204 protein-coding genes (2 of these 204 only partly in view) are annotated in these 224568 nt (G+C 69.6%); 94 read left to right on the top strand and 110 right to left on the bottom strand.

The genetic code is table 11. The features are described from left to right. The 7 genes from NUG20_RS15120 to NUG20_RS15090 form a co-directional block, all read left to right on the top strand. Positions 1-94, top strand: partial view of a WD40 repeat domain-containing protein gene (locus tag NUG20_RS15120; RefSeq protein WP_263395270.1) — the end only. Its footprint begins 1238 nt before the window's first position; the window shows 94 of its 1332 coding nt (coding positions 1239-1332); the start codon falls outside the window, past its left edge; it ends in the stop codon at positions 92-94. Beyond that, complete coding sequence (locus NUG20_RS15115) at positions 91-1587, top strand: GGDEF domain-containing protein (RefSeq protein WP_263395269.1); 1497 nt, start codon at positions 91-93, stop codon at positions 1585-1587. The genes NUG20_RS15120 and NUG20_RS15115 overlap by 4 nt, the downstream gene beginning before the upstream one ends. Before the next feature lie 110 nt (positions 1588-1697). Further along, on the top strand, positions 1698-2222 hold the full coding sequence (locus NUG20_RS15110; RefSeq protein ID WP_263395268.1) for an MFS transporter permease: 525 nt from the start codon (positions 1698-1700) through the stop codon (positions 2220-2222). A gap of 135 nt (positions 2223-2357) precedes the next feature. Then, positions 2358-3074, top strand: coding sequence for a YitT family protein (locus NUG20_RS15105; protein ID WP_263395267.1), 717 nt, complete (start codon positions 2358-2360; stop codon positions 3072-3074). 653 nt (positions 3075-3727) lie between these two features. Next, positions 3728-5023, top strand: coding sequence for a hypothetical protein (locus tag NUG20_RS15100; RefSeq protein WP_263395266.1), 1296 nt, complete (start codon positions 3728-3730; stop codon positions 5021-5023). Between the two features lie 36 nt (positions 5024-5059). Beyond that, complete coding sequence (locus NUG20_RS15095) at positions 5060-7114, top strand: LodA/GoxA family CTQ-dependent oxidase (RefSeq protein ID WP_263395265.1); 2055 nt, start codon at positions 5060-5062, stop codon at positions 7112-7114. 8 nt (positions 7115-7122) lie between these two features. Then, entirely contained in the window at positions 7123-8265 is a 1143-nt protein-coding gene (locus tag NUG20_RS15090; protein ID WP_263395264.1) for an FAD-dependent monooxygenase, read from the top strand. A 73-nt stretch (positions 8266-8338) separates the two neighbouring features. On the opposite strand, the gene NUG20_RS15085 is transcribed toward NUG20_RS15090, so the two are convergent. From NUG20_RS15085 to NUG20_RS15070, 4 genes are all read right to left on the bottom strand, one after another. After that, positions 8339-9256: a DUF72 domain-containing protein gene (locus NUG20_RS15085; protein WP_263395263.1), complete on the bottom strand. Its 918-nt coding sequence runs from the start codon at positions 9254-9256 to the stop codon at positions 8339-8341. A gap of 102 nt (positions 9257-9358) precedes the next feature. Beyond that, positions 9359-10585, bottom strand: a complete 1227-nt coding sequence (locus tag NUG20_RS15080; RefSeq protein ID WP_263395262.1) for a hypothetical protein — start codon at positions 10583-10585, stop codon at positions 9359-9361. Continuing rightward, positions 10582-11121 carry a DNA-3-methyladenine glycosylase I gene (locus tag NUG20_RS15075; protein WP_263395261.1) on the bottom strand — a complete coding sequence of 180 codons (540 nt, stop codon included), beginning with the start codon at positions 11119-11121 and terminating at the stop codon, positions 10582-10584. Before NUG20_RS15075 ends, NUG20_RS15080 begins: the two co-directional genes overlap by 4 nt. Before the next feature lie 15 nt (positions 11122-11136). Next, positions 11137-12936, bottom strand: a complete 1800-nt coding sequence (locus NUG20_RS15070) for a DUF4153 domain-containing protein (RefSeq protein WP_263395260.1) — start codon at positions 12934-12936, stop codon at positions 11137-11139. 105 nt (positions 12937-13041) lie between these two features. On the opposite strand from NUG20_RS15070, the gene NUG20_RS15065 reads away from it, so the two are divergent. The 9 genes from NUG20_RS15065 (at position 13042) to NUG20_RS15025 (ending at position 22178) form a co-directional block, all read left to right on the top strand. After that, positions 13042-13608, top strand: coding sequence for a YqgE/AlgH family protein (locus tag NUG20_RS15065; RefSeq protein ID WP_263395259.1), 567 nt, complete (start codon positions 13042-13044; stop codon positions 13606-13608). Beyond that, positions 13601-14098, top strand: coding sequence for a Holliday junction resolvase RuvX (gene ruvX, locus NUG20_RS15060; RefSeq protein WP_263395258.1), 498 nt, complete (start codon positions 13601-13603; stop codon positions 14096-14098). The genes NUG20_RS15065 and ruvX overlap by 8 nt, the downstream gene beginning before the upstream one ends. Positions 14099-14117: 19 nt before the next feature. Then, entirely contained in the window at positions 14118-15065 is a 948-nt protein-coding gene (locus NUG20_RS15055; RefSeq protein ID WP_185815715.1) for an aspartate carbamoyltransferase catalytic subunit, read from the top strand. A gap of 120 nt (positions 15066-15185) precedes the next feature. Continuing rightward, positions 15186-17195 carry a M1 family metallopeptidase gene (locus NUG20_RS15050; protein WP_263395257.1) on the top strand — a complete coding sequence of 670 codons (2010 nt, stop codon included), beginning with the start codon at positions 15186-15188 and terminating at the stop codon, positions 17193-17195. A 232-nt stretch (positions 17196-17427) separates the two neighbouring features. Next, positions 17428-18240 carry a hypothetical protein gene (locus NUG20_RS15045; RefSeq protein ID WP_263395256.1) on the top strand — a complete coding sequence of 271 codons (813 nt, stop codon included), beginning with the start codon at positions 17428-17430 and terminating at the stop codon, positions 18238-18240. A 465-nt stretch (positions 18241-18705) separates the two neighbouring features. Then, positions 18706-19770, top strand: coding sequence for a pectate lyase family protein (locus NUG20_RS15040; RefSeq protein ID WP_263395255.1), 1065 nt, complete (start codon positions 18706-18708; stop codon positions 19768-19770). Positions 19771-19933: 163 nt separating this feature from the next. After that, on the top strand, positions 19934-20407 hold the full coding sequence (locus NUG20_RS15035; protein WP_263395254.1) for a hypothetical protein: 474 nt from the start codon (positions 19934-19936) through the stop codon (positions 20405-20407). A 2-nt stretch (positions 20408-20409) separates the two neighbouring features. Then, complete coding sequence (locus NUG20_RS15030; protein ID WP_263395253.1) at positions 20410-21291, top strand: DUF6973 domain-containing protein; 882 nt, start codon at positions 20410-20412, stop codon at positions 21289-21291. Positions 21292-21584: 293 nt separating this feature from the next. Next, positions 21585-22178, top strand: a complete 594-nt coding sequence (locus tag NUG20_RS15025; RefSeq protein WP_263395252.1) for a hypothetical protein — start codon at positions 21585-21587, stop codon at positions 22176-22178. A 220-nt stretch (positions 22179-22398) separates the two neighbouring features. On the opposite strand, the gene NUG20_RS15020 is transcribed toward NUG20_RS15025, so the two are convergent. Next, positions 22399-22881, bottom strand: coding sequence for a hypothetical protein (locus NUG20_RS15020; RefSeq protein ID WP_263395251.1), 483 nt, complete (start codon positions 22879-22881; stop codon positions 22399-22401). A gap of 642 nt (positions 22882-23523) precedes the next feature. Between NUG20_RS15020 and NUG20_RS15015 the strand changes: the two genes are divergently transcribed. Continuing rightward, positions 23524-24906, top strand: coding sequence for an amino acid permease (locus NUG20_RS15015; protein ID WP_263395250.1), 1383 nt, complete (start codon positions 23524-23526; stop codon positions 24904-24906). A 160-nt stretch (positions 24907-25066) separates the two neighbouring features. Here the strand turns inward: NUG20_RS15015 and NUG20_RS15010 are convergent, their stop codons facing one another. From NUG20_RS15010 to NUG20_RS14930, 17 genes are all read right to left on the bottom strand, one after another. Next, on the bottom strand, positions 25067-26329 hold the full coding sequence (locus NUG20_RS15010; RefSeq protein WP_263395249.1) for an arsenic transporter: 1263 nt from the start codon (positions 26327-26329) through the stop codon (positions 25067-25069). Positions 26330-26853: 524 nt separating this feature from the next. Beyond that, positions 26854-27303 (bottom strand): hypothetical protein, encoded by a 450-nt coding sequence (locus NUG20_RS15005; RefSeq protein WP_263395248.1) that lies wholly within the window; start codon positions 27301-27303, stop codon positions 26854-26856. Positions 27304-27546: 243 nt separating this feature from the next. Next, positions 27547-28380, bottom strand: coding sequence for a carboxylesterase family protein (locus tag NUG20_RS15000; protein WP_263395247.1), 834 nt, complete (start codon positions 28378-28380; stop codon positions 27547-27549). A gap of 242 nt (positions 28381-28622) precedes the next feature. Further along, entirely contained in the window at positions 28623-29981 is a 1359-nt protein-coding gene (gene mgtE / locus NUG20_RS14995) for a magnesium transporter (protein WP_263395246.1), read from the bottom strand. Positions 29982-30328: 347 nt separating this feature from the next. Then, complete coding sequence (ptsP, locus tag NUG20_RS14990) at positions 30329-32035, bottom strand: phosphoenolpyruvate--protein phosphotransferase (RefSeq protein WP_263395245.1); 1707 nt, start codon at positions 32033-32035, stop codon at positions 30329-30331. A gap of 58 nt (positions 32036-32093) precedes the next feature. After that, positions 32094-32363, bottom strand: coding sequence for an HPr family phosphocarrier protein (locus NUG20_RS14985; protein WP_009591660.1), 270 nt, complete (start codon positions 32361-32363; stop codon positions 32094-32096). Continuing rightward, a complete protein-coding gene (locus NUG20_RS14980) occupies positions 32356-32748 on the bottom strand; it encodes a PTS sugar transporter subunit IIA (protein ID WP_263395244.1) in 393 nt (130 codons plus the stop codon). The genes NUG20_RS14985 and NUG20_RS14980 overlap by 8 nt, the downstream gene beginning before the upstream one ends. A gap of 201 nt (positions 32749-32949) precedes the next feature. After that, positions 32950-33828 (bottom strand): RNase adapter RapZ, encoded by an 879-nt coding sequence (gene rapZ, locus NUG20_RS14975; RefSeq protein WP_263395243.1) that lies wholly within the window; start codon positions 33826-33828, stop codon positions 32950-32952. Beyond that, positions 33825-34775: an HPr(Ser) kinase/phosphatase gene (hprK, locus tag NUG20_RS14970; protein WP_263398494.1), complete on the bottom strand. Its 951-nt coding sequence runs from the start codon at positions 34773-34775 to the stop codon at positions 33825-33827. Before hprK ends, rapZ begins: the two co-directional genes overlap by 4 nt. A 2-nt stretch (positions 34776-34777) precedes the next feature. Beyond that, the gene (locus NUG20_RS14965; protein WP_263395242.1) at positions 34778-35233 is read right to left on the bottom strand and encodes a PTS sugar transporter subunit IIA; all 456 of its coding nucleotides are present in this window, start codon (positions 35231-35233) and stop codon (positions 34778-34780) included. A 39-nt stretch (positions 35234-35272) separates the two neighbouring features. Beyond that, a complete protein-coding gene (gene raiA / locus NUG20_RS14960; RefSeq protein WP_003478125.1) occupies positions 35273-35590 on the bottom strand; it encodes a ribosome hibernation-promoting factor, HPF/YfiA family in 318 nt (105 codons plus the stop codon). Positions 35591-35653: 63 nt separating this feature from the next. Continuing rightward, entirely contained in the window at positions 35654-37108 is a 1455-nt protein-coding gene (locus NUG20_RS14955) for an RNA polymerase factor sigma-54 (protein WP_263395241.1), read from the bottom strand. A 43-nt stretch (positions 37109-37151) separates the two neighbouring features. Continuing rightward, complete coding sequence (gene lptB / locus NUG20_RS14950; protein ID WP_263395240.1) at positions 37152-37871, bottom strand: LPS export ABC transporter ATP-binding protein; 720 nt, start codon at positions 37869-37871, stop codon at positions 37152-37154. Continuing rightward, positions 37871-38470 carry a lipopolysaccharide transport periplasmic protein LptA gene (gene lptA / locus NUG20_RS14945; protein WP_263395239.1) on the bottom strand — a complete coding sequence of 200 codons (600 nt, stop codon included), beginning with the start codon at positions 38468-38470 and terminating at the stop codon, positions 37871-37873. The genes lptB and lptA overlap by 1 nt, the downstream gene beginning before the upstream one ends. Then, a complete protein-coding gene (lptC, locus tag NUG20_RS14940; protein WP_263395238.1) occupies positions 38448-39014 on the bottom strand; it encodes an LPS export ABC transporter periplasmic protein LptC in 567 nt (188 codons plus the stop codon). Before lptC ends, lptA begins: the two co-directional genes overlap by 23 nt. Then, a complete protein-coding gene (locus NUG20_RS14935; protein WP_263395237.1) occupies positions 39011-39559 on the bottom strand; it encodes a KdsC family phosphatase in 549 nt (182 codons plus the stop codon). The genes lptC and NUG20_RS14935 overlap by 4 nt, the downstream gene beginning before the upstream one ends. A 90-nt stretch (positions 39560-39649) precedes the next feature. Next, positions 39650-40651 carry a KpsF/GutQ family sugar-phosphate isomerase gene (locus NUG20_RS14930; protein WP_263395236.1) on the bottom strand — a complete coding sequence of 334 codons (1002 nt, stop codon included), beginning with the start codon at positions 40649-40651 and terminating at the stop codon, positions 39650-39652. 53 nt (positions 40652-40704) lie between these two features. On the opposite strand from NUG20_RS14930, the gene NUG20_RS14925 reads away from it, so the two are divergent. Genes NUG20_RS14925 through NUG20_RS14915 form a run of 3 tightly spaced genes read left to right on the top strand, consistent with a single transcriptional unit; the run spans position 40705 to position 42589 of the window. Next, on the top strand, positions 40705-40935 hold the full coding sequence (locus NUG20_RS14925; RefSeq protein WP_185815732.1) for a BolA family protein: 231 nt from the start codon (positions 40705-40707) through the stop codon (positions 40933-40935). A gap of 47 nt (positions 40936-40982) precedes the next feature. Next, positions 40983-42257 carry a UDP-N-acetylglucosamine 1-carboxyvinyltransferase gene (murA, locus tag NUG20_RS14920; protein ID WP_263395235.1) on the top strand — a complete coding sequence of 425 codons (1275 nt, stop codon included), beginning with the start codon at positions 40983-40985 and terminating at the stop codon, positions 42255-42257. Further along, on the top strand, positions 42254-42589 hold the full coding sequence (locus tag NUG20_RS14915; protein ID WP_263395234.1) for an EF-hand domain-containing protein: 336 nt from the start codon (positions 42254-42256) through the stop codon (positions 42587-42589). The genes murA and NUG20_RS14915 overlap by 4 nt, the downstream gene beginning before the upstream one ends. Positions 42590-42800: 211 nt before the next feature. Here NUG20_RS14915 and NUG20_RS14910 read toward each other — a convergent pair whose 3' ends face one another. From NUG20_RS14910 to purM, 6 genes are all read right to left on the bottom strand, one after another. Beyond that, positions 42801-43484, bottom strand: a complete 684-nt coding sequence (locus tag NUG20_RS14910; RefSeq protein ID WP_263395233.1) for a DUF3108 domain-containing protein — start codon at positions 43482-43484, stop codon at positions 42801-42803. 2 nt (positions 43485-43486) lie between these two features. Then, on the bottom strand, positions 43487-44320 hold the full coding sequence (locus NUG20_RS14905; RefSeq protein ID WP_263395232.1) for a DUF3108 domain-containing protein: 834 nt from the start codon (positions 44318-44320) through the stop codon (positions 43487-43489). 67 nt (positions 44321-44387) lie between these two features. Next, the gene (gene purN / locus NUG20_RS14900; protein WP_263395231.1) at positions 44388-45041 is read right to left on the bottom strand and encodes a phosphoribosylglycinamide formyltransferase; all 654 of its coding nucleotides are present in this window, start codon (positions 45039-45041) and stop codon (positions 44388-44390) included. Between the two features lie 3 nt (positions 45042-45044). After that, positions 45045-45485 carry a hypothetical protein gene (locus NUG20_RS14895; RefSeq protein WP_263395230.1) on the bottom strand — a complete coding sequence of 147 codons (441 nt, stop codon included), beginning with the start codon at positions 45483-45485 and terminating at the stop codon, positions 45045-45047. A gap of 10 nt (positions 45486-45495) precedes the next feature. Beyond that, positions 45496-46119: a DUF2238 domain-containing protein gene (locus NUG20_RS14890; RefSeq protein ID WP_263395229.1), complete on the bottom strand. Its 624-nt coding sequence runs from the start codon at positions 46117-46119 to the stop codon at positions 45496-45498. Positions 46120-46124: 5 nt separating this feature from the next. After that, entirely contained in the window at positions 46125-47150 is a 1026-nt protein-coding gene (gene purM, locus NUG20_RS14885) for a phosphoribosylformylglycinamidine cyclo-ligase (RefSeq protein WP_263398493.1), read from the bottom strand. A 128-nt stretch (positions 47151-47278) separates the two neighbouring features. Here purM and NUG20_RS14880 point away from each other — a divergent pair, with 128 nt between their 5' ends. From NUG20_RS14880 to hda, 3 genes are read left to right on the top strand one after another with little or no spacing between them, the layout of a single operon-like run. Further along, positions 47279-48397, top strand: a complete 1119-nt coding sequence (locus NUG20_RS14880) for a DUF2066 domain-containing protein (protein ID WP_263395228.1) — start codon at positions 47279-47281, stop codon at positions 48395-48397. Further along, entirely contained in the window at positions 48394-49563 is a 1170-nt protein-coding gene (locus tag NUG20_RS14875; RefSeq protein WP_263395227.1) for an AI-2E family transporter, read from the top strand. Before NUG20_RS14880 ends, NUG20_RS14875 begins: the two co-directional genes overlap by 4 nt. Further along, positions 49560-50291 (top strand): DnaA regulatory inactivator Hda, encoded by a 732-nt coding sequence (hda, locus tag NUG20_RS14870; protein ID WP_263395226.1) that lies wholly within the window; start codon positions 49560-49562, stop codon positions 50289-50291. Before NUG20_RS14875 ends, hda begins: the two co-directional genes overlap by 4 nt. Positions 50292-50400: 109 nt before the next feature. Here the strand turns inward: hda and murU are convergent, their stop codons facing one another. The 4 genes from murU to NUG20_RS14850 form a co-directional block, all read right to left on the bottom strand. Beyond that, positions 50401-51126: an N-acetylmuramate alpha-1-phosphate uridylyltransferase MurU gene (murU, locus tag NUG20_RS14865; protein WP_263395225.1), complete on the bottom strand. Its 726-nt coding sequence runs from the start codon at positions 51124-51126 to the stop codon at positions 50401-50403. After that, entirely contained in the window at positions 51123-52151 is a 1029-nt protein-coding gene (locus NUG20_RS14860; protein WP_263395224.1) for an aminoglycoside phosphotransferase family protein, read from the bottom strand. Before NUG20_RS14860 ends, murU begins: the two co-directional genes overlap by 4 nt. A gap of 72 nt (positions 52152-52223) precedes the next feature. Next, positions 52224-52493, bottom strand: a complete 270-nt coding sequence (locus tag NUG20_RS14855; protein ID WP_039956005.1) for a GlsB/YeaQ/YmgE family stress response membrane protein — start codon at positions 52491-52493, stop codon at positions 52224-52226. 190 nt (positions 52494-52683) lie between these two features. Beyond that, on the bottom strand, positions 52684-54174 hold the full coding sequence (locus tag NUG20_RS14850; RefSeq protein ID WP_263395223.1) for a M20 family metallopeptidase: 1491 nt from the start codon (positions 54172-54174) through the stop codon (positions 52684-52686). 133 nt (positions 54175-54307) lie between these two features. On the opposite strand from NUG20_RS14850, the gene NUG20_RS14845 reads away from it, so the two are divergent. The 3 genes from NUG20_RS14845 (at position 54308) to NUG20_RS14835 (ending at position 56735) form a co-directional block, all read left to right on the top strand. Then, positions 54308-54715, top strand: a complete 408-nt coding sequence (locus tag NUG20_RS14845; protein WP_263395222.1) for a ComEA family DNA-binding protein — start codon at positions 54308-54310, stop codon at positions 54713-54715. A 576-nt stretch (positions 54716-55291) separates the two neighbouring features. Next, positions 55292-55903: a HutD/Ves family protein gene (locus NUG20_RS14840; RefSeq protein ID WP_263395221.1), complete on the top strand. Its 612-nt coding sequence runs from the start codon at positions 55292-55294 to the stop codon at positions 55901-55903. A gap of 97 nt (positions 55904-56000) precedes the next feature. Further along, entirely contained in the window at positions 56001-56735 is a 735-nt protein-coding gene (locus NUG20_RS14835) for a response regulator transcription factor (RefSeq protein WP_317852724.1), read from the top strand. 183 nt (positions 56736-56918) lie between these two features. On the opposite strand, the gene NUG20_RS14830 is transcribed toward NUG20_RS14835, so the two are convergent. From NUG20_RS14830 to NUG20_RS14765, 14 genes are all read right to left on the bottom strand, one after another. After that, positions 56919-58550 (bottom strand): sulfite reductase subunit alpha, encoded by a 1632-nt coding sequence (locus tag NUG20_RS14830; RefSeq protein ID WP_263395219.1) that lies wholly within the window; start codon positions 58548-58550, stop codon positions 56919-56921. Further along, positions 58547-59536, bottom strand: coding sequence for an FAD:protein FMN transferase (locus NUG20_RS14825; RefSeq protein ID WP_263395218.1), 990 nt, complete (start codon positions 59534-59536; stop codon positions 58547-58549). Before NUG20_RS14825 ends, NUG20_RS14830 begins: the two co-directional genes overlap by 4 nt. Positions 59537-59597: 61 nt before the next feature. Next, complete coding sequence (locus tag NUG20_RS14820; RefSeq protein ID WP_263395217.1) at positions 59598-60404, bottom strand: DUF4198 domain-containing protein; 807 nt, start codon at positions 60402-60404, stop codon at positions 59598-59600. Positions 60405-60433: 29 nt separating this feature from the next. Continuing rightward, the gene (locus NUG20_RS14815) at positions 60434-60946 is read right to left on the bottom strand and encodes a DUF2271 domain-containing protein (RefSeq protein WP_263395216.1); all 513 of its coding nucleotides are present in this window, start codon (positions 60944-60946) and stop codon (positions 60434-60436) included. A 52-nt stretch (positions 60947-60998) separates the two neighbouring features. Further along, the gene (locus NUG20_RS14810; protein WP_263395215.1) at positions 60999-61640 is read right to left on the bottom strand and encodes a PepSY-associated TM helix domain-containing protein; all 642 of its coding nucleotides are present in this window, start codon (positions 61638-61640) and stop codon (positions 60999-61001) included. 143 nt (positions 61641-61783) lie between these two features. Further along, complete coding sequence (locus NUG20_RS14805; RefSeq protein WP_263395214.1) at positions 61784-62476, bottom strand: Fe2+-dependent dioxygenase; 693 nt, start codon at positions 62474-62476, stop codon at positions 61784-61786. A gap of 69 nt (positions 62477-62545) precedes the next feature. After that, positions 62546-64849, bottom strand: a complete 2304-nt coding sequence (locus NUG20_RS14800; protein ID WP_263395213.1) for a catecholate siderophore receptor Fiu — start codon at positions 64847-64849, stop codon at positions 62546-62548. A 291-nt stretch (positions 64850-65140) separates the two neighbouring features. Beyond that, complete coding sequence (locus NUG20_RS14795; protein ID WP_263395212.1) at positions 65141-65473, bottom strand: non-heme iron oxygenase ferredoxin subunit; 333 nt, start codon at positions 65471-65473, stop codon at positions 65141-65143. Beyond that, on the bottom strand, positions 65470-66006 hold the full coding sequence (locus NUG20_RS14790; protein ID WP_263395211.1) for a GNAT family N-acetyltransferase: 537 nt from the start codon (positions 66004-66006) through the stop codon (positions 65470-65472). Before NUG20_RS14790 ends, NUG20_RS14795 begins: the two co-directional genes overlap by 4 nt. 103 nt (positions 66007-66109) lie before the next feature. Then, a complete protein-coding gene (locus NUG20_RS14785) occupies positions 66110-67363 on the bottom strand; it encodes a cysteine desulfurase (RefSeq protein ID WP_263395210.1) in 1254 nt (417 codons plus the stop codon). Further along, positions 67360-68622 carry a Fe-S cluster assembly protein SufD gene (sufD, locus tag NUG20_RS14780; RefSeq protein ID WP_263395209.1) on the bottom strand — a complete coding sequence of 421 codons (1263 nt, stop codon included), beginning with the start codon at positions 68620-68622 and terminating at the stop codon, positions 67360-67362. Before sufD ends, NUG20_RS14785 begins: the two co-directional genes overlap by 4 nt. Beyond that, the gene (sufC, locus tag NUG20_RS14775) at positions 68619-69386 is read right to left on the bottom strand and encodes a Fe-S cluster assembly ATPase SufC (protein WP_145701838.1); all 768 of its coding nucleotides are present in this window, start codon (positions 69384-69386) and stop codon (positions 68619-68621) included. The genes sufD and sufC overlap by 4 nt, the downstream gene beginning before the upstream one ends. A 166-nt stretch (positions 69387-69552) precedes the next feature. Further along, positions 69553-70995, bottom strand: a complete 1443-nt coding sequence (sufB, locus tag NUG20_RS14770) for a Fe-S cluster assembly protein SufB (protein WP_263395208.1) — start codon at positions 70993-70995, stop codon at positions 69553-69555. A gap of 16 nt (positions 70996-71011) precedes the next feature. Beyond that, positions 71012-71470, bottom strand: a complete 459-nt coding sequence (locus NUG20_RS14765; protein WP_179566171.1) for an SUF system Fe-S cluster assembly regulator — start codon at positions 71468-71470, stop codon at positions 71012-71014. A 174-nt stretch (positions 71471-71644) separates the two neighbouring features. Here NUG20_RS14765 and NUG20_RS14760 point away from each other — a divergent pair, with 174 nt between their 5' ends. After that, positions 71645-72112 carry an SET domain-containing protein gene (locus tag NUG20_RS14760; RefSeq protein ID WP_145701832.1) on the top strand — a complete coding sequence of 156 codons (468 nt, stop codon included), beginning with the start codon at positions 71645-71647 and terminating at the stop codon, positions 72110-72112. An 89-nt stretch (positions 72113-72201) separates the two neighbouring features. After that, positions 72202-72747: a type 1 glutamine amidotransferase domain-containing protein gene (locus NUG20_RS14755; protein ID WP_263395207.1), complete on the top strand. Its 546-nt coding sequence runs from the start codon at positions 72202-72204 to the stop codon at positions 72745-72747. Positions 72748-73109: 362 nt separating this feature from the next. Here NUG20_RS14755 and NUG20_RS14750 read toward each other — a convergent pair whose 3' ends face one another. The 5 genes from NUG20_RS14750 to NUG20_RS14730 form a co-directional block, all read right to left on the bottom strand. Then, positions 73110-73628, bottom strand: a complete 519-nt coding sequence (locus NUG20_RS14750) for a DUF1439 domain-containing protein (RefSeq protein WP_263398492.1) — start codon at positions 73626-73628, stop codon at positions 73110-73112. Positions 73629-73984: 356 nt separating this feature from the next. After that, positions 73985-74284, bottom strand: a complete 300-nt coding sequence (locus NUG20_RS14745; protein ID WP_263395206.1) for a DUF3861 family protein — start codon at positions 74282-74284, stop codon at positions 73985-73987. A gap of 107 nt (positions 74285-74391) precedes the next feature. Beyond that, positions 74392-74952 carry a M23 family metallopeptidase gene (locus tag NUG20_RS14740; protein ID WP_263395205.1) on the bottom strand — a complete coding sequence of 187 codons (561 nt, stop codon included), beginning with the start codon at positions 74950-74952 and terminating at the stop codon, positions 74392-74394. A 3-nt stretch (positions 74953-74955) separates the two neighbouring features. Next, positions 74956-75657, bottom strand: a complete 702-nt coding sequence (locus NUG20_RS14735) for a tellurite resistance TerB family protein (protein ID WP_263395204.1) — start codon at positions 75655-75657, stop codon at positions 74956-74958. 152 nt (positions 75658-75809) lie between these two features. After that, on the bottom strand, positions 75810-76208 hold the full coding sequence (locus tag NUG20_RS14730) for an HU family DNA-binding protein (protein WP_263395203.1): 399 nt from the start codon (positions 76206-76208) through the stop codon (positions 75810-75812). A 593-nt stretch (positions 76209-76801) separates the two neighbouring features. Between NUG20_RS14730 and NUG20_RS14725 the strand changes: the two genes are divergently transcribed. Together NUG20_RS14725 and NUG20_RS14720 are read left to right on the top strand one after the other, a co-directional pair. Then, positions 76802-77233 (top strand): OsmC family protein, encoded by a 432-nt coding sequence (locus NUG20_RS14725; RefSeq protein ID WP_263395202.1) that lies wholly within the window; start codon positions 76802-76804, stop codon positions 77231-77233. A 267-nt stretch (positions 77234-77500) separates the two neighbouring features. Next, positions 77501-78136 carry a glycine zipper 2TM domain-containing protein gene (locus tag NUG20_RS14720; RefSeq protein WP_263395201.1) on the top strand — a complete coding sequence of 212 codons (636 nt, stop codon included), beginning with the start codon at positions 77501-77503 and terminating at the stop codon, positions 78134-78136. Positions 78137-78258: 122 nt separating this feature from the next. On the opposite strand, the gene NUG20_RS14715 is transcribed toward NUG20_RS14720, so the two are convergent. Further along, on the bottom strand, positions 78259-79134 hold the full coding sequence (locus NUG20_RS14715; protein ID WP_263395200.1) for a PhzF family protein: 876 nt from the start codon (positions 79132-79134) through the stop codon (positions 78259-78261). A 174-nt stretch (positions 79135-79308) separates the two neighbouring features. On the opposite strand from NUG20_RS14715, the gene NUG20_RS14710 reads away from it, so the two are divergent. The 5 genes from NUG20_RS14710 (at position 79309) to NUG20_RS14690 (ending at position 86129) form a co-directional block, all read left to right on the top strand. After that, positions 79309-81918 (top strand): bifunctional aspartate kinase/diaminopimelate decarboxylase, encoded by a 2610-nt coding sequence (locus NUG20_RS14710; protein ID WP_263395199.1) that lies wholly within the window; start codon positions 79309-79311, stop codon positions 81916-81918. Continuing rightward, positions 81902-82360 carry a hypothetical protein gene (locus tag NUG20_RS14705; protein ID WP_263395198.1) on the top strand — a complete coding sequence of 153 codons (459 nt, stop codon included), beginning with the start codon at positions 81902-81904 and terminating at the stop codon, positions 82358-82360. Before NUG20_RS14710 ends, NUG20_RS14705 begins: the two co-directional genes overlap by 17 nt. Next, on the top strand, positions 82357-83712 hold the full coding sequence (gene murL / locus NUG20_RS14700; protein ID WP_263395197.1) for a UDP-N-acetyl-alpha-D-muramoyl-L-alanyl-L-glutamate epimerase: 1356 nt from the start codon (positions 82357-82359) through the stop codon (positions 83710-83712). The genes NUG20_RS14705 and murL overlap by 4 nt, the downstream gene beginning before the upstream one ends. Then, positions 83693-85126, top strand: a complete 1434-nt coding sequence (gene murD, locus NUG20_RS14695; RefSeq protein WP_263395196.1) for a UDP-N-acetylmuramoyl-L-alanine--D-glutamate ligase — start codon at positions 83693-83695, stop codon at positions 85124-85126. Before murL ends, murD begins: the two co-directional genes overlap by 20 nt. Positions 85127-85331: 205 nt before the next feature. Then, positions 85332-86129, top strand: a complete 798-nt coding sequence (locus tag NUG20_RS14690) for a dienelactone hydrolase family protein (protein ID WP_263395195.1) — start codon at positions 85332-85334, stop codon at positions 86127-86129. Between the two features lie 220 nt (positions 86130-86349). Here the strand turns inward: NUG20_RS14690 and NUG20_RS14685 are convergent, their stop codons facing one another. Next, positions 86350-87348 carry a polyprenyl synthetase family protein gene (locus tag NUG20_RS14685; protein ID WP_263395194.1) on the bottom strand — a complete coding sequence of 333 codons (999 nt, stop codon included), beginning with the start codon at positions 87346-87348 and terminating at the stop codon, positions 86350-86352. Between the two features lie 192 nt (positions 87349-87540). Between NUG20_RS14685 and NUG20_RS14680 the strand changes: the two genes are divergently transcribed. The 5 genes from NUG20_RS14680 to NUG20_RS14660 all read left to right on the top strand — a co-directional run bounded on the left by NUG20_RS14680 (position 87541) and on the right by NUG20_RS14660 (position 92551). Then, complete coding sequence (locus tag NUG20_RS14680) at positions 87541-88059, top strand: single-stranded DNA-binding protein (protein WP_263395193.1); 519 nt, start codon at positions 87541-87543, stop codon at positions 88057-88059. A 516-nt stretch (positions 88060-88575) separates the two neighbouring features. Beyond that, positions 88576-89472, top strand: coding sequence for a hydroxypyruvate isomerase family protein (locus NUG20_RS14675; protein WP_263395192.1), 897 nt, complete (start codon positions 88576-88578; stop codon positions 89470-89472). A gap of 30 nt (positions 89473-89502) precedes the next feature. Continuing rightward, positions 89503-91188: a GMC oxidoreductase gene (locus NUG20_RS14670; RefSeq protein ID WP_263395191.1), complete on the top strand. Its 1686-nt coding sequence runs from the start codon at positions 89503-89505 to the stop codon at positions 91186-91188. Further along, positions 91188-91763: a gluconate 2-dehydrogenase subunit 3 family protein gene (locus NUG20_RS14665; protein ID WP_263395190.1), complete on the top strand. Its 576-nt coding sequence runs from the start codon at positions 91188-91190 to the stop codon at positions 91761-91763. Before NUG20_RS14670 ends, NUG20_RS14665 begins: the two co-directional genes overlap by 1 nt. 62 nt (positions 91764-91825) lie before the next feature. Next, the gene (locus NUG20_RS14660; RefSeq protein ID WP_263398491.1) at positions 91826-92551 is read left to right on the top strand and encodes a 3-keto-disaccharide hydrolase; all 726 of its coding nucleotides are present in this window, start codon (positions 91826-91828) and stop codon (positions 92549-92551) included. 27 nt (positions 92552-92578) lie between these two features. Here the strand turns inward: NUG20_RS14660 and NUG20_RS14655 are convergent, their stop codons facing one another. Genes NUG20_RS14655 through NUG20_RS14635 form a run of 5 tightly spaced genes read right to left on the bottom strand, consistent with a single transcriptional unit; the run spans position 92579 to position 97214 of the window. After that, the gene (locus NUG20_RS14655) at positions 92579-92875 is read right to left on the bottom strand and encodes a c-type cytochrome (protein ID WP_263395189.1); all 297 of its coding nucleotides are present in this window, start codon (positions 92873-92875) and stop codon (positions 92579-92581) included. An 18-nt stretch (positions 92876-92893) separates the two neighbouring features. Beyond that, complete coding sequence (locus NUG20_RS14650; protein WP_263395188.1) at positions 92894-93760, bottom strand: sugar phosphate isomerase/epimerase family protein; 867 nt, start codon at positions 93758-93760, stop codon at positions 92894-92896. Between the two features lie 19 nt (positions 93761-93779). Next, positions 93780-94904, bottom strand: a complete 1125-nt coding sequence (locus NUG20_RS14645) for a Gfo/Idh/MocA family protein (protein WP_263395187.1) — start codon at positions 94902-94904, stop codon at positions 93780-93782. 12 nt (positions 94905-94916) lie between these two features. After that, complete coding sequence (locus tag NUG20_RS14640) at positions 94917-96134, bottom strand: MFS transporter (protein WP_263395186.1); 1218 nt, start codon at positions 96132-96134, stop codon at positions 94917-94919. 27 nt (positions 96135-96161) lie between these two features. Beyond that, entirely contained in the window at positions 96162-97214 is a 1053-nt protein-coding gene (locus NUG20_RS14635) for a sugar phosphate isomerase/epimerase family protein (RefSeq protein ID WP_263395185.1), read from the bottom strand. A gap of 96 nt (positions 97215-97310) precedes the next feature. Here NUG20_RS14635 and NUG20_RS14630 point away from each other — a divergent pair, with 96 nt between their 5' ends. Further along, positions 97311-98318: a LacI family DNA-binding transcriptional regulator gene (locus NUG20_RS14630; protein WP_263395184.1), complete on the top strand. Its 1008-nt coding sequence runs from the start codon at positions 97311-97313 to the stop codon at positions 98316-98318. A 67-nt stretch (positions 98319-98385) separates the two neighbouring features. Here NUG20_RS14630 and NUG20_RS14625 read toward each other — a convergent pair whose 3' ends face one another. Next, positions 98386-99066 (bottom strand): TetR/AcrR family transcriptional regulator, encoded by a 681-nt coding sequence (locus tag NUG20_RS14625; RefSeq protein ID WP_263395183.1) that lies wholly within the window; start codon positions 99064-99066, stop codon positions 98386-98388. A 185-nt stretch (positions 99067-99251) separates the two neighbouring features. On the opposite strand from NUG20_RS14625, the gene NUG20_RS14620 reads away from it, so the two are divergent. The 4 genes from NUG20_RS14620 to NUG20_RS14605 all read left to right on the top strand — a co-directional run bounded on the left by NUG20_RS14620 (position 99252) and on the right by NUG20_RS14605 (position 105527). Then, positions 99252-99914, top strand: coding sequence for a DUF3313 domain-containing protein (locus tag NUG20_RS14620; RefSeq protein ID WP_263395182.1), 663 nt, complete (start codon positions 99252-99254; stop codon positions 99912-99914). A 165-nt stretch (positions 99915-100079) separates the two neighbouring features. Continuing rightward, complete coding sequence (locus tag NUG20_RS14615) at positions 100080-100973, top strand: MipA/OmpV family protein (protein ID WP_263395181.1); 894 nt, start codon at positions 100080-100082, stop codon at positions 100971-100973. A gap of 252 nt (positions 100974-101225) precedes the next feature. Further along, a complete protein-coding gene (locus tag NUG20_RS14610) occupies positions 101226-103166 on the top strand; it encodes an alpha/beta hydrolase family protein (RefSeq protein WP_263395180.1) in 1941 nt (646 codons plus the stop codon). A 426-nt stretch (positions 103167-103592) separates the two neighbouring features. Then, positions 103593-105527 (top strand): alpha/beta hydrolase family protein, encoded by a 1935-nt coding sequence (locus tag NUG20_RS14605; RefSeq protein ID WP_263395179.1) that lies wholly within the window; start codon positions 103593-103595, stop codon positions 105525-105527. Between the two features lie 275 nt (positions 105528-105802). On the opposite strand, the gene NUG20_RS14600 is transcribed toward NUG20_RS14605, so the two are convergent. Beyond that, on the bottom strand, positions 105803-107587 hold the full coding sequence (locus NUG20_RS14600) for a peptide MFS transporter (protein WP_263395178.1): 1785 nt from the start codon (positions 107585-107587) through the stop codon (positions 105803-105805). A gap of 82 nt (positions 107588-107669) precedes the next feature. Further along, positions 107670-109601 (bottom strand): hypothetical protein, encoded by a 1932-nt coding sequence (locus tag NUG20_RS14595; RefSeq protein WP_263395177.1) that lies wholly within the window; start codon positions 109599-109601, stop codon positions 107670-107672. A gap of 282 nt (positions 109602-109883) precedes the next feature. On the opposite strand from NUG20_RS14595, the gene NUG20_RS14590 reads away from it, so the two are divergent. The 3 genes from NUG20_RS14590 (at position 109884) to NUG20_RS14580 (ending at position 115692) form a co-directional block, all read left to right on the top strand. Continuing rightward, entirely contained in the window at positions 109884-111848 is a 1965-nt protein-coding gene (locus NUG20_RS14590; RefSeq protein WP_263395176.1) for an OPT family oligopeptide transporter, read from the top strand. Between the two features lie 357 nt (positions 111849-112205). Beyond that, a complete protein-coding gene (locus NUG20_RS14585; RefSeq protein WP_263395175.1) occupies positions 112206-114287 on the top strand; it encodes an alpha/beta hydrolase family protein in 2082 nt (693 codons plus the stop codon). Positions 114288-114462: 175 nt separating this feature from the next. Continuing rightward, entirely contained in the window at positions 114463-115692 is a 1230-nt protein-coding gene (locus NUG20_RS14580; RefSeq protein ID WP_263395174.1) for a DUF819 family protein, read from the top strand. Between the two features lie 145 nt (positions 115693-115837). Here NUG20_RS14580 and NUG20_RS14575 read toward each other — a convergent pair whose 3' ends face one another. Both NUG20_RS14575 and NUG20_RS14570 read right to left on the bottom strand, forming a co-directional pair. Continuing rightward, positions 115838-117031: a Tle-like phospholipase domain-containing protein gene (locus NUG20_RS14575; protein WP_263395173.1), complete on the bottom strand. Its 1194-nt coding sequence runs from the start codon at positions 117029-117031 to the stop codon at positions 115838-115840. A 34-nt stretch (positions 117032-117065) separates the two neighbouring features. Beyond that, complete coding sequence (locus NUG20_RS14570; protein WP_263395172.1) at positions 117066-117833, bottom strand: ankyrin repeat domain-containing protein; 768 nt, start codon at positions 117831-117833, stop codon at positions 117066-117068. Positions 117834-118168: 335 nt separating this feature from the next. Between NUG20_RS14570 and NUG20_RS14565 the strand changes: the two genes are divergently transcribed. Beyond that, the gene (locus NUG20_RS14565; protein WP_263395171.1) at positions 118169-118855 is read left to right on the top strand and encodes an HAD-IA family hydrolase; all 687 of its coding nucleotides are present in this window, start codon (positions 118169-118171) and stop codon (positions 118853-118855) included. Positions 118856-119106: 251 nt separating this feature from the next. Here NUG20_RS14565 and NUG20_RS14560 read toward each other — a convergent pair whose 3' ends face one another. Together NUG20_RS14560 and NUG20_RS14555 are read right to left on the bottom strand one after the other, a co-directional pair. Then, positions 119107-119331, bottom strand: coding sequence for a YbdD/YjiX family protein (locus NUG20_RS14560; RefSeq protein ID WP_064539465.1), 225 nt, complete (start codon positions 119329-119331; stop codon positions 119107-119109). After that, positions 119331-121403 carry a carbon starvation CstA family protein gene (locus tag NUG20_RS14555; RefSeq protein WP_263395170.1) on the bottom strand — a complete coding sequence of 691 codons (2073 nt, stop codon included), beginning with the start codon at positions 121401-121403 and terminating at the stop codon, positions 119331-119333. The genes NUG20_RS14560 and NUG20_RS14555 overlap by 1 nt, the downstream gene beginning before the upstream one ends. An 836-nt stretch (positions 121404-122239) precedes the next feature. Between NUG20_RS14555 and NUG20_RS14550 the strand changes: the two genes are divergently transcribed. Further along, a complete protein-coding gene (locus NUG20_RS14550) occupies positions 122240-123100 on the top strand; it encodes a pirin family protein (protein WP_263395169.1) in 861 nt (286 codons plus the stop codon). 118 nt (positions 123101-123218) lie between these two features. Here the strand turns inward: NUG20_RS14550 and NUG20_RS14545 are convergent, their stop codons facing one another. The 4 genes from NUG20_RS14545 to nfi all read right to left on the bottom strand — a co-directional run bounded on the left by NUG20_RS14545 (position 123219) and on the right by nfi (position 126649). Then, entirely contained in the window at positions 123219-123689 is a 471-nt protein-coding gene (locus tag NUG20_RS14545) for a hypothetical protein (RefSeq protein WP_263395168.1), read from the bottom strand. A gap of 372 nt (positions 123690-124061) precedes the next feature. Then, the gene (aqpZ, locus tag NUG20_RS14540) at positions 124062-124778 is read right to left on the bottom strand and encodes an aquaporin Z (protein ID WP_206234888.1); all 717 of its coding nucleotides are present in this window, start codon (positions 124776-124778) and stop codon (positions 124062-124064) included. Positions 124779-124941: 163 nt separating this feature from the next. After that, positions 124942-125811 carry a pirin family protein gene (locus NUG20_RS14535; protein WP_263395167.1) on the bottom strand — a complete coding sequence of 290 codons (870 nt, stop codon included), beginning with the start codon at positions 125809-125811 and terminating at the stop codon, positions 124942-124944. Positions 125812-125938: 127 nt separating this feature from the next. Continuing rightward, positions 125939-126649 carry a deoxyribonuclease V gene (gene nfi, locus NUG20_RS14530; RefSeq protein WP_263395166.1) on the bottom strand — a complete coding sequence of 237 codons (711 nt, stop codon included), beginning with the start codon at positions 126647-126649 and terminating at the stop codon, positions 125939-125941. 286 nt (positions 126650-126935) lie between these two features. Between nfi and gpmA the strand changes: the two genes are divergently transcribed. Continuing rightward, positions 126936-127685 carry a 2,3-diphosphoglycerate-dependent phosphoglycerate mutase gene (gene gpmA, locus NUG20_RS14525; protein ID WP_263395165.1) on the top strand — a complete coding sequence of 250 codons (750 nt, stop codon included), beginning with the start codon at positions 126936-126938 and terminating at the stop codon, positions 127683-127685. A 36-nt stretch (positions 127686-127721) separates the two neighbouring features. Beyond that, complete coding sequence (locus NUG20_RS14520) at positions 127722-127982, top strand: SHOCT domain-containing protein (RefSeq protein ID WP_263395164.1); 261 nt, start codon at positions 127722-127724, stop codon at positions 127980-127982. A 25-nt stretch (positions 127983-128007) separates the two neighbouring features. Here NUG20_RS14520 and NUG20_RS14515 read toward each other — a convergent pair whose 3' ends face one another. Both NUG20_RS14515 and NUG20_RS14510 read right to left on the bottom strand, forming a co-directional pair. Next, positions 128008-129999 carry a glycoside hydrolase family 127 protein gene (locus NUG20_RS14515; RefSeq protein ID WP_263395163.1) on the bottom strand — a complete coding sequence of 664 codons (1992 nt, stop codon included), beginning with the start codon at positions 129997-129999 and terminating at the stop codon, positions 128008-128010. Positions 130000-130043: 44 nt separating this feature from the next. Continuing rightward, on the bottom strand, positions 130044-131444 hold the full coding sequence (locus NUG20_RS14510) for an MFS transporter (RefSeq protein WP_263395162.1): 1401 nt from the start codon (positions 131442-131444) through the stop codon (positions 130044-130046). Between the two features lie 192 nt (positions 131445-131636). Between NUG20_RS14510 and NUG20_RS14505 the strand changes: the two genes are divergently transcribed. Together NUG20_RS14505 and NUG20_RS14500 are read left to right on the top strand one after the other, a co-directional pair. After that, complete coding sequence (locus NUG20_RS14505) at positions 131637-132467, top strand: AraC family transcriptional regulator (RefSeq protein ID WP_263395161.1); 831 nt, start codon at positions 131637-131639, stop codon at positions 132465-132467. 88 nt (positions 132468-132555) lie between these two features. Next, a complete protein-coding gene (locus NUG20_RS14500; protein ID WP_263395160.1) occupies positions 132556-134118 on the top strand; it encodes a phospholipase D family protein in 1563 nt (520 codons plus the stop codon). Positions 134119-134244: 126 nt separating this feature from the next. Here the strand turns inward: NUG20_RS14500 and NUG20_RS14495 are convergent, their stop codons facing one another. The 11 genes from NUG20_RS14495 to NUG20_RS14445 form a co-directional block, all read right to left on the bottom strand. Then, on the bottom strand, positions 134245-135324 hold the full coding sequence (locus NUG20_RS14495; protein WP_263395159.1) for a protein-glutamate methylesterase/protein-glutamine glutaminase: 1080 nt from the start codon (positions 135322-135324) through the stop codon (positions 134245-134247). Between the two features lie 31 nt (positions 135325-135355). Next, positions 135356-136162 carry a CheR family methyltransferase gene (locus NUG20_RS14490; RefSeq protein ID WP_263395158.1) on the bottom strand — a complete coding sequence of 269 codons (807 nt, stop codon included), beginning with the start codon at positions 136160-136162 and terminating at the stop codon, positions 135356-135358. A gap of 13 nt (positions 136163-136175) precedes the next feature. Then, positions 136176-137429, bottom strand: coding sequence for an EAL domain-containing response regulator (locus tag NUG20_RS14485; protein WP_263395157.1), 1254 nt, complete (start codon positions 137427-137429; stop codon positions 136176-136178). A gap of 62 nt (positions 137430-137491) precedes the next feature. After that, a complete protein-coding gene (locus NUG20_RS14480; protein WP_263395156.1) occupies positions 137492-138025 on the bottom strand; it encodes a chemotaxis protein CheW in 534 nt (177 codons plus the stop codon). A gap of 9 nt (positions 138026-138034) precedes the next feature. Beyond that, positions 138035-139960: a HAMP domain-containing methyl-accepting chemotaxis protein gene (locus NUG20_RS14475; RefSeq protein ID WP_263395155.1), complete on the bottom strand. Its 1926-nt coding sequence runs from the start codon at positions 139958-139960 to the stop codon at positions 138035-138037. Between the two features lie 97 nt (positions 139961-140057). Continuing rightward, positions 140058-142058, bottom strand: a complete 2001-nt coding sequence (locus NUG20_RS14470) for a methyl-accepting chemotaxis protein (protein WP_263395154.1) — start codon at positions 142056-142058, stop codon at positions 140058-140060. A gap of 182 nt (positions 142059-142240) precedes the next feature. Further along, positions 142241-144295, bottom strand: a complete 2055-nt coding sequence (locus NUG20_RS14465) for a chemotaxis protein CheA (RefSeq protein ID WP_263395153.1) — start codon at positions 144293-144295, stop codon at positions 142241-142243. A gap of 13 nt (positions 144296-144308) precedes the next feature. Then, positions 144309-144629 carry an STAS domain-containing protein gene (locus NUG20_RS14460; protein ID WP_263395152.1) on the bottom strand — a complete coding sequence of 107 codons (321 nt, stop codon included), beginning with the start codon at positions 144627-144629 and terminating at the stop codon, positions 144309-144311. A 205-nt stretch (positions 144630-144834) separates the two neighbouring features. After that, positions 144835-145212: a hypothetical protein gene (locus NUG20_RS14455; protein WP_263395151.1), complete on the bottom strand. Its 378-nt coding sequence runs from the start codon at positions 145210-145212 to the stop codon at positions 144835-144837. Positions 145213-145323: 111 nt separating this feature from the next. Then, positions 145324-149034 (bottom strand): transcription-repair coupling factor, encoded by a 3711-nt coding sequence (gene mfd / locus NUG20_RS14450; RefSeq protein WP_263395150.1) that lies wholly within the window; start codon positions 149032-149034, stop codon positions 145324-145326. 233 nt (positions 149035-149267) lie between these two features. Beyond that, the gene (locus NUG20_RS14445) at positions 149268-149810 is read right to left on the bottom strand and encodes a GNAT family N-acetyltransferase (protein WP_263395149.1); all 543 of its coding nucleotides are present in this window, start codon (positions 149808-149810) and stop codon (positions 149268-149270) included. A gap of 115 nt (positions 149811-149925) precedes the next feature. On the opposite strand from NUG20_RS14445, the gene NUG20_RS14440 reads away from it, so the two are divergent. Then, a complete protein-coding gene (locus NUG20_RS14440) occupies positions 149926-150873 on the top strand; it encodes a cation diffusion facilitator family transporter (RefSeq protein ID WP_263395148.1) in 948 nt (315 codons plus the stop codon). A 28-nt stretch (positions 150874-150901) separates the two neighbouring features. Next, positions 150902-151864: a YwqG family protein gene (locus tag NUG20_RS14435; RefSeq protein ID WP_263395147.1), complete on the top strand. Its 963-nt coding sequence runs from the start codon at positions 150902-150904 to the stop codon at positions 151862-151864. A gap of 116 nt (positions 151865-151980) precedes the next feature. Here NUG20_RS14435 and rlmJ read toward each other — a convergent pair whose 3' ends face one another. Then, a complete protein-coding gene (rlmJ, locus tag NUG20_RS14430; protein WP_263395146.1) occupies positions 151981-152838 on the bottom strand; it encodes a 23S rRNA (adenine(2030)-N(6))-methyltransferase RlmJ in 858 nt (285 codons plus the stop codon). A 199-nt stretch (positions 152839-153037) separates the two neighbouring features. Between rlmJ and NUG20_RS14425 the strand changes: the two genes are divergently transcribed. From NUG20_RS14425 to NUG20_RS14370, 12 genes are all read left to right on the top strand, one after another. Continuing rightward, a complete protein-coding gene (locus NUG20_RS14425; protein WP_263395145.1) occupies positions 153038-153700 on the top strand; it encodes a response regulator transcription factor in 663 nt (220 codons plus the stop codon). Continuing rightward, positions 153697-155148, top strand: a complete 1452-nt coding sequence (locus tag NUG20_RS14420; RefSeq protein WP_263395144.1) for an ATP-binding protein — start codon at positions 153697-153699, stop codon at positions 155146-155148. The genes NUG20_RS14425 and NUG20_RS14420 overlap by 4 nt, the downstream gene beginning before the upstream one ends. A 201-nt stretch (positions 155149-155349) precedes the next feature. Further along, entirely contained in the window at positions 155350-155709 is a 360-nt protein-coding gene (locus NUG20_RS14415) for a YgiW/YdeI family stress tolerance OB fold protein (protein ID WP_263395143.1), read from the top strand. Between the two features lie 139 nt (positions 155710-155848). Then, positions 155849-156559: a two-component system response regulator CreB gene (creB, locus tag NUG20_RS14410; protein WP_263112940.1), complete on the top strand. Its 711-nt coding sequence runs from the start codon at positions 155849-155851 to the stop codon at positions 156557-156559. Between the two features lies 1 nt (position 156560). Then, positions 156561-158003 (top strand): two-component system sensor histidine kinase CreC, encoded by a 1443-nt coding sequence (gene creC / locus NUG20_RS14405; protein ID WP_263395142.1) that lies wholly within the window; start codon positions 156561-156563, stop codon positions 158001-158003. A gap of 714 nt (positions 158004-158717) precedes the next feature. Next, positions 158718-160037, top strand: a complete 1320-nt coding sequence (creD, locus tag NUG20_RS14400; RefSeq protein WP_263395141.1) for a cell envelope integrity protein CreD — start codon at positions 158718-158720, stop codon at positions 160035-160037. 25 nt (positions 160038-160062) lie between these two features. Further along, positions 160063-160494, top strand: a complete 432-nt coding sequence (locus NUG20_RS14395; RefSeq protein WP_263395140.1) for a hypothetical protein — start codon at positions 160063-160065, stop codon at positions 160492-160494. A 425-nt stretch (positions 160495-160919) separates the two neighbouring features. After that, positions 160920-161525: a GNAT family N-acetyltransferase gene (locus tag NUG20_RS14390; RefSeq protein ID WP_263395139.1), complete on the top strand. Its 606-nt coding sequence runs from the start codon at positions 160920-160922 to the stop codon at positions 161523-161525. Next, positions 161522-162406, top strand: coding sequence for a carbon-nitrogen hydrolase family protein (locus tag NUG20_RS14385; protein ID WP_263395138.1), 885 nt, complete (start codon positions 161522-161524; stop codon positions 162404-162406). The genes NUG20_RS14390 and NUG20_RS14385 overlap by 4 nt, the downstream gene beginning before the upstream one ends. 323 nt (positions 162407-162729) lie before the next feature. Further along, complete coding sequence (locus tag NUG20_RS14380; RefSeq protein WP_263395137.1) at positions 162730-163812, top strand: DUF3616 domain-containing protein; 1083 nt, start codon at positions 162730-162732, stop codon at positions 163810-163812. A gap of 218 nt (positions 163813-164030) precedes the next feature. Continuing rightward, positions 164031-165437: a glutamate--tRNA ligase gene (gene gltX, locus NUG20_RS14375; RefSeq protein WP_263395136.1), complete on the top strand. Its 1407-nt coding sequence runs from the start codon at positions 164031-164033 to the stop codon at positions 165435-165437. A gap of 16 nt (positions 165438-165453) precedes the next feature. Then, positions 165454-165942, top strand: coding sequence for a transcriptional repressor (locus NUG20_RS14370; RefSeq protein ID WP_263395135.1), 489 nt, complete (start codon positions 165454-165456; stop codon positions 165940-165942). A gap of 377 nt (positions 165943-166319) precedes the next feature. Here the strand turns inward: NUG20_RS14370 and NUG20_RS14365 are convergent, their stop codons facing one another. Further along, positions 166320-166685 (bottom strand): hypothetical protein, encoded by a 366-nt coding sequence (locus NUG20_RS14365; protein WP_263395134.1) that lies wholly within the window; start codon positions 166683-166685, stop codon positions 166320-166322. A gap of 121 nt (positions 166686-166806) precedes the next feature. Here NUG20_RS14365 and NUG20_RS14360 point away from each other — a divergent pair, with 121 nt between their 5' ends. Next, on the top strand, positions 166807-166944 hold the full coding sequence (locus NUG20_RS14360; RefSeq protein WP_263395133.1) for a hypothetical protein: 138 nt from the start codon (positions 166807-166809) through the stop codon (positions 166942-166944). Between the two features lie 266 nt (positions 166945-167210). On the opposite strand, the gene NUG20_RS14355 is transcribed toward NUG20_RS14360, so the two are convergent. The 3 genes from NUG20_RS14355 to NUG20_RS14345 all read right to left on the bottom strand — a co-directional run bounded on the left by NUG20_RS14355 (position 167211) and on the right by NUG20_RS14345 (position 169574). Further along, the gene (locus tag NUG20_RS14355; protein ID WP_263395132.1) at positions 167211-167534 is read right to left on the bottom strand and encodes a hypothetical protein; all 324 of its coding nucleotides are present in this window, start codon (positions 167532-167534) and stop codon (positions 167211-167213) included. Between the two features lie 267 nt (positions 167535-167801). Beyond that, on the bottom strand, positions 167802-169103 hold the full coding sequence (locus NUG20_RS14350; RefSeq protein ID WP_263395131.1) for a sugar MFS transporter: 1302 nt from the start codon (positions 169101-169103) through the stop codon (positions 167802-167804). 183 nt (positions 169104-169286) lie between these two features. Beyond that, complete coding sequence (locus NUG20_RS14345) at positions 169287-169574, bottom strand: hypothetical protein (protein ID WP_263395130.1); 288 nt, start codon at positions 169572-169574, stop codon at positions 169287-169289. Between the two features lie 149 nt (positions 169575-169723). Here NUG20_RS14345 and NUG20_RS14340 point away from each other — a divergent pair, with 149 nt between their 5' ends. Continuing rightward, positions 169724-170194: a (R)-mandelonitrile lyase gene (locus NUG20_RS14340; protein WP_263395129.1), complete on the top strand. Its 471-nt coding sequence runs from the start codon at positions 169724-169726 to the stop codon at positions 170192-170194. A gap of 63 nt (positions 170195-170257) precedes the next feature. Here NUG20_RS14340 and NUG20_RS14335 read toward each other — a convergent pair whose 3' ends face one another. Together NUG20_RS14335 and NUG20_RS14330 are read right to left on the bottom strand one after the other, a co-directional pair. After that, complete coding sequence (locus NUG20_RS14335; RefSeq protein ID WP_263395128.1) at positions 170258-171229, bottom strand: IS110 family transposase; 972 nt, start codon at positions 171227-171229, stop codon at positions 170258-170260. A 345-nt stretch (positions 171230-171574) separates the two neighbouring features. After that, entirely contained in the window at positions 171575-172177 is a 603-nt protein-coding gene (locus NUG20_RS14330) for a TetR/AcrR family transcriptional regulator (protein WP_263395127.1), read from the bottom strand. A 138-nt stretch (positions 172178-172315) separates the two neighbouring features. On the opposite strand from NUG20_RS14330, the gene NUG20_RS14325 reads away from it, so the two are divergent. Genes NUG20_RS14325 through NUG20_RS14310 form a run of 4 tightly spaced genes read left to right on the top strand, consistent with a single transcriptional unit; the run spans position 172316 to position 178902 of the window. Then, positions 172316-173521, top strand: coding sequence for an efflux RND transporter periplasmic adaptor subunit (locus NUG20_RS14325; protein WP_263395126.1), 1206 nt, complete (start codon positions 172316-172318; stop codon positions 173519-173521). 14 nt (positions 173522-173535) lie between these two features. Then, complete coding sequence (locus NUG20_RS14320) at positions 173536-176685, top strand: efflux RND transporter permease subunit (RefSeq protein ID WP_263395125.1); 3150 nt, start codon at positions 173536-173538, stop codon at positions 176683-176685. Position 176686: 1 nt separating this feature from the next. Then, on the top strand, positions 176687-178168 hold the full coding sequence (gene adeC, locus NUG20_RS14315) for an AdeC/AdeK/OprM family multidrug efflux complex outer membrane factor (RefSeq protein WP_263395124.1): 1482 nt from the start codon (positions 176687-176689) through the stop codon (positions 178166-178168). A gap of 2 nt (positions 178169-178170) precedes the next feature. Then, positions 178171-178902 (top strand): TetR/AcrR family transcriptional regulator, encoded by a 732-nt coding sequence (locus NUG20_RS14310; RefSeq protein WP_263395123.1) that lies wholly within the window; start codon positions 178171-178173, stop codon positions 178900-178902. Here the strand turns inward: NUG20_RS14310 and NUG20_RS14305 are convergent. Beyond that, a complete protein-coding gene (locus tag NUG20_RS14305) occupies positions 178850-180082 on the bottom strand; it encodes an MFS transporter (RefSeq protein ID WP_263395122.1) in 1233 nt (410 codons plus the stop codon). The two genes, NUG20_RS14310 and NUG20_RS14305, sit on opposite strands and share 53 nt — an antisense overlap. Beyond that, positions 180079-180522: a MarR family winged helix-turn-helix transcriptional regulator gene (locus tag NUG20_RS14300; RefSeq protein WP_263395121.1), complete on the bottom strand. Its 444-nt coding sequence runs from the start codon at positions 180520-180522 to the stop codon at positions 180079-180081. The genes NUG20_RS14305 and NUG20_RS14300 overlap by 4 nt, the downstream gene beginning before the upstream one ends. 236 nt (positions 180523-180758) lie before the next feature. On the opposite strand from NUG20_RS14300, the gene NUG20_RS14295 reads away from it, so the two are divergent. Continuing rightward, a complete protein-coding gene (locus NUG20_RS14295; protein ID WP_263395120.1) occupies positions 180759-181910 on the top strand; it encodes a winged helix-turn-helix domain-containing protein in 1152 nt (383 codons plus the stop codon). 136 nt (positions 181911-182046) lie between these two features. Further along, complete coding sequence (locus tag NUG20_RS14290; protein ID WP_263395119.1) at positions 182047-182454, top strand: SMI1/KNR4 family protein; 408 nt, start codon at positions 182047-182049, stop codon at positions 182452-182454. An 11-nt stretch (positions 182455-182465) separates the two neighbouring features. Here NUG20_RS14290 and NUG20_RS14285 read toward each other — a convergent pair whose 3' ends face one another. Next, positions 182466-185480: a PAS domain-containing protein gene (locus NUG20_RS14285; protein ID WP_263395118.1), complete on the bottom strand. Its 3015-nt coding sequence runs from the start codon at positions 185478-185480 to the stop codon at positions 182466-182468. Positions 185481-185813: 333 nt separating this feature from the next. Between NUG20_RS14285 and NUG20_RS14280 the strand changes: the two genes are divergently transcribed. Both NUG20_RS14280 and NUG20_RS14275 read left to right on the top strand, forming a co-directional pair. Beyond that, on the top strand, positions 185814-186869 hold the full coding sequence (locus tag NUG20_RS14280; protein WP_263395117.1) for an XdhC family protein: 1056 nt from the start codon (positions 185814-185816) through the stop codon (positions 186867-186869). After that, entirely contained in the window at positions 186866-187471 is a 606-nt protein-coding gene (locus NUG20_RS14275) for a nucleotidyltransferase family protein (RefSeq protein WP_263395116.1), read from the top strand. The genes NUG20_RS14280 and NUG20_RS14275 overlap by 4 nt, the downstream gene beginning before the upstream one ends. Positions 187472-187530: 59 nt before the next feature. Here the strand turns inward: NUG20_RS14275 and NUG20_RS14270 are convergent, their stop codons facing one another. The 6 genes from NUG20_RS14270 to NUG20_RS14245 form a co-directional block, all read right to left on the bottom strand. Then, positions 187531-188454, bottom strand: coding sequence for an IS110 family transposase (locus NUG20_RS14270; RefSeq protein WP_263395115.1), 924 nt, complete (start codon positions 188452-188454; stop codon positions 187531-187533). A 357-nt stretch (positions 188455-188811) separates the two neighbouring features. After that, positions 188812-191007 (bottom strand): xanthine dehydrogenase family protein molybdopterin-binding subunit, encoded by a 2196-nt coding sequence (locus tag NUG20_RS14265; RefSeq protein WP_263395114.1) that lies wholly within the window; start codon positions 191005-191007, stop codon positions 188812-188814. A 22-nt stretch (positions 191008-191029) separates the two neighbouring features. Further along, positions 191030-192031: an FAD binding domain-containing protein gene (locus NUG20_RS14260; protein ID WP_263395113.1), complete on the bottom strand. Its 1002-nt coding sequence runs from the start codon at positions 192029-192031 to the stop codon at positions 191030-191032. Next, positions 192018-192848 (bottom strand): 2Fe-2S iron-sulfur cluster-binding protein, encoded by an 831-nt coding sequence (locus NUG20_RS14255; RefSeq protein WP_263395112.1) that lies wholly within the window; start codon positions 192846-192848, stop codon positions 192018-192020. The genes NUG20_RS14260 and NUG20_RS14255 overlap by 14 nt, the downstream gene beginning before the upstream one ends. Positions 192849-193176: 328 nt before the next feature. After that, entirely contained in the window at positions 193177-195567 is a 2391-nt protein-coding gene (locus NUG20_RS14250) for a TonB-dependent receptor (protein ID WP_263395111.1), read from the bottom strand. Positions 195568-196045: 478 nt separating this feature from the next. Then, the gene (locus NUG20_RS14245; protein WP_263395110.1) at positions 196046-198112 is read right to left on the bottom strand and encodes a TonB-dependent receptor; all 2067 of its coding nucleotides are present in this window, start codon (positions 198110-198112) and stop codon (positions 196046-196048) included. Between the two features lie 166 nt (positions 198113-198278). On the opposite strand from NUG20_RS14245, the gene NUG20_RS14240 reads away from it, so the two are divergent. Both NUG20_RS14240 and NUG20_RS14235 read left to right on the top strand, forming a co-directional pair. Next, positions 198279-198692 carry a MerC domain-containing protein gene (locus tag NUG20_RS14240; protein ID WP_263395109.1) on the top strand — a complete coding sequence of 138 codons (414 nt, stop codon included), beginning with the start codon at positions 198279-198281 and terminating at the stop codon, positions 198690-198692. Positions 198693-198801: 109 nt separating this feature from the next. Next, positions 198802-198987, top strand: coding sequence for a 30S ribosomal protein THX (locus NUG20_RS14235; RefSeq protein ID WP_263395108.1), 186 nt, complete (start codon positions 198802-198804; stop codon positions 198985-198987). A 102-nt stretch (positions 198988-199089) separates the two neighbouring features. Here NUG20_RS14235 and NUG20_RS14230 read toward each other — a convergent pair whose 3' ends face one another. From NUG20_RS14230 to NUG20_RS14215, 4 genes are all read right to left on the bottom strand, one after another. Continuing rightward, complete coding sequence (locus NUG20_RS14230) at positions 199090-200487, bottom strand: chloride channel protein (protein WP_263395107.1); 1398 nt, start codon at positions 200485-200487, stop codon at positions 199090-199092. Positions 200488-200934: 447 nt separating this feature from the next. Then, the gene (locus NUG20_RS14225) at positions 200935-202209 is read right to left on the bottom strand and encodes an alkaline phosphatase family protein (RefSeq protein ID WP_263395106.1); all 1275 of its coding nucleotides are present in this window, start codon (positions 202207-202209) and stop codon (positions 200935-200937) included. 524 nt (positions 202210-202733) lie between these two features. Further along, complete coding sequence (locus tag NUG20_RS14220; RefSeq protein WP_263395105.1) at positions 202734-203258, bottom strand: methylated-DNA--[protein]-cysteine S-methyltransferase; 525 nt, start codon at positions 203256-203258, stop codon at positions 202734-202736. Next, on the bottom strand, positions 203251-204726 hold the full coding sequence (locus NUG20_RS14215) for an AlkA N-terminal domain-containing protein (protein ID WP_263395104.1): 1476 nt from the start codon (positions 204724-204726) through the stop codon (positions 203251-203253). Before NUG20_RS14215 ends, NUG20_RS14220 begins: the two co-directional genes overlap by 8 nt. 232 nt (positions 204727-204958) lie before the next feature. On the opposite strand from NUG20_RS14215, the gene NUG20_RS14210 reads away from it, so the two are divergent. The 5 genes from NUG20_RS14210 to ubiM all read left to right on the top strand — a co-directional run bounded on the left by NUG20_RS14210 (position 204959) and on the right by ubiM (position 208839). Further along, positions 204959-206029, top strand: a complete 1071-nt coding sequence (locus tag NUG20_RS14210; RefSeq protein ID WP_263398490.1) for a COG3904 family protein — start codon at positions 204959-204961, stop codon at positions 206027-206029. Between the two features lie 97 nt (positions 206030-206126). Then, positions 206127-206387, top strand: coding sequence for a hypothetical protein (locus NUG20_RS14205; RefSeq protein ID WP_263395103.1), 261 nt, complete (start codon positions 206127-206129; stop codon positions 206385-206387). A gap of 80 nt (positions 206388-206467) precedes the next feature. Beyond that, complete coding sequence (locus tag NUG20_RS14200) at positions 206468-207052, top strand: DUF4019 domain-containing protein (protein WP_263395102.1); 585 nt, start codon at positions 206468-206470, stop codon at positions 207050-207052. A 49-nt stretch (positions 207053-207101) separates the two neighbouring features. Then, the gene (locus NUG20_RS14195) at positions 207102-207491 is read left to right on the top strand and encodes an MAPEG family protein (protein ID WP_263395101.1); all 390 of its coding nucleotides are present in this window, start codon (positions 207102-207104) and stop codon (positions 207489-207491) included. Positions 207492-207651: 160 nt separating this feature from the next. Beyond that, a complete protein-coding gene (ubiM, locus tag NUG20_RS14190) occupies positions 207652-208839 on the top strand; it encodes a 5-demethoxyubiquinol-8 5-hydroxylase UbiM (RefSeq protein WP_263395100.1) in 1188 nt (395 codons plus the stop codon). Positions 208840-209221: 382 nt separating this feature from the next. On the opposite strand, the gene NUG20_RS14185 is transcribed toward ubiM, so the two are convergent. From NUG20_RS14185 to NUG20_RS14170, 4 genes are all read right to left on the bottom strand, one after another. Next, entirely contained in the window at positions 209222-209554 is a 333-nt protein-coding gene (locus tag NUG20_RS14185; RefSeq protein WP_263395099.1) for a hypothetical protein, read from the bottom strand. A 58-nt stretch (positions 209555-209612) separates the two neighbouring features. Continuing rightward, positions 209613-209834 (bottom strand): RNA-binding S4 domain-containing protein, encoded by a 222-nt coding sequence (locus NUG20_RS14180; protein ID WP_263395098.1) that lies wholly within the window; start codon positions 209832-209834, stop codon positions 209613-209615. A 123-nt stretch (positions 209835-209957) separates the two neighbouring features. After that, positions 209958-210617 (bottom strand): serine/threonine protein kinase, encoded by a 660-nt coding sequence (locus NUG20_RS14175; protein WP_263395097.1) that lies wholly within the window; start codon positions 210615-210617, stop codon positions 209958-209960. A gap of 22 nt (positions 210618-210639) precedes the next feature. Continuing rightward, on the bottom strand, positions 210640-211146 hold the full coding sequence (locus NUG20_RS14170; RefSeq protein ID WP_263395096.1) for an RNA polymerase sigma factor: 507 nt from the start codon (positions 211144-211146) through the stop codon (positions 210640-210642). 159 nt (positions 211147-211305) lie between these two features. Between NUG20_RS14170 and NUG20_RS14165 the strand changes: the two genes are divergently transcribed. The 3 genes from NUG20_RS14165 to NUG20_RS14155 all read left to right on the top strand — a co-directional run bounded on the left by NUG20_RS14165 (position 211306) and on the right by NUG20_RS14155 (position 215320). Beyond that, positions 211306-213318, top strand: coding sequence for a DEAD/DEAH box helicase (locus NUG20_RS14165; protein ID WP_263395095.1), 2013 nt, complete (start codon positions 211306-211308; stop codon positions 213316-213318). A 133-nt stretch (positions 213319-213451) separates the two neighbouring features. Further along, positions 213452-214171 (top strand): pseudouridine synthase, encoded by a 720-nt coding sequence (locus NUG20_RS14160; protein ID WP_263395094.1) that lies wholly within the window; start codon positions 213452-213454, stop codon positions 214169-214171. 81 nt (positions 214172-214252) lie between these two features. Beyond that, entirely contained in the window at positions 214253-215320 is a 1068-nt protein-coding gene (locus NUG20_RS14155) for a GGDEF domain-containing protein (RefSeq protein ID WP_263395093.1), read from the top strand. 20 nt (positions 215321-215340) lie between these two features. On the opposite strand, the gene NUG20_RS14150 is transcribed toward NUG20_RS14155, so the two are convergent. The 3 genes from NUG20_RS14150 to NUG20_RS14140 all read right to left on the bottom strand — a co-directional run bounded on the left by NUG20_RS14150 (position 215341) and on the right by NUG20_RS14140 (position 217926). Beyond that, a complete protein-coding gene (locus NUG20_RS14150) occupies positions 215341-216288 on the bottom strand; it encodes a DMT family transporter (RefSeq protein ID WP_263395092.1) in 948 nt (315 codons plus the stop codon). A 126-nt stretch (positions 216289-216414) separates the two neighbouring features. Then, the gene (locus tag NUG20_RS14145) at positions 216415-217275 is read right to left on the bottom strand and encodes a DUF72 domain-containing protein (protein WP_263395091.1); all 861 of its coding nucleotides are present in this window, start codon (positions 217273-217275) and stop codon (positions 216415-216417) included. Between the two features lie 249 nt (positions 217276-217524). Beyond that, complete coding sequence (locus tag NUG20_RS14140; protein ID WP_263395090.1) at positions 217525-217926, bottom strand: YciI family protein; 402 nt, start codon at positions 217924-217926, stop codon at positions 217525-217527. A 180-nt stretch (positions 217927-218106) separates the two neighbouring features. On the opposite strand from NUG20_RS14140, the gene NUG20_RS14135 reads away from it, so the two are divergent. The 6 genes from NUG20_RS14135 to NUG20_RS14110 all read left to right on the top strand — a co-directional run bounded on the left by NUG20_RS14135 (position 218107) and on the right by NUG20_RS14110 (position 223000). After that, a complete protein-coding gene (locus NUG20_RS14135; RefSeq protein WP_263395089.1) occupies positions 218107-218568 on the top strand; it encodes a YciI family protein in 462 nt (153 codons plus the stop codon). Beyond that, positions 218565-218987 carry a VOC family protein gene (locus tag NUG20_RS14130; protein WP_263395088.1) on the top strand — a complete coding sequence of 141 codons (423 nt, stop codon included), beginning with the start codon at positions 218565-218567 and terminating at the stop codon, positions 218985-218987. Before NUG20_RS14135 ends, NUG20_RS14130 begins: the two co-directional genes overlap by 4 nt. 40 nt (positions 218988-219027) lie before the next feature. Beyond that, positions 219028-219435: a VOC family protein gene (locus NUG20_RS14125; protein ID WP_263395087.1), complete on the top strand. Its 408-nt coding sequence runs from the start codon at positions 219028-219030 to the stop codon at positions 219433-219435. Between the two features lie 58 nt (positions 219436-219493). Then, positions 219494-220747: an RNA polymerase sigma factor gene (locus tag NUG20_RS14120; protein WP_263395086.1), complete on the top strand. Its 1254-nt coding sequence runs from the start codon at positions 219494-219496 to the stop codon at positions 220745-220747. Between the two features lie 238 nt (positions 220748-220985). Then, positions 220986-222593, top strand: a complete 1608-nt coding sequence (locus NUG20_RS14115) for a serine hydrolase (protein WP_263395085.1) — start codon at positions 220986-220988, stop codon at positions 222591-222593. Positions 222594-222607: 14 nt separating this feature from the next. Further along, on the top strand, positions 222608-223000 hold the full coding sequence (locus NUG20_RS14110) for a VOC family protein (RefSeq protein WP_263395084.1): 393 nt from the start codon (positions 222608-222610) through the stop codon (positions 222998-223000). Positions 223001-223664: 664 nt separating this feature from the next. Here the strand turns inward: NUG20_RS14110 and NUG20_RS14105 are convergent. Next, positions 223665-224568 carry the 3' portion of a LacI family DNA-binding transcriptional regulator gene (locus NUG20_RS14105; protein ID WP_263395083.1) on the bottom strand. Its footprint extends 125 nt past the window's final position, so 904 of the gene's 1029 nt are visible here — the last part of the coding sequence; its start codon lies beyond the right edge, outside the window — the gene reads right to left on this strand; it ends in the stop codon at positions 223665-223667.

Below are 224568 nucleotides of genomic sequence, written 5' to 3'. Positions count from 1 at the left end.
GGTGGTGGTGGGCGGCAGCGACGACAGCACGGTCACGGCGTTCGTCGGCCCTGGCGCGGCTCCCGCCCGGGACCGGCCGGAGGCGGATGGGTGACAGGCTGGGACGCCGAGGCGCCGATCCGCACGCGCGCCGCGGCGCCGCGCCGTCCTGGCGCGCTGCTGGTGCTGTCGGCGGCGCTGGTGGCGGCGTGGCTGGCGGGCTTCGAGTTGGCGCGGGTCCTGGGATATCAGGCGCATGCTAGCCTGTGGTTCCCGCCGGTGGCGGTGACGTTGGCCGCCTTCATGGTGCTTGGCTGGCGCGGTGCGCCGGCGATCGCCATCGCGTGCGTGCTGGCCACGCTGCTCAGCTTCTATCGCACGACCGGCCACACGGTGGTCCCCGATCGGGCAGTCCTTCAGTACGCGCTGCTGTTCACCGCGCAACAGTTCTGCATCTGGGGCGGCCTGGCCTGGCTGCTGCGCCGGGTCGGCCAGGGGATGTCCTCGACCAGCCTGCCGCGCGCGGTCACCTACTTCATCCTGGGCGGCGGAGTGGCCTCGCTGCTGTCTGCCTGCCTGGGCGGCGCGGGTCTGGTCGTCACCGGCGCCATCGACCTGCCGACCATGTTCGCCCAGTCGATCCCGTGGGCGATCGGCGACTACGCCGGTCTGCTGGCGCTCGGCCCGCTAGCGATCCTCGCGCTGCTGCGTCTGGCCGAGGCCCTGCAGATCGCGCCGCGGCCTGGCATCCCGCGCTTGTCGGGAATGATCGCGCCGAGCGGAAGCGCCTCGGGCTATCTGGTCAAGCTAGGGCTCCTGCTCGGCGTCACCCTGGCGGTGATGTGGCTCGCGGCCGCGTTGCCGCGGCAGCCGGCGGTGGTCTTCGCGTTGTTCGTGGTGGTGGTGATCCAGTTGTGGATCGTGCATACCCACGGAATGCTGCAGGCGCTGGTGGCGATCGCCGCCTTCAGCCTGCTGATCGCACTGGCCACGCCGCTGCTGCGGCTCGAGGCGCAGGCGCTCGCGCTGCAGTTCGCCATGATCAGCCTGGCGGCGAACAGCTACTTCGGTTTGGCCGTCCCCGGGCTCTACGCCGACAACACGCGACTGCGCCATGCGCTGGTGCGCGATCCCGTGACCGGGGCGCTGTCGCGGACGGGATTCCTGGAGCAGGTGCTCAACGATCTGCAACTGGCTGCGCAGGAGCCACGTCCGTTGGCGGTGATCGTCGCCGACATGGACAACCTCAAGGCGATCAACGACCAGTTCGGACACGCCGCCGGCGATGCGGCCTTGCGTGCTTTCGTCAAGCGGTGCCGGAGCTGTCTGCGGCCGGGCCAGTTGCTTGGGCGCCGCGGGGGCGACGAGTTCGCGCTGTACCTGCCGCTGACCACGCCGGAGAAGGCGCGCGGGCTCACCGATGCGCTGCGCGGGGCGCTTGCCAAGCCCGGCGAGGACGACGGGTTCGCGACCGCGCTGTCGGCCAGCTTCGGCCTGGCCCTGTGCAACCGGCGGGATCTGGACGCGGAGGCGCTGGAGGAACTTCTCGAACGCGCCGATGCGGAGATGTACGCGGACAAGCGGCAGCGCCGCGCCTTCGCTCGCTGACCGCGGTCGACGCGGCGCGATTCGACAAACGCATCGGCCGAGTGCCACGCATGCAAATAGACAACCCCTACGCCGTTCCCGCCGCCGCGCTGCCTGACGCCGCGCCCGCTATGGCCTCTGCCACTGATTCCCTGTCCACGCTGTTCGCGCCGTCGGCGGCCAAGCTGGCGCTACTGTGCGCCACCACCTTCGGCTGGTATGCGCTGTACTGGTTCTACCGCAACTGGCAGGCGATCCGCCTGATTTCCGGGCGCCGGCGCATCTCGCCGGTGTGGCGTTCGGTGTTCTCGCTGATCTGGATCTTCGCCTGTTTCCGCGCGCTGGATCGGTTGACCGGCCCGCATCGCTTCGGCGCGCTGGGCTGGTGCTTGCCGGCCCTGGCCTATGTCGTCGTGAGCCTGCTGGCGGTGTCGCCGTCCCCACTGGCATCGCTGGCCTTGTGCGCGTGGCTGCCGCTGCTGGTGGTCAACCGGCGATTGGCCCTTCTCAAGCGGGCTCGCGGCTTGCCTGCAAGCGCGCAGGAACGCTTCACCGCGTGGACCTGGGCGTGGCTGGCGATCGCCGGGCCGCCGGCCTTGCTGGTGCTGTCGAGCGTGGCGGTGAGCACGGTGATGGTGCTCGTGCGCTCCGCCTAGCGCTTCGTCCCAGCCGCCGGCAGTCGCATCACATGTCGCGTGCGGCCATGCCGGCACGGCGCGTTCGGGCGGTTTCACCTGCAACCACCACCCCGCTTGGTGTTTAATACCGCACCCCCCGTCGTGCCCATTCCCGTGAGCCTCCCCGATTCCGATCTGCGTCCGGACCTGGACCCTTTGCCCGACGACGGCACCGTCGTCACCTCCGGGCCGCTGACGCCGCCGGCGGATTCGGCCGGCACTGCGCTCGATGCGCAGGCGCTGCGCCACAGCGTGGCCGAAGACGTCCAGGGGATGCTGCTGGCGACGCTGGTGGCCTCGCTGGGCCTGGCGGTGTTCGCCCAGGGCGGGCTGATGATCGGCGGCATGGCCGGGGTGGCGTTCCTGCTGCACTACGCGCTGGGCTGGAACTTCGGCCTGATGTTCGTGCTGGTGAACCTGCCGTTCTATTGGCTGTCGGTGCGGCGCATGGGCTGGGAGTTCACCCTGAAGACCTTCGTCGCGGTCGCCGCGTGCGGGGCGCTGACCGATCTGCTGCCGCGCTGGGCGCAGTATTCGGCGATGACGCCGCTGTACTCGGCGCTGGTGGGCGGTGCGCTGGTCGGGCTGGCGATCCTGTTCTTCATCCGCCATCGCGCCAGTCTCGGCGGCGTGGGTATCCTGGCGGTCTACCTGCAGCGCAGTCGCGGCTGGAGCGCGGGCAAGGTGCAGATGAGTTTCGACGCTGCGCTGATGCTCATCGCGTTCTTCGTGCTGGCGCCGCAGCAGGTGCTGTACTCGGCGATCGGCGCGGTGGTGCTGAGCCTGGTGCTGATGTTCAACCACCGTTCCGGGCGCTACATGGGCGTGTGAGCGTCTCGCCGCTGCGCGTGCTGCGCGGCGCGCGCGGCACGATGTGGATCGCGTCGTATCGAACGGCGAAGGCGAATGCCGATGCCGTGGCGAAGCGCACAACGATGTCGTGCCGCTTCCCTGCACGCTGCAGCCGTGTTCGCGAAAGCGCGCGTCGGACGCATTGCATTGACGCGCATTCCATTCCGCGCGGCCACACGATCGATTCGGCTACCGCCACCGCGCCGCCGTGCCCGGCGCGAAGTGCTCGACCCGGATGCAACTGTCTACGGGATATCCGGTGTGTCTACGAAATGGCCTTGTGGGCACGCGCGACGGCGGCGCATGCTGGCTGCGCAGGCGAGGGAAATACGCGCGATGACATGACGCGATTCACGGGAGTCATCGTGCCTGCGATGGGGGAACCGATCTAGATATTTCAGCGCTTGCCGGTTCGGCATCGCGAGCTGCCGCATGGCCGCGCGCCGTCATGGAAGTGGCGTTTTTCAGCTGTCTTTCGAGCACCGAAGGAGAATGCGATGAAGCGTGCGATAGGGTTCGCGGCGGTTGCCTGCATCCTGGTCATGGCGTGTTCGGCCGTGAACCATTCTCCCACCGGTCCAGACCAGGGGCCTGCGCCTGTGGCGCGTCCGTCGGCGACGGCGACCCGACCCATGTCGGCCGCATGCCTGCCGCAAGCCGACTGGTTTCCGCACGCGAACACGCCGCCACCGGATTCGGCCGGATTCGCGTCCAGCAGCAACTGCGAGTTCCATCAGTGGTCGTGGAACGCGTTCCTGTGGCTGACCCAGGACGTGCAAGGGCAACCGCGTTTCCTGACCATGCCCACCGACGGCATCGGCGGTGTCGCCGACGGCGTGCTGGATCCATTGATCGGCCGCTCGCAGCAGGCGCGCACCGTGGAGCTGATCGATCAGGCGGGGCCGGACGGCGTGCTGGTGGATCGCAAGGGACGCGCGATCTATTACTCGATCCACTCCAACGACGTCTTCGGCCAGTTCATCGCCAGCAACAACCTGGAAGATCCGCAGGCGCTGCGTGGATTCGATCCGCAAAAGGCCTTCCCGGTGGACAGCATGACCCTGAAGGTGGCGTGGAAGGTGGTGCAGCCGGGCGAGGACGTGTCGACGTTCTATACGCGCCAAGCGCAGATCGCGAAGCTGGCCATGCGCAAAGGCAAGATCGTCGCCACCACCGACAGCGAAACCCAGACCGTGGCGTTGGTCGGCTTCCATATCGGCGGCACGGTCAACGGCCATCCGGAAATGATCTGGGCGACCTTCGAACACCAGACCAATGCGCCGGACCTGCCGCAGCCGATGGAGAAGATGCAGCCGAACGACGTCGTCTCCGGCAAGGACTGGACGTTCTATCAGGCCGGCACGCCGTTCAAGCAGTGCAATCTCAACGCAGCCGGTTCCGGTGCGCTGACCTTGAATGCGCAGACACAGACGCTGAGCCCGGTCACCCAGGTGTGCCGCATGGTGCCGTACGGCGGGCAGAAGCCGTGTCCGCCCGGGGCGACGGACTGCAATATCCCCAACATCATGTCGATGAACGCCTCGGCGCAGAGCCAGTTGAACGATGTGTGGAAGAACTACTTCGAGGTCGGTGCGATCTGGTTCAACCAGTTGGACGCGCTGCAGCCAAATTGCACCTTCCAGCCCGGCTCGTCCCTGGAGTGCGTGCCGACGGGAGGCACATCGCCGCTGCTCACCGGCTCGATGCGGCTGTCCAATTCCACCATCGAGACCTTTACCCAGGTGCAGAGCACGCAGGACAACTGTTTCGCCTGCCACAACACCACCCAGGTGATTTCGCCCGATCCGCGCGCGCAGTCGTTGCCGGGGCTGAACGTCAATCTCAGTCACGTGGTGATCAACGACTACTTCCAGGCGCAGTTGCCGCAAAAGGCGCCGCCCGCGCCGCGGCCGGCCTCGCAGCGCTGAGGCGCGCCACTTCATCCGGATCAGGAGCAGATCATCATGTCCAGCAACGTGTTTCGAGTGCATCCGACGATCGGCATCGGCCGCGTCGGCGATAGCCAGGAATTCTATCTGGCGCCGGTCACCGCGGCCGGCGCGCGCGGCGCCGACGGCCTGATGGGCGGGTTGCCGGTGCAGCCCGGTACCGAGTCCACGCCGATCACCGCCGACCAGTTCCGCGATGCCGACGGCAACGTCAAGCGCCAGGCCGCGCGTTTCCACATCTACGCCTATCCCAGCGGCAGTTCCGGCACCTACCCAAACGGCGGCGGCACGCGCGTGGACGTGGGCAGCACGATCGACGGCAGGACGGTCAAGGACATCGTCTGGACCGTGCATCTGGCCAACAAGAAGCTCAACAACTATTCGACCGTCAGCAAAGGCAATCTGTTCATCGGCATCGAGGCGTATCCGCCTTCGCCGCAGAGCCCGCTGCAGCTGCGCAATCCGGAGTATGCGGGCACCAGCGATCCCCACGATCCGACCCGCCTGCGCCAGCTGGTCATCGATCCCGGCCCGCGCGCGATCAGCGCCGCCAGCGGAACCGGCAGCGTCATCGACTTCGACGCCCGGACCCAGGCCGCCTACGCCGATGCGTCCGGGACCATCACCGCGGTGGACTACCCGAAGAGCTTTCCCGCCGATTTCCATCAGCTGCACGAACCGCTCGGTCCGATCGATTCGCTGGGCGACCTGCGCGTGGAGCAGGACGGCGCGCTGGTCGTCGCCGGCGGCTTCGCCAGGACGGTGGCGGTGATCGACCAGGACGGCAGCTGGCCGCCGTTGAACGACGCGACCGAAAACGGCCTGTGGTTCGACGATGCGGCCGACGGCCCGGTCAACGCGGTGTTGCTCTTCGACGACGGCTCCACCGCTAGCGTGCAGGGCGCGTGGTACGTCACCGGCGATCCGGGTTACGCGCCGCAGACCCGCAACGTGGTCTCGACCTGGGACGACGTCTACGACGTGTGGGTGCGCGAGCTGGCGCTGGTGCCGTCGCTGTACGCGGGCGGCGGGTTCGTCGCGAACTACCAGCCGTCCTTCGGCGACGACATCCAGCCGATTTTCCATGCGGCGATGTTGCAGCGCTGGAACACCAACCTGCCGTCCGCCGCGATCCGCGGCCACGACATGATCGGTGCGATCACCCCCAGCGACGATCCCACGGTCAAGATTCCCAACCTGAAGACGCTGATCCGCGATCCGGCCTCCGCGGCCGACATCAAGACCGGCTCGCCGATGATGCCGCTGTCGCTCGGCGATGCGGCCAAGAGTTTTCTGACGGTCAGCCCGACCCAGTACTTCCTGCTCGGCCAGTGGCACAACAAGACCTACGCGCAAGGCGCCGGACCGGCGCTGGGACCGGGCGAGACGCTGGATCGCATCACCCTGGAGAACTGCCTGGGCGGCCGCTACAGCCCGGGCATCGAGGTGTCGTTCCCGATCCGCGACGTCAACCTCTACGTGCAGGACTGGCAGGCACAGGATTGCGGGCCGTTCCGCGTGCGCCAGGCGCCGCTGGACTACAGCAAGGCGACGCCTGGCGCGCCGTTCCTGAGCTTCGGCTACGTGCCGCTGCAGACCCAGCCGGTGGAGCCGGGTGACGTGTCCAAGTTCATGTCGGTCCCCTGGCACACCGACTACAACTCCTGCGCCACGCATCTGCCCGATCCCAATCCGGGCGTGAACAACACCTTGTTCTGGTCGTGGCCGGCCGAGCGGCCGTTCGCGGTGTATCCGGTCTCGCTGTGCACCTTCGATCCGGGGGATCTGACCTGGAGCGTGGGCCAGCAGGTGTATTCGGTCCGCGGCAACGGCACCGACAGCGACTATCCGGCGCAAGTGGGGCGCTTCCAGCAGTACCAGGATTTCGTCGACAACTGGGCCAAGGTCGGCTTCGTGATCAGCGGCGCGCATATTCCGGCCGCTGACGGCAAGCCGGCCTATCCCGCGGAGATCTTCCTGGAAGTGCAGAGCCGCTTCGATGTCGGCAGCGACTACGTGGCGCCATGGCCGATGGCGGACATCCCCAAGTACACGCCGCCCAAGCGCTGATCCTGGGCATGGCGGCGCGTACGCTGGCCAGCGGCACGGCGAGCAGCGGCCGCCACGCGGTGGCGATCGTCGGCGGCGGCGCCGCCGGCTGCGCCACCGCGCTCGCGCTGGCCGCGCACGGGGTCGAGGACACGGTAGTGGTCGATCTGGGGCGGGCGCCTGGCTGGCGGCTGGGCGAGGCGATTGCGCCCAATGGCGCCGCCGTGCTGCAGCGCCTGGGCGTGTGGGACACCTTCCTGGCACAGGCGCCGTTGTCCTCGGCCGGCAGTTGCGCCAGCTGGGGCAAGCCCGAGCTTGGCTACAACGATTTCATCGTCGCCGGCCAAGGCAAGGGCTGGCATGTGGACCGCAGCGCCTTCGACGCGATGCTCGCCGCGGCGGTGCCCGCGCGTGGCGGCAGCGTGCTGCGTGGTCTGCGTCTTTGCGGGATAAGCCGTACCGAGCAGGGCGGCTACCTGCTGGAATTGCGCGATGGCGATGGCCGCCATCGGCAGCTGCAGGCCGGGTTCCTGGTCGACGCCAGCGGCATCGCCGCGGCCGCGGTGCGGCGGCTGGGCGTGGCCCGCAACGAGGTCGATTGCCTGGCTTTCGTCGCCGCCGTGTTCGCGCTGCAGCGTCCCGACGCGATCCCGTCGCAGGCCTTGCTGGAAGCCTGCCAGGACGGCTGGTGGTATGCGGCCAAGCTGCCGGGAGAGCGGATGGTCGTGGCGCTGGCGGTGGATCCCGCGCGGCAACGCTATTGCCGCGATGCCGCGGTGTGGCTGGCCGCGGCCAAGGACACGCAGCACGTTGCGCGCTGGCTGCAGCAGGGCGAGGCGACCTTGCCGGACAACGGCGGTTTGTTGGCGGCCTTGGCGCCGGCGGCGATCCTGAGCCGCGTGGTCGGCGAACGCTGGCTGGCGGTGGGCGACGCCGCCAGCGCCTACGATCCGCTCGCCGCGCAGGGCATCGTCAAGGCCTTGCAGGACGGCGAGGCGGCGGGGCACGCGCTTGCGCAGCATCTGCACGGCGCGGGGCCGGTGGCGTTGGCTAGCTACCAGGAGCGCGTGTTCGCCCGGTTCACCGAGCACCTGCGTCTGCGCCACGCGCTGTATGCGCGCGAACGGCGCTGGCCACAGGCGCCGTTCTGGCAGGCGCGCTGGTCGCGGTGACGGTGCGCGTTATCCTCGATTGCACGGCCGAAGCGCAGCCCGTGCCCGGCACGACCGCGCAGCGGCGAATCGCTCAGTCCTCTTCGGCTGCGTCCAGCGGCTGCGCACGATCCGGACACGGCGTCGGCACGCCCAGCCGCTGCGCCAGGCGCCGCGCGTCGAACGGCGCGTGCACCTTCATGTCGTTGTCGAAATAGCAGTACACGTCGCGGCGCGTGCGCCGTGCGGCGGCCGGCCCGACGCGTTGCGCATCGGCCGGCTCGCCGCCGCGGTGCCAGGCGTCGATGCGTGCGGCCCAGGCGTCCAGCGCCTTGTCGCTGTAGCCGCTGGCGTAGAGCTGCGCGTCGCCGTGCAGGCGCAGGTACAGGAAATCGGCGGTCACGTCTTCCAGGTACGGCCACTTGCCGGCGGTGTCGGCCTGCACCACGGCCACGCGGTGCTTGCGCAGCAGCGCCATCGCCTCGGACGTGGCGAAGCTGGGATGGCGCACTTCCAGCGCATGGCGCAGGCGCCGGTTGCGGTCGATGGCGAGCAGGCTGCGTTCGCGCATGCGCTTGGCGTCGCGCTTGCCGGCCAGCGCCAGCGCGGCCTCGCTGGTGCGCGGCAGCAGCGACAGGAAATCGTCCAGCAGCGCGTGGTCGAAGGCCAGCGACGGCGGCAGCTGCCACAGCAACGGCCCCAGCTTCGGTCCCAGGCCGAGCAGGCCGGAGGCGAAGAAGTTGGCCAGCGGCTGCTCGCAGTCGCGCAGCCGTTTCAGGTGGGTGACGAAACGCGGGCCCTTGACCGCGAACACGAAGTCGCGCGGCGTCGCGTCATGCCAGGCGGTGTAGCTCTTCGGCGTCTGCAGCGAATAGAACGAGCCGTTGAGCTCGACCGAGCGGAAACAGCGCGCGGCGTACTCCAGCTCGCGACGCTGCACCAGGTCGGACGGATAGAACACGCCGCGCCAGCGTGGATAGCGCCATCCGGAAATGCCGATACGCAGGCTCATGCACCGACCATGCCGGCGCCGGCGTGCAAGCGCCGTGCAGGTCGCGGCAAGGCGGTGTCGAGCGCGCTGGCCGCGCGCAGCGGCGTGGTCAGCCGGTGGCGTTCACTGCGCGGCCGGCGCGGCCGCGATCACCGCGACGCTGGCGCGCTCGCGCCTGGACAGCAGCGGCAGGGTCGCCGCCTGGCGGCCCGGCGCGGCGTACAGCCACAGCGCGCAGCAGTCTTCGTAGGAGGTCAGGTAGCTGCTGCGGAACGCGACGATGCTGGCGCTGTAGCACTCAGCACCCTGCCGCAGGCGCAGGTCGGCAACGTAGTCGAAGGTGTAGTGGCCGGCGTCGTGCCACGGCCACTGCGCGCGTTCTTCGGCGTCGTCGACCTCGGCCGGAACCGGGCAGCGCGCGTTCGCATCCGGGCTGCGCTGCCGGCCCTGCGCGTCGAAGCCGAGCTGCTGCAGTTGCCGGTCCGCGACCGCGCGCAACTGCGGGTGCTGCGCCAGCCAGCGGGCGCTGTCGTGGTTCTCGGGGGTGGCCTGCGCCGGGTCTTGCGGCGGCGGCGCCAGCGTATGCCGGTAGCGGTAGCGCACCTGCAGCACGCGCGCGCTGGCGCGTTCGCCCGGCAGCGCCGACAACGGGCGCGACAGGCTTAGCGTGTCCTGCAGGTAATCGCCGTCGCGATAGGCCGCATAGCTTCGGCCGTCGATGCGCAGCCAGTACAGCGCCTGGTCGCCGCCGCGGCCGTTGATGCTGAACACGCCGGCCGCCGGGTCGGCGCCGGACGCGTTGCCGGGAAGCGCGACGAAGCCATGTGCGGCGTCGCGCTGCAGCACCGCGATTTCGGTGAACAGGCCGGTGCCGCCGACGTAGGCCGTGTCCAGCAGATCGCGCTGGCCGTCCTCGTCCAGGTCGACCAGCGTGTAGCGGTGGTAGCCGTTCTCGGAATCGTCGTTCTGCACGTTGCCCGCCGGTCCCCAGTACCTGCGCAAGGCCTGCCACTCGGCATCGGCGACGCCGGGCGGTTGCGCGGGCGCTGGCGCCGGTTCGCCGTCGTCGCCGGTCGTGACGATATCGAAGCTCAGGGCGGTGCGGTCGGCATGGCGCTGCAGCACCGTGTCGATCGGGGTGGGATCGGTGGCCGGCACGGCCTCGATCTCCAGGCGCAGTCGCTCCAGGACCTGCGGCAACGTCGTCGTGGCGTCGGCGGCTTGCGCGTGCGCTGCGGTGCAGGCGGCCAAGGCGAACAGCGCGACCGTCGCCACCCGCCATGGCTGGCGCATCCGCAGCGACGCGGTGTCGACGGCCTGCGTCCGCATCCGCGCCGTGCGCTGGCTCATGCCTTGCGCATCCACGCCGGATCGAGCTGCGCGATGCGCGCGAACGCCGGGCAGTCCTCGCGGTGCGCGCCGCGCAGGTAGCCCAGGCTCATCAGGAATTCGCCGGTGATCTCGCCGCCGGTGAAGCGGAAGGTGCGCTTGAACAGCTTGATCCAGTCGGCCTTGTCGCGCGGATGGTGCGCGTCCAACCATGCGGCGAAACCGCCGTGCGATGCGCGCAGGCCCTGGATCACCTGCGCGTTGTGGATCGCGGCCTGCACCTTGAGCCGGTTGCGGACGATGCCGGGATCGGCGAGCAGGCGCAACACGTCGGCCTCGCCATAGGCGGCGACCGTGTCCACGTCGAACCCGGCGTAGGCGGCGCGGAACCCGGCGCGCTTCTTCAGCATCAGCTCCCAGCTCAGCCCGGCCTGGTTGATCTCCAGGATCAGGCGCTCGAACAGCTCGGCTTCGGCGCGCTGCGGCACGCCGTATTCGTCGTCGTGGTAGGGGCCGTGCAAGGCGTGGCCAGGGGCGATGTCGCAATAGGTGGTCATGCTGTGCCGGCTCCGTCAATCGTCCTGGTCCTGGTTTTCGGGGGAAACCTCGGCGCGCTGCGTATCCGGCAGTTTCAGGTCCGGCCAGCGCCGCGGCGCCAGTTCCAGCTTGCCGGCGCGCAGCGTCTCCAGCAGCGCATCCTGGCGCTTGGCGTCGCGGGCGAAGAAATGCACCCGCCCCGCGTCCTGCCAGCGGTCCTGGCTGCGCGCGTGGAGGCGGCACTCCATGCCGTAGGTCTCGTTCTCGTTGCACAGCAGCGTGTCGTCGCTGCCGTCGCTGTCCAGGTCGCGCAGCACCAGCACGCAGCGGCTGTCGCGCTGCCGGCAGTCGCCGTCGTGCAACTGGCCGGCGAGCAGCGCCTGCCACCAGTCGGCGCCGGGATCGGCGCTGCCGGCGGCGAGCGGAATGTGCTGGCGCAGCTGGACGGGGTCGGCGATGCGCGCCTGCTCGCGCGCGTCGCTGCGTTCGTCGCCCCAGCGTTGCGTGCGTTGCAGAGTGCGCTGCAGGCGCTCGCTTTGTACCGGGTCGTTGGCGAAGGCCGGCGCGTCGCGCAGCGATTGCATGGCGCGGTAGCCGCGGCGACCGCTGTCGAAGCGCAGGTAGGACAGGTCCATCTCCGCGGCCGCGGTGCGGCCGTCGGCCAGGCGCTGCAGTTGGTTGCCGACGACGATGCGGTACGGATCCAGCAGCGGCGACGCGCTGGCCAGCGCCAGGCCGATCACCACCCAGGACATGATCCGGTTGACCGGCGCCAGCGGCCGCAGCCAGTGTCCGCCCGGACGCAGCACCGCCCACGCGTAGCCGAACGCATAGCCGCAGGTGACCACCGCCACCAGCGCGCCACTGAACCGCTCCGCGCTCCAGCCGTACTGGTCGATGCGCAGCCACAGCGCGTACAGCGCCAGCGCCGCGTACAGCGGCAGGCTCAGCAGGCCGGCGTCGATCAGGCGCCGCAGCCATTGCGGGTAGGGCGGGGTGGCTGCCCCGTCCTGGTACACCGCGTTGACGAACACCACCAGTGCCGCCACCAGCGCGATCAGGATGGTCGCCGCGGCGCGGGTTTCCCACAGCGGCTGCAACCCGGTGAACGGTAGGCTCAGCGCGAACAGCACCGCCACGAACGCCAGCAGCGGCAGCAGCCCGGTGCAGATCGCGAACAGGATCTGCCGCATTACCTGCACCGCACGCTGCTGGGTGCGGCCGATCAGCAGGCCGAGGCCGAACATGGTGCCGGTGGCGAGGTAGATGAAGGCGGTTTCGCGGAACAGATCGCGGAAGAAGTTCAGTTTCACCAGCGCGAACAGCGCGCCCCACAGGCTCAGCACCAGCCAGCAGATGCCGACGAACAGCCCGGCCAGCGCCAGGGTCAGCGCGTTCTGCCAGGCGTGTTCGAACAGCTCGCGGTACGGCGCCTGCCATTGGCCATGCTGCAGCCGGCATTGCAGCCACGGCAGCAGCACGAACATGGCCAGCGCGATCGTGACGCCAAACGGGCCCAGCACCTGCGTGCTGCGCAGCCCGGGCGCGCCGGTGGCGCTCCAGGCCGCCCAGCCGGACAGCGCCGCCACCAGCAGCGCCACCGCGATCACGTGCTGCCACAGGCGCAGCTCGTTCAGGTGCCGCACCGACAGCAGGGTCATCGACGGCACGGTCAGCACCAGGGTGTACCAGCACACCCGGCCGCCCAGCGTCTCGAACGGCCACAGGCCGGTCTCCGCGCCGCGTTGCGCCAGGTACATCAGCGCGCCCTGCAGCAGCGCCACCAGGACGATGAAGGCGCGGGTCTGGCGCGGCAGGTCGGGCGAAGTGTCCATACGATTCAGCATCCTTGGCGGCGCGGTGACGCGCGATCGGGCGATTATGGCAGCCCGATCCGGCCCGGCGCAGCGCGCGCCCGGGAGGGACGATAGAATGGGGCCATGTCCGCTTTGCCTACCCCCCTGGCCAACCAGCTGCTGATCGCGCTGCCGGCGCTGTCCGATCCCAATTTCGCGCGCGGCGTGGCGCTGATCTGCCAGCACGACGAGAACGGGGCGATGGGCGTGCTGGTCAACCGCGCCTCCGAATACACGCTCGGCGAAGTGCTGTCGCAGATGGGCATCGATACCATCGACGAGCGCCTGCGCGAGCAGGTGGTACTCAGCGGCGGGCCGGTGCATCCGGAGCGCGGCTTCGTGATCCACGACGGCGAGCGCGCCTGGGACTCGAGCCTGGCCTTCGGCGACGGCCTGTTCCTGACCACCTCGCGCGACGTGCTCGAGGCGATGGCCCGCGGCGACGGCCCGCGCAACGCGGTGGTCGCGCTGGGCTGCGCCGGCTGGGGCGCCGGCCAGCTCGAATACGAACTGGGCGAGAACAGCTGGCTGACCGCGCCGGCCGATGCCGAACTGCTGTTCGAGCTGCCGCTGGAGCGGCGCTGGCAGACCGCCGCCGGCCGCATCGGCGTGGATCTGTTCCGCCTCACCGACTACAGCGGGCATGCCTGAGCCCGGCGCGCCCGCCGCGGACAGCGCCGCCGCCGGCACGATCCGCCGCGACGGCACCGTGCTCGGCTTCGACGTCGGCAACCGCCGCATCGGCGTGGCCGTCGGCAGCAGTTTCGGCAGCGGCGCCCGCGCCCTGGCCGTGGTCGACGTGCATGCGCAGGGGCCGGACTGGCCGGCGCTGGATCGCCTGCATGCCGAATGGCGCCCGCATGGCCTGGTGGTCGGCGACCCGCTGACCCTCGAGGGCGCCGACCAACCCAACCGCAAGCGCGCGCACGCCTTCGCCCGCGAACTCGGCGCCCGCTACAAGTTGCCGGTGGTGCTGGTCGACGAGCGGTCCAGCTCGGTGGAGGCCGCCAAGCGCTTCGCCGTGGACCGCGCCGAAGGCCGCAAGCGCCGCCGCGACGCCGCCGCGCTGGACGCGGTCGCCGCCGCGGTGATCATCGAGCGCTGGCTGGCCGCGCCCGACGACGCCACGCCCATTTCCTGATTCCCTGCCCGGACCCGCCATGACTGACCCGCAACTCGATTCCAACGGGCGCCTGCGCCACCTGCTGACCCTGGAAGGCCTGCCGCGCGCGACCCTGCTGCAACTGCTGGACCGCGCCGGGCAGATCCGCGACGCGGCGGTCGGCCGGGTCGGCAAGCGCAACGTGCTGGCCGGCACCGCGGTGTGCACGCTGTTCTTCGAACCGTCCACGCGCACCCGCAGCTCGTTCCAGCTGGCTGCGCAACGGCTCGGCGCGGACGTGCTGAACTTCGACGCCTCGACCTCGTCCACGCGCAAGGGCGAGACCGCGCGCGATACGCTGAAGAACCTGGAAGCGATGGGCGTGCGCGGCTTCGTCGTGCGCCATCCCGAGGATGGTGCGGTCGAGCGCCTGGCCGAGGCCGCAGGCGAGGGCACCGCGCTGATCAACGCCGGCGACGGCCGCAGCGCGCATCCCACTCAGGGCCTGCTCGACATGCTGACCCTGCGCCATGCCAAGGGCGGCGATTTTTCCAAGCTCAAGCTGGTCATCGTCGGCGACGTCAAGCATTCGCGCGTGGCGCGCTCGGACCTGCACGCGCTGCGCACGCTCGGCGCCGGCGAGGTGCGCGTGTGCGGCCCGCAGGCGCTGCTGCCCGACGACGGCACCCTGGACGGCTGCGTGGTCGGCGACGACTTCGACGCCATGCTCGACGGCGTGGACGCGGTGATGATGCTGCGCCTGCAGCGCGAGCGCATGGAGGAAGGTCTGGTGTCCTCGCTGGAGGGCTATCACGCGCAGTACGGCCTCACCGCCGAACGCCTGCGCCGCGCCGCGCCGGGCGCGGTGGTGCTGCACCCGGGGCCGATCAACCGCGGCGTGGAGATCACCGACGAGGTGGCCGACGGTCCGCAGTCGTGCGTGCTGCGCCAGGTCGCCAACGGCGTGGCGGTGCGCATGGCGGTGCTGGAGACGTTGCTGGGGTGATCGCCGTCGTGTGATCGCGACGGATCTTGTGGGAACCCCGGCGCTGCGGGTGGCGATCGGCACATCCGCGCCACCCCGATTCGGCCTACCATCGGGGGCGATCCTCCCACGGACGCCCCCATGATCCATGCCCTGCGCCGCGCCGGTTTCGCCGCGGCTTGCGCCTCGCTTCTCGTCCTCGTCCAGGCCAACGCCGCCGCGCCGGTCGCCGCCTCGCCCGCTGCCGCCAGCGGCTACGACCCGCTCGCCCTGTTCGCGCCGCTGCAGTTGCCGCAGCCGGCCAGCGCCTATCGCAGCGGCGGCGGCGTGCCCGGGCCGCTGTACTGGCAGAACCGCGCCGACTACGACCTGCACGCCAGCATCGATCCGGCCACGCGCTCGCTCAGCGGCCAGGAAACCATCACCTACCGCAACCGCAGCCCGGACACGCTGGACGTGCTGTGGCTGCAGCTGGACCAGAACATCTACCGCGCCGACGCGCGCGCCCGCGGCGTGCGCCCGGCGCGCGAGGAGCGTGCGCCGTCGCCGGCTACCGACGGCTACCGCATCGCCAGGGTGGACGTGGAGCAGGGCGGCAAGCGCGTGCCGGCCAACTTCTTGATCGACGACACGCGCATGCGCGTGGACCTGCCGCAACCGCTGGCCGGCGCCGGCGCGGCGCTGAAGCTGCATATCGACTACGCCTACACGGTGCCCGGCACCTGGGGCGGACGCACCGCGATCACCCCGACCGGCGATGGCGACATCTACGAGATCGCGCAGTGGTATCCGCGCATGGCGGTGTACGACGACCAGCGCGGCTGGGACACGCAGCCCTACCTGGGCGCGGAGTTCTACCTGGAATACGGCGACTTCGACTACGCGGTGACGGTGCCATGGAACTACCTGGTCGCCGGTTCCGGCGAACTGACCAACCCGGCGCAGGTGCTCACCGCCGCACAGCGCCAGCGCCTGGCGCAGGCCGCGGCCAGCGACCGCACCGTGACGATCCGCAGCGCCGCCGAGATCGGCGATGCGGCCAGCCGGCCCACCGCCAGCGGCACCCAGACCTGGCGCTTCCACATGGCGCATACCCGCGACGTGGCCTTCGCCGCCTCGCCGGCGTTCGTCTGGGACGCCGCGCGCATCGACCTGCCCGAAGGCAAGCACGCGCTGGCGATGTCGGTGTATCCGCGCGAAGGCGTCGGCGCCGACAAATGGGACCGTTCCACCGAGTTCGTCAAGGCCTCGATCGAGCACTTCTCGCAGTGGTATCCGTATCCGTGGCCGGTGGCGGTGAACCTCGGCGGTCACGGCGCCGGCATGGAGTATCCGGGCATCGTCTTCGACGACATGCACGACGGCGGCAAGGAACTGTTCTGGATCACCGCGCACGAACTGGGCCACGGCTGGTTCCCGATGATCGTCGGTTCCAACGAGCGCCGCGACGCGTTCATGGACGAAGGCTTCAACACCTTCATCGACGTCTACGCCTCCGATGCGATCAACCATGGCGAATTCGCGCCCAAGCGCGACAGCGAGTACGCGCCCAAGGGCGGCAACCCGGTCGACGAGATCCTGCCGCTGCTGGCCGACGCGCAGGCGCCAACCCTGCTCGACCGCGCTGACGCCACCAGCGAGACCTACCGGCACTCGCTGACCTACTTCAAGGGCGCGCTGGGCCTGGTGCTGCTGCGCGAACAGATCCTCGGCCCGGCGCGCTTCGACCCGGCGTTCCGCAAGTACATCGCCACCTGGGCGTACAAGCATCCGACCCCGTCGGATTTCTTCCGGCTGATGGAAAGCGAATCCGGCGAAGACCTGTCGTGGTGGTGGCGCGGCTGGTATCTCAACAACTGGCAACTGGACATGGGCGTGCGCGCGGCCAGCTATGTCGGGCACGACCCGGCCAAGGGCCTGCTGGTGACCTTGCAGAGCAGGCAGAAACTGGTGATGCCGGCGACGCTGCGCATCGACTTCGCCGATGGCAGCCACCTCGACCAGCGCGTACCGGTGGAAACCTGGATCCAGCAGACCCAGCCGCAGATCCGCGTGCCGAGCACGCAGAAGGTGCTGCACGTGACCTTGGATCTGGATCATCGCCTGCCCGATGCCGACCGCGGCGACAACGAGATCGACGCGGTGAGTTGAGTCCGCGGGCTGCGCGGCGCGTGGCGGCTGCGTGCCGCTTGCGCCGTGCCGCCGGCGCGGCGATAGTGCCGCTCCGCACGCGTCCGCATGCGTCCGTGTGCGTTCGCACGCAGGGAGAAGGTTCTTGCCAGCAAGTGTCGATGCCGCCGTGGCGATCGCTTCATGTAGCGCTGTAGTACCGAGCATGGCGTCGCGCGTTGCATGGGTCATCCGCGCGCGCCGGATCGATGCGATGGCATCGCCGCCACGCGCACGCCTGTTGCGGCGATGGCGCTGCGCCGCATCGCGTCTGGCCGCGCTGCTGTGCCTGCTGGCTGCCGCGCCGCTGGCCGGCGCCTGGCATCCGCAGTACCCGCCCTGGGCCGGCACGCCGCCGAGCCCGGCATGCAAGGTGCAGGCGCTGGAGCCGGCCGATGGCGGCGAGGTGCGCTGGGGTGGGATGTCGACCTACCGCCATGCGGGCATCCGCCTGCAGCTCGATTTCACCGATATGCCGACGCTGCAGCTATTCGATGCGCACGATCGCGCCCTGGTCGCGCCGGTCGCCTTGAGCGGCGGGCAGATGGGGTTCCATGGCGTGGAAACGATGGACCTCAACCGCGACCGGCGACCGGATTTCGTCGTCACTCTCGGCAGCGGCGGAGTCGGCCTGGCCGGCGGCAACGCCTGGCGCCGGGTGCTGCTGTCCGACGGCAAGGGCTATCGGTCGATCGACGTGGAGACCCACGAACCCACTGCCGACGATTACCGGCTGCTGCCGCACCGTGCCGGTTGCGGACTGCTGCAATTGGTGCCGGTCTGGGCCGATGCGTCGCTGACCCGCGACCGCAAGCCGCACCTGTTCTGGGTGTATCGCCTGTTGCGTTTCGAACACGGGCGTGCCGCGTACGCCGATGCAGATCTGCCCGGATTGCCCAAATGGATCCTCTATACCGCACGCCCGCACAACAGCCGCGCCACCACGCTGCTCGGGTCCGCGCAGAAGCGCACGGCGTGGGCGGCGCGCGAGCACGGCAGGATCGCGCCGGCGCCAGCGGACCCGTAGCGTTCGGGCGGTCGTTGGCGACGACGGCCGGCCGACATCGCGTGCGCCGGTTCATGCTGCACGCGCAACATCGGCTGCATGGGGGCAGGCGTGGCAATGACGCGCGATTGTCTCCACCGCGCAACGAACGCGCTCGGCAGGTGGCGCCGAGCGGCGTGCGGACGACGCTGCGCTGCGGTTCTTCGTCGTGTTCGGCACATGTGCAGTGTCGCGCGCGATCGCGCCGCGCACGCCTGTCTGCGGCTGTCGTTGTCTGTCCCCATCTGTCCGTTCGTGTCCGCTTCGCCTGTCTCGCTCGCCGATCGTAGGAGCGGATCTAGCTTCCCGATTTGAGGGATTGCGCCTGCGCCGGCTCGCGCCAAGACTGCGCCCGGCCCCCACGCCCCGTGCCATCGCCCCGTGCCATCGCCCATCGCGTTCCGCGCAGGGCGCCAGGCGCTTTTCGCTGCAAAATGGGAGAGTCCGATGAACACCCAGTCCCTCACAGGCATGCTCGCGCTTGCCTCGCTGTTGTGCGTATCGCCCGCTATCGCCGGCCCGATCGGCTACGGCGCCGCCACCACCGGCGGCGGCAACGCGATCCCGATCAACGTCGCCACGATGGAGGCGATGCAGGCCGCGATCAACAACTATTCCGGCAGCGGCGGCCTGGTGCTGAACTACACCGGCCAGTTCGACTTCGCCAGCATCGGCAATGTCTGCACGCAGTGGCAGCTGCCAGCCAAGACCGTGCAGATCAAGAACAAGAGCAACATCACCATCCGCGGCGCCAACGGCTCGTCGGCGAACTTCGGCCTGTGGGTGGTGGGCAATGCGCACAACATCATCATCCGCAACATGACCATCGGCCTGCTGCGCGGCGGCGAGGACGCCGACTCGATCTCGCTGGAAGGCAATTCCACTGGCGAGCCGTCCAACATCTGGGTCGACCACAACACCTTGTTCGCCTCGTTGACCAAGTGCGCCGGCGCCGGCGACGCCTCCTTCGACGGCGGCATCGACATGAAGAAGGGCGTCCACCACGTCACCGTGTCGTACAACTACGTGCACGACTACCAGAAGGTCGCGCTCAACGGCTACAGCGACAACGACACCAAGAACGCCGCCGCGCGCACCACCTATCACCACAACCGCTTCGAGAACGTGGAATCGCGGCTGCCGCTGCAACGCCGCGGCCTGAGCCACATCTACAACAACTACTTCAACAACGTGCTCACCTCCGGCATCAACGTGCGCATGGGCGGGGTGGCATTGATCGAGGCCAACTACTTCGAGAACGCCAAGAACCCGGTCACCTCGCGCGACAGCACCGCGATCGGCTACTGGGACCTGGTCAACAACCATGTCGGCAGCGGCATCACCTGGACCGTGCCCGAGAGCACCAGCAAGCCCTACGCCAACGCCACCACCTGGATCTCGTCGAAGGTGTTCCCCGAGCCGTTGGGCTACCTGTACACCGCGATTCCGGCCGCGCAGGTCAAGGCCAAGGTGATCGCCACGGCCGGCGCCGGCACCAATCTGGCCGAGTAACGCGAACCTCCCTGGCGCCCCGGACAACCGGGGCGCCTGCGTCCGCGGCGCGGGCCTGCCCGCCGCCATTCGGGATGCGCCTCCCGGGCCGCGGCCTCCGCGCTTGAGTCGGGTGCGCGGATATCCCAGAATGCGCCATCGACGGCGGAAGGAGCCACGTCCCATGTCTGACGCCAGTTCCCTTGCGCTGCGCACGCGCTGCCGCGCCGTAGGCCCTGCAGGCTTGCGAATGCCGATGCGCCGATTGCGCCGCGCCGCGTTGCTGATCCTTTCTCTCGTCTCGACCGCAGGATGCACCATGGCCGATCCTTCGCTTTCCAAAGAGCAATTCGCGCAGCAGGTCACCACGTTATTGGGTGGCCGGGATGCCGTGGAGGTGCCGGCTTCGGCGCTCACCACATTCGCATGGCAGCGCCTGTGCTTCGAGCGCGACGACGCGCTGCTGCTGAAGTTCACCGTGGACGGCGACGAGCGCGTGCTGTCGCTGCCCTACGAGGAGTTCTTCGTCGACGAGGGCCACGTGCAGGATTCGCTGGAGGACGCCTGCCTCGGCCCGGGCGACAGGATCGTGGTCAGGAAGAAATATCCCGGATACACCGGCCCGGTGGAATTCCAGAAGAGTCGTCAGGGAGGCTAGTCATGGTCGACATCACCGACCCGAAAGGCGCCAAGCGGGAGATCGAGCAGGAGGCTTATCGGTACTACGAGCAGTTGAGCGGCACGCCGCTGGCCAGGCGGCCCGACGGCAGCTTCGCCGCGCAAGGCCACAACGACGAGCTCGATGCGTTCCGCCATGCCTATACCAGCGGCCGCGTCACCCAGGTCGCCGGCGGCATGCAGTGGGTCGCACGCCATTTCGGCAACGACGCGGAGATCGGCGCGGCGCATCCCAACGATCCGTACGAACACCGCATGGACCTGTGGAACAACGAGGCCGGCCGCCGCCTGGGCGATGCCGCCGCCGACGCGCCCGACCTGGCCCAGCGCACCTACGCGGCGCTGCGCAACGGCGAACTGGCCACCGGCCTGTCCGATCCGCGCCTGCGCCAGCTGTATCCGGAGGATCCGCGCCTGCAACTGGCGCAAGGCGACCCGCAGCGCGACCTGGTCACCGGTGGCGACGTGGACCGCATCAACCGCGACGTCTCGCGGCTGCAGGATCAGGCCCAGGATCGATTTCCGCCCGGCCATCAGGATCGCGCGTATTTCGACGCCTTGCGCGCGCAACTGCCGGCCGAGGTGTCCGACACCAAGGTCGCGCAGGCGATGCTGGCGGCCAAGTCCGAAGGCATCGAGCGGGTCGACCAACTCGGCACGGCGACGCTGCACAACGACCAGATCTTCGTCAGCGGCAAGACCCCCGGTTTCCGTGCCCAGATCGACGCCAACGCGCCGGCGCCGGACATGCGCGAAACCGTCTACCAGACCGACCAGCACAACCTGGTGCGCGCGTACGACGAGCAGCACCGCACGCAGCCGCAAGCCCAGCAGCCGCAGTACGCGGCGCCGGGGGGACCGTAGCGCGATGCGTCGGCGCCATGCGCCGACGTGCGGGCATGGCGCATGGCCGATGCGACCGATCGTGCAGCGGTTTGCCGCGCCCCTGCGCCTGGTGTAAGCCGCATCGCTTTTCGCCAGGGCGGGTGCGCCTGGCGGGGCGCCTCGATGCGCGAGCGGGCACCGCTTGGGGACACTGAGCGCTGCCGCGCCAGCGTGAGGCGAATGTCGCGCGCGGAACCGGAGCGCGGCGATTTTGGCTATATTTGCCGCGGGGACGCCGGCAGGGGGCCGGTGTCGCAGATCAAGGGACGATCGTGGACATCCAGCAACGCCGTTTTTCGAACCGTATCGGCTATGTCTTCGGCGACGACGAAGTGCACTATTCGGTACAGGACAGCTCCGGCAGCCGCAGCTTCTCGGTGGGCTACGGCGACATCGGCCGCGACCGCCAGACCCTGACCGAGCGCAATCAGTGGCTGCGCAATGCCGGCATGCTGTGGGGAGTGCTGGGGCTGGTGCTGACCGTGATGGCTTCGCTGAAATCGCATGCGTTCACGCCCTCGTTCTGGCTGTGGGTCGGCATGATCTGCTATGCCGCCTATCACTTGATCGTGACCCACTACCTGATCATTCCGACCGAGAAGGGCAACCTGCTGATCATCAAGAATGCCGACGGCGAGCGGATCGTCGCGCAGCTCGAACAGCGCCGCGCCAGCTACTTGCGGCGCGAGTACGACGTCATGCTCGCCGAAGAGCATCCCGAACAGCGCCGCAACCGTTTCAAATGGCTGCACCGCGAGGGTGTATTGAGCAGCGAGGAACTGGAGCAGCGCCTGCAGCAGGTGGACGCCCGCGATCCGGCGCTGCTGGTGGTGCAACAGGTCTTGTCGGGCAACCAACTGCACTGAGCCAGTAGCGGTTGCCGCCGCCCGCGCCGCGACGCGGAGGCATGCAAAGCGGATGGCGTCCGCCGCGCCAGTGGCGCTGGCGTGCGCTTTTTTTACGTCCGGAATGCATGCGGCCATGGATCGGCCGCACGGTGTTTTCGCATCCCGACGCCTGGGCCTGCAACGAAAACGCCGCGGCCGTTGCCGGTCGCGGCGCGGATGCTGATGCTTGACGCGCGCGTTACTGCGGTGCGGCCGGCGCCTTGGTGCGCGGGATCACGTACGAGGTGATGTATTCGCCGTTGGAGCCGTAGACCACGACGATGGTGTTGTTGGCGTCCTGGTAGACCACGGTGGCGCTGCACGGGCAGCTCGCGGCGGCGGTGACCATGCCGAGCGGGCGGTCCTTCTCGTCGTTGACGGCGATCAGCTGCTCTTCGGCGGCCGAGCCGATCGGCAGGCGCGATTCGGTGCCCGGGGTGACCGCGATCACCGTGATCACGTCGTCCTTCGACGAGTTGATCTGCGCGAACTTCAGCCCGGACTTCTCGAACGTGTAGACCTTGAACAGCGGCGACAGGCTGACGTTCTTCTTGCCGGCCGGGACGCGGTCGCCCAGGCCCTGGACGACGTCGTTGGCTTCGAGCTTCTGCCCGGCGGCGTGGGTCTGCGCCGCCGCGAACGCGGCGGCCAGGACGGCCAGGGTCAACAGGGGTTTGAACATGGGTGTCTCTCCTTGTCTTGATGCAGCGGACCGGTGCGCCAGAGGCCGGGCGGCAGCCGTGGTCCTTTCCGGCCAGGCCGCTCGGTGCAGGCCGTCTCCCGGCCTGCCATCACGCGTGCGGGCGGAGCCTCGCGGTGCGACCGGTGCAGCGCCATCCGCGGCGCGGACTCCGGTCGTCGAGGCGGGCTCCCAACCCGACGCATGTTCAGTATTTCTGACGTTAGTATCGCTGTCAATACCGAAAATCAATGACATGCGCGATGTGCGAGGAAATTCGCTGGTTTTGTATTTCCGAACTTGGCGTGTCACCCGTGCCCCGAGCGCGCGCTTGCTCGTGCATAGGCCGCGCAGGGAAGGGGGTGGGACAGGCAGGGGCAGGGCAGGGAGGGGCAGGGAAGGGAAGAGCGATCAAGCGAGCACGCGTCCACGTCCGGGTGGCAACGTGCGCTCTTCGCGCGACAAGCGGCCTCGCGGTCGGCCGTGGCCGATCACCAGTTGCCGGAAGGGCGCTCGCCACACGCTCGCCGCCGATGCCTAACCGCCAGGGCAATGGCCCATCCCGATCGCCTCGACAGACGCAAGCGAGCACGCCGCCATCGCGACGCGGTATCGTGTCGGGATTCCTGCCGATCGACCAACCCGATGCCGCATCCGTCCATGCCTCCCGGTCCCGCTGCCACGTCCGCCACGCCCGCGCTGAGCCATGCGCTGAAACCGCGGCAACTGATCATGATGGGCCTGGGCAGCGCGATCGGCGCCGGGCTGTTCCTGGGCTCGGGCGTGGGCGTGCACGCGGCCGGGCCGGCGGTGCTGATTTCCTACCTGGTCGCCGGCGCGCTGGTGATCATCGTGATGAACGCGCTGGGCGAGATGGCCGCGGCCAAGCCGGCCAGCGGCGCGTTCTCGGTGTATGCCGCCGATGCGATGGGCGCCACCGCGGGGGCGACGGTGGGCTGGCTGTGGTGGCTGCAACTGGTGATCGTGATCGCCGCCGAGGCGGTGGGTGCGGCCGGCCTGCTGGCCACGGTCTGGCCGGCATTGCCGGTGCCGCTGGTCGCGATGGTGTTCATGGCCGCGTTCACCGCGATCAACCTGCTGGGCGTGCGCAATTTCGGCGAATTCGAATTCTGGTTCGCGATCCTCAAGGTGGTGGCGATCATCGCCTTCATCCTGATCGGCGTGGCGCTGCTGGCCGGCTGGTTGCCGAACGTGGCCTCGCCGGGCTGGTCCAACGTCACCGGCAACGGCGGCTTCGCGCCCAAGGGCGCCGCCGGCATCGGCGCGGCGCTGCTGGTGGTGGTATTCGCCTTCGGCGGCACCGAGATCGTGGCGGTGGCGGCGGCCGAGACCGCCGACCCGGAGCGCAGCATCGCGCGCGCGATCCGCACCGTGGCCTGGCGCATCCTGGTGTTCTACATCGGCTCGCTGAGCGTGATCATCGCGGTGGTGCCGTGGCAGAGCGAGGCGCTGAGTTCGCCGTTCGCCGCGGTGCTGCAGGCGGCCAGGATCCCCGGCGCGGCCACCGGCATCACCCTGATCGCGGTGATCGCGCTGCTGTCGGCGCTCAACGCCAATCTGTACGGCGCCTCGCGGATGATCTTCTCGCTGGCGCAGCGTGGCGAGGCGCCGCGCGCGCTGGCGTTCACCAGCCGCCACCAGGTACCGCTGCTGGCGGTGCTGGCGAGCGTGCTGTTCGGCTTCGTCGCCGCGGTGCTGGAGCTGCTGTATCCGAACCGGGTGCTGCCGGTGCTGTTGAACATCGTCGGCGCGACCTGCCTGCTGGTGTGGACGATCTCGCTGCTGTCGCAGCTGATCCTGCGCGCGCGCGCCGACCGCGCCGGCACCCGCCTGCCGTTCCGCATGCGCGGCTACCCGGTGCTGACCGTGCTGGCGCTGGCGATCCTGGCGCTGATCTTCGGCCTGCTGGTGGCCTCGGCCGAGACCCGCGCGCAGTTCCTGTCGATGGCCGCGCTGACCGCCGCGATCGCGCTGGTCAGCGGCGTGGCGCGGCGGCTGCGCGGGTAGGGCAGGGCGCTGCGCTCCCTGTAGGAGCGGCTTCAGCCGCGACCTGAGCCGGACATTGCGATGTAGGCAGAAGAGAGCGCTGCATTTTTGGAGGAACGCAAAAGCGTCGTGCCTGCGTTCGTCGCGGCTGAAGCCGCTCCTGCAGAACAGCCGCGGGCTTTCAGCCCAGCAGCAGGCGTGCGCCCAGCGCGCACAGCAGGGCAGGCGGCATCACCAGCGCGCCGACCTTCAGGAAGCGCCAGAAGCCCACGTCCTCGCCCTCGCGGCGGATCGCGGTCAGCCACAGGATGGTGGCCAGCGAGCCGGTGATCGACAGGTTCGGGCCCAGGTCCACGCCGATCAGCAGCGCATCGACCACCAGTTGCGGCGGATGTGCCTGGGCGATGGTGGTGCTGGCGATCAGCCCGGCCGGCAGGTTGTTCATCAGGTTGGAGGCGAACGCCAAGAGCGTGCCGGCCGCGCCGGCGGTGGCCAGCGGCGACTGCGCGCTCGCGCCGGCCAAGGCCTGCGCGAGCGCGCCGATGACCCCTGTACGTTGCAGCGCCTCGACCAGCACGAACAGCCCGGCCACCAGCGGCAGCACCGCCCACGACACCGCCTTGGCCAGCGGCAGCGGCGATTGCCGGCCGCCCAGGCACACCGCGGCCAGCGTGGCCAGGCCGGCCAGGCAAGTGGGCAGGCCCAGCTCCAGGCCCAGTGCGGAGACGCCGACCAGCAACGCCGCGGTGGCGAGGATGCCGGCCAGCGCGAAGGCGCCGCCACGGCTGAGCGGCGCGGTGTCCACGCGTTCGGCGCAGCGCCCGCGCAGGTCCTTGCGCTCGGCCCAGTACAGCATGCCGAAGGTGACCCCGATCGCCAGCAGCGACGGCAGCGCGAAGGCGGCCATCCACGCGCCCAGCGTCGGCATGGTGCCGCCGTACAGCACCAGGTTGGCGGGGTTGGAGATCGGCAGCACGAAGCTGGCGGCGTTGGCGATCAGCGCGCAGGCGAACAGCAGCGGCAGCGGCTTGGCCCCGGCCTTGCGCGCGGCGGCGTACACCGCCGGGGTCAGCACCACCGCGGTGGCGTCGTTGGACAGGAACGCGGTGACCACGATGCCGACCCCGAACACCAGCGCGAACAGGCGCCGCGGCGAGCCCTTGGCCAGGTTCACTGCATGCGTCGCCACCCAATCGAACAGGCCTTCGGCACGCGCGGTTTCCGACAGCAGCATCATCCCGATCAGGAACAGGTAGACGTCGTAGCCCTTCAGGACCGCATGCCAGGCTTCGGCGCCGGGCATCAGGCCGAGCGCCATCAGCAGCAACGCCCCGCCCACCGCCCACAGCGCCTCGGGCAGCTTGAACGGCCGCGCGATCACCCCGGCCGTGGCCAGCGCGCAGATGCTCCAGGTGGCGAGGTTCGCCGCATGCCCGCTCAGCATGCGCGTGCGGCCGCGGCAGCGGGGCAGGGTGCACGCACGCTGCGCCGCTGGCATCTGACGCGGGCAGGATTGCGGTCCGCGGTGTACGCGTGGGAAAGGACGGACATGGGGGCGATTCGGCGCGTGCAACCGCGGGGAGAACGGGCCGGCAAGGATAGCAAGCCGGTCGCCGCCGGCTTGGCGTCCGGCGCATTGCGCGGCGTTTGCGCGCGGCGGCGTTCAGCAGCGAGGCAGCGGCGAAGCGGCGACCGGGGAATCGGAAAAGCGTACGTCAGGGCTTCGGATACGTTGGCGCACATTGCATGCGGCAATCTCCCGCAACCGCTCCTGCCGATTCCGAGAAAAAGCGGGCGCCACTGTCGTGCACGCGCTGCGAGTGCCTGTTGCGCGCGCCATCGCCTGGCGTACCCCGCCCGACCCCGGAAAAGTGAGTACCAGTGCTGTGGTTAGGCTACGAGTGCGCGGTGCATGCAACGATCGACCCGGCCACGCTTCTGCCAATCCCCAATCCCCAATCCCCGCCACTAAGACACATACCTGTCGATCCAGCGCTGCAGGACATCGCTCAGGCTCGGTTTGGCCGGCAGCGACAGCGCCGCGCTGCGCGCGAAGCCGGCCGCGGCCTGTGCGAAGTCCTGTTTCGCGCGCCGCGTCGCCTGCTGCGCCGCCGCCTGCTGCTGGCGCAACTGCACGATGTGCAGCGACGGCCGTCCGGGCGGCGCGAACTTCTGGTCGCGGCGCAATGCGTCGGCGGACAGCGTGGTAGCGTGCGCGGCCTGCGCCAGCGCCTGCCTGGCCTTGAGCATCTGCAGCAGCCATTGCCCGGTCTCGCTGAGCTGCCAGGGGGCGGCGGGATCGGAGGTGGCGATCAGCAACGGCGGAATCGCGGCACCGGCAAGCTCGGCGACGCTCGGGTCCAGACGCTGCAGCCGTTCGAGGAAGTCGGCCTGCGCGAAAGCGGTGTCGGTTGCCATGGGCGGCCCGGGAAGAAAACGAGCGCGGACTGTACGCGGTTTTGCCGAGCGGGTGGCTGCCGCACCGCCGAAGGCGCACAGCAACTGGCTGCCGCTGCTGTCCCGCCTTCGCGTGGCTCGGTTCCGGCAGCGGCAGGTACATTCCTGTCCGGACGCTGTCTCTGTGCTGTGGGTTTCTGTCGCGGCTGAAGCCGCTCCTACAGGGGTTAAAGGACCGGAAGCCGTGCCGGTCCGTGCGCCGGCTCAGCTGCCGCCGATCGCGGTTTCCGGCGCCGCGTCGGCGGTGTCGGCGCCGCGCTTCTGCGCGAACAGCCATTGCCACATCTTCGGGTCGCGGTAGGTGGCGTCCCAGGCGTTGTGGTTGCCGTCCGGATATTCGGTGTAGCGCACGTCGGCCTCCAGGTTCTTGAACGCGCGATAGATCTTGCGGTCGTCGTGCGGCAGCACCACGTCGTCCTGCGCACCGTGGAAGATCCACACCGGAATCCGCTGCAGGCGTTCGGCCAGCGCGGTGTAGGGGTCGGGCAGTTCGGCCACCGGGGTGACCACCAGATACTCTCGGTCCTCGTGCGGGGACAGGATCGCGCCGCAGATCGGTACCAGCGCGGCGAAGCGCTGCGGCTGCTGCAGCGCGATTTCCCAGGTGCCGTAACCGCCCATCGACATGCCGGTCAGGTAGGTGCGTTGCGGATCGGCGCCGAATTCGGCGCTGGCCGCGTCCAGCGCCTGCAGCGCCATGGTCGCGTTGACCCCGTTCCATTCCTGGTCCTCCGGAACCTGCGGCATCACCACCAGCGCGGGGAAGTCGCCCAGGTGGCGGCGCAGGTACGGGCCCACGCCCGCATCGGCCTGCTGCTTGCCGTCGCTGCCGCGCTCGCCGGACCCGTGCAGGAACAGCACCACCGGCACCGGGCCCTGGCGATGCGGCGGCGCCGGCACGAACACCTGGTAGCGGTACAGGCGCCCGTCCACGGTCAGCTGGCGGGATACGAAGTGGCCGCTGGCCGGGTCGCTGGGCAGGCTGCTGCAACCGACCATCGACAGGCACAGCAGGATCAGCAACGAACGCATGGACATGGGCGGCCCTCGGCGGTGTGAACCCCCAGTATCGGCGTCCCGGCCCTTGCGCGACAGAGCGCCGTGCCGCCAGCGTCGGGGCCGGACATGCGCCAGTCAGGCGCGGGCCGCTGGGCCTTCCTCTTTTCGCACGCGTTCCGGCGCCGTCTTCGCGCAGCCGGCAAGCGCAAGCGAACGCATCGGCACCCGTACGCGAGCGGCCGATGCAGCGGCCTTCTCGGCCATGCAGATGCCGCGCTTGGCTACAGCAGCACCAGCGTCGCCAGGCCGAGGAAGCTGAGGAAGCCCATCACGTCGGTCAGCGTGGTCAGGATCACCCCGCCGGCCAGCGCCGGATCGAAGCCCAGGCGCTTGAGCGTCAGCGGCACCAGCACGCCGCCGAGCGCGGCGGTGAGCAGGTTGATGGTCAGCGCCGAGCCGATCACCAGCGACAGCAGCGGCTGGCCGAACCAGGCCCACACGATCAGGCCCAGGCCGATGCCCAGCGCCACGCCGTTGATCAGCGCCACCGCCAGCTCCTTGCGCAGCAGCACGGTGACGTTGGAGGCGCCGATCTGGCCCAGCGCCAGGCCGCGCACCATCAGCGCCAGCACCTGGGTGCCGGCGTTGCCGCCCATGCCGGCGACGATCGGCATCAGCGCGGCCAGCGCCACCAGCTTGGAAATGGTGCCCTCGAACTGGCTGACCACGCTGGAGGCGATGAACGCGGTGCCGAGGTTGATGGTCAACCACAGCAGGCGGCGCCGGAACGCGCGCCGCACCGGGCTGAACATGTCCTCGTCCTCGTCCAGGCCGGCGGCGCTCATCGCCTGGTGCTCGGCCTGGTCGCGGATGATGTCGACCACGTCGTCGATGGTGATGCGGCCGAGCAGGATGTTGTTGTCGTCCACCACCGGGGCGGAGATCCAGTCGTGGTCGGAGAACTGCCGCGCGACCTCGTCGGCGCCTTCGCCCACGTCGATGGCTGGTTGCTCGTCGTCGATCAGCCGGTTGATCGGGGTGGAATCCTCGTGCGTGACCAGCGCGGCCAGCGACACCCGGCCCAGGTACTGGTGGCGGCGGCTGACCACGAACAGGTGGTCGGTGTGGTCCGGCAGTTCGCCGCGCAGGCGCAGGTAGCGCAGCACCACGTCGACGTTGACGTCGGCGCGCACGGTGACCACGTCCGGGTTCATCAGGCGCCCGGCACTGTCCTCGGGATAGGACAGCACCTGTTCCAGGCGCTCGCGGTTCTCGCGGTCCATCGACTTGAGCACTTCGTCGATGACCGTGTCGGGCAGGTCCTCGACCAGGTTGGCCAGGTCGTCGATGTCGAGGTCTTCGACCGCGGCGATGATCTCGTCCGGGTCCATGTCCGCGAGCAGGCTCTCGCGCACTTCCTCGCCGACGTGCAGCAGCACCTCGCCGTCGTCTTCCGGATCGACCAGGCCCCACACCACCACGCGCTTGCCGAGCGGCAGCGACTCCAGCAGGTTGCCGATCTCGGCCGGCGCCAGCGTATTGACCAGCCGCCGCACCGGGCCCAGGCGCCCGCTGTCCAGCGCATCGGACAGCAAACGCAGCTGCCGCGCGGTCTTGTCGTGGCGGACGGCATCGGCCATGCGCTGCTCCTGAAAGTGGAAGGCCGCGCGCCGAAGGACGCGGTCGGTCAGATGTTCATCGCAACATTATCGCTTGCATGTTGCGGGAAGCACAGCGGGCCGGGATTCGGGAGTCGGGATGACCAGCCATTCGGTTGTGGAAAAGCGGGGATTCGATTTTTTACGCGAGCGCGGGCTGTTGCACTTTTCTGTGGGAGGGGCTTCAGCCCCGACGCGCTACCGGTAAGACGTCGGGGCTGAAGTCCCTCCTATAGAAAAGCGGTGCGGGTTGGCGATTTTTTAGCAGTTCGCTTGGCGGTGGCTGCGAGCGCTCAGCATCCACAAATCCCCATCCCCAATCCCGGCTCTCAAGCCAACCAGCGCTCGATTCCCTTCCGATCCCGCGCCTGCAGCAGCTTGGCGCCGCGCAGGCGCAGCGCCTGCAGGTCGGTGTCGCGGATCACCCGGCGCACTTCCAGCATCGTCGCCGGGTGCAGGCTGAACTCGCGCAGGCCCAGCGCCAGCAGGATCGGCGTCAGTGCCGGGTCGCCGGCGATCTCGCCGCACACCGCCACCGGCTTGGCGTGGGCCTGGCCGGTGGCGATCACCTGCGCGATCAAGCGCAGCACCGCCGGGTGCAGCGGCGAGTACAGCTCGCCCAGCGCCTCGTTGTTGCGGTCGGCGGCGAGCAGGTACTGCACCAGGTCGTTGGTGCCGATGGACAGGAAGTCGATGGCGTCGATGAAGGTGTCCAGCGCGATCGCCGCGGCCGGCACCTCGATCATCGCGCCGACCTGCACCTGCTCGGCGATGGCATGGCCCTCGCGGCGCAGCTGCGCGGCGATGCGCTTGAGATGCCGGCGCATCGCCATGATCTCCTCGCGCGCGCTGATCATCGGCAGCAGCACCCGCACCGGGCCGTAGCCGGAGGCGCGCAGCAGCGCGCGCAGCTGCGTGTCCGAGACCTTGGGCTTGGCCAGCGACAGGCGCACGCCGCGCAGGCCCAGCGCCGGGTTCTGTTCGTTGCTCATGGTCAGGCCGGTGCGGTCGGCCTTGTCCGCGCCCAGGTCCAGGGTGCGGATCGTCACCGGCCGCCCGCTCATGCCCAGCACGGCGTCGCGGTAGGTGCGGAACTGTTCTTCCTCGTCGGGCAACGCGTCGCGCTGCAGGAACAGGAATTCGGTGCGGTACAGGCCCAGGCCGTCGGCGCCGAGCGCATGCGCGCGGGCCACGTCGTCGCGCGACTCGGCGTTGGCCAGCAGCACGATGTCCACGCCGTCGCGGGTGCGGCTGGGCTTGGAGCGCAGCTTGCCGAGCCCGCGCTGCAGCTTGGCCTGGTCGCGCACGCGGTTGCGGTAGTCGTGCAGGTCCTCGGGGGTGGGCTCGACGATCACCGCGCCCTGCACGCCGTCGACGATCAGCACGTCGCCGTCGTTGATCTTCTGCAGCGCATCGGCGACGCCGACCACCAGCGGCAGGTGCAGGCTGCGCGCCAGGATCGCGCTGTGCGACAGCGCGCTGCCGGCGCTGGTGACGATGCCGACCACGCCCTGCGCCTGCAGCTGCGCCAACTCCGACGGCGCCACGTTCTCGCACACCAGGATCTCGCCGGCCAGGCCGGCGCTGTCGGGCTGGCGTTTCTGCAGGAACGCGTGGATGCGCCCGATCACATGGTCCAGATCGTCCATGCGGCTTTTCAGGTAGGCGTCTTCCATGTCGTCGAACACGGTCGCCAGGCGGTCGCGCTGCAGGCGCAGCGCGTAATCGGCGCTGTAGCGGCCGGTGCGGATCAGTTCGTCCAGGCCGTGCAGCAGTTCCGGGTCGTCGAGCAGCAGCGCGTGCAGGTCGAGGAACTCGCCGACCTCCTTGGCCAGCGCGCCGTGCAGGCGCTGGCGCAGGCCGTGCATTTCCTCGCGCGCGGCGTTCACCGCCAGGTGCAGGCGTTCCAGTTCCTCGGACACCTGCGCCGCGCCGATGCGCTGTTCGGCCACGTCCAGCGCGTGCGGCAGGCGCACGCGCGCACGGCCCAGCGCGTTGCCGCGCGAGGCGCCATGGCCGGCGATGCGCAGGCTCACCGCGCGCACCCGCGTCGGCGCGACGGCGTCGTGGCGCGCGGCGGCCGGCGCCGCATGCTCAGCTGTCCTCGTCGAAGCGCCGCTCGAACAGGCCGACCACGGCCTCCAGCGCGTCGGCTTCGTCGGCGCCGTCCACCCGCACCGTCACCGGCGTGCCCTGCGCGGCGGCCAGCAGCATCACGCCCATGATGCTCTTGGCGTTGACCTCGCGACCCTTGGCCGCCAGCGTGGCGTTGCAGCGGAACGAGGACAGCGTCTGCACCAGCTTGGCGGTCGCGCGCGCATGCAGGCCCAGGCGGTTGGATACGATGAGTTCGCGTTCAAGCATCGTCGATCACCACTCCGTTGCGCGAGCCGGCCGCCGCGGTCGCGGGCAACTGGTCCAACCCCTGCTCGGGGTAGTTCATGATCCGCAGCAGCATCGGCAGGCTCAGCGCCGAGACGCGCCGCACCGGCGTGCCCAGGCGTGCGAGTTTCGTCGCCAGGTTGCTCGGGCTGGCGCCGTACAGGTCGGTGACGACCAGCACGCCGTCGCCGTTGTCGACCCGCCGCAACGCCGCCGACGCATGCGGCAGCAATGCGTCCAGATCGGCATCCAGCGGCACTTCGAACGCTTCGGTCTTCAGCGGCAATTGCCGCAACAATCCGGTCGCCACGCTCAACAACGACGCGCCGACACCGGGATGAGTGATCAGGAGAATGCCACAGGCCATGGGCGAACGTTAACAGGTCGGGGAGGGGGCAGGGAATGGCTCGGGACTCGGGACCGGGGACTCGGGACCCGATCGCGAGTGCGGGCGTTGTCTGCGGACCGGCGCCATCAACGAAGCCGCTGTTCAATGCGCCACGGGAGGGATCAATGAACCGGTGTCGCCGCGCTTTTCCGAGTCCCCAGTCCCGAGTCCCGGCCCCACTCAATCCTGCTCTCTATGGAACGTCGCCACTTCCGGCCAGCCCTGTTCGCGCGCGTGGCGGGCCAGGCGTTCGGCCAGGTAGACCGAGCGGTGCTTGCCGCCGGTGCAGCCGAAGGCGATGGTGACGTAGCTGCGGGTGTCGTTGCGCAGTCGCGGCAGCCAGGTGTCGAGGAAGCCGATGATCTGCGCGGTGTACTGCTGCACGTCCGGCTGCGCGTCCAGGTAGTCGCGCACGCCGCTGTCGCGGCCGGTCAGCGGGCGCAGTTCCGGATCCCAGTGCGGATTGGGCAGCACCCGTGCGTCGAACACGAAGTCGGCTTCGGCCGGGACGCCGCGCCTGTAGGCGAAGGATTCGAACAGCAGCGACAGGCTGTTCTCGTGGGTCAGCGCGAACTCGGTGGTCACCCGCCGGCGCAGCTGGTGCACGTTGAGCGTGCTGGTGTCGATCACCGCGTCGGCCTCGCGGCGCAGCGGTTCGGTCAACGCGCGCTCGCGCTCGATCGCCTCGGGCAGCGACAGGCCCAGGTGCGACAGCGGATGGCGGCGGCGGGTGTCGGCATAGCGCTTGATCAGCGCTTCGTCGGTGGCGTCGAAGAACAGCAGCCGCGCGTCCAGGCCGAACTGCGCCACCGCCTCGCGCCAGCGCGACAGCTGCGCCAGGTCGCTGTGGCGGCTGCGCACGTCGATGCCCACCGCCAGCTTGCCGGGGCCGACGTCGTCGCGCACCAGGCTCTTGACGAAGGCCGGCAGCAGTTCCACCGGCAGGTTGTCGACGCAGTAGTAGTCCAGGTCCTCGAAGGTCTTCAGCGCCACCGATTTGCCGGAGCCGGACAGGCCGCTGACGATCACCAGGGTGGAGGTGTTCGCCACCGCGTTCATGGGTTGCGCCGTTCGAGCAGGTTGCTGTGGCGGGCGATGAACATCGCCGCCGGGTCGATGCCCTTGGTGCGCAGGATGTGCAGGCGCGTGGCCGCCTCGGTCAGCACCGCCAGGTTGCGCCCGGGCATTACCGGCAGGGTGATCAGCGGCACGTCCAGGTCGAGCACGTGACGGGTGCCGGAATCGCCGGTCAGGCGCTCGTAGCCATGCGGGGTCGGTTCGGTCATGGGCCGGGTCAAGTGCACGATCAGGCGAAGATACTTGTTCTTCTTTACAGCGGTGTCGCCGAACATGTCGCGCACGTTGAGCACGCCCAGGCCGCGCACTTCCAGCAGGTCCTGCAGCAGTTCCGGGCAGGTGCCGTCGAGCACGTCGGGCGCGATCTGGGTGAATTCGGGGGCGTCGTCGGCCACCAGCCGATGGCCGCGGCTGAGCAGTTCCAGCGCCAGCTCGCTCTTGCCGGAGCCGGCCTCGCCGGTGATCAGCACGCCGATCGAGTAGATCTCCATGAACACCCCGTGCAGGATCACCCGCGGCGCCAGCGTGCGCGCCAGGTGATAGGAGAGGTGGTTGAGCAGTTCGTGGCCGCGCTTGGGCGAGACCCACAACGGCGTATCGGATTCGTCGGCGGCCGCGCGCAGGTCTTCCGGGCACGACTGGTTCTTGGTGATCACCAGCGCCAGCGGCCGCACCTGCACGATCTTCTCGATGGTCTCCCAGCGCTGGCGCGAATCCAGCGAATCCAGCCAGGCCAGTTCCTCGGTACCGAGGATCTGCACCTTGTTCGGGTAGATCGTATTGAGATAGCCGGCCAGCGACGGGCGCCGCGACACCGCGTTGCCGGCTTCCAATTCGCGGTGTTCGCCCTTCTGCCCGGCCAGCCAGCGCAGGCCGAGCCGGTCGCGTTGCTGGTCGAACAGTTCGCGCGCGGTGATGCTGGTGTTCATGCTCATGCGGCGCTGGCCTGGGGCGTGCCGCCGAGCAGGTCGTGCAGCGCGGCGGCGTCGGGGGCGCGGCGCAGCGCCTCGCGGAAGCCCTCGTCGGAGAACTGTTCGGCCAGTTCCGACAACAGCATCAAGTGTTGGTGGGTGTAGTGCGCCGGCACGGCCATCGCGAAGATCAGGTCGACCTGCGCGCCTTGGCCGTCGAAGTCGATCGGCTGGTCCAGCCGCAGCAAGGCCCCGCGTGGGGCGTCCAGGTGCGGGGCGCGGCCGTGCGGGATGGCGATGCCATGGCCGATGGCGGTGCTGCCGAGCTGCTCGCGCTCGCGCAGGCTGGCGAACAGTTCGTCGAAACCGGCCTGCGGACAGGCCAGCAGACCGGCGGCGGTGCGCAGCAGGGTGTCGCGATCGGCGGCCGGCAGCACCTGGGTGCGGACGGCCGCTAACAGCTCGGTCAGAGGCATGGATCGGTCAACGGCATGGCGGAAGCGGCGTGTGCGGGATCACACGATATTGTCGCGCACCTCGGCGGCATGGTGGTCCTGTTTCTTTTCCTTGTGCTTGATGATCAGCCGGTCGAGCTTGTCGGCGAGCAGGTCGATCGCCGCGTACATGGTCTGCGCGCTGGCATCGGCGTGCAGGGTGCGGCCGGGAACGTTGACGGTGGCCTCGACGTGGTGGTCGGGCTTGCGCAGCGCCAGCTGGGCGCGGACCTCGATGGTTTCCTCGTAATGCCGCTTCAGCCGCTGCAGCTTGGTCTCCACGTATTCGCGCAAGGCGGGGGTGACTTCGATCTGCTGGCCGTAGGTCTCGATACGCATCGGATACTCCTTGGTTCGGGATTCACCTATGAACCATTGCCGCTGCCGCCGACGCTCAACCGCTCAACCGATGCGGACGCGTTCGTGGGAAGCGGAAATGTTCATGGCCTCACGATACTTCGCAACCGTGCGCCGCGCCACCGGCACGCCGGCGCTTTTCAGCAGGTCGGCCAGCTTGGCGTCAGAAAGCGGCTTGCGCGGGTTCTCGGCCTCGATCAGGCGCCGGATCATCGCCTGAATGGCGGTGCTGGAGGCCTCGCCGCCGCTGTCGGTGTCGATGCCGGAGGCGAAGAAGGCGCGCAGCGGGATGGTGCCGCGCGGGGTGCGCACGTACTTGCGGGCGATGGCGCGGGAGATGGTGCTCTCGTGCAGGCCCAGTTCGCCGGCGATCTCGCGCAGGGTCAGCGGGCGCAGCGCCTGCTCGCCGAATTCGAGGAAACCGGCCTGCTGGCGCAGCAGGCAGCGGGTCACCTTGAGCAGGGTCTCGCCGCGCGCCTCCAGGCTCTTCAGCAGCCAGCGCGCTTCCTGCAACTGGCCGCGCAGGTAGCCGGCGTCGCTTTCGCCGCACTGGCGGATCAGCTGTTCGTAGCCGCGGTGGATGGTGACCTTGGGCCGCGCGTGGCCGGCCAGCGCCGCATGCCAGACGCCGCGCTGGCGCCAGATCACGCAGTCCGGCACCACGTAGGTGTCGGCGGCGAGTTCGCCGACCTGCTTGCCCGGGCGCGGGTCCAGCGAGCGCAGCAGCGCGACCGCGGTCTCCACCGCCGAGGCCGGGCGCTTGAGTTCGTGGGCGATGCCGGCGATGCCGCTGCGCGGCAACTTCTCCAGCGGGCCGTTGGCGATGGTGCGCGCCAGCTCCAGCCCGGGCGTGTCCGCGGGCAGCACGTCCAGCTGCAGGTTCAGGCATTCGCCCAGCGTGCGCGCGGCGATGCCCACCGGGTCGAAGCGCTGGATCTGGTGCAGCACGGTGAGGATTTCCTCTTCCGCGGCGACGATATCCGGCAGCAACGTCTCGGCGATGGCGGCCAACGGTTCGCGCAGGTAGCCGTCGTCGTCGAGCGCGTCGATCAGCGCCGCGCCGATGCTGCGGTCGCGCGGCGACAGGTGCGACAGGTGCAACTGCCACAGCAGGTGGTCGATCAGCGTGTCGGGTTCGGCGACGCGCTCGGCGGCGCTGCCCATGTCGTCGTCGTCGTCGAAGGAGCCGCCGCTGCCGCTGCTCCAGGCCGGTTCGGCGTCGGACCAGTCGTCGCTGTCGTGCTGCGGGACGTTGTCCAGCGTATCGCCGGCCGGCGGCGCGACCTCGGCCTCGCCTTCGGCGCTGCCGGCGCCGGCGCCGGCGACATCGAGCGTGGGCGCGGCGTCTTCGGCCCATTCCAGCAGCGGATTGCTCTCCACCGCTTCGGCGATCTCCACTTCCAGTTCGGCGCTGGACATCTGCAACAGCTTGATCGCCTGACGCAACTGCGGCGTCATGACCAGATGCTGTCCCAGCGATGTCTGCAACCGTGCTTTCATGCCTGTACCGAACGGGAAAGGGCGTTGCGGGACGCCCGCGCGGTCACAGCCTGAAGGTTTCCCCGAGGTAGACGCGGCGTACGTCGCTATTGGCCAGCAACGCTTCCGGCGCTCCCTGCGCCAACACGCTGCCCTCGTTGAGGATATACGCCCGGTCGCAGATTCCCAAGGTTTCGCGCACGTTGTGGTCGGTGATGAGCACGCCGATGCCGCGCTGCTTGAGGTGGGTGACGATGCGCTGGATCTCGCCGACCGAGATCGGGTCGACGCCGGCGAAGGGTTCGTCGAGCAGCATCAGCCGCGGCTTGGCGGCCAGCGCGCGGGCGATCTCGCAGCGGCGGCGCTCGCCGCCGGACAGGCTGGCGCCGAGCTGCTCGGCGACGTGGCCGATCTGCAACTCGTCCAGCAGCGAGGCCAGTTCGCGTTCCTGGCCGGCCGCGTCCAGGTCCTCGCGCAGTTCCAGCACCAGGCGGATGTTGTCGGCCACGCTGAGCTTGCGGAACACCGACGGTTCCTGCGGCAGATAGCCGACGCCGAGCTTGGCGCGCTTGTACATCGGCAGCGCGGTGATGTCGTTGCCGTCGAGCACGATGCGCCCGGCATCCGCTTCGACCAGGCCGACGATCATGTAGAAACAGGTGGTCTTGCCGGCGCCGTTGGGGCCGAGCAGGCCGACCACTTCGCCCGCTTCCAGGGTCAGCGCGAACTCGCGCACGACCTCGCGCTGCTTGTAGCGCTTGCGCAGGCCCTCGGCGAGCAGCATCACTGGCCCCCTTGCTTGGGCGGGGTGGCGGGCTTGGCCGGCGTCGTCGCGGGCTTGGCGGCGGGCTTGGTCGCCGGCTTGGCGCCGGCGGCCGGCGTGGCCGCCGGTGCCGGGTTCTTCGGCTGGATCACGGTGTGCACGCGGCTGCCGTCGCCGCCGCCCTGCATGTCGCCGGTCTTGGTGTTGTAGACCATGCGCTGCCCGGCGTTGGTGCCCTTGGGCGAGGTCATGCGGTAGTTGCCGGTCAGCACCACGGTATCGGTGCCGACCTTGTAGTCGATGTTGTCGGCCACGGCGTCCATCGGCGAGCCATCGTCCAGTTCCTGCTTCAGCGTGGCCTGCTTGCCGGTCAGCACGACGCGGTCGATATCGCCCGCCTTGCGGAACACGTCGGCGGTACTGGCATGGATCTGCAGCGTGCCCTGGACGATCACGACATTGCCCGAGTAACGGATCTTGCCGTCGTCGTCGAGCATGTTGCCGCTCTGGTCGTTGGATTCGATCGTCATCGGCTGATTGCGGTCGGTCGACTTGGCCATCGCCACGGCGGGCAGCAGCAGGGCGAGCAGCGCGAGCTTAGCGGGCAGCGTTGGGTTCATAGCGGGTCTTGACCTGGGAAAGGAGCTTGTACTGCCGGGACTTCAAGTCGACCTCGAAGCCGACGCCTGACTGCATCATACCGGGCCGGGTCATGGTGACCGGATCGGCGGTGCGCGCGGTGCTGGTCTTCGGGAACACGTCCAGGCTCTGGGTGCGGAAGGTGGTGGGCGGGATGCTGGGGACCTTGGGGCTGTCGCCGGCGACGTCGCCGCGCAGGCGCAGTTCCTCGCCGTTGGCGCTGACCCAGCCGGTCTTGCCGCGCATCTCCCAGTGCTGGCCGTTGGCGTCGGGCAGCAGGAACAGCGGGGTCTCGATCGCCATGGTCTGGTCGGCGCGGCTGCGTTCCATCTGCGGCGCGCGCAGGGTCATCGATTCCTTGCCCTGCTTGTCCAGGGTGACGATCTGGAAATCGTGCGCGATATAGTCCGAGCGCGCCTCCGAATCCGCGGTCGGCACCCGCTTGCTGCGCTGCTGCCAGGCCGACCAGCCGCTGACCAGCGCCGCGACCAGCAGCAGGCCGCCGAGCCAGGTGCGCCAGCTCATGCGCCGTGCTCCTGCAGCAGGGAGGGGACGTGGCCTTGCGCCGCCAGCAGCACGTCGCACAGTTCGCGTGCGGCACCTTCGCCGCCGCGGGCGCGGGTCAGCCAGTGCACGTGCTCGGCGGTCCACGGGTGCGCGTTGGCCGGCGCCACCGCCAGGCCGACCACGCGCAGCGGTGCAAGATCCGGCAGGTCGTCGCCCATGAAGCACACCTGGTCCAGGCTCAGCCCGCGTTCGTCGCACAGCGCCTGCACCCCGGCGCGCTTGTCCTTGACCCCGATCTGCACCAGCAGGCCCAGTTCCTGGCCGCGCTTCTCCGCGGCCAGGCTGGGCCGCGCGGTGATCAACGCGACCTCGATGCCGTGCCGGCGCAACTGCACCAGGCCCTGGCCGTCGAGCACGTTGAACGCCTTGCTCTCGTTGCCGTCGCGGTCGTAGTACAGGCGGCCGTCGGTCAGCGTGCCGTCCACGTCGAAGCACGCCAGGCGGATTTTCGCGGCGCGTTCGATCAGGTCGGCGGGGAGGTCGGCCAGCGGGGAGTAGGGCATCGTTCGCTATATCGGGGCGGGGAGGCCGGCTTTCCAGCGGCCAGGGCCAGCGGCGCAGGGCGCCGGCAGGCGGTGAACAAGTTCAGACTGTTAAACCACTCTGGCGCGCAACAGGTCGTGAATGTTGAGCGCGCCGACCGCGCGGCCCTGGCCATCGACCACGATCAGGCCGTTGATCTTGTGGGTTTCCATCAGCCGCGCGGCCTCGGCGGCGAGCTGGTCGGCGCCGATGGTGCGCGGCTGCCGGGTCATCACGTCGGCGATGCGGGTCTGGCGCACGTCCAGCGGGCTGTCCAGGGTGCGGCGCAGGTCGCCGTCGGTGAACAGGCCGAGCAGGCGGCCGTCGCCGTCGACCACCGCGGTCATGCCCAGGCGCTTGCGGCTCATCTCCACCAGCGCCTCGCTGAGGCTGGCGTCCGCGCCCACGCTCGGCAGTTCGTCGCCGCCGTGCATCACGTCGGTGATGTGCAGCAGCAGGCGCCGGCCCAGGCTGCCGGCCGGGTGCGAGCGGGCGAAGTCGTCGGCGGTGAAGCCGCGCGCGTCCAGCAGCGCCACCGCCAGCGCGTCGCCCAGCGCCAGCGAGGCGGTGGTGCTGGAGGTCGGCGCCAGGTCCAGCGGGCAGGCCTCGGCCGGCACGCTGACGTCCAGGTGCAGGTCGGCCTCGCGCGCCAGGGTGGACTGCGCGCGGCCGGTCATCGCGATCACCGCGTTGCCCTGGCGCTTGAGCACCGGCAGCAGCATCAGGATCTCGTCGGACTCGCCGGAATAGGACAGCGCCAGGACCACGTCGGCATCGGTGATCATGCCCAGGTCGCCGTGCCCGGCCTCGCCCGGGTGCACGTAGAACGCCGGGGTGCCGGTGGAGGCGAGGGTCGCGGCGATCTTGCGCGCCACGTGCCCGGACTTGCCCATGCCGGTGGCGACCACGCGCCCGCGCGAGCCCAGGATCAGCCGGCACGCGGCGGCGAACTCGGCGCCGATGCGCGCGCCCACCGCGCCCAGCGCGGCCTGCTCGATCTCGACCACGCGGCGGCCGCTGGCGACCAGGCTGGCGTCGTCGATCGCAGCGGGGGACAGGGGCGATACAGCCATGCGGATGCCGGTCGGAGGGTAGAATGGCCGATCATTTTATATAGGAAAGCCCGTTGGACGCCGAAACCATCCGTAAACTGATCGAGGCCGGCCTGCCTGGCGCGCGCGTGCAGGTGCAGGGCGACGATGGCGTGCATTTCGAGGCCACCGTGGTCAGCGAGGCCTTCGCCGGCAAGCTGCCGCTGGCCCGCCACCGCATGGTCTACGCGACGCTGGGCGAGCTGATGGGCGGGGCGATCCACGCGCTGGCGCTGACCACGCTGACTCCCGACCAGGCCGGCTGAGCCGCGCTTTCGTTCCTTTCTCTTCGAATTCCGATCCCCCGAGACCCATGGCCAAAATCGTAGTGACCGGCGGCAATGCGCTGCACGGTGAAGTGAACATTTCCGGCGCCAAGAACGCGGTGCTGCCGATCCTGTGCGCGACGTTGCTGGCCGATGCGCCGGTGGAGATCACCAACGTGCCGCAGCTGCACGACGTGATCACCACGGTGAAGCTGCTCGGCGAACTGGGCGCCGAAGTCACCATCGACGAAGGCACCCTGGCGCGCGGCAGCGCGATCACCGTCGATCCGCGCAAGGTCGACCAGCATGTGGCGCCGTACGAACTGGTACGCACCATGCGCGCCTCGATCCTGGTGCTGGGCCCGCTGCTGGCCAAGTTCGGCGCCGCGGAAGTGTCGCTGCCCGGCGGCTGCGCGATCGGCTCGCGGCCGGTGGACCAGCACATCAAGGGCCTGCAGGCGCTGGGCGCGGAGATCAGCGTCGAGAACGGCTACATCAAGGCCACCAGCAACGGCCGGCTGAAGGGCGGCCGCTACGTGTTCGACATGGTCAGCGTCACCGGCACCGAGAACGTGCTGATGGCTGCGGCCCTGGCCGACGGCACCACGGTGCTGGAGAACGCGGCGATGGAGCCGGAAGTCACCGACCTGGCCGACTGCCTGATCGCGCTCGGCGCCAAGATCGAAGGCGCCGGCACCTCGCGCATCGTGGTGCAGGGCGTGGAGCGCCTGTCCGGCGGCCGCCACGCGGTGCTGCCGGACCGCATCGAGACCGGCACCTTCCTGGTCGCCGCGGCGATGACCGGCGGCAGCGTCACCGTGCGCCGCGCGCGCGCCGACACGCTCGACGCGGTGCTCGACAAGCTGGCCGAGGCCGGCGCCACGATCGAGACCGGACCAGACTGGATCCGCCTGGACATGCACGGCAAGCGCCCGCGCGCGGTCAGCCTGACCACCGCGCCGTATCCGGCGTTCCCGACCGACATGCAGGCGCAGTTCATGGCGCTCAACTGCGTGGCCGACGGCGTCGGCGTGATCAACGAGACGATCTTCGAGAACCGTTTCATGCACGTCAACGAACTGCTGCGCCTGGGCGCGGACATCCAGGTCGAGGGCCACACCGCGATCGTGCGCGGCAACGAGCGGCTCAGCGGCGCACCGGTGATGGCCACCGACCTGCGCGCCTCCGCCTCGCTGATCCTGGCCGGGCTGGTCGCCGACGGCGACACCACCATCGACCGCATCTACCACCTGGACCGTGGCTACGAGAACATCGAGGAGAAGCTGGGGGCGCTGGGCGCGTCCATCCGGCGCATCGCATGATCCTCAAGGGCCGCTTCACCCGCCGGCGCAAGGTGCTGCTGGCGGTGGTGATCCTGGTGCTGGCCTGGGTCGGCTACGCCTGGTACGCGGGCATCGCCATCACCCAGGGCATCGAACAGAGCGACATGGACTGGAACGCCGACGGCCAGGTCAGCCGCAGCGAGATCGCGCAGGCGTTCTACGCAGTGGGCGTGACCCGCACCCAGGACGGCCCGCGCCAGTGCAGCACCTTCTACTGGCGTGACAGCGGCGCGCAGATCCGCGTGGATTGCCGCACGACGTTCGCGCCTGCCGCCGACGCCGCCAAGCCGGCCGCCGACGCGAAGAAATAGCCGGCCGGCGCGCAGCGCGGTCTCGCTGGCGGAGTCGTTGGCATTCGCGCCGCGCGCTACTGGCCGCGCGATGCGCGCGGCTGGCGCCACCGCGATGGCCACAGCGAAGCGTGTCGTTGCCGAGCGGGCAAGAAAAAGGCGGGCCGCTCGGCCCGCCTTTTTTTCGGCAGCGTCTGCGCCAAGCGCGGCCGCCGCCTGCGCTATGGCGCGATCAGTGCAGCGTCTTGATGGTCAGGTCCAGCGCGTCCTGGCCGTTCTCGCGCTGCAGGATGCGCACCGGCACCGGCATGTCCGGCACGATCCAGGCGATGATTTCCTTGGAGCCGTCGCTGCGGCTGACCTTGGTCGCCTGCTCGGTCTTGCCGTTGACGGTGATGGCCTCCTTGCCGGCCACCTTGTAGGTCATCGGCTTGGCGCGGCCCTCGTCGACCATGCGGTAACTGGGAGTCTTGCCGGCGTTGACGTCGCGCGCGATCGCCAGATTGATCAGCAGCGCGTCCATGTCGCCGGGCTGCAGCTTGACCGGCCCGCGGCGGTCGGCCTTGACGTCGCCGGACCAGGTCGCCTGGGCCTTGCTCCAGTCGTAGTTGGCGGTCACCGCCTTCTTCTTGATCAGGAACAGCGAGCGGTCGTCGCTGCTGAGCGGACGCAACTGGCCGGCTTTTTCCTCGAACACGGTGCTCTGGCTCAGGTCGGCAACCTGGTTCTTGATCGACAGGCTGTAGCGCCAGCGGTTGCCGCCTTCGCTGGCCAGGGTCATCAGGCCGTTGGCCTGCATGCCCATGTAGCTGGCCTGGTAATCCGCCTTGAACGGCTCCAGCGCCAGCGCGGGCAGGCTGGCCATGGCCAGCAGGGCGGCGGCGAGGGCGGACAGGGGACGGGCGATGCGTGTCATGGTCAGACTCCTTGGTATTCGGTCAGGCGCAGGTCGATGCGGTCTTCGCCGTCTTCGCGCTGCAGGATGCGCACCGGCGTCGGCACACCGTTGGCGATCCACAGGATGGTCTCATTCTTGCCGCCGTTGGTGCGCGACACGCGCAGCGCGTCGTAGCTGAGATCGCCGACCTGCACCGTCTCGGTCTGCTCGGCAGCGTGATAGACGTGTTCGCGCACCCGGCCGACGTCGACGAAGCGGTAGGTCATGGTCTTGCCCGGCTGCGCGTCGCGCATGATCGACAGGTTGATCAGCAACGCGCTCTGGTCGCCGGGCTGCAGCGGGATCGGCTGCTGGCGGTCCTTCTTCAGGTCGCCGTCCCAGCGCGCCACGCCCTGCGCCCAGTCGTAGACGCCGGTGACCTTCTTGCCGAAGAACACCGCCTTCTTCACCGTGCTCTGGCTCTGCGGCACGTAGCGCCCGTCCTGGGTGCGGAACACCGTGCTTTGCTCGAGATTCAAACCAAGGATGCTGGCGAAGCCGCTGCGGCCCTGCACGCCCAGGTCCACGCGCCATTCGTCGCCGCCGCTGTGGCTGACCTGCATGCGCGCATCGCCCGCTTCCTTGCCTTTGTACAGGGCCTGGTAGGTGGCTACGAACGGCTGCAGCGGCGGCGGCGTCCAGGCCTCGGCCTGCAGGGCCGGTGCGGCCGGGGCAGGCACGGCGGGCGTATTCGGTGCTGGCGGCGCGGTGGCGGGCGCAGGCGTCGGCGACCGCGCCAGCACGCCGATGGCCGGCGCCAGCAGGCCGAGGCTGGCCACGGCGAGAACAGCGAACTGACGCGGAAGGGGCTTCATGGGATCGGCTGCGAGGGAGGGAATTGGGCGCGAATGCGTGGCAGCGGAAAAGGAGGCCGCGGCGTATTCAGGGAATCAGCATGTCCTGGCAATCTAGGCGCAGCGGACTAAACCGGCACTGACCGTCGAGCCAGACCCTGTCGTCCCGTTCAGCCAGGCGCCCGGCCGCGGCCAGTCGCAGCACCGCGCACAGCAGCTGGTGCTCGCGCGGCAGCAGGCGCTGCGCCAGGTCCTGCGGGCGGTCGCCGGCCTGCACCGGCACCCGCACCTGCGCGATCACCGCGCCGGCATCCAGCGCCGGCACCACGAAGTGCACGCTGGCGCCGTGTTCGGCATCGCCGGCGGCGATCGCCTGCGCATGCGTGTGCAGGCCGCGGTATTTGGGCAGCAGCGACGGGTGGATGTTGAGCAGGCGGCCGGCGAAGCGCTGCACGAAACCGTCGCCGAGGATGCGCATGTAGCCGGCGCAGACGATCCAGTCCGGCTGCACCGCGGCCACCGCGTCGCCCAGCGCCTGGTCGAAGGCGGCGCGGTCGGGGAAGCCGTTGGGCGCGGCCGCCCAGCGCTGCGCCGGCACCACCTTGGCCAGCGCCGGCGCCTGCGCGCGGTCGCTGAACACGCCGGCCACCTGCGCATCCAGCGTGCCGGCGGCGATCGCATCGAGCAGCGCCTGCAGGTTGGAGCCGCGGCCGGAGACCAGCACCGCCAGGCGGATCGTCATCGGCTAGCTCTTCCGGAACAGGGCGATGGCGGCCGGGCGCTGCAGCACCAGCAGGGTCCATACGCCCAGTCCCGTGCCCAGCGGGAACCCCAGGCAGGTCACCACCGCGGTGGCGTTGCACAGCAGCAGCCGGCGGCGCTGGCGCAGCGCGCGCGCAGTCAGCACCTTCAGCGTCAGCGAGACCAGCCCGAACGCCAGCAGCATCGACAACAGCACGATCGCGACCACGCCGGCCTGGGCTTGGTCGGGGCTCTGGCCGACGGCGTTGAGTTCGGCCTCGCGATGCACGCCGTAGGCCAGGAAGCCTCCCACCAGCAGCAGCATCAGGCATTGCAGCCCCGCCATCACGGCGTACAGCGTCGCCAGGGTGCTCAGCTCGGACTCGGCACGCAGGGTCTCGGCGTGGGCGATGTCGGCAACGGGAAGGGGTGGGGGCAGGGCCATCGTCGGTCTTCTAGTGCGGGGAAGGGGACAGGCGCTTGGGGCGTCGCCACGGCCAGGCGCTGGCGCAGCCCAGGGTCGCCAGCAGCATGTCCATGTGCGCGTCCCAGGGGTCGCCCTGCTGGCCGTTGTAGGACTCGGCCTGCTCCGGCGACAGCAGCACCGCGATCAGCCATTCGAGCCATTCGTAGAGCAGGCTGGCGCACATGATCGCCATCGTCGCCAGCACGAACGCCTGGCGCGCCGACAGCGCCGGCCAGCGTTGCCGCGCGTGCTCGCGCAGCGCCGGCGCGAAGCACAGCCCGAACAGCAGGTGGATCAGCCGGTCGGTGTGGTTGCGCTGCCAGCCGAACGCCGCATTCGGCGACCAGCCGCTCAGCGCGCGCAGCCACTGGTCGTAGGGCACGTTGGAATACAGCCAGTGCGCGGCGACGTTGTGCACGCTGATGAAGCCGCAGATCGCGGCGAAATGCGCGCTGCGCAGCGGCCAGCGGCGGTCGTGCCAGACCAGCCAGACGATACCCAGCACCGCCAGCGAGCTGTGCATCGCCTGTTCCGCAGGCCACAACGGGTGCACCCAGCTGGCGGCGAACACCGCCAGGGTCAGCGCCAGCCAGGCGCGCTTGGCCGCCGCCATGCGGCTCAGCCGATGTGCACGCGTTCGCCGGCGCCGGCCGCCACCACCGCGCCGATCTGCCAGTGCGCCAGGCCCAGCGTGTCCAGGCTGCGTTCCAGCGCGGCGACCTGGTCGGGCGCGGCCACCAGCACGAAGCCGATGCCGCAGTTGAAGGTGCGCCACATCTCGCTGTCGGCGACCGCGCCTTCGCGCTGCAGCCACTCGAACACCGGCGGCAGGGTCCAGGCGTTGGCGCGGATGTCCAGGCCCAGGCCGTCGGGGATGACGCGGATGATGTTCTCGGTCAGGCCGCCGCCGGTGATGTGCGCCATCGCGTGGATGCCGCCGGCGTGCTCGCCGCGCAGCAACGACAGGATCGGCTTGACGTACAGCGCGGTCGGCGCCATCAGCGCATCGGCCAGGGTGGTGCCGCCGACCTGCAGCTCGGCCGGGCGCCCGGCGCGGTCGTAGATGCGGCGGATCAGCGAATAGCCGTTGGAGTGCGGGCCGGAGGAGGCGATGCCGATCAGCACGTCGCCCTGGCGCACCTTGGCGCCGTCGAGCAGCTGCGACTTCTCCACCGCGCCGACGGTGAAGCCGGCCAGGTCGTACTCGCCCGGCGGGTACATGTCGGGCATTTCCGCGGTCTCGCCGCCGATCAGCGCGCAGCCGGCCAGTTCGCAGCCGCGGGCGATGCCGCCGACCACCGCCACGGTGGTCTCCACGTCGAGCTTGCCGGTGGCGAAATAGTCCAGGAAGAACAGCGGCTCGGCGCCCTGCACCAGCACGTCGTTGACGCACATGCCGACCAGGTCGATGCCGATGCTGTCGTGCCGGCCCAGCTGTTGCGCCAGCTTCAGCTTGGTGCCGACGCCGTCGGTACCGGACACCAGCACCGGTTCGCGGTACTTGCCGGACAGGTCGAACAGCGCGCCGAAACCGCCCAGCCCGCCCATCACCTCGGGGCGGAAACTGCGCTTGACCAAGGGTTTGATGCGTTCGACGACGGCATTGCCGGCATCGATGTCGACGCCGGCGTCGCGGTAGGTCAACGGGGCGGCGGCGGGGGGCTGGGAAGTGGTCACGGGCGGCGGCGTCGGCGGAAAGACGGCGATTTTAACAGGCCGCATTGGCGCTACGACCGCATTCGGGCAACAATTCGCCCCGGATACGCCGAGCAATGGAACCTTCGATGCGCCGCAGCCTTGCCTTACTCCTGTCTTTCGCGTTGTGCCTGCCCGCTGCGGCCGCCCTGGCCCAGGCCGGTCTGCGCACCGAAGGCGACGTTGCCGGTGCGCAAGGTCCCTACGATGCCGAGGTGCCGGTCAACAGCCAGAGCGAGGGCGACCGCAACGGCGCCCTGGCGCGCGCGCTGGGCGCGGTGCTCGGCAAGATCTCCGGCGACCGCGCCGTGATATCGCGGCCGGGGGTGACCCAGGCGCTGCGCAACGCCAAGAACTTCGTCGACAGCTACGACTACCGGCAGGACCAGGGCACCTCGCCGAGCGGCGCGCCGACCTTCCGCACCACCCTGATCGCGCGCTTCCGGCAGAGCGACGTCGACGGCCTGGCCGCCGCGCTCGGCCTGCCGCTGTGGCCGCAGCCGCGGCCCAAGCCGGTGCTGTGGCTGGCGATCGACGACGGCAGCGGCCCGCGCCTGGTCGGCGTGCAGCAGTCCAATGCCGCGCGCAGCGTGCTGGACCGCGCGATCGAGCGCGGCTACAGGCTCGGCCTGCCCACCGGCAGCGCCGCCGAGCAGGCGCTGGTCGGCGCGATCTGGCGCCAGGACACCGCCGCGGTGGCCAACGCCTCGTCGCGCTACAGCCCGCCGATGCAGCTGGTTGGCAAGCTGTACCGCGGCAAGGGCGGCGGCTGGACCGCGGACTGGGTGTTCATCGACAGCGGCAAGGTGCTGTCCAAATGGACGGTCAGCGATGCCGACGCGCGCCGCGCGATCGCCGCCGGCGCCGACGGCGCCGCCGATGCGCTGGTCAAGCGCTACGCCAAGGCCGCCAGCACCGGCCCGGCCGGGGTCTATCGGGTGGCGATCAGCGGCATCCGCAGCGCCGACGACTACCTGCGCGTGTCTTCGGCGCTGCAGAACACCTCGGTGGTGCGGCGGATCGTGCCGATCCAGGCCAGCGGCGATCGCCTGGAGCTGGACCTGGACCTGCTCAGTGGCGTGTCCGGGCTCAACCGCATGCTCGGCGCCGACAGCCCGCTGCAGCCGCTGACCACGCCGACCGAGGGCGGCCCGATCATCCTCAACACCGAGCGCACGGAGTACCGGCTCAAATGACGCTGTCCCCGGAAGCGGAAATCGCCCTGTTCCTGCGCCGCCTGAAATGGGCCGCGGTGATCCTGGGCGCGCTGTGGGTGGTGGCGCTGCTGGCGCCGATCCTGACCCCGTTCGTGCTGGCGCTGCTGCTGGGCTGGCTCGGCGATCCGCTGGTCGACCGCCTGGAGCGCGCCGGCCGCTCGCGCAACATGGCGGTGACGCTGGTGTTCGTGCTGATGCTGCTGTTGCTGGTGCTGGCGCTGCTGATCCTGGTGCCGATGCTGGAGCGGCAGATCGTCACCTTCATCGACGTGCTGCCGCAGGTGCGCGACTGGTTCACCAGCACTGCGATCCCTTGGGCCGAGCAGAAGACCGGATTGCAGCTGATGGCCTGGCTGGACCCGGAGCGGCTGATCGAATGGATCCGCGGCCACTGGCAGCAGGCCGGCGGCGTCGCCGCGACGTTCTTCGGCTACCTGTCGCGCTCGGGCTTCGCGATGGTCACCTGGGTGGTGAACCTGGTGCTGCTGCCGATCCTGACCTTCTACTTCCTGCGCGACTGGGACATCCTGGTCGAACGCGTGGCCGCGACCATCCCGCGCAACCACGTCGCCACGGTCGGCCGCCTGGCGCGGCAGTCCAACGACGTGCTGGGCGCGTTCATCCGCGGCCAGTTCCTGGTGATGCTGGCGCTGGGCGTGATCTACGCCGGCGGTCTGAGCCTGATCGGGCTCAATCTGGGCCTGCTGATCGGCATCATCGCCGGCCTGATCAGCTTCATCCCGTACCTGGGCGCGACCACCGGCATCCTGCTGGCGATCCTGGCGGCGCTGGTGCAGGCCAAGGGCTTCGACCTGCAACTGCTGATCCTGGTCGGGGTGGTGTTCACCGTCGGCCAGTTGCTGGAGAGCTACGTGCTGACCCCGCGCATCGTCGGCGACAAGATCGGCCTGCACCCGGTGGCGGTGATCTTCGCGGTGATGGCCGGCGGCCAGCTGTTCGGCTTCCTCGGCATGCTGCTGGCGCTGCCGGTGGCGGCGGTGGCCAACGTGCTGCTGCACTACCTGCACGAGCAGTACCGGCAGAGTGACCTGTACGCCGGCGACAAGCCGGCGATCCTGCTCGAGAACGGCGCCGAGCGCACGACGCTGATCGAACTGCCGCCGCGTAGCCCCGACCAGCCGTGAGCGTGCCGCAGCTGCCGTTGGCGTTGCGCTCGCCGCCGGAGCAGCGCCTGGACCGCTACGTCGGCGCGCCGGCGGGGCTGCTGGCGCAGTTGCAGGCGGTCGCCGATGGCCGCGACGTCGACTGGCTCTACCTGTCCGGCCCGGCCGGCACCGGCAAGACCCATCTGGCGCTGGCGCTGTGCGCGGCGGCCGAACAGGCCGGGCGCAGCGCCGCCTACCTGCCGCTGCAGGCCGCCGCCGGCCGCCTGCGCGATGCGCTGGAAGCGCTGGAAGGGCGCGACCTGGTCGCGCTGGACGGGCTGGAGGCGATCGCCGGGCAGCGCGAGGACGAAGTGGCGCTGTTCGATTTCCACAACCGCGCGCGCAGCGCCGGGGTGACTCTGCTGTACACCGCGCAGGCGATGCCCGATGGCCTGGCGCTGGGCCTGCCCGACCTGCGCTCGCGGCTGGCGCAATGCACCCGCATCGCGCTGTCGCCGCCGGACGACGCCGGCCGCGCCGCAGTGCTGCGCGAGCGCGCGCAACGTCGCGGCCTGGTGCTGGAGGATGCGGCGCTCGACTGGCTGCTGACCCACGCCGGCCGCGACCTGGCCGGCCTGATCGCGCTGCTGGAGCGGCTGGACCGCGAATCGCTGGCGGCGCAGCGGCGGGTGACGGTGCCGTTCTTGCGGCGGGTGTTGGAGGGGCCGGGACTCGGGACTCGGGACTCGGGACTCGGCAAAGGCTGAGCGCATCGGCGAACACCTGCTGCGGCTGCCGGCACGCTTTTTCCAAACCGAGGTCGATCGTCCGCCTTGCATTGCCCCTTTACGCTCTGAGCGTAAAGGGGCCTGGAACTCAGCTTTTGCCGAGTCCCGAGTCCCGAGTCCCGAGTCCCGCCTCCAACTCTGCCAGTCGCTGTGGCGTCCCCACATCGGTCCAGTGGCCGCGATGGTGCAGGCCGTGGATGCGGCCGGCAGCCATGTGCGCACGCAGGATCCGCGCCAGCGCGAAGCGCGGCGGCGTGGCGTGTTCCGCGATCGGCGGATCGAATGCCGCCTGCCAGTCGCGCAGCAGTTCCGGCCGATAGACGCCCACGCCGGCGTAGGTCAGCAGCGGCGCGCCGTCGCTGCGCAGCGTGGCGTCTGCATGTAGGGCGAAATCGCCGAGCGCGGCGTAGGCCGGCGGATCGACCATCACCAACTGCGCCAGCCCGGCCGGTTCCGGCGACAGCCGCGCGAAATCGAAATCGGTCCAGATGTCGCCGTTGACCAGCAGGAACGGCGCCGGCCCGAGCAGCGGCAACGCGTGCAGCATGCCGCCGCCGGTCTCCAGCGGCGTGGCGCCTTCGTAGGAATAGGCGATGCGCAGGCCGAACGCGCTGCCGTCGCCCAGCGCCTGTGGAAACTGCTCGGCCAGCCACGAGGTATTGATCACCACCTCGCGCACGCCGAGCGCGGCGAGCTTGCGCAGGTGCCACACGATCAACGGCGTGCCGCCCACCGCCAGCAGCGGTTTGGGCGTGCGTTCGGTCAGCGGCCGCATGCGCTCGCCGAAGCCGGCGGCGAAGATCAGCGCCTTCATGCGCCGGCCGCCGCGCGTTGCGCCAGCGCCGGCTTGATCCGCGTCTGCAGCAGCTGCGCCAGCGGTTGCAGCTGCGGATGTCGCGGCAGCACCTCGTCGAGATAGGCGACGAAGCGCGGCACGTTGTCCAGGTACCAGGCCTTGCCGTCGCGGTAGTTCAGCCGCGCGAAGATGCCCAGGTTCTTCATGTGCCGCTGCACGCCCATCCAGTCCGCGTCGCGCAGGAACTGCGCCAGCGGCGGCACGGCGATTCCTGCCTGCAAGGCGCGCGCGTGATAGCGCGCCAGCCACGCATCGACCCGCGCCAGCGGCCAGCTCACCGTGGTGTCCTTGAACAGGCTGACCGGATCGTAGGCGACCGGGCCGAGCACGCAGTCCTGGAAGTCCAGCACCGCCGGACCGTCGGCCACCGGCATCAGGTTGCGCGGCATGAAGTCGCGATGCACCAGCACCCGCGGCTGCGCCAGCGCGTTGTCCATCAGCCGGCGCTGCACCAGTTCCAGCGCGTCGAGGTCGGCGCAGTCCAGCTGCAGGTCCAGGTGCCGGCGCAGGAACCACTCCTCGAACAGGCCCGCATCGCGCTGCAGCAGCGCCTCGCCGAACACGCCCAGTTCCGGCGGCGGGGCGATCGCCTGCAACCGCAGCAGCTGCCCGAGCGCGGCGTCGAAATGCGCATCGGCCGAGGCGGCGTCCAGGCTCTGCGCCAGGGTCGGCCCGCCGAGGTCTTCCAGCAGCAGGAAGCCGGCGTCCAGGTCCTGCGCCAGCACCGCCGGCACGCGCACGCCGCCATGCTGCAGCAACGCGTGCATGCGCAGCCACGGCCGCACGTCCTCCAGGCCCGGCGGCGAATCCATCAACACGCGACTGGGGCCCGCGCCGTGGCTGCGCCAGTAGCTGCGCCAACCGGCGTCGACCGACGCGCGCTGCAGCGTCGCCTGCGCGTCGTCCAGCGTGGAGCGCGCCCACGCCAGACGCTGCGCGGCGCGCAGCTCGGGGGCTTCGGGAAGATCGGGACTGGAACTCATCGGCGCGCCGCGGCGGAAGTTAGCCGCACAGCGTAAACGCGCGGCGCCGGCATGGCGAGCCGCGCCGGGGACTTAGCGTTTGCCGAGGAACAGCCGCAGCAGCGCGAGCAGGGCGATGGCGCCGAGCAGCGCGCCGAGGAAGCCGGCCGGCTCGCCACGGCTGTACCAGCCCATGTAGTGGCCGAACCAGCCGGCCACCAGCGCGCCGGCGATCCCGAGCAGCACGGTGAACAGGCAACCGGAACGGCCGCCGCTCGGACCCAGGAAGCGCGCCAGCAGGCCGACCACGAAGCCGACCAGGATGACGTACAGCCAGCTGTCGCTGCCGAACAGGTTGTGCATGGAGGCGTACCGAAACGGGGAAGTGACGCCGATCGTGCCAGATTCGGCCGCGACGCGGCGTCCACGCAGGCACGGCCGGCGACGGCCTTAAGCGGCCGTGCAGGCGTGGCTTGCATACCCGCCGCGCCAGGCGCGGATCCGTTGCGCAGCGGCAAGGTCGCGGCCGCCGTCGCCGGCGGCCGCCACGCACTCAGCAGCAGCCGTGCTCGCCGTGCTGCTCGCCACCGGCCACCGCGGCGCTGCCGGTGGTCTCGCCGCGCACGCTGGCGGCATGATGCGCGGCGATCACCCGCGACACGCAGGCGGTGACCCGCTTGCCCATCGGGATGTGCAGGAACTCGTTCGGGCCGTGCGCATTGGAATGCGGGCCGAGCACGCCGGTGATCATGAACTGCGCGCCGGGGAACTTCTCGCCGAGCATGCCCATGAACGGGATCGAGCCGCCTTCGCCCATGTACATCGCCGGCTTGCCGAACGCCGTCTGCGAGGCGGCTTCGATCGCGTCGGTCAGCCACGGCGACTGCGCCGGCGCGTTCCAGCCCGAGGACGACTTCTCCAGCGCCAGCGACACCTCCGCACCGTACGGCGGATCGCGCAGCAGCACCTCCTTCAGCAGCTCGCCGGCGCGCTTGCCGTCCAGCGTCGGCGGCAGGCGCAGCGACAGCTTCACCGCGGTCTGCGGGCGCAGCACGTTGCCGGCCGAGGCCAGCGGCGGCAGGCCGTCGGCGCCGGTCACCGACAGGGCAGGGCGCCAGGTGCGGTTGAGCACCAGCTCGGTCAGATCCTCGTTCATCGGGGTCATTCCCGGCAGGAACGGGAACTTGCTGTAGACCTCGTCGCCGAGCACGTCGGCGACCTTGCGCGCCTGCGCCAGGCGCTCCTCGGGAATCTCCGCATACAGGCCGTCGACCGTGATCTTGCCGGTGGTCTCGTCCTCCAGCCGCGACAGCAGCTCGCGCAGCACGCGGAAGCTGGACGGCACCACGCCGGAGGCATCGCCCGAATGCACGCCTTCGCTGAGCACCTTGACGCTGAAGTTGCCGCCGGCCAAGCCGCGCAGCGAGGTCGTGCACCACAGCTGTTCGTAGTTGCCGCAGCCCGAATCCAGGCACACCACCAGCGACGGCTTGCCGATGCGCTCGGCCAGGTGGTCGACGTAGGCCGGCAGGTCGTAGCTGCCCGACTCCTCGCAGGCCTCGATCAGGATCACGCAGCGCGCGTGCGGGATGCCCTGGTCCTGCAGTGCCAGGATCGCGGCCAGCGAGCCGAACAATGCGTAGCCGTCGTCGGCGCCGCCGCGGCCGTACAGGCGGTCGCCCTTGAGCACCGGCGTCCACGGGCCCAGGTCCTCGTCCCAGCCGGTCATCTCCGGCTGCTTGTCCAGGTGCCCGTACAGCAGCACCGTGTCGGCGCCGGTCTCCGCGCCGGTGGCCGGCACCTCCAGGTAGATCAGCGGCGTGCGCCCTTCCAGCTGCACCACCTCGACCTGCAGGCCAGGGATCGCCTGCGCCCGCGCCCAGCGCTCCATCAGCGCCACCGCATCGGCCATGTAGCCGTGCGCGACCCAATCGGCGTCGAACATCGGCGACTTGTTGGGAATGCGGATGTAATCGACCAGTTGCGGGACGATGTCGTCGTCCCACTTCGTGCTCAGGAAACGGTCGATCTTGGCATTGTCCATCGTGGAACTCCGGGATTTGTCGCAAAAGAGATGGCCGCCATTCTACGCCGCGGCCCCCGTGTAGGGTTTTTCCTACACGTTGACGCGCCGTTTACCTGCTGTTTGGAAAGGGCGTTGGCGATAGGCTGTACCCATGTGGCGAGGGATGCTTTCGACACCGGCAGGAGAGGCCGGTGAAGTCCCCATCCAAGTCACAAGGAGTGTTGCCATGCAGTCTTTTATCGTGGTCCTGAAGTCTCTGGTCCTGGCGTTGCTGCTGACCGGTTCCGCGCTCGCCGCGGACAAGGTCAACATCAACTCCGCTAGCGCAGCGGAAATCGACCGGGTGTTGTTGAACGTGGGTGCCTCCAAGGCACAGGCGATCGTCGACTACCGACAGGCACACGGACCCTTCAAAAGCGCCGAGGACCTGGCGCTGGTGAAGGGAATCGGACTCAAGACGGTCGAACGGAACCACGACCGGATCGAAGTGGGAGCCACGAAGGCGACCACGCCGACGACAGCCAGGACGGCTGCCGCCAAGCCGGTGGAAAGGCGTTAAACGGATTTAAGCGTAAAGGGATTTACGGCAGTAAAGGGATTTAAGGGAAAGATACGGCTGGCGCAGGATGCGCGGTCGCGACCTCGCTGAGCAGGACGCGCAGGGGGGAGGCAGGAAGCCGACACGGACGTACATCGTCGCCCGGTGTTGCACACTGACGTGCAGCCGGGCGACGTTTTTTATGGGCGATGGTTTTTCGTGGCCGCAGGCGCTCGGTAGGCGCTCGGCAGGCGCTGGGCGCAAGTCGGGTGGCAAGGACGATTGCCGATGATGCCGTCCGGCGTTGGCCAAGGTTGCGTGCGGCTCCCTGTGCCTTCCACTGTGTCCTGTGCTGCCGCGTCGGATGCGCCGTTAGGGGCAGTTGGCCGCGCCGCGATTATTCCCTCAGCCGCATGGCGCTTGATCGCCTTCTGCCGCGTCGCGGATCCACCGTTGGGATTCGGTCTCCCACTTTGGCTGCAGGCCGCACTCGATACGACTGAGCGGTGCGGTTGGCGCGCTGCCCAGGCCAAACGGAAACGGCGTGCTGCCCATGCCGCTGCGTCCGGCCCTGCCGCGATCGGGCAGAATGCGCCGATGGACTGGAGCACGATTCCTTCGCGGGTCATTCCCGCCAACGACTACCGCCGCGAGCGCTGGCGCAACGGACTGGGCTGGACCCGGGAGATCCTGCGCCTGCCGCAGCCCGGCAGCGACGATTGGCTGCTGCGCCTGTCGATCGCCGAGATCGAACAGGATGCGGCCTTTTCCAGCTTCCCCGGCATCGACCGGGAACTGGTGCTGCTGCATGGCGCCGGGCTGCGCCTGCGCTTCGACGACGGCGCCGTGCATCTGCTGGAGCCGCCGTACGCGCGGCTGCGCTTCGCCGGCGAACGGCCGCTGCGCGGCGAACTGCTCGACGGCCCCACCCACGACTTCAACCTGATGTGGCGCCGAGACCGCCTGCGCACGCAACTGCTGCACCGGCCGCTGGTCGGGCCGATGCTGTTCTTCGCCGAGCCGGGAATCAGTTGGGTCGTTCATCTTCTGGCAGGCCAGGCGCAGTTCGATGCGGACTGCGGATTGCCGCCGCTGGCCGCCGGCGACAGCGCCTGGTTGGCGGCCAGCGCCAGGCAGCGCTTCGCTTTGAGCGGTGGCGGCGAGCTGCTGGCGATCCGTATCGAGCCGCTGTCGGCGCCCGCCGACTGAGCTTCCGGCGCCACGCGCGTGGCTCTTGCGGGGTTGCCGCCGAGCGCGTCCAATGCGCGAACGCGGCTATCCCGGAGCCGTGGACCGGAACGCACAGGTGGCCTCGGACAACAGCAGGTGGTTGGCAAACGTATTGGTGGTGGACGACGACGCGGCCTTGCGCGACCGGATTCGCGATTATCTGGCCCGTTTCAACTTGCAGGCGCACGACGCCGAAAACGGCGTGCAGCTGTATGCGCAGCTGGCGGCCGAGCGCTACGACGCGGTGCTGCTCAATGCCGGCCTCGGTGGCGGCGAAGGACTGAACCTGTGCCGGCAACTGCGCGACCGCGGCGGCATCGCGATCGTGATGATGGCCGACCAGGCCGAGCCGGTGGATCGCGTGATCGGCCTGGACCTGGGCGCGGACGACTACCTGAGCCGGCCGCTGGACCTGCGCGAATTGGTCGCGCGGCTCAACGCCGTGTTGCGGCGCACCCGTGCCGTGCCGGTGCAGCCGCCAGCGCAGGATGGCGCATGGCAGGTCGACGCCTACCGGCACCAGGCGGTGGCGCCGGACGGCCGCGCGATCCCGCTGTCGCCCAGCGAACTGCGGCTGATGGCGGTGTTCCTCGAGCAGCCCGGCAACGTGCTCAGCCGCGAGGACCTGCGTACGGCGATCGGCGAAGGCGACGGCAGCGTTCCGCAGGGCGGACGCGGCATCGATCTGCAGGTGTCGCGGTTGCGGCAGAAGCTGGGCGACGACCCGCTGGTGCCGCAGTGGATCCGCACCGTGCGCGGCAAGGGCTATCTGTTCGAGCCGCACCGGTTGGGCATGCCCGCCGCGCGCTGATCCGACGCCGCGTAGCGAGCGGGGGAAGAACGTCCCATCTCGCGCCAATAGTGCGAACGTCGCCGATGTCGGATTTTGCAGCGCCATTCGCAGTCTGTAGCGAACGGCGTGCCGCGTCGCGTTGTGGATGCGATTACCGGCCGCTGGCAGGCGCTGCGTGGTCCGCGCCGTGGTAACGCGCGCTCAGTACACGTCGCGCCGGTAGCGGCCTTCCAGCAGCAGGGTTTCCTTGCCCAGTCGCCCCAGCGCCTCCTCGAGCACCGCGTCCACGCCCGGGGCCATGCCGCGCAGGCTGCCGCAGACGTAGATCGCCGCGCCTTGCGCCACCCACTCGCGCAGGTCCGACGCGGCCGCGCGCAGGGCGTCCTGCACGTAACGGTGGGCACTGGCGTCGCGCGAGAACACCGCATCCAGCCGTTGCAGCGCGCCGTGCGCCAGCCAGGTACGCAGTTCCTCGCCGTAGTGGTCGTCGTGGGCGGCGTGGCGTTCGCCGTACAGCAGCCAGGTGCGGGTGGCGGCTGCGTCGATGCGCGCGCGCAGGTGCGCGCGCAGCCCGGCGATGCCGGTGCCGTTGCCGATCAGGATCAGCGGCCGTGCCGGATCGGCGGGCGGATGGAAGTTTGGGTTCGGGCGCAGCCGCAGGGCGATCTCGGCGCCGATCGGCGCTTCGTCGCACAGCCAGCCGCTGCCCAGGCCGGGCGTGCCGTCGGCGCGCAGCGCGCGGCGCAGCAGCAGGCGCAGCGCGCCGTCGCTGGGCATCGAGGCGATCGAGTATTCGCGGTGCGGCAGCGGCTGCAGCTGCGCGGCCAGCGCCGCCGGCGCGACGCCGGCGGCCTGCGCCGGCTCCGGCAGGTGGCTGCGTGCCAGCAGCGCGGCCAGCGTCGTCGGCGCCTGGCCGGGACGCTGCACTGGCGCCGCGCCATCCAGGCCGCTGGCCTGCAGCCAGGCCTGCACCGCGGCGTCGCCATGGCACGGCCCGACTTCGGCCAGGTCGCCGGCCTGCCACGCGGGCAGGGCGCCGTCGGCGGGCAGCAGCGCCAGCTCGAACACCGCGCCGCCGACGCTGCCGGGATTGCACAGGCGCCGCTGCTGCAGCTGCCAGCGCTGGTAGGCCGGTGGCGTCCAGTCGGGCTGTTCGCTGCCGCCGGCGAGCTGTCCCAGCAATTGCTGCCAGTGGCGCAGCGCGGCGTCGTCGGCGTTGTCCACGTCGATGCGGTCGAACAGCGGATGCGCGCCGTGCTGGCGCAGCCAGGCGTCGAGTCGGCGGCCAAACGCGCAGAAGTGATCGTAGCGGCGATCGCCCAGCGCCAGCACCGCGTAGCGCAGCTGCGGCAGCGCCTGCGGTTGCGCCATCGCCTTGCGCAGGAACGGCAGCGCGTGATCGGGCGGATCGCCTTCGCCGCTGGTGCTGACCACGAACAAGGCCTGGCTCGCGCCGGCCAGTTCGGCCGCGTCGACCTTGTGCAAGGGCAGCACGCGCACCGCCTGGCCCGCCGCGCGCAATGCCTCGGCACTGCGCAGCGCGAGTTGCTGGGCGAAGCCGGTCTGGCTGGCCCAGGCCAGCAGCAGCGGCGCGTCGGCCTGCTTGCCGCTGCCGCGCACGCCGCGACGGCCGCGCCACCACAGCCACAGGCAGGCCGCCGCGTACGTCGCCGTCGCTAGCGCTGCGTACAAAATGCGCTGTTGCGACGGCGCGCCGGTCCACCATGGCTGCGGGTGCAGCCGCAGCAGTGCATAGCCGATCGCGCCCAGCAGGGCGAAGGTCGCCGCGTGACCGACGACGTTCCAGTTGCGTTGCGACCGCGGCCGCGTCATGCGTCGAGCAGCGCGGCGAAGGCGCTGCTGAGTCGCTCCTGCACGCGCTGGCCGTCGCGCAGCAGGAAGCGTGCCGCCAGTCCCTCGCGTTCGGCGCAGGCCAGGCCGGCGTCGGCGCCGAGCACGCTCAGTGCGGTGGCCCAGGCATCGGCGCGCATCACGTCGGCGGCGACCACGCTGACCGCCGCCAGCGACGCCGCGATCGGAGTGCCGCTGCGCGGATCCAGGGTATGGCTGTAGCGCTGGCCGTCCTGTTCGAAGCGGTGCCAGCGATCGCCGGAGGTGGCGACCGCGCGGCCGTCCAGCGCCAGCACCCGTGGCGGCGTCGCGGCCTGCGCGTCCTCGTCCGGCGCCGACTCGACCAGCACCCGCCACGGTTGTCCGTCGGGCTTGCGGCCGTAGCCGTAGAGTTCGCCGCCGACCTCGACCAGCGCGCTGGCCACGCCCTGCGCCTGCAGTTCGCGCACCGCCAGGTCCACGCCGTAGCCTTTGGCGATCGCCGAAAAATCCAGGCGCAGGCCGCCGGGCTGGCGCAGCGTGCCGTCGGCCTCGTCCAGCAGAAGCTGCCGCCAGTCGCCGGCGGCGCGCGCCTGGCGCAACGCCTGCGCATCGGGCACGCGGCGGCCGCCGGCGTCGGCGCCGAAGCCCCACAGGCCTAGCACCGCGCCGATGGTGGGATCGAACGCGCCGTCGCTGCGCCGGGCGATGTCCAGCGCGCAGCGCAGCACCTCGGCGAATGCAGCCGGCAGCGCGTGCACGCTGTCGGCCGCGGCGCGGTTGTAGCGGCTGATGTCCGAGTCCGCTTCCCAGGTGCTCATCTGCGCGACCACCCGGTCCAGTTGCGCCTGGATCGCCGCGTGCAGCGGATGCAGGTCGCGGCGGCGGCGCAGCACCAGCTTCGCGCTCCAGGTGGTGCCCATGCTCCGCCCGCCGAGCGTGGCGATCTCGGTGTCGGCGTCGGCCTGCAGTGCGGACGGCATGCTCATGCCGCCGGCGCTCGCCCTGCGCAGCGCGTGCGCGCGGCGCCCTGCGCTGGACGGCGAGGGCTCACTGCGGCAGCACTTCCAGCGTCGCCACGTAGCTGAGCCGGCGCTGCTTGGCCTGCGGCAGCGAGGTCTTGGTGTCCTCGCTGGTGGTCTGCAGCCAGTACATGCCCGCTTCCGGCCAGGTCACGCTGAAGCCGCCCTGCGCGTCGGTGATGAGCTTCAGTTCGTCCTGCGCGTTGCGGTAGCGGGTACCGCCGCGCACGATCTCCACCGCCAGCCCCGCGGCTGGCTTGCCGTCGATCTGCAGCTTGAAGCTGGCCTTCTCGCCGGCGAACAGGTCGTTGGGATGGGTCACCGGCACCAGTTCCAGGCCCTTGCCGCTGGGCTTGAGCGCGGTCTGGTTGGGCGCGCCGTTGGTGACGAAGGTCTCCACCCGGCCCAGCGACTGCGACACCTGCAGGTCCTTGGCGTCCTTCGGCACTTCGCTGGCGAAGCTGGCGGCGTTGCCGCGCCAACGCTTGCGCTGGCCGTTCTCGTTCCAGTTGGCGAACAGGCCGTCGTTGACCAGGGCCAGGCGATAGGTACCGGTCTGCACCAGTTCCAGGTCGAACACGCTGCGGTACTTGCCGGTGGCCGGGTTCTGCGGCTGCACCGCGCTGCCGTCGGGCGCGGTGATGGCCAGGGTGTCCAGGCGCAGCGGCACGTGGTTGAAATAGAACAGGTCGTTGGACACCGCCGCATCCACGGTGATCCACGGCCGCTCGCCGGCGAGCACGGTCTGCGAGGGTTGCAGCCAGGCCTTGTGGGCTAGGGCGGAGAACGGCAGGACCGCGGCGATGGCCAGCGCCAGCACGAGAGAACGCTTCATGGACTTGCTCCTTGCGAGGAAAAAGGGGATCACGGCTTGACGCTCAGGCGCACCGCGCCCAGTTCGCTGCTGCCTTGCGCGCTGCCGGTCGTGGCGGCCTTGGCCGGCCAGGCGAACGGGATCTTCAGCAGCTCGCGGCCGCCGACCTCGCGCGCGGCCTCGACCACCAGCGTGTACTGGCCCGGTGCCAGGCCCTTGAGCTGCTGCGCGTCGGTGAAGGCCAGCGCGTGCTTGCCGGCCGGGCGGGTCGGGCCGCTGACGCCGTCCACCGGCATCTGCAGGGTGCGGCCGCTGCGCCGCCACCACTGGCGCAGGTCCGGCAGCCACTTGGTGCCGTGGCCTTCGGCGGTGTCCTTGGACTGGTACCAGACCGCCAGGTTGCGCGCGACCTGCTGGTCGGCGCCCTCCACCCAGATCGCGACGTAGGGACGGTGATATTCGGCGACGTTGAGCTTGGGGATCTCCACGTCCAGTTCCAGCGTGGCCGCATACGCGGGCATCGACAGCAGGCCGCTCAGGGCGATGGTCAGGGTGACGCGCATGCGGGGCTCCAGGGTGGTGAGAGGAACGGTTCGGGAAGATCGGCGAAACAACTCAGTGGATCAGCAGCAGGGCGATCAGCAGCGGGATCAGCAGGCCCAGCCCGACCAGCGGCCAGGTCATGCGCCGCTGCCGCGCATGCAGCTGCAACAGGAACAGCCCGGTGATGCAGAACACCAGGCAGGCCACCGCGAACAGGTCGATGAACCAGCCCCACGCGGGGCCGGTATTGCGGCCCTTGTGCAGGTCGTTGAAGTAGGAGATCCAGCCGCGGTCGGTGCGTTCGTACTCGACCGCGCCACTGCCGCGATCGATGCTCAGCCAGGCGTCGCTGCCGGGACCGGGCAGCGCCAGGTACACCTCGTCGGCTGACCATTCGGCCGGGCGCCGGCCCAGGCTCAACCCCAGTTCGCGCTCTAGCCAGGCCGACACCGGCCGCGGCAGCGGCGCATCGCCATCGGCCTGGCCGCCGAGCCGCTGCAGCAGCGTTGCCGGCAATTGCGCGGTGCGGTTGAGCACCTGCGGCTTGGCCTCGATGCGCGCGGCATGGTTGAGGGTCAGCCCGCTGGCGGCGAACAGCAGCATGCCGATCAGGCACAGCGCCGAGCTGATCCAGTGCCACTGGTGCAGCGTGCGCAGCCAGAAGCCGCGGCGCTGCTGCGCCGTGGCCAGGTCGGGAGAGGAGGAGTCGGACAACGCGGCAGTCGGGTGGAGTGGGCGGAATGCATTCTAGATGAGAATTTGTCGCAATTACGTGCGCGGCCGCTGCCGCCTGCGCATCCGGGAATGGTCTGCGCCAGACATCAACGCATCGGCACCGCGCGCGTTGACCGTCCGCGTCAGGTCTCCGACCAGTCGCGCAGCAGGTTGTGGTAGACGTTGCTCAGCCGCAGCAGCGACGCGCTGTCGGCCTTGGCCGCGGTCAGCGCCTGGATCGAGGTGTCCAGTTCCAGCAGCAACTGCCGCCGGCTGGCGTCGCGCACCAGGCTCTGCACCCAGAAGAACGAGGCCAGGCGCGCGCCGCGGGTGACCGGCAGCACGCGGTGCAGGCTGCTGGACGGATACAGGATCAGGTCGCCGGCCGGCAGTTTCACTTCGTGCTCGCCGTAGGTGTCGCTGATGACCAGTTCGCCGCCGTCGTACTCCTCCGGCGCGGACAGGAACAGGGTGCAGGACAGATCGGTGCGCAGGGTCAGCGCCGGCTGCGTGGCGGTGGCGGCCAGGGTCATCACCGAGCCGTCGACGTGGAAACCGTACTCGCCGCCGCCCTCGTAGCGGTTGAAGCGCGGCGGGACCGTGCGCAGCGGCAGCGCCGCGGCGAAATACAGCGGGCTGCGCGCCAGCGCGTTGAGCACCGCCTGGCCGAGTTCGTGCTTGAGCGGCGAGGCGTCGGGCAGTTGCCGGTTGCGCTTGACCTGCGCGCCCTGGGCGCCGACCGTCTCGCGGCCGTCGGTCCAGTCGGCGCCGTCGAGCGCCTGGCGGAAGCGCGCGAGCTCGTCGGCGCCGAGGATGTCGGGGATGTGCAGCAGCATGGGTCGCTCCGGCAACGTCCGCCCTCCGTGCGGAAGGCGGACGTTGCCCGTCGGTGGGCGCAGCCGCGGTCAGAACTTGATGTTGGCCGTCAGCATCGCCGAGCGCGGCGCGCCGGGCGTGTAGCGGAAGCCGCTCTTGTTGATGGCCGCGACGTAGTCCTTGTCGAACACGTTGTACACGTTCAGGCGCAGATCGAAGTGGTCGTTGATCGGATAGGTCACGACCGCGTCCCATACGGTATACGACTTGACGAACGCCGGCGTGCCGACCGCGCCGTCGGTGCCGCGCTTCATCTCGCCGGAGTAGCGGGCGCCGCCGCCGACGGTCAGGCCGAACGGCAGGGTGTAGGTGGTCCACGCGGTGAACGCGCTGTCCGGCGTATAGGCCAGGTCGGTGCTGCCGTCCTGCGACACCTTGGCGCCTTCCAGCACCTGCGCGTCGAGCTTGGTGTAGCCGGTGGAGATCGCCCAGTTGTCGCTGATCTTGCCGACCGCCGACAGCTCCACGCCCTTCACCCGCTTCTCGCCGGTCTGGTAATAGAGCCCGTCGCTGCCCTGTGCGATTTCGTTGCTGACGTCGGTCTGGAACAGCGCCATGGTCACGAACAGGCCGTCGTCCAGGAAGTTCCACTTGGTGCCGATTTCGGCGGTCTTGGCCTTCTGCGGATCGAAGCGCGGGTTGTTGGCGTTGTTGGCCGAGGCGCTCAGCTCCAGCGCGCTGCCGCCGGGAGGCTGCTGCGAGATCGCATAGTTGGCGTACAGGCTGACGTTCTCGGCCGCCTTGTAGACCGCGCCGAGCTTCCAGCTGAACAGCGTATCGGAGATGTCCGCGTCCACGCCGACCGCGGTGGTGCAGGGCACCGCGGTGGAGGTGGCGGTGGTGCAGGTCAGGCTGTCGAAGTCGGTCTTGTAGCGGTCCGCGCGCACCCCGGCGGTGACCAGGAAGCTGTCGCCGAACTTCAGCGTGTCGAAGGCGTAGGCCGAGAACGTGGTGGTAGTGCCCTTGCTGTGCGCGCCGTTGCGCGCGGTGACCAGCGGCGTGGTGTTCCAGTCCGGGGCGTACAGGTTGGCCGGGTTGGCGGCCAGCCAGGCGGCGCGGTCGACGATGTTGTGGCCCCAGCTCTCCAGTTCCTCGCGCGTGGCTTCCACGCCGGTGCTGAGGTTGTGCTGCACCGCGCCGGTGGCGAAGTCCACGCGCAGGTTCAGCTGGTCGGTGACGATGGTGTACTGCTGGTCCTTGAAGGTGGGCAGGCTGCGCGTCACCGTCCAGGTCGAGGTGTCGGCCGGGTTCGGCGTGCGCAGGTTGGCGGTGTTGGGCATGAACGCGAACAGCAGGTAGTCCTGCTCGTTGCGGCCCCAGCGCGCGGTATTGGTCAGCTTGACCGTGTCGGAGAAGTCGTGCTCGAAGCGGAAGGTCGCCATCTTCGCGGTCACGTCGTCATGGTCGTAGCGGGTGCCGTAGAAGTTCTCGCTGTCCACGCGCGGGGCGGTGGACAGCCACGGACGCGCGGGGTCTGGCGAGGAGTAGCCGGGCAGGCCGATGGTCGCCACGCCGCCGTCGGGCACGTTGTCCTGCTTCACGTACAGCAGGTCGAGGAAATAGCGGGTGTCGCTGCCCAGGCCGAACGCCAGCGAGGTGGCCAGGCCCCAGCGCTTGTTGTTGACCTGGTCGCGGCCGATCGCGTCGCTGTCCTGGCCCACCACGTTCACCCGCAGCGCGCTGCTGGCGCCCAGGGTCTGGTTCCAGTCCGCGGTCACGCGGCGCTGGTCGTCGGTGCCGCCGGACAGCGCGCCGCTGACCGAGTCGGTCAGGTTCGCCTCCTTGGTCACCAGATTGATCGCGCCGGTCGGCGCGCTGCGGCCGTTGTCGGTGCCGGCCGGGCCCTTGGCGACTTCGATCTGCTCGATGTTGAACACGTCGCGCGAGATCGAGCCCAGGTCGCGCACGCCGTCGACGAAGATGCTGCTGGAGCTGTCGAAGCCGCGCATGTAGATCGCATCGCCGGTGGTGGTGTTGCCGTTCTCGCCGACGTAGAAGGTGCCCACGCCGGGGCTGTTGCGCAGCGCCTCGGTGAGCGTGGTGGCGCCCTGCTCGTTGAACAGGTCCTTGCTGATCACGTTGATCGTCTGCGGGGTGTCGATCAGCGGCTGGGTGAACTTGGGCGAGGCCGGCGCTTCCACCAGGTAGCGCTTGGCGCGCTGCGCCTCGACGTCGACCTTGCCGAGGGTGGTCGGCTGGTCGGCCGCGGCATCGGCGGCGAGCGCGTGGGAGGACAGCAGGCTCAGCCCGCCCAGCAGCGCGGCGGCGGTGAGGGTCTGCGCGGACACCTGGCGAGAAACGGCGTGCTTGCGGCTCTTGATCGGAGAGGTCATGGACGGTTCGGCTATGCAGGAAGAAAGGGTGGTCCGCAGCGCACGCAGCCGTGCCCGGAGGGCAGGTCGTACGCAAGGTCGGGGTGACCAGATGGCGGGTCGCCGCTGGTCACTTTGACGTGGACATTCCGCCTATTTCCGCGCAAATGCGAATTGTTTGCAATACCTTTCGTGTATTGCACCGCATGGCGAGGGGAAGCGGTCGCTTCCGATACCGGCCGCGCCATGGCCTTTTTCTGTCTCTAACTTTATGAAAGGAAAGAGATTTCGCCCGTTTGGCCAGGCGCTTGGTCAGTCGCGGTCGTCGCGGGTCCAGATCCCGCCGTGTTCGGACTTCACCGGGAACTTGGGCACCGGGCTGTAGGCCGGTGCGCACAACGGGCGGCCGTCGCGGATGTCGAAGCGGGCGCCGTGCAGCACGCACTCGATGCTGCCGGCGGCGGCATCGAAGCTGCCGGGGGACAGTTCGTAGTCCTCATGGCTGCAGCGGTCTTCCAGCGCATAGAACGTGCCGTCGAAATTGAACACCACGATCGGCGTGGCGGTGACTTCGTCCCACACCGTGGCCATCTCCCCCGGCAGCAGCGCGCCGTCGGCGCAGACGAAGGTCCAGGTCTCGCTCATGCGGCGTCGCCCAGCGGCTTCTCCAGCAGCTCGAAGCGCAGGTCGTCGCGCTTGGGCGCGCCGAAGCGCGCGTCGCCGTAAGGAAAGGGCTTCTTGATCCCGGTGCGGCGGTAGCCGCGGCGCTCGTAGAACGCGATCAGTTCCTCGCGCGCGTCGATCACCGTCATCTGCATGACCGGCAGGCGCCATTCCTGCCAGGCGATGCGCTCGGCCTCGGCCAGCACGGTCTTGCCCAGGCCGCCGCCCTGCGCCTGCGGCTGCACCGAGAACATGCCGAAATAGCCGGCGCCATTGTCGTCGGCGATGTGCGCGCAGGCGACCAGCGCGCCGTCGCGCTCGGCCAGCAGCACCAGGCTGCGCGGACGCAGGATGTCGGCGCGCAGCACCTCGTGGTCGATGCGGTTACCGTCGAGCAGATCGGCCTCGGTGGTCCAGCCGACGCGGCTGCTGTCGCCGCGGTAGGCCGAGGTGACCAGGGCGGCGATGGCGTCGATGTCGGCGACGGTGGCGGTGCGGAAGGTGAGGGTGTGCATGGGGGGATTTTAGCCTGGCGGCCGGGATTCGGGAGTGGGATTGGGGATTCGCCAAGGCGGCGCTTTTACGAATCCCCAATCCCGAATGCCCAATCCCCGCTCATCAGCCCAACAACTTCCGCACCTTCAGCAACGCCTCCACGAAGCGCTCGATCTCCGCATGCGTGTTGTAGAACGCCAGCGAGGCGCGGCAGGTGGCGGCGACACCGTAGAACTGCAGCAGCGGATGCGCACAGTGCTGGCCCGAGCGTATCGCCACGCCTTCCAGGTCCAGCAGCGTGGCCAGGTCGTGGGCGTGCGCGCCCTCGACCAGGAACGACACCACCGCGGCCTTGCCGGGGGCGGTGCCGAAGATGCGCAGCCCGTCGATCTTGTGCAGTTCCTCGGTGAAATGCGCCAGCAGTTCGGCCTCGCGCGCTTCCACGTGCTGCAGGCCCAGCGCGGTGAGGTAGTCCACCGCCGCGCCCAGGCCGACGAAGCCGGCGATGTTCGGGGTGCCGGCCTCGAACTTGTGCGGCGGGTCGTTGAACACGGTGCCGTCGAAGCTGACTTCCTTGATCATCTCGCCGCCGCCGATGAACGGCGGCATCGCCTGCAGGTGCTCGCGCCGCGCCCACAGCGCGCCGGTGCCGGTGGGGCCGCACATCTTGTGTCCGGTGATGGCGTAGAAGTCGCAGCCGATCGCGGCCACGTCCAGGGCGCGGTGCGGTGCGGCCTGCGAGCCGTCGATGACGCTGACGATGCCGCGCTTGCGCGCCTCGCGGCAGATCTCGCGCACCGGGTTGACCGTGCCCAGCACGTTGGAGACGTGGGTCAGCGCCAGCAGCTTCACGTCCGGGGTCATCGCCTTGCGCAGCGCGTCCAGGTCCAGCGCGCCATCGGCGGTGATCTCGGCGACCTTGACGGTGGCGCCGGTGCGCTGCGCGACCAGCTGCCACGGCACGATGTTGGCGTGATGCTCCATCCGCGACACCAGGATGCTGTCGCCGGCCTTCAGCCGCGGCAGCGCCCACGAATAGGCCACCAGGTTGATCGCGAAGGTGGTGCCGCTGCACAGCACCAGTTCGTCGGCGCGCACGTTGAGGAAGCGCGCCAGCTTGCTGCGCGCGCCTTCGTAGGCGTCGGTGGCCTCGGTGCCGAGCGCGTGCACCGCGCGGCTGACGTTGGCGTTGTAGCGGCGGTAGAACTCGTCCAGCGCGGCGATCACCTGCAGCGGCTTCTGCCCGGTGTTGGCGTTGTCGAAATAGATCAGCGGCTTGCCGTGCACCTGCCGCATCAGCAGCGGGAAGTCGCTGCGGATCTTGTCCCAGTCCGGCGCCGGCGCCGGCGCCGCGTCGAGCGTGGCCGCGCTGCTCATGCCACGCCTGCGGCGACCAGCGCCTGGTCCAGGCGCGCGACCAGGAACTCGGCCAGCGGCGCATCCAGCACGCGCAGCGGTTCGTGGCAGAACGCGGCGGTCAGCAGCTGTTGCGCACGCTCGCGCGGCAGCCCGCGCGAGCGCAGGTAGAACAGCGCGTTTGCGTCGAGCTGGCCGACGGTGGCGCCGTGCGCGGCCTTGACCTCGTCGGCGTCGATCACCAGCACCGGCTGGGTGTCGATCTCGGCGTCGGCGGACAGCAGCAGATTCTTGTTGGACAGGTTGGCATCGCTGCCGTCGGCGCCCTGGCGGATGTGGATGCCGCCATGGAACACGACGCGACTGCGCGCCGCGGCCACGCCGCGCCACAGCAGTTCGCAGGCGGTGTCGCGGGCGATGTGCTCGATGCCCAGGCGGGTGTCGATCTGGCGGCGGCCGTTGCCCAGCAGCACGCCGTTGGCGACCAGCAGCGCGTTGTCGCCTTCCAGGCGCACGTTGAGCTCGTGCCGCGACAGCGCGCCGCCCAGTTCCAGGTCGATGCGCCGGTACTGCGCGTCGCGCGCCAGCACCGCATCGGTGCGCAGCAGCGCGGTCACGCCGGATGCGTCCGCCTGCACCCGCGCGTGCGCCAGCTGCGCGCCGGCGGCCAGGTGCACGTGCGCCAGGGTATTGCTCAGGTGCGCGGCCTCGCCCAGGTGCAGGTGATGCTCGACCAGCGACAGCGCCGCATCCTGGCGCAATTCGACCAGGTGGCGATGGTGCCAGGCATGGTCGCCGGCGCCGGCGGTGGACACGAACACCAGGTGCAGCGGCACCGCGACCCGCACGCCGGCATCCACGCGCAGCACGCTGCCTTCGTCGGCCAGCGCGGCGTTGAGCTGCGCGAACACCTCGTCGCTGCGCTCGAAGCGGCGGCCGAGGAAGCGCATCGCATCGTCGCCGCTGCGCAGGATCGTGGACAGGCGCTGCAGCTCGACGCCGTCCGGCAGCCCGCCCAGATCGGACAGCGCATCGCTGGCGCGGCCGTTGACGAACGCCAGCCGCGGCGCGGGAATGCCGGCGACGATGGACGCGTCCACCATCGGGGCCGCGCTCGGTGCCGGGCTGAAGCTGCGCCGCTCCAGCGCGCGCAGCGAGGTGTACTTCCACGCCTCGCTGCGCGGGCCGGGCAGGCCGTCGCGCAGCGCCTGTTCCAACGGCGCACGGCGTGCGCCGTCGCCGCGGAAGGCCGCAGCCAGGGAGTCGAGCAGCGCGCTCATCGGACCGTCGCCTCCGGCGCCACACGGTCCTTCAACCATGCGTAGCCGTGCGCTTCCAGTTCCAGCGCTAGTTCCGGGCCGCCGCTCTGCACGATGCGGCCGTCGGCCAGCACGTGCACCACGTCCGGCTTGATGTAGTCGAGCAGGCGCTGGTAATGGGTGATGACCAGGAACGCGCGCTCGGGCGAACGCAGCGCGTTGACGCCCTCGGCGACGGTCTTCAGCGCGTCGATGTCCAGGCCGCTGTCGGTTTCGTCGAGGATCGCCAGCTTCGGCTCAAGCACCGCCAGCTGGAAGATCTCGTTGCGCTTCTTCTCGCCGCCGGAGAAGCCTTCGTTGACGCCGCGGTGCAGCAGTTCGTCCTTCAGGTGCAGCACGGCGAGCTTCTGCCGCACCAGCTTCAGGAACTGCATCGAATCCAGTTCGGCCTCGCCGCGCGCCTTGCGCTGCGCGTTGAGCGCGGCGCGCAGGAAGTAGGTGTTGTTGACGCCGGGAATCTCCACCGGGTACTGGAAGGCCAGGAACAGGCCGGCCGCGGCGCGTTCCTCCGGTTCCAGCTCGAGCAGGTCGCGGTCTTCGAAGCGCACGCTGCCTTGGGTCACCTCGTAGCCGTCGCGGCCGGCGAGGATGTTGCCCAGCGTGGACTTGCCGGCGCCGTTCGGACCCATGATGGCGTGCACCTGGCCGGGCTGTACCTGCAGCGACAGCCCCTTGAGGATGTCCTTGCCGGCGACGGAAGCGTGGAGGTTTTCGATGTTGAGCATGGAGATGATGGTCCGTCAGAATTCTTGTCTAGCCCCTCTCCCGCCGGGAGAGGGGTTGGGGTGAGGGTAGGGGCGAAGCCTCATGGAATTCAGGCGCGCGAGGCTTCGCCCCTACCCTCATCCGGCGCTTCGCGCCACCTTCTCCCGATGGGAGAAGGGTAAGGCGTCAGCCGACGCTGCCTTCCAGCGACACTTCCAGCAGCTTCTTGGCTTCCACCGCGAACTCCATCGGCAGTTCGCGGAACACCTGCTTGCAGAAGCCGTCGACGATCATCGACACCGCATTTTCCTGGTCGATGCCGCGGGCGCGGCAGTAGAACAGCTGGTCGTCGCTGATCTTGGAGGTGGTGGCCTCGTGCTCGACCGTGGCGGTGGGATGCTTGACCTCGATGTACGGGAAGGTGTGCGCGCCGCACTGCTTGCCGATCAGCAGCGAATCGCACTGGGTGTAGTTGCGCGCGCCCTCGGCGCTGCGCTCCATCTTGACCAGGCCGCGGTAGGTGTTCTGGCCACGGCCGGCACTGATGCCCTTGCTGACGATCTTGCTCTTGGTGCGCTTGCCGATGTGGATCATCTTGGTGCCGGTATCGGCCTGCTGGCGGTGATGGGTCAGCGCCACCGAGTGGAACTCGCCGACCGAGTCGTCGCCGAGCAGCACGCAGGAGGGATACTTCCAGGTGATCGCCGAGCCGGTCTCGACCTGGGTCCAGGTGATCTTGCTGCGCGCGCCGCGGCATTCGCCGCGCTTGGTCACGAAGTTGTAGATGCCGCCGACGCCGTTCTCGTCGCCCGGGTACCAGTTCTGCACGGTCGAATACTTGATCTCCGCGTCTTCCAGCACCACCAGCTCGACCACCGCCGCATGCAACTGGTTCTCGTCGCGCATCGGCGCGGTGCAGCCTTCCAGGTAGGACACGTACGCCTTGTCCTCGCACACGATCAGGGTGCGCTCGAACTGGCCGGTGTGGCCGGCATTGATGCGGAAGTAGGTGCTCAGTTCCATCGGGCAGCGCACGCCCTTGGGAATGAACACGAAGCTGCCGTCGGAGAACACCGCCGAATTGAGCGCGGCGAAGTAGTTGTCGCCGACCGGCACCACGCTGCCCAGGTACTGCTTGACGATCTCCGGGTGTTCCTTGATCGCCTCGGACATCGAGCAGAAGATCACGCCCTTCTCGGCCAGTTCCTTGCGGAAGGTGGTGCCGACCGAGACCGAGTCGAACACCGCGTCCACCGCCACGCCGGCCAGCTTGGCGCGCTCGTGCAGCGGCACGCCGAGCTTGTCGTAGGTGTCCAGCAGTTCCTTCGGCACGTCGTCCAGCGAGGCGTACTTGGGACCCTTCGGCGCGGAGTAGTAGCTCAGCGCCTGGAAATCGATCGGCGCGATGTTGAGCTTGGCCCAGTGCGGCATCGGCATCTTCAGCCAGTGCCGGTAGGCGGCCAGGCGCCACTCGGTCATCCACTCCGGCTCGTCTTTCTTGACGGACAGGGCGCGCACGACGTCCTCGTTCAAGCCGGGCAGGAACGAATCGGATTCGATGTTGGTGATGAAGCCGGCGTCGTAGCGACGTCCCAGCCGTTCCAGGATTTCAGCGTTTTCGGTGGCCATGGGGGCTGCCTACAGGTCAGGTGGTCGCGAAACGCACGGCGATCGGGCGCCGTCTGGTTTCGCCGGAAGAGGGAAGCGGGTGCAGCATCTGCGCCAGGGTCACGCCGCGCAGCGCGTCGGCGACCACGTCGTTGATCAGCCGCCAGTTGGAGCGCACGCCGCATTTCTGGGCGATGCTGCACTGGCTTTCCTGGTGGCTGCATTCGGTGATCGCCAGCGGGCCTTCCATCGCCTCGACGATCTGGATCAGGGTGATGGCGTCGGCCGGTCGCGCCAGCCGATAGCCGCCGTGCACGCCGCGCAGGCCTTCGACCAGCCCGGCCTGGGCCAGCGGCTTGAGCAGCTTGCTGACGGTGGGCGGCTCCAGCCCGGACTGCTCGGCCAGTTCGGTCGCGCTCAGCACCTCGCCCGGACGCGCGGCAAGCACGGTCAGCACGACGGTGGCGTAATCGGTCAACTTGGTGACGCGGAGCATGCGGAAACAGTCGGATTTCAATGCGGACCGAAATTGTACTCTTTTGCGGCGGCGGCGTCCAAGCCGCTCGTTCATGATGCTTTCTATCGGTGCCATCGCCGGCGGCGATCGGCGGGGCTTGGGATCGCCGCCGATGTGCGCCAGAATCACCGCTTTCCCGTTCCGGACCGCCGCATGCCCCGCAAGATCGCCGCCCGCAAGTCCCGTATCCATGGCAATGGCGTGTTCGCCGTACTGCCGCTCAAGAAAGGCGAGCGGGTCATCGAGTACAAGGGCCGCCGCCGCACCCATGCCGAAGTGGACCGCGACGAGGCCGGCGATGTCGAGACCGGCCACACCTTCCTGTTCACGCTCAGCGACGACTACGTGATCGACGCCAACTACGAGGGCAACGACGCGCGCTGGATCAATCACAGCTGCGCGCCGAACTGCGAGGCGGTGATCATCGAGGCCGAAGGCGACGACCGCCGCCTGGACAAGGTGGTGATCGAGACGCTGCGCGCGATCAAGCCGGGCGAGGAGCTGACCTACAACTACGGCATCACCCTGGGCGAGCGGCACACGCCGCGGCTGAAGAAGATCTGGGAATGCCGCTGCGGCTCGAAGAACTGCACCGGCACCATGCTGCAGCCCAAGCGCTGAGCGCGCCTGCACGTGGCCTAGACGCGCGGCTCACGACGCTGCAACCGCGGCGCTCCTAGGGTGACGCTCCCCCTGTAGAGGAGTTTCCCATGAGCACAGCATCTTCCCTGTCCGGCAAGCGCGTCGCGGTCCTGGCCACCGACGGCTTCGAGCAGTCCGAGTTGCAGGAGCCCAAGCGGTTGCTGGAGTCGTGGGGCGCGCAGGTCGATGTGATCGCGCCCGGTGATGCGTCCAGCATCCGCGGCTGGAACAAGAAGGACTGGGGCGACAGCGTGCCGGTCGACACGCGCCTGGAACAGGCCGATGCCGGCGGCTACGACGCGCTGGTGCTGCCGGGCGGCGTGATCAATCCGGACAACCTGCGCACCGAGGCGTCCGCGATCCGCTTCATCCAGGCGTTCGCCAGTGCCGGCAAGCCGGTCGCGGCGATCTGCCACGGCCCCTGGCTGCTGGCCGAAAGCGACCTGGTGCGCGACAAGCAGGTCACCTCCTGGCCGTCGGTGAAGACCGACCTGAGCAATGCCGGCGGTCGCTGGCAGGACGCGGAAGTGGTGGTCGACGGCAATCTGATCACCAGCCGCAAGCCCGACGACATTCCTGCATTCGCCGCGGCGGTGGCCAAGGCGCTGGGCTGAGGTCGGCACCCCTGGCGTGCGCAACGATAAACGGCGGCCTTCGGGCCGCCGCTTTTCTGTAGGAGGGGCTTCAGCCCCGACCGGGGAATGAGGCAGTCGGATCGATCGAGTCGAGAGAAGTGTCGCGGCTGAAGCCGCTCCTACAGGGAGTGCGGCCAGCTCACCGGGTGCACTGTAGGAGCGGCTTCAGCCGCGACAGCATCCGCAGCCCGAGGCTGTCCGCTACCGATTCGGTTCCGGCAGAACTGTCGATCGTCGCGGCCAAGACGCCTTGCGCGACTCGCAGCAAACCAGGGCGCAGTTCTTTCCTCGCGCTGGTCCGAGGCGCGCAACGTCATCGCATCACCTGCAGCAGCACAGCATCACTGCCCGGACAACGCCCCAGCCGGCACCAGCTTGCCGATGTCCTGGTTGAAGTGCACCACCAGCTTGCCGTTCTCCACCGCCGCCGATTCGATCTGCACGTTGCCCATCACCCCGGCCAGCGCCGGGTCCAGCTTGTAGATCGGTTCCTTGCGCGCGTAGTCGTCCAGCCACACGTTGAGCAGTTCGCGGGTGTTGGCGTCGAGCTTGCCGCCGTTGGCGGCCGGGCGGAAGTCGTCGATGGTCGGCGATTGCAGGTGGAAGCCCTGGGTCTGCTGCTCGTAGCGCAGCGCGCTGGTCAACAGCACCGTGCCCAACGGGGTCGGCGCGCCGCCGCCGGTGGCCATGCTCAGGTCGAACTGCATCTTCAGCCGGTCGCCCGGCGGCAGCGACAGCTTGGGATCGCGGATGGTCATCTTGATCAGGCCGCCAAGCGCCTTGTGCGTCTGCGGGAAACTGCCGTCCAGGTACTGCTGCACATCGGCGGCGCCGACGCTGACCTGCTTGCCCTGGATCATGGGTTCGGCCTGCAGTTGCGCCGCGGCGGCGAGAGTCAGCAGCGCGACGGCGCGCAGGGTCGGCAGGCGAAGCTTCATGGTGGGGCGCCTTGGCAGAGTCAGAGGGTCAACATAACCGCAGCGGGTGAATGCGCGATTAGCGAAAGAGGGGCGATGGAGGCGGATCGTGCGTGCCGTGGCGCTGCATCGGCCCGCCACGCGCTGGGAATGCTAACGGAAGATCTCGGCGTTGCCCGCAGCTGTCCCGAGACGCGACAGGCGCAACGTACGGCAAGCGTCGAGCCGGGGCGTCCGCGCACTGCTGCCAGCCTGGCGAACCTGGTCAGGCAAGAGTTGGCACGCGCGGGCAGGGTCCGTCATGCGACGGTTGGCGCCAGCCGCGCCAGGATCGCGTCCAGCGACGGACGCAGCGGTGCCAGCAGCGCTTGGGCCTCGCTGTCGCTGCGCTCGCTCAACCCGCGCAGCAGTTGCGTGCCGACGGTCAGCGCGGCGCGTTCGTCGCCGTGCAGCCCGGGATGGCGCTGCGCCGCCTCGAGCAGGCGCATCCAGTCCTGCCGGCAGCGGGCCTCGAATTCGATGGTGCAGCGGCCGTGGCATTGCAGCCCGTCGGCCTCGATCGGCGTGACGGTGATGCGGTAGCGTTGGGGGGCGGTCATGGGCGTGCGCAGGGGGCGGGTGGTGAACCCAAGATAGGCGCGGTCCGCCGTCGCCACGAGAGGGATGGCCGCGACGCTCTGTTCCAGCGGCTTGTTCCGTGACCGGTTCAGTGCGCTGCGCGCAACAGCGGCAGTGGATCGTAGGCGCCGCCCTCGGCGTAGACCCCGTAGTGCAGGTGCGGCGGCGTGCCGCGTGCATTGCCGCTGTCGCCGACGCTGCCGAGCGAGTCGCCGGCCTCGACCAGGTCGCCGACCTGCAGGCCGGGCGCCCACTCCTGCAGGTGCGCGTAATAGTGGCGTTGCCGGGCCGGCCCCATCACCCAGACCTGGCGGCCGCCGAGGCCGCGGTCCATGACTGCGACCACGATGCCGCGGGTGGCGGACAGCACCGGCGTACCGCGTTTGGCGAAGATGTCTACGCCGGCGTGCTGTCGATCGCGGCCGCGCGGTGCGCCGAACGTGGCCGCGACGCGGCGCGGGTCCACGCCTTGCACCGGCATGTGCAGGGCGCTCGGTGGCGGCTGTCGCGCCAATTCCCAGCCGACCCGCGCGCGCAGCGCCCACGGCTGCCGCCAGGCCCAGGCCAGCGCGAGCGCGATGCAGGCCAGCATCGCGACGCGCAGCAGCCAGCGGCGCAGCCGCCGCGCGGGCGAGGGCGCCGCCGTCATCGCTTACTGGTCGCCCTGGGTCGCGGCCTGTCGTTGCAGGTGCTGCTTCAGTCCGTCGTCGATGCCGAGCTGGCGCGCCAGTTCGTCCAGGTAGCTGCGCTCCATGAAGCTTTGTTCGTCGGCGGCGAGCAGGCTGGCCAGGTACATCTCCGAGGCGATTTCCGGCGTCGTCGCGCCCTGCGCCACCTCGGCCGGATCCAACGGCTTCTCCAGTTCCGCATGCAGCCAGCGCTGCACCTCCTCGTCGCCGTTGAGGCGGGTGAACTCGCCTTCGATCAATTCGCGCTCGCGCGTGTCGATATGGCCATCGGCTTTGGCCGCGGCGACCAGCGCGCGCAGGATGGCCTGGCTATGCTGTTCCACTTCCAGCGGCGGCAGCCGGTCCAGCGTCTGCGGTTCTTCCGGCGCGACGGCGCCGAGCTGCTGGCGCTTGTAGTCGCCGTATGCGCGGTAGGCCATCACCCCGAGCGCGGCCAGGCCGCCGTAGGTGGCCAGCTTGCGCGTGGTGCGGTTCTTGCCCAGCAGCAGGCCGAGCGCGCCGCCGCTCAGGGCGCCCTTGCCGAAGTCGGCATTGAGCATGCCGCCGAGGCCGCCGCCCTTGGCGGGGGAGCCTGTGGTGGCGGACGCACCGGTCTTGGCCATGGCCTGGCCGGCGGCGCCCTGCGCCGATTGCAGCAGTTGGTCGAGAAAGCCCTGTAGCTTCATGCACGCATTTCCTGTCGATGGGAGGCGCAGATATAGCGGGCGCCGCCTTAGCGGCCTGTCAATCCCGCCGCTGGCGGCGGCGAGCGCGCAAAAAAAACGAGACGGCGTGGGCCGTCTCGTCGGGTGTGCTTGCCTGGATCAGGCGTCGCTGCTCAGAGCGCGGCGTCCTTGAGCTTCTTCAGCGGGCGCACCTTCAGCTTGGTGGTGGCCGGCTTGGCGGCGAACCACTGCTCTTCCTTGGTGAACGGGTTGATGCCCTTGCGCTTCGGCTTGGCCGGCACGCTGACGGCGGTGATCTTGAGCAGGCCTGGCAGGGTGAACGAACCGGCGCCCTTCTTGCTGACCGAACCGGCCACGGCCTGCTCGAGCGAGGCCATCACCGCGCGTACGTCCTTGGCGACGACGCCGCTGGCTTCGACGATGTGGGCGACCAGGGCCGACTTGCTCAGGGCTTCCTTGATCGGCTTGGGAGCGGCCGGCTTGGCGGCGGTCTTGGTGGCTACTTTCTTCGCTGCCTTTTTCGGGGCAGCCTTTTTCGCGGTCTTTGCCATGATGTCCTGGTTCCGTAAACGATTGGTGGTTGGGTCGCGCCGACCCCGTCGGCATGGCGAAATGTAGGGCATGTGCTACGCCGCGCCAATAGGCAAACGGCAAAAAACACGGAAAAAAGCTACATGCCGGGTTTTTTTTGCCTCGCCGGGCGGCTTTCGCCCGGAAAAGCGGCGATGCACCGCCGCAAGGTCCGCCTCGATCCGCCTGTTCGCGCCGCGATCTTGGGCTGCCGTAACGCTGCAGGAGCCGCTTGGCGATGCCGGACATCGGGATGCGTGGCGTCCTTTCCAGCGCTCGGCAACCGGGTCTGTCGTTGGCTGTCCTGTTCGATGGCGCGGTGCGTGCGATTGCGATCGAGGCTTCAGCGCGGTCGGCGTGGTCGCTGTATGCACGCGTGCCGCGAGCGGGGAGGGGTGATAGGCGCACAGCAGGTCTGCATGCTTTTGCGCGCAGGCACGAACCGGCAGCGGAGCGGAGGGCATTTGTGCGGGAGTTGACCGATGCGTGCCCGGGGTTCGGCGCGCTGCGCCGCACAAGGCCGTAACGCGTTCTGCCTTATGGTGCCCGCCTCATCCACCGACAGGAGTACCGCATGGGCATTTCGCGTCACGCCACCGCGCATTGGGAAGGCGACCTCAAGACCGGCAAGGGCCAGCTGAGCACGCCGCAGAGCGGGCTGCTGGAAAATGCCCGTTACGCCTTCAGCAGCCGCTTCGGCGACGAGAAGGGCACCAACCCGGAAGAACTGATCGCCGCCGCGCATGCCGGCTGCTTCACCATGGCGCTGTCGGCCAAGCTGAGCGACGCCGGCTTCCCGCCGACCTCGCTGGACACGCGCGCGGAGGTCGACCTGTCGATGGACGGCGGCCCGCAGTTGTCGCAGATCCGGCTCAAGGTCAAGGCGGTAGTGCCGAACATCGAGGCGGCGCAGTTCCGCGCCATCGCCGACGACGCCAAGCAGAACTGCCCGGTGTCCAAGGCGCTGAGCGCCGTGCCGATCAGCCTGGAAGCAGAACTGGGCTGAGCATTTCGAGCATTCCGGCCCGGCGCTCGCCGGGCGTTTTTCGAAGCGGCATCGCGCCGCGCCTGCGCTACCGCAGGCGCGGTGGCTCCCCGTCGCTGCCATGGGAACGGTTCCAGTCGCGGCGTGCGCAAGGGCATCGCGCGTTGCGTTCAAGCGTCAGCTGTCGCCGCGCTAAACAGTCGCCGCGCGCCGGTTCCAATTCAGTCGTGTTTCACCGGCGCGGACCGAGCATGCGGTTGCGCGATCCACGCGCCTGGAATCTTCGACATGAACAAGCTCTCGACCCGTGTTCTGACCGCCGCGCTCGCCGTGGGCGTGGTCGGCTCCGCCGCCGCGCAGGATTACGGCCGCTACGACGACTATCGCGACCGCGGCTATTCTGGCAGCGGCACCTACGATTACGCCCGCGTGGTGCGCGCCGATCCGATCATCGTGCCGGTGCGCGGCCCGCGCGAGACCACCGAGCGCTGCTATGAGCGTCCGGCCTCCGGCGGCTATGTCGAGAACGGCTACCGCGGCGACGGCTACTACAACAGTGGTTACGGCGGCGACGGTTACCGCGGCACCGACGGCGGGCGCAGCGCGGCCACGGTGGTCGGCGGCATCGCCGGCGCGTTGCTGGGCAGCCGCGTCGGCGGCGGCAACGGCCGTTTCGTCGGCACCGCGGTCGGCACCATGGTCGGCGGCCTGGCCGGCCGTTCGATCTACGACAGCAACGCCCGCACCACCGTGCAGACCGGCTCGGTCAGCGTCTGCGAACCGGTCGCGTACCGCAGCGAAAGCTACGACCGGGTGGACGGCTACGACGTGACTTACGAATACGGCGGCCGCTATTACCACACCCGCAGCGCGCAGCGTCCGGGCGACCGTATCCGGGTCCGCGTCGACGTGCTGCCCGACTGATCGGCCAAGACGCCTCGCCGGAGGCGTCGCTCTCCAGTCTGCCGCGACCATCGCGAGGTCGCGGCCGACGCTCCAAAGGCCGCCATGCCTGCCGCTGCAGACTGGCGGCCTTTCCCATCGGCTCAGCGCCAGTCGATATGGCCGTCGATGACGGTCTGCACCTGGCCGCCCGACCAGACCTCGCCCGCGTCGTCCACGCGCAGCGTCAGCAAGGCGTCGTGGCCGACCTCGCGGCCCTGGCTGACCACGTAACGGCCGCCGTGGCCGGGCAGCACGGCGCGATGGTCCAGCCATGCCGCGAGCACCGCGTTGGCGGCGCCCGACGCGGCGTCCTCGAAGCGGCGGCCGTTGCCGACGAACGCGCGTACCGCCAGGTCGTAGGCGCGGCCGTCGGCCCGGGCGTAGGCGAACACGCCCATGCTGGCGGTGCTTTCGGCCAGCGCGGCGATCGCCTCCCAGTCCGGCGCCAGGCCGCGCAGTGCGGCTTCGTCGGCGATCTCGACCAGCCACCAGCAGCGGCCGCCATCCATGCGCACCGGCGGTTGTGCGCCCAGCGTCCAGCCGGCCAGCGCGGCGGCCAGGCGCGGATCGGCGGCGGCGATCTCCGCGACCTGTGCGCGCGGGGTGCGGATCGCGATGCTGCGCACGCCGTCGGCCACGTCCACGCGCAGCGGCAGCAGCCCGGCGATGCCTTCCTGCACCAGCAGGCCGTCGCGGGGCGCGGCGATGCCGACCTCCAGCACCGCGTGCGCGGTGCCGACGCTGGGGTGGCCCGCGAACGGCACCTCCTTGTGCGGACTGAACATGCGGATGCCGTAGCTGGCGCCCGGCTGCGTGGCCGGGAACACGAAGGTGGTCTCAGGCAGCCGCGTCCAGCGCGCGATCGCCTGCATCGCGGCGTCGTCCAGGCCCTGCGCGTCCAGCACCACCGCCAGCGGGTTGCCGGCGCCGGGGCGCGGGGAGAACACATCCAGTTGCAGGAAACGGCGCGCGGTCATGGCTGGGGCTCGGGTGCGGGGGAGCGCAGCTTAGCAATGGAGGGCGCACGCACGCTGGACATCGGCGCGCAACGGGCGTTCCCGGCAGGCGCAGGAGCGTTGCGCATGACATAGAATCGCAGGTTCCGCCCGGCGTTCCGGGCCTCTTTCCCTCCACCAGACCCCACACACGAAATGTCATCTTCCCCCCACGTCGATCGTTGGATCGTCCTCAAGTTCGGCGGCACCTCGGTGTCGCGTCGTCATCGCTGGGACACGATCGGAACGCTGGCGAAAAAACGCGCCGACGAGACCGGCGCGCGGGTGCTGGTGGTGGTGTCGGCGCTGTCGGGGGTGACCAATGAGTTGACCGCGATCGCCGACGGCAGCACCGACGGCGCGCAGCGCGTGGCCGCGCTGGAGCAGCGCCACCGCGAGTTCCTGGGCGAACTGGAGCTGGATGCGGAGGCCGTGCTCGGCGAACGCTTGGCGGCGCTGCGCGGCTTACTGGACGACCCGCGCGCGGCGGCCCGCGCGCTGGACTGGCAGGCAGAGGTGCTGGGCCAGGGCGAGTTGCTGTCCTCGACGCTGGGCGCGGCCTACCTGCGCGCCAGCGGCCTGGATGTCGGCTGGATGGATGCGCGCCAGTGGCTGGACGCGCTGCCGCCGCAGCCGAACCAGAGCGAGTGGTCCAAGCGCCTGTCGGTGTCCTGCCAGTGGCAATCCGACGCCGCCTGGCGCGAGCGCTTCGTCGCCCAGCCGGCGCGGATGCTGATCACCCAGGGCTTCATCTCCCGGCATCAGGACGGCGGCACCGCGATCCTCGGCCGCGGCGGCTCGGACACCTCGGCGGCCTACTTCGGCGCGCTGCTCGGCGCCAGCCGGGTGGAGATCTGGACCGACGTGCCGGGCATGTTCAGCGCCAACCCGCGCGAAGTGCCGGACGCGCGTCTGCTGACCCGGCTGGACTATTACGAGGCGCAGGAAATCGCCACCACCGGCGCCAAGGTGCTGCACCCGCGCTCGATCAAGCCGTGCCGCGACGGCGGCGTGCCGATGGCGATCCTGGACACCGAGCGCCCCGAGCTGCCCGGCACCAGCATCGACGGCAACGCGCGCACCGTGCCCGGGGTCAAGGCGATCAGCCGCCGCAACGGTATCGTGCTGGTGTCGATGGAAGGCATCGGCATGTGGCAGCAGGTCGGCTTCCTGGCCGACGTGTTCGCGCGCTTCGCCAAGCACGGCCTGTCGGTGGACCTGATCGGCTCGGCCGAGACCAACGTCACCGTGTCGCTGGACCCGAGCGAGAACCTGGTCAATACCGACGTGCTGGCGGCGCTGTCGGCCGACCTGGCGGAGATCTGCCGGGTCAAGATCATCGTGCCGTGCGCGGCGATCACCCTGGTCGGGCGCGGCATGCGTTCGCTGCTGCACAAGCTCTCGGACGTGTGGGCCACGTTCGGCAAGGAGCGCGTGCACATGATCTCGCAGTCGTCCAACGACCTGAACCTGACCTTCGTCATCGACGAGGCCGATGCCGAGGGCCTGCTGCCGATCCTGCATGCCGAGCTGATCGACAGCGGTGCGATGCCGGTGGAGGAGACCGAGGTGTTCGGACCGCGCTGGCGCGAGATCACCGGCAGCGTGCGTGCGCGGCCGACGCCGTGGTGGCACGCCGAGCGCGAACACCTGCTGCGCCTGGCGCAGGCCGGCACGCCGCGCTATGTCTACCATCTGCCGACCTTGCGCGAGCGTGCCCGCGCGCTCAAGGCGATCGCGCCGATCGACCAGCGCTACTACGCGATCAAGGCCAATTCGCATCCGGCGATCCTGGAGGCGCTGGTCGCCGAAGACTTCGGCCTGGAATGCGTGTCGCACGGCGAACTGCGCCGGGTGTTCGACACCTTGCCGGAGCTGTCGCCGCGGCGCGTGCTGTTCACGCCCAGCTTCGCGCCGAAGGCCGAATACGAAGCCGCGTTCGCGCTGGGCGTGACCGTCACCGTCGACAACGTCGAACTGCTGCAGCGCTGGCCGGAGCTGTTCCGCGGCCGCAGCCTGTGGCTGCGCATCGACCTGGGCCACGGCGACGGCCACCACGAGAAGGTCAACACCGGCGGCAAGGCGTCCAAGTTCGGGCTGTCTGCCACGCGGGTGGACGAATTCGTCGAGGTCGCGCGCACCCTGGACATCCGCATCGTTGGCGTGCACGCGCACCTGGGCAGCGGCGTGGAGACCGCGCAGCACTGGCGGCGCATGTGCGACGAGCTGGCCGGCTTCGCGCGCCGCATCGGCAGCGTGGAAGTCATCGACATCGGCGGTGGCCTGCCGATCGCGTACAGCGCCGACGATGAGCCGTTCGACCTGGACGCCTGGGCGCAGGGCCTGGCCGAGGTCAAGGCGGTGCATCCGGCGTTCCGCCTGGCGGTCGAGCCGGGCCGCTACCTGGTCGCCGAGTGCGGCGTGCTGCTGACGCGCGCCACCCAGGTGATCGACAAGGACGGCATCCGCCGGGTCGGCCTGGACGCGGGCATGAACGCGCTGGTGCGCCCGGCGCTGTACGACGCCTGGCACGACGTCGCCAACCTCAGCCGCCTGGACCGCGACGCCGATGCGGTGTTCGACGTGGTCGGCCCGATCTGCGAATCCAGCGACGTGTTCGGCAGGCGCCGCCGGCTGCCGGCCGCCACCGCGGCGGACGACGTGATGCTGATCGCCGACGCCGGCGCCTACGGTTACGCGATGGCCAGCACCTACAACCAGCGCGAGCTGCCGCGGGAGGACGTGATCGATGCGCCTGCAGACTGAGTTCATCGCGCTCAGTGCCGTCGCCGGCGGCGCGGCGATGATGTTGGCCACCGCGGCCGATCAGGCGGGCACGAGCCTGCCGTTGCAGTGGGCCGACAGCCTCAAATGGCTGCTGCCTGCGCTGATCGCAGCAGGGGCGGGCGCATGGTTGGCGTGGCGCTGGCAAGGCCGGTGGCCTGCCGGCCGTGCGGGCGCGATGGCATTGCGCACGGTGCTGCTGGGTGCATGCAGTTATGTGCCGGCGCTGACGTTATATCTCGTGGTGGTGTTCGCGGCGTCCGCCGATGCCACGCACGGGAGTTCGAACTGGGAGCTGTTTCCGCTGGCGCTCCTGTTCGGCTGCCTGCCATGGCTATGGGCGGCGTTGCCGTTTTCCATGATCGAATTTTTCCTGTGCCGACGCTACTTGCGTCGCACGCGCGTTCTTGCAGGTAGTCCATGACCGCTTTCGACAAACAACAGATCACCACCTTCCGCTTCGTGCGCTGCGCGTTCGACGCCGACAGCGGCGTCGCGCACCTGGTCTATGCCTTCGACCAGGGCCCGGAGCTGGTGGAGACGATCACCGTGCCCGGCGCGCCGTTCGTATTGGATGCGCAGCGCGCGCAGGCGGTGCAGCGCGCGCTGCGCCTGCTGCACCTGATCGCTGGGGTCAGCTACTACAAGGCCGCGGTGCCGCCGCGCATCGCCATCGACGACTACGCGATCGACGCCGAGACCGCCGCGCTGCTGGACAGCGTGTACCTGCACGGGCTGGGCGAGTTCGCCTACCGCAACGGGCTGGATCTGCGCGAGCGGATCCGTTTTCCGGCGAACGCAGGCAACGAGCAGGACGCTGCGGCGCTCGGCCTGCGCACGCATGCCTTGGTCGCGATCGGCGGCGGCAAGGATTCGCTGGTCAGCATCGAGGCGCTGCGCGCGGCCGGCGTGGAGCAGACCGTGGCCTGGATCGGCGGTTCGCAGCTGATCCGCGCCTGCGCCGAGCGCACCGCGCTGCCGACCCTGAACATCGGCCGCGCGCTGGCGCCGGAGCTGTTCGAACTGAACCGGCAGGGCGCGTGGAACGGGCATATCCCGGTGACCGCGGTGAACTCGGCGATCCTGGTGTTCGCCGCGCTGCTGCACGACGCCGGCCAGGTGGTGTTCTCCAACGAGCATTCGGCCAGCTACGGCAGCCAGATCGCCGGAACCGGCGAGGTCAACCACCAATGGTCCAAGGGCTGGGCATTCGAGCAGGCGTTCGGCGCCCACGTGCAGCGTTACGTGGCCGCGGACCTGCGCTACTACTCGTTGCTGCGCCCGCTGTCGGAGCTGGCGGTGGCGCGGCAGTTCGCCAAGAACGACCACTACGACGCGCATTTCTCCAGCTGCAACCGCAATTTCCACATCCTCGGCGAACGCCCGGCGCACCGCTGGTGCGGGGTCTGCCCGAAGTGCCATTTCGTGTTCCTGGCGCTGGCGCCGTTCATGCCGAAGACGCGGCTGGTACGGATCTTCGGTCGCAACCTGCTCGACGACGCGGCGCAGGCGCCGGGCTTCGACGCGCTGCTGGAGTTCCAGGACCACAAGCCGTTCGAATGCGTCGGCGAGGGCCGCGAATCGCGCGCGGCGATGGCCACGCTGGCCGCGCGCGCCGAATGGAAGGAAGACGCGCTGGTGGCGCGCTTCATCCGCGAGATCCAGCCGCAGCTGGACGCCGGCGACCTGCGCGTGGAGCCGTTGCTGACGCTGGACACGCAGCACCGCGTCCCGGCCGAACTGTGGGAACGCGTGCGTGCGAATTTCGCAGCTTGAGGGCCTGCGGGTCGCGCTGTGGGGCTGGGGGCGCGAGGGGCGGGCGGCATATCGCGCGTTGCGCGCGCGGGACTCGGGACTCGGCACTCGGGACTCGATAGCAGCGCTGCCGCTAACGGTGTTCTGCTCGGCTGACGAAGCCGCCGAGGTCGCGGCGTTGCACGATTCCGAGTTGCAGGTGGAAACCGAAGCCAGCGCCGAGCGCCTGGCGGCGTTCGACGTGGTGATCAAGTCGCCGGGGATCAGTCCGTATCGGCCTGAGGCGCAGGCCGCCGCGGCGCGCGGGACGCGCTTCCTCGGCGGCACGTCGCTGTGGTTCGCCGAGCACGCGGATGCCAACGGCGTGGTGCCGGGCAGCGTCTGCATCACCGGTACCAAGGGCAAGAGCACCAGCACCGCGCTGCTGGCGCATCTGCTGCGTGCCGGCGGCCACCGCACCGGCCTGGTCGGCAACATCGGCCTGCCGCTGCTGGAAGTGCTGGCGCCGCCGCAGCCGCCGCAGTACTGGGCGATCGAGCTGTCCAGCTACCAGACCGGCGACGTCGCGCGCAGTGGCGCGCGGCCGCAGCTGGCGCTGGTGCTGAACCTGTTCCCGGAACATCTGGACTGGCACGGCAGCCAGCAGCGCTACGTCGAAGACAAGCTGGCGCTGGTGACCCAGGCGCGGCCGCGCATCGCGCTGCTCAATGCCGCCGATCCGCAGCTGGCGGCGTTGGCGCTGCCCGACAGCGAGGTGCGCTGGTTCAATCGCGAAGACGGCTGGCACATGCGCGGCGATGTCGTGCACCGCGGCGACGTGGCGGTGTTCGACAGCGCGCGGGTGCCGCTGCCGGGCCGGCACAACCGCGGCAACCTGTGCGCGGTGCTGGCGGCGATCGAGGCGCTGGGCCTGGACGCGGCGGCGCTGGCGCCGGCCGCGGCGGATTTCCGGCCGTTGCCGAACCGGCTGCAGACCCTGGGCGAGCGCGACGGCATCGCCTACGTCAACGATTCGATCAGCACCACCCCGCACGCCACGCTGGCGGCGCTGGACTGCTTCCGCGGACGCCGCATCGCGCTGCTGGTCGGCGGTCACGACCGCGGCCTGGACTGGCAGGACTTCGCCGCGGCGATGCGCCACGGCGCGCCGCTGGAGATCGTCACCATGGGCGGCAACGGCCCGCGCATCCACGCGCTGCTGGCGCCGCTGGCTGCCGGCGGCGGCTTTGGGCTGCACGCCGCGGCGGATCTGCCGGCGGCGGTGGCGTTGGCGCGCGACGCGTTGGGCGAGGGCGGCGGCGTGGTGCTGCTGTCGCCGGGGGCGCCGAGCTTCGGCGCCTACCGCGACTACGTGGCGCGCGGCCGCCATTTCGCCGAACTGGCCGGGTTCGACCCGGAGGCGATCAGCGCGATCCCGGGCCTGGGGATCGCCTGAGCTGGTTGCGCCTGGATCGGGCCGGTATGCGCGCGGCTTGCCAGGCGCCGTGCCTGGAGCACCTCGATCGAGATGATGTTGGTCTATGGGAGCGACTCCGGGTGGCCTCGGGTCATCAGTCGCGACGGGCATTACCGATAAAGCCCGTCGCGACTGAAGTCGCTCCCACAGTAGACTGCCGGCTGGTCCCAATGGGAGAGACGCGATGCGCACTCGTTCGATGCGGTGGATCGGCGTGCTGGGCCTGGCCTTGGCGCTGCCGCTGCCGGCGCTGGCCGCGATGCAGGCCAAGCCGGTGGAATGGAAGGTCGGCAAGGACAGTTTCAGTGGCGTACTGGTCTACGACGATGCCGACAGCGACAAGCGTCCCGGCCTGGTGATGGTGCCGAACTGGCGCGGGGTCAACGCGTCGGCGATCGACAAGGCCAAACAGCTGGCCGGCGACGACTACGTGGTGCTGCTGGCCGACGTCTACGGCAAGGGCAAGCGCCCGGCCAACGACACCGAGGCCGGGCAGTTCGCCGGTGCGCTGAAGAAGGATCCGGCGACGCTGCGCGCACGCGCCTTGAAGGCGATCGAAGTGCTCAAGGCGCAGGCCGGCAAGGCGCCGCTGGACGCGTCGCGGATCGGCGCGGTCGGTTTCTGCTTCGGCGGCACCACGGTGCTGGAACTGGTCCGCGCCGGCGCGCCGCTGGCCGGCGTGGTCAGCCTGCACGGTGGCCTGTCCACGCCGTTGCCGGCAGCCGCGGGCAGCGCGAAGTCGCCGCTGCTGGTGCTCAACGGCGCCGACGACAAGAGCGTGAGCCGCGACGACATCGCCGCCTTCGAGCAGGAGATGAACGGCGCCGGTGCCGACTGGCAGTTCGTCAACTTCAGCGGCGCCGTGCATTGCTTCGCCGAGGCCGACGCGAACAGCCCGCCGGGCTGCCAGTACAACCCGCGCGCGGCCAAGCGTGCCTATCGCATGCTGCACGACTTCTTCGAGGAGCGGTTTGGTGAGTAGCCGGGATTGGTGATTCGGGATTCGGGATTCGCAAAAGCGTATCCCGCCTTCCAGCGAGTCACCCACCCAGGATTGTGGTCAGGGATGTGCGCTGACAGCCGTTCGGCTGTCGAACTCGGCAGAACGCTACCAAGCTGCTTCTGCGAATCCCCACTCCCTAATCCCGGCTTTCCACAGCCGAATGGCTGGTCATCCCGTCCGGCGCGCACAGCACGCCGGATCAGTGCCTGCGTTCGATCGCGTAGCGGGCCAGTCCGCGCAGCGCGGCCAGGGCTTCGCTTTCCGGCAGGCCGTCCAGCGCACGTTCGGCGGCGGCGGCGTATTCGGCGGCGCGGCGCCGGCTGTAGTCGAGCCCGCCGCTGGCCTGGATCGCCGACAGCACTTCCGGCATCGCCTCCGCATCGCCCTGTTCGACGATGTGGCGCAGGCGTTGGCGGGTGGCAGCGTCGGCGTGCGCCATCGCGTGGATCAGCGGCAGCGTGGCCTTGCCTTCGGCCAGGTCGTCGCCCAGGTTCTTGCCCAGGTCGGCGGCATCGGCGGTGTAGTCGAGCACGTCGTCGGCGATCTGGAACGCGTAGCCCAGGTGCATGCCGTAGTCGTACAGGCGCTGCTGCACCTCTTCCGAGGCGCCCGAGGCCAACGCCCCGAGCCGGGTGCCGGCGGCGAACAGCACCGCGGTCTTGCGCTCGATCACCCGCAGGTAGGCGGCCTCGTCGGTATCCGGGTTGTGCACGTGCAGCAACTGCAGCACTTCGCCCTCGGCGATGCGGTTGGTGGTGTCGGCGAGCAGCCGCATCACCGCCATGCTGTCCAGCTCGACCATCAGCTGAAAGCTGCGCGAGTACAGGAAATCGCCGACCAGCACGCTGGGCGCGTTGCCCCACAGCGCGTTGGCGGTGCTGCGGCCGCGGCGCAGGTCCGACTCGTCGACCACGTCGTCGTGCAGCAGGGTCGAGGTATGGATGAACTCGACGATCACCGCCAACTGGTGGTGCATCGGCCCGCCGCCGGCGCAGGCGCGCCCGGCCAGCATCACCAGCATCGGCCGCAGGCGCTTGCCGCCGGCGGAGACGATGTGCTCGGCGATCTGGTTGATCAGCACCACGTCCGAGGCCAGACGGCGGCGGATCAGGGCATCGGCGGCGCTCATGTCGGGCGCGGCCAGCGCCTGGATCTGAGGCAGCCCCAGGGCGGGGCGGAGGTCTTCGGCGAGGCTCATGCGGTCGGACTAGGGGGAGTGCAGGGATTATAGGCCACCCCGGTGAGGGCTCGCCTGACGCCTGAACCAGGAGAAGGCTGATATCCGTCGCCAGCCCGGTATAATTCACTGTCTGTGCCCGTTTCCGAGCGGGCGACCCTATCCGACATGCCCGCGCCCGAGCGGGTTCACCATCCCGAACGGAAGAATTCCATGGCCCGCGGCATCAACAAAGTCATCCTCGTCGGCAACCTCGGCAACGATCCCGACACCAAATACACCCAGGCCGGCATGGCGATCACCCGCATCAGCCTGGCCACCACCAGCGTGCGCAAGGATAAGGACGGCAACCAGCAGGAGCGCACCGAATGGCACCGCGTGGTGTTCTTCGGCAAGCTCGGCGAGATCGCCGGCGAGTACCTGCGCAAGGGCAGCTCGGTCTACGTCGAAGGCTCGATCCGCTACGACAAGTACACCGGCCAGGACGGCGTGGAGAAGTACTCCACCGACATCGTCGCCGACGAGATGCAGATGCTCGGCGGCCGCGGCGAAGGCGGCGCTGGCGGTGGTGCCGGCATGGGCGGCGATCGCCCGCAGCGCTCGGCGCCGCCGCGCCAGGACCGCCCCAACCAGGGCGGCGGTGGTCAGGACTACGCCCCGCGCCGCCAGCAGCCGGCGCCGCAGCAGTCCGCGCCGATGGACGATTTCGCGGACGACGACATCCCGTTCTGAGCAACACCTGCCACAAGTGTCGATAGAGATCTGAAGAGCCCCGTTTTACGGGGCTTTTCTTTTCTCAATGATTTCCGTGAAAAAAGCGCATCAAGGCGCCATCGCCTGGGTAGACGCGCAGGCTGCCATCGTGCGTGTCAAAGGCGCTCTCATGCAGCACGTAGCCGCAATCCAGGTGCCCGTATGGCGTGTCGGGCAAGTTCTTTCGGAGTAGTGCCCACTCCATCGGCCAGCTCGAACGCGGCGTGGAGCCACGGTTTCCCATGCTTCGCCTGCATGGCAGGCCATGGTTCATGGCTTCCAGTCGCCTTTCGCTGCACATCTAGTAGCTCACCTCCGTACGCCGCCCAAAATTCCAATACCGTCATGCAGCGATGGCGCGCAAGGTGTTGTGCTTTGCAGCATGGCTTTTCGTGCACTGCGTCTTGCAAAAAAACGATTGCCTCCTTTATGGTGCAATCGATTGCATTGCGGCGAATCCTCAGTGTTTGAACCGGTTGGGAGGCCGGGAAGCGGATGTCTATCCATTCGATCGGACCGGCGCCGGCCTCTGGGTTCACGAGGCGAGACGCGCTGCGCGTTGCCGTCGCCGGGAGCCTTGGCCTGGGCGCTGCGGGCATGCTGCCCGCGTTTGCCGCTGCCACGCCGCTCAAGGGCAAGCTGAAGCATTCCGTCTGCCGCTGGACGTTTCCGCAGCAGTCGATCGCCCAGCTTTGCCAGACGGTGAAGGGTATCGGTTTCGCCGCCATCGATCTGGTTGGCCCGGCGGATTGGCCCACGCTGAAGGCGAATGGCGTGCACAGCTCGATGTGCAACGGCGCGGAGATGGGCTTGGACAAGGGCTTCGCCGGCAGCCAGTTCCACGACCAGCTGGTCGAGCGCTACACGCGGCACATCGACCTGGTGGCCGACGCCGGCTATCGCAACCTCATCTGTTTTTCCGGCAATCGCAACGGCATGGATCCCCAGGAAGGCATGGCCCACGCCGAAGCGGGACTCAAGCGCATCCTCGGGCATGCCGAGAAGCGCGGCGTCGTGCTGGTGATGGAGCTGCTGAACTCCAAGGTCGATCATCCCGACTACCTGTGCGACCACTCCGCGTGGGGCGTGGAGCTGTGTCGGCGGATCGGCTCGGATCATTTCGGCTTGCTGTACGACATCTACCACATGCAGATCATGGAGGGCGACATCATCGCCACCATCGGCAAGCATCATGCGTTCTTCAAGCACTACCACACCGCGGGCGTGCCTGGCCGGCACGAGATCGGAGACGATCAGGAACTCCACTATCCCGCCATCTGTCGCGCGATCCGCGATACCGGTTTCGATGGCTATCTGGCGCAGGAATTCATTCCTACGGCGCCGGATCCCGTCGGCTCGCTGCGCGAGGCGATCCGCCTCTGCGACGTCTGAAACGATATCCACCCAGGTGAAGTAGAACCCATGGCAGACAATCACTACGACGCCATCGTCGTCGGCTCGGGAATCAGTGGCGGTTGGGCGGCGAAGGAACTGACCGAGAAAGGTCTCAAGGTCCTGATGCTGGAACGCGGACGCAACATCGAACACGTCAAGGACTACGTCAACGCGATGAAGGAGGCGTGGGATTTCCCGCACCGCAACCGGCCGACCCAGGCGATGAAGGCCGACTATCCGGTGTTGATGCGCGACTACGGCCTGGTCGAGAACCTGCAGGGCATGTGGGCCAACGAAAAGGAATCGCCCTACACCGAGACCAAGCGATTCGACTGGTACCGCGGCTATCACGTGGGCGGTCGCTCGCTGATGTGGGGACGGCAGAGCTATCGCCTGTCGGACCTGGATTTCCAGGCGAACCTCAAGGACGGCATCGCCACCGATTGGCCGATCCGTTACGCCGACATCGCGCCCTGGTACGACTACGTGGAGAAGTTCGCCGGCATCGCCGGCACGCGCGAGGGCCTGGACGTGTTGCCCGACGGCGAGTTCCTGCCGCCGATCCCGTTGAACATCGTCGAGAAGGACGTGGCCGCGCGGATCAAGAAGGCCTTTGGCGGGACCAGGCACCTGATCCACTCGCGCACCGCCAACATCACCGAGCCCAAGGTCGAGCAGGGTCGCGTCAACTGCCAGTATCGCAACAAGTGCATCCTGGGCTGCCCCTACGGCGCGTACTTCTCGACCCAGTCGGCGACGCTGCCGGCGGCCATGAAGACCGGCAACCTGACCTTGCGGCCCTTCTCGATCGTCAAGGAAGTGCTCTACGACAAGGACCGCAAGCGTGCGCGGGGCGTGGAGATCATCGATGCCGAGAGCGGGCAGACCTATCAGTACACGGCCAACGTGATCTTCCTCAACGCGTCCTCCTTCAACTCGACCTGGCTGCTGATGAACTCGGCCACCGATGTCTGGGAAGGCGGGCTGGGCTCTTCGTCCGGCGAGCTTGGGCACAACGTGATGGACCATCATTTCGGCGCCGGCGCCGCCGGCCGGGTCGAGGGCTACGACGACAAGTACTACTTCGGCCGGCGTCCCTGCGGCTTCTACATTCCCCGTTTCCGCAACGTCGCCGCGGACAAGCGCGGCTACCTGCGCGGGTTCGGCTACCAGGGCGGCGCCAGCCGCACCGGGTGGTCGCGCGAGATCGCCGAGCTGAACATCGGCGCCGACCTGAAGGACGCGCTGACCCTGCCGGGCGACTGGCGCATCGGCATGACCGGATTCGGCGAAATGCTGCCTCACCACGACAATACGATTCGCCTGGACCTGCAGCGCAAGGACAAATGGGGGCTGCCGGTGCTGGCGATGGACGTGTCCCTGCGCGCGAACGAAAAGGCCATGCGCAAGGACATGGCCGCCGACGCCGCCGAGATGCTGGAGGCCGCCGGGGTCAAGGACGTGCAGATGCACGATGACGACTACGCCCCGGGCAAGGGCATCCACGAGATGGGCACCGCGCGCATGGGCCGTGACCGCAGCAACTCCGTGCTGAACCAGCACAACCAGGTCTGGGACGCGCCGAACGTCTACGTCACCGACGGCGCCTGCATGACCTCCAGCGCCTGCGTGAATCCCTCGCTGACCTACATGGCGCTGACTGCACGGGCAGCGGACCATGCGGTGCGCGAGCTGAAAGCGGGGAACCTGTGATGGAACGCCGCGAACTGCTGAAGATGATCCTCGCCGCCACGGGCGCGGCCATGATCGGCCTGCCCGCGCTCGCCCAGGGACAGGCGCCGGCCGCGGGGGCGAAGCACGCCTTCTCCGCCGCCGATGTCGGCACGCTGGACGAGATCGCCGAGACCATCCTGCCGCGGACCAAAACGCCGGGGGCGAAGGACGCCGGCGTAGGCGTGTTCATGGCGCAATTCGTCACCGATTGCTATACCGCCAAGCAGCAGGCGGCATTCCGCGCCGGCCTGGTCGAGATCGACAAACGCGCCGGCGGCCGCTTCGTGTCGCTCACGCCGCAGGCGCGCACCGAGCTGCTGCGCACCCTGGATGCAGAAGCCAGGAAACACGTCGTCGAAGTGGCCGACACCGGCACCGCCAAAGTGGCGGGCGCGATGCCGCATTACTTCACGATGATCAAGCAGCTGACCATCTTCAGTTTCTTCACGTCGAAGATTGCCGCGACCGAAGTGCTGCAGTACGTCGCCGTGCCGGGTCGCTACGACGGCGACCTGGCCTATGCCCCCGGTACGCCTGCCTGGGCGACCAACTGATGGACCGCGAGGATTCGCCCATGCGCCACTTCCCCGGGAACACCCTGACCAGCCCCTTCCTGATGGCGGCCTGCCTGCTGGCCGCGGCGCCCGCGTTCGCGCAGGCCGGCGGCGACCCGTCGCGCGATCCGGCGAAGACCGAGGCGTGGAAGCCCGTGCCCGCGGTCGTGGCCACGCCCGCGGGCCGCGCGCCCTCCGACGCGATCGTGCTGTTCGGTGGCAAGGATCTCTCGGCCTGGGAGTCGGAGCAGGGCGGACGCGTGCCCTGGAGCGTCGCCGGCGGCGCGCTGACCGTGGTGCCGGGGAGCAAGGGCATCCGCACCAAGCAGCGCTTCTGCGACATCCAGCTGCATATCGAGTGGCGCACGCCCACCGCGACCCGGGGCTTCGAAGGCCAGCAGCGGGGCAACAGCGGCATCTTCCTGCAGGACCTGTATGAGCTGCAGGTGCTCGACAGTTACAACAACACGACCTATGCCAACGGCCAGGCCGGCTCGATCTACAAGCAGGCCATTCCGCTGGTGAACGCCTCGCGTGCGCCGGGCGAGTGGCAGGCCTACGACATCATCTGGAAGGCGCCGCGCTTCTCGCAGGGGGGCGGGCTCATTTCGCCCGCCCGCATCACCGTCCTGCATAACGGCGTGCTGGTGCAGGACGACACCGTGCTGGCGGGCAAGACCGAATACATCGGCGCGCCGTCGTACTCGCCGCATGCGTGCGCGCCGATCTCCCTGCAGGAGCACGATTCCAAGGTCAGCTACCGCAACATCTGGGTGCGCGAGCTGTAGCGCCGGCGCGTAGCTGGTGCCGGCGTCCTATTGCGCCAGGAAGCTGGCGATGTCGTCGACGTCCTGTTGCGACAGCTGGGGAAAGGGCGGCATCAAGCCGCCGCCCTTGCTGATCTTCTCCTTGATTTGCGCCGATTCCAGCCGCTTGCCCACGTCGGTGAGCGCGGGGAATGCGCCCGGGACGCCCGCGCGATCGGCGCCGTGGCAGGCCGTGCAGTTCGTTGCGTAGAGCTGCGCGCCGGCCGCAGGGTCGTCCTTGGACCACGCCGTCGTCGCAAGCGTCGTCCCCAGTAGAACCGAGGCGGCTGTCAGGATCGTTCTCAAGCGTGACTCCTTCGCGTGCTAGCGATGTGCGCTGGCGGGCAGGCTGGCGGGCAGGTGTTCGCGCAGGTACTCGGCACCGGTCTGGACGACCGCGGCCGGATCGCGCGGACGGTCGTGCTCGATGATGTACCAGCGCACGCCGGCACCTGCCGCGGCAGGCAGGATCGCGTTCCAGTCCAGGACGCCCCGGCCCACGGCGGCAAAGCCACCCTCGTCCTCGGCCTGGCCTTTCGGTGCATTGTCCTTGGCGTGTACCGCGAACATGCGGCCCTTGAACTTGGCCAGCATCGCCGCCGGGTCGTAGCCCGCGCGCGCGACCCAGGCCAGGTCCAGTTCGGTCTGCAGGTCGGGGCCGGCCGCTGCGAACAGCAGTTCCAGGCCGGTCTTGCCATTGAAGTCGACCAGCTCGAAGTCGTGGTTGTGGTAGGCCAGATGCATGCCCTTGGCCCGCACCCGCGTCGAGAGTTGGCCCAGTTCCTTGCCCAATGCGGTCCAGCCCGCGGCATCGGTCGGCCGGTCCTTCTCGTCCAGGTAGGGCACCACCAGCGTCGTGTTGCCGATCGACCGGTTGAAGGCCACCACGCTATCCAGATCCTTGCGCAGCTCGGCCAGTTGCACGTGCGACGAGATCGCCTTGATCGCATACCTGTCCAGCAGCCGCTTGAGTTCCACAGCGCTGACGTTCTGCGTGCCGACCGTTTCCACCGCGCCCACGCCCGCGTCGTGGACGATCTTCAACTGTTGGTCGAGAGAGCCGGCGTCGCGCAGCGTGTACATCTGCACCGCAATGGGTGTTTGCGGGTCAGCGGCGTCGCGTGCGAAGGCGGGCAGGGCAACGAGCAGCAGCAGTGCGAGAGTGGCGGTTCTGCGTGTAGGGGTGTTCATCAAGAAGTTCTCCCGGGATTCAACCGATGGATGTCCAGGCGCGCGTCCTGGCCGATGCGATGACGCGATCGACGATCAGCGCCGAGCGCACGCCGTCCTCGAAGGTGGGCAGGCCTTCCGGCCGCTCGCCTTCGATGGCGCGATAGGTGTCGGCGACAAACGCCTCGAAGCAATCGCCGTAGCCCTGTGCGTGCCCGGCCGGCAGCACCGCCAGCCGGCGTTGTTCGGCACTGCCGGCGCCCGGCCCGCGCACGAAGATTTCCTCGCGCTGGTCGGGCCGGCCGATCCACAGCCGTTCGGCGTCCTCCTGGTCGAACGCCACGCTGGCGTTGGCGCCATCGATCTCGAACCACAAGCGATTGCGGCGTCCCGCCGAGACCTGGCTGACCGTCAACGAGGCCAGCGTACCGGCGCCGGTTCTGAACATCGCCGCGGCCACATCCTCGCTCGCTACGGCCTGCATTGCGCCGCCCGCCGCCGGCGTGGTGAAGCTCTGCCCGGTGATGGCGCCGCGCTCGGCGATCACGGTGGCGAACGCCGCGCTGACCTCGACGAACCGCTCGCCGCCGACCCATTCCACCAGGTCGCACCAGTGCGAGCCGATGTCGGCGAACACGCGCGACGCGCCACCCAGTGCCGGGTCCACGCGCCAGTTGTTGCTGGCGGGGTCCAGCAGCCAGTCCTGCAGGTAGCTGCCGTGGATCAGGCGCAGCGGCCCCAGTTCGCCCTGCGCGATGCGTGCGCGTGCCTCGCGGACCACCGGGTGGTAGCGGTAGACGAAGGGTACCGTGGCGACCAGCCCGGTCGCGGCGGCCAATGCCGCCAAGGCCTGGGCATCCTGCAACGTGGTGGCCAGTGGCTTCTCGCAGATCACGTGCTTGCCGGCTTGCAGCGCCGCCTGCGCCATGGCGCGGTGCAGATGGTTGGGCGTGCAGACGTGCACGACCTGCACCTGCGGATCGGCGACCACCTCCTCGATGTCGCGATAGGCGCGTGGGACGTCCCACGACTGCGCCACCTCGCGTGCGCGTTGCGGGGAAGAGGCGGCGACGCCGCGGACCTGGGCACCGGCCAGCAGCGCTGCGCGCCGGTGCACGGCGCCGATCATGCCGGTGCCGACGATGGCGATTCCAAGCTTGCTCATCGGGTGGGGTTCTCAGGGTGTGGAGGGCGTGGCCGCGACGACTGGCCGGTCGCGGAACAGCAACAGGAAGGCGACCAGCACGACCAGCGCCACGCCCGCCGGGAACAGCCAGATCTGCTGCCAGTCCGGGCCGGCCGCCGTGGTGTAGTGCTCCACCACCGCGCCGGACAGGAACGTGCCGATCAACATGCCCACGCCGTACGTGGCCAGGGTGATGAACCCCTGCGCGCTGCTGCGCGCGGCGGGGCCGGCATGCGCATCGGTGTAGATCTGGCCGGTGACGAAGAAAAAGTCGTAGCAGATGCCGTGTAGCACGATGCCGATCACCAGCAAGGAGAAGCCGCCGCCCGCATCGCCGAAGGCGAACATGGCGTAGCGCACTACCCACGCGGCCATGCCCACCGCCAGCATGGTCTTGACCCCCAGCCGCACGAACAGGAACGGCATGGCCAGCATCAGCAGCACTTCGGAGACCTGGCCCAGCGACTGCAGGCCGGCCGCGCCGCGCACGCCCAGATCGTTGAGATACGGGTTGGTGAAGTTGTAGTAGAACGCCAGCGGGATGCAGATGGCGATGGACGCCAGGAAAAACACCAGATAGGAGCGCGACTTCAGCAGCCGCAGCGAGTCCAGCCCCAGCATCTGCCCCAGCCCGGCGTCGCGCTGTTGCGCCAGCGGCGGCGTGTGCGGCAGGGTGAAGGCATACAGGCCCAGGGCCAGCGATGCCAGCGCCGCCATCCGGAAGGTCAGCTCGAGCCGGTGCGCCTGTTCCCAGCCCAGCCAGCCGATCAGCACGCCCGCCACGATCCAGCCGACGCTGCCGGCTACCCGCACCAGCGGGAATTGTTTCTCAGGCGATTGCATGTGCCGCATCGCCACGCTGTTGGCCAGTGCCAGCGTCGGCATGAACAGCAGCATGTAGCCCATGACGCAGGCGGAGAACATGCCGAAGCTGGTCGCCGTGGACGCCAGCCACATGAGCACCGCACCGGCGAGGTGCAGCACCGCGAGGATGCGCTGCGCCGCGAAGTAGCGATCGGCGATCAGGCCGACCAGGAACGGCGCCACGATGGCGCCGATGGACTGGCTGAGGAAGGCCGTCGCCACCTGGCTCGCGCTGGCCTGCAGGGGACCCTGCACCAGGTACGTGCCCAGGGTCACGAACCATGCCCCCCAGATGAAGAACTGCAGAAACATCATCGCGCCCAAGCGCGACATGGTGTGCGTCATGGCTTCCCCTCCCAGGGCGGTATTGGCTCAGGTCCCCAGCATGCGGCGCAGCGATTCCGGATCGGCGCCGCTGTCGGCAAAGTCGTCGAAGGCGCGTTCGGTCACGCGGATGATGTGGTCGCGGATGAACGCGGCGCCCTCGCGTGCGCCGTCTTCCGGATGCTTCAGGCAGCACTCCCACTCCAGCACCGCCCAGCCCGGGAAATCGTATTGCGCGAACTTCGAGAAGATCGCCTTGAAGTCGATCTGGCCATCGCCGAGCGAGCGGAACCGCCCCGGACGATCGATCCAGTCCTGGTAACCGCCATAGACGCCGCTGCGCGCACTGGCGCGATACTCCGCGTCCTTGACGTGGAAGATGCCGATGCGCGCGTGGTACCGGTCGATGAAGCCCAGGTAGTCCATCTGCTGCAGCAGCAGGTGGCTGGGGTCGTACAGGATCTTGGCGCGCGGGTGATGGTCGACCACCTCGAGGAAGCGCTCGAAGGTCGCGCCGTCGTGCAGGTCCTCGCCCGGGTGGATCTCGAAGCACAGGTCCACGCCGCAGGCGTCGAACGCATCCAGGATGGGGCGCCAGCGGCGGCCGAGTTCGGCGAAGGCTTCGTCCACCAGGCCCGGCGGACGCTGCGGCCAGGGATAGAAGTAAGGCCAGGCCAATGCACCGGAGAACGTGGCATGCGCTGTCAGCCCCAGCCGCTGGCTGGCCTTGGCGGCCAACAGCAGCTGCTCCACCGCCCAGGCCTGGCGGGCGGCGGGATCGCCGCGCTTGTCCGGCGGTGCGAAGCCGTCGAACAGGGTGTCGTAGGCGGGGTGGACGGCGACCAGCTGCCCCTGCAGGTGGGTGGACAGCTCGGTGATCTGCAGGCCGTGCCCGGCCAGCATGCCGGCGACGTCGTCGCAATACGCCTGGCTCTGCGCAGCCTGGGCCAGATCGAACAGGTGGGGCGCGCTGGTCGGCACTTGTACGCCAGAATAGCCCAGGCCCGCAGCCCACCCGGCCAGCGTGTCCAAGCGATCGAAGGGAGGGTTGTCGCCGATGAACTGCGCCAGGAACAGCGCTGGACCCTTGAGCGTTTTCAACGTGATTCGCCTCGATGCAATCGATTGCATTTATCCTAGCATGGGGCTTCCGCAAGAGCCGTTGTGCACTGCACAGCAGAAAGAAGAACGAACGTCATGGCAACCATTTACGACATCGCAAAGCACGTCGGCGTCTCCGCCGGCACGGTGTCGCGCGCGCTGTCCCGGCCGGAAAAAGTCCTGCCGGCCACGCGCACGCGCATCGAGCAGGCCGCCGCCGCGCTGGGCTATGTCCCCAACACGGTCGCCAGGACGCTCAAGACCCAGCGCAGCGGCAAGATCCTGGTCACCGTCCCGGACATCGCCAATCCATTCTTCGCGCAGATCCTGCAAGGCGCGGAGGAAGCGGCGCAGGCCGTCGGTTACGCCGTCCTGCTGGGCGATACCCAGCACCAGCCCGACCGCGAGGAGCGCTACGCGCAGATGCTCCGGCGCAACGAGGCGGACGGCCTGATCGTGCTGGGGCACCGCCTGCCGCCGACGGCGCGCGCGATCGTCAAGCAGCTGGGCGCCGCCGCGCCGGTGGTTAACGGCTGCGAGTTCGACCCGGCGCTGGGCATCCCCAGCGTCCACATCGACAACGCGGCCGCCGCGCGCGCCGTGATGGAACATCTGTATGGGCTGGGGCACGAGCGGATTGCCGTGGTGGGCGGCCCGCCCGACAATCCCCTGCACCAGCAACGGCTGGAAGGGGTCCGGGCCGCCGGCAAGGCGCGCGGCCGCCTGCGCAACCTGAGCGTCGTGCCGGGCGATTTCTCCGTGGAATCCGGCCATGCGGCCGCGATGGCGCTACTGGCCCGCGCGCCCGTGCCGACCGCGATGTTCTGCTTCAGCGACCAGATGGCGTTGGGCGCCCTGGCGGCCTGCCGGGACCTGGGCATTCGCGTGCCGGACGACCTGTCCATCGTCGGCTTCGACGACCTGGCATCGTCCAGTTACCTCACGCCGCCATTGACGACCATCCGGCAACCCATGCGGGAGATCGGCGTCCGCGCGGTCAACCTGCTGCTCGCCATCATCGAGAATGTGGACGTGCCGCTTCAGCAGACGCTGGATTTCAGCTTGATGTTGCGCGGGTCGACGGGTGCGCCGAGGGATAGGTGACGTCGCCGCGCTGCGACGTCGCCGGCCGTGATGCGAATCCTCCGCTGCGGGCAGCTCGGGCTTGCGCTCAGGCGCGCGCGCGCTTGCGCGCCGCAGGCTTGCCGGCCGTAGTCGAAGCGGCGCTGGCCGCCTGCCGCGGTGCGGCGCCGAACAGGAACATCTCGACCGCGCGTTCCACCATCTTGCGCACGGTCGAGGGCGGCAGCGGCGGGGGATCGCGCTGGTAGATGCGCACATCCACTTCTGCGGTGAGCAAGGCCAGGAAATGCAGCGCGGCGATGGTCGGGTCGCTCTGGCGCAGTTCGCCGCGCGCCATCGCCGCTTCCAGTACCGCGGCCACTGCGGCCACCGATTCGCTGGGGCCGGCCTGGTAGAACAGCTGGCCGACGTCGGAGCGGCCCGCCTCGGCCACCACCATGCGGTAGACCGCGATGGCGATGGCATCGTTGCTCACCACCCGCAGCATGCACTCGCCGAAGTGCAGCAGCATCGAGCGCAGATCGCTCTGGCCGGCGCGGGGCGACTGCAAGCGCTGGATCGCGTCGGACAGATGCGCGGTCGCGGCGGCGCGGACCACAGCGCTGAACAACTCCTCCTTGGACGCGAAATAGCCGTACAGGGTGGCCTTGGAGCCGCCCAACCGTTTCGCCAGCTCGTTCATCGAGGCGCGCTCGTAGCCCAGTTCCTGGAACAGGTGCCTCGCCGCCTCGACGATGGCCTCGCGTCGTGCCTCGGTTCGAACCTTCATTGCGCCTCCTATAAGTGAACCCAACTGTACATTTTCCTTGACAGTGGGGGAAATCGCTTCTAATAATAAACCGTACGGTATGGTTTATTTTAAGTGGCGGCGACGCGCGTCGTCGCGACGCCCGCCGCTACGTCCGTGCACCACTACTCGGTGCGGCTTTCCCGAATCCACGAAAGGGCTCTCCCATGAAACATTCCGTTTGGCTGTCCGCATTGGCGCTGGCGATCAGCCTGGGCGCGGCCGGTTGCGCCAGTACGCGCCCGGTCGCCTACGCCGGGCTGGCCTCGTCACAGCAGTTGCGGCCCACCCTCGGCGACCGCTCCGGCCGGGTTCCCTACGACTATTCGGCCGGAGCCGACTGGCGCGACTACGACAGCGCGGTGGTCGCGCCGGTGACGATCTATCGCGGGCCGGACAACCAGTTCGACCAGAAGGTTTCCGAGCAGGACAAGGCGGAGCTGGCGGACTTCATGCGCGCCGCCTTCGGCGACGCGCTGCAGGCGCGCTTTCCGCTGCTGGACCGGCCGCGGCCGGGTTCGCTGCGCGTGGCGGTGACCCTGACCGGCGCGAAGAAGACGCCGCAGGTGGCAGGAACGGTGACCAAGTTCGACCTGGCCGGTGGCCCGTACAACGTGGTGCAGTCGATCCGCGGCAAGGAAGGCGCCTTGTCCGGTTCGGTCAGCTATGCGGTGGAGATCTACGACGCCACCAACAACCGCCTGCTCAGCGCCTACGTGTCCAAGCAGTATCCGAACGCGTTGAACGTCAAGGCCAGCATCGGCGGCCTGGGTGCGGCGAAGGCAGGGATCCGCAAGGGCGCCCAGGAGCTGGTCGCGCGCCTGGACTAGTGCCATTGCGGTGCGCGGGTTACGCCGCTACGTGGTCAACGCCATCGCCGATGTGCAGCGTGCGCTGATTTCTTGCTGTTGCTGCGTCCGCCGCGTCGCCGCAGGATTTTCGCCAACGCGCGCAGGTCCGTTCCCCGTTCCGTTTTTCACGATCAGGACACTCCCATGCGCCCGCGTCGACCCGCTCCGCCACGCCTTCCGCACAGCCTGCGTCCTGGATTGCAGGCGCTGTACGATCTTCCCGACCTGCCGCCGCGTCGGCGCACGCCGCCGGCGGCGCTGTTCTGGCGCGGCGTGGTCGCGGCGATCGTGCTGGTCGCGCTGCTGGTGCTGCCGATTCGCGCGGCATGGGCCGCCGCGGACGACGACAGCAGTGCGCCGGCGCGTGGCTCGCGCTGGGGCCTGGGCATGGCCGCGCTGACGATGCACAAGCCGTATCGCGGCGTCGAGCCGGAGGTCGTCGCGCTGCCGCTGCTGGTCTACGAGAGCAAGTGGTGGAGCGTGTACGGCCCGTCGCTGAGCCTGAACCTGCCGTCGCTGGGAGCGGTGGCGTTCTCGCTGACCACGCGGTTGTCCCACGACGGCTACGACGCAGCGGACTCGCCGTCGCTGGACGGCATGCGGCAGCGCAAGGATCGCCTGTGGCTGGGCGGCTCGGGCACGTGGCGCACCGGCATCGCCGACACCACGCTGGAGTGGATGCACGACGTGTCCGGCTACAGCCGCGGGCAGCGCGTCGCCATCTCGATCGAGCATGTCTTCGATCTCGGCCTGTTCGAATTGACTCCGCGGCTGGGCGCGGCGTGGCTGGATCGCCGCTACGTGGACTATTACTACGGCGTGCGGCCACAGGAGGCGCGCGCGCAGCGCCTGCCGTATCGCCCCGGCGCCAGCGTCGATGTGGAAGCCGGGTTGCGCGCGGCCCACCGCGTCGCGCATCGCGATTCGCTGTTCCTCGATGTGGGCGTGGATCGCCTCGGTGCGCAGATCCGCGACAGCCCGCTGGTCGGTGGCGCGCTGCAGTCGCGCATCGTGTTGGGGTATGTGCATGTGTTCTGAGCGCGCGCTGCGCTGCCGCGCGCCCCGCGCCTCAGCGCCGCAGCGCTCGCCGGACCCGAAGCGTTGGGCAATGGGTGAGGCCCCATGGCGCTTTCGCCAGCGACGACGCGCTTGCATCGATCGGCCGACAACGCGACCGCTACGGCGGGCCAGCGCCGTATTACACTCTGCCCGCAAGCCAAACCAACATGGATACAGGGGATCAGGATGAGCGGGAGACTGGGGGCAGTCGCGTTGTGCTGTGTGCTGGGAATGGGAATCGGAATGGGGAGCGCGCAGGCGCAGGTGGATCTTGAACCGTTCCTCAGGAAGGACGACGTCACCGACCTGAAGCTGTCGCCGACCGGCGAGTTCCTGGCGGCGACGGTGCCGATGGAGGACAAGACCGCGCTGACGGTGATACGTCGTTCCGACAACAAGACCGTAGGCAGTTTCGCGTTGGGCAAGAATTCCCACGTCTCGGATTTCACCTGGATCGGCGACGGGCGTCTGCTGATCGCGTTGGCCGAAAAGTTCGGTGCGTTGGACAAACCGGTTCCCACGGGCGAACTGTTCGCCATGAATGCCGACGGCACCGCCGCCGAACTGCTGGTCGGATTTCGCGTCGCCAGCAAGGGGCCGGGGACGCGGATCCAGCCGAAGAAGGTGGAGTCGGTCGCCGCTTTTCTGGCCGGCACCTTGCCCGACGACGAGCGCAATGTCGTCGTCACGATATGGCCCTTCAACAGCGACGATCCTTACACCCGCGCCGAACTGCTGGACGTCTACAGCGGCCGCCGGCGCCCGCTGGCCAGCACGCCCGTGCGCCGCGCGAGCTTTCATACCGATCCGCAAGGCATGGTGCGGTTTGCGCTGGGCGCCGATACCGACAACGCCAGCAAACTCTATTACCGCGACGCCAAGGGCGGGGACTGGCGGCTGATCAACGACGAGAACCTCAGTCATCATGTCGAACAGCCGCTGGGTTTCTCCGCGGATGGACGCGTTGCCTATCTCCGTGTGGAAAAGCCGAGCGGCAGCGACGCGGTCGAATCGTGGAATGCGGAAAGCGGCGAGCGCAAGCTGGTCGCCCGCGATGCGGCGACCGACCCTTACCGGATCATCTATCGCAACGATACGAACATTCCGGTGGGCATCTTCGTCGTCGGCGACAAGCCCAAGACCTTGTTCTTCGACGAGGCGTCGCCGGAAGCCAGGATGTATCGTAGCCTGCAGGCCGTGTTTCCTGGGCAGGCGGTCTTCGTCACCTCCAGCACGCGCGATGGCCGGCTGGCCCTGGTGGAAACCTATTCGGACCGCAATCCCGGCGATTTCTACCTATTCGATGCCGCGGCCAAGAAGGCCGACCGCATCTTCAGCCGGCGCGCCTGGTTCGACCCGGAGAAATCGGCCTCGGCGCAACCCATCTCGGTGACGGCGCGCGACGGACAGGTCTTGCACGGTTTCCTGACCCTGCCGCCTGGCGGCGACAGGAAAAAGCTCGCCACCGTGGTGATGCCGCACGGCGGGCCGTTTGGAGAGTTCGACAAATGGACCTTCGACAACGACGCACAACTGCTGGCCCAGGCCGGTTACGCGGTGCTGCAGATCAACTACCGCGGTTCGGGCAACTACGGGCGCGCCTTCCAACAGGCCGGCGCGTGGCAGTGGGGCGGCACGATGCAGGACGACGTGACCGATGCCACGCGCTGGGCGATCCAGCAGGGCATCGCCGATGCGGGACGCATCTGTCTGTACGGCGCCAGTTACGGCGCCTACGCGTCATTGATGGGCGTGGCCAAGGAGCCGTCGCTGTACCGCTGCGCGGCCGGCTATGTCGGCGTCTATGACCTGCCGATGATGTACGTCAAGGGCGACATCCAGACCCGTGCGTCCGGCGAAGCCTACCTGCACGAATGGCTGGGTCCACGCGATGCGCTTGCCGCAGTGTCGCCGGTGAACCTGGCCGACCGGATCAAGGTGCCGGTGTTCCTGGCTGCCGGCGGCGAGGACGAGCGCGCGCCGATCGCGCATTCCAAGAAGATGGAAGCGGCGCTGAAGAGCGCCGGTGTACCGGTGGAGACGCTGTACGTGCCGACCGAGGGCCACGGCTTCTACACCGAGGCGCACCAGCGCGAGTACTACACCAGGCTGCTGGCGTTCCTGAGCCGTTCGCTCGGCGGCGCAGTGGCCAAGCCTGCGGCGGCACGCTAGCGGGCGTCGGATGCGCCACGCCGCCCGATGGTGCGGCGTGGCCCGTTCGCAGGCAGGGTCGCGCACGGCTGCAGCGTTGGGCACAACTGCCGCGGCGCGGCATCGCCGCGTGCCGCCGTTGCCGGCGTCGCCCAGCTCAGCGCGTTTTGCGTAGCGGGTCTGGCATATGTTGTCAGGTCGTTCGCGTGCGCGTGCAGATAGCCGCAACGCCGGCGCTTGGGCATTTCCATGTGCCCGCGCGCAGGATGCGCCTTGCCGGCAACGTGTGCGTACGCCGTTTGCCGCCGGCACTCGCTTTGCGCAGCGCTGCTGCGTTCGCGCCGTATTACACTCCGCCGGCAAGCCAACCGACATGGACAGGGGGAAGAGATGAGCGGAAGACTGGGGGCAGTCGTATTGTGTTGTTTGCTGGGAATGGGAATGGGGATGGGGAGCGCGCAAGCGCAGGTGGATCTGGATCCGTTCCTGAAGAGGGGCGCGATCGCCAAACTGAAACTGTCGCCGACCGGCGAGTTTCTGGCGGCGACGGTGCCGATGCAGGACCGGACCGCGCTGGCGATCATGCGCCGTTCCGACAGCAAGATCGTGGGCACTTTTTCGATGGAAAAGAACAGCCACGTCTCCGCCTTCGAGTGGGTCAACGACACGCGCGTGCTGTTCAGCATGGCCGAGAAGATCGGCGCGATGGACCTGCCGCGGGGTACTGGCGAGCTGTTCGCGATCAATGCCGACGGCGGCGCGGCCGACCTGTTGGTGGGCCAGCGGGTCACCGGCGACAGCCCGGGCTCGCTGATCCAGACCAAGAAGGTCGAGGACGTCATCGCGGACATGATCGGGCCACTGCCCGGGGACGACCACAATGTGGCCATCCAGGTGCGTCCCTTCAGCGTCAGCAAGGACCCGTACAGCCGCGCCGAGATCCTGGACGTGTACACGGGCCGTCGGCGTCCGCTGATCGGCTCGCCGAAGGTCCGCCGCGCCGACTTCTTCAGCGATGCGCAGGGCAAGGTCCGTTTCGCTGTCGGCGCCGATGAGGACAATGTCAGCAAGCTGTTCTATCGCGACGCGCAGGGCGGCGACTGGCGCCTGCTCAACGACGAGAACGTCAGCCATCACGTCGAACACCCGATCGGTTTTTCCGAAGACGGGCGTACCGCTTATCTGCTGGTCGAGCGGGCCAGCGGCCCCGATGCGATCGAGGCCTGGAACGCGGACAGCGGCGAGCGCAAGGTGGTCGCGCGCGATGCGCTGGCCGACCCGCACCGGATCATCTATCGCTATGGCACCCGTATTCCGGTGGGTGTCGAGTTCCTGGCGGACAAGCCGCGCAGCCTGTTCTTCGATCCGGCCTCGCCCGAGGCGAAGACCCAACGGGCGCTGGAAGCCGCGTTCCCCGGGCAGTCGGTCTACGTCACCTCCAGCACCCGCGACGGTCGGCTGAACCTGGTGGAGGTCCAGTCCGGACGCAATCCCGGCCAGTTCTACCTGTTCGACAACGTGGCGAAGAAGGCCGATTTCGTGTTCGCGCGCCGCGCCACGCTGCCGCAGGCGGCGCTGGCGGACGTGCGGCCGATCGCGCTGCAGGCGCGCGACGGCATGCAGTTGCATGGCTTCGTGACGCTGCCTGCGGCGGCCGCGGCAGGCAAGGTGCCGATGGTGGTGATGCCGCACGGCGGGCCGTTCGGTGTCTTCGACGAGGGCCTGTTCGACCAGGATGCGCAGATGCTGGCCCAGGCCGGCTATGCGGTGCTGCAGGTCAACTATCGCGGCTCGGGCAACTACGGGCGCGCTTTCCACCAGGCCGGTGCGCAGCAGTGGGGCGGCGCGATGCAGGACGACGTGACCGACGCCACGCGCTGGGCGATCGCCCAGGGCATCGCCGATCCCGAGCGCATCTGCATGTACGGCGCCAGCTACGGCGCCTATGCGTCGCTGATGGGCGTGGCCAAGGAACCGGCGCTGTACCGCTGCGCCGCCGGCTACATCGGCGTCTACGATCTGCCGATGATGTATGCCAAGGGCGACATGCAGCAGCGCGATTCTAGCGAGACCTTCCTGCGCGAATGGATGGGGCCGAGCAGCGCATTGGCCGCGGTGTCGCCGGTGAACCTGGCCGACCGGATCAAGGTGCCGGTGTTCCTGGCTGCCGGCGGCGAGGACGAGCGCGCGCCGATCGCGCATTCCAAGAAGATGGAGGCGGCGCTGAAGAAGGCCGGGGTACCGGTGGAAACGCTGTACGTGCCGACCGAAGGCCACGGTTTCTACACCGAGGAGCACCGCCGCGAGTACTACACCAAACTGCTGGCGTTCCTGAACCGCTCGCTCGGCGGCGCAGTGGCCAAGCCGGCGGCAGCGCGTTAACCCCTGCACGCATCCGCGTCCCAACGGCGCGGATGCGTGTAGCCAGCGAACCGGTACTCGGTCGGCGCATAGTCGAGCCGCTCTGCAGGGCGGTCGCGCATATTTCTTCCTCGCAGCGCTAATTCCTTGCGATGCGTGTTATCCACGCATCCGCGCGGTGCCGGACACCCAGGCCTGCATGTGCTCTCACTGACGTGCGCGCTGTTGTGTCGTGAAACATATGCGCATCCTGCGCTGTGTGCGGGCTGGCCCCGCCGCCGTGCGAACGCCTCGGCTCAGCGCACCCCGTGCATCATCCGACGCAGCAACGGCGCGGCCAGGAAGGCCAGCACTGCGCAGCCCAGGCCGATCCACAGCATCAGCCAGAACAGGTGCGCGTACTTGGCGGCGGCGTCGGCGATGTTCAGCGCTTCGCCTTCCGGCACCTCGATCGCGGCGAGCTTGCCGAACAGCGCGGCCAGCGCTTCGGAGAAGGCGGTGGCCAGGAACCAGGTGCCCATCATCAGGCTGACCACGCGCGGCACCGCAAGCTGGGTGACCGCCGACAGGCCGACCGGCGACAGGCACATCTCGCCGGCTTCCAGCACCAGGTATGCCAGCACCAGCCACCACACGCTGGCAATCTGTCCGCTGGCGCCGACCTGCTGCGCGGCCAGCGCCAACGGCACGAACGACAGGCCGGCCAGCAGCAGGCCCAGCGCCGACTTGGCCGGCTTGGACGGCTCCAGGTCGCGCCGCTGCAGCCACGCCCATAGCGCGGCGAACAGCGGCGCCAGCAGCACCAGGAACAGCGCGCCCAGATAGGTCAGCGAGCCGGCGGTCTGCGGTAGTACCAGGCAGTCGCGGACCAGGAACAGCAGCATCAGCGCGCTCACCGCCACGAACAGCACGCGCGGCGCCGCCGAGTCCGGACGTCGGTCGGACAGCGTGGCCGCCAGCACGAAGCCCAGCGGCGCCAGCAGCAGCGAGGCGATCGACCACGGCAGCGGGGTGCCGCCGCGGATCACCAGCGCCGGCACGATGTCCTTGGTCATCAGCCGGTCGGTGAAGGTGACCCAGGACCCGTAGGTCTGCTCGTACAGGGTGAAGTACACCAGCGCCATCGCGATCAGCACCATCAGCGCGATCATCTGCTGGCGCTGCACCGGCGTGCACTGGGTGCCGGTGAACCAGGCGAACCACAGCAGCACCGCGCCGAGCACCACCAGCATCAGCATCAAGGCCAGCGAGATCTCCCCGCCCAGGCTGAAGGCGCCGTTCGCCGCGGCCCACATCAGCCCGGCCACCGGTACCACGCCCAGCACCGCCGCCAGATAGATCGCCCATTCGCGCGGCAGCCCGGCCACGCGCTGGCGCAGCAGCGCCGGTTGCGCCGGCTCGGCGTGGCCGTGCAGGTATTTCTGCCCCCACAGGAACATGCCCAGGCCCAGCAGCATGCCGATCCCGGCGGCGCCGAAACCGTAGCGCCAGCCGTAGGCCTCGCCGAGGAAGCCGCACACCAGCGAGGCGAACAGCGCGCCGAGGTTGATGCCGGCGTAGAACAGCGAGAAACCGGAGTCGCGGCGCGGATCGTCGGGCGCGTAGAGCTTGCCGACGATGGTGGAGATGTTCGGCTTGAGGAAGCCCACCCCCATGATGATCAGCGCCAGCGACAGATAGGTCACGCCCAGCGACGCGGTGTCGCGGATCACCTCACCGTCGACGCGCGTGGCGGCGTGGCCTTCGAAGGCCATGCCGACGTGGCCGAGCACCAGCAGGATGCCGCCGAACACCACCGCCTTGCGCATGCCCAGCCAGCGGTCGGCGAGCAGGCCGCCGATCACCGGCACGCAGTACACCAGGCCGCCGTAGGCGCCGAGCAGGTCGAGCCCGGCTTTATCGCCGAACAGGTGGTACTTGGTCAGGTACAGCAGCAACAGCGCCTTCATGCCGTAGAAGGAGAAGCGCTCCCACATCTCGGTGAAGAAACAGACGTAGACGCCCTTGGGGTGGCCGAGGAAATCGTCGCGGAAACTCCGGGCGGCATTCGGATCGCCACTCCCTGTTGATAGAACTGTCAAGACGGATTGCTCTCAAAAGGAAGGTGCCAGTGACAGCATCGGGCGGTGGAGCCGGGTTCGGCTTGCGGACGTGGATGCGCGCTCATCGCAGCGAAAGGGATTTGAAGCTGAAGCCCAGTTGTCTGCCGTCAGCACTTAGGCCAAGTTCCTGCGGGGATGTGGCATCGGGCATGTGAAATTCGAACCTGTATTCCAATTTCTGCATTTCGGAAGGAATGGCAATATCGATCGGATATTTGCCCGTCGTGTTCCCCGAAATCCTCGCTTCGTGCAGCAGCTTTCCATTCAAAAGGATTTCGATCCGCTGGCTTGCCAGCTTTCCATGCAAAAAGGGCGCAATCTCCATTTTGAGCGTCGTAGCAGGAGCGCCGTCCGCATTGGTGCACGTGAAGCTGGCATTCTTCCCTTGCGTCCAGCGGCTGCTTTCCTCTGCACCGTCGAATCCACTTATCATGCCGCGTGGAATGGACCCTTTGAGGGAAAAATCGAAGTCCTGTTTGCAGCGCCTCGCCGCTATGGTTCGAGCGGCGATACACTGACTGGCGACCACGGACATGGGGCCGTGCGCGTAAGTGTCGCACCCTGAACTTCCGAACAAGGGGTCGCTTCCCAAGCTCACGATGTATGAGTACCGCTCGAAGTCGGCGATGTTGTTGCTGATGAGCACGTCGCTGATGGCTAAGTCGCGTTTGGTGTGGGTGATTGCTAGCGAAAACATGTAATTGAATGCCGGGTTGCGATTCGTGCCGATTACGACATTTTCCTTGTGGTCTGCCGGGCTGGGTAACTGGGTGTCCGCTACGGAAATGATCTGCCTTTCGCTACGCATGATGTCGGAGACATCGAACCATGGCGCCTTGGGAACGGTGCCGCTGAGGGTGATGAACAGGCTGGTCGGAAGGATGATGGCCGAGATCAGTGCGCCATGCCCTAGCAGAAAGTCGCGGTTCCGTAACGGATACGAAAGTAGCCATCCAAACAGGGCCGATAACTGGATCAGGAGCAAGCTCAGAATACAGAATATGTATTTCTTCACCGCGTAGTCGGAGCCACTTCCTCGTAAGTTAAACGCGTATTGCGTCAGGCACAGAAGCCCGATGGCAAGGCCAAGTAACGCAAGGTATTTCAGGCTGTACTCGTCATCGCGTGCGGAACGCACCCATCTGGCGAAGGTTGCGATAGACGTCAGCACTAGCAGGGTCGCCAGCGCGATGACGCCTACTGGATAGGAGACGGTGACCATCTCCAGGCGGCCGTTGTTTTCTGCAATGGAGCTGACGGCTGAAAATGACGGGTGCAGCACCAGCCCGATGATGGACGCGGCGGCCATTGCCGCCGCAGGTGCCAGGGTCCGGACGGACACAGATTTGCTGACGATGGCGCGCACTACTTGAATGCCCAGCAACCCCAGAATCAGGCCGAGCATGGCCACCGCGGGCAATAGGTGGATCGACGCGAGCACGAGCATGAGCAGGGTAAGTGCGAAGCATGTCTGGAGTGTGCCAAACCTGCGCTCAAACAACATCGCTGCGACCGCGCCAGCATAGAGAAGGGCCTCGCCAACGAGTTGCGAATAGAAGAAATTGTCGATGATCTCGTGCCCGTGCAAGTCGAGGTTCACGGTCGCGGCGTTCAGTGCAACGAGGCTGCCCATGGCGATGAGGGCAAATGGCCCCCTTCGCTCCGGAAGAGCGTGCAGTAGCGCGGCCAGGCTCAGCCAGATGGTAGCCAGTGCAATCAGCGTGGTCATATGCACTCCGAGGAAGACGGAGCCCAGCAGTCGCCCGAGCAGCGCGGCGACTATGTGCGCGCCCTTGGGGTACAGGTTCATTTCTCCCAGCGTTGGGTCATTCGCCGCGAGAGGGAACCATTGCTCCGAAATGCGATATGCCAGTGCATAGTGATGCGCAAGGTCCACTGACCCATTCCAGAGCGAATCCAAGTGGAGGGCGACGAAGATGACAGCCATGACTGCCGAGAGGCAAAGTGGTAGCTTGAAAGGAATGGTTTTCACGCGTTCTTCTTTCTGGGTTCTTTAGTTGGAGCACTGGTCGTGCAACTGCCGCATGCTGCGTGCACGACCGTTCGGTATGAGAGGCTGGCCCATTCCTGGCGGAGAAAAGAGGATGCATTCCTCCACGGGAACGGAGGTGCAAGAGGCCTGCTGTGGTTAACGCGAGATCTCACGGGCAGGCCAGGCGGAAAGGGTAATCATAGTGCAGGGCGGCGCCTGCTGGACTTAAACGCCCGCAAACGCTAGCGTGTCGCGGATTTTTCTTCCACTAGGAAACGCCTAATGCACCATGTCACCCAGCCGCGTCAGCTCACCTTCCGCGCGGTCGTGCTGGCGATCGTGCTGGCCGTCGTGCTGTCGGCGGCCAATGCCTACCTGGGGCTGTTCGCCGGCCTGACCATCGCCACCGCGATCCCGGCAGCGGTCGTGTCGATGGGCGTGCTGCGCCTGCTCGGCGGCGGCACCATCCTGGAGAACAACATCGTGCAGACCGGCGCCTCGGCCGGTTCGTCGATCGCGGCGGGGGTGATCTTCACCATCCCGGCGTTGGTGATCATGGGCTACTGGCCGGACTTCAAGTACTGGTGGGTGCTCGGCATCGCCGGCATGGGCGGCCTGCTCGGGGTGCTGTTCTCGGTGCCGCTGCGGCGCTCGATGATCGTCGAGGATCCGCTGCCGTTCCCCGAGGGCAAGGCCGCGGCCGAAGTGCTCAAGGCCGGCGAGAACCCGGGGCCGGGGCTGAAGATCCTGGCGCTGTCGGCGCTGATCGGCGGCGTGGTCAAGCTGGGCGCGGCCAGCGGCCTGAAGGTGATTCCCGATACCTGGGCGCAGGCCACCTACCTGGGCAGCAGCAAGCTGGTCGGCTACGTCGGCACCAACCTGTCGCCGGCGCTGCTCGGGGTCGGCTACATCGTCGGGCTCAACGTCGGCATCGTGGTGCTGTCCGGCTCCATCCTGTCCTGGCACATCGCCATTCCGCTGTACCAGCAGTTCTTCATGGGCTCCGATCCGGCGCTGGCGCAGAGCCTGGCCGCCGCGCCGGCGGCGGACGCGGCGTTCGGCATCTGGGCCGCCAAGGTGCGCTACCTGGGCGTGGGCGCGATGCTGATCGGCGGCGTGTGGACGCTGTTCTCGCTGCGCAAGTCGCTGCTGTCCGGGGTCAAGAGCGGCTTCGCCGCCGCGCGCAAGAGCACCGCCGGCACGGTTGTCGCCGAGACCGACCGCGACCTGCCGATGAAGTGGATGCTGGTGGCGCTGCTGCTGTGCACGCTGCCGCTGCTGGGCCTGTACCAGGCGATCGTGGGCCAGTGGCACGTCAGCATCCCCATGACCATCATCATGATCGTCGCCGGCTTCCTGTTCGTGTCGGTGTCCGGCTACCTGGCCGGGCTGATCGGCTCGTCGAACAACCCGGTGTCGGGTATCACCATCTCCACCATCCTGTTCGCCTCGGCGGTGCTGGTGCTGCTGCTCGGGCGCGACTCGCCGATCGGCGCGGTCGCCGCGATCATGATCGGCGCTGTGGTGTGCTGCGCTGCAGCGGTGGGCGGCGACAACCTGCAGGACCTGAAGGCCGGTTACCTGGTCGGCGCCACGCCGTGGAAGCAGCAGCTGATGCTGGCCATCGGTGCGTTTTCCTGCGCGCTGATCATGGCGCCGGTGCTGAACCTGCTGGCTCAGGCCTACGGCATCGGCGCGGCGACGCCGGAACATCCGAACTCGTTGGCGGCGCCGCAGGCGACGCTGATGGCCTCGGTGGCCAAGGGCCTGTTCGGCGGCGAGCTGCCGTGGACGATGATCGCCATCGGCGCCGTCGTCGGCGCGGCGATCATCGCCCTGGATGAGTGGCTCAAGCGCACCGGCAAGCGCTTCCGCGTGCCGGTGCTGGCCGCGGCGATCGGCATCTACCTGCCGCTGGAGCTGATGGTGCCGATCTTCCTCGGCGGCCTGATCAGCCATCTCGTCGAGCGCTTCCACAAGATCCGCGCCGACGACGAGGAAGGCCGCGACCGCGTGCATCGTCCGGGCACGCTGTTCGCCGCGGGCCTGATCACCGGCGAGGCGCTGATGGGCATCGCCATCGCCGTGCCGATCGTGGTCTCCGGCCGCGCCGACGTGCTGGCGCTGCCTGCGGCGTTCCATCTGAACCAGTGGTACGGCCTGCTGCTGCTCGCCTTCGTCGGCTGGCTGCTGTACCGCACCGGCAAGAAGGGCGAACCCACCGCGCCGCTGCCGCCGTCGGCGTAAGCGCGGGCGCCAGCCAAGCAACGCACGAAGCCCGGCCCCGCGCCGGGCTTCGTGTTTTCGAGGGCGGCAACGCGTAGTGGCGATGCGCCCGGCGGATGCTTCGCAAAACATCTGGCCCACGCGCCGATCGAAGTCGCGCGCTGCGCCGTAGCGCTGCAGGCAACACGTACCGCCCGTAGTCGACCTCCAGTGTCGCGCAGCCTTGCGACGAAACAGGCGAGCGCACACGCTCTCGCGAGTCCCGAGTCCCGAGTCCCGAGTCCCGAGTCCCGATCCAGGTCCCATGACTTCATGCCTTTGCACCACGCCCATCCACCCGCCTACCATCGACGTTTTGCCGTGTTCCGGAGACGCCCGATGACCTTGCGCTACGCCTTGCTGCCCCTGTGCCTGCTGCCCGCGCTGCCCGCGCTGGCGGCGACCCGCGGTTTCGATGTCCGCGACATGGTGGCGCTGGACCGGGTGTCCTCGCCGCTGCTGACGCCCGACGGCGGCACCGTGATCTTCGCCAAGCGGCAAATGGACAAGGCCACCGACAAGGCCAGCACGGGGCTGTGGCTGCGCAACCTGCGCACCCGCGATGCGGCGCCGCCGAAGCGGTTGACCCCGGACGGCTGGAACGTCAATTCGCCGGAGCTGTCGGTCGACGGCAAGACCGTGTACTTCCTCAGCGCCAAGTCCGGCCGCCAGCAGCTGTATGCGATGCCGCTGGCCGGCGGCGCGCCGCGCCAGCTCACCGATCTGGCGCTGGACGTGGACAGTTACCACGTCGCGCCGCAGGGCGACCGCGTCGCCTTCAGCGCCGGCGTGTTCCAGGACTGCGGCTCGGACCTGGCCTGCACGCAGAAGCGCCTGGACGCGACCAAGAACGCCAAGGCCAGCGGCGTGGTGTTCGACCAGCTGTTCGTGCGCCATTGGGACACCTGGAACGACGGCCGCCGCAACAGCCTGTTCGTCGCGCCGTTGCCCACCGGCGCCAAGGCCAAGCCGGTGGTCGGCGCCTCGGCGATCAGCGGCACCCTGGCCGGCGACATCCCGTCCAAGCCGTTCGGCGGCGGCGAAGACTACACCTGGGCGCCGGACGGGCAGTCGCTGGTCGCCAGCGTGCGCCTGGCCGGGCGCGAGGAGCCGTGGTCGACCAACTTCGATCTGTACCGGCTGGACGCGGCGGGCAAGACCGCGCCGGTCAACCTGACCGCGGCCAACCCGGCCTGGGATGCAGGCCCGGTGTTTTCCGCCGACGGCAAGACCCTGTTCTACCGCGCGATGCAGCGCCCCGGCTTCGAGGCGGACCGCTTCGGGCTGATGGCGATGGACCTGGCCAGCGGCAAGACCCGCGAGATCGCGCCGCAGTGGGACCGCTCGGCCGACAGCATCCAGGTATCGGCCGACGGCAAGACCCTGTACGTGCCGGCGCAGGAGATGGGCCAGCATCCGCTGTTCGAGATCGATGTCGCCGATGGCGGTGTGTCGCAGATGGTCGGCGGCAACAGCGTGGCGGAGTTCGACATCAAGGGCGGCACCCTGGCGGTGATGACCAATTCGCTGCAGACCGGCAACCAGCTGTTCACCGCGCCGATCATGCAGGAAGCCGGCGCTACCGAGATGCGCGCGATCACCCCCAGCGCCGGTGAGATGCTGCCCGACGTGAAGTTCGGCGAGGCCGAGCAGTTCTCGTTCAAGGGCTGGAACAACGACACCGTGCACGGCTACGTGGTCAAGCCATGGAACTACCAGGAAGGCAAGACCTATCCGGTCGCGTTCCTGATCCACGGCGGCCCGCAAGGCAGCTTCGGCAACGGCTGGAGCAACCGCTGGAACCCGCAGACCTACGCCGGGCAGGGCTATGCGGTGGTGATGATCGATTTCCACGGCTCCACCGGCTACGGCCAGGCGTTCACCGACGCGATCAGCCAGCACTGGGGCGACCGCCCGCTGGAAGACCTGCAGAAGGGCTGGGCAGCGGCGCAGAAGCAGTTCAAGTTCCTCAATGGCGACAAGGCCTGCGCGCTCGGTGCCAGCTACGGCGGCTTCATGGTCAACTGGATCGCCGGCAACTGGAATTCGCCGTTCAAGTGCCTGGTCAACCACGACGGCGTGTTCGACCAGCGCATGATGGGCTACGCCACCGAAGAGCTGTGGTTCACCGAGTGGGAGCAGGGCGGCACGCCGTACCAGAAGGCGTCGAACTACGAGAAGTTCAACCCGGTCAACCACGTCGCCGACTGGAAGAAGCCGATGCTGATCGTTCACGGCCAGCTGGATTTCCGCATTCCGGTGGAGCAGGGCCTGGCCGCGTTCAGCGCTGCGCAGCGCCAGGGCATCGAATCCAAGTTCCTGTACTTCCCCGACGAGAACCACTGGGTGTTGAAGCCGCAGAACAGCATCCTGTGGCACGACACGGTGAATGGGTGGTTGAAGCAGCATATCGGGCAATGAGGACGGGACCAGGGACCGGGGACCGGGGACCCGGAACAGCGAAAGCGGGCGCGGATTGCGTCTTGCCAGAACGCGAACCAAGGCGATGTCCGCTGGCGTGCGCGCTGCCCGGTTTCCGGTCGCGCCGCCGCGCTTTTCCGGGTCCCCAGTCCCCGGTCCCCGGTCCCGATTCCCCATGATCCACAACGACATCGTCATCTTCGGCCTGATCGCCGCCACGCTCGGGGCGGTGTTCTGGACCGCCGCGCGGCCGAGCGGGTTCTGGAAGCGTTTCTACGGCGTGGTGCCGGCGCTGCTGCTGTGCTACCTGATTCCCGGCATCTACAACACCGTCGGCCTGATCGACGGGCAGCACAATCGCCTGTACGACCCGGTCGCGCGCGACGTGCTGCTGCCGGCGGCGCTGGTGCTGCTCACGCTCACCGTCGACCTCAAGGGCATCCTGCGCCTGGGGCCGAAGCTGGTGGCGATGTACCTGGGCGCGTCCTTCAGCATCATGCTCGGCGCGGTGGTCGCGTTCCAGTTGATGAAATGGCTGCATCCGGCCACGGTGGCCGGCGACACCTGGGCCGGCATGGCCGCGCTGGCCGGCAGCTGGATCGGCGGCGGCGCCAACATGCTGGCGATGCGCGAGGTGTTCCAGGTCGACGCCACCACCTTCGGCCAGTTCGCGGTGGTCGATGTCGGCGTCGGCTATGTGTGGATGGCGCTGCTGATCTTCCTCGCCCCGCGCGCGGCGGCGATCGATGCGCGCAGCGGCGCCGACACCAGCGGCATCGACGATCTCAAACAGCGCATCGCGCAGTTCCAGGCGCAGCACGAGCGCGTGGCCAGCCTGACCGACCTGATGCTGATCGTCGGCATCGCCTTCGGCGCGGTCGGCCTGGCGCATGCGATCGCGGCGCCGACCGCGGCCTGGTTCGCGGCCAACGTCAGTTGGGCCAAGCAGTTCAGCCTCGGCTCGCCGTTCGTGTGGGTGGTGGTGCTGTCGACCACCATCGGCCTGCTGCTGAGCTTCACCCGCGCACGCACGCTGGAAGGCGCCGGCGCCTCGCGCATCGGGTCGTTGCTGCTGTATTTCCTGATCGCTTGCATCGGCATGCAGATGGACCTGCTGGCGCTGTTCGACCGCCCGTGGATCTTCCTGCTCGGCCTGATCTGGCTGTGCGTGCACATTCTGCTGCTGCTGGCGCTGGGCAAGCTGCTGCGGGTGCCGTTCTTCTATTTCGCGATCGGCTCGCAGAGCAACGTCGGCGGCCCGGCTTCGGCACCGGTGGTGGCGGCCGCGTTCCATCCGGCGCTGGCCCCGGTCGGCGTGCTGCTGGGCACGATGGGCTATGCCACCGGCACCTATCTGGCGTACCTGGTCGGGATCACCTTGCGGGCGATGGCGGGCGCGGGCTAACGCCCCGTCATGCCCCCTGTAGGAGCGGCTTCAGCCGCGACCGGGCATTGTCGGGAAAGCCCCGGTCGCGGCTGAAGCCGCTCCTACAGGGGGGTTATCCAGGGTGGGCATCGGCGCCGGCGGCCGGCGCCAGTGACCTGCGCGCCTACTGCTGCAACGCGACCCGGCGCTGCTGCTCTTCCTGCTGCGGCACGTGCGCCAGGTTCTGCTGCTGCAACTGGCCGACGTTGGCCTGCGCCGGTTCGCTGGCCGCCGCCGCGGTCTGCACCTGGCTGCGCAGATGCGCCGGGTCGTCGACGCGGCCCTGCACCGCGAACAGGCGATCGCCGTCGCGGCTGGGCATCAACGTGTCGATGCGCTCCAGGCCATCGTGGCTGGCGCGCGCGGCGACGCTGGCGGCGGTGTTGAGGAAGGCGCGGTCGTCGTGCAGGTCGAGCCGCTCGCGCTGCGCGTCCAGTTGCACCACCGCGTCGTTGAACAGGCGGCTGCCGGTCGGCATCGCGCGGTCCTGGGTCTGCGCGTGGCTCTGCGATTCGAGTTCCTGCGCCTTGATCACCGAATCGATGCCGTGCAGGTCCAGGCGATGCTTGAGCATCATGCCGGGTATCAGGCGCTGGCCGAACGACAGCGGGTCCGGGTCGGGCAGCTGGATCTGGTGGCCGGCGGCGTCGGGCATCGCCCATTTCAGCGGGATGCTGTCTTCCTGCAGGTGGGTCAGCAGTTCGTTCTTGACGTGGTAGCCGCGGATCAGCCCGTCGGCGGCATAGTCCTTGGCCGCGGACGCATCCAGGCCTTCGCGCTCCAGGGTACGGTCGTTGACCCCGGCCGCGTTGTAGGTGACTGCCGGCACGTCGTTGACCATCGCCGAGGCCGCGGCCAGGCCGCCGCCGAGCGAATGCCCGGAGATCATCAGGTCCTGGCCGAACGCCTGTCGGGCCTGGCTGCCGAGCTGGATCGCCGAGGCGTACTGCGCGTCGGCGAAGCCCAGGCCCTGGCCGAGGTTGTGCTTCCAGTCCTTGCCTTCGTCGGTGCCGCAGAAGGCCAGCACCACGTTGCCCTGGTCGTTGCGGTAGAGCGCGGCGTCGAAGCCGCTCTTGGCGTCGTGCAGCATGCTCGGGTCGATGCCGGCGCGCTGTACCGCGGCATCGTCCATGCGGGTCCAGCCGTCGGGCAGCGGGGCGAACGTTTCCGCGCCGCCGGCGCGGCGCTGGCCGGCGGTGACGTAGAGGTCCTGCAGCAGGCTGGGGAGTTGCCGGTCCACCGCCTGCGGCTGCTGGCCGCGGACGGCCTCGCCGAAGGGGGCGGATGCGGCGGTGTCGGAGAGATCGTTCTGGCTCATGCGCGGCTCCTTGCGTGTCGTGCGACAGCCCGCCTCAGCGGGTCGCTTCCAGTGGGATGTCGTGGGCGCTCAGCCACTCGCGCACGGCGGCGCGGGTCTGCTGCGCGGCGCTGTTGAGCAGGCGCTCGGGCGTGGTGAAGAAATACGCCTGGAAGGTCTTCTGCTGCGCGTTGCGCAGGCCCGGATCGACCCCGGCCTGCAGCAGCTTCAGCACCCACGGATTGCCGGCGCTGCTCTGCGCGGCCAGGTGCAGCAGCGAGTTGCCGCTGGCATCGACCCGGCGCGGATCGGCGCCGGCCTGCAGCAGCAACTGGATCTGTTCGTCTCGCTTGCTCTGCACGGCGCGGAACAGCGGCGTCCAGTTGCCGCGCGCGCTGACCGGATCCACCGGCGCGCCGTGCTGCAGCAGGATCTTCAGGTACTGCGGGTCCTTGGCCATCGCCGCCATGTGCACGACGGTTTCCTGGTCCATGCCCGGCTCGGACGGGTCGGCGCCGGCGTCCAGCAGCGCGCCGAGCGCGAGCGGCTGTTCGTTCCAGATCGCCCATTCGAGCAGGGTGACGTTCTGGTCGCCATGCGCGGACAGATCCACGCCTGGGGCGAGCGTGGCGATACGTGCGGCATCGCCGCGCGCGACGGCGGCGGCGATGTCGGCGAGACGGGGATCGCGGAAGGCGACCGAGTGATCCTGCAACGTGGCTGACATGGCAGATTGCTCCTTGGCGCCGGGCGTGGCGGCGCATGAGACCGAGAAGAACATCGAGGTCGCAAGAGCGATCAGGGCGGGGAACTGCTTGCGCATGGAATGCTCCTTTCCTGTTCGCGGTCCTGTTCCGGTGGGACGCAATCCTCGCGTCCCGGTCCGATGCTAGCAGCTGCCTTGCGCCGATTCGGTAAGGTTTTGTTACAGCGGCGGCGTGGCGGAAATCGCGGCTGTATGCGGTGAAGCGCCGATTGATCCGGAAATGCGGTCGGCGCGCGCACGCCGGTCGCGCGGCCCCAGATCGGTCCCACGTCCCGGTGCGCATGCCTGTGCGGCGCGCGCCGTACGCTGCAGACACGCGTTGGCGGCGCCGCGAGCACGGCGGCGTACATGCGCAGCCCGGCATAATGTGGGTTTGCACGAGGAGCCTGGCGATGACCGCGACCCCCTTCGACCTGCTGATCAGCGACTGCGACGGCGTGCTCGTCGACAGCGAGGTGCTGGCCGACCGGGTCATGCTCGAGGCCCTGGGCGCCTATGTGCCGCGGGCCGACCTCGAACACTTCCTGGCCGGCAGCTTCGGCCAGACCGCCGACGAGATCGTCGAGCGCGTGCAGCGGCATTTCGCGGTGGCGCTGCCGCCGGGATTGTTCGACGACATCCGCCAGCGCTCCGAGGCGCTGATCGCCGCCGAGGTGCAGCCGATCGCGGACGTGCGCGAGGCCCTACTCGCGATCGCGCTGCCGCTGGCGGTCGCCTCCAACAGCCAGCGCCACAGCGTGGTCGCCTCGGTGGCGCGCGCCGGGCTCACCGAGCGCGTCGGCGGCAACGTCTTCGGCGCCGACATGGTGGCGCGGCCGAAGCCGGCGCCGGACGTGTATCTGTTGGCCGCGCACACCCTGGGCGCGGCGCCGCAACGCTGCCTGGTGATCGAGGACAGCGCCACCGGCGCCAGCGCCGCGCTGGCCGCGGGCATGACCGTGATCGGCTTCACCGGCGCCGCGCACATCCCGCCGGGCCATGCCGAAACCCTGCGTCAGCTTGGCGTGGCGGCGGTGATGGAGCGGATGCGGCAGTTGCCGCAGGTCTATGCCGAATTGGTGCGTGCAGCGGCGGCGTAGCTTGGGCCGGGACTCGGGACTCGGGACTCGGATTTTCGCAAGTTCGCCGCATTTGCGCTTTTCTGTGGGAGGGGCTTTAGCCCCGACGCGTTGTCGGTAAGGCGTTGGGGCTAAAGCCCCTCCCACAGAAAAGCGATTGCGCCGAAGACCAAAAAAAAGGGCCGCTTTTTAAAAAAGCGGCCTTTTTTGCGTCAAATCGCTTGACAGCGATTTACCCCAGGACATCATTTTGCCGTCCCGAGTCCCGAGCTTCAACAACAACGAAACCCGCTCTTGCCGCCATACCGCGCTTCCTGGCGCTCGCGGAAGAAGGTCTTGTAGTCCATCGGCTGGCGGTCGGGGTGCTTCTCCAGCACGTGGCGCACGTAGTTGTCGTAGTCGGGGATGCCGCAGCACAGCCGCGCGGTCTGCACCAGGCGCCGCCACAGTCGGCGGTGCGCCTGGTACTGGCCGACCGGGACCAGGTCGTTGCTCATCACAGGTCCGCCATCTGGTGCGGCTGCAGCGCCACATAAGGCGTTTCCTTGTCGCTGCGCTGCGGGTTGCGGCGCGCGGCGAGGATGGTCTTGACCGCGTAGATCAGGACCGAGAGCACCACGAACAGGAACAGCGCGGTCAGCCCGGTGTTGACGTAGGCGTTGGTGACGATCTGCTGCATCTGCGCCACCGTCTTGGCCGGGGCGGTGATGGTGCCGCTGGCGATCGCGTCCTGGAACTTGTGCGCCTGCGCCAGGAAGCCCTGCGCCGGGTTCGGGTCGAAGATCTTGATCAGCCCGGCGTAGGTGGTGCAGATCAGCAGCCACAGCGCCGGCACGATGGTGACCCAGGCGTAGCGGTCGCGCTTGAGCTTGAACAGCACCACCGTGCCCAGCATCAGCGCGATGCCGGCGAGCATCTGGTTGGAGATGCCGAACAGCGGCCACAGCGTGCGGATGCCGCCGTACGGGTCCTTGACCCCGGTGTACAGCAGGTAGCCCCACAGCGCCACGCAGCCGGCGGTGGCGATGATGTTGGCGCTCCACGACTCGGTCCTCTTCAGCGCCGGGACGAAATTGCCGAGCAGGTCCTGCAGCATGAAGCGCCCGGCGCGGGTGCCGGCGTCGACCGCGGTGAGGATGAACAGCGCTTCGAACAGGATCGCGAAGTGGTACCAGAACGCCATCATGTCCTCGCCCGGCAGCAACTGGTGCAGGATCTGCGCGATGCCCACCGCCAGGGTCGGGGCGCCGCCGGCGCGGGCCAGGATGGTGGTCTCGCCGATGTCGCGCGCGGTGGCCTCGAGCACCTCGGGGGTGATCGCGAAGCCCCACTCGCTGACCTTCGCCGCGACCGCGACGACGTCGCTGCCGACCATCGAAGCCGGCGCGTTCATCGCGAAGTACACGCCCGGTTCGATGATCGAGGCGGCGACCAGCGCCATCACCGCGACGAACGATTCCATCAGCATGCCGCCGTAGCCGATGTAGCGCATGTGGCCTTCGTTGGCGAGCAGCTTGGGCGTGGTGCCGGAGGCGATCAGCGCATGGAAGCCGGACACCGCGCCGCAGGCGATGGTGATGAACAGGAACGGGAAGATGCCGCCGGTCCACACCGGGCCCATGCCGTTGTGCGCGTACTGGGTCAGCGCCGGCATCTTCAGGTCGGGCATGACCACCAGGATGCCGATGGCCAGGGCGATGATGGTGCCGATCTTGAGGAAGGTGGACAGGTAGTCGCGCGGCGCCAGCAGCAGCCACACCGGCAGCACCGAGGCGACGAAGCCGTAGCCGATCAGCATCCAGGTGATCTGCACGTCGGTGAAGGTGAAGGCCGGCCCCCACGTCGGGTCGGCGGCGACCTTGCCGCCGAACCAGATCGCGGCCAGCAGCAGGATCAGCCCGACGATCGAGATCTCGCCGATCTTGCCGGGACGGATGTAGCGCATGTACACGCCCATCAGGATCGCGATCGGCATCGTCGCGATCACCGTGAACATGCCCCACGGGCTTTCCGCCAGCGCCTTGACCACCACCATCGCCAGCACCGCCAGGATGATGATCATGATCAGGAACGCGCCGAACAGGGCGATGGTGCCGGGCACCTGGCCCATCTCCTCGCGCACCAGGTCGCCGAGCGAGCGGCCGTTGCGGCGGCTGGACAGGAACAGCACCACGAAGTCCTGCACCGCGCCGGCGAACACCACGCCGACCACCAGCCACAGCAGGCCGGGCAGGTAGCCCATCTGCGCGGCGAGTACCGGCCCGACCAGCGGCCCGGCGCCGGCGATGGCGGCGAAGTGGTGGCCGAACAGCACGTGCTTGTTGGTCGGCACGTAGTCCAGGCCGTCGTTGTTGAGCACCGCCGGGGTGGCGCGGGTGGGGTCGAGCTGCATCACCTTGGTGGCGATGAACAGGCTGTAGAAGCGATAGGCGATCAGGTAGATCGAGACCGCGGCGACCACGATCCACAGCGCGTTGATGTGTTCGCCGCGGCGCAGGGCGATGGTGCCCAGGCAGAACGCCGCCAGCACCGCGAGCGCGGCCCAGGCCAGTTTGGAAAACCCTTTCATGCAGATCGCTCCCCGACGAGATTCCGGCAAGGGTCGCCCCGATGGCCTGGGGGGTCAATCCCGGGACACGTCGTGGCCCTAGTACTTTGGTCGTAGGCCGCGGTGGTGGGCGATGGCGCTGGACCGGCGTGTGCCGCATCGGCGCAGGTCTTGGCGATGACCACGTGCAGGCTGTGTCGCGTCGTGGTGGCCCGTGATCGGCAGCGGGCGCGAGGCATCGGGTGGAAGAGCAGGGCGTGGAATCGCCGGCCTGGCTGCAGTCGGGACTGAAGTCCCTCCCACAACGGCTTGTAGGGCCGGCGCCAGGGCAGCAGTGCTGGACCGGCGTGCGCTGCCATCGGCGCGGGTCCTGGCGATGGCGATGATGCAGGCTGCGCGCGTCGAGGTGGCCCGTGACCGGCATCAGGCGCGAGGCATCGGGTGGAAGAGCAGGGCGTGGAATCGCCGGCCTGGCTGCAGTCGGGACTGAAGTCCCTCCCACAACAGCTTGTAGGGCCGGCGGCAGGGCAGCAGTGCTGGACCGGCGTGCGCTGCCATCGACCCAGGTCCTGACGATGACGGTGGTGCAGGCCGCGGCGCGTTGAGGTGGCCCGCGATCGGCATCAGGCCCGAGGCATCGGGTGGAAGAGCAGGGCATGGAACCGCCGGGCTGGCTGCAGTCGGGACTGAAGTCCCTCCCACAGGATCTCCTACGGCCGGCACCAGCGCAGCGCCGGCACGCCAGGCGGCCGAGGGCCGCTTGGCGAGTCCGCGATGGAACGATGGGTTGCGCCGGTCGCGATTGGCCGTCGCCGTGTGCACGCCCATATCGGGTGCTTCATCAGGAGATTGCCGCAATGACCGACACCACCACCGCCGCGCCTGCGCGCATCGTGCGCACGATCCGTGGCCGCGCCACCGCCGACGGCGACGGGGTCAGGCTGACCCGGGTCATCGGCGGCGCCGAACTGCCCGAGCTGGATCCGTTCCTGCTGCTGGACGAATTCGGCACCGACCGCGCCGAGGACTACATCGGCGGCTTCCCCAGCCATCCGCACCGCGGTTTCGAGACCGTCACCTACATGCTCGACGGGCGCATGCGGCACAAGGACAACCACGGCAACGAGGGCCTGCTGACCCCGGGCAGCGTGCAGTGGATGACCGCCGGCCGCGGCCTGGTGCATTCGGAGATGCCGGAACAGGAGTCCGGGCGCATGCGCGGCTTCCAGCTGTGGGTGAACCTGCCGGCGCGCGACAAGATGACCGCGCCGCGCTACCAGGAGTTCGCGCCCGAGCGCATTCCGCTGGCGCAGCCGGCGTCGGGGGTGACGGTCAAGGTGATCGCCGGCCAGGTCGGCGACGTGCACGGGCCGATCGCGCAGCCGGCTACCGATCCGCTGTATCTGGACATCGCGCTCGACGCCGACGCGCGCTGGGACTTCCTGCTGCCGGACGGGCACAACGCGTTCGCGTATGCCTACGAGGGCGCGGCGGCGGTGGGCGAGGGCGAAGCCATGCGCGCACTGCCGGCGCAGACCCTGGCCGTGCTCGGCGGCGGCGACCTGCTGCAGCTGCAGGCGGGCAACGCCGGCGCGCGGCTGATCCTGGTCGCCGGGCGGCCGCTGCGCGAGCCGGTGGCGCGGCACGGGCCGTTCGTGATGAACACGCGCGAAGAGCTGATGCAGGCGTTCGTGGATTTCCAGGAAGGGCGGTTCTAGCGGCTTGTTGTGGATCGACGCCATGAAACTCTGTAGGAGCGGCTTCAGCCGCGACCGGGCTTTACCGGTAATGCCCGGTCGCGGCTGAAGCCGCTCCTACAGGGGGCTGCGAGGACAGTCAGCGATCCAGCGCCAGCCGGGTCGGACTCATGTCCAGGCCCTGCACCAGCGACTGCAGCGATTGCAGCTCCTGCACGTCGCCGGCGTCGATCCAGACCTGCGCGTAGTGGTCCTTGCCCAGCTCGACCACGGTGACGCGGCGCGAGGCCAGGCCGGGGGCGTCGACGCCGCCCAGGTCGGGCCGGTACCAGTGCATGCTCTCGCCGGCGATGCTGCCTTTCTCTTCGCGCAGGTTGCGCGCCAGCGGGATGTTCGGGTCGCGCGCGGTCAGCATCATGCCCAGCACCTGGCGGCCGTCGGCGGCCACCGCCCGGCACACGATGAAGCCCTTGTCGCTGCGCTCGTTCCACTGCAGCTTCGCCTGCGGCGGCAGTTGCGGGCAGTTCTGCGCCTGCTGCGCCATGGCGGCGGCCGCAGGCAGCACGGCGGCCAGAACCAAGGGGCCGGTAAGCCAGTTTGCAAGCTTCATTCGCGATGTCCCCATGCGCCGTCGCAGTGCGACGGTCTCGATCTTTTCAGCGCACGCCCACGCAGGCCGGCACGCCACGTCACCCTCGTTGCATTGCGGGATCGGTGCAGTGCATACCCCTACGCAGTGCGTGTCCCGGTGTGTGCGGCTGCAATTGCCCCGGCCGCTGTCCGAACCATAGCCCAGCTGGCGGCACTTGACAATTGGCGTGCCGATCCGGCTGCCGCGATCCGCAAGCCTCGCTCCGAGGTGCGAACGCCGCGATCGCGCCGCGGACGCGATTCCCCGGGTCGGTCGGCAGCAGGCAGCGTGCCGGGATGCGATGTCGGGCCGCGTCCACGCCGGCATTGCGGCGTGGACGCGGTGCGGTGTTCAGCGCCTGCCAAGCACGCGGTAGAGCGCGCCGCCGATCACGCCGCCGAGCAGCGGGGCGACCCAGAACAGCCAGAGCTGGCCGATCGCGCCGCTGCCGGCGAATAGCGCCACGCCGGTCGAACGGGCCGGATTGACCGACGTGTTGGTCACCGGGATGCTGATCAGGTGGATCAGGGTCAGCGCCAGGCCGATCGCGATCGGGGCGAATCCGGCCGGCGCGTTCTGGTGGGTCGCGCCCATGATGACCAGCAGGAACACTGCGGTGAGCACCACTTCGCACAGCAGAGCGGCAACCAGCGAATAGCCCCCGGGCGACAACGCGCCGTATCCATTGCTGGCGAATGCGCCGGCCTGGCCCGGATCGATCGCGAAGCCGGGCGCGCCCTGGGCGATCTGCAGCAAGACGAATCCGGCCACGATCGCGCCGGCCACCTGCGCCACTACGTAGGGCAGCACGTCGGCCATGGGGAAGCGTCCGCCGGCGCACAGGCCGAGGCTGACCGCCGGGTTGAAATGGCCGCCGGAAATATGGCCGAACGCGTACGCCCCGGTCAGCACGGTCAGGCCGAACGCCAGCGCGACCCCGAGCAGGCCGATACCCAGCGGGTTGCCGTCGCCGCCGAACTTGGCGGCGAGCACCGCGCTGCCGCAGCCGCCGAGTACCAGCCAGAACGTACCGAGAAATTCCGCCGTCAGGCGTTTGGTCATTGACATAACAAGCTCCGTGTCATGAAAGGCGCCGCCCCGTGTGGGCGGTTCCGCCATTGAATAGTGCGGACGGTCTCAGTTCAACGTTTGTGTCGTCATCATGCACGGCCACGGCCACGGCCACGGTCGCCGCTGCGGACGCGGCGGCGGCCGGGCGTGCCGGCAGCCCTTACTTGCCAGGCTCGGGCAGCGGAATGAATTCCTGGTCGTCGCCGGGGATCAGGCCGAAGCGGCCTTCTTGCCAGTCGCGCTTGGCCTGCTCGATGCGCTCGGTGGAGCTGGAGACGAAGTTCCACCACAGGTGGCGCGGGCCGTCCAGCGGCTCGCCGCCCATCAGCATCGCCTTCAGCGGGGTCTTGGCGCGCAGCCGGCCGCGCGCGCCGGGTTCGGGCAACACCAGGTAGCGCGCGGGGATGTCCACGCCGTCCAGTTGCGCCTCGCCCTCCAGCACGTACAGCGAGCGCTGCACGTGGCCGGTGTCCAGGTCGATCTCCGCGTCCGCGTCCAGGTCCAGCGCCACGTTCAGCGTGTCGGCGAACACCTTGACCGGCGATTCCTCGCCGTAGGCGCGGCCGGCGATCACCCGCAGCCACACCCCGTCGCGGCGCTGCTGCGGCAGGCTGGCGGCGGCGTGGTGGTAGAACGCCGGCGCGGTTTCCTCGGCCGACTTCGGCAGCGCCACCCAGGTCTGCATGCCGTGCAGCGGGTGCGGCTGCGCGCGCAGCGGCGACGGCGTGCGTTCGGAATGGGCGATGCCGCGCCCGGCGGTCATCCAGTTGACGTCGCCGGCGCGGATCACCTGGTCCGAGCCGAGCGTGTCGCGGTGGCCGATCTCGCCGGACCACAGGAAGGTCACCGTGGCCAGGCCGATATGCGGATGCGGGCGCACGTCGACGCCGTGGCCGGGTTCGAAGATCGCCGGGCCCATGTGGTCGATGAACACGAACGGGCCGACGCTGCGCGCCTGCAGGCTGGGCACCGCGCGGCGCACTTGGAAACCGCCGATGTCGTGGACGCGGGGGGCGATCAGGGTGGGCATGGCGGGCACTCGCGGCGAACGGGGATGCAAGCTTCGCACGCCGCCGCGGCAGGGCGCCCGGGCGCTGGCAAAACGCAACGTTCCGCCGTGCGCCGGGGCAACGCGGCCTGCGCACGTCGCGCCGGGGCTACAGCAGCCCGGGCTGGGTCGGGATCGCGACCTCGCCGCGGCGCGAGGCCAGGCGGTCGGCCAGGCGGGTCGGCTCCGGCAGGCGGTAGCCGCGCAGGTAGCGCTGGGTCCAGTCCAGCGCGCTGTCCACCACCACGCGGTGGCCGGGCGAGACGATCAACGGATTGCAGCGCGGCTTGCTGCGCAGCGCCCAGCCGACGGTGTCGCCGCGATGCACGATCGGGCTGTGGTCGCCGGCCTGCGGCCCGGGTTCGTCGTAGCGCCCGGCCAGCAGCTTCTTCGCCACGCCGATGCTGGGCAGGCCGGTGACCACGCCGAAGTGCGCGGCGATGCCGAGCCGGCGCGGATGGGCGATGCCCTGGCCGTCGACGAACACCAGGTCCGGGCGCTGCCGCAGCAGCGCCAGCGCGGCCAGCAGCGCCGGCAGTTCGCGGAAGCTCAGCAGGCCCGGCACGTAGGGCATCGAGGTCGGCACGCGGGCGATCTCCGCTTGCTGCGGCTGCAGGGTGTCGGCGTCGATCAGCACCGCGGCGGCGCGGGTGATGCGGCCTTCGTCCTCGAAGCCGACGTCGAACCCGGCCAGCCAGCGCGGCGGGTCCGGCACCTCGTCGTGCAAGCGCACTTGCTTGGCCAGCGTGGCCTGCAGCGCCCGCGCCTGCACGACGCTGCCGTCCCAGTCGCCGAAGACCGTGTGCGAAGAAGTGTCCATGTGGCGATGATCGCGCGGTGATCGTGGCTGTGGCGTGCAGGGCTGCGCCGTCGCTCGGGTATGGCTCGGGTAATTGCAGATGGCGAAGCGTTGTGGGAGCGACTTCAGTCGCGACGGGCATTCCCGGTAACGCCTGTCGCGACTGAAGTCGCTCCCACAAGTGACATCGATCCGGATCGAAACGCTTGGGTGGATCCGCGCTGCGGCCGCCACGGCACCGCTTACGGCGATCCCGCTACAATCCAGGGCCGCACGACCCTTGCATCCCCCAACGGAGACCGTCGCAGTGACCCGCAAACTCGTACTGTTGCGCCATGGCCAGAGCCAGTGGAACCTGGATAACCGCTTCACCGGCTGGGTGGACGTGGAACTCACCGAACAAGGCCGCCAGGAAGCCGTGGCCGCCGGCCGCCTGATGCGCGAGGAGGGGCTGCAGTTCGACGTGGCGCACACCTCGGTGCTCAAGCGCGCCATCCACACCCTGCAGGGCGCGCTGAAGGAACTGGACCAGGACTGGCTGCCGGTGCACAAGAGCTGGCGCCTCAACGAGCGCCACTACGGCGGCCTGCAGGGCCTGGACAAGGCCGAGACCGCGGCCAAGCACGGCGAGGAGCAGGTCAAGATCTGGCGCCGTTCCTACGACATCCCGCCGCCGCCGATGGACGCCGAGGACCCGGGCCACCCGCTGCACGACCGCCGCTACGCCACGCTCGACCGCAACGCGCTGCCGGCCACCGAGTCGCTGGCGACCACGCTCGAGCGCGTGCTGCCGTACTGGCACGACGCGATCGCGCCGCAGCTGAAGGCCGGGCAGACCGTGCTGGTCACCGCGCACGGCAACTCGCTGCGCGCGCTGTACAAGTATTTGAACGGCGTGTCGCGCGAAGAAATCCTGGAGCTCAACATCCCCACCGGCATCCCGCTGCTGTTCGAGCTGGACGATGCGTTGCTGGTGCAGTCCTACCGCTATCTCGGCGATCCGGAAGCGGCGAAGAAGGCGGCAGAGGCCGTCGCCAACCAGGGCAAGGCCAAGTAACGCGCGCACGGTGCGCGCCGCATCAAGGAGGATGGGATGTTCGCGTTCAGTGTCTGGCACTTGGTGATTCTGTTGGTGGTGCTGGCGCTGCCGGTGCTGGTCTTGGCGGTGGTGTGGTTGGCCATGCGCGCGGACCGGCGTGCACGAATGTCCCAGCGCGCCGCTGCGCCGCCACCGCTGCCGCCCGCGGCATCGGTGGAAGCGCGGCTGCGCGCGCTCGAGGCGTTGCGCGCGCAAGGCCTGATCGATCAGGCGGAATACGCACACCGGCGCGAGCAGATCCTGGCCAAGCTGTGAGCGCGCAGCGCAGCGGCGACCAACCTCAGTCGCCGCGCTCGTCCACCCATACCCGCATCTCGCCTTCGCCGCGGTTGGCCCAGGCGAAGTAGGGCACGAAGGTCAGGGTCTGCGCCTGCCGCGATGCCGGCGGCGCGTCGTAGCGGTACAGCGGCAAGGCGTCGGCCTGGGCGTCGTCGTGGCCGTGCAGGCGTTCGCCCTCGGCCTGCAGCAGCACCTGGCCGGCCAGCGTGCCGCTGCCGGGTTCGGTGCGGATCGCCGCACCGGCGGGCAGGCGCAGCTGATGCAGCTGCGCGCCGTTGTCGGCCTGCTCCAGGCAGTACACCAGCGGCCCGCGTTGCAGCGCGACCTTGCCGGCCAGATGGCGCACGCGCGGATGCCCGCTGACCCGCATCACCGGCATCGGCAAGTCCAGTTGCAGGGTGTCGCCGCGCTGCCAGCGCCGGCGCAGCACGCAGTAGCCGTGCTGCAGGTGCGCGTCGATTGCGACCGCTTCGCCGTTGAGCCGCAGCTGCGGCGCGCGGCACCAGTCCGGCAGGCGCAGCGCCAGCGCGGCGTCGATCGGCGCCTCGCAATCCACGCTCAGTTCGACCCGCTCCTGCCACGGATAGTCGCCGCGCTGGCGCAGGGTCAGCGTCTGCCCGTCCACGTCGAAGGCGGCATCGCTGCCGACGTACAGGTTCACGTACAGCGTGTCGTCGCGGCGGGTGTAGATGTAGTGGCCGAGCGAGGTCAGCACGCGGGCGATGTTCGGTGGGCAGCAGGCGCAGCCGAACCAGCGCTGGCGCACCGGCTTGACGTGGTCGAAGCCGTGGTTGCCGTGTACGGTGGGCGGATGCACTTCCAGCGGATTGACGTAGAAGAAGTGGCGCCCGTCCAGCGCCATGCCGGCCAGCACCGTGTTGTACAGCGCGCGCTCCATCACGTCTGCGTAGCGGCTGTCCGGCGCCAGCTGCAGCATGCGGTTGGCGAACATCATCAGCCCGATCGAGGCGCAGCTCTCATTGTAGGCGGTGTCGTTGGGCAGGTCGTAGTCGACGCTGAACGCCTCGCCGTAGCTCTGCGCGCCGATCGCGCCGGTGAGGTACAGCTGCCGCTGGGTGGTGTTCTCCCACAGCCGCTCGCAGGTCGCGCGCAGCTGCGCATCGCCGCTGTGCCGCGCCAGATGCGCCACGCCGGCGTACAGGTAGACGAAGCGCACCGCATGGCCGACCGCGGTGGTCTGCAGCGCGACCGGTACGTGCGCCTGGCTGTAGGCCTTGTCCTCGATCATCCACGCCGGCCCGTGGCCGCCCCAGAAAAAGCTGCGGCCGCGCTTTTCGTATTCCTCGTCGTAGTAGTGCGGGGTGCGGCCGCGCTGTTCGACGAAGTAGCGGGTCAGCGCCAGATAGCGCGGCTCGCCGGTGGCTTCGTACAGGCGCATCAACGCCAGTTCGATCTCCGGATGCCCGGGATAGCCGTGCAATTGCTCCGGGCCGGGGCCGAACGTGGCATCGATGTGGTCGGCGAGCCGGCACACGATGTCCAGCAAAGCGCGCTTGCCGGTGGCCTGGTGGTAGGCGACGCCGGCCTCGATCATGTGCCCGGCGCAATACAGCTCGTGGCATTCGGCAAGATTGGTCCAGCGCTGCTCCGGCGCCTTCACCGTGAAATAGGTATTGAGGTAGCCGTCGGCCTGTTGCGCGGCGCCGATCAGCTCGATGGTGGCGTCGGCATCGCGCTCCAGCGCCGGATCGGGGTGCTGCGCGAGCAGGTAGGCCACCGCTTCCAGCCACTTGGCCACGTCGCTGTCCTGGAACACCATGCCGTAGAACGCGCCGTCGCTGCGGCCGGCGGCGATGCGGAAGTTCTCGATCGCGTGGCTGGGTTCGGCATCGGCGACGTTGTCGTTGAGCGCGTCCCACTGGTAGGGCAGCACCACCTCCTGCACCAGGCGCTGGTAGCGCTGCCAGAACGGGTCGGCGATGCGCAGGCGGTCGAGCGGGAGTTCGGGCGGCGGGGCGAGCGAAAGCGGCATGGAGGCGATGATCCTGGGGAGGGAGAGAGGGAGAGGGAAGGGCGTCAGTGCACCGGGCGCGCGGCCAGGTCGGCGGCGACCTCGGCCAGCAGCGGCCGGCGCAGGCGGCAGCGGTAGATCACCGCGGCCAGCAGCAGGTGGATGGCCGCGGGAATCAGCGTTTCCAGCAGGGTGATCGCCTGCAGCGAGGCGGCGGTCTGGTGTTCGGCGCCGGCGCGGTAGCCCACGCGCACGAACAGGTAGCTGATCACCACCGCGCTCGACGCCCAGGCCAGCTTGATGCAGAACAGGTTGAAGGCGAAATTGATGCCGGAAGAGCGCACCCGGTTCTTCCAGGCGCCGTAGTCGTCGGCGAAGGCCATGATCGAGAAGTGCAGCGGCAGCGCGAAGCCCAGCACCAGGCAGTTGACGAAGATCAGCCCCAGCCACAGCGTCTGCTGCGCCGGGCCGGTGGGCATCCACCACTGCAGCACGCCCAGCACCGCCAGCGCCAGGTTGGTGTGCAGGTACAGCGCCAGCGGATCGAAGCGGCGGCACAGCGCATTGACCACGATCGCGCCCAGCACCGTGGCCAGCGCCACCATCGCGAAGAACAGCGAGGCGTAGCCGGGGCTGCCGCCGAGCACGTAGGTGATGAAGTACAGGTAGCCGCCGCCGCGGATGTTGAACACGTTGATCAGCAGGAACGACATCAGCAGCACCAGCCGCATCTGGTCGTTGCGCAGCAGCCCGCGCAGGTGCTGGCCGATGCCCGCCTCGCCGAGCAGGCTGACCGGCACGCGCTCGCGCACGGCGAAGAAGCAGCACAGGAACATCGCCACCGCCAGCACGCTGAGCAGGCCCACGCCGAGCTGGTAGCCGCGTGCGACGTCGCCGTCGCCAAGCACCCGCACCAGCCACGGCAGGCCGACCGAGACCAGGAAGCCGGCGATGCCGCACAGCACGAAGCGCCACGACTGCGCCGACACCACTTCGCGATGGTCGCCGGTCATGCTGTTGATCAGCGCGCAATACGGCACGTTGATCGCGGTGTAGCACAGCGACAGCAGGAAATAGCTGGCGAAGGCATAGGCGACCTTGGCCGCGTAGCCCAGTTGCGGGGTGCTGAAGGTCAGCACGCAGGCGATGCCGATCGGCAGCGCGATCCACAGCTGCCAGCCGCGGAAGCGGCCCCAGCGGCTGCGGGTACGGTCGGCGAGCACGCCCATCAACGGGTCGGATACCGCATCGGCGATGCGCAGCACGGTGAACAGGGTGCCGACCAGCGCCGGGGTCAGCCCGAACACGTCGGTGTAGAAGAACGTGAGGAAGTTGGCGATCAGGCAGGTGACGATGGTGCCGCCGGCATCGCCCAGGCCATAGCCGAACTTTTCCAGGCGCGAGAGTTTGTGCGCGGCGGCCTGTTCGGCGCCTGCGGCAACGGGACCAACGGCGGTCGCATTCAACGGAACGGTTCCTTGCGGGGCGCGGAGTGCGGCGCCCGGCAAACGTCGCATGCCGCCGGCAACGGAACAAGAGCCTGTGCAGTATAAAAACGGTACGATTCCGACCTGCGCGATGCTGTGGCCGCGGACGGTCGCAGCGTGCGTTATTTGCTGCAATGCAGCGTGAGGCGCGACAGGGGAGACGTTTCCGACATGCTCGAACTCGCAGTCGCCTATCCGATCCGGGTCCAGAACGGCGGCCTGTTCATTTCCCGCGGGCTCGGCGCGCATCCGACGCGGGTGATCCAGTCCTACGAACTGATCTTCGTCGAACGCGGCACCTTGTCGATCCGCGAGCAGGACAGCGACTTCCATATCGGCCCCGGCGAGACCCTGCTGCTGTGGCCGGGCCGCGAGCATGCCGGCCTGGGCCGCTTCGCCGACGACCTGCGCTTCTACTGGGTGCATTTCGAACTGGCGGCGGATGTGGCGGCGGCCGCCGCCGCATCCGCCGAGGCGACCCTGCTGTCGATGCCGCAACGCACCGCGATCCGCGATCCGGAGCGCTTCGTCGGCCTGTTCCGCTGGTTCCTCGGCGAGCAGGAGGAGCGGCGCACGCTGCCGATGCTGGAGCCGATCGTGCTGTCGATGCTGCAATGCGTGGCCGGCGCCTGGCCCGACCCGCACGACTCCGACCGCGCCGGCGTGGCGCTGGCGTACCGCGCCAAACAACTGATCGGCACCCAGTTCCACACCGCGCTCAACGCCTCCACGCTGGCCGCGCAGCTGCACTGCAATCCGGACTACCTGGGGCGCATCTACCGCCGTGCGTTCGGCACCACGCTGACCGAGGCGATCCATCGCCAGCGCATCGCCTTCGCCGAGAAGCTGCTGCTGGTGAACACCTGCGGCGTCGACGAGGTGGCGCAGCGCGCCGGCTTCAGCGACGGCGGCTACTTCCGCCGCATCTTCCGCCAGCGCCTGGGCATGACCCCGACCGCCTACCGGCGGCTGTACTGCAAGGAGCACATCAATTCGGGCTGAGCGCGCGAACGCTCGCTGCCGCCGAACCGCACGGCCCTCTACACACCGCATTGCCTACACTGCGCCGACTTCCCGGGGACATGCGCGAATGAAGAAGAAGGTATTGAAGCGGAGCGGCATCGCCCTGGCCGGGCTGGTCCTGGCCTCGCTGGCGGCGTTGTACTTCTACGGCCGCTTCGCCGACCGCGTTCGCGGCCCGGCCAGCCATGCGCTGCCGGCAAGCGTGGTGCACACCCCGATCGACCGCGTGGTGGCGCCGCTGACCGCGGCCCATGCCGGGCAAAGCGGCATGGTGATCCTGTCCGACAACGTCGAGGCGTTCGCGGTGCGCGCGGTGGCCGCGCGCGCGGCCGGGCGCAGCCTGGACCTGCAGTACTACATCTGGCATCCGGACTTCACCGGCAACCTGCTCTACAACGAACTGCTGCGCGCCGCCGACCGCGGCGTGCGCGTGCGCCTGCTGCTGGACGACATGAACGTGCACGGCAGCAATTCGGTGCTGGCCGCGCTGGACAGCCACCCGCTGATCGAGGTGCGCCTGTTCAACCCGACCCGCGCCCGCGAAGGCACGCTGATGCGCGGGGTGGAACTGGTGCTGCGCTTCTTCAGCGTCAACCGGCGCATGCACAACAAGGCCTGGATCGCCGACGGGCGCATGGCGGTGGTCGGCGGGCGCAACGTCGGCGACGAATACTTCGATGCCTCGCGCGACACCAACTTCATGGACACCGATGTCGCCGTGGTCGGGCCGGCGGTGGCGCAGGCCACGCAGATCTTCGACGCCTACTGGAACAGCCGCACCGCGGTGCCGCTCGGCGCGCTGGTCCAGGCCGAGCCGGACGCGCTGCCCAGGCTGCGCGCCAGCATCGATGCCGGCCTGGGCTCGGCGCGGGCGCACCCCTACGCGCAACGCCTGCGCCGTTCGCCCAGCGTGCGCAACCTGCTCGAGGGCGAGCGCCCGATCCATTGGAGCGCCGAGGCCAGGATCGTTTCCGACCCGCCGGAGAAGGCCGAAGGCGCGCCGCCGCGCGCGGACTGGATGACGCCGCTGCTGGTCGGCGAGATGGCCCGCGCGCAGCGCGAGCTGGCGCTGATCTCGCCGTACTTCGTACCGGGCGACGACGGCATGCGCTGGATCGGCCAGCTGCGCCAGCGCGGGGTCGCGGTCGGCGTGCTGACCAATTCGCTGGCGGCCAACGACGTGGTCGCCGTACATGGCGGCTATGCCGGCTACCGGGTGCCATTGCTGCGCCAGGGCGTGGCCCTGTTCGAGCTCAAGCCCGAGGGCGATCCGGGCGGCAGCCTGTTCGGCTCCAGCGGCGCCAGCCTGCACACCAAGGCCTTCGTGGTCGATGGCGACGAAGGGTTCATCGGCTCGTTCAATCTCGACCCGCGCTCGATGAACCTCAATACCGAGATGGGTCTGCTGTTCCGCGATCGCGCCGCGGCGGCCGAACTGGAGCGGCTGTACCGGGCCAAGGTGTCGGCGCCGGTGAGCTACCGGCTGGCGCTGCAGCAGGATGGTGCGCTGCGCTGGCACGACGACGCGGCGCAGCCGCCGCGCAGCTGGGAGCGCGAGCCGGAAGCGGGCCTCTGGCGCCGCGCCGCGGCGCGGGTGATCGGCTGGTTGCCGGTGGAGTCGCAGTTGTAGCGGCACGGAACGTAGCGAAATTGTAGGAGCGGCTTTAGCCGCGACAGGCGCCGATAGCATCTGTCGCGGCTGATGGCCCGAGGCCACCCAGAGCCGCTCCTACAAATGCAGAATCCGGCGAGCGCGTTAGGTGAGCTGCTGCACGATCTCGCGCGCCATCCCGCTCAGCGGCAGGATCTTCTCCGCGCCGCCGCGCTTGATCGCTTCCTTGGGCATGCCGAACACGATGCTGCTCTGTTCGTCCTGGGCCACGGTGCGCGCGCCGGCCTGGCGCATTTCCAGCAGGCCGACCGCGCCGTCGTCGCCCATGCCGGTCATGATGATGCCCAGCGCGTTGGCGCCGGCGGCGCGCGCGGCGGAACGGAACAGCACGTCCACCGACGGCCGGTGCCGGTTGACCGGCGGCCCGTCCACGACCTCGACGAAATACTGCGCGCCGCTGCGGCGCAGCAGCATGTGCTTGCCGCCGGGCGCGATCAGCGCGCGGCCGGGCACCACGCGGTCGTTGTTGGCCGCTTCCTTCACCGCGATCTGGCACAGCCCGTCCAGGCGCGCGGCGAATGCGGCGGTGAACTTCTCCGGCATGTGCTGGACGATGACGATGCCGGGGCTGACCCGCGGCAGCGCGGTCAGCACTTCCTCCAGCGCCTGGGTGCCGCCGGTGGAGGTGCCGATCGCGATCACCCGTTCGGTGGTCTGCGCCAGCGCGCGGCCGCCCTGCGCCGGCAGGATCACGTCGGCGTTGTGCTTGATCTCCGGTTCCACCGGCGGCGCGGCGCTGCGTGCGGCCAGGCGCTTGACGTTGGCGCGCGCGGCGGTGCGCACCGTGGCCACCAGTTCCTCGGCCGAGTCGGTGAGGAACTGCTTCAGGCCCAGCTTGGGCTTGGTCACCACCGCCACCGCGCCGGCGGCCAGCGCGTCCATGGTCACCCGCGCGCCCTTCTCGGTGAGCGTGGAGCAGATCACCACCGGGGTGGGGCGTTCGCTCATGATCTTGCGCAGGAAGGTGATGCCGTCCATCTTCGGCATCTCCACGTCCAGCACGATCACGTCCGGCCATTGCTGGCGCATCTTGTCCATCGCCAGCAGCGGGTCGGCGGCCGAGGCGATCACCTCGATGCCGGGCGCTTCGTTGAGCACCGCCACCAGCACCTGCCGTACCACCGCCGAATCGTCGACCACCATGGCCTTGATCGTCGTCGTCATCGGTCGTTCCTTTGGGAGGCCGCAGTGGCGCTCATGGTTTGCGATACACCGACGGCGCCACCTGCACGACTTCGTTGTTGATGTCGTTGAGGCTTTCCGAGTGGCCGATGCAGAAGATGCCGCCGCGCTTGAGCGTGGACAGCACCCGCGCGACCACTTCGCGCTTGGTCTGGCCGTTGAAGTAGATCATCACGTTGCGCAGGAAGATCACGTCGAACTGGCCGAGGTTGGGCAGCGACGCATTGAGGTTGGCGTGCAGGAAGCGCACGTTGTCGCGCAGCTTGCGGTCGATCAGCAGGCTGCCCTCGTATTCGCCGCGGCCCTTCAGACAGTAGCGCTTGAGCAGCGCCGGCGGCATGTGCTCGATGCGCTGCAGCGGATAGTGGCCGGTGCGCGCCTTTTCCAGCACGCGGGTGCTGATGTCGGTGCCGACCACTTCGTAGGCGCGTCCCTGCAGCGCGTCGTCGAGCACCATCGCCATGCTGTAGGCCTCCTCGCCGCTGGAACTGGCCGCGCTCCAGCTGCGGAACGGCGCGCTGCCCTTGTGCTCGCCGGCCAGCCGGCGCAGCAGGTCGAAGTGCTTGGGCTCGCGGAAGAAATAGGTCTCGTTGGTGGTCAGCAGGTCGATCGCGGTCTGCACCTCGGCGCTGCCTTCGCGGCTTTCCAGCAGTTTCAGATACTGGGTGTAGGTCTGCAGCGAGTGCGCCTTCAGGCGCTTGCCCAGGCGCCCGCACAGCATCGCCTTCTTGGCCGGGGAGATGGTGATGCCGGCGGCGTCGAAGATGAAGCGCTGGAATCTGCCGAATTCCTGCTCGGTGATGGTGGCGGTACTGGTCATGATGGTCCGCGTGTCAGTGATGCGGCGCTTGCGCCGAAGTGGGTCCGTGTTCGCGCAGCCGCGCCTGGTGCTCGAGCAGCCAGGTGTTCAGCGCGCCGCCGCCCATCGGCCGCGCCAGCAGGTAGCCCTGGCCGAGGTCGCAGCCAAGTTCCTGCAGCAGTTGCCAGTCCTCGACCGTTTCGATGCCTTCGGCGACGGTGCTCAGGCCCAGCCGCTGGGCCATGCCCAACGCCGATTCCAGCACGGTGCGCAGATTGCGGCTGCGGTGCGCGTCGTGCACGAAGATGCGGTCGATCTTCAGTTCGGTGAAGGGGATGCGGGTCAGCTGCTGCAATGAGGAAAAGCCGGTGCCGTAGTCGTCCAGCGACAGGCCGAAACCCTGCAGCCGCAGCCGCGCCAGCATGCCCAGCGCGCTGGCCTCGACCAGCGAGCTTTCGGTGATCTCCAGGATCACGTCGGCCGGCACCAGACCGTGCCGATGCAGTTGGCTGTGCAGTTCGTCGAGCAATCCCGGGTCCTGCAGCAGGCAGGGCGACAGGTTGATCGCCAGGGTCAGGCGGAAGCCGGATTGCTTCCAGGTCGCCAGCCGCGCCATCGCCTGGTCGGCGACGCTGGCGGTCAGCGTATGGATCAGGCCTTCGCGTTCGGCCAGGGCGATGAAGCGGTCCGGCGCGATCTGCCCGTTGAGCGGATGCCGCCAGCGCGCCAGCGCTTCCACGCCGCTGACCTGGCCGCTGCGCATGTCCACCTTGGGCTGGTACGCCACTTCGATGTCGCTGCGGCGCAGCGCCTCGCGCAGCATCGCCGCGTCGGTGGCGCCGTCCAGGTTGGCGTCGTTGCGCGCTGCCGGCGCCGGCGGCGGATTGGCCTGCAGGGCGGTGCCGAGCTCGGCGGCGCGCAGCGGCTTCTCCAGCCCCGCCAGCACCTGCAGGCCGTTGGCGCGGCCGACCTGCAGCACCGAATCGATCAGCGCCGCGCCGCGTTGCGAGGCGACCACGATCGGCACGCGCACGTTGCAGCGGGCCAGCGCGTCGAGCAGCTGCACGCCGTCCATGCCGGGCATTTCCAGGTCCACGATCAGCAGTCCCGGCGCCGGTCCCTGGATCACCCGCGCCAGCGCGGCATGGCCGTCGTGCACGCCTTCCACCGCCACCGCGCCCAGCCGCAGGCACAGCGCCAGCGCGTGTTCGCACTGGACCTGGCTGTCGTCGACGACCAGGACGGTCCCGAAGTGGCTGAGCGTGGCGGTTTCGTGAACGAGCGACATGCGGACTCCGTCCGGTGGACAAGGGCTGGACGCGGCGCGATGCGCCACGCCATGCGGTGAACTCAGGCGGCCACGCCCGCCTCGACGTCCGGCGCGATGCCGGCCATGGCGACGAACTCCTGGGTGGACAGCGCGGCATCGGCATCGAGCAGGATCACGAAGCGCTCGCCGACCTTGCCCATGCCGTGGATGAACTCGCGGCGGATGCCGGCGCCGAAGGCCGGGGCCGGGGCGATGTCGGCGGCGGCGATCTCCAGCACTTCGCTGACCGCATCCACCTGCAGCCCCAGCACCTGGCGTTCGTTGCCGTTGGCGACTTCGACGATGACGATGCAGGTGCGCTTGGTGACGTCGCTGGCGGCGCGGCCGAAGCGCTGCTGCAGGTCCACCACCGGCACCACCGCGCCGCGCAGGTTGATGACCCCGCGCAATGCCGGCGGCATCATCGGCACGTCGGTCGGCGTGCGGTACTCGATGATTTCCTTGATGCCGAGGATGCCGACCCCGAACATTTCCTTGCCGAGCAGGAAGGTCAGGAACTGGTCCGGCGCCAGGTCGGTGCCGCCGGACGGCGCGGAGGATGCGTGAGCGGTCATGGCCTGTCCTCAGAAGCTGTCGAAATGGGCTTCGTCCGGCGCATCGCCGGCCAGCGCGAGCTGGCTCTCGGCGAAACGCACGAACGGCTTGCGGGCCGCGGTACGCGCGGGCTGCTGCGGCGGCTTGCGCCCGGTCGCGGCCGCGGCGCGGCGCACCGGCGCCGCGCCGGCGAGCTTGAAGAAGCTCATCAGCTGCTGCAGCTGCTCGGCCTGGCCGCTCATCTCCTCGGCGGTGGCGGCCAGCTCCTCGGAGTTGGATGCGGCCTGCTGGGTGGTCTGGTTGAGCTGGCCGACCGCGGTGTTGATCTGGGCGACGCCGGAGGCCTGTTCCTCGGAGGCGGCGGTGATCTCCTGCACCAGGTCGGAGGTGCGCTTGATCGAGGGCACCATCTCGTCCAACAGCTTGCCGGCGTTCTCGGCGAGCTCGACGCTGGAGCTGGCGACGTCGCCGATCTCCTGCGCGGCGACCTGGCTGCGCTCGGCCAGCTTGCGCACTTCCGCGGCGACGACGGCAAAGCCCTTGCCGTGCTCGCCGGCACGCGCCGCTTCGATCGCCGCGTTGAGCGCGAGCAGGTTGGTCTGGTAGGCGATGTCGTCGATGATGCCGATCTTCTGCGCGATCTGCTTCATCGCCTGCACCGTGGCGCGGACCGATTCGCCGCCGTCCAGCGCCTGGTTGGAGGCCTTGCTGGCCATGCCGTCGGTGACCTTGGCGTTCTCGGTGTTCTGCGCGATCGAGGCGGTCATCTGCTCGATCGAGGCGCTGGTCTCCTCGACCCCGGCCGCCTGCTCGCTGGCCGCCTGGCTCAGCGACTGCGCGGTGGCGCTGACTTCCTCCGACGCGCTGGCCAGCGCTTCGGCGCTGCCGTTGACCTCGCTGACCACCTGCGACAGGCGCGCGATGGTGTCGTTGACGTAGTTCTTCATCTCCGCGTAGGCGCCGTCGTAGGGCTTGTCGATGCTCTGGGTCAGGTCGCCGTCGGACAGCGCGCTCATCACCCGCACCACGTCCTGGATGCTGTTGCCGGTGGTGTCGACCAGGTCGTTCAGACCCTGGCCCATCTCGCGCTGGAAACCGGCCAGGCCGTCCAGGGCGATCCGCTCGGAAAAGTCGCCGCGGTTGGCGGCCAGGACCACGCGGCGCTGGCCGTCGATCACCAGCTTCAACCGCTCGACCATGCTGCGCATCGCATACAGCGCGCTGCCGCCGTCGTTGGCGCCGATCTTCACGTCCAGCGCGAGATCGCCTTGCGCCACCTTGTTGGCGATCTCGGCCACGTAGGCCGGTTCGCCGCCGAGCAGGCGCATCAGCCCGCGCACGATGAACACCGAGATGCCGGCGCCGAGCAGCACGCACGCCGCAATGACCGCGATGATCCAGCTGCGCGCGCTGGCGTACAGCGCATCGCCCTGCGCGCTGGCGGCTTCGCCGCCCTTGACGTTGATCTCGACCAGCTTGTCCAGGATCGCCGAGGAATCGTCGAACAAGGTCTGCTGCCGGCCGTTCATCAGCGCCATCGCTTCGCTGGTCTTGAGCTCGCGCGACAGCTGCAGCACCTGCTTGTGCAGCGCCAGGTATTCGTCGAACTTGCGCGCGAAGTCGTCGTAGTCGGCCTTTTCCTCAGGCGAGGAGATCAGCTTGAGATAGCGGTCGCGATTGCTCGCGTACTCCGCCAGGATCTGCTCCATCGCGTGATCGAGCTTGGCCATTTCCTCCGGACGCTCGCTGACCACGTGCTGCAGTTCGGCCACGCGCAGGTCGGAGGTGTTGGTGTTCATCTGCTGCACGTAGCGGATGCTGGGCATCCAGTTCTCGGCCATGTCGGTCGAGGACTGGTTGACCTGGGCCAGCTTGTCGGTGGCGAACACGCCCATGCCAAGCATCAACAGCAGGACCAGGGCGAAGCCCAGGCCGATTCTCGTACCGATTTTCATGTTGGCGAACACGGGCGTGATCTCTTGAGGATGAAATGCGAGCCGTCCGCGGCGCGGTGGCATTGGGGATGGACTGCAGGCAGTGCGCCGCGATCGTTCAGAAGCTGTCGAAATGCGCTTCGTCCGGCGCCGACACCAGCGCCAGGCCGCTATCGCCATAGGTGAACGAGCGCGAGCGCTGCGCGGCGGACGGCTTTGCGGCCTTGCGCGCCGTCGCCGGCGCGCGTCGCAACACCGGCGCCTGGCTGGTGCGGAAGAAGCTCATCAGCTGCTGCAGCTGCTCGGCCTGGCTGCTCATCTCCTCGGCGGTGGCGGCCAGCTCCTCGGAGTTGGACGCGGCCTGCTGGGTGGTCTGGTTGAGCTGGCCGACCGCGGCGTTGATCTGGCCGACGCCGGAGGTCTGTTCCTCGGAGGCGGCGGTGATCTCCTGCACCAGGTCGGAGGTGCGCCGGATCGACGGCACCATCTGGTCGAGCAGCTTGCCGGCGTTCTCGGCCAGCTCGACGCTGGAGATGGCGACGTCGCCGATCTCCTGCGCGGCGACCTGGCTGCGCTCGGCCAGCTTGCGCACTTCCGCGGCGACCACCGCAAAGCCCTTGCCGTGCTCGCCAGCGCGCGCCGCCTCGATCGCCGCGTTCAGCGCCAGCAGGTTGGTCTGGTAGGCGATGTCGTCGATGATGCCGATCTTCTGCGCGATCTGCTTCATCGCCGCCACGGTGGAGCGCACCGCCTCGCCGCCCTCGCTGGCCTCGCGTGCCGCCTTGGCCGCCATGCCGTCGGTGACCTTGGCGTTCTCGGTGTTCTGCGCGATGGAGGCGCTCATCTGCTCCAGCGCCGCGCTGGTTTCCTCCACGCCCGCGGCCTGCTCGCTGGCGGCATGGCTCAGCGACTGCGCGGTGGCGCTGACTTCCTCCGAGGCGCTGGCCAGCGCCTCGGCATTGACGTTGACCTCGGCGACCACCTGTGCCAGGCGCGCGACGGTGGCATTGATGCTGTCGCACAGCTCCTTCAGCTGGCCCTGGCAGGCGCTGTCGGCGGTGCGGGTCAGGTCGCCGTCCTCGACCGCCTTGAGCACCTCGCGCACTTCGTTGAGCGGGCCGATCAGCGTATCCAGGGTCTGGTTGACGCCATCGACGATGCGGCGGAAGTCGCCGTGATGCAGGCTGGCGTCGGCGCGCACGTCCAGGCGCCCGGCGCCGGCCGCGCTGACCAGCAGGTCGGTGTCGCGGATCAGCGCGCGCAGATTGGTACGCACCTGCTCGACGGTGTCGTTGATGAACGCCTTCTTGCCCGGGAAGCGGTCCAGCGGCGCATCGAAGTTGCCGCGGCCGAACTCGGCGATACAGGCCATGGCCTGCTTCTTGACCGCGATATGCCCGGCGACCATGCGGTTGATGCCGTCGGCCATGCTGCGGAAGTCGCCGTCGAAGCGGGTGCTGTCGATGCTCACGTCGATGTCGCCGGCGTCGTGCTCGGCGGACATGTGGTTCATCTGCGTGATCAGGCCCAGCAGGTTGCGGCGCACCTGCTCGATGGTGTCGTTGATGAAGGCCTTCTTGCCGGGGAAGCTCTCCAGCGGCGCCTGGAAATTGCCGCGGCCGAATTCGGCGATGCAGGCCATGGCCTTTTTCTTGGTCGCGATGTGGGCGCCGACCATATGGTTGATGCCCTCGGCGATGGTGCGGAACTCGCCGTCGAAGCGCTGGCTGTCGATGACCACGTCGATGTCGCCGGCATCGTGCTCGTGCGTCATGCGCTGGATCTCGCTCCCGAGCAGGCGCACGCCGCCCTGCACCTGGCGCAGCGCCAGCAGGATTTCGCAGGCCTGGTCGCTGCGCACCGTGGGCATCACCACGTCGAAATCGCCACGGGCGAAGCGCGCGAGGGCAGCCAGGGCGATCCGCAGCGAGCGCGCGGCGGCGAAGACCGCGTAGCCGAGCACTGCGGCGCCGACCGCCGCCGCGGCGATCGCCAGCGCCAGCACCTGGCCGGGCGGCAGCGCCAGTGCCAAGCCGGTTGCGCTGGCCGCCAACGGCACCAGCACGGCAACGGCGAAGCCAATCCATAGCTTGGAAGAGAGCGAGAGAGAGTTGGACATGCCGGCGTACCTGTGCGTGGTTGAGTGGCGGGCACCAGGCGTCTTGCGACCGGTGCTGGGTGGAGTGGCGTTGGTTCAGGCCGTTGCGAGAACGGCTTGGTCGATCCGTGCCGCTGCCGGCGTGGTCGACGAGGTGCGATGGGGCATGGCAGCGGTTCCTGGTGGGTGTCGGCGCGCGGCGGTCAGGCCGCCAGCGAATCGGCGGCGGGTTCCACCTGGGTCAGCAGCGAAGGCACGTCCAGGATCAGGGCAACGCCGCCGCTGCCGAGGATGCTCGACCCGCTGATGCCCTTGACCCCGGCGAACACCTTGGCCAGCGGCTTGATCACGGTCTGCCATTCGCCCAGCAGCGTGTCCACGACCAGGCCGAAACGTTGCGCGCCCTGGCGGATCACCACGATGCTCTCGCGCGCCGGCGGCGCGCCGGCGATGCCGAACAGCGAGCGCAGGCGCACGTACGGCAGCACCCCGCCGCGCAGGTCGATGTAGTCGCTCTGGTAGTTCGGCGCGAATTCCACGCACTCCTCGACCACGTCCAGCGGCACCACGAACACCGATTTGCCGACGCCGACCTGGAAGCCGTTGATGATCGCCAGGGTCAACGGCAGGCGCACCGAGATGGTGGTGCCCACGTCCTGCTGGCTGGCGATGTCCACGCTGCCGCGCAGCGCGGTGATGTTGCGCTTGACCACGTCCATGCCGACGCCGCGGCCGGACAGGTTGGTGACCTTCTCGGCGGTGGAGAAGCCCGGCTCGAAGATCAGCGCGAACACTTCGCGGTCGGACAGGCTGCGGCCGGGCTCGATCAGGCCGCGCTCCAGCGCCTTGGCCATGATCCTGTCGCGGTTCAGGCCGCCGCCGTCGTCGCTGATCTGGATGACGATGCTGCCCGAATCGTGGAACGCGTTGAGCCGCACCGTGCCGCGCTCCGGCTTGCCGCGCGCCCGGCGCAGTTCGGCCGGTTCGATGCCATGGTCCATCGCGTTGCGGACCAGGTGGGTCAATGGATCGGCGATCTTTTCCACCACCGACTTGTCCAGCTCGGTGTCCTCGCCGTTGACCACCAGCACGATGTCCTTGCCCAGTTCGCGCGCCACGTCGTGGACCACGCGGTGGAAGCGGCTGAAGGTGCCGCCGATCTTGACCATGCGCAGCTGCAGCGCGCTCTCGCGCACGTCCTCGACCAGCCCGGCCAGGATCGAGGTGGATTCGAGCAGTTGCGCGTCGCCGGTGCGCTGCGCGTTGGCGCCGGTGCTGGCGACGGCGATGATGAGTTCGCCGACCAGGTCGATCATGCGGTCGAGCTTGTCGGCATCGACACGGATCGAGCCGCCGTCCTGCGCGCGCGCGGCGGCGGGTGCCGCGGCGGCAGCGGTGGCGGTGGCTTTGGGCGGCGCCACGGATGCGGACGCGGGCGCGGCGGCCGGTGCGGGGCTGTCGAAACCGGCGAAGTCGTCGGCGTGCGCCTGGCTGCCGGCCTCGGCGACCAGCAACGGCAGCTCCAGGTTGGCGGCGTCGCCGTGCGGGTCCACCGCGACCACCTGCAGGTCGCAGTCGTCGCGGACGAATTCGAAGATGTCCTCGATCGCGGCCTGCTGCGCATCGGAGCGCAGCAGGATGTCGAAGCCCAGGTAGCACGCTTCCGGGTCAAGCTCCGGCAGCGCCGGCACGCGCTCGTGGCGGGTGCGTACCGCTTCCAGAGTGCCCAGGCTGCGCAGGCAGCGGATCAGGTGCAGCGGCGAGTTGCCGAAGCGCAGCGCATCGCTGAACAGCTGCAGCGAGATCCGCCAGTAGCCGGTCTGCGCCGCGGTCGCGGCTGCGGCCGTGGCGGCTGCCGGCGCGGCACTCGGCTGCAGGTAGGTGTGCAGGCGCGCCAGCAGCGGCGCGCCGTCGGCGGCGAGCACGGCTTCGTCGGCGTCGGCGCCGGCCGCCGCTTCCACCAGCGCGCGGATGTGGTCGCAGCAGGCCAGCATCAGCTGGATCAGCTCGGTGTCCAGCGCCACCGCGTTCTCGCGTACCAGGTCGAGCACGCTTTCCACGACGTGGGTGAAGCCGACCAGTTGCGCCAGGTCGAACAGCCCGCCGGAGCCCTTGATGGTATGCGCGGCGCGGAAGATGGCGTTGACCGCGTCGGGGCCGGCTTCGCCGCGTTCGGCTTCCAGCAGGTTGCGTTCCATGTCCTCGAGCAGGTCGCGGCTCTCGGCGATGAAGGTCTGCAGCAGTTGAGCGAGATTCATGGGGTGGCGCCGATCAATGCAAGATGTCGTTGGTGCCGGGCGCGAGCGTGTCGCGCAGGCCGAGCAGGTCGAGCGCGTCGTCGACCGGCGCGCTGCAGCCGTCGAGCCGGAACGGCCGGCCCAGCGCGCGCAACGCGGCCTGGGTGGCCAGCAACAGCTGCACGCCGGTGGCGTCGATCTCGGTGACCGCCTGCAATTGCAGCTGCAGGCCGCCGGGATGCTCCAGCGCCGGCAGCAGCAACGGCTTCAGTTCGCCGGCACGGCGGATGGTCATGTCGCCTTCCACGCTCAGTTGCAGCGGCAGGGGCGGGAATTCCGGGAGGGTCGAGCGCATGGCATGTCTCCGATACGAACATTGGGAACGGCGGAACCGGGCCGCGGCACGGGGCGAACAAGTCGGTTCGGGCTTGCTGTAAGCAGATATCGGCGCGTTTTCGGAATATTTAGGCCCAATGGCATATTTGTCTCGCAAATCCTTGACAAGGATGAGCGGTTCAGGCGCCGAGCCGGCAGCCCATTCCAGTTCCAAGGGAAACGCTTCACCGCTTGCCAGGAATGAATGCATGCGCCGTGCCAGGCGGCGGCTGGCCGGCGCGCTCGGGGAACAGCTGGCGCTCGGTGAGCACCGCGATCTGCGGATCGTCGAGCGCGAAGCCGTCGTCCAGCGGCGCCACTGCGATGGCGAATGCAGCCGGCGCAGCGTCGAGCCCGCCGGAGTCGAGCCCCTCTCCCTGCGGGGAGAGGGGTTGGGGTGAGGTACGACCGCTAGCGATCTGCTTCTGCACGGCTGTGGAGGACGCGGACGCAGCAGCAGCCTTCTTCGATGAAGACGGCGCGTGCGCCGTACCCTCATCCGGCGCTTCGCGCCACCTTCTCCCGGTGGGAGAAGGGAGGAAGGCGGCGAAGTTTGCGATCACCTCGGGCGCTGCTGCATCGCCACAAAGAAAACGGCCGGTAAGACCGGCCGTCGTCGGGAGCGTGCGCTGGCGCGACGCGATTGGTGGCGTGTTTCTGGCGCCCAGGCGCCGTCAGCGCGGCGCCAGCGCCGCCAACAGGCCGCGGGCGGCGTTGAAACGGTCCGCCGCTTCGGGCAGCGGCAGCTTCACCTTCAGTTTGTCCGGGCCGTCCATCGCGTACAGCTTGGGCTGCTTCTGGATCATCTGGATGATGGTCATCGGATCGACGTCGGGCTTGGCCTCGAACACGATGCGGCCGCCGTTCTCGCCCAGTTCCAGCTTGCGGATGCCGAGCGTGTTGGCCTGCAGTTTGAGCTCGGCGATCGCGAACAGATGCTTCACCGGATCCGGCAGCAGGCCGAAGCGGTCGATCATCTCCACCTGCAGCTCGCGCAGTTCCTCGGCGCCGCGCGCGCTGGAGATGCGCTTGTACAACGTCAGGCGGGTATGCACGTCGGGCAGGTAGTCGTCCGGGATCAGCGCCGGCACGTGCAGTTCCACTTCGGCGCCGCGCGCTCCCTCGCCGGCGTCTAGGTCCGGCAGCTTGCCCTGGCGGATGCTGCGCACCGCGCGTTCCAGCAGTTCGGTGTACAGGCTGAAACCGACCTCGGCCATCTGCCCGCTCTGGTCCTCGCCGAGCAGCTCGCCGGCGCCGCGGATCTCCAGGTCGTGGGTGGCCAGGGTGAAGCCGGCGCCGAGCTCGTCCATCGAGGCGATCGCGTCCAGCCGCTTCTGCGCATCGCTGGTGATGCTGCGCCGGTCCGGCACCAGCAGGTAGGCGTAGGCGCGGTGGTGCGAGCGGCCGACGCGGCCGCGCAGCTGGTGCAGCTGGGCCAGGCCGAAACGGTCGGCGCGGTTGATGACGATGGTGTTGGCGTTGGGGATGTCGATGCCCGATTCGATGATCGTGGTCGACAGCAGCACGTTGAAGCGCTGCTTCTGGAAATCCAGCATCACCCGTTCCAGGTCGCGCTCGGGCATCTGCCCGTGGGCGATGCCGATGCGCGCTTCCGGCACCAGCTCGCTGAGCTCGCGCTGCATGCGGCCGATGCTTTCCACGTCGTTGTGCAGGAAGTACAGCTGGCCGCCGCGCGCCAGCTCGCGCTGGAACGCTTCGCGCAGCAGCGCGTTGTCCCAGGCGGTGACGAAGGTCTGCACCGCCAGCCGGTTCGGCGGCGGGGTGGCGATGATCGACAGGTCGCGCAACCCGGCCATGGCCATGTTCAGCGTGCGCGGGATCGGCGTGGCGGTGAGGGTGAGCAGGTGCACGTTGGCGCGCAGCGCCTTCAGCGCTTCCTTCTGGCGCACGCCGAAGCGCTGCTCCTCGTCGACCACGACCAGGCCCAGGTCCTTGAACTTCACGTCCGGCTGCAGCAGGCGATGGGTGCCGATGATCACGTCGATGCCGCCGTCGGCGACCTTCTCCAGTTCGGCCTTGATCTCCTTGGCGCTCTTGAAGCGCGACAGCACCTCCACCCGCAGCGGCCAGTCGGCGAAGCGGTCGCGGAAGTTGCGGTAGTGCTGCTCGGCCAGCAGCGTGGTCGGCACCAGCACCGCCACCTGCTTGCCGGCGCTGGCCGCGGCGAACGCGGCGCGCACCGCGACCTCGGTCTTGCCGAAGCCGACGTCGCCGCAGACCACGCGGTCCATCGGCTGGCTGCTGGCCAGGTCGCGCAGGGTGGACTCGATCGCGGCCAGCTGGTCGGTGGTCTCCTCGAACGGGAAGCCGGCCGCGAACGGCTCGTACATGGCCCGGTCCACCTGCAGCGCCAGGCCGGCGCGGGCGCGGCGCCGGGCCTGGATCTCCAGCAGTTCGGCGGCCACGTCGCGCACCTTCTCGGCGGCGCGGCGCTTGGCCTTGGTCCACTGCTCGCCGCCCAGCGAATGCAGCGGCGCGGTCTCGGCCGAGGCGCCGGAGTAGCGGCTGATCAGGTGCAGCTGCGCGACCGGTACGTACAGGCGGTCGCCCTTGGCGTATTCGATCTCCAGGAACTCGCCGGGCATGCCGCCGGCATCGAGCACGATCAGCCCGCGGTAGCGGCCGACGCCGTGGTCCTCGTGCACAATCGGCGCGCCTTCGGTCAGCTCGCCGAGGTCGCGGATGATCGCTTCGGGCTCGCGCCCGGCGCGGCGCGTGCGCCGCGGCTGGCCGGCGCGCTCGGGGAACAACTGGCGCTCGGTGAGCACCGCGATCTGCGGATCGTCGAGCGCGAAGCCGTCGTCCAGCGGTGCCACTGCGATGGCGAATGCAGCCGGCGCAGCGTCGAGCCCGCCGGAGTCGAGCCCCTCTCCCTGCGGCGACCGAAGGGAGTCCCCGTGGGAGAGAGGGGTTGGGGTGAGGGTACGACCGCTAGTGACCTGCTTCTGCGCGGCTGTGGAGGATGCGGATGAAGCAGAAGCCTTCTTCGTTGAGGATGGCGCGAGCGCCGTACCCTCATCCGGCGCTTCGCGCCACCTTCTCCCGGAGGGAGAAGGGAGGAATGCTGCGAAATTTGGGATCACTTCCGGCTTCAGCCCGGCCGCGGCCAGCAGTTCCAGCAGCGCCTCGCGGCGGCCCGGCGAGTCGGCGGCGATCAGCACGCGGCCGGGGTAGTTGCCGAGGAAGCCCTTCAGCGCCTCGGCCGGCGCGGCGTCCTTGGCGGCGACCGGCAACGGCGGCAGCGGTTGGTCGCCCAGCGCCTGCGCCTCGGCGATGCGGGCATGGTCGGCCGCCCACACTTCGATGCGCGGCAGGCCATTGAGCTTCTCGCGCAGCGTGTCCGGCGCCTGGTACAGCTCCTCCGGCGCCAGCAGCGGACGCTCCACGTCGTGGCGGCGCTGCTCGTAGCGGTTCTGGGTCTGCGCCCAGAACGCATCGGCGGCCGCGCCGACGCCGGGTGCGATCAGCGGCAGCACGGAATCGCCCAGATAATCGAACAGGGTGGCGGTGGCGTCGCGCGCCGGCGCGCCGGCGCCACGTGGTTCCTGGAAGAACAGCGGCAGGTAGTACTCGATGCCCGAGGGCGCCAGCCGCGCCTTCAGGTCCTGGTACAGGGCGCTGCGCCGGGTGTCCACGTCGAAACGTTCGCGCAGGGTGGTCAGCACGCGCTCGACGCTGGCGTCGTCCATCGGCACCTCGCGGCCCGGCAGCATCTTCACCGCCTGCACGTGGTCCAGCGAGCGCTGCGATTCCGGGTCGAAGGCGCGGATCGAGTCGATGTCCTCGTCCAGCAGCTCGATCCGCAGCGGGGTCTCCGCGCCCATCGGGTACACGTCGAGCAGGCCGCCGCGCACCGCGAAGTCGCCCGGGTCCATCACCTGTGGCACGTTGCGGTAGCCGGCGCTCTCCAGGCGGCGCTTCTCCGCCTCCAGGTCCAGGCGCTGGCCCACGCGCAGGTCGAAACTGCCGCCGACGATGTAGCGCAACGGCGCCACCCGCTGCATCAGCGTCTGCACCGGCACCACCACGATGCCCTGTTTCAGCGCCGGCAGCCGGTGCAGCGCCGACAGGCGCTGGCTGACGATGTCCGGGTGCGGGCTGAACTGGTCGTAGGGCAGGGTTTCCCAATCCGGGAACGGCACCACCGGCAGGCGCGTGTCGCCGCTCAGCAGCGTGTGCAGGTCGGCTTCGATCTGGTGCGCGCTCTGGTTGTCGCGCGCGACCACCAGCAGCGGCCCGCGATGCGCCGCGGCGGCGCAGGCGATATGCCAGGCCAGTGCGGTCGAGGACGCAGGGGCGCGCCAGAAGGCGCGGAGCTGGCCGGACTTGGGCAGCGGCGGAACGGGGAAGGAAAGAGGCGCCATTGACCGCTTAGTTTAGCAAGCTGGGATTGGGGAGTCGGGATTGGGGATTGGCCGGACGCGTGCGCGCGTTGCGGCGCGGTCGCATGGCCGGGCACAGCGGGGGCGGGCGGCGCAGGCGGCGGCTGCGTCCGCAGCACTGAGGGTGAGCCGCTGGGGCTCGCGAACCCATGAGTGGTTCGCGGTCTGCAGGTGGGTGACGCACCTGGCGGCAGCCCGATCAGGGCCGCTCTCGCTCAGTTGCCCAGTTCCAGCACCACGCGGACCAGACCCGGGGTGTCCGGGTGCGGCATCGGCTGGAAGCCCAGCGACTCGGCCAGCTGCAGCATCGGCACGTTGCTTTCCAGCACGTCGCCGTACAGGCGGTCCAGGTACTTGCGCCGCGCCCACTTGACCAGCTTGCGCATCAGCTGCCGGCCCAGGCCCTGGCCGGCGACGAAGTTGCTGACCAGGATCGCGTACTCGGCCTCGCGGGTGCCGGGCGTGATCGAGGCGCGCGCCACCGCGCCGACCACTGCTTCGCCGGGCGGCAGCGGTTCGGCCGCGACCAGGGTCAGTTCCGTCTTCGGATTGGGGTGGGTCAACCGCTGCGCCATGTCCTCGGTCAGTTCCTGCATCGAATGCAGGAAGCGCTCGCGGATCTCGGTCGGCCCGAGCAGGCTGAAGGCGCCCTGCAGCGGCGCGCTGTCTTCCGGCCGGATCGGCCGGATCAGCAGCTCGCGGCCGCTGGGCAGGGTGAAGTTTTCATGCCACGGAGGCATGCGGTTGCGGGTAGCCATGGCCGGATGATCCTCGACGAAGCCTGGATTCTCGCATTACCTGGGACCGGTGCCGTGAACGCAACGCTCACCGCGGTTGCCTACGCTATGCGCCGGCTTTCGATGAGGAGCGGCCATGTCCGGCAGCGGCGATTCGCGACGCGCCATTTTCTTCGCGCTCGGCGCCAACCTGGCCATCGCCTTGGCCAAGGGCGCGGCCGCGCTGGCCACCGGCTCGGGCGCGATGCTCGCCGAGACCGTGCACTCGCTGGCCGACTGCGGCAATCAGTTGCTGTTGCTGCTGGGCATGCGCCAGGCCAAGCGCCCGGCCAGCGCCGAATATCCGCTGGGCTACGGTCGCGCGATCTATTTCTGGTCGTTCCTGGTGGCGGTGATGCTGTTCTGCATCGGCGGCATGTTCTCGATGTACGAAGGCGTGCACAAGCTGCTGCAGCCCGAGCCGTTGAGCAGCTGGGGCTGGGCGGTGGGCGTGCTGGGGTTCGCGCTGGTCGCCGAGGGCGTGTCGCTGCGCACCTGCCTGCAGGAGATCGGCAAGGTGCGCGGCGGGCGTTCGCTGTGGACCTGGTTCCGCGAGAGCCGCCAGGCCGAGCTGATCGTGATCTTCGGCGAGGACCTGGCCGCGCTGCTCGGCCTGGCGCTGGCGCTGGCCGCGGTGCTGCTGACGGTGCTGACCGGCAACCCGCTGTGGGACGCGCTGGGCACCATCGCCATCGGTGCGCTGCTGATCGTGGTCGCGGTGCTGGTGGCGATCGAGATCAAGGCGATGCTGATCGGGCAAAGCGTGGACCCGGCGCTGCAGCGGCAGTTGCATGCGTATTTCCAGGCGCGGCCGGAGGTCGAGCGGGTGATCCACCTGATCGCGGTGCAACTTGGCGCGGACGTGATGGTGTCGGTGCAGGCGACGCTGCGCCAGAAGCACGACGCGGCGGCGCTGCTCGCCGATATCACCCGCATCGAGCGCGGCCTGAAGCAGCAGTTCCCCATGGTGCGCTGGAGCTTCTTCGAGCCGGAACCGGGCGCGGCGGGCGCCGCTTCCGGCGCCTCACCGGGGTTGCTACAGTGACCGGCGCCTCGCCACCACGCTCAATGGAATGAAGACCTCGCACGCTGTCGTCGTATCCACCGTGATCACGTTGGCCCTGCTCGCCGTGTTCGGCGGGCTGCTGCTGGGCGGCAGCCTGTGGCTCAAGCACAGCATGAAGCTGCCGCTGCCGCCGGCGACACCGGCACCAGCTGCCGCACCCGCTGCGCCGCTGCAGGCCGAGCAGGCGCTGGCGCCGTATCGCGCGCGCCTGGACGCGACGCGCAAGCCGGTCGCGCACCTGCGCCTGCAGCCGATGGCGCAGGACGATCGCCTGGCCAGCAAGGTCGGCGGGCGCCCGTACTGGACCGCGGACAAGCCATACCCGCGCGATGCCCGCGGCCAGCCGCTGGCGTTGCTGGCGCAGGTCGATCTGGCGACGATGCCGCCGCTGCGCGGCTATCCGGCGCAGGGCATGCTGCAGTTCTTCATCGGCAGCGACGACTTCTACGGCGCCAACTTCGACGGCGACATGGACCTGGCCGCGCTGAGCGCGCAACGCAATTTCCGCGTGATGTACTGGCCGCGGCCCGAGGCGGCGGCGCGCCAGGTCGCTGTGCCATTGCTGTCGGCGGACACGCTGCCGTTCGATCCGGCGCGGCCGCGGGCGATGCACTTCAGTGTCGGCGAGGAAACCATGGGCAGCAGCGACGTGGGCTTCGAACGGGCGCTGGGCCAGCCGCTGGACGCGGTCGCCGCGGCCTATGCGAAGACACACGGCAGGCCGCAGGACGAAGTGGATGATGCGCTGTACGAAAGCCTGAGCCGCAATGGGCACAAGCTCGGCGGCTATCCGGAATTCACCCAGCAGGATCCGCGCACGCCACAGGATGCGCAGGTGTTGCTGCTGCAGCTGGACAGCGACGAAGACATGATGTGGGGCGACAGCGGCATCGCCAACTTCTTCATCGATCCGGCCGACCTGCAGCGCGGCGACTTCAGCCGGGTCGCGTTCCACTGGGATTGCTACTGAGGCGAGCGGTTCGGCCGCGATGCCGCGCATGCAGGCGGCGATCGAAGGCAGGTCGCACCCGCTGCCGCGGAGAGCGGGCGATATCGGTATGCGCGGCCAGCCAGGCGCGCGGCCCGTCACTCCTCGCGCTTCAGCCACTCCAGGCGCGTCGATGCGCCTGCTTCGCCCAGGTGCGTCTTCAGCGCCGGCAGCGCGCTCGCCAACACCTGCTCGAACTGCCACGGCGGATTGAGCAGCAGCATGCCGCTGCCGTTGAGCCGCAGCGGCGAATCGTCCGGGCGCACCTGCAGTTCGGCCAGCAGCACCGCCTTGGCCGGCATCGCCGCGGCCTTGCGCAGGAACGGCTGCAGGCTGCGGCGCTGCTTGATCGGGTACCACACCGCGCACATCGCCTGCGGCCAGCGGGTCAGCGTTTCGCGCAGGGTCGCGGCGATCAGCGGGTATTCGGCGTCCTGCGCCTCGTACGGCGGGTCGATCAGCACCAGGCCGCGGCCGATCTTGGTCGCGCCCGACTTGGGCGGCAGGAACGCCCGGATCGACGCGTAGCCGTCGCCGGCATGCACCTGTACGCGGCGGTCGTTGGCGAACAGCGCCTTCAGCTCGGTCGCTTCCTCGGGCTGCAGTTCGCAGGCGGCGAGCCGGTCCTGCTCGCGCATCGCCTGGGCGATCAGCAGCGGCGAACCGGGGTAGGCGACCAGCGCGCCGACCGGGTTGTCGGCCTGCACTGCGCGCAGGTAGCGCTCCAGCACCTCGGGCAGGGTCGGCTGGCCCATCAGTTTCAGCACCCCGGCCGCGGCCTCGCCGGTCTTGCGGCTCTCGCTGCCGGCGAACAGGTAGCGGCCGCGCCCGGCATGGGTGTCGAGCACGAAGAACGGGCTGTCCTTGCGCTTGAGCGCATCGATCAGCGCGAGCAGTACGGTGTGCTTGAGCGCATCGGCATGGTTGCCGGCGTGGTAGGCGTGGCGATAGTTCATCCGCGCAGTGTACGGGGCGCCACCGCGGGGAGCCATGCCGGCGCGCGAGGCGGTGGGTGCCGATGCCGGCATCGCGCAGGGTCCGTCCGCCAGCGGCGTGCCGTCCTCGCCCGCGCGCACCCTCGCGCCGGCGGGACCCCGCATGGCGTATGGTCGCGGCCGTCAGATTCCCTTAAGCCCGGCCCGCTAGGTTTTCGCGATGCGCATCCTCCTGGTAGAAGACGATCCCTCGCTCGGCGACACGCTGCGCGCGTGGCTGAAACTGGACGGCTATACCGTCGACTGGCTGACCCGCGGCGACGAGGCCCGCGCCGCGCTGCAGGCCCAGCCCTACCAGTGCGTGCTGCTCGACCGCGGCCTGCCCGGGCTCGACGGCGACGCCTTGCTGCGCACGCTGCGCGCGGCGCGGGTGACCACGCCGGTGCTGATGATCACCGCGCGCGATGCGCTGGAGGACCGGGTGCAGGGCCTGGACCTGGGCGCCGACGACTACCTGGTCAAGCCGTTCGACCTGGAAGAGCTGTCGGCGCGGATCCGCTCGGCGCTGCGCCGTAGCAACGGCAATCCCAGCGTGGTGCTGGCGCATGGCGACGTGCAGTTGGACCCAGTCGCCAAGCGCGTCACCCGCGACGGCCAGGTGGTGGCGCTGACCGCGCGCGAATACGCGGTGCTGCACGCGCTGCTGGCGCGCAAGGGCCATATCGTCGGCCGCGACCAGCTGGAAGACGCGCTGTACGGCTGGGGCGAGGAGGTGGAGAGCAATGCGATCGAGGTGCACATCTCGCACCTGCGCAAGAAGCTGGGCAGCGAACTGATCACCACCATCCGGCGCCAGGGCTACTGCCTGGGAGCGCCGCGATGACATGGCCGCGCTGGCGGCGCGGCGCAGCGGTCGCGGCGCACCCGGCGCAGGCGCGCTATTCCCTGCGCCGGCGGTTGATCGCCACCACCCTGGGTTCGAGCATCGTGTGCTGGCTGGTCAGCCTGGGCGTCATCGTCGGCGTGGCCTGGACCGAGACCAGCGACGTGTTCGACGACGCGCTGGAGGAAAGCGCGCGCCTGGTCGCGACCTTCGGCCCCGGCCTGCTGCACGGCGACGCCGCGTCCGACGACGGCGATACGGCGGCCGCCGACGGCGGCGTGCGCCTGTACTACCAGATCGTCGACCGCCACGGCACGGTGCTGCGCCGCTCGGCGGACGTGCCGCGGCAGCCGTTCGTGCCGCCGCGGCAGCTGCACGGCGACGATGCGACGCGCACCGTGCGCCACGCGCAGCGGCTGTGGCGCGTGCACGTGCTGCATGCCCGCGCGCAGGATCTGTACGTGCAGGTCGCGCAGCCGCTGGAGGAGCGTACCGAGTTGCTCGAGGACATGGCCGAGAACCTGGTGTGGCCGGCGCTGGCGCTGCTGGCGCTGCTGGCCGCGCTCAACTGGTGGGTGATCCGCCGCCAGCTGCGGCCGCTGGAGCGCCTGGCCGAGGACATCGGCCGGCAGTCGCCGCAGGACTTGAACGCGGTGTCCGCGGACGGCCAGGCCGACGAACTGCGTCCGATCGTGCAGGCGCTCAACGGCGTGCTCGCGCGGCTGGGCGAGGCGCTGCAGTCCGAGCGCCGCTTCACCGCCGATGCCGCGCACGAACTGCGCACGCCGCTGGCGGCCCTGCGCATGAAGATCCAGCTGATGCAGCGCAGCCACGCGGCGACCCTGGACGCGGCGCAGCGCCAGGACCTGGCCGCGCTACGCAGCGACGTGGACCGCGCCACAGCGCTGGTGGACAACCTGCTGATGCTGGCGCGGCTGGATCCGCAGCAACCCGGCAGCCTGGCCTGCGCAGCGGTGGCGTTGCCGGCGCTGGTCGATGCGGTGCTGGCCGACGTCGCGCCCGCGGCGGCAGCCAAGCGTATCGATCTGCACGCGGATATCGGCGTGGACACGGTGTGGGCGCATGCCGATCTGCTGCGCAGCGCCTTGCGCAACCTGCTCGACAATGCGGTGCGCTACGGCAGGATGCAGGGCCAGGTACGCATCGACGCTGCCGCGGTGCACGGCGCCGCCGGCGCGTTGTCCGCGGTGCGCATCGTGGTGCGCGACGACGGCCCCGGCGTGGCCCCGGCCGATCTGGCCCGGCTCACCCAGCGGTTCTTCCGCGTGCTCGGCAATGCGGGGCAGGGCAGCGGGCTCGGCCTGTCGCTGGTGGAGCGCATCGTCGCACTGCATGGCGGGCAGCTGCGGTTGGATTCCGGCGGCGAGGGCATGGGCCTGGCGGTACGCATCGAGTTGCCGCAGCGCGGATCGCCGACGGCCGGCTAGAACGCCGCCTGTCTGCCGCCCACTTCGACGGCATCGACGTGCGGCCGCCAAGACCGCACCGGGGCTGTACGCCAATCGATGCAGTGCCATCTCGGATCGCCTGCCTGAATCGCAGCGCGAGACATCAGATCCACTTCAGCTTCGTGGGGTGCAATGGCGTCCATGGCGATCGGCCATGACCTCGAACCCAAGGAGCACTCCATGCGCAAGACCATTCTCTCCACGCTGACCATCGCCAGCATTGCCGTCCTCGCCGCCGGCCAGGCCGCCGCGCAATACACCGGGCCCAACAGCGTGCCGGTGACCACGGTCAAGCAGCTGCTGGACCAGGGCAAGGACGAGCAGCACGTGGTGCTGCGCGGGAACATCGTGTCCCACGACGGCGGCGACCGCTACACCTTCCGCGACGCGACCGGCAGCGTGAAGGTCGAGATCGATGCGCACCGGCTGCCGGCCGGACGTCCGTTCGACGACAAGGCCCAGGTCGAGCTGCTGGGCGAATTCGACAAGGACTTCCGTTCCGCCGAAGTCGAAGTGGACGAAGTGCGCTTCCTGCGCTGAGGCACCCCGTGCACGGGCGCGGCGCGAGGGCAGTGAGCCTCGCCCGCCGGCGCCGGCCAGCCGCTGCGGCAATCGGGTCGCAGCGCACGGCGTCGCCGCAACGGGACGCCCGCGCTGCACGCCGCGCCTCGCTGCGGCTATGCTGCGCGCCATGTCCGCGCCCGCCGCCCCCTGTGTCCTCGTCGTCGAGGATGAATCCGCCATCGCCGATACCGTGCTGTACGCGTTGCGCAGCGAGGGCTACCAGGTGCGGCATTGCCTGCTCGGGCGCGAGGCGCTGGCGCAGGCGCGCGCCGGCGGCATCGACGTGGTGGTGCTCGACGTCGGCCTGCCGGACCTGGGCGGCTTCGAGGTGTGCCGCGAGCTGCGCAGCTTCAGCCAGGTGCCGGTGATCTTCCTGACCGCGCGCAACGACGAGATCGACCGCGTGCTCGGCCTGGAACTGGGTGCCGACGACTACATGGCCAAGCCGTTCTCGCCGCGCGAGCTGGTCGCGCGGGTGCGTGCGCGGCTGCGGCGTCCGGCCGCGCCGGCGGCGGCCGCCGAGCCGGGCTGGCAGAAGCACGGCGACTTCGCGATCGACCGCGACGGCCGCCGCATCCACTACCGCGACGCGGCGCTGGACCTGACCCGCTACGAATACGCGCTGCTGGCCGCGCTGCTGCAGCGTCCCGGCGCCATCCTCAGCCGCGCGCAACTGATGGACCGCGGCTGGGACGCCAGCGCCGACAGCGCCGACCGCACCGTGGACACCCACATCAAGACCCTGCGCGCCAAGCTGCGCGCGGCCGGCGCCGCGCACGACCCGATCCGCACCCATCGCGGCCTCGGCTACGCGCTGGAGCACTGAGATGCGGCTGGGGCTGAAGCTGTTCCTGGGCTTCTTCCTGATCGTCGGCGTCGCCGCGTTCTTCGTGATGCGGGTGTTCGTCAACGAGGTCAAGCCCGGCGTGCGCCAGGCGATGGAATCGACCCTGGTGGACGCGGCCAACGTGCTGGCGCAGATGGCCGCCGCCGACCTGAAGGCCGGGCGCATCGGCAGCGGCGTCTTCGCTCGCGACCTGGGCGCCGCGCAACGGCGCAATCCGCGCGCGATGGTGTGGCGCTTTCCCAAGCGCAGCGTCGATTACCGGGTCACCATCACCGATGCGGCCGGCGTGGTGGTATTCGATTCGCGCGGCCAGGACCTGGGCCGCGACAACTCGCGCTGGAACGACGTCTACCGCACCCTGCGCGGCGAGTACGGCGCGCGCTCCAGCGCCGAGGGCGACGGCGACCCCAACCACACCGTCATGCACGTGGCCGCGCCGGTCTACGACCCGGCCGACGGCCGTCGCCTGATCGGCGTGCTGACCCTGTCGCAGCCCAACCGCAGCATCGAGCCGTTCATCGTCGCCAGCCAGCGCAGCATCCTGCTGCGCGGCGCCTGGCTGATCGGCATCTCCGCGCTGATCGGGTTGCTGATGACCTGGGGCCTGCTGCGCGGCATCGGCCGGCTCAACCGCTACGCGCAGGCGGTCAGCGCCGGCGAGCCGGTGCCGCCGCCGCCGCCGCGCCGCGACGAGATCGGCGACCTCGGCCGCGCGCTGGAGACGATGCGGCGCAAGCTCGAGGGCAAGGCCTATGTCGAGCAGTACGTGCAGTCGCTGACCCACGAGATGAAGAGCCCGCTGGCGGCCATCCGCGGCGCCGCCGAACTGCTGCAGGAACCGTTGCCGGAGGCGGAGCGGCAGCGCTTCGTGCGCAACATCGCCGAGCAGCAGCAGCGCCTCACCGAGACCATCGACAAGCTGCTGGCGCTGGCCGAAGTGGAGCAGCACGGCTGGCTGCAGCGGCGCGAGCGCATCGTGCTGGCGCCGCTGTTCGCGCAGCTGGCCGAGGCGCTGGCGCCGCAGCTGCAGGGCAGCGGCGTGCGCTTGCAGGTACAGCTGGCGGACACCGAGCTGGCGCTGGTCGGCGATCCCTATCTGCTGCGCCAGGCCTTGCACAACCTGCTCGACAACGCGATCGGGTTCTCTTCCGCCGGTGGCAGTGTGGCCCTGCGCGCCGAGCACGACCGCGACGCACGCATCGTGCTGCTGGTGGAAGACGAGGGGCCCGGCGTTCCCGATTACGCGCTGGAGCGGGTGTTCGAGCGGTTCTATTCGCTGGCGCGGCCGGCGAGCGGGCAGCGCAGTTCCGGCCTGGGCCTGCCGTTCGTGCGCGAAGTGGCGCGGTTGCACGGTGGGGAGGCGAGCCTGCGCAACCGCGAGGCCGGCGGCGCGGTGGCGCGGCTATCGTTGCCGGCGGGCTGAGCTTGGCGCGTCGCGACTGAAGTCGCTCCCACAGGGGCGGATTCGCGCTTGTCGGCTGGTTCATTGCAGAGGATCGAGCCCTGACGGCGTCCCGACGTCGGGCAGCTTCTCGCTTCGTTCGTCGCGGCTGAAGCTGCTCCTACAGGGGGCAGGTTCGTGCTTGGGCGGCTGGGTCACTGCAGAGGCTCAAGCCCTGACGACGCCCGGCATCGGAAAGCCTGCTGCTTCGTTCGTCGCGGCTGAAGCCGCTCCTACAAAAAAGCTAAGCGGGACTGCGTGGGGGGTGGCTGGAACCCTGTAGGAGGGGCTTCAGCCCCGACAGATCGCCTGCAGCGACGAGCTCCTTGAGACGAGGTCCTTGAAGCGCGCATCGCGGCTGAAGCCGCTTCTGCAGGAAGCATCTGTGCCTGATGGGTGCACTGTGGGAGGGACTTCAGCCCCGACGCATTGGCCGCGAACGCGCCGGCATCAGCAGCAACCGCGGCGCTTCGGCGCGATGCCGCTTTCGGCCGCATGCTCGAACTAGTTTCGGCCGCATGCCTGAACCAGTAGCGCGTGGAACGCCTGGCCACGCTCAGCCCGTCCAGGATCAGCGCGGGCACGCGACCCGCTTCCCGCACGCACGCCGCCCACTTCACACTCGCTTCAAATTCGCCTCAAACCCCGCACACCCAGGCGCGGCACCCTGGCGTCCTCCAACACCGAGGACCGTCGATGAAATCCCTGAAGCTTGTCCTGCGATTCGCCACCATCGGCGGATTGATCCTGTTGCTGCTGATCCCGCTGTTGATGATCCGCGGCACCATCAGCGGCCGCGAGCGCTATCGCGACGAGGCGGTCGAGCGCGTGTCGCAGAGCAAGGCCGGCGAGCAGCGCCTGCTCGGCCCGATGCGCGTGCTGCCCTGGTCGCAGGTGCGTGAGGTCGCAGTGGTGGACGCCGACGGCAAGCGCGTGGTCAAGCGCGAGACGGAAACCGGCTACGACCTGCAGACCCCGCGGCACCTGGCGATCAACGGCGAGATGAAGCCGTCGCAGCGCAGCATCGGCCTGTTCAAGGTGCAGGTGTACAGCCTGCACGCGCGGCTCAAGGCGCAGTTCGACGACCTGGACTATGAGGAGGTCGACGGCCGCACCTATGGCCAGCCCTACCTGGTGCTCGGCATCGAGGACGTGCGTGGCCTGGTCGGCACGCCCAACCTGCGCGCCGACGGCAAGGCGCTGGGGCTGCAGCCGGGCTCGCTGGCGATGACCGGCATCTCCAAGGGCGTGCATGCGGTGCTGCCGGCGCTGGCCGACGCCCGCCAGGGCCGGCTCACCGACCTGCACAGCGTGGAAATGGAATTCGTGCTCGACGGGACCCAGGCGCTGTCGATCGTGCCGGTCGGCGACGACAACCAGATCGCGCTGACCTCGCCGTGGCCGCACCCGCTGTTCGGCGGCCGCTTCCTGCCCAACGAACGCCGCTTCGGCCCGCAGGGCTTCCAGGCCAGCTGGGCGCTGTCGTCGCTGGCGACCGGCGCGCAGTCGCAGCTGGCGACCGGCAGCAGCGAGGTCGATGCGTTGCGCGTGGACCTGGTCGACCCGGTCGACGTCTACACCCAGGCCGATCGCGCCAGCAAGTACGGCATCCTGTTCGTTGTGCTGACCTTCGTCGCCTTCGGCCTGTTCGAACTGATCAAGCGCCTGCCGATCCATCCGCTGCAGTACCTGCTGGTCGGCCTGGCGCTGGCGATCTTCTTCCTGCTGCTGCTCAGCCTGTCCGAGCACATCGCGTTCTGGCAGGCGTACCTGATCTCGGCGGTGGCCTGCATCGGCTTGCAGTTCTTCTACCTGGCCGGGGTGTTGCGCAGCCGCGGCCGCGCCGCCGGCTTCGCCAGCATGCTGACCCTGCTGTACGGCGCGCTGTACGGGTTGCTGGCCTCCGAAGACAGCGCCTTGCTGATGGGCTCGCTGCTGCTGTTCGGCATCCTCGCCGCGATCATGTGGATCACCCGCAAGATCGACTGGTACGAACTCGGCGCGGCCTTGCGCTGAGCCGGCACGCGACGAGGACCACGCCATGTCGGCGCACACCCATCTGCACCGCCGCGTCCAGGCCCTGTTGCCGGACGCGTTGGACACCCGCGGCCTGCACCGCGGCAATGCCGGCGCGGCGCTGGCGCGCAGCGCGCAGGCGGCGCTGGTCACCGCTGCCGACCGCGGCGGCGCGCTGTGGCTGCGGTTGAGCGAACGCAGCCGCGAGGCGCTGGCCGCGCACGGCCTGGCGTTCCTGGCAGCGGCGCTGCAGGCCCGCGCCGCCTTGCCGGGCGAGGCCGAGCCCTGGCGCTACTGCGCGTGGCGGGCGCTGCGCCGCGATTCGGCCTGGACGGCGGCCGGGCAGGGCGAGCAGCCCGGGCACGAACCCGGGTTCGTGACCTGGGAAGCGCAGGGCCGCGCACGGCTGCTGGTGCTGCCGGCGCAGGCGGCGCTGCTGTGCCGCTGGTGGCGATGAAGCGCGCGACGGCGCTGTCGGAAACGCCGTTTAGCTTGCGGCGCGCGTGCTGCTAGCCGTCTCAAAAAGGCATCGCGGGCATGGACGCTGCCGCAGGACGCAACGTCGGGCACTGGAATGCCCACCGCCATGGATGGCGGCACGTGGATAGGCCGGCAAGCGCTATCGCGCAACGCAGCCACGGCGATGGACGCCTTCGCAGGACGCAATGCCGGACAGGGGCGCCCACCGCCATGGATGGCGACATGCGTGGCAGGCCGGAAGGCACTCTCGCGCAACGCAGCCGCGGCCATGGACGCGGCCGCAGGACGCAGCACGCAGGACCGGGCAGGACGCCCACCGCCAGGGACGGCGCCAGGAGCACCACCGATCAGGGCATCGCCAAGCTGGCAGCGCCATGGAAACGCCTGCGGTAGAGTTCACGGATGGACTCTCCGCTCCCCATCCAGCGCCTGCGCGGCGCGCAGATCGCCCCGTTCCTGGACGATGTCGCGCGGCTGCGCATCGCGGTGTTCCGCGACTGGCCCTATCTGTATGCCGGCGACCTGGCCTACGAGCGCGACTACCTGTCCGCCTACGCCGCCTCGCCGGACAGCGTGTTCGTGCTGGCGCGCGACGGCGAGCGCGTGGTCGGCGCGTCCACCGGGCTGCCGCTCGCCGACGACGCCGAGGCGTTCGGCGCGGCCTTCGCCGGCAGCGCCATCGCGGTAACCGACGTGTTCTATTTCGGCGAATCGGTACTGTTGCCGGAGTATCGCGGCCGCGGCGTCGGCCACGCCTTCTTCGATCAGCGCGAGGCGCATGCGCGCGCGCTCGGCCGCTTCCGGCTGACCGCGTTCTGCGCGGTGGACCGCGATCCCGACGATCCGCGGCGCCCGCCCGACTACCGCGGCAACGACGTGTTCTGGCGCAAGCGCGGCTACCAACCGCAGCCGGCGTTGCGCATGCACTTGCCGTGGGAGGAACTGGACCGCGGCGAGATCACGCACAGCCTGAGTTTCTGGACCCGTCCGCTGGAGCCCGCTGCATGAAGATCGCCGTCGCCAAGTACCCGATCGGTGCGCCGGTCGATTTCGCCGCCTTCGCCGACAAGCAGGCGGCCCTGATCGGCCAGGCCGCGCAGGTCGGCGCGCAGCTGGCGGTGCTGCCCGAATACCTGTCGCTGGAGCTGGCCGCGACCTTCGACTCGGCCGTGGCCGCGGACCTGCCGGCGTCGCTGGCGGCGACCCAGGCGCTGCACCCGCAATACCTGGCGCTGTTCGCGCAGCTGGCGCAGCGGCATCGCCTGCATCTGGTCGCCGGCAGTTTCCTGCTGGCCAACGGCGCAGGCCGCTACCGCAACCGCGCCTATTGGTTCGCGCCCGACGGCAGCCACGGCTGGCAGGACAAGCTGCAGCTGACCGGCTTCGAGAAGGCCACCGGCCTGATCGACGGCGGCGACGCGTTGAAGGTGTTCGCCGCCGACGGCGTGCGCGCCGGCGTGGCGGTCTGCTACGACAGCGAGTTCCCGCTGCCGGTGCGCGCCCAGTACGAGGCCGGCGCGCGGCTGCTGGTGGTGCCCAGCTGCACCGACACCGAGGCCGGCGCCACCCGCGTGCGCATCGGTTGCCTGGCGCGCGCGCTGGAGAACCGCATCTTCGTCGCCCAATCGGTGACCGCCGGCCTGGCCGAATGGAGCCCGGCGCTGGACGTGAACACCGGCGAGGCGGCGATCTACGCGCCGATGGACGCCGGCTTCCCGGCCGACGGCATCGTCGCGCAGACCCGGGGCGAGCAGGTCTGGGCGGTGGCCGAACTGGATTTCGACGCGTTCGAGGCCAGCCGCGCCAGCGCCCAGGTCGCCAACGACCGCGACTGGCGCGGCCAGCTGGCCCCGGCCATCGTCCGCGCGGAGCTGGCCGGCTTCCAGTAGCGCTGGCTGGCGCGGCCGGCATCGCCGCGGCGCTCGAATGCGTACTCGGCAATCGTGTGCGCGGAAACGGAGCGGAGGAGCGAGGCCGTTGTGCGCGTGGTGCCGGCTGCTTTGGATTGCGCTGCCGCCGCGCGGGCAGGCGCACAGACGCCTAGGCGCGCTGCGATGCCGCGCATGGGACCCGCCTCCGCTCGCCGCACCCGGCGTGGCGCCGAGCGTGCGATCGTCTCGCGCCGCGGTGCCCCGTGCCCGTGCAGCACACGCCATCCGAACGCACGATGCGTTCTGCTGTCGCCTCCGCTCCGCTACCGGCCCATCGCCCCATGCCCAAGACCCTGCAGCCGCACGCCGTGCGCCTCGAATTCGCGCCCGGCGCGCTGGTCCACGCCAACCTGTCCGGCGCCGCCTTCACCGACGACTGGCTGTGGGTGGCCGGCGACGAGGCCTGCGCGGTCGACCGCCTGCACGCGCTGGCGCCGGTCGGCGAGGAAACGCTGCGCTTCGGCGAAGGCCGCAGTTTCGCGCTGGGCGATCTGCTCGACCTGCCCGGCGACCGCGACGACGAGGCCGACCTGGAGGGCATGGCGCTGTCGCCCGGCTACCTGTGGGTGGTCGGTTCGCACGGCATGAAGCGCAAGAACGCCAAGCCCGACCGCGACGACGCCGACAACGGCAAGCGCCTGGCCAAGCTCAAGCTCGACGCCAACCGCCGCCTGCTCGCCTGCCTGCCGATCGAGCACGACGCCGACGGCGCGCCGCAGCTGGTGCGCGAAGCCGCCGACGGCCGCCGCGCGCTGCGGCTGAAGGGCGACGCCAAGCACAACCAGCTCACCGCGCTGCTCGAGGACGACCCGCATTTCGGCGCCTACCTGAAGATCCCCGGCAAGGACAACGGCTTCGACATCGAAGGCATGGCGGTGGACGGCCAGCGCCTGCTGCTGGGCCTGCGCGGCCCGGTGCTGCGCGGCTGGGCCGGGCTGCTGGAGATCGCGGTGGAAGCGCACCACGACTACCTGCGGCTGGTGCCGCTGGACGACGAGGGCACCTTGCTGCGCAAGCATTTCCTGCAACTGGGCGGGCTGGGCGTGCGCGACCTGCATTTCCACGGCGACGACCTGTACCTGCTGGCCGGCCCGACCATGGTGCTGAACGGCGAGATCCGCCTGTTCCGCTGGCCCGGCGCGCGCACCGCGTTGGCCGACAACCGCGCACCGGTGCGGTTTCAGCGCGAGCTGGTCAAGTCGCTGGTGTTGCCGCACGGCGAGGACAGCGACCGCGCCGAAGCGCTGTGCAGCCTGCCGCCGGCGCTGACCGCGGGCGTGCCGAGCTGGCTGGTGCTGTACGACGCCCCGGGCCTGGCGCGCAGCGACGGCGAATGCGTGGTGCATGGCGACCTGCTGCGCTAGCGCCAACCCCAATTGTGGTGACAGGCGCCGGGTGAACGACCAAGGTTCAGGGCCTTTTGTAGGAGCGGCTTCAGCCGCGACAGGCGTTGCCGATAGTGCCTGTCGCGGCTGAAGCCGCTCCTACAATGGAAGAGCCTAGGCATGGCACCGGCTGCCTCCGGGCACCGCAAGGCAGGCCAGGGTAAAATCGCCCGATTCCCGTTTGCTCCGAGCGTTCCATGGCCTGCCGCACCCGTTTCGCCCCCAGTCCCACCGGTTACCTGCACATCGGCGGCGCGCGCACCGCGCTGTACTGCTGGCTGGAGGCGCGCCACCGCGGCGGCGAGTTCGTGCTGCGCATCGAGGACACCGACCGCGAGCGCAGCACCCAGGCGGCGATCGACGCGATCCTCGAAGCGATGCAGTGGCTGGGCCTGGACTACGACGAAGGCCCCATCTACCAGACCCAGCGCATCGCCCGCTACCAGGAAGTGGCTGCGCAGCTGCTCGCCGCCGGCAAGGCCTACTACGCCTACGAGACCCGCGAGGAACTGGACGCCATGCGCGAGGCGGCGATGGCCAAGCAGGAAAAGCCGCGCTACAACGGCGCGGCGCGCGAGCAGCACCTGCCGCACCGCGACGATCCGAACCGCGTGGTCCGCTTCAAGAACCCCGAAGGCGGCAGCGTGGTGTTCGACGACCTGATCAAGGGCCGCATCGAGATCGCCAACAGCGAGCTCGACGACATGGTGATCCTGCGCCCCGACGGCTACCCCACCTACAACTTCGCGGTGGTGGTGGACGACTGGGACATGGGCATCACCGAGGTCATCCGCGGCGACGACCACATCAACAACACCCCGCGCCAGATCAATATCTACGAGGCGCTGGGCGCGCCGGTGCCGAAGTTCGCGCACATGCCGATGATCCTGGACGAGCAGGGCGCCAAGCTGTCCAAGCGCACCGGCGCGGCCGACGTGATGCAGTACAAGGACGCCGGCTACCTGCCGCACGCGCTGATCAACTACCTGGCGCGGCTGGGCTGGTCGCACGGCGACCAGGAACTGTTCGGCCGCCAGGAACTGATCGATCTGTTCGACGTCAAGGACGTCAACTCCAAGGCCGCGCGGCTGGACATGGCCAAGCTCGGTTGGGTCAACCAGCACTACCTGAAGAGCGACGACCCGGCCACGATCGCGCCGCAGCTGGACTACCAACTGGCCAGGCTCGGCATCGACCCGGCCGCCGGCCCGGCCGCCGCCGACGTGGTGGTGGCGCTGCGCGAGCGCGTGCAGACGCTGAAGGAAATGGCCGAGAAGGCGCTGGTCTGGTACCGGCCGCTGGAGACCTACGACGACGCGGCCGTGGCCAAGCACCTCAAGCCGGGCGCGGAACTGGCGCTGGGCAAGGCGCGCGAGCTGCTCGCCGCGCTGGGCGAGTGGAGCGTGGACGGCGTGGCCGCCGCGCTGCACGACGCCGCCGCGGCGCTGGAGATCGGCATGGGCAAGGTGGCGCAGCCGCTGCGCGTGGCCATCACCGGCACCCAGGTCAGCCCGGACATCTCGCATACGGTCTACCTGGCCGGGCGCGAGCAGGCCTTGAAACGCATCGACGCCGCGCTCATCAAGATCCCAGCGGGAAGCTGATTCCCCGGAGAAGCCCATGTCCAGCAAGAAGACCGCCTGCACCGAGCCGCACCACCACGTCCACGACGCCGACGACTTCGTCAAGGTGGTGGAGCGGGTGAGCCGCGAACGCGGGCTGCGGCTGACCCCGATCCGCGCCAACGTGCTGCGCCTGATCGCCGAAGCGGCGCGCCCGGTGAAGGCCTACGAACTGCTGGAATGGGTGCGCGAGGGCAAGAGCGTGGGCGCCGACGCGCCGCCCACCGTGTACCGCGCGCTGGATTTCCTGATGGCCAACGGCTTCGTGCACAAGCTCGAGTCGGTCAACGCCTTCGTCGCCTGCCACCACCCCAGCAGCGCCCAGCACTCGGTGCCGTTCCTGATCTGCGACCGCTGCCACAGCGCGGTCGAACTGGAGGACCGCGACGTGGTCGCGCAACTGGAGCAGCGCGCCAAGGCGCTGGGTTTCCAGCCGCAGGCGCAGACCCTGGAAGTGCACGGCCTGTGCGCGCGCTGCGCGGGGTAGGGCGCAGCGCTTTCGGCGGCGTGGGTGCGGTTGTAGCTGCAGCGCTTGCCGGTTGCCGGTTGCGGGCTGCGGCCGGCGCACGCATGGCCGCGGCGCGCCGGCGGCTGAGCGCGTCTCGCACCTGGGGCTGATCGCCATGCCGTTCGGGCTGTCCACGCCGACGCTGGTGGTGGCCGGCGTTGTTCCACATCTCAACCGCGCTGTTGAAGGCCTCGCTGTTCATGGCCGCCGGCATCATCGCCCCGACCTGATCGCCGCCGCCGCAGCGACAGCCGTTGGCGGCGGCCGAGGCCGGGCAATCCACTAAGGGAAGCTCGGCAAGGCGTCGCGTACGGTACGTTCGATCCACGTCGGCGCGCCGGCGTCCGCCGCGCGTATCAGCCGCGCTCGAGCACATCGCCGAAGCGCAGCCGTGTCCACGCTTCGGCCGCCGCCCGCGCGAGCGCATGCGAATCGCTGGCGCCCTCGGTCAGGCTGGTATCGCCGCGCGGATCGATCACTTCCCATTCCCAGGTCCGCGTTCGCTTGGGCAGCCACACCGCGAGCAGCAGCGCAGGCAGCTCCGGCCTGCCGGTGGCCACGTCGCAACGCCAGATCGACAGGTCCGCCAGCGCATCGCGTTGCCAGCGCGGCCGTGCCGTGTCGCCCGTGGCGGCGGCGCGCGTCGCGACAAGGCGCGCACGCGGCAACGTCGCGGCGAGGACGGGGTGCGCGGAGGGGATCGGGGTGGTCGTCTTGTACATGCTCGCTCCTTCTGTGGCAAAGAAGGCGTGCCGGGGAGACATGCGAGACCCCATCGGACACACCTGCGTCGACCGGCGGGCGGTGCCGGTGGCTGGTGTCGCGGGTGCCCGATTGGCTGAGATGCCGCCGCTGGATGCGGCGACGGCCGGGCTACCATCCGGCCTGCTCTCTTTCGACCGCCGCAGCGTACCCATTCCCGGCGGCTGCGACAAGCGCTTTTTTCCGTTTCAAGCTATTGTTTTTGAAAGAGATGTGTGAGCAATCCGGGCGCTAAGGCGCCTGCCCGCCAGGGCGCTCGCGCCGGCTTGCCGCTGTCTGGTCGGCATGTGCCGGCGCGGTCTCCCTGCGTGCTGGCGTCCAGGCGCGCGCCGCACAGCCGCGCTGCCAGCACGTCCATGCAACCTCTCTGGCTGCGCTGCTGCGCGCACGACGGCCAACGGCATGTTGGCGCGACGCCGCGGCAACGGGCAGTGGCGGCGCGTTGCGCCGCTCCGCATCCTCCGGAACAGCGGCGCGAGGCGCGCCTAGTGCTTGTCCTTCGCCTTGGGGGGCGCGGTGTCGGCGCCGGAGGCCTTGCCGTGGCCAGGGTCGTCGGCGATCTTCCTGATCTGATAGCTGCCCTCCGGCAAGGCGAATCCCTTCTTGCTGCGTGCCGACGCCATCACCGTGCAGGTGACCGAGCCGTCCGGGTTGCTGGACATGCCGCCGCCGGCATGCGTGCACCATTCTTCGCAGACCGCTTGCGAGCCGGGCTGGCAGTCGAGCTGCGTGCCTTTGGCGGCGGCCGGCGCGGCGAAGGTCGAAGCGGCGAGCAACAGAGTGGAGAGTGCGACAAAGCGTGCGTCCATGGTGTCGGTTCCTGATGTAGGCGAGGCGGCAGAGGCTTCGCGATCTGGTTGTCTGCCACCAGAGCCAACGTGGGCAACGCCGACTGGCGGACAGCCATGCTGCGGTTGTCTACCGAACGGCGGCGGCAGGGTCGCACGCACGCTCCGGTCTGGGCGAAGGCGAGTGCGCTGTCGGCGTGGCCGGCCGCCGTCGAGCGCGATCCGGCGCAGGCCGGATCGCTGCAGCGCGTCTGCTGGCGCTGCTACTTGTCGCTCCGACCGCCGCAGCTAGGCGCTTGCCTGCGATGGCGTCTTCGCGCCCCACAGCGCATAGAACAGCACGTACAGCTCGCACACGGCGGTGAGCAGGAACGCGCGCTGCAGGCCGACATGGTCGGCCAGCCAACCCTGCACGACCACCAGCGCGCCGCCGGCGATGGCCATGATCAGCAGGCCGGAGCCTTCCTCGGTCAGCGGCCCCAGGCCCTTGATGCCGAGGGTGAAGATGGTCGGGAACATGATCGAATGGAACAGGCCCACCGCGATCAGCGACCACATCGCGACATGGCCGGTGGTGAACACGGTCAGCAGCATCACCACGAACGCGCCGACCGAGAACAGTGCCAGCACCGCCTCCGGGGCGATGCGGCGCATCAACGCGCTGCCGGCGAAGCGCCCCACCATCATCCCGCCCCACAACAGGAACAGGTAGTGCGAGGCCTGCTGGTGGGTGAGGTTGCCGATGTGCGGCTGCGACACGAAGTTGATGAACAGGTTGGACACGCCGATCTCGGCGATCAGGTAAATGAAGATGGCCGGGATGCCGAGCACCAGGTTGCGATGCCGCCACAGCGAGTGGCTGGCGCGCTGCTGGCCGGTGGCGCGCTGGGTGGCCTGGCCGAGCGCCGGCAGCTTGAAGCGGGCGATGACCACCGCCAGCAGCACCAGCACCACGGCGACGATGAGATAGGGCAGTTGCACCGATTGCGCGTCGGCCAGGCGTTCGGCCTGGGTCAGCACCGCATCGCCCTTGGCGGTGCCCGAGGTCGAGCGGCCCAGGATCAGGTAGCCGCCGAACAGCGGTGCCAGGGTGGTGCCGACCGAATTGAACGCCTGCACCAGGTTGAGTCGCGACGAGGCGGTGTCCGCGCTGCCGATCACCGCCACGTACGGATTGGCCGCGACCTGCAGCAAGGTGATGCCGCTGGCGATCACGAACAGCGAGCCGAGGGTGATGCCGTACGAAACCAGGCGCGCGGCCGCGATCATGCCCAGCGCGCCGAGCGCCATGATGCCCAGGCCGATCACCAGCGCGCGCTGGTAGCCGATCCGCTCGATCAGCTTGGCCGACGGCAGCGAGGCGAAGAAGTAGGCGATGAACCACACCGACTCGATCAGCGTGGCCTGGGTGTAGCTGAGTTCGAACACGCTGCGCAGGTGCGGCAGCAGGGTGTTGTTGATGACGGTGATGAAGCCCCACATGAAGAACAGCGAGGCCAGCAGCGACAGCGCGGCGCGGTACGACGGTGCGGTGCCGGCGAGCGGCGCGGAGTTCGGGAGCGGAGCCGCCGGCCCCATCGGTCCTGCCATCGTGGGTGTGTCCTCTCTGCGCTGTTGCGGGTCTGTCGTTGGGCATGCGCGGAGGCATCTGCCTGCGCTGCCGCGCCGCAGCCGTCTCGCGTGGTGCGGCGTTGTCGCGCAGGACCGTAGACGATGTCGCGGCGCCAGCGCAGGGGCGAGGATAGGCGCCGCCCTTCGCGCACGACCAATGATTTAAATCGCGGCGGTTATACGGTTATTGCAATGTTGCACTGCGGCGATGCGTTGTTCTGGCAAAGGCTGATGTGCCTCCGGCAACCCGTCGGCTATTGGATTTCCGCGCAGCGGGTCGTCGCGTTCGATGTCGCGGTCATGCGGTGGCGTGGCATGGGGCATGGCGCGCATTGCCGCTGCGCTGCGTGGGCGAAGAATGTGCGGCTCCAAGCGACGAGGACGGATGCTGGCGGACCGCGGGAGTTCGACGGCCGTGTCGCCGATGCCGAAGCAGGGCATGCCATTCATGCGCGGCCCTCCGGGCAACCGCGCCACTGTGCTTCAACGACGCGGAGGATTGATGAGAGGCGCTTATGGCCGCATGAATCCGATGCGGGCTAGTGCCGCCGGCGCAGCGCGCCTACAGTCGGTGCAGACGTCCATGCAAGGAGATTCCGATGAGCCTGTTCGCCACTGCCATGTCGCTGTCGATGATGGCCGCTGCGGTCCCGGACGAGGACGCCGGGCCGATCACCGTCACCCGTGCCGGCACGACCGCCTCGGCGGCCGGTCCGGCGGACTATTTCACCGGCGCGGTACGCATCGATGCGCCGTTCAAGGGCCAGGCGCCGGCACGCATCAGCGGCGCCACGGTCAGTTTCGAGCCGGGCGCGCGCACCGCCTGGCACACCCATCCGTTGGGCCAGACCCTGATCGTCACCGCCGGTGTCGGCCGCGTGCAGGAGTGGGGCAAGCCGGCGCAGGAGATCCGTCCCGGCGACATCGTGTGGATCCCGCCGGGCGTCAAGCATTGGCACGGCGCCAGCGCGCAGGTGGCGATGACCCACATCGCCATCGCCGAAGCGGTGGACGGCTCGCCGGTGACCTGGCTGGAGCCGGTGTCGGAGAGTCAGTACCGCGGGGAGTGAGGGGATACAGCTGTGCGGGAGAGGTGCGCGATTGCGATTGACCTGTAGATACCGTCTTCCCGTCTAACAGGCAATGGCCTTTTGAGGATCGAATGGCGTGTTTGATTTGAGGACGCCGTAGGCAAGATGCAGCAACTTGCGCATGGCGGCGCAGACGATTTGCTTGCCGGCTTTGCCGCGTTCGCGCAGGCGCTGCTTCAGCGCACGGACGACCGGATTGTGGGTCATGGCGACCAGGGCCGGCATGTACAGGCCCGCACGCAGGCGCGGGGAGCCGGTGCGGGAGATGCAGACCTGGCCCTGGCGCTTGCCGGACTCCTGCAGCCGGGGGTTGAGCCCGGCAAAGGCGGTCACCGCCGAGGCGTGGGCGAAGCGCTCCACATTGCCAAGCTCGGCCAGCATCAACGCCGCGCTGGTGTCGGCGATCCCATCGATGCTCACCAGCAGGTCGCGCTGCCCGCGCAAGGTCGGGTCCTGGTCGATATGGTCCTCAATGGCCCGTTCGATCTGCGCGATGCGTGCCTGCAGGTGGTCGATGCTCTCCAGGATCGAGTCGCGCACCACGCGCGCCGCGACGTCCAGGCGGTTGCGCTCCATCTGCAGCATCTGCAGCAGGTCGTCCCGGCGCCGCACCAGCGCCTTGAGCTGCTTGAGCGCCGGCGGGTCGGGTTGCCAGGGCCGCAGCTGCGCCGCATGGCGCTGGCCGTAGCTGGCGATCAGCTTGGCATCGCTGCGGTCGGTCTTGACCCGGGTCAGCTGGCTGCGTGCATACAGCGCCATCTGTGCTGGGTTGAGTACGCACACGCGGTAGCCCAACCCATGCACGAACTCGGCCAGCGCCTCGTGGTAGGTGCCGGTGGCTTCCATCACGATCCAGCTGTCCGCCTGCGCGTGCGTCTGCAGCCACGCGTGCAAGGCCTGGAAGCCCTTCGGATCGTTGGGAAGCTTGGCCTTGGTGCGGTATTTGCCATTGGCCAGGTCGATGGCCAGGTCGAAACTGCGCTTGGCGACGTCAATGCCGACGACTGGGGACATAAGGACTCCTCCATCGGATGGGTGATCACGATCATCGCTGCGCCCGGTCCTGCCTTGTGGATGCGAGTTCACGCCAGCGGCGGACTCTGGATACCGTGCGGACACCGCAGGGCCAGCAGATGGAGGGCGGGAGCCGATCTACAGCACAAGCTCGAAGCTTCAGGAGCGACTGGACTTCCCGCACCTCCTCCGATGATCAGTCGGAAGACATAACGCCTTCAGGGGCGCCATGTCCAGATACAAGGAGCGGCTTCAGCCGCGACAGGCATTACCGATAGAGCCTGTCGCGGCTGAAGCCGCTCCTACAAATGCGCCTATTGGCGAATACGCCACCCACCATTCCAGCTAAGTCCCATAACCGCCGAAGAACACCTGCAGCGCGCGCCGCGTCGCCTCGCGCAGGTACTCCGGCGACGGGTTCTTCAGCGCGCCGAACAGGCAGGGCATCAGCGTTTCCGCTTCCAGCAGCCCGGCCAGGTGGCGGGCGGCGGTGGTCGGGTCGGCGCGGCGCAGCCGGCCGTGCTCCATCTGTTCCTGCAGGTAGATGCCCAGGCGGCTCATGCCGTGGTCGGGGCCGCTCTCGAAGAACAGCAGGCCGATGTCGGAGCGTCCCGACACGCCGATGATGGTCTGCCACACCTGCACCGACTGTTCCGAACACAGGAAGCCCAGGGCGTCCTCGCCCAGGCGTTGCAGCGCGGTCGGCAGATCGTCCTCGGTCTGCATCAGCGCGGCCAGGATTGGATCCATGAAGCGCTCCGCGACGCTGTGCGCCACCGCCACGAAAAGCTCTTCCTTGGACGGGAAATAGCCGTACAGGGTGCGTTTGGAGCTGCCGGCGCGGCTGGCGATCTGGGTCATCGAGGCGCCCTCGAAGCCGGCTTCCAGGAACACGCCGGCCGCCGCTTCGACGATCGCTTCGCGTTTGGCTTCGGTCCTGACGCGCATCGCTCTGCCGTGGGGAAGGGCGCTTAAGTATACCGGGAGGGCAGAAATGATTGACGGCGCCGGATCGCGTGATTAGTATACCGAACCGTACCGTTTAGATTCTTTCGCCCGCCTGCGTTCCCACCCGGAGATTCCCTCGTGCGTCCTGTCCTGTCCTCTCGTCTCTCGCCGGCCCTGGCCGTGGCGGCCACCCTGCTGTTGAGCGCCTGCGGTTCGCCCCCGGGCGGCCCGCCGCCGGAGGAGGGCACGCCGCAGATGGGCGTCGTCACCGTCGCCACGCGCCCGGTCGCGCTGACCACCGAATTGCCGGGGCGCACGCTGCCGTACCTGATCGCCGATGTGCGGCCGCAGGTGAACGGCATCATCCAGGCGCGCAAGTTCCGCGAGGGCGGCGAGGTCAAGGCCGGCGAGACGCTGTACCAGATCGACCCGGCCAGCTATCGCGCCACCTACGACAGCTACGTGGCCGCGCTCGGCAGGGCGCAGGCCACGCTGCGCACCGCGCGGCTGAAGGCCGAGCGCTACCGCGAACTGGTGAAGGTGTCGGCGATCAGCCGGCAGGACAGCGACGATGCCGATGCCGCGCTCGGGCAGGCCGAGGCGGATGTCGCCGCGGCCAAGGCCAACGTGGAAAGCGCACGCATCAACCTGGCCTATGCGCGGGTGGATGCGCCGATTTCCGGGCGCATCGGCAAGTCCAGCGTCACCGCCGGCGCGCTGGTCACCGCCAGCCAGGCGACGGCGCTGGCCACGATCCAGCAACTGGATCCGATCTACGTCGACGTCACCCAGCCCAGCGCCTCGCTGCTGCGGCTCAGGCAGGCACTGGCCAGCGGCGAACTGGAGAAGGCCGACGCCACCGCGGCCAAGGTGTCGCTGCTGCTGGAGGACGGCAGTCCGTACCCGTTGCAGGGGCGGCTGGAGTTCTCCGACGTCACCGTCGACCAGAACACCGGCTCGATCACCTTGCGCGCGGTGTTCCCCAACCCGAACGCGGACCTGCTGCCGGGCATGTACGTGCGCGCGGTGCTGCAGGAGGGGATGAAGGACCAGGCGATCCTGGTGCCGCAGCAGGCGGTGTCGCGCAACGGCGCGGGCAAGCCGACCGCGTACGTGGTCGGCCGCGACCACACGCTGCAGCTGCGCGTGCTGGAGACCGACCGCGCGGTCGGCGACCAATGGCTGGTGCGCAGCGGGCTCAAGCCCGGCGAGCAGCTGGTGGTCGAGGGCCAGTCGCGGGCCCGGCCCGGGGCGACGGTCAAGACCGTGCCGTGGCAGGCGAAGGCCGCCCCCGCCGCGGCGCCTGCCGCTGCCGCCGCGCCCGCGCCGCGCGCGACCAACTGAGGCGCTAGACCGTCATGGCACGTTTCTTCATCGACCGCCCGATCTTCGCCTGGGTGCTGGCCATCATCGTGATGCTGGCCGGCATCCTCTCCGTCGTCACCCTGCCCATCGCGCAATACCCGAGCATCGCGCCGCCGGCCGTGGCGATCACCGCCAACTATCCCGGCGCCTCGGCCAAGACCCTCGAGGACACCGTCACCCAGGTCATCGAGCAGAAGATGAAGGGGCTGGACCACCTGAGCTACCTGGCCTCCACCAGCGAGTCCAGCGGCCAGGTCACCATCACCCTGACCTTCGACAACGGCACCGACCCGGACACCGCGCAGGTGCAGGTGCAGAACAAGCTGTCGCTGGCCACGCCGTTGCTGCCGCAAGAGGTGCAGCAGCAGGGCGTGACCGTGACCAAGTCGGCGACCAACTTCCTCAACGTGCTGGCCTTCACCTCCGAAGACGGCAGCATGAGCGACTCGGACCTGTCCGATTACGTGGCCGCCAACGTGCAGGAAGCGATCAGCCGCGTCGAGGGCGTCGGCGACACCACCCTGTTCGGTTCGCAGTATTCGATGCGGATCTGGCTGGACCCGAACAAACTGAGCAATTTCAGCCTGACCCCGCTGGACGTGAAGACCGCGGTCCAGGCGCAGAACGCGCAGGTCTCGGCCGGCCAGCTCGGCGCGCTGCCGGCCGCCGCCAACCAGCAGCTCAACGCCACCATCACCGCGCAGACGCGGCTGAAGACCGCCGCCGAGTTCGAGGACATCCTGCTGCGCACGCAGTCCGACGGCTCGCAGGTGCGCCTGCGCGACGTGGCCCGGATCGAGCTGGGCAGCGAGAGCTACAACACCGTCGGTCGCTACAACGGCAAGCCGGCCGCGGGCCTGGCGATCAAGCTCGCCACCGGCGCCAACGCGCTGGACACGGTCAAGGCGATCGACGCCAGCATGGCCGAACAGGAGAAGTTCTTCCCGCCCGGCATGAAGGTGCAGAAGCCCTACGACACCACGCCGTTCGTGCGCATCTCGATCGAAGAGGTGGTGCGCACGCTGATCGAGGCGGTGGTGCTGGTGTTCCTGGTGATGTACCTGTTCCTGCAGAACTTCCGCGCCACGCTGATCCCGACCATCGCCGTGCCGGTGGTGTTGCTGGGCACGTTCGGCGTGCTGGCCGTGTTCGGCTACACCATCAACACGCTGACCATGTTCGCGATGGTGCTGGCGATCGGCCTGCTGGTGGACGACGCCATCGTGGTGGTGGAGAACGTCGAGCGGGTGATGAACGAGGAGCAGTTGCCGCCCAAGGAAGCCACGCGCAAGTCGATGGGCCAGATCACCGGCGCGCTGGTCGGCGTGGCCCTGGTGCTGGCGGCGGTGTTCGTGCCGATGGCGTTCTTCGGCGGCTCCACCGGCGTCATCTACCGCCAGTTCTCGATCACCATCGTCGCGGCGATGACCCTGTCGGTGCTGGTGGCGATGGTGCTGACCCCGGCGCTGTGCGCGACCTTGCTCAAGCCGGCCAAGCAGCACGGCATGGCCACCACCGGCTTCTTCGGCTGGTTCAACCGCCTGTTCGACCGCGGCAACGGCCGCTACCAGGGCGTCGTGCGGCACATGCTGGGCAAGGGCTGGCGCTACATGATCGCCTACGCGGTGGTGCTGGCGCTGGTGGTGTTCGGCTTCATGAAGCTGCCGGTCGGGTTCCTGCCGGACGAGGACCAGGGCACGCTGTTCGTGCTGGTGCAGCTGCCGCCGGGCGCCACCGCATCGCGTACCGATGCGGTGATCCGCCAGGTCGAGCAGCATTTCCTGGTCGAGCAGAAGGACTCGGTCGCCGGCGTGTTCGCCGTGTCCGGTTTCAGTTTCGCCGGCAGCGGCCAGAACGTCGGCTTCGCCTTCATCAAGCTGCGGCCGTGGGACGAGCGCACCGGCAAGGGCCAGAGCGTGACCGACGTGGCGGGCAAGGCGGGCGCGTTCTTCGCCGGCATCCGCGACGCCAAGGTGTTCGCGTTCGCGCCGCCGGCGGTGTCCGAGCTGGGTAATGCGACTGGCTTCGACCTGATGCTGCAGGACCGCGCCAACCTCGGCCACGCCGCGCTGATGCAGGCGCGCAACCAGTTGCTGGCCGAGCTGTCGCAGGACAAGCGGCTGGTCGCGGTGCGCCCGAACGGGCAGGAGGACACGCCCGAGTTCAAGCTGGACATCGACCCGCACAAGGCCGAGACGCTGGGCCTGTCGATCGCCGACATCAACGGTACCTTCTCCAGCGCCTGGGGCAGCACCTACGTCAACGACTTCATCGACAAGGGCCGGGTCAAGAAGGTGATGCTGCAGGCCGATGCGCCGTACCGCATGCTGCCGGAGGACATCGACCGCTGGTACGTGCGCAACAGCGCCGGCACCATGGTCGCCTTCAGTTCCTTCGCCAAGGCCAGCTGGAGCATGGGCTCGCCGCGGCTGGAGCGCTACAACAGCGTGCCGTCGGTGGAGATCCTGGGCATGGCGCTGCCGGGCGCGGCGTCCAGCGGCGAAGCGATGGCCATCGTCGAGGCCGCGGCGGCGAAGCTGCCGCCGGGCATCGGCTACGAGTGGACCGGCCTGTCGCGGCAGGAGAAGGCGTCCAGCGGCCAGACCGGCATGCTGTACGCGCTGTCGATCCTGATCGTGTTCCTGTGCCTTGCGGCGCTGTACGAAAGCTGGGCGATCCCGTTCGCGGTGATCCTGGTGGTGCCGCTGGGCGTGTTCGGCGCGCTGCTCGGCGCGATCCTGACCTGGAAGATGAACGACGTGTACTTCCAGGTGGGGCTGCTGACCACCATCGGCCTGGCGTGCAAGAACGCGATCCTGATCGTGGAGTTCGCCCGCGAGCTGCACGAGAGCGGCACGAGCCTGCTGGAGTCGGCGCTGGAAGCGGCGCGCATGCGCCTGCGGCCGATCCTGATGACCTCGCTGGCGTTCATCCTCGGCGTGGTGCCGCTGGTGCTGGGCAGCGGCGCCGGTTCCGGCGCGCAGCACGCGCTGGGCACCGCGGTGATCGGCGGCATGCTGTCCGGCACGATCCTGGCGATCTTCTTCGTGCCGCTGTTCTTCGTGCTGGTGTGCGGCCTGTTCAAGCGCCGCGCCGGCACTCCCGACGACCCGTCCGCCGCGCGCGTCGCGGAAGGAGCCTGAGATGTCCCGTTTCCTGTTCGCCCCGCTGGCGCTGGCGGTGTCCGCCGCGCTCGCAGGGTGCAGCCTGATGCCGACGTACGAGCGCCCGGCGGCGCCGGTGCCGGCGGCCTTCGCCGACGCCGACGCCGACAGCGGCGCGCAGGCCGGTGCCGCGCAGACCGGCACGCTGCCGGTCGCCGACATCGGCTGGCGCGCGGTGTTCACCGATCCCAAGCTGCAGCAGGTGATCGAACTGGCGCTGGACAACAACCGCGACCTGCGCGTGGCCGCGCTCACCATCGACCAGGCCTGGGCGCAGTACCGGGTGCAGCGCGCCGACCTGGCGCCGGGCGTGGACCTGTCCGGCAGCGGCAGCGGTTCGCGCACGCCGGGCGATCTGTCGGCCACCGGGCGGCCGTCGGTCGCGCACAGCTACAGCGCCACGCTGGGCATCAGCGCCTACGAACTGGATCTGTTCGGCCGCGTGCGCAGCCTCAAGGAACAGGCGCTGCAGCAGTTCCTGTCCACCACCGAGGCGCAGCGCAGCACCCACATCAGCCTGATCGCGCAGGTCGCCACGGCGTATCTCACCCTGGCCGCCGATCAGGACCTGCTGCGGTTGGCGCAGGACACGCTGGCCAGCCAGAGCGAGAGCTTGCGGCTGCAGCAACGCAGTTTCGACCTCGGTGCGGCCTCGGCGCTGACCCTGCGGCAGGCGCAGACCACGGTGGAAAGCGCGCGGGTGGACGTGGAGCGCTACTCCGCGCAGGTGGCGCAGGACCGCAATGCGCTGCGCCTGCTGGCCGGTGCCGAGGTGCCGGCCGCACTGCTGCCCACCGCGCTGCCGGACAGCGCCAGCGCCGACGCCAACGTGTTGGCCGGCATTCCGGCGGGGCTGCCGTCGGAACTGCTGCAACGCCGTCCGGACATCCTGCAAGCCGAGCGCACCCTGCAGGCGGCCAACGCCAACATCGGCGCCGCGCGCGCCGCGTTCTATCCGAGCATCAGCCTGACCGCCTCGGCCGGCAGCGCCAGCGCCGGCCTGTCCGGGCTGTTCAAGGGCGGCTCGGGCAGCTGGAGCTTCGCACCGAGCATCTCGTTGCCGATCTTCGACGGCGGCCGCAACCGCGCCAATCTCGACATCGCCAAGGCGCAGCGCGACATCGACGTGGCCAACTACGAAAAGGCGATCCAGACCGCGTTCCGCGAAGTGTCCGATGCGCTCGCCGCGCGCGACACGCTGGGCCGCCAGCTGCAGGCGCAACAGGCGCTGGTGGACGCGTCCGCCGACAGCTACCGGCTGTCGCAGGCGCGCTTCGAGCGCGGCGTGGACAGCTACCTCGGCGCGCTGGACGCGCAGCGCACGCTGTACGCCGCCGAACAGGCGCTGATCGATACGCGGTTGTCGCGCTTCACCAACCTGGTGACCTTCTACAAGGCGCTGGGTGGCGGCTGGGTGGAGATGGCCGCGGCCACGCAGGCCACGGCAGCGGTGGATCGCTAGCGATGCCGCGGCACCGCGCCGCGCCGGTGCCGCGGCGGCGCGCACCCGCGGCCACGCGCGAGAAGCGCGCCGCGATCCTGCGCGCCGCCCGGCAGCTGTTTTCCCGCGACGGCTTCGACCACACCAACATGGACGCCATCGCCGCATGCGCGGACGTGTCCAAGGCCACGATCTACGCGCATTTCGCCAACAAGGACGCGTTGTTCCGCGCGACCGTGGACGCGATGGTGGGCGAGATGCCGGATCGCTGGGAGGCGCTGCTCGCCAGCGCCGGACCGCTGCAGCCGCGGCTGGCGGCGGTGGCGCACGCGCTGATGGAGATGGCGACCGGACCGCTGCCGAAGGCCATCCATCGCATGCTGGCGTTGTCCACGCAGTTCGCGTTGCCGCATGCCGATACGCACTGGGACCTGTGCTTCGAACGCTACGATCGCGCCATGCAGCGGTTCCTGCGCGCCGAGACCGGGCACGGCACGTTGGCGATCGCCGACGTGGCGCATGCGTCCGCGCAGTTCTTCGGGCTGGTCGCCGGCGCACCGGCGCTGCGCGTGCTGCTGACCGGCGCGGCGGTCGCGCCGGAACGGTCGGCGGCGGCGTGCGTGGACAGCGCCGTCGCGTTGTTCGTCCAGGGCTACCGGCCCGATCCGATGTCCGCTGCCGCGTCGCCGGTGCCGGCGACGCCTAGGCGGGCTGCGCGGCGCGCAGCGGGCGCTGCTCGCGGATCGGCAGATTGACCAGCGCTGCGGCCACCGCCAGCGCCATGTCGGCGTACCACATCCACTGGTAGTCGCCGAAGCGCTCCAGCGCCACACCGCCGAGCCAGGCGCCGAAGAACCCGCCGATCTGGTGCGAGAGCAGGGTCAGGCCGAACAGGGTGCCAAGGTAACGCGGCCCGAACAGCTTGCCGATCAGCCCGGCGGTGGGCGGGACGGTGGCCAACCAGGTGAAGCCGAGCGCGGCGGCGAACAGGTAGAAGGTCAGCGGCGTCGGCGGCGCGAGCAGGTACAGGGCGATCAGCACGGCGCGGCTGGCGTACATCGCCAGCAGCAGCCATTTCATGCGCACGCGCTCGCCGAGCTTGCCGGCGACCAGGCTGCCGGCGACGTTGAACAGGCCGATCAGCGCGATGGCGATCGCCGAGACGCTGGGCGCCAGCCCGCACAGCGCGATCTCGCCAGGCAGGTGGGTGACCAGGAACGCGATGTGCACGCCGCAGGTGAAGAAACCCAGGTGCAGGCACCAGTAGCTGCGGTCGCGCAGCGCGATGCGCAACTGCGCGCGCAACCCGCCGTCCGGCGCGGCCGCCGTCGCGGTCGCTACCTGCGCCTGGCCCTTGCGGCGCAGCGGCCAGGCCAGCGGCAGGGTCAGCAGCGACAGCGCGGCCATGCCGGTCATGGCCATCGCCCAGCCGGCGGCGCCGATCATCCATTGCACCAGCGGCGCGAACAGGAACTGACCCAGCGACCCGCCGGCGTTGATCAGCCCGGCGGCGAACGAGCGCTGCTGCGGCGCGAGCCGATGCGCGGTGGCGCCGATCAGCACCGAGAAGCTGCCGGCGCCGGCGCCCGCTGCGGCGAGCAGGCCGAGGCTGACGATCAGGCCCCATTCGGTCGGCATCAGCGGCGCCAGGCCCAGGCCCAGCGCCAGCAGTATGCCGCCCAGCCACAGTACCGGCAGCGGGCCGCGCTGGTCGGCGATGGCGCCGAACACCGGCTGCACCGCGCCCCACACGAACTGGCCAACCGCCAGCGCGAAGCTGATCGCGGCGATGCCGACGCCGCTGCTGCGATGGATCGGATCGACGAACAGACCGGTGGTCTGGCGCGCGCCCATGGTCAGCATCAGCGTTGCCGAGGCGATGAGCAGCAGGCCCCAGTGGCGGCTGGCCTGCGCGTGCGGCGCCGCGTCGCTCATGCGGCGGCGTCCTCGCGATCGGTGCCCAACGCGCGTTCCAGCTGCCGCAGCTGGCGGTGCAGGGCGTCGATGGCGGTGGTGCCGGTCAGGGCGTCGATCCGCGCCTGTGCGCGCTCCCAGTGCGGCAGCGCGCGTTTGAGCAGGCGCCGGCCGGCGGCGCTGACCACCACCAGCTTCTGCCGCGCATCGTCGCCGCGGCGTTGCTCGATCCAGCCGGCCGCCTGCATCGGCTTGAGATTGCGCGACAGCGTGCTGCGGTCCATGCCCAGGCGTTCGGCCAACGCGCCGAGCTGCTGTACGGTGCCGGCGCGGCGCAGGATCGAATACTCGTTCAGGCTCAGCCCCACCGCGCTCAGTTCGCGGTCGTAGACCTGCGAGGTACGGCGCGCGGCGCGGCGCAACAGGAAACAGGTGCAGCGGCAGGGGAGGGCGTCGTCCATGGTTCGGCAAACTACGTGCATATGCATGTACTTGGCAAGCGCAAGGTCGGCAGGGACGGCGGCATGTCGCCGTCGTTCGCGCGTAGCACGGGCCGAGCCGGGCAGAGTGCGTGCAGTTGCAGCGGTGGCAGCGCATCCTGCGCGGCGCAACGACGCATGCATGCGCACGCGCGATCGCGTGGTGCCCGACGTTGCTATGCTCTGCGGCGCCTTGCGCCTGCCGGAGTGCCGCACCGATGCCGAAGACCCCCGCCGCCTCTGTCCCCATCGCCGCCGCGCGGGCGCGCGCGCTGTGGCTGGACGCGCAACGGCTGACCACGCCCGCGCCGTTCGGCGCCGGCGCCGAAGCGGTGCGGCGCGCAACCGCGCACCTGGGCTACGTGCAGATCGACACCATCCACGTGATCGAGCGCAGCCACCACCACGTGCTGTACAGCCGCATCCCCGACTACCGCAAGCAGGACCTGGAACAGGCGCAGTCGCACGACAAGTCGGTGTTCGAATACTGGACGCATGCGCTGGCCTACGTGCCGATCGCCGACTACCGCATGTACGTGGCGCAGATGGCGCGCTACCGCGCCGAGACGGACGCGGCCGGCAGGATCGATCCGGCCGACTACGCCAAGCTGCTGCGGCGCATCCGCAACGACGGGCCGTTGTCGATCCGCGACATCGACGACGACGTGCTGGTCGAGAAGACCCATCCGTGGGGCAGCCGCAAGCCGTCGCGGGCGGCGTTGCGCTACGGCTTCTTCAGCGGCGACCTGGTGGTCAGCCAGCGCAGCGGCATGCTCAAGACCTACGAGCTGGCCGCGCGCCATTTCGGCTGGACCCGGCGCCCGCGCCCGGCGAGCGACGTGCAGTACGCGCGCTACCTGCTGCAGCGCGCGCTGCGCGCGCAGGGCCTGGTCGGCGTGGACGCGATCTGCTACGGCAACGCCGGCGCCAAGCCCGCGGTGCGCGCGCTGATCGCCGCCGCGGTCGCCGCCGGGCGGCTGCTCCCGGTGCACCTGCAGGGCCAGGAGCAGGCGGCGTTGTGGGCCGAGCCGGCGCTGCTCGAGCACGCGCCGCCTGTGCCGGACGAGACCGTCGCGCATCTGCTGTCGCCATTCGATCCGCTGGTGATCCAGCGCAAGCGGCTGCAGCAGTTCTTCGGCTACGAACATCGCTTCGAGGCCTACGTGCCGGCGGCGCAGCGGGTGCTCGGCTATTTCGCGCTGCCGGTGCTGGTCGGCGACCGCATCGTCGCCGCGCTCGACCTGAAGATGGACCGCCAGGCGGGCAGGCTGCTGATCCAGAAATGGACCTGGCTGGTGCCGCAGCGACCCGCGCTGAAGCGTGCGATCGAGGCGGCGCTGCAGCGGTTCGAACGCTTCCATCTGCAATAGCCAAGCGCACGCTTGTCGCGTCCGTGTGCAGCTGGGTTGTGCGAACTTGGCCAAGCCGCCCGCGCGATGCATGGCCACTGCGGACACGCCCTATACTCGCCGCCTCGTGCCAGAGCAGAGCAGCGGGAGCGCTCGAATGCAACTGATCCTCGAAGACTCCGGGCAGGCCCTCACCATGCAGGAGCTGGACGAATTCCAGCAGCAATTCGATGCGCAACTGCCGGCCGGCTTCAGGCAGTTCTATCTGCAGCACAATGGCGGGGACCTGTCCGACGACCATGGCGACAACGATCTTCTGCTGGGCGGTTTCACGCCGATCAAGTACGGCATGGCTCCCATCGAGACCGTCTACCGCGACCTGACCGACAGCGTTCCCTTCCTGCAGGGAATGATTCCCTTCGCCTACGATCGGTTCGGCCATTCCTTCCTGCTGTCGCTCAACAAGGACGACTACGGAACCATCTACCTCTACCTGATGGACGAGGAGGAACTGGCCCTGGTAAGCGATTGCTTTGACGACTTCATGGCCGAACTCACCGGCTGAGCGGCCGCGACCTAGTTTTCGCAGGCCGCCGCTTCGTTCCCGCCCGCGTTGTCGCCGGCGCCCACCGCGTCCATCACCGCCCGCGCCAGCCCGGCACGCGAGTACGGCTTGGACAGGCGCGGGATCTGCGGGTGCGCGCCCGGCGCCAGGTCGGTGTAGCCGGAGAGCAGCAGGATCGGCAGCGCCGGCTGCGCCTGGCGGATCGCCACCGCCAGCTGCATGCCGGTCATGTCCGGCATCGCGTAGTCGGTGACCACCAGGTCGAAGCGCTGCTGCGCGAGCATGGCCAGCGCCTCGGGACCGGAGCCGGCCGCGGCGACGTTGTGGCCGAGTTCGCCAAGCATCTGCGCGGTGTTGGCGAGCACCAGCCGGTCGTCGTCCACCGCCAGGATCTTCAGCGCGCCGGCCGCCACCGCCGGCAGCGCCGGCGTGCGCGCCGCGGGCGCGGCGGCGGCATCCGCGTCCGTGGCCGGCAGCCAGATTTCCGCGGTGGTGCCCAGGCCTGGCGTGCTGTGGATCAGCAACGCGCCGCCGCACTGCTGGGCCAGCCCATGCACCATCGACAGGCCCAGGCCGGTGCCCTTGCCGACGCCCTTGGTGGTGAAGAACGGCTCGGCGGCGCGTTTGAGCGTGGCCTCGTCCATGCCGGTGCCGGTGTCGGTGACCGCCAGGCATACGTAGCGGCCGGGCCGCAGCCCATCGGCCGGGTGCCGGCGCCGCGCCGCGCGGGCGGCGATCAGGATGCGGCCCTGGCCGTCCATCGCGTCGCGCGCGTTGACCGCCAGGTTCAGCAGCGCCGTTTCGAGCTGGTTGGCATCGGTCTCCACCGCTGGCAACCGTGTCGGCAGTTCCAACTGCAGCGCGATGGTCGCGCCCAACGAACGTTCCAGCAGGTCGGTCATGCCCTCGACCAGCGCCTTCACGTCGAGCCGCTCGGTGCGCAGGTCCTGCTTGCGCGCGAAGGCCAGCATGCGCGCGGTCAGCGCGGCGCCGCGCTCGGCGCCGGCGGTGGCGTTGTCCAGCAGCCGCCGCAGCAGCGGGTCGTCCGGCACGCGCCCGCGCAGCAGTTCCAGGTTGCCCAGGATCACCGTCAGCAGGTTGTTGAAGTCGTGCGCGATGCCGCCGGTGAGGTTGCCGATCTCCTCCATCTTCTGCGCTTGCCGCAGCGCCTTCTCGGCCATGATCCGCGCGGTCATCTCCACCGCCTCGAACACCATCCCCATCGCCATGCCGGCCGCATCCAGCACCGGCCGCAGCGACAGGTCGAAGGCGCGCACGCCGGTCGGCAGGTTCAAGGTCATGCTCATGTGCTCGGTGCCGCCGGCGGCGACGCGGCGCACCGCGGCCTCGACCAGTTCCGGCGCACCGTCCGTCTTCGCGAACCACGGCGTGGTCCACAGCGGCCAGTCGCGGATGTCGTCCAGGCGCGCGCCGATGCCCTGCAGCGCAGTGGCGTTGGTGTAGCGCAGGCGCCCGTCCAGGTCCAGCAGGCCCTGGAACAGGTGCGAGGTCTCCAGCACGGTGCGGATGTTGGATTGGCTCTGCGCCAGCTCGGCGGTGCGCTCGGCCACCTTGCGCTCCAGTTCGCGCAGGAAGCGCTGTTCGTCCAGCCGGCGCTGCGCCTCCGAGCGCACGCGCTCGATGTGCGCCCAGGAACGCTCGGTCACTTCGGTCAGCAGCGACAGCTCCTCCTGCGTCCAGCGGTGCGGCGCGCTGTCGTGGATGGCCATCAGCGCGGTCAGCCGTCCTTCCTTGACCAGCGGCATGCAGATGGTCGCGGCCAGGCCGATGTCCAGGAACGTGACCGCTTCGTGCGGCGGCAGCTGCGCGCGGTTGTCGTCCAGCACCAGCGGCAGGCCGGCGCGCAGGTTGCGCACCGCCAGCTGGCCGAACGCGGCCAGGCTGTAGTGGCCGGTGATGCTCTGCGCGCCGGGCGCGCTCCAGTCGCCGCGGATGGTGAAGCCGTCCTGGTCCGGATCCATGTCCGCATAGGCGCACACCGACACGCGCAGGTACTCGCCGAGCAGGCGCGTGGTGGTGGCGAGGATGGCGCCGGCATCGGTGCTGGCGGCGGTGGCCTTGGCCAGCGCGTCGAGAAACCGCAGGCGCCGCTCGTTGGCGCGCAGCGCGTCGGCGCTCCGGCGCTGCTCGGTGACGTCGTGGCCTTCGATGAAGATGCCGGTGACCTCGCCGGACGGACCGGTCACCGGCTGGCAGACGAAGTCGAGGATGCGTTCGTGCGCCTGGCCGTCGTGCTGCAGCTGGAACGTCGCCGAATTGGCGACGAAGGCCGTGCCCGTGCGGTAGGCGTTGTCCAGGATGTCGAGGAAGTCCGGCCGCGCCATGTCCGGCAGTGCGGCGCGGATCGGCAGGCCGAGCAGCTCGCCGCCGCCCATCAGGCGTACGAACGCCGGGTTGGCCAGTTCGACCACGTGGTCGCGTCCGGTCAGCATCACCATCAACCCCGGTGCCTGGTCGAACAGGCGGGTCAGGCGCGTGCGCTCGGCCTGGATATGGGCCTGCGCGCGCACCCGCTCGGTGGTGTCGACGACGAAGGCGATGATCCCGGCGGGGGCGCCGTCGTCGTCCAGCACCGGCGAATAGTCCAGGTCCATCCACACCTGCTCGGGGCGGCCGTGGCGGTGCAGGGTCAGTTCCTGGTCCTTGTACGACAGCGTCTGCCCGGCCAGGCCCACCTTCATCACGTGGTCGTTGAACTCGGCCACTTCCGCCCAGCCCTGGCGCACCTCCGAGCCGAGCAGCTGCGGATGCCGCGCGCCGGCGAAGACCGCGTAGGCGTCGTTGTAGATCATGATGCCCTCGGGCCCCCACAGCAGCACGATCGGCAGCGGCGAGCGCAGCAGCATCGCGGTTACCGTGCGCAGGCTCTGCGGCCATGCCGACAACGGCCCCAGCGGCGTACGCGACCAGTCGAAACGGCCGATCAGCGCGCCGGTCCCGCCGCCGCCGTGCAGGAACGGGTGCGCGTGGGCCTCGGCGGCGGGAGTCGCGTGGTCAGGGCTCATGAGGGGGAATTGCCGGCGTCGTGCGGGTAAGCGGCGGTACTTTACCGGAGCGTTCTGCGCCGGCCATGACATGGAGTTCATGCGCGCAGGCGGGCCGATCCGGGACCGGCAGGCATCTGGCATGCACGACGGCGCGGGGCATCGGCGAAGGGTGCGCGGCCGGCGTGGCGAGCGCGGCGCATGCCTCGCGCGGATCGTGCGCGACACAAAGCCGCGGCCGTGCGCCGCCGCGGGGCGATGGCGGCGAACACATTGCCCGCGTCCACCGGCGAACGGATCGGGCCTTCACAAGCGCCTGCTTAGTCTGTGATTCCCACCTTCAGCGACAGCCGCATGTCCGCCGCCAGACACTGTCTCCACGCCGCCATCGTCGCCTGCCGACAGCGCGCACCCGCCGTGCTGGTGGTAGTGATGGCCAGCGAAGGCTCCACCTATGCGCATGCCGGGGCGATCGCGCTGTTCGGCGCCGACGGCGCGCAGCAGGGCTGGCTCAGCGGCGGCTGCCTGGAGCCGGAGATCGCGCGCTGCGCGGCGCGCGCGGCGGCGGCCGGCGCACTGGCGTGGATGGAGATCGACACGCGCGACGACGACGACCTGCTGTCCGGCTCGGCGGTGGGCTGCCGCGGCCGCCTGCGCCTGGCCTTGTTGCCATTGGCCGCATTGCCCGGCATCGAGCGCCTGGCGCAGGCCTGGCTGCAGCGGCGCGGCGGCTTGACCCTGGCGCTGGATGGCGACGGTGGCGTGGTTGCGGCGGTGGCCGGGCAGATGCTGCAGTGGTGGGTGCCGTGCCAGGCCTGGAATGGCGCGGCGGCCTGCGGCGGGCAGGTACAGGTGCCGCCGCCGCCGCGGGTCAGCGTGTTCGGCGCGGGTCCGGAAACCGCGGTGCTGTTGCCGCTGCTGCGGCAACTGGGCTGGATGACCACGCTGGTCGAGCAGCGGCCGCGCTGGATGGCGCAGGCCGTGCTGGCCGACCTGGCGTTGGCCTGCACGCCGACCCGCGCGCTGGCCGACTGCGCCGACAGCGATGCGGCGCTGGTGATGCACCACCATTTCGAACTGGACCGCGAAGCGCTGGACGCGCTGGCGGGCAGCACGATCCCGTTCCTGGGCCTGCTGGGGCCGCCGCGCCGGCGCGAGGATCTGTTCCGCCTGCTGCGCCCGCAACAGCACGCGCAACTGCTGCCGCGGCTGCATGCGCCGGTTGGGCTGCGGCTGGGCGGCAGCGGCGCGGAGGCGATCGCGCTGAGCATCGCCGCGCAGCTGCAGGCCACCCGCACCGCGCCGCCACGGCCGGACGCGGTGGCGGAGGCGGGCGGCAGGCCGCGGCGCTCGCACCGCGATGCAGTGGCGCCGCCGGTGCCCTTGGATGCCGAGGAGGAAGCGCGATGAGCCAGGCGCATGCGGCGTTGATCCTGGCCGCCGGCGCCAGCCGCCGCCTTGGCCACGCCAAGCAGGCGCTGACCCGCGACGGCGAGCCGCTGCTGCGCCGCGCCGCGCGCCTGGCGCTGGCCACGGCGCCGGCGCGTTGCGTGGTGGTGCTGGGCGCGCAGGCCGAGGCGCTGCGCCCGGCGCTGGACGGGTTGCCGGTGGAAGTGGTGCGCAATCCGGACTGGTCCAGCGGCATGGGCGGCAGCCTGGAGTGCCTGCGCGCGGTCGTCCACGACGACGCCTCCATCACCCATAGCCTGGTGCTCGGCTGCGACCAGCCGGCGCTGGATCTGCCGCACCTGCACGACCTGCTGGCCGCGGCCATGCGCGCCGCCTCCGGCTGCGCGATCAGCGCCTACGCCGGCGTGCGCGGCATGCCGGCGGTGGTGGCGCAGGACTGTTGGCGCGGGCTGCGCTTGTCCGGCGACCGCGGCCTGCGCGCGCTGTTCGAGGCGATGGCGCCGGACAGCCTCGGCTGCATCGTCGCGCCGGCGCTGGCGCTGGACCTGGACACCCAGCAGGACGTGCTGGCCGCGGTGGAGCGCGGCTGGCTGGATCCGTAGCGGCCAAGGAAGCTGGGGCGCTGGTTACGGACGAGCGAATCCCTTGTAGGAGTCAACTGTCATGCAGAAGCGATCTCCGGAGGAGCGTAAGGCGCCTGGTCTCGGGCAATGGCATTGAGCCATCGCAGGTACTTGTGCATGCACGCGACAATGGCGACCTTGGCGGGTTTGCCTGCGGCGGTCAGGCGGGCGTAGGTGTGTGACAGCGGGGAGCCGGTGCGGATGGAGGCCCACGTGGCCATGTACAGCACTCGTCGCACGTCGGCGCGTCCGCCCTGGATGCGGCGTTGGCCGCGCCAGCGGCCGCTATCGCGATTGAACGGCGCCAGCCCGACCAAGGCGATGATCTTGCGCGGATGCACGGTGCCCAGCTCGGGGAGCCGGGCTGCCAGGGTGGCGCGCAGGATCGGGCCAAGCCCAGGCAATTTGGGCAGGCTGGAGCAGGCAGCCCCCGCCTGTGCGATCTGCCGGGACACGTTACAGATGCGCTGCTGCAGCAGCGCGATCACCTCGAGCCATTGGTCGCGCACCGCCTTGCAGGTCACGTGCTCCATGCAGCGGCGCTGCGCATCGCGCTGGGCGACCAGGGTGCTGCGCAGGTGGAGCAGTTCGCGCAGCGCCTGCAGCGGCGCAGGGAGCACCGCGGTGGGCTGAGCGTGGATGCACTGGGCCGCCACAGCCAGCAACCGCGCATCCAGAGCATCGGTCTTGGCCTTGAGTCCCAACGCGTGCGCCAGCGCACGAGGACGCTGGGCAGGCAGCCGGACCGCGGGCAGACCAGCCTGCGTCAGCACCTGCACTATCGCCCGTTCGTAGCCACCGCTGGCCTCCAGCACGATCCGCTCGCATCCCAGCAAGGCCAGGCGTTCGGCCAGGCCGGCGTGCCCCTCGGGCGTATTGGCCTGAGTCCAGGTCAGCCCATCCGGCAAGACGTGAACGACCAGCTCGGCCTTGGAGACATCGATCCCGACAAAGCGCTGCATAGACATAGGCGTTCTCCGCAGTAAACTCAGGGACGAGAGATCTCCTGCCGATGCCCATGCTTGTAGGTTCGAGCTCGCGGCTCAGGCAACTGTTCGGGCTTGCTGGCAGGAGAAACGGAGTGCGGCGGCCCTGACTCCTACTCGTGCTCGTGAGGCACTGCGACTTAGCGGCCTGCCGCACTCCGCTCTCACCTCAACGATAGACCTGCGTAAGACACAAGCGGCTTCAGCCGCGACCGGGCTTATCGGCAAGGCCACGGTCGCGGCTGAAGCCGCTCCTACAGGAAAGCACGAAGCGACACCCTGGCCGCGCACGAGCGAATGCCCGCGCGCAGCGATGGCAGGGTGCCGTCGCGCTCAGCCGATCAGCTTGTCCGGGGTGATCGGCAGTTCGCGGATGCGCTTGCCGGTGGCATGGAACACGGCGTTGGCGATCGCCGCGGGAATGCCGACCATGCCCAGTTCGCCCATGCCCTTGACCCCGAGCGGGTTGACGATGCGGTCCTGCTCCTCCAAGAACATGGTTTCGATCTGCTGCACGTCGGCGTTGACCGGTACGTGGTAGTCGGCCAGCGACGCATTGAGCATGCGCCCGTAGCGGTGGTCGACCTCGGTGCCTTCGCTGAGCGCCATGCCGATGCCCATCACCACCGCGCCGATCTCCTGGCTGTGCGAGGTCAGCGGGTTCATGATCTTGCCGCAGGCGGTGGCCTCGATGACCCGGGTCACCTGCACCATGCCGGTGTCCGGATCGACCTTGACCTCGATGAACTGCGCGCCGTGCGCGGCGGTGGCGTACTTCTGGCGCTCGGCCGAGGGCTTGGACTCGTGCACCACCTCCAGTTCCTGCAGGCCGTGCTGGCGCATCAGTTTGGCCACGTCCAGGCCGGCCTCGGGCTTGCCGGTCGGGCGCAGCCGGCCATCGGCCAGTTCCACCGCGTCCACGTCCAGGCCGCTGAACGCCGATTGCCCGTCCTGCCTGGCCAGCTCCAGCAGCTTGCCGCGGATCTCGCGCACCGCGCCGTGGATCGCGCTGCCGACGCTGGCGGTGGTCCACGAGCCGCCCTGCGACGGCGCCTTCGGCAGGCGCGTGTCGCCGAGTTCGAACTGCACGCGCTTGGCGTCGATGCCCAGGTACTCGGCGGCGATCAGGGTCATCACCGTATAGGTGCCGGGGCCGATGTCGGCGGTGGCGCTGCCGACCACGGCGCTGCCGTCGGCCTTGAGCAGCACTCGCGCCAGCGCCGGCATCTGCATCGCCGGCCAGGTGCCGGTGGCCATGCCCCAGCCGACCAGCAGGCGCCCATCGCGCATCGAGCGCGGTTCGGGGTTGCGTTTGCTCCAGCCGAAGGTCTCGGCACCGAGCCGGTAGCACTCGCGCAGCGCCTTGCTCGAGAACGGCTTGCCGGTTTCCGGATCGGTCTCGGCGTAGTTGGCCAGGCGCAGCTGCAACGGGTCCATCTTCAGCGCGTGGGCCAGTTCGTCCATTGCGCACTCGATGCCGAACATCTGGCTGATCGCGCCGGGCGCGCGCATCGCCTGCGGCGTCGGCAGGTCGGTGTCGACCACCTCGAAGCGGTCCTCGACGTTGGGGCAGGCGTACAGCGAGCGCGCGTTGCGCAGGAACGCTTCGTTGAACGCCTCGATGCGCGAGGTGTTGAGCACGTGCCGGTAGCGGATCGCCTGCAGCTTGCCGGCCGCGTCGGCGCCCAGGTCCAATTCCACCCGATAGTAGGGGCGGTAGCCGTGGCCGCTGAACATCTGCCGGCGGGTGTAGACGATCTTGACCGGGCGGCCGACCGCCTTGGACACCGCGCCGAGCAGGAAGGTGTAGTAGTTCGGGCGCAGGCACGAGCCGAACGCGCCGCCGACGAACAGCGACACCACGTTGACCCGCTCGGTGGGAATGCCGAAATAGCCGGCCAGCTGCTCGCGATCCTGGTGGACGTTCTGGCTCTTGTTGATGACGGTCAGCGTGTCGCCGATCCAGTAGCCGATGCCGCCGTGCGGCTCCATCGGGTTGTGGTGCTCGATCGGCATCGTGTACGCGGCCCGCACCTGGACCGGCGCGGCGGCGAACGCGGCGGCCGGGTTGCCGCGCGGCGGCGGCGATTCCTTCGGCGTCGGATCGTAGGCCCGGTCGAGCAGCGCCACGAAATCGGTGCTGGGCGTTTCCGCCGCGTAGTCCACCTGGATCAGCCGTGCGGCATGCCGCGCCTGCTCGAAGCTGGCGGCGACCACCACCGCGATCGGTTGCGCGCTGAAATGGATGCGCTCGTCGACCAGGGCGCGGAACGACAGGTCCTCGCCCTTCTTCTTGACCTCGTCGGACACCGGCTTGACCGAATTCAGATGGGTCAACACCTTGATCACCCCCGGCGCGGCCTCGGCGGCGCGGGTGTCGATGCGCACGATGCGGCCCTTGGCGATGGTGCTGGTGAGGATGTAGCCGTGGGTCAGGTGCGGGATCTGGAACTCCGCCGCGTAGCGCGCCTTGCCGGTGACCTTGGCGTAGCCGTCGACGCGGCGCATTTCCTTGCCGATGTAGTTCATTGCCGGTTCTCCGGTTGGGTGCTCACGCGGCATCGCTGCCGCTGGCGCGATGCAGAGCGCGGATCATCGCGTGCGTGCCCATCGGCACCTTGTAGGCGTTGTGCGCCAGCGGGCGCGCGGCGGCCATCTCGGCCTGCGCGGCGGCGGCGAAGGCGGCCTCGCCGATGCGCTGGCCGACCAGTGCGCGTTCGGCGGCGTGCGCGCGCCATGGCTTGTGCGCCACCCCGCCCATCGCGATGCGCGCCTCGCGGATGCGCCCATCCGGCTCCAGCGCCAGCGCCGCGGCCACCGAGACCAGCGCGAACGCGTAGCTGGCGCGGTCGCGCACCTTCAGGTAGTGGCTGTGCGCGGCGAAGCGCTGCGCCGGCAGGACGATCGCCTCGATCAGTTCGCCATGCGCCAGTTGGTTGTCCAGGTCGGCGCGCGCGTCAGGCAGCAGGTGGAAGTCGGCGAAGGGGATCTCGCGGCGCGCGCCGGCCGGCGTGCGCACCTGCACCGTGGCATCGAGCGCGGCCAGCGCCACGCACATGTCCGAGGGATGCACCGCCACGCAATGCTCGCTGTGGCCGAAGATCGCGTGGGTGCGGTTGAGGCCTTCGCGCGCGCCGCACCCGCTGCCGGGGCTGCGCTTGTTGCAGGGCAGGGCGGTGTCGTAGAAATAGCCGCAGCGCGTGCGTTGCAGCAGGTTGCCGCCGTTGGTGGCCATGTTGCGCAGCTGCATCGTCGCCCCGGCCAGGATCGCCTGGCTCAGCAGCGGATAGCGCTGGCGCACCAGCGGGTGGTTGGCGGTGTGGGTGTTGTTGGCCAGCGCACCCAGGCGCAGGCCGCCGTCGGCGGTTTCGGCGATCTCGGCCAGGCCCTTGAGCCGGGTCAGGTCGACGATCTCGTCGGCGCCGGTCACGCCTTCCTTCATCAGGTCGAGCAGGTTGGTGCCGCCGCCGAGGAAACGCGCGTTCGGATTGGCGGCGACGCGGCGCACCGCGTCCTCGGCGGAACTGGCGCGCTGGTACTTAAACGGCGTCATCGGCCACCTCCTTCGCCATCTTCAGCGCGGTCAGTTCGGACTGGTCGACGTAGCGCCAGGTCAGCGCACGCGGCGCGCCGCCGCTGTGCACGTCCTGGATCGCGGCGACGATCTTGGGATAGGCGCCGCAGCGGCACAGGTTGCCGCTCATGCGTTCGCGCACTTCGGCATCGGTGAGGTCGGTCACCGGCTGGCTGACGTCGGCACTGACGTGGCTGGCGTCGCCGCGCTTGATCTCGTTGAGCAGCGCCACCGCCGAGCAGATCTGCCCGGGCGTGCAGTAGCCGCACTGGAAGCCGTCGTGCTGCACGAACGCGGCCTGCATCGGATGCAGCCGCTCGCCGTCGGCCAGGCCTTCGATGGTGGTGATCTGCGCGTCCTCGGCCTGCGCGGCCAGGGTCAGGCAGGACAGCCGCCGCTCGCCGTCGACGATCACCGTGCACGCGCCGCACTGGCCGTGGTCGCAGCCCTTCTTGGTGCCGGTCAACGCCAGGTGCTCGCGCAGCGCGTCCAGCAGCGTGGTGCGCGGGTCCAGCCGCAGCGCATGGCGCTGGCCGTTGACCTGCAGCACGACCGGCAGCGCGTTCTGCGGCGGCGGCACGTTTGCCGGTGCGGCGAAGGCGGCCTCGCTGAAGGCGATCTGGCCGCCGGCGCCGCTCAGCCCGGCGGCCGACAGCAGGGCGATGAATTCGCGCCGCGACAGGCCGTTGATGCCGAGCCGTCGCGCGAGCGCCGCCTCGTCGTCGCTGAGCGGCGCATCGGGCGGCAGCTCGGCAGCGCCGGGCGCGACCTTGGGGGGATGGGGGTCGTGCTGCATCGGTCTCTCCTGCCTGGGGCCACCGCCTTGTCGCAGCGCGCGTGGCGCAACGGCAAGGGACGGTGCGACCTGGGGTGGGCGGTGTCGTCGCGACACCGGTGCATGGACGCGCGACGGCGCCATGTCGAAGCATCGCAGCGGTGTTGCGAAGAGATTGCGAAGGGAGGGTTGCGGTGGAGCCGGGATTCGGGATTCGGGAGTCGGGAGTCGCAAGGGCTCAGCATCGCGTTCTGTAGGAGCGGCTTCGGCCGCGACAGGCGCTACGGATAGGGGCTGTCGCGGCTGAAGCCGCTCCTACAAGGTCTCTGCGGTCGCAGATATGCGCGCGCTACCAGCGATATGCGACCGATACCTGGTATTGGCGCCCGGCGATCGGGCGGCCCATGAACACGCCGCCGGTGGCCGCGCCGGGCACGCGCACGTTGCCCTCGGTCAGGCCCAGTTCGTCGGTCACGTTGCTGCCGCTGGCGGTGAACTCCCAGTGGTCGCCGGCATGCAGGCTGGCGCCGACATCGATCATGTCGTACGAAGGCAGGCGCTGGCTGTTGGCCAGGTCGGCGAAGCGCTCGCCGACGTAGGAGTAGGTGGCGAACAGGCGCAGGTCGCCGAACGGCAGCGCCCAGTAGTAGCTCGGGGTCAGCCGGAACTGGCGCTTGGGCTGGCGCATCACCTGGTTGCCGGTGAACTCGCGGTAGTTGCGGTACTTGGCGTCCAGCCACACCCCGGTGCCGGCCAGCTCGAAGCCGCCGAACGGACGGATCGCGCCTTCCACTTCCAGGCCGTAGGCGCGCGAATCGCCGACCGTGGTGAAGTTGCTGCCGTTGGACAGGAACGCCTGGAACGGCGAGTTCTTGAAGGTGTTGTAGAACGCGGTCAGGTACAGGTCGTAGGCGGTCGCGCCGGACTTCAGGCCCAGCTCGTACTGGTCGACCTCCTGCACCTTGGTCTGCCCGTCGCGCAGGTTGTCGAAGCCGGGGAACTTGACCCCGGAGTTGACCCGCGCGAACAGGCTGTTGTGCTCGTCGAGCTTGAAGTTCAGGCCCGCGGTCCACGACAGCGCGTCGTCGTCCTGGTCGATGCGCCGCGCGCTCGGCAGCGAGATCGAGGTGGCGTTGTCGTACAGCGTGGCCGGATTGCCGTCCAGGTCCACGGTGGCGGTGTCGTGCACCGTGCCGGTGACGCTCTGGCGCTCGTAACGCACGCCCAGGTCCAGGCGCAGGCGCTCGTCCAGCTCCCATTCGTCGGCCACGAACACGGCGGTGTTCTCGCCGTCGTAGTGCGCACGCAGGGCGAAGAAGGCGGTGCTGGTGAAGCCCTCGCGGGTCGGCTGGCGGCCATCGGCCAGGTCCACGTCGATGCGCCGCGCGTGGTTCTGCGCGGTCAGCAGCATGGTGTTGCCGAGGTACCAGGTGTCGTTGGAGGAATACTTGGCGTAGTAGCTGCCCACGGTCAGCGTGTTGCCGGCGAACAGTTCGCGGCTCAGGCGCAGATCGTTGGTGAAGGAGTTCAGGCGCTTGTCCACCGACCACCAGCCGGCTTCCAGCACCTGCTGGTCCGGATCGACCGCGCCGCCGCCGTTGGTGTAGCGGGCGCTGCCGGCGCTGCCGTAGCCGGCGATGAAGTCGCCCAGGCGCTGCGGCGCATCGCCGGTGAACAGCGCATAGGTCGGCGCGGTGCCGCCCATCACGTTGAAGCGGTCGGCGATGGTCCAGTCGCCGACCTGCCAGTTCAGTTCGCCGCCGAACACATCGATGTTGACGCCGCGGCCGTCGGCCAGGTCGCGCTGCACGGTCTCGCCGTTCGGGCCGACCGGCAGGCTGACGTTGCGGAAGTCGTTGCTGAGCAGGGTGCCGGTCTGCGCGTTGAGGCTGGGGAAGCTGGACAGGTCGCCGCCGTTGTTGCGCGAGCGCAGCGGGATCGCGGTGTAGAAGGCGTTGTTGTCGTCGGTGTGGCGGGCGTAGAACGACACCTCGCCGCTGTCCCAGCGCTTGCTCAGCGTGGCGCTGAACTGGCCGCCCTTGTCGGCGGAGAACTGCGGGTCGCGCACGCCGTCGGTCTCGCGGAAGAAACCGCCGATGCTGTAGTACCAGCCGTTGCCCATCGGCCCGCTGTTGAACAGGTCGATGCGGCGCAGGGCGTCGCTGCCGCCGGTCAGGCGCACGCTGCCTTCCGGTTCGTCCTGGCCCTTCTTCTGGATGAAGTTGGCGGTGATGCCGGCCTGGCCGTTGGAGAAGATCGGGCTGGAACCGCCGCGCAGCACTTCCAGGCGCTCGACGGTGTCGTCGGTGCGGAACAGCGTGGAGTTCTCCAGGAACGACAGCGTCGGCGGCGGGAACAGCGGCGCGCCGTCGAGCTGGAAGGTGACGAACGGCGCATCGCCTTCCGACGGCATGCCGCGCACGAAGATGTTGGCGCCGGTGCCGCCGCCGCTGGGTTCGGCCCACACGCCGGGCACGATCTTCAGCAGGTCGGCGCTGCTCTGCGGCACCGCCTGCTGGATCTGTTCGGGCGTGGCGGTGGTGATCGAGAAGCTGGCGTCGCGCTTGCGCAGGCCCTTGAAGCGCGCGGTGCCGCTGACCACGACGGTATCCAGGGTGGTGGCGTCGGCTTGCGCGGTGGACGCGGCCGGCGTGTCGGCGGTCTGCGCCCAGGCCGGCGGCGCGAGCAGGACGGCGGCGACGGACAGCGGCAGCAGGCGGCGGTGCAATGCAGGTTTCATGAAGAATCTCTCCTTTCTTCATCCGGAACGGTGTGCCGGCGCTCGCGATCCGCATGTGCGTTGCACGGCGGCGTGGGTCGGCCGGCACGGCGCGAGCGGGGGCTGCGCGCCGCGCTCTTTGTAACGCCGTTGCGCGTCGAGGCCATTGTGCAGCGCGGTATCGGGGTCGATTGCGTGATGGGCTGCGCAGGCTGGCGCCGTCGCCGCAGGGCGCGTGCAACGCGATCCGCAATTCGCGATGCCATGTCGTGGCGGCGCTTTGGCGGCCCTGGTCAGCGTTCGCGGCGGGCTGCCGGTGCCGCATATCGCAACCGATCACGCGAGGCCGCCGCCCGCGTTCCGCGGCGCGTTGGCCGCGCATCGTTGCGATGGTTGGGTTGGGTTGGGCGTGGCTGCAAGCGTCGGCCTGCCCTGGTGCCGCCAAAAAAAAGAGGCCGCCCGAAGGCGGCCTCCACTGGCGCGGGGGAGAGGAGCCGCGTCAGAAGAACAGGCGCACGCCGAAGGAAGCGTTGCGGCCGGGCAGCATCACGTCGTTCTTCAGGAACGAGGTGTGCACGCGCGCGTCCTGGTCGGTGAGGTTGTTGCCGTCCAGGAACACTTCCCATGCGGTGGCGCCGGCATCGACGTGATAGGCCAGGTGCGCATCGACCAGCGTGTAGCCGGCGGTCGGGGTCTCGTCGACCGCCACCTTGTCCTGCTTCTGGTAGCGGGTGGCGCCGAGCGAGGCGCGCCAGTTGCTGGCGTCCCAGCGCAGCTGCGCGCCGTAGCGCGCCGGTGCGATGCGCGGCAGGTTGCCGCCTTCCTTCAGCCGCGCGCGCACGGTGTCGCCGAACACGCGCAGGTCCCAGGCGCCGCTGTCATTGTCGGCCAAATGGAAGGTGGCCTCGCCCTCGAAGCCGTGGAATACCGCGTCGGCCTGTGTCCACTGGCGGATCGGCAGGAAGTCGTTGTCTTCCTCGTGGAACCACTGCTCGCCGGTGTCGACGATGTAGATGAAGTCGTTGTAGCGGTTGTAGTACGCCGAGACCTTGGCATCCACCCAGTCGTTCTTGAAGTTCAGCCCAAGCTCGGCCTGGTTGGCCTTCTCGGTCTTGAGGTCGGCGTCGCCGATCTCGTAGGCGAGGGTGGCGATGTGCGGGCCGTCGGCGAACAGCTCTTCCTCGGCCGGCGCGCGCTCGGCGTGGTCGAGGTTGGCGGTCAGGCGCCACTGCTCGTTGAAGCGGAAGCCGCCGCTGAGCGAGAAGCTCTTCGGGGTGAAATCGCGGTCCACGCCGATCTCGGTTTCGTACTTGGTCTTGTCCACGCGCGCGCCGACCTCGGCGCTGACCCGTTCCCAGTTGTTGCGGGCCACGGCGAACACGCCGATGGCGCGGGTGTCGGTCTTCGGCACGAACGCTTCCTCGCCGATCGCCTGGAAGGTGGAATCGGTGCCCTGCACGCCGAACGCGGTCTGCCAGCCGCCGCCGAAAGTGAAGGACGCCTCGACGCGGCCCTCGTTGGCGCGCTTGTCGAACACCGTGCCCACTTCCGCGCCTTCGAACTCGGTATGGGTGTAGTCGGTATGGCCGAAGCTGTAGCGCAGCGCGCTGCCGTCGCCCCACGGATCGGTCAGCCCGCCCTTGAGCTCGTAGCGGTCCTGGTGCAGGCGCAGCGACACGCCGCGCTCGCCGGCGGCCGGATCGCCGGGCTCGCCCGGGTTGCCGTAGTTGTCGCGGAAGCGCGAGGCCGACACGCCGACGAAGCCCCAGTCGCCGGCCAGCGAGGCGCCGATCGAGCCGACCTTGGAATCGAGGAAGGAATTGACCTGGCGCCCCTGCGGGGTGTCGTAGTCGTTCTGGTTGCGGTACACGCCGTCGGCATGGATCGACAGGCCGCTGCCGTTGCCGGCGTCGACGCGGAACATGTCGGTGTTGCCGTCCTTGTCGCCGCCCTCGAAACGCACCTCGGCGCGGCCGTGCACGCCGTCGACCGGGGTCTCGGCGATGCGTCCGTCGACCACGTTGACCACGCCGCCGATCGCGCCGGAGCCGTACAGCAGGGTGGACGGCCCCTTCAGCACTTCGATCTGGTCGGCCAGGAACGATTCCACCGCCGGCGAATGGTCCTGGCTGACGGTGGACACGTCCTGGGTCGACAGGCCGTCGCTGAGCACCGCCACGCGCGGGCCGTCCAGGCCGCGGATGATCGGCCGGCCGACGCCGGGGCCGAAGTTGGAACTCTGCACGCCCGGCAGGCTGGCCACGGTCTCGCCGATGCTGGCGCCGCGGTTCTCGTCCAGGCGCTCGCCGGCCAGGACCTCCACCGGCTGGCTCAGGTCGCCGACCACATCGCGCAGCGGACTGGCGGTGACCACCACCGCGTCCAGGTCCTTCACGTGGCGGTCGTGCTTGTCGCCGTCGGCGTGGCGGCTGTCGCTGGCCGGCGGCGTGGCGTCGGTGTCGGCGGCGGGCGCATCGGCGGCCAGGGCCAGGACCGGGGCGAGCAGGCTGCCCAGTGCCAGGGACAGTGCGGTGCGACGGAGCGAGCGGGGGCGGGAGCAGGACATTAGGTATACCGAGTAGGGGAAAAGGCATTGCCTGGCGGGCGCGGGCGCTCGCGTTCGCCGCACAGGGGCGGCGGCAGGCACGAAAATGCGGAGGCGTGGCGACGCTGGTCGCCGGCCGGGTAATGTTATATTATTCTATAACGCAATCACCACTGTGCTGGAAGTCATGTCGCCTACCTCCAATCTGCGCGCCTTGCTCGATCGCCTCGGCGCCACTGGTTCGCTGCTGTGCGCGGTGCATTGCGCGCTATTGCCGCTGGCGCTGGCGGTGCTGCCGTCGCTGGGCCTGTCGGTGTGGCTGGGCGATGGCGTGGAGCGCACGCTGGTGCTGTTCGTGACCTGCCTGGGCCTGTTCAGCCTGGTCCTGGGTTACCGCCGGCACCGTGCCTGGCAGGCGTTGGGGCTGCTGCTGGTCGGCCTGCTGTCGCTGTGGGCCGGCATGCTGGTGCCGGCGCTGCACCACGCGGTGGCGCCGCATGCGGCGATCATGACCTTCGGCGGCACCCTGGTCGGGCTTTCGCACCTGCTGAACCTGCGGCTCAACCACGGCCACGTGCACGACGCCAGCTGCGCCCACTGAGCGCACGTGGTAGGCTTGCCGGCCTTGCGCGAGGGCGCTGACCGCGTTGGCCTCGCCAAACCCGTGCACCGCGCGGGGATTTCGCACACACATTCAGGAGTCGATGAGCATGGGTAAGGGTGACCGCAAGACCGCCAAGGGCAAGCGCTATAACGCCAGTTATGGCAATTCGCGCTTGCACAACGTGAGCAAGGTGGCCGTGGGCGCAGCTGCGCCGGTCGCCAAGAAGTCGGTGGTCAAGACCCCGGCGGCAAAGAAGGCCGTGGCCAAGAAGACGGTCGCCAAGGCCGGCTGAACCTGGGCTCCAGCGGTACGAGAAGAACGCGGCGCTTGCGCCGCGTTTTTTTTGCCTGCGCGATGGACGCGACCGCGTCGCGCGGCGCGGTGCGTTGCGCGCTCAGCGCGGCGGATCGTCCTCGCCGGGGTCGCCGGCCAGGTCGGTGGTCAGGGGCGTTGGTTCTGGTGCGGGTTCGGCCACGGCCGGCGCCGCCAGCAACTGCTCGGCCAGGCCGCGATAGATCGGCGTGCGGCAGACCAGCGCCGAAGCGCCGCGCGCGATCAGCACCGTGGCCAGGATCGGCAGCAGCATGTCGCTGCTGTCGGTGAGTTCCAGCGAGATCACCGCCGAGGTCAGCGGCGCCTGGGTGACGCCGGTCAGGTAGGCGCACATGCCGAGCAGCACGAAGGTGCGCGGGTCCACGTCCGGCATCAGCACCGCCAGGTTGTGGCCCAGGCCGGCGCCGACCGCCAGCGCCGGCGAGAACAGCCCGCCGGGGATGCCGGCCACGTACGACGCCAGGTTCGCCAGCAGCTTCATCAGCCCGAATTCGTGGCCGACGCTGGCGTGGCCCTGCACCAGGCTGCGCGCCTGCTCATAGCCGGTGCCGAACGCGCCGGCACCGAACGCCAGGCCCAGCGCGACCAGCGCCAGGCCGCACAGCGCGGCCAGCAGCACCGGGTGGCGGCGGCGCAGCGCGCCCAGCCAGCGCGGCTTGCCGGCGACGGTGGCCAGCACCATGCGGCTGAACGCGCCGCCGAGCAGGCCGGCGACCACGCCGCACAGCACGATCGCCAGCCACGCCCGGCCCAGCGGCAGCGCCGCCGACACCTTGCCGAAATAGGTGTAGTTGCCGAGCAGGCCCAGTGAGATCACGCCGCCGACGATCACCGCGGTCAGCAGCGTGCCGGAGAAGCGGTGCTCGAAGCGCCCGCTCAGTTCCTCGATCGCGAACACCACCCCGGCCAGCGGCGTGTTGAACGCCGCGGCGATGCCGGCGGCGCCGCCGGCGAGCAGGAAGTGCGAGGCCTGGCGCGGATCGCGGAAGCCGAACCAGCGCCCGAGCACGTACATCAGGCTGGCGCCGACGTGCACGGTCGGCCCTTCGCGCCCGACCGAGGCGCCGCCGAGCAGGGCCAGCGTGGTCAGCAGCAGCTTGCCGGCGGACACGCGCAGCGACAGGTTGTCCTGCCGGAACGCATCGTCGGGTCGCTCCAGCGCGGCGATCACCTGCGGGATGCCGCTGCCGCGGGTGGGACGCAGCACGCCGTTGGTCAGCCAGGCGAGCAGCGCGAACACGCTCGGCGTGAGCAGCAGCGCCCACCACGGCGAGTGCGCGATGATGCGCTGGAACAGGTGGAAGGCCGCGTCGCTGGCCTTGGCGAACACGATCGCGACCAGCGCGACCGCGACCGCGCCGCCCCACAGCACCGCGCGCTGTTTCCAGCTCTCGTGCGAGAGCAGCGGGTGCACGCGTTGGCGCATGCGCGGCGGTGGCACGGGATCGGGCGACTGCATGTGCGGATTGTCGCATGCGTCGATGGCGCGGGCTCGCGCTGCATCCATCCGTCATGCCCGACACGGTTCGCATGCGGCGCGATGGCTGGGGCCGCGTCCTCGCATGTCGGTGCAGACGTCCACCCGGGCGCAGCGAAAAGTGGCGCGACGGCGCAGCGCGGCCTTGGAAGCAGTTTGCGCGTGCTTGCCCGCCGACGGCGGCACGGCCGCAGTGCGATGGGCCGCGCTCTGCCCGCAGCGCCGATTGCGTGCGATGCGCAACGCGGTCGTGACGGCTGGATGGCACCGTTCCCGTCTGCACATGACCACCCATGGCGGGGGATGTCGCTCGCCGCTGCCACGCTAGGTCCCGCCGTCGCGGTGGCGACGGCACCCGGCAGCGCCCGTTGCAGGCGCGCGAGGCTGTATCCGGCGACCTGGATTCCAGGCTGTGTCGCGACCGCTGCGTCAGCGCAACGCCGGCAGCAGCGCCTGCGGGTCGCCGTCGTTGGGTGCGGCGGGAATTCCGAGCAGTCTGGTCAGCAGCGGATACACATCGACGTTGTCGAACGGCGCCAGCGTCGCGCCCTGGCGGAATGCCGGACCGCGGGCGATGAACACCGCGCGCATCGACGGCAGCGCCGGATCGTAGCCGTGCGAACCGCGCAGGCCGGTGCGCGGTTTCTCCGCGGCGCGCTCGGCCGGCAGCGCGTCCCAGCCCTCGTGCATCTGGCACACGATCGGCGGGACGCGCGGATGGCTGCCGTAGTGCCAGCGCGCCGGCAACTCGGCCTTGCGCCAGCAGTCGTACTGCGGATGCGCGCCGAGCAGCCTGGCCTCGACCTTGGCCTCCTGGCCAGGCCGCGGCGCGATGCCGATCGACTGGCCATAGCTGACCACCTCGGCCTCCTGCATCGACACCATGTCCTCGATGATGAGCACCTGCTGCGCCGGCACCGACGCCATGCCGTGGTCGGACACCACCACCAGGTTGGTGCGCTGCAACTGCCCGCGCTGCGCCAGACCGTCGAGCAGACGGCCGATCGCGGCGTCGACCTGCTCGATCGCCTGCGCGTACTGCGCCGATTGCGGACCGAAGTCGTGGCCGGCCCCGTCGACCTGCTCGAAGTACAGGGTCAGCAGCTGCGGATGCGGTGCGCCGCGATCGTCGAGCCAGCCCAGCGCCTGATCGACCCGCGCGTTCGGCGCGACCTGTTCGTCGAAGGCGTGGCCGCGGCTCGGGCGCACCCCCTGGATCGTCGCCTCGCCGCCCGGCCAGGCCCAATTCGCTGCGGGCAAGCCGGCCTTCTCGGCGCCGACCCAGATCGGTTCGCCGCCCCACCAGCGGCCGTCGCCGACCGCGTCGCGGTCGCTGACCCGGAACGTGCCCAGTAGCGGGTCGCGCATGCTGTTGTGGACGATGCCGTGGTGGTCCGGGCGCAGCCCGGTGACGAGGGTGTAGTGGTTGGGAAAGGTCAGCGATGGATACGACGGCGTCATCCATTGCGCGCGCACGCCCTCGCGGGCCAGCCGGCTCAGGTTCGGCGTGATGCCGCGATCGAGCATGTCCGCGCGCAGGCCGTCGATCGAGATCAGCACCAGCAATGGCCGCTGCGTCGCCGCGCTGGACGCGGCCTGCGGCACGACGGCCGCGGTGCCGGGAGAGGAAGAGGGGGTGGAGGCGCAAGCGCCGAGCAGCAGCGCGGCGCAGGCGCTTGCCAGTCGTAGGGCGAGGGAAGTCATCGGCGCATGATAAAGCGCGCGCGGTGACGCGGCGAAGACATGGTGTGGCGGACGCGCATGAGTGCGCACGCACTGCGGCACATGTCGTCAAGCATCGGGCGCAGGTGGTGAAGCGCCGTCGCTCTGGCGACTGACCGCTTTAGCCCCTCTCCCCCCGGGAGAGGGGTTGGGGTGAGGGTGCGTCGGCACGGGCAGCCTGGTGCGTCCAAACTTTCCAGGCTTCGCCCGTACCCTCATCCGCCCCTTCGGGGCACCTTCCCCCGAAAAGGGGGCCATGGTCCCGGCGGGAGAAGGGAGCGCCAGCGTGCGGCGTGTTCCGCTGACGAATGCCAATCGCGGCACGGCGAGGCTGCTTTAGCCCCTCTCCCCCGGGAGAGGGGTTGGGGTGAGGGTACGTCGGCACGGATGGCTTGGCGTAGCCGAACTTTCCAGGCTTCGCCGTACCCTCATCCCCCCTTCGGGGCAGCTTCCCCGAAAAGGGGCCATGGTCCCGGCGGGAGAAGGGAGCGCCAGCGCGCTGCGATTCAGTCGAACAGCGATGCCGTCGCGCCGTCCGCCGCTGCCGCCCCGCGCCGCTCCAGCGCCAGCAGTGCGGCCTTGGTCGGCAGGCCGCCGCCGAAGCCGGTCAGGGTGCCGTTGGCGCCGATCACGCGGTGGCACGGCAGCACGATCGGCAGCGGGTTGCGGCCATTGGCGGCGCCGACCGCGCGTACCGCGCGCGGCTGCGCGATGTGCTGCGCCAGCTGCGCGTAGCTCCAGGTCGCGCCGAACGGGATGTCGGCCAGCGCCTGCCATACGCGGCACTGGAAGGCGGTGCCGCGTGGCGCCAGCGGCAGGTCGAACGTGTCGCGCTCGCCGGCGAAATAGGCCAGCAGCTGTTCGCGCGCCTCGCGCACCGGCGCCGCGTCGCGGATCCAGTCGGCACGGCCGCGCGCGTCGTAGCGGTTCTCCGGGAACAGGATGTGGCGCACGCCGTCGTCGCCGACGGCCACGGTCAGTTCGCCGATCGGGGTGGCGAAGGCGTCGTAGTACAGGCGGTGCTCAGTCATGGGAAGTCTCCTCGGGTGGATCGCCGGCCAGGTGCCAGAGCTGCAGGACGGCGTAGGCGCGCCATGGTCGCCAGGCCTGTGCGCGGGCCTCGGTGGCGCGTTCGCTCAGGCGCGCGCCGTCGGCGCCGAGCACGCGTTGCAGGACCAGGTCGCCGGCCGGGAATGCGTCGGGCTGGCCGAGCGCGCGCAGGGCGATGTAGTGCGCGGTCCAGGCGCCGATGCCGGGCAGGGCGGTGGCGCGTTCGACGAACTCGGACAGGCGCTGGCCGGCACGGAAATGCAGGCGTCCGACCACCACCGCGGCGGCCAGCGCGCGGAGCGTGGCGGCGCGCGAGCGCGGCAGGCCGATCGCTTCCAGCGGCGCGTCCAGCAGGTCCTGCGGCGCCGGGAACGCGCGGTCCAGCCCGGACGCCTGGCCGGGCCGGTGCGCGCCGTGGCGCTCGACCAGGCGCGCGGCCAGGGTCGCCGCGCCGGCCACGCTGACCTGCTGGCCGAGCACCGCGCGCACCGCCACCTCGAAGCCGTCCCAGCCGCCGGGCACGCGCAGTCCCGGGCGCCGCGCGATCGCGTGCGCCAGCAGCGGTTCGGCGGCCAGCGTGGCATGCACCGCGCGCAGGTCGGCGTCCAGGTCGAAGATGCGGCGCACCCGGCGCACGATGTCCGGGATCGCGCGGGGGTCGGCCGCGGCGATCCGCAGGCGCAGTTCGTGGCGCTGCGGATCGGCCTCGACGCGGATCCGTGTGGAGGCCTCGAGCGGGCCGAGCACGCGCTCGTAGCTGGCTTCGCCGATGCGCTCGATGCCGGGGATCGCGCGTTTGCGCAGGAACGCCAGCATGGCCGGGAAATCCAGCGGCGGGCGGTAGCCCAGGCGCAGCACCAGATCGCCGCCCGGCACCTCGGCGCGCTGCTTGCGGATCGCCGACGGCGGCATGCCGCAGCCTTCCAGGAACGCGGCGTTGAAGCGGCGCAGGCTGTTGAAGCCGGCCGCCAGCGCCACCTGGGTGATCGGCAGCGCGGTCTCGGTCAGCAACTGCTTGGCCAGCAGCAGGCGCCGCGTCGCGTGCACCGCGGCCGGCGTGGCGCCGAGCTGGGCGACGAACACCCGCTGCAACTGGCGTGCGCTGAGTCCGACGTCGCTGGCGAGGCGTTCGACGCCGGCGTCCTGCAGCGCGCCTTCGGCGATGAGCGCCAGCGCGCGCCGCACCGATTCCTCGCCCAGATGCTGCTGCGCTTCCGGCGACAGCTCCGGCCGGCAGCGCAGGCACGGCCGATAGCCGGCCGCGGCCGCGGCGGCGGCGCTGGGGTAGTAGCGCACGTTGCTGCGCTTGGGCGCCGGCGCCGGGCATACCGGCCGGCAATAGATGCCGGTGCTGCGCACCGCGGTGAAGAACACGCCGTCGAAGCGCGCGTCGCGGGCCTGGCGGGCGCGGTCGTAGAGGGCGTGGTCGGCGGTCGCTGCGTAGGTCATGGCGCCAGTCTAGTCCGCCCCGGCGGAGCGGACTCGCCGTTTTCGGACATGGATGGTCGGCATGGATGCGGCGGCCATGCCTGCGCCGCGACCGCAGGCAGAGCCGGTTTAGGCGCAGTTGGGAAGCGGATGCGCATCGGCACTAGACTAGGACCGCGCGCTCCCGGGTGCGCCGTCTCTCCACTGCGGATCCCGTCGCTTGCCTTTCCCGTCCAAAACCTGGTGGTTGTCGCTGTGCTGCGCTGGCCTGTTGTCGTGCCAGCAGGGCGCGCCGTCCGCCGGCAGGACCGTGGCCGACAGCCCGCTCGGCGACGGCGAGCACATGGTCTCGGTCGGCGCGCCGCCGCCCGCGCCCGCGCGGGCGCCCGCCGCCACGCCCAAGCCCGACGCGGCCAAGCCCGATGTCGCCAAGCCCGACAGCGGCGCTTGGGACGAGGCGGCCCTGGAGAACGGCGAGGCCTTCGTCAGCTGCGACACCGACTACGCGGCCGAGGCCGGCGACGGCGAGCCGCTGGCCGGGCTGGACCGGCCGACGCTCGAGGCGGCGCTGGCGCCATGCCGCGAGCGCGGGCTGCTGCGGGTGCGCTACGAAGGCAAGATCAACGCCGGCTTCGCCGCCATGGTGCAGCGCCTGGCCGAGGTCGCCACCCACGCGGGCATCGGCAAGCGCGTGCTGGATCTGGATTCCAGCGGCGGCCAGGTCGAGGCCGCGATCCGCGCCGGCGACGCGATCGGCGAGTCCGGCTGGACCATCTGGGTGCGCGAAGGCTCGATCTGCCACAGCGCCTGCGTATTCGTGCTCGCCGCCGGCGACAACCGGCTGATCTCCGGCAAGGTCGGCATCCACCGCATGATGCGGATCAGTTCCACCGCGACCTCGCGCGCCGAACTCAACCGCGAGTTGCAGGAGGTCTACGGCAACGTCAAGGACTACCTGGAGCGCAACGGCGTGGCGGTGTCGGTGGCCGACCTGATGATGACCGTGCCCAACCGCAGCCTGCGCCTGCTCAGCAACGACGAACTCAAGCAGTACGGGCTGGACGGGACCAACGCGGTGCAGGACGACCTGGAGCGGATCAAGCAACTGCGCAAGTGCGGCGACGACTTCCTGCGCCGCAAGGACGCGTTCCTGATCGCGTTCGACCACGAGTGCAAGGCCAAGGGCGTGGACCTGGAGACATTGACCGCCTGCGGCCAGGCCCTGAAGCAGCGCTTCGGCTTCCCCGACCAGGCCTGCCCGGCGGAGAGCCCGCTGTCGGAAATCGACGTGGCCACGCTGCCGCTGGCCTCGCCCGGCGCCTGAACGCCGGCTGCGCCGGCGCGCCGCTGCGCTGCGGTGTTCACGCCCCCGGCACCGCGGCGGCGCTAGCGTCCGCGCCATCCACTTCGGGAGCGTGCAGATGGCGGTCGGAACCAAGCTGATGGTGCGGCTGTATCTGCCGCCGGCGTTGCTGGTATTGGGCGGTTTCCTGGTCGCCGAACTGCTGCTGCACTTCGCCAGCGGCGCGTATGCGCAGCCGCTGGCGCGCACCGCCTCGCTGCTGAGCCTGGCCGGCCTGCTGGGCGGTACCGGGTGGGCGCTATGGGCGAGCTGGCGCGCCTGGCACCGGCAGCGCTACGCGGTGCCGGTGAGCGCGGCGGCGCCGGGCGAGGAGCCGTGAGCGCTCCTGCGCCGGCGCGCGCGGCCGGCGTAGACTGCGGCCCCCGCCGCTGCCACGCCGCCTGAGCGATGCCCACCCCGATGCCCTTGTCGACCCGCCTGCTGGCGCCGCTGCTGAATGCGGCGGCATTCGCCGTAGCCGCGCAACCCGCTGCCCAGTCCGCTGCCCCGCAGCCTGCCGCTGCCCAGCCCGCCGCCGCCGCGCAGTCCGCCGTTTCGCCGCCTGCGGCCGCCCAACCTGCCGCGCCCAAGCCGGCCGCGTCCAAGCCTGCTGCGCCCGCCGCGCCGGGGCCGCTGTCCAAGCAGGACGCACAGATGGCGCAGGCCGGGCTGCGCGCCGCGCAACTGGTCGATGCCGGACGCAGCGGCGAGCTGTGGGATGGCGCATCGGCGGTGGCGAAGAAGGCGGTCGCGCGCGAGGCCTTCGTGCGCCAGGTCGATGCGGATCGCGCACGGCTCGGTGCGCTGCTCGGCCGCGGCGTGGCCAGCGTCGCGCGGGTGCGCTACGCGGCGGGCTCGCAGGTGCCGCCCGGGGTCTACGTCAACATCAGCTTCCCCAGCCGCTTCGCCAACGCGCCGCAGCCGGTGCGCGAACTGGTCTCGCTGCGCCTGGACGACGACAAGACCTGGCGCCTGGTCGGCTACCACGTCGGCCCGCCGAACTGAATCGGCCGCGTTCGCCGTTCTGCTGCTTCCGCCACTGCCCGAGGTCTCCATGAGTATCGAAATCCGCATGTTGGCCTGGGCGATCCTGCTCGGGATCGTGCAGCTGTTGCTGGCCGCCGCGTTGGTCACCGCGCAGCGCGGCATGAAGTGGAATGCCAGCGCGCGCGACGCGCCGCAAGCGCCGCCGGCCGGCGTGGCCGGGCGCCTGGAGCGCGCGTTGCGCAACTTCCTGGAGACCTTTCCGTTCTTCGCCGCCGCGGCGGTGGCGGTGGTGGCGATGGACAGGGGCAGCGCGCATACCGCACTGGCGGCGCAGTTGTATTTCTGGGCGCGGCTGGTCTACGTGCCGCTGTATGCGGCGGGCGTGCCGTATGTGCGCAGCCTGGTGTGGGCGGTGTCGCTGTGGGCGATCCTGCAACTGGTGTGGGCGCTGCTGTAAGACCGCGCGTGCGGCGTTGCGCGCGGCCATGCGCCGCGGCCGCACCGCAGCGGATGCGCCAGGCGCTGCGCTGCGACCGTTTGCCGCAGCGCTGATCCAGATCAATGCCGCGCCGCGCGGCGGGTTTATGCTGGCCGCGTCCGATACGGGAAGCGCAGCAATGCATGTGGATATCGCCATCGTCGGTGCCGGCCCGGCCGGCCTGTGTTTCGCCCGCTCGCTCGCCGGCAGCGGGCTGTCGCTGGCGCTGATCGAGCCGCAGCCGCGCGCGGCCCTGGCCGAGGCCGCCTTCGATGGCCGCGAGATCGCGCTGACCCACGCCTCGCGCACGCTGCTGGAACAACTGGATCTGTGGTCGCGGATCGATCCCGATGCGATCTCGCCGCTGCGCGATGCGCGGGTGATGAACGGTTCCTCGCCGTTCGCGCTGACCTTCGCCGCGAGCCAGCGCGACCGCGGCGACCTGGGCTGGCTGGTGCCCAACCACCTGATCCGCCGCGCCGCGTTCGACGCGGTGCAGGCGCAGCCGGGCCTGACGCTGCTCGACGGGGTCTCGGTACAGGCGCTGCATTGCGACGACACGCAGTCCACGCTGCGCCTGTCCGATGGCCGGACACTGCGCGCGCGCCTGGTGGTCGCGGCCGACAGCCGTTTCTCCAGCACCCGGCGCATGCGTGGCATAGGCGCGCAGATGCGCGATTTCGGCCGCAGCATGCTGGTGTGCCGGGTCAGCCACGAGCGCCCGCACCAGCACACCGCCTGGGAGTGGTTCGGCTACGGCCAGACCCTGGCGCTGCTGCCGCTGCGCGGCAACCAGGCCTCGGCGGTGCTGACCCTGGCGCCGGAGCGCGCGCAGGCGCTGATGCAGATGGACGAAGCGGCGTTGGGCGCGGAGATCAGCGCACGCTTCGAGCACCGGCTCGGCGCGATGACGCCGCTGGTGCGGCCGCAGGTCTATCCGCTGGTCGCGGTGTACGCGCAGCGTTTCGTCGGCAAGCGTTATGCGTTGATCGGCGATGCCGCGGTCGGCATGCACCCGGTGACCGCGCACGGCTTCAACTTCGGCCTGCAGAGCCAGGCGCGGCTGGCGCGCGCGCTGCACGCGGCGGTGGCGCAGGGCGGCGACATCGCCGCACCGGCCTTGCTGGCCGGCTACGAGCGCGGCCACCGCCTGGCCACGCGGCCGCTGTACGAGGCGACCAACGCGATCGCCGCGCTGTACACCGACGACCGCCTGCCGGCGCGCGCGCTGCGCAACGCGGCATTGCGCGTGGCCGACCGGGTGGCGCCGTTCAAGCGCGCGATCGCCGCGCATTTGACCCAGCGCGGTGCGGTGGGCGCGCGTTGAAGGTGGGGCGCGCGCAGGACTCCGGAGAAGGCAAAAGGTAGCTCGTCGCGCGGCGAGTGGCAGCGACAGCAGCGCCCCGGGTTGGCGCCGCCATGTGCGCTCTTTCTCGTCCGCCTGCACACACCACTGTAGGAGCGGCTTCAGCCGCGACAGGCTTCTCGGGAAGGCCTGTCGCGGCTGAAGCCGCTCCTACAAAAAGCCAACGGCGCCCAGATGCGGGATCACCCCATCATTTGGCGCACCGATGCCAGCGGTCTGTGGATTGGCGAAGCACTGTGGGAGCGACTTCAGTCGCGACGGGCTCTGCCGGGAAGGCCCGTCGCGACTGAAGTCGCTCCCACAAGATGCGATTGCCCGGATGGGGGCGAGAAACCCGCTAGCGCTATGGCGCGCGAACGAGGCGGCGTTCCTCAGCCCCGGCGATGAGGCAGGCGAGGGCCGCCTGCACGTCGCCCGAGCGCTGCGCCGCCTCGATCGGCGCGATGGCCCAGTCGCAGCCGGCGCGGCGCAGGTGCAGGCGCCAGTCGCCGCGCCAGCTGTCCAGGTCGTCCAGGCCCAGGGCGATCGCGCCGCCGCCTTCGGCATGGCCGCCGCGGATGGATTGCGACAGCCAGAACGGCCGCGCCGCCTCGGGGTCGATCGACAGACCGTACACGTCGTGCAGCGGGTCGTCCGCCGACGGCGCGATGTTGCGCGCGCCGATGTCGATCAGCATGCCGCGGCCGCCCTGTGCGGCGGCCAGGAACGCGCCGTGCAGGCCGCGCCGCCTGCGTTCATGCCTTGCCGATCACCCGGATCTGCACGTCGTCCAGCGCGACCACCTGGCCCGCGTGGATCTTGCAGGCCTTGCGCAGCTCGACTTCGCCGTCCACGCGGACCTGGCCTTCGCTGATGACGGTCTTGGCCGCGCCGCCGCTGTCGCACACGCCGGTCAGTTTCAACAGGTGCTTGAGTTCGACGTAGTCGCTTTCTAACTGGAGATCGATGGTCTGCATTGGGGGACGCTGTTCGGAAATCGGCGCTCATTGTCGGTCATTCGCGGGAGAAACGCTCGGACTTCGCGCCGCGGCGGGCGTTGCGGACGCTCTGCGTGCGCCGCAAGCCAGCGGCTGCGGCGCTCACTCGCGCTGAAAACGCTCGGCTTCGTCGAGCAGCAGGCTGGCCTTGCGCAGGCTCGATCCTCCCAGGCTGTCGTCGACGATCCGTTTCAGCCGTGGACGGCCCGGATGCCGCGAACAGCGATAGAACCCCACGCTGAGCGCGATGCCCGCCACGCCCACGCCGAGCCCGATCCACACCACCGCCGCCGCCCTCGCCAGCAGGTCGATGCCGGCCAGCGCGCCAAGCACCATCAGCACCGGCACCCACAGCAGCCACCACGACAGCCCGCAGACCACGCCGCTGCCGACGTACCAGCGGCGGGTGTGCGCGATCCGGCGCTGGATCTCCAGCACCGGCGCGCCGTAGTCGATGCGCAACAGCCGGCCCAGCACGATGCCGGCCATCGCCACGGCGAGCACGCCGTAGGCATGCACCGCTACGCCGGCGGCGATCAGGTGCGCCGGCAGCGCACCGCCCCGGCTCCACAGCAGGCCGGCCAGGGCGATGCAGCACAGCCCGAACGGCAGCTGCAGGAGTTGGCCCCACAGCAAGGGGCGCAGGCTGCCGCGCACGCGCTGCAGGTTGTGCTGCAGCAGCAGTTGCACCTGCAGGCGGTCGTGGCGCTGCAGGCGCAGGTCCAGCGCCTGCCAGGCGTGTTTCAGTTCGTCGGGATGCATGGCTCGGGTCCTGTGTGGTGGGTCAGAGTTCGTCGCGGAGGCGCTGCTTGAGGCGGCCGATCTTGGTGGAGACGTTGCTTTCGCCGATGCCCAGGATCTCGGCGATCTCGCGCTGCGGGCGATCGTCCAGGTACAGCAGCGCCAGCGCCCGCTCCAGCGGCGGCAGCTGCGCGATGAAGCGATACAGCGCCTGCACCTGGCGCTCGCGCTCCGGGTCGGCGGCGTGCGGGTCGGCGATGTCCAGGTCCTGCAGCGGCAGCGCCTGGCGGTGCGCGCGGCTGCGCCCGCGCAGGTCGCCGATCGCCACGTTCAGCGCGATCCGGTACAGCCAGGTGGGGAACGGCCGCTGTCGGTCGTAGCGCGGGAAGGCCCGCCAGGCCTGCGTGGCGATCTCCTGGATCAGGTCGGCGCGGTCGTCCGGGTGCCGGCAATAGCTGCCGGCCACCTTCGCCGCAATGCCGCGGTGCGCCTGGAACAGCGTGGCGAAGTCGGCCGGGGGCGGTGCGGCGGGGGCGGGAGCGTCGGGCATGGGGCGGGTCGCGAAGGGGTCTGGAAGGTGGTTCGCGGCAGGGCGGGATTTCTCACGCCTGAACGGCTCCGTTCACCCGGTTTCGACATGCGGCCCGCCAAGGCGCACAATGTGCTTCTTTGCGCCTGCCGGTTCTCTGCGGCGCCTCCGGAGTCTCCCATGTCCCAAGATACCCCCGCGCCGCTGCTGTTCGCAGATCTCGGCCTCTCGCCTGCTGTGATGAAGGCCGTCACCGACGTCGGCTACGAGTCGCCGTCGCCGATCCAGGCCGCCACCATCCCCGCGCTGCTGACCGGCCGCGACCTGCTCGGCCAGGCCCAGACCGGCACCGGCAAGACCGCCGCGTTCGCGCTGCCGATCCTGTCGCGGCTGGACTTCAACCAGCGCAAGCCGCAGGCGCTGGTGCTGGCGCCGACCCGCGAGCTGGCGATCCAGGTCGCCGAGGCGTTCCACCGCTACGCCGGCGCGATCCCCGGCTTCCAGGTGCTGCCGGTGTACGGCGGCCAGCCCTACGTGCAGCAGCTGTCGGCGCTCAAGCGCGGCGTGCACGTGGTGGTGGGCACCCCGGGCCGGGTCATCGACCATCTCGAGCGCGGCACCCTGGACCTGTCCGAGCTGCGCACGCTGGTGCTCGACGAAGCCGACGAGATGCTGCGCATGGGCTTCATCGACGACGTCGAGGCGGTGCTGAAGAAGCTGCCGGCCTCGCGCCAGGTGGCGCTGTTCTCGGCGACCATGCCGACCGCGATCAAGCGCATCGCGCAGACCTATCTGAACGATCCGGCCGAAGTCATCATCGCGTCCAAGACCACCACGTCGGCGAATATCCGCCAGCGTTACTGGGCGGTCAGCGGCCTGCACAAGCTCGACGCGCTGACCCGGATCCTGGAAGTGGAGCCGTTCGACGCGATGATCGTGTTCGCGCGCACCAAGGCCGCCACCGACGAGCTGGCGCAGAAGCTGCAGGCGCGCGGCCTGGCCGCCGCGGCGATCAACGGCGACATCCAGCAGTCGCAGCGCGAGCGGGTGATCCAGCAGCTCAAGGACGGCAAGCTCGACATCCTGGTCGCCACCGACGTGGCCGCGCGCGGCCTGGACGTGGAGCGGATCAGCCACGTGCTGAACTACGACATCCCGTACGACACCGAAAGCTACGTGCACCGCATCGGCCGCACCGGCCGTGCCGGCCGCAGCGGCGAGGCGATCCTGTTCGTCAGCCCGCGCGAGAAGGGCATGCTGCGCGCGATCGAGCGCGCCACCCGGCAGCCGATCGAGGAGATGCAGTTGCCGAGCGTGGACGCGGTCAACGACCAGCGCGTGACTCGCTTCATGGAGAAGATCAGCGAGACCATCGCCAGCGGCGGCATCGACACCTACCGCGATCTGCTGCAGCGTTTCGAGACCGAGAAGAACGTGCCGATGGTCGAAGTGGCCGCGGCGCTGGCGCGCCTGTTGCAGGGCGACACGCCGCTGCTGCTGGCGCCGGAGCGCGCGCGTCCGCCGCAGACCGAGCGTTTCGAGCGGCCCGGTGCCGAGCGCCGCGAGCGCGCCGACCGCGGCGAGCGCACGGAGCGTCCGAAGTTCGAGCCCAAGTTCGACCGCGAAGCGCGCCCACCGCGCCGCGACGAAGGCGAGCGCGCGCCGCCGCGTGCGCCGCGTCCCGCGCCGGCCGGGCACGGCCCCGACTACGACTACCAGCGCGACGTCGGCAGCTTCGAGGCGCCGCGCCGCGACAAGGCGCCCAAGGCGCCGCGCGGCGAGCCGGAAGTGGGCATGGAGACCTACCGCATCGAGGTCGGCCACCAGCACGGGGTCAAGCCGGCCAACATCGTCGGCGCGATCGCCAACGAGGCCGGCCTGGAAAGCAAGTACATCGGCCGCATCGACATCCACGACGACTACTCGGTGCTGGACCTGCCGGCGGACATGCCGCGCGAGCTGCTGACCCACCTGAAGAAGGTCTGGGTGTCCGGCCAGCAACTGCAGATGCGCAAGCTCGACGGCGACGATGCCGGCGGCGCCAGCGCGCCGTTCAAGCCGAAGTTCGCGCGTGCCGCCGGCAAGCCCGGCGGCCGCCCGAACGCGGCCGGCCCGCGCCCGGCCGGCGCCGCCACCCGCATCGCCGACCGCGCCGGCGAGCGCCCGCCGCGCAAGGGTCCGCCGAAGCGCTGAGGGGCCGGGATTGGGGATTCGGGAGTGGGGATTCGTCCCCGCTTCCGCTTTTCTGTCCCAACCCTCGCTACTGCTTCGGATCGCAGTAGCCCGCTTTGCGAATCCCCAATCCCGAATCCCGAATCCCCGCTCAATGTCCATCCGCCTCAACAAGCACATCGCCGAGACCGGCTACTGTTCGCGCCGCGAGGCTGACCGGCTGATCGCCGCACGACGCGTCACCGTCAACGGCATGCCCGGCGGGGTCGGGTCGGTGGTGGGCGAGGGTGACGACGTGCAGGTCGACGGCCAGCCGCTGCGCGCGCGCGCCAAGCAAAAATCCGGCCGCCGCCACGTCTACATCGCGCTGAACAAGCCGGTCGGGGTGACCTGCACCACCGAGAGCGAGGTCAAGGGCAACATCGTCGACTTCGTCGGCCACGAGCAGCGCATCTTCCCGATCGGGCGCCTGGACAAGGAGTCCGAGGGCCTGATCCTGATGACCAGCAACGGCGACATCGTCAACGAGATCCTGCGCGCCGAGAACCGCCACCAGAAGGAATACCTGGTGGCGGTGAACAAGCCGGTCACCGACGAGTTCCTGCGCGGCATGGCGCGCGGGGTGCGCGTGCACAACGAGACCACGCTGCCGTGCCGCACCGCGCGGATCGCCAAGTTCGGTTTCCGCATCGTCCTCGAGCAGGGCCTGAACCGGCAGATCCGGTTGATGGCTGCCGCGTTCGACTACCGCGTCACCCAGCTGCGCCGCGTGCGCATCGACAACATCAAGCTCGGCGCGCTGAAACCGGGGCAATGGCGCAACCTCACCGAGCAGGAACTGCGCGGCCTGCTGCCGCAGCGGCAGGACTGGTAAGCCGGGCCGCGCGCCTTCACTGGCATCGGCGGCGATTTTGGCGATACTCGCCACGCAATCCGCCGCCGGCCGCCCGCTCCCGTGATCAAGCCACCCAAGCCCGACAACGAAGCCGACCGCCTGCGCGCGCTGCACGCGTTGCGGATCCTGGATACCGAACCCGAAGCGTCCTACGACGACCTGGTCGGCATCGCCGCCAGCCTGTGCGATACGCCGTCGGCCCTGATCTCGCTGGTCGACGCCGAGCGCCAGTGGCTGAAATCGCAGCGCAACGTCACCCTGCTGAGTGCGACGCGCGACGACTCGTTCTGCGGCCACACCATCCTGACCCCACAGCAGGTGATGGTGGTCAACGACGCGGCGGTGGACCCGCGTTTCGCCTTCAATCGATTGGTCACCGAGGTCGGCGTGCGCTTCTACGCGGGCTCGCCCCTGGTCAACAGCGACGGGCTGGCGGTGGGCGCGCTGTGCGTACTCGACCGGCGCCCGCGCACGCTCGAGCCGGAGCAGGTGGTGGCGCTGCAGGCGCTGTCGCGGCAGGTGATGCAGCTGATCGAACTGCGCCGCACCAGCCATGCGCTGGCCCTGCAGCTGCGCGAGCGCGACTGGTACGAGCAGCAGCTGGCGCAGTACCAGTCCACGCTCGAATCGCTCAACGCCGACCTGCTCGAACAGTCCCGCACCGATCCGTTGACCGGGCTGCTCAACCGGCGCGCGTTCGCCACTGCGCTGATGGTCAACGCGGAGGCGGCGCGGCTCAGCGCCAGCCCGCTCAGCGTGGCCCTGCTGGACCTGGACTACTTCAAGAACATCAACGACCTGCATGGCCACGACAAGGGCGATGCGGTGCTGCTGGCGTTGGCGGACATGCTGCGCGCACGTGCGCCGGCGGGCAGCCTGGTGGCGCGCTACGGCGGCGAGGAGTTCGCGGTGCTGATGCCGGGCCTGGACGCCGCTGCGGCCATGCACGAATGCGAGACGCTGCGCCAGGAGACCAGCCTGCTGCAACTCGGGGTGCCGTTGACCGCCAGTTTCGGCGTGGCCGTCTACCAGCCGGAGGAGAGCGCCGAGCAGTTGCTCAAGCGCGCCGACCTGGCGCTGTACCAGGCCAAGCGCGCCGGCCGCGATTGCGTGTCGCTGGCGGAGTGAACCGCGCCGGCGAGGCGCGCTCACTCCAGCGCGTTCTTCGCTTCCGACGTCGCCAGCAGTTCCGGATGCCGCAGCGGCTTGTCGCGGGTCAGCAGCGGATGCAGGAACACCGCGCCCAGGATCACCGCCACACCCAGGTAGAACAGCGCGGTGAGTTGCTTCTGCTCGTCCAGCAGCACGATCGCGAACATGATTGCGTAGACCGGTTCCAGGTTGGTCACCAGCTGCACCGCGTAGGCGCTGAGGCGGCGCAGCGCGACCAGCGCCAGCGCGAACGGCAGCAGCGTGCACAGCAGCGCCAGCGCCAGCAGCAGCGCGGTGTCGTGCAGGCTGGGCAGCACCAGCAGCGGCCCGCTCAGCGCCGGCAGCACGAACGGCAGCAGCGGCGCCAGCAGGGTCAGGGTCAGGGTGCCGGCGCCCAGTTCCAGCGCGGTCACGGTCAGCGGGTCGGCATGGTCGACCAGGCGCTTGTTGAGCGAGCCGAACGCGGCGACGAACAGCGCCGACACCGCGCCCATCGCCACGCCGGCGCGCATCCCGTCGGGGACGCCGCCGACCACCAGCGCCACGCCCGGCAACACGGCCAGGCCGAACACCAGTTCGCTGGGACGGAACGGACGCTTGGCCACCCATGGCTCGATCACCGCGGTGAACACCGGCGCCAGCGCGATGCAGGTCGCCGCCACCGAGGCGTTGGCCAGCTTGATCGCGCCGTAGAAGGTCAGCCAGTGCAGGCCGACCAGCGCGCCGACCGCGGCGTAGCCGAGCAGCAGTTTCGGGGTCAGTGCGGCCAGTCCGCGCCACACCCGCGGCAGCAGCGCCAGCGCCGCCACCACCATCAGCATCCGCCACCACACCAGCGGCAGCGCCGGCAGCGTAATCAGCTTGCCGAGGATCGCGGTGATGCCCCACAGCAGCACGCAGAAATGGATTTGCAGTTGGGCTTTGGTGGTGGGGTGCAGGGGCATGCGGGTATTGTCGCGCGTTGGGCGCGGGATGGGGACTCGGACTCGGACTCGAAAATCAAAAAACGCCTTTGCAGGCGCTTTTTTGATTTTCGAGCTGGATCGCGCCAAGCGCTGACAGAGCCGCTGTTACGAGTCCCGGGTCCCGGGTCCCGAGTCCCGATCAACACCTAGCTCAGCCAACAACGCCATCGCCGCGGCCGGGTTGCGCTCCTTGGCGGCGCTGATGAAATACACGAAGACCTCGCGCGGTTTGGCCGCGGCCATGGGCGTGCCGGCATGCGGCAGCGTGTCCGGGTCCTCGCCGCGGCGCCAGGCCTGCACCTGCGCCGCCCAGGCACGCAGTTCCTTGGGCGGGTAGCCGTGGGCCAGGTTGGCGCGGCTGCGCATCAGCCGTGCGTAGACGAAGTCGGTACCGAGGTCGGCGAAGGACGGGTAGTCGGGCGAATCGGTGAACACCGTGGCCACGCCGTGGGTGCGGGCCAGGTCCAGCAGGCGCGGGCCGACGCTGGCCGGGTCGCGCACTTCCAGCACGTGCCGCAGCCGGCGGCCGCCGCCTTGTTGCGGCAGCAGGTCCAGGAACACGGCGAGGTCGTCGAGGTCGAGCGTGCGCCCATGCTCGAACTGCCACACCAGCGGGCCGAGCTTTTCGCCGAGGGTGACGATGCCGCCGATGAAGTCCTCGACCTGCGCACCGGCGCCGGCCAGCCGGCGCATGCCGGTGATGCGCTTGGGCGCCTTGGCCGAGAACAGGAAGCCCGGAGGCGTCTCGTCACGCCAGCGCGCGTAGGTATCCGGCTTCTGCGTGCCGTAATAGGTGCCGTTGATCTCGATGCTGTTGACGTGGCGGCTGGCGTATTCCAGCTCGCGGCGCTGCACCAGCCCCTGCGGATAGAACATGCCGCCGCGCCACGGCGCATAGGTCCAGCCGCCGATGCCGACGCGGATGCCGTCGGGTGCGGCCGGGGCGGAGTCGAAGAGATCGTTCATGCGGGAGCACCGGCAGCGGGCAGGCTGCGATTGTGCCGCAGCACCCTGTCGTCGCGATGTGCGCTGTCGCCGGTTTCACCGCGCCACGGCGCGGTGCGATGCGCTGTGGTGTGATGCGCTGCGAGCGTAGCGTCCATACGCTGCTGCGCGGCAGCATGCAGCCGCTGACCGCGGCGACGTCGGCATCGCGTGAAGCGATGCCAGCGGCATGCGCGCATCGGCCGCAAGCCGGCGGCCGACCTCGGGCGTCTAGCCAGCCACCGCCGAGCCCGCCAACGCGGCGCCGACGCGGGCACGCTCGGCGTCCATGTCGGCCAGCGGCCGTACCTCGATGCTGCCGAAACGCGACCACGGGAAATGCGCGGCGATGCGCATCGCCTCGTCGTGGTCGCGGGCATTGATCAGGTTGAAGCCGGCGAGCAGTTCGCGGGTCTCGGCGAACGGGCCGTCGGTGATGCGCGCCTGGCCTTGGCGCGTGCGCAGAGTGCGGGCGTTGGCCACCGGCTGCAGTTGTTGCGCCAGCACCAGCGTGCCGTCGGCCTGCAGCGCATCGGCATGCTGCAGGCAGCCGTGCATCAGCCGGTCGTATTCCTCGCTGGGCAGGGACTGCAGCAGCGATTCGTCGATGTAGATCAGCAACAGGAATTGCATGGGGGCGACCGGACGGGGCGGGAGGCGCACATGATCGCGCAGCGCGGCGCGGAGGCGTGTTGCGGTGCCGCATCCGGCCGCCGCCGCAAACTATTTTTTGCGGGCATGTCGATCTGCGCGTTCCCGGGACGTCGTACCCCATGAACGGCCCGGCCACGGGGCCGCACCCAGGAGTGAACCATGAAAGTGATGGTGCTGGTCAAGGCGACGGCCGATTCGGAGGCCGGGCAGTTGCCCAGCGCGGAGGAATTCCGCGCGATGGGCGCCTACAACGAACAACTGGTCGAGGCCGGGATCATGCTCGCCGGCGAAGGCCTGCATCCGAGCGCGCGCGGCCGCCGCGTGCGCTTCGCGCCGGGGCAACGGCAGGTGATCGATGGGCCCTTCGCCGAGACGCGCGAGCTGCTGGCCGGGTTCTGGCTGTGGCAGGTGCGCTCGCTGGACGAGGCCACCGAATGGCTCAAGCGCGCGCCATTCGAGGCGGGCACGGAGGTCGAACTGCGCCAGGTCATGGACATGGAGGATTTCGGCGCCGGCTTCACGCCCGAACTGCAGCAACAGGAACACCGCCTGCGCGAGCGCATCGGCAATGCCGATTCAGCCGCGTCATCCCGCATCCACACCGAGGAGAACACCCGATGAAACTGATTCCTTTCCTGAGCTTCGATGGCGCCGCCCACGAGGCGATGGCGTTCTATGCGCAGGCGCTGGGCGGCAGCGTCGTGTCGGAGGCGACCTACCGCAACCTACCGCCCAGCGAGAACATGGACGGCTGCGGCGAGATGCCGCCGGAGACGCTCGATCAGGTCGCGCACAGCCAGCTCGAGGCCGGCGGCGCGGTGCTGATGGCCGCCGATGGCCCGTCGCCGCCGGGCGCAGGCAGCACCACCATCAACGTCGAGGTCGACTCGGTGGAGGACGCCGAGCGGATATTCGCCGCGCTCAGCGCCGGCGGCGAGGTCAGGATCCCGATCGGCGAGACGTTCTGGGCGCATCGCTGGGGCATGCTGGTCGACCGCTACGGCAAGCCGTGGATGGTCAACTGCATGAAACAGCCGTGACCGCCGCACCTTCCCTTTTTTCGTTCGAGGAAAACCGACCATGTCCGATTCGCCGCAGATGATCTTCGTCAACCTGCCGGTCCGCGACCTGGAGGCCTCCAAGGCCTTCTTCGCGGCGCTGGGCTACAGCTTCAATCCGACCTTCACCGACGCCAACGCCGCGTGCATGGTGGTCAGCGACAGCATCTTCGTGATGCTGCTGACCGAGGCGTTCTTCGCCGGCTTCACCAGCAAGCCGATCAGCGATGCGCGCGCGGGCACCGAGGTCATCACCGCATTGTCGGCGCCCAGCCGCGAGGCGGTCGATGCGGTGCTGGCGAAGGCGCTGGCCGCCGGTGCGCGCGAGCCGCAGGCGGCGCGCGACTACGGTTTCATGTACCAGCGCGGTTTCGAGGACCTCGACGGCCACCTGTGGGAGTTCGCGCACATGAGCGGCGAGCCGGGCTAGGGCGGCGCCGCGGCCGTGCGGCTTGTGCCGCGCCGCGACCGGTGCTCTGATTCGGCGCATGGATAACGCGCTCACGCAACGGCTGGAGACGGTCTGGCGCATGGAAGCGCCGGGCCTGATCGCACGCTTGACCCGGCTGCTCGGCGGCGACGTCGGCCGTGCCGAGGAACTGGTGCAGGACACCTGGTTGGCGGCGCTGGAGCGCTGGCCGGTGCAGGGCATTCCCGACAATCCCGGAGCGTGGCTGATGACCACCGCGCGCAATCGCGCCATCGACGTGCTGCGCCAGCACCAGCGGATCGCCGGGCAGCATGCGCAGTGGGGCGAGCTGCTGGAGCCGCAGCCGCTGCCGGCGCCGGACGACAGCGATGCGCTGGAGGACGACATCGGCGACGACCTGCTGCGGCTGATGTTCGTGGCCTGCCATCCGCTGCTGCCGGCGGACGCGCGGGTGGCGCTGACCCTGCGCCTGCTCGGCGGCCTGAGCACGGAAGAGATCGCGCGCGCCTTCCTGCTGCCGGAGCCGACCATCGCCCAACGCATCGTCCGCGCCAAGCGCACGTTGGCGCAGAAGCAGGTGCCGTTCGAGGTGCCGCGGCAGGCGGCGCTGCCGCAGCGGCTGGCGTCGGTGCTGGAGGTGATCTATCTGGTGTTCAACGAGGGCTATGCGGCCAGCGCCGGCGACGACTGGATGCGGCCGGCGCTGTGCGAGGAAGCGTTGCGCTTGGGCCGGGTGCTGGCGCATCGCATGCCGACGTGGCCGCAGGTACACGGGCTGCTGGCGCTGATGGAACTGCAGGCCTCGCGCAGCGCCGCGCGGGTGGGTGCCGACGGCAGTCCGGTGCTGTTGCCCGAGCAGGACCGGGCGCGCTGGGACTGGCTGCAGATCGCGCGCGGCCAGGCCGCGCTGCAGCGCGCGCAGAGCCTGGGCGGTGGCGACGACGCCTACGTGCTGCAGGCGGCCATCGCCGAATGCCATGCCTGCGCGCGCCGCGCCGAGGACACCGATTGGGCGCGGCTGGCGGCGCTGTACGCGCGGCTGGCGCAGTTGCATCCCTCGCCGGTGGTGGACCTCAACCGTGCGGTCGCGGTCGCGCGCGCCGAGGGCGCGCCTGCGGCCTGGGCGCTGCTGCAGCCGCTGCGCCAGGACCCGCGGCTGCGCGACTACGCGCCGCTGGCCGCGGCCTGCGGCGATGTGCTGCAACGCCTGGGGCGGACCGACGAGGCCCGCGCAGCGTTCGCGCAGGCGGCCGCGCTCAGCGCCAACGCGCGCGAGAAGCAGGCGTTGCTGGCCCGGGCTGCGGCGCTGTAGCCCGGCACTGCCGCGCAGGCCCGGTGCTGGCCTACACTCGGTCCTGCGCTGCGGCGCATGGCGGGGCGCGGGAGATGGCGTTCCCGGTTGACCGCAGTGACTGCAACGTCGGGGCGTGCGCAGCGCCATGCGCGCTGCGGCAGGTCGTGTCGGAGTGGCCATCGGCGGCGCGTTGCGCTGCGGACGCCGCGCGCGGCGCCGGTAGCGGCGTCTTTCTTTGATTTCAGGAGCGATGGATTTGAAAAGCATGTCGATGGGCTGCGGCCTGCTGCTGGCGATGAGCGCCACCGCGCAGGCGCAGGCGCCTGCCCCGGTGGAGGCGGCGTTGCCGCCGGCGCTGCAGGATCTGGATGCGCGGGTCGAACGGGTCCGCAAGCAGTTCGACGTGCCGGGCATCGCCATCGCCATCGTCAAGGACGGGCAGGTGGTGCTGGAGCGCGGCTACGGCGTGCGCGAACTCGGCAAGCCGGAGCCGGTGGACGCGCAGACCCTGTTCGCGATCGCCTCCAACACCAAGGCCTTCACCGCCGCCTCGCTGTCGATCCTGGCCGACGAGGGCAAGCTCAAGCTCGACGACCGGGTGATCGAGCATCTGCCGTGGTTCCAGATGTCCGACCCGTACGTGACCCGCGAGATGCGCCTGCGCGACCTGCTCAGCCACCGCAGCGGGCTGAGCCTGGGCGCCGGCGACCTGCTGTTCTGGCCGGCGACCGGCTACAGCAACGAGGAGGTGGTGCGGCGCCTGGCGCAGGTGCCGCTGAAGGGCGGCTTCCGCGACCGCTACGCCTACGACAACATCCTGTACGCGGTGGCGCAGAAGGTGATCGAGCAGGTCTCCGGGCAGTCCTACGCCGAGTTCGTGCGCCAGCGCATCTTCGTGCCGGTGGGCATGAGCGGCGCACGCATCAACAGCGATCACCTGCAGCCCGGCGATCGCGCCGCGGTCGGCCATGCCAAGTTCGACTTCCGCGAGCTGCGCACGGTGCCGCCGCTGACCTGGTCGAACAATGCCGGTGCCGGCGGCATCTACGCCAACGTGCACGACATGGCCAAGTGGATGCAGGTGCAGCTCGACGGCGGGCGCCTGCCGGCGGCCGGCGGACAGGAGCGGCGCCTGTTCAGCGCGCAGCGACAACAGGAGATGTGGCAGGTGATCACGCCGATCGCCATCGCCGAGCCGAGCGTGCCGGAGCTGCTGCCGGCAAAGCCCAACTTCGCCGGCTACGGCGAGGGCTGGAGCCTGAGCGACTACCGCGGCAACAAGCTGGTCTGGCACACCGGCGGCTGGCCCGGCATGGTGTCGCGGCTGACCCTGGTGCCGGAGCGCAAGCTGGGCGTGATCGTGCTGACCAACCAGGAAGTCGGCGCGGCGTTCAACGCGCTCACCCTGCAGGTGCTCGACGCCTATCTCGGTGCGCCGGCGACCGACTGGACCGCCGCCTACGCCGCGGCGGTGGCCAAGGCCGACCAGAAGGCCGACGAGGACTGGAGCAAGCACCAGGCCGCGCGCGACGCCACCTCCACGCCGTCGCTGCCGCTGGCCGGCTACGCCGGCACCTACCGCGATCCGTGGTACGGCGACGTGGCGATCGTGCAGCGCGGCAAGCAGCTGGAACTGCGCTTCAGCAAGACCGCGCAGCTGGTCGGCACGCTGGAGCACTGGCAGCACGACACCTTCATCGTGCGCTGGCGCGACCGCTCGCTCAACGCCGATGCTTTCGTCAACTTCGCGCTGACGCCCGACGGCAAGGTGCGCGAGGTGCGCATGGACGCGATCTCGCCGCTGACCGATTTCAGCTTCGATTTCCAGGATCTGTTGCTGACCCCGGTCGCCGACGCGTCGTGAGCGCGGTGGTGCCGATGCTCTCGCACGTGCATCTGGGGGTGAACGATTTCCCGGCCGCGTTCGCGTTCTACGCGCCGCTGTTGCAGGTGCTGGGGCTGCAGCTGACGTTCCGCGACGAGGTGCGCGGCTGGGCCGGCTGGACGGCGCCGGACGCGCCACGGCCGTTGCTGCTGATCGGCCGCGCCTTCGACGGGGAGTCCGCCATGCCGGGCAATGGGCAGATGCTCGCGCTGCAGGCAGCGAGCCGAGCGCAGGTGGATCGCTGCCATGCATTGGCGCTGGCCCACGGCGCGCGCTGCGAAGGCGCGCCCGCGTTTCGCGCGCACTACCACCCGGACTACTACGGCGCATACTTCCGCGACCTGGACGGGAACAAACTGTGCGTGTGCTGCCACCGCACGGAATGAGTGCGGTGGCTGCTGCGCTGCTGTTGGTTGCTGCCTCGTTTCCAGATGGCCCACCGCGTCAGAAATAGACGCCGACCGCCCAGCCGATTGGTTGTAGGAGCGGCTTCAGCCGCGACCCCGAAGCCGGAAGGCATCCGGCTTCGGCAGCAGTCGGGACTGAAGTCCCTCCCACAGGGAGCCGGACCGGCCGTGCGATGGCCTTTCGGCACGCGCAGCTTGGTTGTGGGAGCGACTTCAGTCGCGACATCGAAGCCGAAGACCGTCGGCATCGGTGGTAGTCGCGACTGAAGTCCCTCCCACAGGGAGCCGAACCGGCCGTGCGATGGCCTTCGGCACGCGCAGCTTGGTTGTGGGAGCGACTTCAGTCGCGACATCGAAGCCGAAGGCCTTCGGCTTCGGTGGCAGTCGGGACTGAAGTCCCTCTACAAGAAGCCATACCGCGGCAGCACCGGCCCATGGATGCCCGCGCAGCGGCAAGCAGTGGCGATCGATCATCCGGCGTCGGCACCGATGTCGCCGCGCGCCAGCGCGAAGCCCTCGTCCCGCCAATCGATGACGCCGCCGATCGTGCCAGCCTATTCGACCACCCATCTGCGGTATTGCCTGCAGGATCGCCGGGACGGGGTGCAGCTGGCCACGCGTTGCGCGCGCGCCGCATCGTTGCTCAGCGCTGTGCGGCGGGCGGGCCCAGCGAATCGCGCAGCAGCAAGCGGTACGGCAGGGTCTCGCAGGCCGCCGGCTGCGGCGCGCGCAGCCGCGCCAGCAGCAGTTCCAGCGCGCGCCGGCCCATCTGCTGCAGCGGTTGCTGCACCGTCGCCAGCGCCGGCGACACCTGTTGCGCGACCAGGGTGTCGTCGAAGCCGCAGATCGACAGGTCGGCGGGCACGCCGAGCCCACGCAGGCTGGCGCTGCGCAGCACGCCGGCGGCCATCTCGTCGTTGGCGGCGAACACCGCGCTGGGCCGGCGGCGCTGCCCGAGCAGGCGCTCGCCGGCTTCGATGCCGGAGGCGAAGTCGAAGCGGCCCGGCGCCACCAGGCGCTCGTCGTAGGCGATGCCGGCGGCTGCCAGCGCATCGCGATAGCCGGCCAGGCGCCACTGCGTCGCGCCGTGGCCGGGCAGGCCGCGGATGTGGGCGATGCGGCGATGGCCGAGCCGCACCAGTTCGCCGACCAGTTCGCGCGCGGCACGCCGTTCCTCCAGGCGTACGCCGGGCCAATGGCGCTGCCGCCGCGGCGAGATGCAGGCCAGTGCGATGCGCTCCGCATCCAGGCGCCGCAGCAGCGCGTCGTCGTCGGTCAGCGGCGGGATCAGCAGCAGGCCGTCGATGTGCTGGTGCCGCGCCAGTGCGACCAGCGCATCGGCGTGGTCGGGGCGGCTGCGGTCCACCGGCGCCAGCATCAGCGTGTAGCGCTGCGCGCGGCAGGCCTCGAGCACGCCGTTCTGGATCTCCATCTGGTAGTACGAGGGATTGTCGTAGACCAGTGCCACCGCGTAGGAGCGCTGCCCGGCCAGGCTGCGCGCGGAGGGGTTGGGCTGATAGCTCAATTGCTGCATGGTCTGCTCGACC

Origin of the sequence: Xanthomonas sp. CFBP 8443 (assembly GCF_025666195.1) — a bacterium.
Classification (GTDB): Bacteria; Pseudomonadota; Gammaproteobacteria; order Xanthomonadales; family Xanthomonadaceae; genus Xanthomonas_A.
This window is presented reverse-complemented; position numbering and strand designations above follow the sequence as displayed.

Excerpts from the sequence above, each read along its gene's own strand:
- NUG20_RS15110 (WP_263395268.1), top strand. The coding sequence starts at position 1,698 with ATGGCCTCTGCCACTGATTCCCTGTCCACGCTGTTCGCGCCGTCGGCG.
- NUG20_RS15100 (WP_263395266.1), top strand. The coding sequence starts at position 3,728 with ATGTCGGCCGCATGCCTGCCGCAAGCCGACTGGTTTCCGCACGCGAAC.
- NUG20_RS15095 (WP_263395265.1), top strand. The coding sequence starts at position 5,060 with ATGTCCAGCAACGTGTTTCGAGTGCATCCGACGATCGGCATCGGCCGC.
- NUG20_RS15090 (WP_263395264.1), top strand. The coding sequence starts at position 7,123 with ATGGCGGCGCGTACGCTGGCCAGCGGCACGGCGAGCAGCGGCCGCCAC.
- NUG20_RS15085 (WP_263395263.1), bottom strand. The coding sequence starts at position 9,256 with ATGAGCCTGCGTATCGGCATTTCCGGATGGCGCTATCCACGCTGGCGC.
- NUG20_RS15080 (WP_263395262.1), bottom strand. The coding sequence starts at position 10,585 with ATGAGCCAGCGCACGGCGCGGATGCGGACGCAGGCCGTCGACACCGCG.
- NUG20_RS15075 (WP_263395261.1), bottom strand. The coding sequence starts at position 11,121 with ATGACCACCTATTGCGACATCGCCCCTGGCCACGCCTTGCACGGCCCC.
- NUG20_RS15070 (WP_263395260.1), bottom strand. The coding sequence starts at position 12,936 with ATGGACACTTCGCCCGACCTGCCGCGCCAGACCCGCGCCTTCATCGTC.
- NUG20_RS15065 (WP_263395259.1), top strand. The coding sequence starts at position 13,042 with ATGTCCGCTTTGCCTACCCCCCTGGCCAACCAGCTGCTGATCGCGCTG.
- ruvX (WP_263395258.1), top strand. The coding sequence starts at position 13,601 with ATGCCTGAGCCCGGCGCGCCCGCCGCGGACAGCGCCGCCGCCGGCACG.
- NUG20_RS15055 (WP_185815715.1), top strand. The coding sequence starts at position 14,118 with ATGACTGACCCGCAACTCGATTCCAACGGGCGCCTGCGCCACCTGCTG.
- NUG20_RS15050 (WP_263395257.1), top strand. The coding sequence starts at position 15,186 with ATGATCCATGCCCTGCGCCGCGCCGGTTTCGCCGCGGCTTGCGCCTCG.
- NUG20_RS15045 (WP_263395256.1), top strand. The coding sequence starts at position 17,428 with ATGGCATCGCCGCCACGCGCACGCCTGTTGCGGCGATGGCGCTGCGCC.
- NUG20_RS15040 (WP_263395255.1), top strand. The coding sequence starts at position 18,706 with ATGAACACCCAGTCCCTCACAGGCATGCTCGCGCTTGCCTCGCTGTTG.
- NUG20_RS15035 (WP_263395254.1), top strand. The coding sequence starts at position 19,934 with ATGTCTGACGCCAGTTCCCTTGCGCTGCGCACGCGCTGCCGCGCCGTA.
- NUG20_RS15030 (WP_263395253.1), top strand. The coding sequence starts at position 20,410 with ATGGTCGACATCACCGACCCGAAAGGCGCCAAGCGGGAGATCGAGCAG.
- NUG20_RS15020 (WP_263395251.1), bottom strand. The coding sequence starts at position 22,881 with ATGTTCAAACCCCTGTTGACCCTGGCCGTCCTGGCCGCCGCGTTCGCG.
- NUG20_RS15015 (WP_263395250.1), top strand. The coding sequence starts at position 23,524 with ATGCCGCATCCGTCCATGCCTCCCGGTCCCGCTGCCACGTCCGCCACG.
- NUG20_RS15010 (WP_263395249.1), bottom strand. The coding sequence starts at position 26,329 with ATGCTGAGCGGGCATGCGGCGAACCTCGCCACCTGGAGCATCTGCGCG.
- NUG20_RS15005 (WP_263395248.1), bottom strand. The coding sequence starts at position 27,303 with ATGGCAACCGACACCGCTTTCGCGCAGGCCGACTTCCTCGAACGGCTG.
- NUG20_RS15000 (WP_263395247.1), bottom strand. The coding sequence starts at position 28,380 with ATGTCCATGCGTTCGTTGCTGATCCTGCTGTGCCTGTCGATGGTCGGT.
- mgtE (WP_263395246.1), bottom strand. The coding sequence starts at position 29,981 with ATGGCCGATGCCGTCCGCCACGACAAGACCGCGCGGCAGCTGCGTTTG.
- NUG20_RS14985 (WP_009591660.1), bottom strand. The coding sequence starts at position 32,363 with ATGCTTGAACGCGAACTCATCGTATCCAACCGCCTGGGCCTGCATGCG.
- NUG20_RS14980 (WP_263395244.1), bottom strand. The coding sequence starts at position 32,748 with ATGGCCTGTGGCATTCTCCTGATCACTCATCCCGGTGTCGGCGCGTCG.
- rapZ (WP_263395243.1), bottom strand. The coding sequence starts at position 33,828 with ATGAACGCGGTGGCGAACACCTCCACCCTGGTGATCGTCAGCGGCCTG.
- hprK (WP_263398494.1), bottom strand. The coding sequence starts at position 34,775 with ATGAACACCAGCATCACCGCGCGCGAACTGTTCGACCAGCAACGCGAC.
- NUG20_RS14965 (WP_263395242.1), bottom strand. The coding sequence starts at position 35,233 with ATGCCTCTGACCGAGCTGTTAGCGGCCGTCCGCACCCAGGTGCTGCCG.
- raiA (WP_003478125.1), bottom strand. The coding sequence starts at position 35,590 with ATGCGTATCGAGACCTACGGCCAGCAGATCGAAGTCACCCCCGCCTTG.
- NUG20_RS14955 (WP_263395241.1), bottom strand. The coding sequence starts at position 37,108 with ATGAAAGCACGGTTGCAGACATCGCTGGGACAGCATCTGGTCATGACG.
- lptB (WP_263395240.1), bottom strand. The coding sequence starts at position 37,871 with ATGCTGCTCGCCGAGGGCCTGCGCAAGCGCTACAAGCAGCGCGAGGTC.
- lptA (WP_263395239.1), bottom strand. The coding sequence starts at position 38,470 with ATGAACCCAACGCTGCCCGCTAAGCTCGCGCTGCTCGCCCTGCTGCTG.
- lptC (WP_263395238.1), bottom strand. The coding sequence starts at position 39,014 with ATGAGCTGGCGCACCTGGCTCGGCGGCCTGCTGCTGGTCGCGGCGCTG.
- NUG20_RS14935 (WP_263395237.1), bottom strand. The coding sequence starts at position 39,559 with ATGCCCTACTCCCCGCTGGCCGACCTCCCCGCCGACCTGATCGAACGC.
- NUG20_RS14930 (WP_263395236.1), bottom strand. The coding sequence starts at position 40,651 with ATGGCTGTATCGCCCCTGTCCCCCGCTGCGATCGACGACGCCAGCCTG.
- murA (WP_263395235.1), top strand. The coding sequence starts at position 40,983 with ATGGCCAAAATCGTAGTGACCGGCGGCAATGCGCTGCACGGTGAAGTG.
- NUG20_RS14915 (WP_263395234.1), top strand. The coding sequence starts at position 42,254 with ATGATCCTCAAGGGCCGCTTCACCCGCCGGCGCAAGGTGCTGCTGGCG.
- NUG20_RS14910 (WP_263395233.1), bottom strand. The coding sequence starts at position 43,484 with ATGACACGCATCGCCCGTCCCCTGTCCGCCCTCGCCGCCGCCCTGCTG.
- NUG20_RS14905 (WP_263395232.1), bottom strand. The coding sequence starts at position 44,320 with ATGAAGCCCCTTCCGCGTCAGTTCGCTGTTCTCGCCGTGGCCAGCCTC.
- purN (WP_263395231.1), bottom strand. The coding sequence starts at position 45,041 with ATGACGATCCGCCTGGCGGTGCTGGTCTCCGGCCGCGGCTCCAACCTG.
- NUG20_RS14895 (WP_263395230.1), bottom strand. The coding sequence starts at position 45,485 with ATGGCCCTGCCCCCACCCCTTCCCGTTGCCGACATCGCCCACGCCGAG.
- NUG20_RS14890 (WP_263395229.1), bottom strand. The coding sequence starts at position 46,119 with ATGGCGGCGGCCAAGCGCGCCTGGCTGGCGCTGACCCTGGCGGTGTTC.
- NUG20_RS14880 (WP_263395228.1), top strand. The coding sequence starts at position 47,279 with ATGGAACCTTCGATGCGCCGCAGCCTTGCCTTACTCCTGTCTTTCGCG.
- NUG20_RS14875 (WP_263395227.1), top strand. The coding sequence starts at position 48,394 with ATGACGCTGTCCCCGGAAGCGGAAATCGCCCTGTTCCTGCGCCGCCTG.
- murU (WP_263395225.1), bottom strand. The coding sequence starts at position 51,126 with ATGAAGGCGCTGATCTTCGCCGCCGGCTTCGGCGAGCGCATGCGGCCG.
- NUG20_RS14860 (WP_263395224.1), bottom strand. The coding sequence starts at position 52,151 with ATGAGTTCCAGTCCCGATCTTCCCGAAGCCCCCGAGCTGCGCGCCGCG.
- NUG20_RS14855 (WP_039956005.1), bottom strand. The coding sequence starts at position 52,493 with ATGCACAACCTGTTCGGCAGCGACAGCTGGCTGTACGTCATCCTGGTC.
- NUG20_RS14850 (WP_263395223.1), bottom strand. The coding sequence starts at position 54,174 with ATGGACAATGCCAAGATCGACCGTTTCCTGAGCACGAAGTGGGACGAC.
- NUG20_RS14845 (WP_263395222.1), top strand. The coding sequence starts at position 54,308 with ATGTGGCGAGGGATGCTTTCGACACCGGCAGGAGAGGCCGGTGAAGTC.
- NUG20_RS14840 (WP_263395221.1), top strand. The coding sequence starts at position 55,292 with ATGGACTGGAGCACGATTCCTTCGCGGGTCATTCCCGCCAACGACTAC.
- NUG20_RS14830 (WP_263395219.1), bottom strand. The coding sequence starts at position 58,550 with ATGACGCGGCCGCGGTCGCAACGCAACTGGAACGTCGTCGGTCACGCG.
- NUG20_RS14825 (WP_263395218.1), bottom strand. The coding sequence starts at position 59,536 with ATGAGCATGCCGTCCGCACTGCAGGCCGACGCCGACACCGAGATCGCC.
- NUG20_RS14820 (WP_263395217.1), bottom strand. The coding sequence starts at position 60,404 with ATGAAGCGTTCTCTCGTGCTGGCGCTGGCCATCGCCGCGGTCCTGCCG.
- NUG20_RS14815 (WP_263395216.1), bottom strand. The coding sequence starts at position 60,946 with ATGCGCGTCACCCTGACCATCGCCCTGAGCGGCCTGCTGTCGATGCCC.
- NUG20_RS14805 (WP_263395214.1), bottom strand. The coding sequence starts at position 62,476 with ATGCTGCTGCACATCCCCGACATCCTCGGCGCCGACGAGCTCGCGCGC.
- NUG20_RS14800 (WP_263395213.1), bottom strand. The coding sequence starts at position 64,849 with ATGACCTCTCCGATCAAGAGCCGCAAGCACGCCGTTTCTCGCCAGGTG.
- NUG20_RS14795 (WP_263395212.1), bottom strand. The coding sequence starts at position 65,473 with ATGAGCGAGACCTGGACCTTCGTCTGCGCCGACGGCGCGCTGCTGCCG.
- NUG20_RS14790 (WP_263395211.1), bottom strand. The coding sequence starts at position 66,006 with ATGCACACCCTCACCTTCCGCACCGCCACCGTCGCCGACATCGACGCC.
- NUG20_RS14785 (WP_263395210.1), bottom strand. The coding sequence starts at position 67,363 with ATGAGCAGCGCGGCCACGCTCGACGCGGCGCCGGCGCCGGCGCCGGAC.
- sufD (WP_263395209.1), bottom strand. The coding sequence starts at position 68,622 with ATGAGCGCGCTGCTCGACTCCCTGGCTGCGGCCTTCCGCGGCGACGGC.
- sufC (WP_145701838.1), bottom strand. The coding sequence starts at position 69,386 with ATGCTCAACATCGAAAACCTCCACGCTTCCGTCGCCGGCAAGGACATC.
- sufB (WP_263395208.1), bottom strand. The coding sequence starts at position 70,995 with ATGGCCACCGAAAACGCTGAAATCCTGGAACGGCTGGGACGTCGCTAC.
- NUG20_RS14765 (WP_179566171.1), bottom strand. The coding sequence starts at position 71,470 with ATGCTCCGCGTCACCAAGTTGACCGATTACGCCACCGTCGTGCTGACC.
- NUG20_RS14760 (WP_145701832.1), top strand. The coding sequence starts at position 71,645 with ATGCCCCGCAAGATCGCCGCCCGCAAGTCCCGTATCCATGGCAATGGC.
- NUG20_RS14755 (WP_263395207.1), top strand. The coding sequence starts at position 72,202 with ATGAGCACAGCATCTTCCCTGTCCGGCAAGCGCGTCGCGGTCCTGGCC.
- NUG20_RS14750 (WP_263398492.1), bottom strand. The coding sequence starts at position 73,628 with ATGATCCAGGGCAAGCAGGTCAGCGTCGGCGCCGCCGATGTGCAGCAG.
- NUG20_RS14745 (WP_263395206.1), bottom strand. The coding sequence starts at position 74,284 with ATGACCGCCCCCCAACGCTACCGCATCACCGTCACGCCGATCGAGGCC.
- NUG20_RS14740 (WP_263395205.1), bottom strand. The coding sequence starts at position 74,952 with ATGACGGCGGCGCCCTCGCCCGCGCGGCGGCTGCGCCGCTGGCTGCTG.
- NUG20_RS14735 (WP_263395204.1), bottom strand. The coding sequence starts at position 75,657 with ATGAAGCTACAGGGCTTTCTCGACCAACTGCTGCAATCGGCGCAGGGC.
- NUG20_RS14730 (WP_263395203.1), bottom strand. The coding sequence starts at position 76,208 with ATGGCAAAGACCGCGAAAAAGGCTGCCCCGAAAAAGGCAGCGAAGAAA.
- NUG20_RS14725 (WP_263395202.1), top strand. The coding sequence starts at position 76,802 with ATGGGCATTTCGCGTCACGCCACCGCGCATTGGGAAGGCGACCTCAAG.
- NUG20_RS14720 (WP_263395201.1), top strand. The coding sequence starts at position 77,501 with ATGAACAAGCTCTCGACCCGTGTTCTGACCGCCGCGCTCGCCGTGGGC.
- NUG20_RS14715 (WP_263395200.1), bottom strand. The coding sequence starts at position 79,134 with ATGACCGCGCGCCGTTTCCTGCAACTGGATGTGTTCTCCCCGCGCCCC.
- NUG20_RS14710 (WP_263395199.1), top strand. The coding sequence starts at position 79,309 with ATGTCATCTTCCCCCCACGTCGATCGTTGGATCGTCCTCAAGTTCGGC.
- NUG20_RS14705 (WP_263395198.1), top strand. The coding sequence starts at position 81,902 with ATGCGCCTGCAGACTGAGTTCATCGCGCTCAGTGCCGTCGCCGGCGGC.
- murL (WP_263395197.1), top strand. The coding sequence starts at position 82,357 with ATGACCGCTTTCGACAAACAACAGATCACCACCTTCCGCTTCGTGCGC.
- NUG20_RS14690 (WP_263395195.1), top strand. The coding sequence starts at position 85,332 with ATGCGCACTCGTTCGATGCGGTGGATCGGCGTGCTGGGCCTGGCCTTG.
- NUG20_RS14685 (WP_263395194.1), bottom strand. The coding sequence starts at position 87,348 with ATGAGCCTCGCCGAAGACCTCCGCCCCGCCCTGGGGCTGCCTCAGATC.
- NUG20_RS14680 (WP_263395193.1), top strand. The coding sequence starts at position 87,541 with ATGGCCCGCGGCATCAACAAAGTCATCCTCGTCGGCAACCTCGGCAAC.
- NUG20_RS14675 (WP_263395192.1), top strand. The coding sequence starts at position 88,576 with ATGTCTATCCATTCGATCGGACCGGCGCCGGCCTCTGGGTTCACGAGG.
- NUG20_RS14670 (WP_263395191.1), top strand. The coding sequence starts at position 89,503 with ATGGCAGACAATCACTACGACGCCATCGTCGTCGGCTCGGGAATCAGT.
- NUG20_RS14665 (WP_263395190.1), top strand. The coding sequence starts at position 91,188 with ATGGAACGCCGCGAACTGCTGAAGATGATCCTCGCCGCCACGGGCGCG.
- NUG20_RS14660 (WP_263398491.1), top strand. The coding sequence starts at position 91,826 with ATGGCGGCCTGCCTGCTGGCCGCGGCGCCCGCGTTCGCGCAGGCCGGC.
- NUG20_RS14650 (WP_263395188.1), bottom strand. The coding sequence starts at position 93,760 with ATGAACACCCCTACACGCAGAACCGCCACTCTCGCACTGCTGCTGCTC.
- NUG20_RS14645 (WP_263395187.1), bottom strand. The coding sequence starts at position 94,904 with ATGAGCAAGCTTGGAATCGCCATCGTCGGCACCGGCATGATCGGCGCC.
- NUG20_RS14640 (WP_263395186.1), bottom strand. The coding sequence starts at position 96,134 with ATGACGCACACCATGTCGCGCTTGGGCGCGATGATGTTTCTGCAGTTC.
- NUG20_RS14630 (WP_263395184.1), top strand. The coding sequence starts at position 97,311 with ATGGCAACCATTTACGACATCGCAAAGCACGTCGGCGTCTCCGCCGGC.
- NUG20_RS14625 (WP_263395183.1), bottom strand. The coding sequence starts at position 99,066 with ATGAAGGTTCGAACCGAGGCACGACGCGAGGCCATCGTCGAGGCGGCG.
- NUG20_RS14620 (WP_263395182.1), top strand. The coding sequence starts at position 99,252 with ATGAAACATTCCGTTTGGCTGTCCGCATTGGCGCTGGCGATCAGCCTG.
- NUG20_RS14615 (WP_263395181.1), top strand. The coding sequence starts at position 100,080 with ATGCGCCCGCGTCGACCCGCTCCGCCACGCCTTCCGCACAGCCTGCGT.
- NUG20_RS14610 (WP_263395180.1), top strand. The coding sequence starts at position 101,226 with ATGGGAATCGGAATGGGGAGCGCGCAGGCGCAGGTGGATCTTGAACCG.
- NUG20_RS14605 (WP_263395179.1), top strand. The coding sequence starts at position 103,593 with ATGGGGAGCGCGCAAGCGCAGGTGGATCTGGATCCGTTCCTGAAGAGG.
- NUG20_RS14590 (WP_263395176.1), top strand. The coding sequence starts at position 109,884 with ATGCACCATGTCACCCAGCCGCGTCAGCTCACCTTCCGCGCGGTCGTG.
- NUG20_RS14585 (WP_263395175.1), top strand. The coding sequence starts at position 112,206 with ATGACCTTGCGCTACGCCTTGCTGCCCCTGTGCCTGCTGCCCGCGCTG.
- NUG20_RS14580 (WP_263395174.1), top strand. The coding sequence starts at position 114,463 with ATGATCCACAACGACATCGTCATCTTCGGCCTGATCGCCGCCACGCTC.
- NUG20_RS14575 (WP_263395173.1), bottom strand. The coding sequence starts at position 117,031 with ATGAGCCAGAACGATCTCTCCGACACCGCCGCATCCGCCCCCTTCGGC.
- NUG20_RS14570 (WP_263395172.1), bottom strand. The coding sequence starts at position 117,833 with ATGCGCAAGCAGTTCCCCGCCCTGATCGCTCTTGCGACCTCGATGTTC.
- NUG20_RS14565 (WP_263395171.1), top strand. The coding sequence starts at position 118,169 with ATGACCGCGACCCCCTTCGACCTGCTGATCAGCGACTGCGACGGCGTG.
- NUG20_RS14560 (WP_064539465.1), bottom strand. The coding sequence starts at position 119,331 with ATGAGCAACGACCTGGTCCCGGTCGGCCAGTACCAGGCGCACCGCCGA.
- NUG20_RS14555 (WP_263395170.1), bottom strand. The coding sequence starts at position 121,403 with ATGAAAGGGTTTTCCAAACTGGCCTGGGCCGCGCTCGCGGTGCTGGCG.
- NUG20_RS14550 (WP_263395169.1), top strand. The coding sequence starts at position 122,240 with ATGACCGACACCACCACCGCCGCGCCTGCGCGCATCGTGCGCACGATC.
- NUG20_RS14545 (WP_263395168.1), bottom strand. The coding sequence starts at position 123,689 with ATGAAGCTTGCAAACTGGCTTACCGGCCCCTTGGTTCTGGCCGCCGTG.
- aqpZ (WP_206234888.1), bottom strand. The coding sequence starts at position 124,778 with ATGTCAATGACCAAACGCCTGACGGCGGAATTTCTCGGTACGTTCTGG.
- NUG20_RS14535 (WP_263395167.1), bottom strand. The coding sequence starts at position 125,811 with ATGCCCACCCTGATCGCCCCCCGCGTCCACGACATCGGCGGTTTCCAA.
- nfi (WP_263395166.1), bottom strand. The coding sequence starts at position 126,649 with ATGGACACTTCTTCGCACACGGTCTTCGGCGACTGGGACGGCAGCGTC.
- NUG20_RS14520 (WP_263395164.1), top strand. The coding sequence starts at position 127,722 with ATGTTCGCGTTCAGTGTCTGGCACTTGGTGATTCTGTTGGTGGTGCTG.
- NUG20_RS14515 (WP_263395163.1), bottom strand. The coding sequence starts at position 129,999 with ATGCCGCTTTCGCTCGCCCCGCCGCCCGAACTCCCGCTCGACCGCCTG.
- NUG20_RS14505 (WP_263395161.1), top strand. The coding sequence starts at position 131,637 with ATGCTCGAACTCGCAGTCGCCTATCCGATCCGGGTCCAGAACGGCGGC.
- NUG20_RS14500 (WP_263395160.1), top strand. The coding sequence starts at position 132,556 with ATGAAGAAGAAGGTATTGAAGCGGAGCGGCATCGCCCTGGCCGGGCTG.
- NUG20_RS14495 (WP_263395159.1), bottom strand. The coding sequence starts at position 135,324 with ATGACGACGACGATCAAGGCCATGGTGGTCGACGATTCGGCGGTGGTA.
- NUG20_RS14490 (WP_263395158.1), bottom strand. The coding sequence starts at position 136,162 with ATGACCAGTACCGCCACCATCACCGAGCAGGAATTCGGCAGATTCCAG.
- NUG20_RS14485 (WP_263395157.1), bottom strand. The coding sequence starts at position 137,429 with ATGTCGCTCGTTCACGAAACCGCCACGCTCAGCCACTTCGGGACCGTC.
- NUG20_RS14480 (WP_263395156.1), bottom strand. The coding sequence starts at position 138,025 with ATGACCGCTCACGCATCCTCCGCGCCGTCCGGCGGCACCGACCTGGCG.
- NUG20_RS14475 (WP_263395155.1), bottom strand. The coding sequence starts at position 139,960 with ATGAAAATCGGTACGAGAATCGGCCTGGGCTTCGCCCTGGTCCTGCTG.
- NUG20_RS14470 (WP_263395154.1), bottom strand. The coding sequence starts at position 142,058 with ATGTCCAACTCTCTCTCGCTCTCTTCCAAGCTATGGATTGGCTTCGCC.
- NUG20_RS14465 (WP_263395153.1), bottom strand. The coding sequence starts at position 144,295 with ATGAATCTCGCTCAACTGCTGCAGACCTTCATCGCCGAGAGCCGCGAC.
- NUG20_RS14460 (WP_263395152.1), bottom strand. The coding sequence starts at position 144,629 with ATGCGCTCGACCCTCCCGGAATTCCCGCCCCTGCCGCTGCAACTGAGC.
- mfd (WP_263395150.1), bottom strand. The coding sequence starts at position 149,034 with ATGGCGCCTCTTTCCTTCCCCGTTCCGCCGCTGCCCAAGTCCGGCCAG.
- NUG20_RS14445 (WP_263395149.1), bottom strand. The coding sequence starts at position 149,810 with ATGGCTACCCGCAACCGCATGCCTCCGTGGCATGAAAACTTCACCCTG.
- NUG20_RS14440 (WP_263395148.1), top strand. The coding sequence starts at position 149,926 with ATGTCCGGCAGCGGCGATTCGCGACGCGCCATTTTCTTCGCGCTCGGC.
- NUG20_RS14435 (WP_263395147.1), top strand. The coding sequence starts at position 150,902 with ATGAAGACCTCGCACGCTGTCGTCGTATCCACCGTGATCACGTTGGCC.
- rlmJ (WP_263395146.1), bottom strand. The coding sequence starts at position 152,838 with ATGAACTATCGCCACGCCTACCACGCCGGCAACCATGCCGATGCGCTC.
- NUG20_RS14425 (WP_263395145.1), top strand. The coding sequence starts at position 153,038 with ATGCGCATCCTCCTGGTAGAAGACGATCCCTCGCTCGGCGACACGCTG.
- NUG20_RS14420 (WP_263395144.1), top strand. The coding sequence starts at position 153,697 with ATGACATGGCCGCGCTGGCGGCGCGGCGCAGCGGTCGCGGCGCACCCG.
- NUG20_RS14415 (WP_263395143.1), top strand. The coding sequence starts at position 155,350 with ATGCGCAAGACCATTCTCTCCACGCTGACCATCGCCAGCATTGCCGTC.
- creB (WP_263112940.1), top strand. The coding sequence starts at position 155,849 with ATGCTGCGCGCCATGTCCGCGCCCGCCGCCCCCTGTGTCCTCGTCGTC.
- creC (WP_263395142.1), top strand. The coding sequence starts at position 156,561 with ATGCGGCTGGGGCTGAAGCTGTTCCTGGGCTTCTTCCTGATCGTCGGC.
- creD (WP_263395141.1), top strand. The coding sequence starts at position 158,718 with ATGAAATCCCTGAAGCTTGTCCTGCGATTCGCCACCATCGGCGGATTG.
- NUG20_RS14395 (WP_263395140.1), top strand. The coding sequence starts at position 160,063 with ATGTCGGCGCACACCCATCTGCACCGCCGCGTCCAGGCCCTGTTGCCG.
- NUG20_RS14390 (WP_263395139.1), top strand. The coding sequence starts at position 160,920 with ATGGACTCTCCGCTCCCCATCCAGCGCCTGCGCGGCGCGCAGATCGCC.
- NUG20_RS14385 (WP_263395138.1), top strand. The coding sequence starts at position 161,522 with ATGAAGATCGCCGTCGCCAAGTACCCGATCGGTGCGCCGGTCGATTTC.
- NUG20_RS14380 (WP_263395137.1), top strand. The coding sequence starts at position 162,730 with ATGCCCAAGACCCTGCAGCCGCACGCCGTGCGCCTCGAATTCGCGCCC.
- gltX (WP_263395136.1), top strand. The coding sequence starts at position 164,031 with ATGGCCTGCCGCACCCGTTTCGCCCCCAGTCCCACCGGTTACCTGCAC.
- NUG20_RS14370 (WP_263395135.1), top strand. The coding sequence starts at position 165,454 with ATGTCCAGCAAGAAGACCGCCTGCACCGAGCCGCACCACCACGTCCAC.
- NUG20_RS14365 (WP_263395134.1), bottom strand. The coding sequence starts at position 166,685 with ATGTACAAGACGACCACCCCGATCCCCTCCGCGCACCCCGTCCTCGCC.
- NUG20_RS14360 (WP_263395133.1), top strand. The coding sequence starts at position 166,807 with ATGCCGCCGCTGGATGCGGCGACGGCCGGGCTACCATCCGGCCTGCTC.
- NUG20_RS14355 (WP_263395132.1), bottom strand. The coding sequence starts at position 167,534 with ATGGACGCACGCTTTGTCGCACTCTCCACTCTGTTGCTCGCCGCTTCG.
- NUG20_RS14350 (WP_263395131.1), bottom strand. The coding sequence starts at position 169,103 with ATGGCAGGACCGATGGGGCCGGCGGCTCCGCTCCCGAACTCCGCGCCG.
- NUG20_RS14345 (WP_263395130.1), bottom strand. The coding sequence starts at position 169,574 with ATGAATGGCATGCCCTGCTTCGGCATCGGCGACACGGCCGTCGAACTC.
- NUG20_RS14340 (WP_263395129.1), top strand. The coding sequence starts at position 169,724 with ATGAGCCTGTTCGCCACTGCCATGTCGCTGTCGATGATGGCCGCTGCG.
- NUG20_RS14335 (WP_263395128.1), bottom strand. The coding sequence starts at position 171,229 with ATGTCCCCAGTCGTCGGCATTGACGTCGCCAAGCGCAGTTTCGACCTG.
- NUG20_RS14330 (WP_263395127.1), bottom strand. The coding sequence starts at position 172,177 with ATGCGCGTCAGGACCGAAGCCAAACGCGAAGCGATCGTCGAAGCGGCG.
- NUG20_RS14320 (WP_263395125.1), top strand. The coding sequence starts at position 173,536 with ATGGCACGTTTCTTCATCGACCGCCCGATCTTCGCCTGGGTGCTGGCC.
- adeC (WP_263395124.1), top strand. The coding sequence starts at position 176,687 with ATGTCCCGTTTCCTGTTCGCCCCGCTGGCGCTGGCGGTGTCCGCCGCG.
- NUG20_RS14310 (WP_263395123.1), top strand. The coding sequence starts at position 178,171 with ATGCCGCGGCACCGCGCCGCGCCGGTGCCGCGGCGGCGCGCACCCGCG.
- NUG20_RS14305 (WP_263395122.1), bottom strand. The coding sequence starts at position 180,082 with ATGAGCGACGCGGCGCCGCACGCGCAGGCCAGCCGCCACTGGGGCCTG.
- NUG20_RS14300 (WP_263395121.1), bottom strand. The coding sequence starts at position 180,522 with ATGGACGACGCCCTCCCCTGCCGCTGCACCTGTTTCCTGTTGCGCCGC.
- NUG20_RS14295 (WP_263395120.1), top strand. The coding sequence starts at position 180,759 with ATGCCGAAGACCCCCGCCGCCTCTGTCCCCATCGCCGCCGCGCGGGCG.
- NUG20_RS14290 (WP_263395119.1), top strand. The coding sequence starts at position 182,047 with ATGCAACTGATCCTCGAAGACTCCGGGCAGGCCCTCACCATGCAGGAG.
- NUG20_RS14285 (WP_263395118.1), bottom strand. The coding sequence starts at position 185,480 with ATGAGCCCTGACCACGCGACTCCCGCCGCCGAGGCCCACGCGCACCCG.
- NUG20_RS14280 (WP_263395117.1), top strand. The coding sequence starts at position 185,814 with ATGTCCGCCGCCAGACACTGTCTCCACGCCGCCATCGTCGCCTGCCGA.
- NUG20_RS14275 (WP_263395116.1), top strand. The coding sequence starts at position 186,866 with ATGAGCCAGGCGCATGCGGCGTTGATCCTGGCCGCCGGCGCCAGCCGC.
- NUG20_RS14270 (WP_263395115.1), bottom strand. The coding sequence starts at position 188,454 with ATGCAGCGCTTTGTCGGGATCGATGTCTCCAAGGCCGAGCTGGTCGTT.
- NUG20_RS14265 (WP_263395114.1), bottom strand. The coding sequence starts at position 191,007 with ATGAACTACATCGGCAAGGAAATGCGCCGCGTCGACGGCTACGCCAAG.
- NUG20_RS14260 (WP_263395113.1), bottom strand. The coding sequence starts at position 192,031 with ATGACGCCGTTTAAGTACCAGCGCGCCAGTTCCGCCGAGGACGCGGTG.
- NUG20_RS14255 (WP_263395112.1), bottom strand. The coding sequence starts at position 192,848 with ATGCAGCACGACCCCCATCCCCCCAAGGTCGCGCCCGGCGCTGCCGAG.
- NUG20_RS14250 (WP_263395111.1), bottom strand. The coding sequence starts at position 195,567 with ATGAAACCTGCATTGCACCGCCGCCTGCTGCCGCTGTCCGTCGCCGCC.
- NUG20_RS14245 (WP_263395110.1), bottom strand. The coding sequence starts at position 198,112 with ATGTCCTGCTCCCGCCCCCGCTCGCTCCGTCGCACCGCACTGTCCCTG.
- NUG20_RS14240 (WP_263395109.1), top strand. The coding sequence starts at position 198,279 with ATGTCGCCTACCTCCAATCTGCGCGCCTTGCTCGATCGCCTCGGCGCC.
- NUG20_RS14235 (WP_263395108.1), top strand. The coding sequence starts at position 198,802 with ATGGGTAAGGGTGACCGCAAGACCGCCAAGGGCAAGCGCTATAACGCC.
- NUG20_RS14230 (WP_263395107.1), bottom strand. The coding sequence starts at position 200,487 with ATGCAGTCGCCCGATCCCGTGCCACCGCCGCGCATGCGCCAACGCGTG.
- NUG20_RS14225 (WP_263395106.1), bottom strand. The coding sequence starts at position 202,209 with ATGACTTCCCTCGCCCTACGACTGGCAAGCGCCTGCGCCGCGCTGCTG.
- NUG20_RS14220 (WP_263395105.1), bottom strand. The coding sequence starts at position 203,258 with ATGACTGAGCACCGCCTGTACTACGACGCCTTCGCCACCCCGATCGGC.
- NUG20_RS14215 (WP_263395104.1), bottom strand. The coding sequence starts at position 204,726 with ATGACCTACGCAGCGACCGCCGACCACGCCCTCTACGACCGCGCCCGC.
- NUG20_RS14205 (WP_263395103.1), top strand. The coding sequence starts at position 206,127 with ATGGCGGTCGGAACCAAGCTGATGGTGCGGCTGTATCTGCCGCCGGCG.
- NUG20_RS14200 (WP_263395102.1), top strand. The coding sequence starts at position 206,468 with ATGCCCTTGTCGACCCGCCTGCTGGCGCCGCTGCTGAATGCGGCGGCA.
- NUG20_RS14195 (WP_263395101.1), top strand. The coding sequence starts at position 207,102 with ATGAGTATCGAAATCCGCATGTTGGCCTGGGCGATCCTGCTCGGGATC.
- ubiM (WP_263395100.1), top strand. The coding sequence starts at position 207,652 with ATGCATGTGGATATCGCCATCGTCGGTGCCGGCCCGGCCGGCCTGTGT.
- NUG20_RS14185 (WP_263395099.1), bottom strand. The coding sequence starts at position 209,554 with ATGCTGATCGACATCGGCGCGCGCAACATCGCGCCGTCGGCGGACGAC.
- NUG20_RS14180 (WP_263395098.1), bottom strand. The coding sequence starts at position 209,834 with ATGCAGACCATCGATCTCCAGTTAGAAAGCGACTACGTCGAACTCAAG.
- NUG20_RS14175 (WP_263395097.1), bottom strand. The coding sequence starts at position 210,617 with ATGCATCCCGACGAACTGAAACACGCCTGGCAGGCGCTGGACCTGCGC.
- NUG20_RS14170 (WP_263395096.1), bottom strand. The coding sequence starts at position 211,146 with ATGCCCGACGCTCCCGCCCCCGCCGCACCGCCCCCGGCCGACTTCGCC.
- NUG20_RS14165 (WP_263395095.1), top strand. The coding sequence starts at position 211,306 with ATGTCCCAAGATACCCCCGCGCCGCTGCTGTTCGCAGATCTCGGCCTC.
- NUG20_RS14160 (WP_263395094.1), top strand. The coding sequence starts at position 213,452 with ATGTCCATCCGCCTCAACAAGCACATCGCCGAGACCGGCTACTGTTCG.
- NUG20_RS14150 (WP_263395092.1), bottom strand. The coding sequence starts at position 216,288 with ATGCCCCTGCACCCCACCACCAAAGCCCAACTGCAAATCCATTTCTGC.
- NUG20_RS14145 (WP_263395091.1), bottom strand. The coding sequence starts at position 217,275 with ATGAACGATCTCTTCGACTCCGCCCCGGCCGCACCCGACGGCATCCGC.
- NUG20_RS14140 (WP_263395090.1), bottom strand. The coding sequence starts at position 217,926 with ATGCAATTCCTGTTGCTGATCTACATCGACGAATCGCTGCTGCAGTCC.
- NUG20_RS14135 (WP_263395089.1), top strand. The coding sequence starts at position 218,107 with ATGAAAGTGATGGTGCTGGTCAAGGCGACGGCCGATTCGGAGGCCGGG.
- NUG20_RS14130 (WP_263395088.1), top strand. The coding sequence starts at position 218,565 with ATGAAACTGATTCCTTTCCTGAGCTTCGATGGCGCCGCCCACGAGGCG.
- NUG20_RS14125 (WP_263395087.1), top strand. The coding sequence starts at position 219,028 with ATGTCCGATTCGCCGCAGATGATCTTCGTCAACCTGCCGGTCCGCGAC.
- NUG20_RS14120 (WP_263395086.1), top strand. The coding sequence starts at position 219,494 with ATGGATAACGCGCTCACGCAACGGCTGGAGACGGTCTGGCGCATGGAA.
- NUG20_RS14110 (WP_263395084.1), top strand. The coding sequence starts at position 222,608 with ATGCTCTCGCACGTGCATCTGGGGGTGAACGATTTCCCGGCCGCGTTC.